179 protein-coding genes, 4 tRNA genes, 1 pseudogene and 1 riboswitch (2 of these 185 cut by a window edge) are annotated in these 230,686 nt (G+C 45.1%); of the genes and pseudogenes, 90 read left to right on the top strand and 94 right to left on the bottom strand.

The annotated features are described in order from the left end of the window. From K1X61_00350 to K1X61_00360, 3 genes are all read left to right on the top strand, one after another. Nucleotides 1–533, top strand: partial view of a hypothetical protein gene (locus K1X61_00350; protein MBX7107074.1) — the 3' portion only. It extends 58 nt beyond the left edge of the window; only the last 533 of its 591 coding nucleotides appear in the window; the start codon falls outside the window, past its left edge; the stop codon is at nt 531–533. A gap of 194 nt (nt 534–727) precedes the next feature. Then, nucleotides 728–1,018: a DUF721 domain-containing protein gene (locus tag K1X61_00355; GenBank protein MBX7107075.1), complete on the top strand. Its 291-nt coding sequence runs from the start codon at nt 728–730 to the stop codon at nt 1,016–1,018. Nucleotides 1,019–1,173: 155 nt separating this feature from the next. Continuing rightward, entirely contained in the window at nt 1,174–1,485 is a 312-nt protein-coding gene (locus K1X61_00360) for a ribonuclease E inhibitor RraB (protein MBX7107076.1), read from the top strand. On the opposite strand, the gene K1X61_00365 is transcribed toward K1X61_00360, so the two are convergent. The 4 genes from K1X61_00365 to K1X61_00380 all read right to left on the bottom strand — a co-directional run bounded on the left by K1X61_00365 (nt 1,486) and on the right by K1X61_00380 (nt 8,470). Further along, a complete protein-coding gene (locus K1X61_00365) occupies nt 1,486–3,192 on the bottom strand; it encodes a sodium:solute symporter (protein MBX7107077.1) in 1,707 nt (568 codons plus the stop codon). 212 nt (nt 3,193–3,404) lie between these two features. Continuing rightward, the gene (locus K1X61_00370; protein ID MBX7107078.1) at nt 3,405–5,843 is read right to left on the bottom strand and encodes a PIG-L family deacetylase; all 2,439 of its coding nucleotides are present in this window, start codon (nt 5,841–5,843) and stop codon (nt 3,405–3,407) included. A 434-nt stretch (nt 5,844–6,277) separates the two neighbouring features. After that, nucleotides 6,278–7,453: a T9SS type A sorting domain-containing protein gene (locus tag K1X61_00375; protein MBX7107079.1), complete on the bottom strand. Its 1,176-nt coding sequence runs from the start codon at nt 7,451–7,453 to the stop codon at nt 6,278–6,280. A 120-nt stretch (nt 7,454–7,573) separates the two neighbouring features. Then, nucleotides 7,574–8,470 carry a T9SS type A sorting domain-containing protein gene (locus K1X61_00380; GenBank protein ID MBX7107080.1) on the bottom strand — a complete coding sequence of 299 codons (897 nt, stop codon included), beginning with the start codon at nt 8,468–8,470 and terminating at the stop codon, nt 7,574–7,576. Nucleotides 8,471–8,859: 389 nt separating this feature from the next. Between K1X61_00380 and K1X61_00385 the strand changes: the two genes are divergently transcribed. After that, nucleotides 8,860–9,648: a class I SAM-dependent methyltransferase gene (locus K1X61_00385; GenBank protein ID MBX7107081.1), complete on the top strand. Its 789-nt coding sequence runs from the start codon at nt 8,860–8,862 to the stop codon at nt 9,646–9,648. An 82-nt stretch (nt 9,649–9,730) separates the two neighbouring features. Here the strand turns inward: K1X61_00385 and K1X61_00390 are convergent, their stop codons facing one another. The 5 genes from K1X61_00390 to K1X61_00410 all read right to left on the bottom strand — a co-directional run bounded on the left by K1X61_00390 (nt 9,731) and on the right by K1X61_00410 (nt 13,728). Next, nucleotides 9,731–10,249, bottom strand: a complete 519-nt coding sequence (locus tag K1X61_00390) for an acyl-CoA thioesterase (protein MBX7107082.1) — start codon at nt 10,247–10,249, stop codon at nt 9,731–9,733. 128 nt (nt 10,250–10,377) lie between these two features. Beyond that, entirely contained in the window at nt 10,378–11,262 is an 885-nt protein-coding gene (gene fabD, locus K1X61_00395) for an ACP S-malonyltransferase (GenBank protein ID MBX7107083.1), read from the bottom strand. A 67-nt stretch (nt 11,263–11,329) separates the two neighbouring features. Further along, nucleotides 11,330–12,205, bottom strand: coding sequence for an ACP S-malonyltransferase (gene fabD / locus K1X61_00400; protein MBX7107084.1), 876 nt, complete (start codon nt 12,203–12,205; stop codon nt 11,330–11,332). 399 nt (nt 12,206–12,604) lie between these two features. Beyond that, nucleotides 12,605–13,258, bottom strand: coding sequence for a GTP cyclohydrolase I FolE (folE, locus tag K1X61_00405; GenBank protein ID MBX7107085.1), 654 nt, complete (start codon nt 13,256–13,258; stop codon nt 12,605–12,607). A gap of 62 nt (nt 13,259–13,320) precedes the next feature. Next, complete coding sequence (locus K1X61_00410) at nt 13,321–13,728, bottom strand: 6-carboxytetrahydropterin synthase (protein ID MBX7107086.1); 408 nt, start codon at nt 13,726–13,728, stop codon at nt 13,321–13,323. 151 nt (nt 13,729–13,879) lie between these two features. Between K1X61_00410 and mqnB the strand changes: the two genes are divergently transcribed. Further along, nucleotides 13,880–14,560 (top strand): futalosine hydrolase, encoded by a 681-nt coding sequence (gene mqnB, locus K1X61_00415; GenBank protein MBX7107087.1) that lies wholly within the window; start codon nt 13,880–13,882, stop codon nt 14,558–14,560. An 11-nt stretch (nt 14,561–14,571) separates the two neighbouring features. Here mqnB and K1X61_00420 read toward each other — a convergent pair whose 3' ends face one another. From K1X61_00420 to K1X61_00450, 7 genes are all read right to left on the bottom strand, one after another. Next, the gene (locus K1X61_00420; protein MBX7107088.1) at nt 14,572–15,519 is read right to left on the bottom strand and encodes a geranylgeranylglycerol-phosphate geranylgeranyltransferase; all 948 of its coding nucleotides are present in this window, start codon (nt 15,517–15,519) and stop codon (nt 14,572–14,574) included. A 126-nt stretch (nt 15,520–15,645) separates the two neighbouring features. After that, complete coding sequence (locus K1X61_00425) at nt 15,646–16,164, bottom strand: HAD hydrolase family protein (protein MBX7107089.1); 519 nt, start codon at nt 16,162–16,164, stop codon at nt 15,646–15,648. Nucleotides 16,165–16,255: 91 nt separating this feature from the next. Next, nucleotides 16,256–16,489 carry a Fe-S cluster assembly protein IscX gene (iscX, locus tag K1X61_00430; protein MBX7107090.1) on the bottom strand — a complete coding sequence of 78 codons (234 nt, stop codon included), beginning with the start codon at nt 16,487–16,489 and terminating at the stop codon, nt 16,256–16,258. A gap of 117 nt (nt 16,490–16,606) precedes the next feature. Beyond that, nucleotides 16,607–16,984 carry a (2Fe-2S)-binding protein gene (locus K1X61_00435; GenBank protein MBX7107091.1) on the bottom strand — a complete coding sequence of 126 codons (378 nt, stop codon included), beginning with the start codon at nt 16,982–16,984 and terminating at the stop codon, nt 16,607–16,609. A gap of 143 nt (nt 16,985–17,127) precedes the next feature. Further along, on the bottom strand, nt 17,128–17,925 hold the full coding sequence (locus tag K1X61_00440) for a DUF2520 domain-containing protein (protein ID MBX7107092.1): 798 nt from the start codon (nt 17,923–17,925) through the stop codon (nt 17,128–17,130). 172 nt (nt 17,926–18,097) lie between these two features. Next, nucleotides 18,098–20,536 (bottom strand): cytochrome c biogenesis protein CcsA, encoded by a 2,439-nt coding sequence (ccsA, locus tag K1X61_00445; protein ID MBX7107093.1) that lies wholly within the window; start codon nt 20,534–20,536, stop codon nt 18,098–18,100. Next, on the bottom strand, nt 20,536–20,940 hold the full coding sequence (locus tag K1X61_00450) for a cytochrome c maturation protein CcmE (GenBank protein ID MBX7107094.1): 405 nt from the start codon (nt 20,938–20,940) through the stop codon (nt 20,536–20,538). Before K1X61_00450 ends, ccsA begins: the two co-directional genes overlap by 1 nt. Before the next feature lie 258 nt (nt 20,941–21,198). On the opposite strand from K1X61_00450, the gene K1X61_00455 reads away from it, so the two are divergent. After that, nucleotides 21,199–22,353, top strand: a complete 1,155-nt coding sequence (locus tag K1X61_00455; protein ID MBX7107095.1) for an agmatinase family protein — start codon at nt 21,199–21,201, stop codon at nt 22,351–22,353. A gap of 198 nt (nt 22,354–22,551) precedes the next feature. Then, nucleotides 22,552–23,853, top strand: a complete 1,302-nt coding sequence (locus K1X61_00460; protein ID MBX7107096.1) for a radical SAM protein — start codon at nt 22,552–22,554, stop codon at nt 23,851–23,853. Nucleotides 23,854–23,949: 96 nt separating this feature from the next. Here the strand turns inward: K1X61_00460 and K1X61_00465 are convergent, their stop codons facing one another. Next, nucleotides 23,950–26,097, bottom strand: a complete 2,148-nt coding sequence (locus K1X61_00465; GenBank protein MBX7107097.1) for a thioredoxin domain-containing protein — start codon at nt 26,095–26,097, stop codon at nt 23,950–23,952. A 79-nt stretch (nt 26,098–26,176) separates the two neighbouring features. Beyond that, nucleotides 26,177–27,073, bottom strand: coding sequence for a YitT family protein (locus K1X61_00470; protein ID MBX7107098.1), 897 nt, complete (start codon nt 27,071–27,073; stop codon nt 26,177–26,179). 100 nt (nt 27,074–27,173) lie between these two features. On the opposite strand from K1X61_00470, the gene K1X61_00475 reads away from it, so the two are divergent. Further along, nucleotides 27,174–27,245: transfer RNA gene (locus K1X61_00475), tRNA-Arg, on the top strand. Between the two features lie 179 nt (nt 27,246–27,424). Continuing rightward, a complete protein-coding gene (locus tag K1X61_00480; GenBank protein MBX7107099.1) occupies nt 27,425–28,048 on the top strand; it encodes a class I SAM-dependent methyltransferase in 624 nt (207 codons plus the stop codon). A gap of 111 nt (nt 28,049–28,159) precedes the next feature. Here the strand turns inward: K1X61_00480 and K1X61_00485 are convergent, their stop codons facing one another. From K1X61_00485 to K1X61_00510, 6 genes are all read right to left on the bottom strand, one after another. Next, nucleotides 28,160–28,561, bottom strand: coding sequence for a cupin domain-containing protein (locus K1X61_00485; GenBank protein ID MBX7107100.1), 402 nt, complete (start codon nt 28,559–28,561; stop codon nt 28,160–28,162). An 89-nt stretch (nt 28,562–28,650) separates the two neighbouring features. Beyond that, a complete protein-coding gene (clpX, locus tag K1X61_00490; GenBank protein MBX7107101.1) occupies nt 28,651–29,883 on the bottom strand; it encodes an ATP-dependent Clp protease ATP-binding subunit ClpX in 1,233 nt (410 codons plus the stop codon). Between the two features lie 89 nt (nt 29,884–29,972). Then, complete coding sequence (gene clpP / locus K1X61_00495) at nt 29,973–30,662, bottom strand: ATP-dependent Clp endopeptidase proteolytic subunit ClpP (protein MBX7107102.1); 690 nt, start codon at nt 30,660–30,662, stop codon at nt 29,973–29,975. An 18-nt stretch (nt 30,663–30,680) separates the two neighbouring features. After that, nucleotides 30,681–32,027, bottom strand: a complete 1,347-nt coding sequence (gene tig, locus K1X61_00500) for a trigger factor (protein ID MBX7107103.1) — start codon at nt 32,025–32,027, stop codon at nt 30,681–30,683. Nucleotides 32,028–32,247: 220 nt separating this feature from the next. Beyond that, nucleotides 32,248–32,329: transfer RNA gene (locus K1X61_00505), tRNA-Leu, on the bottom strand. Nucleotides 32,330–32,720: 391 nt separating this feature from the next. Beyond that, nucleotides 32,721–33,383 (bottom strand): response regulator transcription factor, encoded by a 663-nt coding sequence (locus K1X61_00510; GenBank protein ID MBX7107104.1) that lies wholly within the window; start codon nt 33,381–33,383, stop codon nt 32,721–32,723. Nucleotides 33,384–33,608: 225 nt separating this feature from the next. Here K1X61_00510 and K1X61_00515 point away from each other — a divergent pair, with 225 nt between their 5' ends. The 6 genes from K1X61_00515 (at nt 33,609) to K1X61_00540 (ending at nt 40,261) form a co-directional block, all read left to right on the top strand. After that, entirely contained in the window at nt 33,609–35,846 is a 2,238-nt protein-coding gene (locus tag K1X61_00515) for a RelA/SpoT family protein (GenBank protein MBX7107105.1), read from the top strand. Nucleotides 35,847–35,950: 104 nt separating this feature from the next. Next, a complete protein-coding gene (locus K1X61_00520; GenBank protein ID MBX7107106.1) occupies nt 35,951–36,484 on the top strand; it encodes a transcriptional repressor in 534 nt (177 codons plus the stop codon). Continuing rightward, the gene (locus K1X61_00525; protein ID MBX7107107.1) at nt 36,485–36,838 is read left to right on the top strand and encodes an STAS domain-containing protein; all 354 of its coding nucleotides are present in this window, start codon (nt 36,485–36,487) and stop codon (nt 36,836–36,838) included. It begins immediately after the preceding gene. 57 nt (nt 36,839–36,895) lie between these two features. Next, entirely contained in the window at nt 36,896–38,158 is a 1,263-nt protein-coding gene (locus K1X61_00530; GenBank protein MBX7107108.1) for an adenylosuccinate synthase, read from the top strand. A gap of 342 nt (nt 38,159–38,500) precedes the next feature. Beyond that, nucleotides 38,501–38,878 carry a hypothetical protein gene (locus K1X61_00535; protein MBX7107109.1) on the top strand — a complete coding sequence of 126 codons (378 nt, stop codon included), beginning with the start codon at nt 38,501–38,503 and terminating at the stop codon, nt 38,876–38,878. 102 nt (nt 38,879–38,980) lie between these two features. Beyond that, nucleotides 38,981–40,261 (top strand): anthranilate synthase component I family protein, encoded by a 1,281-nt coding sequence (locus K1X61_00540; GenBank protein MBX7107110.1) that lies wholly within the window; start codon nt 38,981–38,983, stop codon nt 40,259–40,261. A gap of 38 nt (nt 40,262–40,299) precedes the next feature. Here K1X61_00540 and dprA read toward each other — a convergent pair whose 3' ends face one another. The 4 genes from dprA to K1X61_00560 all read right to left on the bottom strand — a co-directional run bounded on the left by dprA (nt 40,300) and on the right by K1X61_00560 (nt 43,996). Continuing rightward, entirely contained in the window at nt 40,300–41,400 is a 1,101-nt protein-coding gene (gene dprA / locus K1X61_00545) for a DNA-processing protein DprA (GenBank protein ID MBX7107111.1), read from the bottom strand. Nucleotides 41,401–41,651: 251 nt separating this feature from the next. Further along, nucleotides 41,652–42,278 (bottom strand): 16S rRNA (guanine(527)-N(7))-methyltransferase RsmG, encoded by a 627-nt coding sequence (rsmG, locus tag K1X61_00550; GenBank protein ID MBX7107112.1) that lies wholly within the window; start codon nt 42,276–42,278, stop codon nt 41,652–41,654. Nucleotides 42,279–42,299: 21 nt separating this feature from the next. Beyond that, nucleotides 42,300–42,905, bottom strand: coding sequence for a sigma-70 family RNA polymerase sigma factor (locus K1X61_00555; protein MBX7107113.1), 606 nt, complete (start codon nt 42,903–42,905; stop codon nt 42,300–42,302). Further along, a complete protein-coding gene (locus tag K1X61_00560; protein ID MBX7107114.1) occupies nt 42,896–43,996 on the bottom strand; it encodes a glycosyltransferase in 1,101 nt (366 codons plus the stop codon). The genes K1X61_00555 and K1X61_00560 overlap by 10 nt, the downstream gene beginning before the upstream one ends. A gap of 63 nt (nt 43,997–44,059) precedes the next feature. On the opposite strand from K1X61_00560, the gene tgt reads away from it, so the two are divergent. Both tgt and K1X61_00570 read left to right on the top strand, forming a co-directional pair. Beyond that, complete coding sequence (tgt, locus tag K1X61_00565; protein ID MBX7107115.1) at nt 44,060–45,187, top strand: tRNA guanosine(34) transglycosylase Tgt; 1,128 nt, start codon at nt 44,060–44,062, stop codon at nt 45,185–45,187. An 83-nt stretch (nt 45,188–45,270) separates the two neighbouring features. After that, complete coding sequence (locus K1X61_00570; protein MBX7107116.1) at nt 45,271–46,356, top strand: LptF/LptG family permease; 1,086 nt, start codon at nt 45,271–45,273, stop codon at nt 46,354–46,356. A gap of 251 nt (nt 46,357–46,607) precedes the next feature. On the opposite strand, the gene dnaB is transcribed toward K1X61_00570, so the two are convergent. Both dnaB and K1X61_00580 read right to left on the bottom strand, forming a co-directional pair. Beyond that, the gene (dnaB, locus tag K1X61_00575; GenBank protein MBX7107117.1) at nt 46,608–48,140 is read right to left on the bottom strand and encodes a replicative DNA helicase; all 1,533 of its coding nucleotides are present in this window, start codon (nt 48,138–48,140) and stop codon (nt 46,608–46,610) included. Nucleotides 48,141–48,532: 392 nt separating this feature from the next. Next, nucleotides 48,533–49,795: an ABC transporter permease gene (locus K1X61_00580; GenBank protein MBX7107118.1), complete on the bottom strand. Its 1,263-nt coding sequence runs from the start codon at nt 49,793–49,795 to the stop codon at nt 48,533–48,535. 179 nt (nt 49,796–49,974) lie between these two features. Here K1X61_00580 and queA point away from each other — a divergent pair, with 179 nt between their 5' ends. The 3 genes from queA (at nt 49,975) to K1X61_00595 (ending at nt 52,885) form a co-directional block, all read left to right on the top strand. Beyond that, nucleotides 49,975–51,024 carry a tRNA preQ1(34) S-adenosylmethionine ribosyltransferase-isomerase QueA gene (gene queA, locus K1X61_00585; GenBank protein ID MBX7107119.1) on the top strand — a complete coding sequence of 350 codons (1,050 nt, stop codon included), beginning with the start codon at nt 49,975–49,977 and terminating at the stop codon, nt 51,022–51,024. Between the two features lie 186 nt (nt 51,025–51,210). Next, complete coding sequence (locus K1X61_00590; GenBank protein ID MBX7107120.1) at nt 51,211–51,885, top strand: 2-C-methyl-D-erythritol 4-phosphate cytidylyltransferase; 675 nt, start codon at nt 51,211–51,213, stop codon at nt 51,883–51,885. Nucleotides 51,886–51,979: 94 nt separating this feature from the next. Further along, the gene (locus tag K1X61_00595; protein ID MBX7107121.1) at nt 51,980–52,885 is read left to right on the top strand and encodes a glycosyltransferase family 2 protein; all 906 of its coding nucleotides are present in this window, start codon (nt 51,980–51,982) and stop codon (nt 52,883–52,885) included. 61 nt (nt 52,886–52,946) lie between these two features. Here the strand turns inward: K1X61_00595 and K1X61_00600 are convergent, their stop codons facing one another. Both K1X61_00600 and K1X61_00605 read right to left on the bottom strand, forming a co-directional pair. Continuing rightward, nucleotides 52,947–53,168: a DUF2795 domain-containing protein gene (locus tag K1X61_00600; protein ID MBX7107122.1), complete on the bottom strand. Its 222-nt coding sequence runs from the start codon at nt 53,166–53,168 to the stop codon at nt 52,947–52,949. Nucleotides 53,169–53,274: 106 nt separating this feature from the next. Continuing rightward, nucleotides 53,275–53,823: a cob(I)yrinic acid a,c-diamide adenosyltransferase gene (locus tag K1X61_00605; protein MBX7107123.1), complete on the bottom strand. Its 549-nt coding sequence runs from the start codon at nt 53,821–53,823 to the stop codon at nt 53,275–53,277. Between the two features lie 258 nt (nt 53,824–54,081). Here K1X61_00605 and K1X61_00610 point away from each other — a divergent pair, with 258 nt between their 5' ends. Further along, nucleotides 54,082–54,456 (top strand): DUF423 domain-containing protein, encoded by a 375-nt coding sequence (locus K1X61_00610; protein MBX7107124.1) that lies wholly within the window; start codon nt 54,082–54,084, stop codon nt 54,454–54,456. A gap of 213 nt (nt 54,457–54,669) precedes the next feature. Here K1X61_00610 and K1X61_00615 read toward each other — a convergent pair whose 3' ends face one another. The 6 genes from K1X61_00615 to K1X61_00640 all read right to left on the bottom strand — a co-directional run bounded on the left by K1X61_00615 (nt 54,670) and on the right by K1X61_00640 (nt 65,903). Continuing rightward, on the bottom strand, nt 54,670–56,760 hold the full coding sequence (locus K1X61_00615) for an OmpA family protein (protein ID MBX7107125.1): 2,091 nt from the start codon (nt 56,758–56,760) through the stop codon (nt 54,670–54,672). Between the two features lie 115 nt (nt 56,761–56,875). Continuing rightward, nucleotides 56,876–57,880, bottom strand: coding sequence for a PorP/SprF family type IX secretion system membrane protein (locus K1X61_00620; GenBank protein MBX7107126.1), 1,005 nt, complete (start codon nt 57,878–57,880; stop codon nt 56,876–56,878). A gap of 189 nt (nt 57,881–58,069) precedes the next feature. After that, nucleotides 58,070–60,448 (bottom strand): choice-of-anchor L domain-containing protein, encoded by a 2,379-nt coding sequence (locus K1X61_00625; protein ID MBX7107127.1) that lies wholly within the window; start codon nt 60,446–60,448, stop codon nt 58,070–58,072. Nucleotides 60,449–60,694: 246 nt separating this feature from the next. Beyond that, nucleotides 60,695–62,899, bottom strand: a complete 2,205-nt coding sequence (locus tag K1X61_00630; protein MBX7107128.1) for a gliding motility-associated C-terminal domain-containing protein — start codon at nt 62,897–62,899, stop codon at nt 60,695–60,697. A gap of 133 nt (nt 62,900–63,032) precedes the next feature. Then, the gene (locus K1X61_00635) at nt 63,033–64,511 is read right to left on the bottom strand and encodes an oligosaccharide flippase family protein (GenBank protein MBX7107129.1); all 1,479 of its coding nucleotides are present in this window, start codon (nt 64,509–64,511) and stop codon (nt 63,033–63,035) included. 126 nt (nt 64,512–64,637) lie between these two features. Continuing rightward, the gene (locus K1X61_00640) at nt 64,638–65,903 is read right to left on the bottom strand and encodes a replication-associated recombination protein A (protein ID MBX7107130.1); all 1,266 of its coding nucleotides are present in this window, start codon (nt 65,901–65,903) and stop codon (nt 64,638–64,640) included. A 112-nt stretch (nt 65,904–66,015) separates the two neighbouring features. On the opposite strand from K1X61_00640, the gene K1X61_00645 reads away from it, so the two are divergent. Next, a complete protein-coding gene (locus K1X61_00645; GenBank protein ID MBX7107131.1) occupies nt 66,016–67,065 on the top strand; it encodes a quinone-dependent dihydroorotate dehydrogenase in 1,050 nt (349 codons plus the stop codon). A 207-nt stretch (nt 67,066–67,272) separates the two neighbouring features. On the opposite strand, the gene K1X61_00650 is transcribed toward K1X61_00645, so the two are convergent. The 3 genes from K1X61_00650 to pckA all read right to left on the bottom strand — a co-directional run bounded on the left by K1X61_00650 (nt 67,273) and on the right by pckA (nt 70,416). Then, nucleotides 67,273–67,962 carry a DUF4159 domain-containing protein gene (locus K1X61_00650; protein MBX7107132.1) on the bottom strand — a complete coding sequence of 230 codons (690 nt, stop codon included), beginning with the start codon at nt 67,960–67,962 and terminating at the stop codon, nt 67,273–67,275. 51 nt (nt 67,963–68,013) lie between these two features. After that, nucleotides 68,014–68,736, bottom strand: a complete 723-nt coding sequence (locus tag K1X61_00655) for a 16S rRNA (uracil(1498)-N(3))-methyltransferase (protein MBX7107133.1) — start codon at nt 68,734–68,736, stop codon at nt 68,014–68,016. A gap of 66 nt (nt 68,737–68,802) precedes the next feature. Next, nucleotides 68,803–70,416: a phosphoenolpyruvate carboxykinase (ATP) gene (pckA, locus tag K1X61_00660; protein MBX7107134.1), complete on the bottom strand. Its 1,614-nt coding sequence runs from the start codon at nt 70,414–70,416 to the stop codon at nt 68,803–68,805. Nucleotides 70,417–70,688: 272 nt separating this feature from the next. Here pckA and rplS point away from each other — a divergent pair, with 272 nt between their 5' ends. After that, a complete protein-coding gene (rplS, locus tag K1X61_00665) occupies nt 70,689–71,069 on the top strand; it encodes a 50S ribosomal protein L19 (GenBank protein MBX7107135.1) in 381 nt (126 codons plus the stop codon). Nucleotides 71,070–71,228: 159 nt separating this feature from the next. Here the strand turns inward: rplS and K1X61_00670 are convergent, their stop codons facing one another. After that, entirely contained in the window at nt 71,229–71,945 is a 717-nt protein-coding gene (locus tag K1X61_00670; GenBank protein ID MBX7107136.1) for a pyridoxine 5'-phosphate synthase, read from the bottom strand. An 87-nt stretch (nt 71,946–72,032) separates the two neighbouring features. After that, the gene (ahcY, locus tag K1X61_00675; GenBank protein ID MBX7107137.1) at nt 72,033–73,352 is read right to left on the bottom strand and encodes an adenosylhomocysteinase; all 1,320 of its coding nucleotides are present in this window, start codon (nt 73,350–73,352) and stop codon (nt 72,033–72,035) included. A gap of 226 nt (nt 73,353–73,578) precedes the next feature. On the opposite strand from ahcY, the gene K1X61_00680 reads away from it, so the two are divergent. From K1X61_00680 to K1X61_00695, 4 genes and pseudogenes are all read left to right on the top strand, one after another. Then, the gene (locus K1X61_00680; protein MBX7107138.1) at nt 73,579–73,992 is read left to right on the top strand and encodes a BrxA/BrxB family bacilliredoxin; all 414 of its coding nucleotides are present in this window, start codon (nt 73,579–73,581) and stop codon (nt 73,990–73,992) included. A gap of 141 nt (nt 73,993–74,133) precedes the next feature. Continuing rightward, entirely contained in the window at nt 74,134–74,376 is a 243-nt protein-coding gene (locus K1X61_00685) for an acylglycerol kinase family protein (protein MBX7107139.1), read from the top strand. A 3-nt stretch (nt 74,377–74,379) separates the two neighbouring features. Next, nucleotides 74,380–74,526, top strand: a pseudogene (locus K1X61_00690) (hypothetical protein). Between the two features lie 45 nt (nt 74,527–74,571). After that, nucleotides 74,572–75,054 carry a hypothetical protein gene (locus K1X61_00695; protein MBX7107140.1) on the top strand — a complete coding sequence of 161 codons (483 nt, stop codon included), beginning with the start codon at nt 74,572–74,574 and terminating at the stop codon, nt 75,052–75,054. A 202-nt stretch (nt 75,055–75,256) separates the two neighbouring features. Here the strand turns inward: K1X61_00695 and K1X61_00700 are convergent, their stop codons facing one another. The 5 genes from K1X61_00700 to panB form a co-directional block, all read right to left on the bottom strand. Continuing rightward, complete coding sequence (locus K1X61_00700; GenBank protein MBX7107141.1) at nt 75,257–77,470, bottom strand: T9SS type A sorting domain-containing protein; 2,214 nt, start codon at nt 77,468–77,470, stop codon at nt 75,257–75,259. A 95-nt stretch (nt 77,471–77,565) separates the two neighbouring features. Then, a tRNA-Gly gene (locus tag K1X61_00705) sits at nt 77,566–77,638 on the bottom strand. Between the two features lie 69 nt (nt 77,639–77,707). Continuing rightward, nucleotides 77,708–78,598, bottom strand: a complete 891-nt coding sequence (locus tag K1X61_00710) for a 3-hydroxybutyryl-CoA dehydrogenase (protein MBX7107142.1) — start codon at nt 78,596–78,598, stop codon at nt 77,708–77,710. A 15-nt stretch (nt 78,599–78,613) separates the two neighbouring features. After that, on the bottom strand, nt 78,614–81,124 hold the full coding sequence (locus tag K1X61_00715) for a T9SS type A sorting domain-containing protein (protein ID MBX7107143.1): 2,511 nt from the start codon (nt 81,122–81,124) through the stop codon (nt 78,614–78,616). Nucleotides 81,125–81,173: 49 nt separating this feature from the next. Further along, nucleotides 81,174–81,989: a 3-methyl-2-oxobutanoate hydroxymethyltransferase gene (gene panB, locus K1X61_00720; GenBank protein MBX7107144.1), complete on the bottom strand. Its 816-nt coding sequence runs from the start codon at nt 81,987–81,989 to the stop codon at nt 81,174–81,176. A 234-nt stretch (nt 81,990–82,223) separates the two neighbouring features. Here panB and K1X61_00725 point away from each other — a divergent pair, with 234 nt between their 5' ends. The 4 genes from K1X61_00725 to K1X61_00740 all read left to right on the top strand — a co-directional run bounded on the left by K1X61_00725 (nt 82,224) and on the right by K1X61_00740 (nt 86,471). Then, nucleotides 82,224–82,754, top strand: a complete 531-nt coding sequence (locus K1X61_00725) for a sigma-70 family RNA polymerase sigma factor (GenBank protein MBX7107145.1) — start codon at nt 82,224–82,226, stop codon at nt 82,752–82,754. A gap of 3 nt (nt 82,755–82,757) precedes the next feature. After that, nucleotides 82,758–83,612: an anti-sigma factor gene (locus tag K1X61_00730; GenBank protein MBX7107146.1), complete on the top strand. Its 855-nt coding sequence runs from the start codon at nt 82,758–82,760 to the stop codon at nt 83,610–83,612. Nucleotides 83,613–83,688: 76 nt separating this feature from the next. After that, the gene (ligA, locus tag K1X61_00735; GenBank protein MBX7107147.1) at nt 83,689–85,803 is read left to right on the top strand and encodes an NAD-dependent DNA ligase LigA; all 2,115 of its coding nucleotides are present in this window, start codon (nt 83,689–83,691) and stop codon (nt 85,801–85,803) included. A 185-nt stretch (nt 85,804–85,988) separates the two neighbouring features. Then, the gene (locus tag K1X61_00740; protein MBX7107148.1) at nt 85,989–86,471 is read left to right on the top strand and encodes a nuclear transport factor 2 family protein; all 483 of its coding nucleotides are present in this window, start codon (nt 85,989–85,991) and stop codon (nt 86,469–86,471) included. A gap of 40 nt (nt 86,472–86,511) precedes the next feature. Here K1X61_00740 and K1X61_00745 read toward each other — a convergent pair whose 3' ends face one another. Both K1X61_00745 and K1X61_00750 read right to left on the bottom strand, forming a co-directional pair. Continuing rightward, on the bottom strand, nt 86,512–87,816 hold the full coding sequence (locus tag K1X61_00745) for a hypothetical protein (protein MBX7107149.1): 1,305 nt from the start codon (nt 87,814–87,816) through the stop codon (nt 86,512–86,514). A 460-nt stretch (nt 87,817–88,276) separates the two neighbouring features. After that, nucleotides 88,277–90,376 carry a T9SS type A sorting domain-containing protein gene (locus K1X61_00750; GenBank protein MBX7107150.1) on the bottom strand — a complete coding sequence of 700 codons (2,100 nt, stop codon included), beginning with the start codon at nt 90,374–90,376 and terminating at the stop codon, nt 88,277–88,279. Between the two features lie 386 nt (nt 90,377–90,762). Between K1X61_00750 and K1X61_00755 the strand changes: the two genes are divergently transcribed. The 8 genes from K1X61_00755 to K1X61_00790 all read left to right on the top strand — a co-directional run bounded on the left by K1X61_00755 (nt 90,763) and on the right by K1X61_00790 (nt 99,749). After that, nucleotides 90,763–91,395 carry a 3'-5' exonuclease gene (locus tag K1X61_00755; protein ID MBX7107151.1) on the top strand — a complete coding sequence of 211 codons (633 nt, stop codon included), beginning with the start codon at nt 90,763–90,765 and terminating at the stop codon, nt 91,393–91,395. 137 nt (nt 91,396–91,532) lie between these two features. Beyond that, nucleotides 91,533–92,585: a tRNA 2-selenouridine(34) synthase MnmH gene (gene mnmH / locus K1X61_00760; GenBank protein ID MBX7107152.1), complete on the top strand. Its 1,053-nt coding sequence runs from the start codon at nt 91,533–91,535 to the stop codon at nt 92,583–92,585. A gap of 315 nt (nt 92,586–92,900) precedes the next feature. Then, nucleotides 92,901–93,947 carry a selenide, water dikinase SelD gene (gene selD / locus K1X61_00765; GenBank protein MBX7107153.1) on the top strand — a complete coding sequence of 349 codons (1,047 nt, stop codon included), beginning with the start codon at nt 92,901–92,903 and terminating at the stop codon, nt 93,945–93,947. A 240-nt stretch (nt 93,948–94,187) separates the two neighbouring features. Continuing rightward, entirely contained in the window at nt 94,188–95,093 is a 906-nt protein-coding gene (gene gldA / locus K1X61_00770) for a gliding motility-associated ABC transporter ATP-binding subunit GldA (GenBank protein ID MBX7107154.1), read from the top strand. Between the two features lie 51 nt (nt 95,094–95,144). Continuing rightward, complete coding sequence (gldF, locus tag K1X61_00775; GenBank protein MBX7107155.1) at nt 95,145–95,873, top strand: gliding motility-associated ABC transporter permease subunit GldF; 729 nt, start codon at nt 95,145–95,147, stop codon at nt 95,871–95,873. Between the two features lie 39 nt (nt 95,874–95,912). After that, nucleotides 95,913–97,652, top strand: a complete 1,740-nt coding sequence (gene gldG, locus K1X61_00780) for a gliding motility-associated ABC transporter substrate-binding protein GldG (protein MBX7107156.1) — start codon at nt 95,913–95,915, stop codon at nt 97,650–97,652. 97 nt (nt 97,653–97,749) lie between these two features. Continuing rightward, the gene (locus tag K1X61_00785; protein MBX7107157.1) at nt 97,750–98,778 is read left to right on the top strand and encodes a DUF4340 domain-containing protein; all 1,029 of its coding nucleotides are present in this window, start codon (nt 97,750–97,752) and stop codon (nt 98,776–98,778) included. Next, the gene (locus tag K1X61_00790) at nt 98,775–99,749 is read left to right on the top strand and encodes a TerC/Alx family metal homeostasis membrane protein (GenBank protein MBX7107158.1); all 975 of its coding nucleotides are present in this window, start codon (nt 98,775–98,777) and stop codon (nt 99,747–99,749) included. The genes K1X61_00785 and K1X61_00790 overlap by 4 nt, the downstream gene beginning before the upstream one ends. Before the next feature lie 173 nt (nt 99,750–99,922). On the opposite strand, the gene K1X61_00795 is transcribed toward K1X61_00790, so the two are convergent. The 3 genes from K1X61_00795 to K1X61_00805 form a co-directional block, all read right to left on the bottom strand. Further along, nucleotides 99,923–100,759, bottom strand: a complete 837-nt coding sequence (locus K1X61_00795; GenBank protein MBX7107159.1) for an MBL fold metallo-hydrolase — start codon at nt 100,757–100,759, stop codon at nt 99,923–99,925. 127 nt (nt 100,760–100,886) lie between these two features. Next, nucleotides 100,887–101,381: a 6,7-dimethyl-8-ribityllumazine synthase gene (gene ribH / locus K1X61_00800; GenBank protein MBX7107160.1), complete on the bottom strand. Its 495-nt coding sequence runs from the start codon at nt 101,379–101,381 to the stop codon at nt 100,887–100,889. A 126-nt stretch (nt 101,382–101,507) separates the two neighbouring features. Further along, on the bottom strand, nt 101,508–102,161 hold the full coding sequence (locus K1X61_00805) for an NAD(P)-binding domain-containing protein (GenBank protein ID MBX7107161.1): 654 nt from the start codon (nt 102,159–102,161) through the stop codon (nt 101,508–101,510). Nucleotides 102,162–102,713: 552 nt separating this feature from the next. Between K1X61_00805 and K1X61_00810 the strand changes: the two genes are divergently transcribed. Continuing rightward, the gene (locus K1X61_00810; protein ID MBX7107162.1) at nt 102,714–105,848 is read left to right on the top strand and encodes a T9SS type A sorting domain-containing protein; all 3,135 of its coding nucleotides are present in this window, start codon (nt 102,714–102,716) and stop codon (nt 105,846–105,848) included. 108 nt (nt 105,849–105,956) lie between these two features. Here K1X61_00810 and K1X61_00815 read toward each other — a convergent pair whose 3' ends face one another. Next, nucleotides 105,957–106,874, bottom strand: coding sequence for a hypothetical protein (locus K1X61_00815; GenBank protein ID MBX7107163.1), 918 nt, complete (start codon nt 106,872–106,874; stop codon nt 105,957–105,959). A 176-nt stretch (nt 106,875–107,050) separates the two neighbouring features. Here K1X61_00815 and acs point away from each other — a divergent pair, with 176 nt between their 5' ends. The 5 genes from acs to K1X61_00840 all read left to right on the top strand — a co-directional run bounded on the left by acs (nt 107,051) and on the right by K1X61_00840 (nt 113,466). Then, the gene (acs, locus tag K1X61_00820) at nt 107,051–108,958 is read left to right on the top strand and encodes an acetate--CoA ligase (protein ID MBX7107164.1); all 1,908 of its coding nucleotides are present in this window, start codon (nt 107,051–107,053) and stop codon (nt 108,956–108,958) included. A gap of 169 nt (nt 108,959–109,127) precedes the next feature. Further along, the gene (locus tag K1X61_00825; protein ID MBX7107165.1) at nt 109,128–110,069 is read left to right on the top strand and encodes an Omp28-related outer membrane protein; all 942 of its coding nucleotides are present in this window, start codon (nt 109,128–109,130) and stop codon (nt 110,067–110,069) included. 150 nt (nt 110,070–110,219) lie between these two features. Beyond that, nucleotides 110,220–110,663: a hypothetical protein gene (locus K1X61_00830; protein ID MBX7107166.1), complete on the top strand. Its 444-nt coding sequence runs from the start codon at nt 110,220–110,222 to the stop codon at nt 110,661–110,663. A gap of 241 nt (nt 110,664–110,904) precedes the next feature. After that, the gene (gene eno, locus K1X61_00835) at nt 110,905–112,191 is read left to right on the top strand and encodes a phosphopyruvate hydratase (protein MBX7107167.1); all 1,287 of its coding nucleotides are present in this window, start codon (nt 110,905–110,907) and stop codon (nt 112,189–112,191) included. A 105-nt stretch (nt 112,192–112,296) separates the two neighbouring features. Further along, a complete protein-coding gene (locus K1X61_00840; protein MBX7107168.1) occupies nt 112,297–113,466 on the top strand; it encodes a phosphoribosylformylglycinamidine cyclo-ligase in 1,170 nt (389 codons plus the stop codon). 43 nt (nt 113,467–113,509) lie between these two features. Here K1X61_00840 and K1X61_00845 read toward each other — a convergent pair whose 3' ends face one another. Beyond that, nucleotides 113,510–114,661 (bottom strand): redoxin family protein, encoded by a 1,152-nt coding sequence (locus K1X61_00845; protein ID MBX7107169.1) that lies wholly within the window; start codon nt 114,659–114,661, stop codon nt 113,510–113,512. Nucleotides 114,662–115,061: 400 nt separating this feature from the next. Then, entirely contained in the window at nt 115,062–116,456 is a 1,395-nt protein-coding gene (locus K1X61_00850) for a hypothetical protein (GenBank protein ID MBX7107170.1), read from the bottom strand. A gap of 333 nt (nt 116,457–116,789) precedes the next feature. Here K1X61_00850 and K1X61_00855 point away from each other — a divergent pair, with 333 nt between their 5' ends. Then, nucleotides 116,790–117,266 (top strand): hypothetical protein, encoded by a 477-nt coding sequence (locus K1X61_00855; protein ID MBX7107171.1) that lies wholly within the window; start codon nt 116,790–116,792, stop codon nt 117,264–117,266. 34 nt (nt 117,267–117,300) lie between these two features. Here the strand turns inward: K1X61_00855 and alaS are convergent, their stop codons facing one another. Continuing rightward, nucleotides 117,301–119,931, bottom strand: coding sequence for an alanine--tRNA ligase (gene alaS / locus K1X61_00860; GenBank protein MBX7107172.1), 2,631 nt, complete (start codon nt 119,929–119,931; stop codon nt 117,301–117,303). A 210-nt stretch (nt 119,932–120,141) separates the two neighbouring features. Between alaS and K1X61_00865 the strand changes: the two genes are divergently transcribed. After that, nucleotides 120,142–121,113: a M23 family metallopeptidase gene (locus tag K1X61_00865; protein ID MBX7107173.1), complete on the top strand. Its 972-nt coding sequence runs from the start codon at nt 120,142–120,144 to the stop codon at nt 121,111–121,113. Between the two features lie 1,411 nt (nt 121,114–122,524). Here the strand turns inward: K1X61_00865 and K1X61_00870 are convergent. The 5 genes from K1X61_00870 to K1X61_00890 all read right to left on the bottom strand — a co-directional run bounded on the left by K1X61_00870 (nt 122,525) and on the right by K1X61_00890 (nt 126,494). Beyond that, on the bottom strand, nt 122,525–122,977 hold the full coding sequence (locus K1X61_00870; GenBank protein MBX7107174.1) for a hypothetical protein: 453 nt from the start codon (nt 122,975–122,977) through the stop codon (nt 122,525–122,527). A 29-nt stretch (nt 122,978–123,006) separates the two neighbouring features. After that, complete coding sequence (gene hppD / locus K1X61_00875; GenBank protein MBX7107175.1) at nt 123,007–124,134, bottom strand: 4-hydroxyphenylpyruvate dioxygenase; 1,128 nt, start codon at nt 124,132–124,134, stop codon at nt 123,007–123,009. A 345-nt stretch (nt 124,135–124,479) separates the two neighbouring features. Further along, nucleotides 124,480–125,136 (bottom strand): 3-oxoacid CoA-transferase subunit B, encoded by a 657-nt coding sequence (locus K1X61_00880; protein MBX7107176.1) that lies wholly within the window; start codon nt 125,134–125,136, stop codon nt 124,480–124,482. Nucleotides 125,137–125,249: 113 nt separating this feature from the next. After that, nucleotides 125,250–125,954 (bottom strand): CoA transferase subunit A, encoded by a 705-nt coding sequence (locus tag K1X61_00885; protein ID MBX7107177.1) that lies wholly within the window; start codon nt 125,952–125,954, stop codon nt 125,250–125,252. 129 nt (nt 125,955–126,083) lie between these two features. After that, complete coding sequence (locus K1X61_00890) at nt 126,084–126,494, bottom strand: DUF4296 domain-containing protein (GenBank protein ID MBX7107178.1); 411 nt, start codon at nt 126,492–126,494, stop codon at nt 126,084–126,086. Nucleotides 126,495–126,555: 61 nt separating this feature from the next. Between K1X61_00890 and K1X61_00895 the strand changes: the two genes are divergently transcribed. Continuing rightward, the gene (locus tag K1X61_00895; protein MBX7107179.1) at nt 126,556–127,212 is read left to right on the top strand and encodes a YggS family pyridoxal phosphate-dependent enzyme; all 657 of its coding nucleotides are present in this window, start codon (nt 126,556–126,558) and stop codon (nt 127,210–127,212) included. A gap of 97 nt (nt 127,213–127,309) precedes the next feature. Here K1X61_00895 and K1X61_00900 read toward each other — a convergent pair whose 3' ends face one another. After that, nucleotides 127,310–128,173: a hydroxymethylglutaryl-CoA lyase gene (locus K1X61_00900; GenBank protein MBX7107180.1), complete on the bottom strand. Its 864-nt coding sequence runs from the start codon at nt 128,171–128,173 to the stop codon at nt 127,310–127,312. Between the two features lie 168 nt (nt 128,174–128,341). Between K1X61_00900 and K1X61_00905 the strand changes: the two genes are divergently transcribed. Then, a complete protein-coding gene (locus K1X61_00905; GenBank protein MBX7107181.1) occupies nt 128,342–128,860 on the top strand; it encodes a GNAT family N-acetyltransferase in 519 nt (172 codons plus the stop codon). 55 nt (nt 128,861–128,915) lie between these two features. Here K1X61_00905 and K1X61_00910 read toward each other — a convergent pair whose 3' ends face one another. Next, the gene (locus tag K1X61_00910) at nt 128,916–131,870 is read right to left on the bottom strand and encodes a leucine--tRNA ligase (GenBank protein MBX7107182.1); all 2,955 of its coding nucleotides are present in this window, start codon (nt 131,868–131,870) and stop codon (nt 128,916–128,918) included. 206 nt (nt 131,871–132,076) lie between these two features. Between K1X61_00910 and K1X61_00915 the strand changes: the two genes are divergently transcribed. Further along, complete coding sequence (locus tag K1X61_00915; protein ID MBX7107183.1) at nt 132,077–132,949, top strand: permease-like cell division protein FtsX; 873 nt, start codon at nt 132,077–132,079, stop codon at nt 132,947–132,949. A 125-nt stretch (nt 132,950–133,074) separates the two neighbouring features. Then, nucleotides 133,075–133,365 carry a DUF3098 domain-containing protein gene (locus K1X61_00920; GenBank protein MBX7107184.1) on the top strand — a complete coding sequence of 97 codons (291 nt, stop codon included), beginning with the start codon at nt 133,075–133,077 and terminating at the stop codon, nt 133,363–133,365. Nucleotides 133,366–133,425: 60 nt separating this feature from the next. Here the strand turns inward: K1X61_00920 and K1X61_00925 are convergent, their stop codons facing one another. Beyond that, entirely contained in the window at nt 133,426–137,208 is a 3,783-nt protein-coding gene (locus tag K1X61_00925) for a T9SS type A sorting domain-containing protein (GenBank protein ID MBX7107185.1), read from the bottom strand. A gap of 42 nt (nt 137,209–137,250) precedes the next feature. Next, nucleotides 137,251–137,625 carry a hypothetical protein gene (locus tag K1X61_00930; GenBank protein ID MBX7107186.1) on the bottom strand — a complete coding sequence of 125 codons (375 nt, stop codon included), beginning with the start codon at nt 137,623–137,625 and terminating at the stop codon, nt 137,251–137,253. Nucleotides 137,626–138,116: 491 nt separating this feature from the next. On the opposite strand from K1X61_00930, the gene K1X61_00935 reads away from it, so the two are divergent. From K1X61_00935 to K1X61_00980, 10 genes are all read left to right on the top strand, one after another. Continuing rightward, nucleotides 138,117–139,508, top strand: coding sequence for an undecaprenyl-phosphate glucose phosphotransferase (locus K1X61_00935; protein MBX7107187.1), 1,392 nt, complete (start codon nt 138,117–138,119; stop codon nt 139,506–139,508). Between the two features lie 65 nt (nt 139,509–139,573). Then, nucleotides 139,574–140,602 carry a Gfo/Idh/MocA family oxidoreductase gene (locus tag K1X61_00940; GenBank protein MBX7107188.1) on the top strand — a complete coding sequence of 343 codons (1,029 nt, stop codon included), beginning with the start codon at nt 139,574–139,576 and terminating at the stop codon, nt 140,600–140,602. 317 nt (nt 140,603–140,919) lie between these two features. Further along, nucleotides 140,920–142,197 carry an oligosaccharide flippase family protein gene (locus K1X61_00945; protein ID MBX7107189.1) on the top strand — a complete coding sequence of 426 codons (1,278 nt, stop codon included), beginning with the start codon at nt 140,920–140,922 and terminating at the stop codon, nt 142,195–142,197. 340 nt (nt 142,198–142,537) lie between these two features. Beyond that, nucleotides 142,538–143,599, top strand: coding sequence for a glycosyltransferase family 4 protein (locus tag K1X61_00950; protein MBX7107190.1), 1,062 nt, complete (start codon nt 142,538–142,540; stop codon nt 143,597–143,599). Beyond that, on the top strand, nt 143,596–144,699 hold the full coding sequence (locus tag K1X61_00955; protein MBX7107191.1) for a glycosyltransferase family 4 protein: 1,104 nt from the start codon (nt 143,596–143,598) through the stop codon (nt 144,697–144,699). Before K1X61_00950 ends, K1X61_00955 begins: the two co-directional genes overlap by 4 nt. Nucleotides 144,700–144,891: 192 nt before the next feature. Continuing rightward, nucleotides 144,892–145,890, top strand: coding sequence for a glycosyltransferase family 2 protein (locus tag K1X61_00960; protein MBX7107192.1), 999 nt, complete (start codon nt 144,892–144,894; stop codon nt 145,888–145,890). Nucleotides 145,891–146,022: 132 nt separating this feature from the next. Beyond that, nucleotides 146,023–147,243, top strand: coding sequence for a DegT/DnrJ/EryC1/StrS aminotransferase family protein (locus K1X61_00965; protein MBX7107193.1), 1,221 nt, complete (start codon nt 146,023–146,025; stop codon nt 147,241–147,243). A 20-nt stretch (nt 147,244–147,263) separates the two neighbouring features. After that, a complete protein-coding gene (locus tag K1X61_00970) occupies nt 147,264–147,896 on the top strand; it encodes a sugar transferase (GenBank protein MBX7107194.1) in 633 nt (210 codons plus the stop codon). Nucleotides 147,897–148,132: 236 nt separating this feature from the next. Continuing rightward, nucleotides 148,133–148,567: a hypothetical protein gene (locus K1X61_00975; GenBank protein ID MBX7107195.1), complete on the top strand. Its 435-nt coding sequence runs from the start codon at nt 148,133–148,135 to the stop codon at nt 148,565–148,567. A gap of 167 nt (nt 148,568–148,734) precedes the next feature. Beyond that, the gene (locus tag K1X61_00980; protein MBX7107196.1) at nt 148,735–149,325 is read left to right on the top strand and encodes a DUF2807 domain-containing protein; all 591 of its coding nucleotides are present in this window, start codon (nt 148,735–148,737) and stop codon (nt 149,323–149,325) included. Nucleotides 149,326–149,405: 80 nt separating this feature from the next. Here K1X61_00980 and K1X61_00985 read toward each other — a convergent pair whose 3' ends face one another. After that, nucleotides 149,406–150,143: a response regulator transcription factor gene (locus K1X61_00985; GenBank protein MBX7107197.1), complete on the bottom strand. Its 738-nt coding sequence runs from the start codon at nt 150,141–150,143 to the stop codon at nt 149,406–149,408. 9 nt (nt 150,144–150,152) lie between these two features. Further along, entirely contained in the window at nt 150,153–151,418 is a 1,266-nt protein-coding gene (locus tag K1X61_00990; protein MBX7107198.1) for a HAMP domain-containing histidine kinase, read from the bottom strand. A 327-nt stretch (nt 151,419–151,745) separates the two neighbouring features. Here K1X61_00990 and K1X61_00995 point away from each other — a divergent pair, with 327 nt between their 5' ends. Continuing rightward, entirely contained in the window at nt 151,746–152,159 is a 414-nt protein-coding gene (locus tag K1X61_00995) for a DUF1573 domain-containing protein (GenBank protein ID MBX7107199.1), read from the top strand. A 203-nt stretch (nt 152,160–152,362) separates the two neighbouring features. Here the strand turns inward: K1X61_00995 and K1X61_01000 are convergent, their stop codons facing one another. After that, nucleotides 152,363–157,669, bottom strand: coding sequence for a T9SS type A sorting domain-containing protein (locus tag K1X61_01000; protein MBX7107200.1), 5,307 nt, complete (start codon nt 157,667–157,669; stop codon nt 152,363–152,365). Between the two features lie 424 nt (nt 157,670–158,093). Here K1X61_01000 and K1X61_01005 point away from each other — a divergent pair, with 424 nt between their 5' ends. Together K1X61_01005 and K1X61_01010 are read left to right on the top strand one after the other, a co-directional pair. Further along, on the top strand, nt 158,094–158,858 hold the full coding sequence (locus K1X61_01005) for a T9SS type A sorting domain-containing protein (protein MBX7107201.1): 765 nt from the start codon (nt 158,094–158,096) through the stop codon (nt 158,856–158,858). 196 nt (nt 158,859–159,054) lie between these two features. Continuing rightward, nucleotides 159,055–161,919, top strand: coding sequence for a T9SS type A sorting domain-containing protein (locus tag K1X61_01010; GenBank protein MBX7107202.1), 2,865 nt, complete (start codon nt 159,055–159,057; stop codon nt 161,917–161,919). Nucleotides 161,920–162,230: 311 nt separating this feature from the next. Here the strand turns inward: K1X61_01010 and K1X61_01015 are convergent, their stop codons facing one another. Both K1X61_01015 and K1X61_01020 read right to left on the bottom strand, forming a co-directional pair. Further along, nucleotides 162,231–164,933, bottom strand: a complete 2,703-nt coding sequence (locus tag K1X61_01015) for a T9SS type A sorting domain-containing protein (protein MBX7107203.1) — start codon at nt 164,931–164,933, stop codon at nt 162,231–162,233. Nucleotides 164,934–165,205: 272 nt separating this feature from the next. Continuing rightward, on the bottom strand, nt 165,206–167,632 hold the full coding sequence (locus K1X61_01020; GenBank protein ID MBX7107204.1) for a glycoside hydrolase family 31 protein: 2,427 nt from the start codon (nt 167,630–167,632) through the stop codon (nt 165,206–165,208). A gap of 384 nt (nt 167,633–168,016) precedes the next feature. On the opposite strand from K1X61_01020, the gene K1X61_01025 reads away from it, so the two are divergent. From K1X61_01025 to K1X61_01040, 4 genes are all read left to right on the top strand, one after another. Then, nucleotides 168,017–171,034, top strand: a complete 3,018-nt coding sequence (locus K1X61_01025; protein MBX7107205.1) for a SusC/RagA family TonB-linked outer membrane protein — start codon at nt 168,017–168,019, stop codon at nt 171,032–171,034. An 11-nt stretch (nt 171,035–171,045) separates the two neighbouring features. Next, entirely contained in the window at nt 171,046–172,644 is a 1,599-nt protein-coding gene (locus tag K1X61_01030) for a RagB/SusD family nutrient uptake outer membrane protein (protein MBX7107206.1), read from the top strand. Between the two features lie 264 nt (nt 172,645–172,908). After that, a complete protein-coding gene (locus K1X61_01035; protein MBX7107207.1) occupies nt 172,909–173,928 on the top strand; it encodes an arabinogalactan endo-1,4-beta-galactosidase in 1,020 nt (339 codons plus the stop codon). Nucleotides 173,929–173,979: 51 nt separating this feature from the next. Continuing rightward, entirely contained in the window at nt 173,980–176,439 is a 2,460-nt protein-coding gene (locus tag K1X61_01040; GenBank protein MBX7107208.1) for a DUF4982 domain-containing protein, read from the top strand. Nucleotides 176,440–176,457: 18 nt separating this feature from the next. Here K1X61_01040 and K1X61_01045 read toward each other — a convergent pair whose 3' ends face one another. Together K1X61_01045 and K1X61_01050 are read right to left on the bottom strand one after the other, a co-directional pair. Continuing rightward, nucleotides 176,458–177,507 carry a galactose mutarotase gene (locus tag K1X61_01045; protein ID MBX7107209.1) on the bottom strand — a complete coding sequence of 350 codons (1,050 nt, stop codon included), beginning with the start codon at nt 177,505–177,507 and terminating at the stop codon, nt 176,458–176,460. A 26-nt stretch (nt 177,508–177,533) separates the two neighbouring features. Continuing rightward, nucleotides 177,534–179,087, bottom strand: coding sequence for an arabinogalactan endo-1,4-beta-galactosidase (locus K1X61_01050; protein ID MBX7107210.1), 1,554 nt, complete (start codon nt 179,085–179,087; stop codon nt 177,534–177,536). 231 nt (nt 179,088–179,318) lie between these two features. Between K1X61_01050 and galK the strand changes: the two genes are divergently transcribed. From galK to K1X61_01075, 5 genes are all read left to right on the top strand, one after another. Then, nucleotides 179,319–180,473 (top strand): galactokinase, encoded by a 1,155-nt coding sequence (gene galK, locus K1X61_01055; protein MBX7107211.1) that lies wholly within the window; start codon nt 179,319–179,321, stop codon nt 180,471–180,473. Between the two features lie 16 nt (nt 180,474–180,489). Then, nucleotides 180,490–181,560 carry a UDP-glucose--hexose-1-phosphate uridylyltransferase gene (locus K1X61_01060; protein ID MBX7107212.1) on the top strand — a complete coding sequence of 357 codons (1,071 nt, stop codon included), beginning with the start codon at nt 180,490–180,492 and terminating at the stop codon, nt 181,558–181,560. Between the two features lie 115 nt (nt 181,561–181,675). Then, complete coding sequence (locus K1X61_01065; GenBank protein ID MBX7107213.1) at nt 181,676–183,328, top strand: sodium/sugar symporter; 1,653 nt, start codon at nt 181,676–181,678, stop codon at nt 183,326–183,328. Between the two features lie 123 nt (nt 183,329–183,451). Beyond that, complete coding sequence (locus K1X61_01070; GenBank protein MBX7107214.1) at nt 183,452–185,017, top strand: hypothetical protein; 1,566 nt, start codon at nt 183,452–183,454, stop codon at nt 185,015–185,017. Between the two features lie 29 nt (nt 185,018–185,046). Then, nucleotides 185,047–185,121 (top strand) — tRNA-Arg (locus K1X61_01075). A gap of 144 nt (nt 185,122–185,265) precedes the next feature. Here K1X61_01075 and K1X61_01080 read toward each other — a convergent pair. Next, nucleotides 185,266–186,093: an MBL fold metallo-hydrolase gene (locus tag K1X61_01080; GenBank protein ID MBX7107215.1), complete on the bottom strand. Its 828-nt coding sequence runs from the start codon at nt 186,091–186,093 to the stop codon at nt 185,266–185,268. A gap of 342 nt (nt 186,094–186,435) precedes the next feature. On the opposite strand from K1X61_01080, the gene K1X61_01085 reads away from it, so the two are divergent. Continuing rightward, nucleotides 186,436–187,158 carry a peptidase E gene (locus tag K1X61_01085; protein ID MBX7107216.1) on the top strand — a complete coding sequence of 241 codons (723 nt, stop codon included), beginning with the start codon at nt 186,436–186,438 and terminating at the stop codon, nt 187,156–187,158. Nucleotides 187,159–187,236: 78 nt separating this feature from the next. Here the strand turns inward: K1X61_01085 and K1X61_01090 are convergent, their stop codons facing one another. Beyond that, nucleotides 187,237–187,863, bottom strand: coding sequence for a DUF4468 domain-containing protein (locus K1X61_01090; protein ID MBX7107217.1), 627 nt, complete (start codon nt 187,861–187,863; stop codon nt 187,237–187,239). Between the two features lie 230 nt (nt 187,864–188,093). Here K1X61_01090 and gyrB point away from each other — a divergent pair, with 230 nt between their 5' ends. Both gyrB and K1X61_01100 read left to right on the top strand, forming a co-directional pair. Then, on the top strand, nt 188,094–190,067 hold the full coding sequence (gene gyrB, locus K1X61_01095; GenBank protein ID MBX7107218.1) for a DNA topoisomerase (ATP-hydrolyzing) subunit B: 1,974 nt from the start codon (nt 188,094–188,096) through the stop codon (nt 190,065–190,067). A 91-nt stretch (nt 190,068–190,158) separates the two neighbouring features. Next, complete coding sequence (locus tag K1X61_01100) at nt 190,159–190,605, top strand: PepSY-like domain-containing protein (protein MBX7107219.1); 447 nt, start codon at nt 190,159–190,161, stop codon at nt 190,603–190,605. A gap of 57 nt (nt 190,606–190,662) precedes the next feature. Here the strand turns inward: K1X61_01100 and K1X61_01105 are convergent, their stop codons facing one another. The 3 genes from K1X61_01105 to K1X61_01115 all read right to left on the bottom strand — a co-directional run bounded on the left by K1X61_01105 (nt 190,663) and on the right by K1X61_01115 (nt 194,042). After that, nucleotides 190,663–192,084 (bottom strand): sugar transferase, encoded by a 1,422-nt coding sequence (locus tag K1X61_01105; GenBank protein ID MBX7107220.1) that lies wholly within the window; start codon nt 192,082–192,084, stop codon nt 190,663–190,665. Nucleotides 192,085–192,090: 6 nt separating this feature from the next. Next, entirely contained in the window at nt 192,091–192,948 is an 858-nt protein-coding gene (locus K1X61_01110; protein ID MBX7107221.1) for a hypothetical protein, read from the bottom strand. Nucleotides 192,949–193,067: 119 nt separating this feature from the next. Beyond that, nucleotides 193,068–194,042, bottom strand: a complete 975-nt coding sequence (locus K1X61_01115; protein MBX7107222.1) for a Gfo/Idh/MocA family oxidoreductase — start codon at nt 194,040–194,042, stop codon at nt 193,068–193,070. A 194-nt stretch (nt 194,043–194,236) separates the two neighbouring features. On the opposite strand from K1X61_01115, the gene K1X61_01120 reads away from it, so the two are divergent. From K1X61_01120 to K1X61_01135, 4 genes are all read left to right on the top strand, one after another. Then, nucleotides 194,237–194,689 (top strand): hypothetical protein, encoded by a 453-nt coding sequence (locus K1X61_01120; protein MBX7107223.1) that lies wholly within the window; start codon nt 194,237–194,239, stop codon nt 194,687–194,689. Between the two features lie 118 nt (nt 194,690–194,807). Continuing rightward, nucleotides 194,808–196,172 carry a tRNA (N(6)-L-threonylcarbamoyladenosine(37)-C(2))-methylthiotransferase MtaB gene (mtaB, locus tag K1X61_01125; GenBank protein ID MBX7107224.1) on the top strand — a complete coding sequence of 455 codons (1,365 nt, stop codon included), beginning with the start codon at nt 194,808–194,810 and terminating at the stop codon, nt 196,170–196,172. Nucleotides 196,173–196,582: 410 nt separating this feature from the next. Next, on the top strand, nt 196,583–197,761 hold the full coding sequence (locus K1X61_01130; protein ID MBX7107225.1) for a prolipoprotein diacylglyceryl transferase: 1,179 nt from the start codon (nt 196,583–196,585) through the stop codon (nt 197,759–197,761). A 40-nt stretch (nt 197,762–197,801) separates the two neighbouring features. Next, nucleotides 197,802–198,842, top strand: coding sequence for a DUF3089 domain-containing protein (locus K1X61_01135; protein ID MBX7107226.1), 1,041 nt, complete (start codon nt 197,802–197,804; stop codon nt 198,840–198,842). Here the strand turns inward: K1X61_01135 and K1X61_01140 are convergent. From K1X61_01140 to K1X61_01180, 9 genes are all read right to left on the bottom strand, one after another. After that, entirely contained in the window at nt 198,834–199,136 is a 303-nt protein-coding gene (locus tag K1X61_01140; protein MBX7107227.1) for a rhodanese-like domain-containing protein, read from the bottom strand. The two genes, K1X61_01135 and K1X61_01140, sit on opposite strands and share 9 nt — an antisense overlap. Before the next feature lie 100 nt (nt 199,137–199,236). Next, nucleotides 199,237–200,367 carry a 2-iminoacetate synthase ThiH gene (gene thiH, locus K1X61_01145; GenBank protein ID MBX7107228.1) on the bottom strand — a complete coding sequence of 377 codons (1,131 nt, stop codon included), beginning with the start codon at nt 200,365–200,367 and terminating at the stop codon, nt 199,237–199,239. Between the two features lie 144 nt (nt 200,368–200,511). Further along, a complete protein-coding gene (locus K1X61_01150) occupies nt 200,512–201,282 on the bottom strand; it encodes a thiazole synthase (protein MBX7107229.1) in 771 nt (256 codons plus the stop codon). After that, a complete protein-coding gene (gene thiE, locus K1X61_01155; GenBank protein ID MBX7107230.1) occupies nt 201,279–201,944 on the bottom strand; it encodes a thiamine phosphate synthase in 666 nt (221 codons plus the stop codon). The genes K1X61_01150 and thiE overlap by 4 nt, the downstream gene beginning before the upstream one ends. After that, nucleotides 201,937–202,713 carry a hydroxymethylpyrimidine/phosphomethylpyrimidine kinase gene (locus K1X61_01160; protein ID MBX7107231.1) on the bottom strand — a complete coding sequence of 259 codons (777 nt, stop codon included), beginning with the start codon at nt 202,711–202,713 and terminating at the stop codon, nt 201,937–201,939. The genes thiE and K1X61_01160 overlap by 8 nt, the downstream gene beginning before the upstream one ends. Continuing rightward, complete coding sequence (locus tag K1X61_01165) at nt 202,689–203,318, bottom strand: thiamine phosphate synthase (GenBank protein ID MBX7107232.1); 630 nt, start codon at nt 203,316–203,318, stop codon at nt 202,689–202,691. Before K1X61_01165 ends, K1X61_01160 begins: the two co-directional genes overlap by 25 nt. Nucleotides 203,319–203,387: 69 nt before the next feature. Further along, nucleotides 203,388–205,271, bottom strand: a complete 1,884-nt coding sequence (gene thiC / locus K1X61_01170) for a phosphomethylpyrimidine synthase ThiC (protein MBX7107233.1) — start codon at nt 205,269–205,271, stop codon at nt 203,388–203,390. Nucleotides 205,272–205,337: 66 nt separating this feature from the next. Further along, nucleotides 205,338–205,541, bottom strand: a complete 204-nt coding sequence (gene thiS / locus K1X61_01175) for a sulfur carrier protein ThiS (protein MBX7107234.1) — start codon at nt 205,539–205,541, stop codon at nt 205,338–205,340. 106 nt (nt 205,542–205,647) lie between these two features. Next, nucleotides 205,648–205,745, bottom strand: a riboswitch (TPP riboswitch). 78 nt (nt 205,746–205,823) lie between these two features. Continuing rightward, nucleotides 205,824–208,796, bottom strand: coding sequence for a PAS domain S-box protein (locus K1X61_01180; protein MBX7107235.1), 2,973 nt, complete (start codon nt 208,794–208,796; stop codon nt 205,824–205,826). 347 nt (nt 208,797–209,143) lie between these two features. Here K1X61_01180 and K1X61_01185 point away from each other — a divergent pair, with 347 nt between their 5' ends. Then, nucleotides 209,144–211,276 carry an elongation factor G gene (locus K1X61_01185; protein MBX7107236.1) on the top strand — a complete coding sequence of 711 codons (2,133 nt, stop codon included), beginning with the start codon at nt 209,144–209,146 and terminating at the stop codon, nt 211,274–211,276. A gap of 20 nt (nt 211,277–211,296) precedes the next feature. Then, complete coding sequence (locus tag K1X61_01190; GenBank protein ID MBX7107237.1) at nt 211,297–211,866, top strand: hypothetical protein; 570 nt, start codon at nt 211,297–211,299, stop codon at nt 211,864–211,866. 277 nt (nt 211,867–212,143) lie between these two features. On the opposite strand, the gene K1X61_01195 is transcribed toward K1X61_01190, so the two are convergent. Beyond that, a complete protein-coding gene (locus tag K1X61_01195) occupies nt 212,144–213,472 on the bottom strand; it encodes a PhoH family protein (protein ID MBX7107238.1) in 1,329 nt (442 codons plus the stop codon). A gap of 430 nt (nt 213,473–213,902) precedes the next feature. Here K1X61_01195 and K1X61_01200 point away from each other — a divergent pair, with 430 nt between their 5' ends. Continuing rightward, nucleotides 213,903–215,453, top strand: a complete 1,551-nt coding sequence (locus K1X61_01200; protein MBX7107239.1) for a SulP family inorganic anion transporter — start codon at nt 213,903–213,905, stop codon at nt 215,451–215,453. 296 nt (nt 215,454–215,749) lie between these two features. Here K1X61_01200 and K1X61_01205 read toward each other — a convergent pair whose 3' ends face one another. After that, nucleotides 215,750–217,306: a PglZ domain-containing protein gene (locus K1X61_01205; protein MBX7107240.1), complete on the bottom strand. Its 1,557-nt coding sequence runs from the start codon at nt 217,304–217,306 to the stop codon at nt 215,750–215,752. A gap of 186 nt (nt 217,307–217,492) precedes the next feature. On the opposite strand from K1X61_01205, the gene K1X61_01210 reads away from it, so the two are divergent. After that, nucleotides 217,493–218,728: an HD domain-containing protein gene (locus tag K1X61_01210; GenBank protein ID MBX7107241.1), complete on the top strand. Its 1,236-nt coding sequence runs from the start codon at nt 217,493–217,495 to the stop codon at nt 218,726–218,728. Nucleotides 218,729–218,986: 258 nt separating this feature from the next. Then, nucleotides 218,987–219,157, top strand: coding sequence for a hypothetical protein (locus K1X61_01215; GenBank protein ID MBX7107242.1), 171 nt, complete (start codon nt 218,987–218,989; stop codon nt 219,155–219,157). A gap of 39 nt (nt 219,158–219,196) precedes the next feature. On the opposite strand, the gene K1X61_01220 is transcribed toward K1X61_01215, so the two are convergent. Next, the gene (locus K1X61_01220) at nt 219,197–220,345 is read right to left on the bottom strand and encodes a formimidoylglutamase (GenBank protein ID MBX7107243.1); all 1,149 of its coding nucleotides are present in this window, start codon (nt 220,343–220,345) and stop codon (nt 219,197–219,199) included. Nucleotides 220,346–220,521: 176 nt separating this feature from the next. On the opposite strand from K1X61_01220, the gene K1X61_01225 reads away from it, so the two are divergent. Beyond that, nucleotides 220,522–221,643: a mechanosensitive ion channel family protein gene (locus K1X61_01225; protein ID MBX7107244.1), complete on the top strand. Its 1,122-nt coding sequence runs from the start codon at nt 220,522–220,524 to the stop codon at nt 221,641–221,643. A gap of 243 nt (nt 221,644–221,886) precedes the next feature. Here the strand turns inward: K1X61_01225 and K1X61_01230 are convergent, their stop codons facing one another. The 4 genes from K1X61_01230 to K1X61_01245 all read right to left on the bottom strand — a co-directional run bounded on the left by K1X61_01230 (nt 221,887) and on the right by K1X61_01245 (nt 227,135). Further along, a complete protein-coding gene (locus tag K1X61_01230; protein MBX7107245.1) occupies nt 221,887–224,301 on the bottom strand; it encodes a GAF domain-containing protein in 2,415 nt (804 codons plus the stop codon). A gap of 347 nt (nt 224,302–224,648) precedes the next feature. After that, on the bottom strand, nt 224,649–225,359 hold the full coding sequence (locus tag K1X61_01235) for a DUF2071 domain-containing protein (protein MBX7107246.1): 711 nt from the start codon (nt 225,357–225,359) through the stop codon (nt 224,649–224,651). 110 nt (nt 225,360–225,469) lie between these two features. Then, nucleotides 225,470–226,453, bottom strand: coding sequence for an inorganic phosphate transporter (locus K1X61_01240; protein MBX7107247.1), 984 nt, complete (start codon nt 226,451–226,453; stop codon nt 225,470–225,472). Nucleotides 226,454–226,487: 34 nt separating this feature from the next. Beyond that, a complete protein-coding gene (locus K1X61_01245) occupies nt 226,488–227,135 on the bottom strand; it encodes a DUF47 family protein (GenBank protein ID MBX7107248.1) in 648 nt (215 codons plus the stop codon). 329 nt (nt 227,136–227,464) lie between these two features. Between K1X61_01245 and K1X61_01250 the strand changes: the two genes are divergently transcribed. The 4 genes in view from K1X61_01250 to pstB are tightly spaced (at most 23 nt apart) and all read left to right on the top strand, a layout consistent with a single transcriptional unit that may run on beyond the window. Further along, a complete protein-coding gene (locus tag K1X61_01250; protein MBX7107249.1) occupies nt 227,465–228,496 on the top strand; it encodes a PstS family phosphate ABC transporter substrate-binding protein in 1,032 nt (343 codons plus the stop codon). Between the two features lie 23 nt (nt 228,497–228,519). Then, a complete protein-coding gene (gene pstC, locus K1X61_01255; protein ID MBX7107250.1) occupies nt 228,520–229,479 on the top strand; it encodes a phosphate ABC transporter permease subunit PstC in 960 nt (319 codons plus the stop codon). Nucleotides 229,480–229,496: 17 nt separating this feature from the next. Then, nucleotides 229,497–230,354: a phosphate ABC transporter permease PstA gene (gene pstA, locus K1X61_01260; protein ID MBX7107251.1), complete on the top strand. Its 858-nt coding sequence runs from the start codon at nt 229,497–229,499 to the stop codon at nt 230,352–230,354. A 3-nt stretch (nt 230,355–230,357) separates the two neighbouring features. Then, nucleotides 230,358–230,686, top strand: partial view of a phosphate ABC transporter ATP-binding protein PstB gene (gene pstB, locus K1X61_01265; GenBank protein MBX7107252.1) — the start only. The gene runs 424 nt beyond the window's last position; only the first 329 of its 753 coding nucleotides appear in the window; the start codon lies at nt 230,358–230,360; the stop codon falls past the right edge of the window.

Raw genomic sequence — 230,686 nt, forward strand, 5'->3', positions numbered from 1 at the left:
TTTTCGCTCAAGATGAAAAGAAAAGTGAATTCTCTTTACAGGGAGGATTAAACTGGAACAATCCTATTGTGAAGGAAGATGAGTTCATCACCGACAGCAAGACCGGCTACCAGTTTGGCATCTCTTACATGAGAGGCAAGCATTTTTGGTGGCAGACAGGCTTGCACTATTATCATTTGGCTTCCTCTTTTGTTCCCGTCAGCGGATCAGTCATCGGAGATATTTCGTACTCAGAAATCAAGATTCCGCTATTGGCGGGACTCAGCCTGCTTCCCACCACCAACAATGTTTTCAACATCCGTGCATTTGCTGGTGCGTTACCGGGTTTTGTGGTTGGAAAAAAAGTGGATGAGAAACTCGGTATTGCGGAAGACGAACTATCCGGATTTCATGTTGACCCAACCATAGGATTGGATGTTGATGTGTTGATTGTAAGCGCCAGGCTCGGTTATGCCTATGGCATCAGCAGCATATTGAAGGATTATAAATCAAACCCGTCCTATGTTTACCTCTACCTGGGAATCGGGTTCTGATGATGCGGAAAGAGTAACTGCATTTTCATTTATATAAAATACATTCGCGAATCTTCTGCGCATGCCGCAGAAGTCCTTATCATAAACAGTATGATATGAATGGATCACTGCAATAATAAATGCAGGATCATCCAGTGGTGTTCAGCTATCTCCGTCATGGCTGGTATTTATGATTCTTTGTTTAATTTCACTTGATGAAGCGCCAGAATGACCAGCCGATAAAAGAAGTGATTGCGGAATTGTTGCAGACTTATCATCTCAAAGAAAAAATGAATGAGGTAAAGCTGCTGCAGCACTGGGAATCGCTGTTTGGCAAAACCATTTCGAAATACACTGAGAAAATGTTTGTCAGTAATAAAAAACTGTATCTCACCATCAATTCCGCACCGCTGCGCCAGGAACTGATGTACAACCGCCAGGTGATGATGGAACGAATCAATGAAGCCATTGAAAAGGATTTTATTCGGGAAGTGGTGTTGAGATAAAACAATAACCAATATTGACCGGCATGCTGTCGCCAGCAAATTATACAAAGATCCTTCCTGCTTTAATGCTGCTGCTTGTGTGCGCATGCAATCAACGGCCAGAACGATTTATAACGGCACCGGCACTTGACACACTGAGCAGCCGACATACAATAATGAATGAAAAAAAGCTGCAACAACTCACGCAGTTCGGCGTCGATCAAAAAAGCGGCATCAGCCTCGACTTTTTCTTCACCACCAATGATTCAGCAAAAGCACAAAGTCTGTCGGATGAACTTTCAGCATTGCAGTATCACATGAATACCGTACATGCTTCTTCCGGCAACGTGCATTTATTTGTGGCATCAGGCAGCAGCTCGCGCATGGTGATGAACCTGCAGTCGGTTAATGCATGGACAGATTCAATGTGCCATGCAGGCTACAGGCATGATTGCAGCTTCAGCGGATGGAATCCGGTTACCGAATAACTACCGTGAAGCACTTGTGCTTCCCCGGAAGTAACCTGATTGCTGCAACAGCCACGATAATAGCATGACTGCCACGCAGCCAATCATATTAAGCCATAGAAAAGCTACCAGGTCGGCTGCATACATGCCGATTACCAATATTTCAGTAATAATCGCTGCAATGAAAACCGCAGAACCGGTGACCTTTTTCAGAAAGAAAGCAATCAGGAATATGCCCAGAATATTTCCATAAAAAAGCGAACCCAGCACATTCACTGCTTCAATCAAACTGCCGAGCTGATTAGCCAGCTGCGCCACACCAATCGCAAAAATTCCCCATCCCAGCGTGGCCCACATTGAAACCCTGACATAATGCAGTTGTGAAGCTTTGTTGTTGATGTTTCTCCGGTAGATATCGATCACCGTGGTAGTAGCCAGTGAATTCAGTTCCGCTGCAGTAGAGTTCCAGGAAGCACAAAACACTACAGCAATCAGGAGACCAACCAGGCCCTTTGGCAGATAGGTAAGCACAAAGGTTAAAAAGATGTAGTTGGTATCATTGGTATCGGCTGCAGGATCCGCTTGCTTGATCAAGGCAACGGCTTCACTTCGAATCGCCTTGCCTTCCTTATCCAGTGCTTGCAGGCTTTCCTGAACCGCGGCAGTCTGTGCATCATTATCCTCCTTTAAACCATCTAACAGTTGAAAAGCATATTGCTGTTTCAATAAACTAATGGAATCATATTGATGATTAACCATGCGAAATGAATCGGCCATTTCAGAGTTCATCACTTTCGTTACCTGCCTGGTATTGAAAAAAACAGGAGCTGGCTGAAACTGGTAGAAAGCAAACACAAGAGCGCCAATAAGCAGAATAAGGAACTGCATGGGTATTTTCAGCAAACCGTTCATCAGCAATCCCAGCCGGCTTTCACCGATGGATTTGCCAGCCAGGTAGCGGCCTACCTGCGACTGATCGGTGCCAAAGTAGGCGAGAGCAAGAAAAAATCCACCAATCAGCCCGCTCCAGATGTTATACCGGTCGTTCCAGCTGAATTGCGTGGTTATTACGTTGGCCTTGCCCATCTTACCGGCAACCTGCAAGGCATCTGTAATACCCACGCCATCAGGCAACAATCTTACCACCATCACTGCGGCCAAAAACATACCGGCAAAAATCACCATCAGCTGCTGCACCTGCGTAACGGAGACAGCCCTCGTGCCGCCAAGCATGGTGTAGGTGATTACCAATCCCCCCATAAAAATGTTAGTCCAGTAGATGTTCCAGCCCAACAGTGAAGAAAGCACGATGGAAGGTGCGTATATGGTGAGCCCGGCGGCAAGTCCCCGTTGTGTGAGAAACAGCGAGGCGGTGAGGGTGCGTGTCTTCAGATCAAACCGTTGCTCGAGGAATTCATAAGCGGTAAAGATTTTCAACCGGTGATAGATGGGAAGAAAGAATACGCAGAGGAATATCATTGCCAATGGAAGGCCAAAATAAAACTCCACGAAACGCATTCCATCGGTGTAAGCTTGTCCCGGCGCCGACAAAAAAGTAATCGCACTTGCCTGCGTTGCCATCACCGAGAAACCAACCTGGTACCACTTCAGGGAACGGTTTCCGAGGAGATAGCTGTGCAGGTTTTCATGCCGCCTGCTCCGGTAGATGCCATAGAGCAGAATCAACGATAACGTGCCACACAAAACAATCCAGTCGGGTGTGCTCATGAGAAGTACACGGTGAATAAATAAAAAGCAATGATGAGCAGCAGCAGCCATCCTGCCACGAAAGCATAGAATTGCTTCCAGTTACGGAAAAATGGCGGTAACCTGTTTCCTTTTCCCGACATGTTGATTGATGTTTGAAAGTTCAATATCCCGCTGTGACAGGCATTTCACGGGTGCTTTTCGACAACCAGCTGCGATGTACAGACAAACACTCATTTCGAAATCAAATTCACAAAAAGGCGGTACGCCCCGGGCACTCCGGCCGGTAATTCACGAAAAAACGAAAGACTGGTATAAACGAACCTTCCTTTCCCGTAGTTGCAGGCAACTAATGCGCCATCCAAAGGCGCTTCTCCTTTATCGTTCATGGAAAGAATTTTCCGGTAGCTGCTGTCCACGTCAGAAAGAAAATAAAGCCCGCGTTCCTGTATCCATCCTTCAAAATCTTTACTGGTGATTTTATTCGGCACATTAAGCAGTTCATCATCAGCATGCAGAAAATGAACCGATGCGGTTTCATCAGTAACGCGGTCGCGTGAAATTTTAAATGGATAAGGCCCGATACTATTTATCACCAGGTCGCTGCCGCTTGTGTTGTATTGAACCAGCAACACACCGCCGTTTTTAACATAGGCCAGCAATTTTTCATTCAAAAATTTCAGGCGTTCATTGGTATTATAAGCCCTCACACCGGTGATGACAGCATCATAAATGGCGAGATTGCCATTGGCTATGGCATCATCACTCAACATGGTAACATTGTATCCAACCTGTCGTAGTATTTCCGGAATGACATCACCCGCGCCCTGAACATAACCTATATTTTTTCCTTTTGTAATCAACGGCACACTCACCAGTTTTGATTGTGCCGGAGGGAAAAGCTGCATGGCCGGAATATGGTCATAGCTGATGGTTCGCAGTCCACGGTCATATTTTTTTCCACGCATCTCCACCATGGCTTTCAATGTATCCACGCTTGCTGAAATCGCATGGGTGGATGGACTCACTGAAAAAACCATCGAAGTTTCATCCCCTTTTGCCGGCAAATTAAAGGCGCTGCCGGAAGGCGTTACCACCCAACCCTGCGGCACTTTTAAAGAAACGGTACCAGCGGCGTTATCTACATTGGTTTTCAGGTTCACCTTCACTTGCCGGGCCTGTTCACTTTTGAAAAGATAGACCGGTTCATCCAGTGTAACCGTGATGGCGGGAGCAATGGCAGGCGGCTGATAGACTTCACCTCTTACAGGATCCACGTATTTGTAATAAAGCGGGCGTTTGAAACTAAAGGCCTTTCCATCAATGTCGAAACTGAAGGTGGCAATAAGGGGTGGTTCGTTTTCCGGGCTGCCTGTCAAACGCTGATCGCCAAAAACAAACATGCCCTGCCCGTGCGGCTGCTGCAACCAATATGGTTGGGTGACTGCTGTTGCTGAATCGAGCAACTGCTTTCTTTGCAGTGTAACCAGTGTATTTTCAGGTAAAGATTTATTCAGCAGCGTATCGAAGTGTTGTATGCTAACCGATTTTAACGCTACCGGAATCACACCTCTGTTAACCACCTGCACTTTCCATTCAAAGGTGTTGCCATTTGCTAACGTTGGCTGCATGGTATAGGCTTCAAACCATAACCCGGAACACAGGCAAATCAGCTGTTCTGTTTCCTTCAGCTTTTGTGCTTTCCAGTAACCATCCGGCAATTGCTGCAAAGCTTCGCTGATTGCCAAAAGAGCTTCCACTGAAGCGGCTGGCTTTGATGGATTATAATTACCAATCACCCTATCAATCAGTTGTTGCAACTGTTCACTTCCGGCAACACGACTCCAACCGGTGATTATATCATCGAATAAATCTTTGGATGGTATTGCACCAAGTATGGGCTTAAAATATTCGAGTTGTGTTCCCCTGTTTTTACCCGCGCCAAAGCCCTGGCTCTTATGCATGGAACGGCTTTCAGCAGCAATTTCTGAATAACCTTTACCGAGCAATGGGTTAAACACACCGATATCCACTTTCAGCTGATCATCAGCAGTGGTATTGTTACCACCGAAGTTGAAACTATTCCACAGCAACCGTTTTGACTGCCACACTGCCACCTTATTCAGTTGTTCAGGAAAGCGCTTAGGATCGGCTGCAGCTTTAAAGGCTTCTTCGGCCAGCATAGCGGAAGCCGTGTGCTGACCGTGCCCGCCTTCGCCCGTTGCAGGAAAGCGGCAAATAATCACATCCGGCTGAAAAGACCGGATCACAAAAACGACGTCTGCTAAAATGGAATCCTTATTCCAAAAGGTAAATGTCTCTTCCGGGTTTTTAGTGTACCCGAAATCATTGGCCCGTGTAAAAAATTGCTCGCCACCATCAATTCTTCTTGCGGCCAGCAACTCCTGGGTCCTGATGAGGCCAAGCAAGTCGCCCAGTTCATTACCAATCAGGTTCTGGCCGCCATCGCCGCGCGTGAGTGAAAGATATCCTGTACGGTACAACTTTTCTTTCGCCAGGTAAGAAATCAGGCGAGTATTTTCATCATCGGGATGAGCGGCGAGATATAAGACACTGCCTAAAACATTCAGCTTATTGAGCTGAAGTTGTATCTCCGCGGCATTGGCAGCAGGTGCTGTCTGCGCCATACTATCTGCAGTGGCAGAGATCATCAAAAGGATACAGCAGGCAAGCTGTATTAAACGATGGTTCATGGGAAATTGATTCGAAGCATCAAAAATACAGTTATTGTACACAGCATGAATCAACTCATTGCATTTCAAAATTACATGGGTATAAACACATCATCACACATCAAGAAGATTGTACAGTATCTATCCTTCACAGCCATTTTAAACAACCGCTATGTTCATACAAGTTTTATCTGAACCGGATTTTAATTTCTGAACTTAATCTGAATACCTGCACAAAGGCAGTTTGGCAATTATGAACAGACTAATGCTCACATTCAATAAAGCAGGTCTGAAAAAAATCTGCAGTGGCAACCTGACCATATTGTCTAACGGAATCAGGACGGATGGCCATAAAAAAAGGCTGTCTCAAACACAGAGTTTAAGACAGCCTCAAAAGAAGGTAATCAGGAAAATTATTTGCTTACGATCAGCTTGGAAACAACAGGTGATCCGCTGCCAGCCCTCAACGAAACGAGGTATGCACCGGAGGCAACATCACTCAAATCAACATTGCGGATGTATGATCCTTCACCGTCATTGCCGGAATACAGCGTCTTGATGTATTTGCCACTCAGATCAATAAGATCAATCCTTACGTCAGCGGCATGATGCAAACCATAAAAAATCTGAGAATTATCCACCGCAGGATTCGGGTAGATCTTGGTCAGATCGAGGTTATCAAAATTGTCAGCAATACCCACTACGGTGTTAATGCTTACTTTAAAGAAGAATGCCCAGTTCTGGAAAGCAAATGCGCCTAACACATTTCCGCTTCCATCCACATAAACAATCTGTGCATTCTTGGTAACGGAAGGAATATTCGGCGGAAGACGCATGTACGATGTTTCAAAAGTGCTTGGAGCATCAGCAATACCATCCTGATCGCTGTCTACGCAACCAGCGAGTAAGCCGGCAGTATCCAATTCATTTTTATTATAATAATTCAGGACGAAGGCTGATTTCTGCCCCGGATCTAAAGTATATTCCATAGGATAACCGAGGATAACAGCAGCACCATCCTGCCATGTGCCACCGGGTTCAACGGAAAGACCAAAGTCAACCGAATCACGAACTGATTTTAAGATACTCGATGAACTCTGTGAAGGTGCGCCATTCCCCAGGGTTTTAACAAGGTTCATGGTCAATGTATCCAGTCCGCCGGAATTATTGGAGTGAATGAAAATATAGTAAGCCGTATCAATGGTTACCACCACATCATTGGGAAATGAATCCGACAAACCCAAAATAGTCCAGTCAGTATAGGTGTTGATCGGATCGTTGTAATCAGTTTCACCAACAAGGTTATTGATTACGACAGCCGCATAATTCAGCGCTTCATCGTTTGCATCATACTTGGTATTAAATGTATATCCATAGTAAAGCGCATCGTCAAAATTCGCGGCGCTGTAATCCACGTACATTTCATAAACATCCCGTGTGTTGCTTTGTAAAGCAGGGCAACGGGCTGCTTTCATCTGCCTGATCTGTTCGCCGGTATAGGCATTTTCGGTAAGATTTTTATAGGGCGCCTGCGCAAAAGCACCAACACCTATAAACAATATCAGTACGGCTAAGTAGTAGTTTTTCATTTTTAAGTTGTTTTAGGATTGCAATTTATGTTTTTTGAATTAAGAAAAAAAATCCGGTGGCTGCTGCATCAGCGATAAGGATTAAAGCTATTAACAAATCTAAATATGCGTTCGACAGTTTTACTGGATCACCAATGGTAATATCCGGCGCTGATTACCACAAGTAAGCACCAGGTAGTAGCAGCCGTCCGGCAGGTCAATTAAATCAACAGGTATCGAATATGCACTCGGCGACAGCAAACCCTTATCAATATACCGCACCCGGCTACCCAGTTCATTCAGCACCGTTATTGAAACGTTTCCGCTTTGCGGCAGCGTGATGCTGCATTGCGTTTGCCCGCTGGCAGGATTAGGCGAAAGTATTGCGTTTATCCTGTCGGCCGGTTCACCCTGCACGCCCACATTAAATGGCAGATCTACCACCGGAAATATAGCAAGATCCATATCCAGTAGCCATGAATTTACGATGGTATGCCAGCTGCCATTAGACCATTGCTCCCACGACCATGCGGTGAATGACCTGCAGTTGTTAATGGAAGAAAGCACTGCGAGCGAATCTCCGGTTTCAGTGGGTAAAACAACACTTACAAAAAAGGAATCCCCCACCAGGAAGGGTGCGATAAAATGAAAATTATTTCCGGCACCTGATACATCTATCGAATTCACCGGCACGGCCGTGGAAACAGCGGCTAATTCGCCCGGCCAAAATCCGGCTGTATCAACCGCATAAACTTTAATAAATACAACACTGGTACCTGATAAGGTTACCTTTTTACCGAAGCGCACCTGTACATCCTGCACATAACCGGGCGCCGTATAGCCCATCTGATGCAAGCTGAAAAACTGTGCCTTTTGCAGATCGCCGTAGCTGTTGTTGCCTGACACATAACCCGTATCAGCCGGATAAATTCCTGTTGCGCATCCCAGTCCGCCTTCACTTTGAGGAATGAAACTGCCGGCCATGAGTGTATCAAAGTAATCACGGGTGCCGGTGACAGCGTATTCTGGGAAAGTCAATGACGCAAATGCACCTGCAGGTCGTTGAGCAAATGAATAGGGTTGCCACAGGAGCAGCAATAAAGTTATCAGGACGGTGCAGCGCATTATAAAATTTTGTGCAAATGTAAATGAATTCAGAAATGTGGTCAATGCGCATGATTCCACATGAAGGTCGAGTTGAAATTTGCCTTCAAACATCCCGTTTCACAAGTAACAGGTTCCGGCTGATTCCGGATCGCTTTTGCTGTATCGCACATTGTGCCTGCAACCAACCTGTTGTTGTAATAAGCTATTAATGATTGCTCACTTTTTTATGCAGTTATAATGAGCATAAAAATTTCCTGCTGACCACTTTTCCCAGGATAAAAAATACTGACCTTTAGCGGCTTGTCCTTTTTTCCAAATACATGAAGCATCTGTTTTTCCGGCTTAAGGCATACCTGCAATACCTGCTGAGGGCGAAAGGTGTCGGCAATATGCACTCGCCCTTCGTTTATGATTTCATGGTGAATGTGTTACATGACCGGCGGCATTTTTATGCATACGATGAAATCGAATCTTTGCGCAGCCGCCTGCTATCTTCCGATGAAATAATTTCTGTGATTGATTATGGTGCAGGAGCCGATGCGCCAATTCCTGAAAAGCGACGGGTACGTGACGTGCTGAAAAAATCGGCCAAACCTGCCCGGCAGGCCCAATTGCTTTTCAGGATAGTCGTTTACAATAAGTGCATGCAGTTGCTTGAATTAGGAACATCGCTGGGTATTTCTGCCATGTATCTTGCAAAGGCAAGTATCAAGGCGAAGGTCATATCGCTGGAGGGCTCACCGGCACTGGCGGCAAAAGCACGCAGCAATTTTATTTCCGCAGGCATCAATAATATCGAAGTTATCGAAGGGCCTTTTGCTACCACGTTGATGAAGGCACTGGAGAAATCCGGAAAGCCTGACCTGGTATTCTTTGATGGCAATCATCGCCTGGAACCTACCCTTCAATATTTCAGTCAGGCATTAGCATTCGCAGATGAACAGTCGATCTTTGTATTCGACGACATTCACTGGTCACCGGAAATGAATGCAGCCTGGAAAATCATTAAGGGGAATGCAAGGGTAACCCTTACTATCGACCTGTTCCATTTTGGCATTGTCTTTTTCAGGAAACAACTGTCGAAGCAGGATTTTATACTCAGAACGTAGACCTGCCCAAACTATTTATTCATAAAGATTATCTTCCGTTTATCCGTCAGGAGTCAGCAAAACAGCAAAGTCAGTATATCGATCAGTCCTTCATAAATAACTTACGCAACTCAGCGGCATCTTCGACTTTCATCTTGCCGCCAAGAATCAGCCTTACCTGCCTGCGGCGTATAGCACCTTCGTACAATCGTATCTCTTCATCCGATTCAGGATGAATTTCATTGACAGGAATAGGTTCACCTGATTCACTCAACGCCACAAAAGTGTAATAGGCCTCATTACATTTAATCTTGGTGTTTTTCGGGATATTTTCCGACCATACTTCAATAAACACTTCCATGGAAGTACGAAACGTGCGCGTTACCCTGGCAATAATTGTTACAAAACTGCCGAGTTCAATCGGATTTTTGAAAGAAACTCCATCCACAGAAACAGTCACCACAATGGCCCTGCTGTGTTTGGTAGCACTGATGGCTGAACACTCATCCATCCAGTACATAAGCTTTCCGCCATGCAGGTTACCTAATGGGTTGGTATCATTCGGCTGTACCACCTGTGTCATGATGGTTTCTGTATGAATGGGCCGTTGCAGGTTGCTCATAGGAATCAGAATTGTTTAAATATTTCATACCGATCAGTTGCCTTCAGCAAACAGGCAACAGATAAACCGGAAAATTTCAATGCATCTTGGCGGAAAAACAACTTTCCCTCAGGTTGACAAAGCTTCAGCTATAATACAGCGCTGTTTATGGACACTTCTTTGCTGATACGCCGCACCATTCCGCTGATAACGTGTGGCGGACCGCAATCCACAAATTCAGTTGCGCCGTCAAGCATCATGTTTTGAATGGTGGTTGTCCATCTCAGCGATTTTATCTGCTGCAGTGTAAGGTATTCTCTGATTTCATCCGTATTAATGGTTGCGATACCGGTAACATTCGGATAGATCGGGCAACGGGGCTCATTGAATTTGATGGTAGTCAGTTTTCTTTTCAGATAATCCACTACCGGCTGCATCAGGGGAGAATGCACTGCCCCGCCAACCTGCAGCGGCACAAAACGTCTGGCACCTTCTTTTGTGAGCGCCCTGCAGGCTTCCTGCACTCCTTCCCGTGTACCGGCAATCACCAATTGCCCGGGGCAGTTATAATTTGCCGGCACCACGATGTCGTCAATGATGTCGCATACCTTCTCCACAATGGCATCTTCCAGCCCAAGCACGGCCACCATTGCAGCAGGCACTTTATTAAATGCATTTTCCATTTCCACGGCACGTTCATTCATCAGCATCAGTCCATCTTCAAACGATAAGCAGCCATTCGCCACCAGCGCTGTTGTTTCTCCGAGGCTATGGCCCGCCACCATAGACGGCCTGAAATTCTTTCCTTCCTTTAAAGCACTGATGAGTGAAACGAGGAAAATGGCATTTTGCACGATCTGTGTTTCAAACAATTTTTCCTCTGGACCGTGAAACATAAAATCCGTAATACGATATCCCAGCATTTCATTCGCCGCTTCAAAATAATCCCGTGCCAGCGGTGAACTCTCATACACCGATTTCCCCATGCCCACGTACTGAAATCCCTGACCGGGGAACAAATATGCTCTGTTCATTTCTTTCGTTTACCTTTTTCCTGTATTTTTCGATTACTGCTTTTATCTGACCGGCTGCAACCATCGTTCAGAGTGCAGCCGTAACGGCTTCCCGGTGAATCTTCTTCACCAGTCCCTGCAATACATTGCCCGGGCCGCATTCGATAAATGAAGTTGCACCATCTGCGATCATTGCTTTTACCGATTGCGACCACCGCACCGGCGCCGTTAACTGGGCAATCAGGTTTTTCCTGATGACATCCGGATCAAAAGCTGCTTCCGCATTCACATTCTGATAGACAGGACAAATCGGGTTTGCAAATGGTGTTTGCAGCAAGGCGGTTTCCAGTTCCTGGCGTGCAGGTTCCATGAGCGGCGAATGAAATGCGCCTCCCACCGGCAGCACCAGTGCCCGCTTGGCTCCGGCCGATTTCAATTGTTCACAGGCTGCATTCACACCCTCTATTGATCCGCTGATTACCAACTGCCCCGGGCAATTATAATTTGCCGGCACCACTACTGAATCAATGGAAGCGCAGATCTCTTCCACTACCTGATCGTCGAGTCCCAATATGGCTGCCATGGTGGACGGCTGCATCTCACATGCTTTCTGCATTGCCTGCGCCCGTTTATAGACCAACTGTAGTCCGTCTTCAAATGACAGCGCTTTATTAGCCACCAGTGCAGAAAACTCACCCAGCGAATGACCGGCAACCATATCAGGCAAAAAATCTTCTCCCGCCACCTTTGATTTTACCACGGAATGAATAAAGATGGCAGGCTGTGTCACTTTTGTTTGTTTCAATGCTTCGTCGGTGCCGTTAAACATGATAGCGGTAATGCGGAATCCGAGAATTTCATTGGCCTTTTCAAAATACTCCCTTGCCACCTGATTTGATTCGTACAGATCCTTTCCCATACCCGGAAACTGTGAGCCCTGCCCTGGAAAAATGTAAGCTTTCATTGCGTAAATTTTATTGCTGACTGCTAAATCGCGCAAATATATAAAGAAAAGGGCGAGGCTTACCGGATGAGTAATCGCAAAAACAAGCTGCTCTTCAACACTAACCTCCCTGCTAATCAGTGTTTCAATAAACAATAAAAAGCCCTCTCCGCCGCTGCATGCTCCAATGATAACACAGGTTGCCAGGGAAGGCGGAAAGGGAAATGATGACCTGATTAAGTCATAAGAAATTACCTGATAAGAGGCAGTGAATATCTGTTGATATACAGATGAATTAAAACGAATCCGGCAGTGGAGTTTTGCCTTTACCTATGGTAAGGGATAGTGAGTATCGGGTAAAAAATTATTGATGGCTCAGCCGGAAAACTGCCATAACAATTACTGAAGGGATGTAATCTGTTAACGCATCAGATCGGCTGAGATAAGCCTGATAAACTCTGAACGCGTTTTCTCATGTGCAAATTCACCCGTGAAGGCTGAGGTGGTAGCCACGGAATTCTGTTTCTGAACACCACGCATCATCATACAAAGATGTTTGGCTTCGATCACTACGGCAACACCTAAAGGATTGAGTGTGCTCTGAATGCAATTAAGAATCTCATGTGTGAGGCGTTCCTGCACCTGAAAACGCCTCGAAAATGCATCAACGATGCGGCCAAGCTTGCTGAGGCCTACAATATATCCGTTGGGTATATAAGCGATGTGTGCCCTGCCAAAGAAGGGAAGCAGGTGATGTTCGCACATGGAATACATCTCGATGTCTTTCACAATCACCATTTCGCTGTATTGTTCCCTGAACATGGCTGATTTTAAGATCGCTTCAGGATCCATCTGATTGCCATGTGTCAGAAACTGCATGGCCTTAGAAGCACGCATGGGCGTCTTTTCAAGTCCTTCCCTGGCGGCATCATCTCCCAGTATCCGGATGATCTCACGGTAGTGCCCGGCTAAATCATGCAATGTGTCTTCCTTGTAGATTTCCACCTTAGTGTACCTCTTTTGCGTATCAGTATTTCCTTTCTTCCTGGGGTTTGACTTAACAAGCTGCGTCATAATTTTTATCCGGTTGAATTAATTACATGAATGCTGTAGTAACCGGATTCAATGACAAAAGTTCATTCCCCGTAATATTCGGCAAAAATATTTTCTGTTTCAAGCAACTTTACACAATGCAGCCTGCAACCCGTGATCTCCTGCTCCAACTCCTGCCAGATCGCTCTTGCGAGGTTTTCCGTACTGGGGATAATGCCTTTGAGAAAGGCGATCTCCAGGTTCAGGTTTTTATGATCGAGTTTATCAACCACTGTACGCCTGATGATGGCACTGAGCTCCTTAGCATTGACAATTAATCCTGTGTCGGCAGCAGGTTCACCTTTGACCGTAACAAAAAGATCGTAATTGTGACCGTGATAGTACTTATTGGAACACTTACCGAACACCTCCTCATTTTTTTCTTCAGACCAGGCCGGATTGAACAGCCGGTGAGCCGCGTTAAAATGTTCTTTCCTGGTTAGGTACAACATGCTGCTAATTTATTTTCTGCAAAGATAGTCGTGACGGCTGTGTTTTTCATCAATAGCTGCATGTTCAGGCCAGCAGAACAAAACGGTGGAACAACTGACGGTACATATAAAAAAGCAAACCATCAAAACTGTTTAATCCTACATTTAAGCCATGAAACTGCTGATCGTTGCTGCCACGAGGATGGAAATTATGCCACTCGAAGATTACCTGTTTCAGCTGGATCAACAGCCGCTGTTGCAGCATCATGCTGTTGAATTGCTGATTACCGGTGCCGGCATGGTGCCCACTGCTTTCCGGCTGGGAAAAATTTTACAGATGGATAACTGGGACCTGGCCGTTAACCTTGGTATCTGTGGCAGCTTCATCAGAGATTTACCACCGGGCACTACGGTGCATGTGGCAGCTGATACTTTTGGTGACTTTGGTGCAGATGACGGTGATGACTTCCTGGATGCTTTTGAAACAGGCCTTGCTGACAAAAACGGTTATCCGTTTGTTGATGGATGGATCAATAGTCCTGCTGCTGCAGCAAATAAAGTGGTACGTTCACTTCCGGCCGTTAAAGGTGTTACGATGAATACGGTGTCAGGCAATGAAATCAGTATCCGTAAGCGCATGGAGAAATTTGCAGCCGATATTGAAAGTATGGAAGGTGCAGCTTTTATGTATTGCTGCATGAAAGAAAGTATCCCGTGCGTACAGATAAGAGCAGTATCTAATTTTATTGAACGGCGCAACAAAAGCCATTGGAACATACCGCTTGCCATTCATAACCTCAATGAAACTGCCATCCGCCTGATTCAACATGTATGCTCGGCGACTGAACCATAAAGAAGGCCACTTCAATGACCCATCAGATAATAAAAATAAACCATCATCAGGATGCCCATGAGCATGATTATTTTTATCACGGAGCTTACCAGAGAAAATTGTTTTTGCGCATCTGCTTTATATAAAAGATACATGGCCAGGCACAGCGGCAGTTCAAGCATGGTGAAGACATTCAGCACAGAAATGAAATCACCTCCCTGCGCCTGCCGTAACTGCAGGTAAACCAGAAAGGCAGTCATCAGTACCGCAATAGCAAATACGAGCCACTTCGATCTGTTGATACCGATCACTACCGGAAGAGTTTTGCAGCCATAGCGCCGGTCACCTTCCACATCTTCCATATCCTTTACAATTTCCCGCATCATTGAAATGAGGAATGCAAACAAAAAATAAAAGAAAACAATGATAAAGATGGAATATGCAGCGGCATTAACCGCCGCATTCTCGGGTTTAAACAGGTGTTGTTCATACAATGCCACGATCAGGATCACGAGCGCTGTGAGGAGCGAGATAATAACATTACCGATCAGCAACTGACGCTTGTAACCGGTTGAATAAAACCAAAGTAATGCGGCTACAATAGGATGAATAAAACCAAGCCTCACATTACCCGCTTTCCAGGCAACATAAAATCCAAGCATAATGCCGGCGCCGCTTAAAAACTGGTGCAGCAACATCGCCGAACGCCTTTTTATGGTGCGATCGATGAAAATGCGCCGTGGTTTATTAACAGCATCAATCTTAACATCAAAGTAGTCGTTGATCACATATCCTCCGGCCGCAATCAGTACGGTGGATAGCATCAGCAGCGAGAAATGCAAAACATCCAGCGTCGTTTCGACGCCTGCCTGCGCAAGAATGGGACGGATAATAGTGTACTGCACCAGCCATTGCGTAAGGGCAATATACAGCAGGTTCACAACCCGGATAAGCCTGAGGAAAGAGATAATGCCCTTCATGAAATGTTCAGCGTTGGCAAATGTACAGAGAAAAGGAAACGGTCACGAAGCAGGACTGGCTGCCGCGGTTACCATCAGGCCTACATGATATTGAATAATTTATGGGTCATAATATCGGCCATAATTTTACCACCGCCCTTGTAATTTCAGCACCTTTTCAATCACATCTCTCACGCATCCCCTGCCGCCGGCAACCGGTGAAATATATTTTGATATGGCTTGTATTTCAGGCGCCGCGTCATTGGGACAACAGGGAATACCACATTGTTGCATCACTTCCAGGTCCGGTATATCATCACCGATATAAATGGCAGTCGACAGATCCATCTTGATAGCCGCTGCCAGTTGCGTCAATCCCTTTGGCTTATCATCCACACCAGACAGTACATACAATACGCCCAACCTGTTCAGCCGGCGCAGCACACCTTCCGATTTGCCGCCGGTAATGACTGCTACCGTAAGGCCTTTCTTCACTGCTAACTGCATTGCATAACCATCGCGGATATTCATGGTGCGGAGCTCATCTCCGCCATTGGTGATCAGCAATGATCCATCGGTTAATACACCATCCACATCCAGTATGATGGCGTTGGCTGATTTAAACAATTCAAAATAATGCGGTACGGCTTCCTTTTTTTTAGTCATGCCAGACATTTTCTATGGTAAAATTTAATAACGTGCACATTCCTAATTGCCCGCACAATCCTGCGGCAGGCAGCGAGGAAACCACGCTTCATCAGGGCTGGTTATCGCGCCACTCATAAACCCATGCAGACTGAATCATCTCCAGGTGGCTTTCATTGCTTTCTTCGCGCGTGCCGGCAAAGCCGGGTATACTGAGTACCCATTCAATCAATTCCGTAAACCGGATCCGGTAAATCTTTGATTCATTAAAATCATCACCAAATTTCTCATACAGCTTCTGTGCTATATCTTCATGATCACTCCAGTGAATGGGTGGTTCGTGCATATCTCCCCTTTTTTATTGTTTGAACTTTTACTTGGTTTTTGAATTTACCGATTGCTGCTATTTATGTAATCAGCTGTAAGTAGTATTACAATTGAACAGCAACACGATTTCCGCATGTTATTCGCCCAGTATTCCCGACTGGTCCGGCACCACAACACGTAACACACCATCACCCTCATTGAGAAAACACTGGCAGGAAAGCCTGGATGTAAGCTTTGGATTGCGGGCGCGGTCAATAAAATCCTCTTCCTTTTCTGACATCTCATCCACAAACGCAGACCCTTCTTCCAGGTAAATCTGGCAGGTACTGCAGGCGCAAACACCACCGCAATTATGATGAAGGTGAATGTCGTTTTTCAGCGCCACCTCCAGCAGGGTGTCACCATCCGGTGATGTAACCGTTACCGGCGCAATATCTTTCTCTTCGAATGTAAAATGAATCGTGTACATTTTTTCTAATGATGCTGCTGATGATGAAAAATTTGCACTGCACATTTAGCAGCCTCGATGCAAGCTGTCTGTGCTGTTTGCAGGGTTACGGGCCGCCATCATCCTGTATGAAGCAAAATCCTGCTTTAACAAATTATTGTTTATGCAGGTAAACCGTATTAACAAGCAGGAGACTAAAGTATTCTGAATCATGAATTGCCCGTATCTGACCTAACCGGTTCCCATCGCTGAATATCTTCCGTCAGTATCTTATAAATTTCTGCGAATCGGCCGTCCTTCCTGAGAAACTCCATATGCCTTTCAATCGTCAGCTCATCATGCCTGATGGCAGGACCGGTTTGCACATTCGGCGGATCATGATTCTGAATCTTCCGGACTGTTTCATTGATCAACGGCTTAAAAATTTCAAACGACAACCCGCTTTGCTCGAGAATAACCTGTGAAATGGAAAACAGATGATTGGTGAAATTATTGGCAAACACGGCAGCCACATGAATGGCAAAACGCTGCTCATCATTCACTTCAATGATTTTGCTGGAAAGCGTGCCCGCCAGGTCACGCAACACTTGCAGCGTCTTTTTATTAGCTGCATCCACACAAATCGGGATCACGGAAAAATCTACAGACACATTCCTCGACATGGTTTGCAGCGGATAAAATATCCCGTAGTTCTCACTCGATCCCTGCAGCACATTACCCGGCACACTGCCCGACGTGTGAGCAATCACCTGGCCGTTCAGTTTAAGTTGTTCCGCCACCTCCCTGATCGCATCATCTTTCACCGTCACAAGGTAGATATCGGCATCCTGCGAGATATCATCGTAAGTATCAGTGCAGGGAATATCCATCAGGTTGCCAATCCATTTGGCGGAAGGCAAATGCCGGCTGAAAACCTGGATAATCTTATGGCCGCTGTTGTGCAGGTGCCATGCCATCTGATAGCCTACATTACCCGATCCAATGATGACAATTTTATATTCCTTCATTGCATTGCAATTTTTAAGGGTGCTAAATTATTAATAATACGCGCTGCAAATACTATAAACCACCTAAAGATTCATGTTGGCTGCAGATTAATCTTTCTGATCCGGTGATCGCATTGTGGTTCGAAGTTTCACTGCCAATCTTGCTTTAGCTGCAAAGCATACGAGTCACTTCTTATGCTGCATCTATGGTTTTTCCTGACAGATATTTCTTTTGCCAGATGCGAAACAGGCTGATGAGAAAACCCAGGATGGTAATGATAACACCGAGCCATAATAAATTGATATAGGGAAAAATGATGGCTGTCATAACAATAAAGTCAGGCTGTACGGCTTCTTCAGCCACCTGCAGATCCACCTTGTTTTCTTCAGGAATAATCTTGTTCAACCGGAAAGTCAGTCCCAATTCAGGCAACTCATCATCAATCAAAGTCGCCCTGTCATTATGAATATAGAAAATAGGTTTTGCCGTATACTGCTGCCCGTTCAGCTGTTTCACCAGCAGTGTGGCGGAAACGGCCAGGTCACCCTCCGCAATCTCCACTTTCTTTGATTCAGTCACGCGTTCAATGGATTCAAGCACTATGAAGCTGTTACTGGTGAAAATAGTATCACCTCTGGTCATTAAATTAGACTTGAATTTTTTATCCGTCCTGACAGGCTCTTTCGATTTATCAGGAACGGAAGTGACATGTGTATACAGATCACGGCTGATGTAATGCCGTGTATCCGGGTTGGCAATGAGTCCCATCTTTGGGTTAATCTGCGCATTAGGATACAAGGTAAAATGTTCCTTTAATGCACCGGTTGCTTCGTCGAACACTTCATAGTTCACCTTATAGTAATAGTTGGGCTGTGCAACAGAATCACCAACATACGTAACCATGTATTGCTGCATTTTCACAGGCACATTCTTGTAGAGGAGCATGTTAGATCGCTGGGCTGCAGCATTCATTTCCTTGCCAAAATCAACGCCGGCCGTATTGCTGGAGATGACTTCTTTATTGGCAGACGAGAAAAGAATTCCTGCCAGGGTAAGTGCAAAACCCAGATGTGCCACAGCAGCACCTGACAGCTTCCATTTTCCTGATAAGACAATTATGAAATAATAAAGGTTGGCCACAATACCAAAGATGGCAGCAAACAACAGGACGATATGGGAAAAGACATGGAGCCCTGCAACGTAGGCAATCACGGCAGTAAGCGGCAAGGCAATCAGCAACAGTATAAGGAGGCGTAAGGAGAACTGCCTGAACTCGGTCTGCTTGAATTTCAGATACAGTGAGGTTGCCGAAAGTAAGGCAATAAGAACGGCAGCCCAGATCTGCACCTTATTATAAAATGCAACAGCATCAGAAGGTATCGCCAGGTTGGTGCCGAATAACTTATTCCACACCGGTAATGATGTATTAAAGGCAATGTGGAGGGATGAAAGCAGGAAGACCAATGACCCGATGAAGATGAAAAATTCGCGTGACCAAAGGTTCTCGTCCTTCTTAACAGAAGGAATCCTGTTCCAGAAAACAGCCAGCAAAATGATGGCAGGAATCGAAAGTCCGGCCATATACAGGATCAGCTGACCACTCATTCCCAGGTCGGTAAAGGCATGTACTGAAGTATCGCCGAGAATACCGCTGCGTGTAAGGAAGGTAGAATACAGAACAAGGATGAAGGTCAGCAGAAAGAAAATGTAAGTGGTTCGGAGTGAACGGCCGGTTTTATTGTACACCAGTGCCGTATGCACGCCTGCTATGAGCGTGAGCCACGGAACCAGGGAAGCATTTTCCACCGGATCCCAGGCCCAGTAACCGCCAAAGGTGAGTGACTCATAAGCCCATGCACCTCCCATCATTATACCGGTTCCTAAAACAGCGGCAGAGAACAATGCCCAGGGCAGCACCGGTTTGGTCCAGGCAGAGAATTCACGGTTCATAAGGCCCGACATAGCAAAGGAAAACGGAATAAGTGTGGTCGCAAATCCCAAAAACAATATGGGCGGATGAATCACCATCCAGTAGTTCTGCAGCAATGGATTCAAACCATTACCGTCTTGTATAAAACTGAGGTAGTCGGCACGCTGAAAAATAGGCGCATTAACCATCTCATTGCGCAAAAGGGTGAAAGGTGTAGAACCGATTTTATAGCCAAACACATAAACGCCCAACAACATAGAACCCAGAAATCCCTGCACCACTGCAAATACACTCAGCACGCGGCTTTCAGATTCCTTAAGTGTAAAAATCAGCAGGATGCCCAGGAAAGCATTCCAGAACATCCAAAGCAGAAAACTGCCTTCCTGACCTTCCCAAAAACAAGACAATAGGTAATTAATCGGCAATGCTTTGCTGGAATGTGACCATGCATAATAGTATTCGAAGAAATGATTCTTAATGATGTAATAGAGGCTTGCAATAATAACCAGCACGCCAATACAATGAATAATAAAAGCTGTTCTCGCTGTCTGCTTCCACGCAAGCCGCTGATCTTCTCTTTTCGAATAAGCTGCAATAAAAAATGCTATGGCTGCAATCAGTGCGAATATAAAAGCCGTATAAACAGCAAGCTGGCCAACCTGGCCGGGAAATAAATGCTCTCCCTCAAACTGAATCTCCATCAGGTGTTTGATTTATACTCCGTTACTTCCAGTTCATCCACCTTATATTTTGAAGGGCATTTCATCAGTATGTGTGAGGCGTGAAATTCAGATCCTTCCATTTTTCCCGTGAGCACTATCTGTTCCGACCGGTCAAAATCCTGCGGCTTGGTGCCTTTGAATACAACCTTGCACTGATCACCATTTTTGTCTTGCAGGTAGAAGCTAAAATAATTCGGGTCCTTCACCGGATCATAGAACTGCGCCTGATCCTTCACCAGGGTGCCAACTATATGAAAATCCTTCTTCGTTTCTCCTTTGGCGGATGAAAAGGTCTCGTACTGACTGTAATCGCTGGCCATCGTCACAATAAACCCGATGGCAACAGCAATGAGCACCAGGCCAGCAATGTGCATCTTTTTCATGGGCGTTAATTTCGGCTGTCAAAACTACAACATTCCAAAGGAATCACTCCCCTGCATTAGGGCCCAACGGTTAGAAAAACTGCCTGGAAAGGATTATCCATACAGTGGCCACGCTATCTTCCATGACTCTCCTTCTGCATCGTTCTCCGTCCTTTCAGAAAATTTTCACGGCCATGACCAATCGATTTGAACCGGTATCCTGAGCTTTCATCCATGTAGTTATGCTATCTTTGAGCATTCTATCATACTTTTTTTACCATGAATAAGGAAGAAAAAATTGCGGCGTTCGACCCAAGCAGCCTTGCGGAAGGCAATCAATTGTTCGGTTTACCCTTTACGGAAGAGGAATCTGATATTGTAATATTACCTGTGCCATGGGAAGTGACTGTTTCTTACAATGCCGGAACAGCCAAGGCCCCTGCCGCAATACTCGCGGCATCACGACAGGTTGATTTATATGATGTAGATGTCCATGGCGCATGGAAACATGGCATCTATCTGAAAAAGGTGAATAAACAAATTGCCAGGTGGAGCAAGGAATTGCGCACCAAGGCAGAAAACTATCTGTCCTTGCTGGAAGATGGTGTGGATCCTGCATCTGATAAATCACTTAAAAAAATGCAGGAGCAGATTAACCTGGGAGGAACGGGTTTAAAAGACTGGGTGCAGGAGGAAATCCGTGCAATACTGCACAAAGGCAAATTGCCCGGATTGCTCGGCGGTGATCACAGCACACCCCTGGGATTTTTGCTGGCGTTGGAAGAAGTTTATCCTTCCTTCGGCATACTGCAGATTGATGCACATTGTGACCTGAGAAAAGCTTATGAAGGATTCACCTATTCTCATGCATCCATCATGTACAATGCTTTACAGGTTCGTGCAGTAGATAAACTGGTGCAGGTTGGCATTCGCGATTATTGCCAGGAAGAACTGGATGTGATACATGCTGCAGACGGCCGCGTAAAAACTTTTTTTGATGCCGATCTGAAAAGGGCATTGTATGAAGGTGATACCTGGAAAAATTGCTGTGACAGGATTATCAGCCAGCTTCCGGCGCTGGTATATGTGAGTTTTGATATTGACGGCCTTGATCCTAAACTCTGCCCGAATACCGGAACACCTGTTGCCGGCGGACTTGAATTTGAGCAAGCCGTATATCTCCTGCTGAAATTAGTTCGTTCCGGAAGGCGGATCATTGGATTTGATTTAAACGAGGTTGTTCCAGGTGAAACAGAATGGGATGCCAACGTAGGCGCCCGTATGCTGTACAAACTCTGCAACCTGATGGGATTAAGTCAGCGCATGTTTGATGATAATGTACAACAGGCCGATTCGCAGTCAGTGAATGAGGCAGTTCTGAGACGACCATCCTTGAATGAGATCGCGGAAGGACAAGAAGGCATCGTTGATTAATTTTTTTAAGCACGGGAGCATCGTTTCTCCTGATTACTTCCGGTTAATAATGAATGCTTGTACAGTTGTAAAATAAGAAATATTATTACCATAATACCACTGTTTGGCCTGAAAAACTTATACATCACCCGGTGTGTTGCCTCAAAACAAACTTCGGTTTGCATGTATAGAACATGAACCTTCAACACCTGAACTTCCATGTCAAAACCAAAACGCATCCCTAACCTCGTTTATTCGGATGGCAACGGACAGATCAGCGATGATCCGGCGTTGCTGATGTCGGGCCGTTCCGGTTTTGATGCCGTTGCATTAACAGTTGATGATTTTATTGAATTGCCCGAAGGCAGTGATCTTTTTGAATTACCTGGCCGTGTACCGATTGGGTTTAACAAAAAAACAGGCGCACTTACCTTTTGCGATAAAGGTGTTGCTGTGGCGGCACAAATGGCTCCGGCGCATACACAGCTTTACCTCTCGAGTTATGTGAAAGAAAACAACGATGCACCAACGCTTCCGCTATTTGCTTATACCGCTGTCGGCTGGCTCGATGGCAAATACTATGTTCCGGCTGTACGGATTGACGCTGATATCCGGCAGGAACCAAAAGGATTTAATCACTTGCTGGTGGAAGAAGGCGTTAAGCAGCTGACTGCGAAATTTCCCGGTAACAGGCTGTTGCGGCACATAGGAAACAATTGTGCGCTGACTTATTTCTGCCCTGCAGCGCGGAATTTCTTCCTCAACAGGTTTGAAGCACCTGTTCCTACCTCACCTGCCTGCAATGCCAACTGCATTGGCTGTATTTCCTTTCAACCTGAAGAAGAGAGCATTCAGAGCACACAGGAACGTTTAACATTTAAGCCGACAGCAAAGGAAATTTCCGAGTACACAATAGATCATCTCGAAAATGCTCCACGCCCCATCATTAGTTTTGGACAGGGTTGTGAAGGCGAACCATTGCTGATGTGGGAAACCATCCGCGATTCCATCCGCGCGATCCGGAAAAAAACACAAAAAGGCAGCATCAACATCAACACGAATGGCAGCATGCCGGACGCTGTTGAGCAACTTTGCAAAGCAGGACTGAACAGCATTCGCGTAAGCACCAACAGCGTCAGGAAGCATATCTATGAAGCATATTACCTTCCGAACAATTATTCATTTGAAGCCCTTGCAGAGTCGATTAAAGTGGTGCGCAGGTACAATGGCTGGGCTTCAGTCAACTATTTTGTTTTTCCGGGCATGACAGACAGCCGAGAAGAATATGAATCGCTCCGTCAATTTATCCGCGACACGGATCTGAATATGATTCAATGGCGGAATTTCAATATTGATCCCGACTGGTACCTTGAACGAATTGGCATCAGCGATACCGGAGAAGTTTTGGGTGTAAAAAAGGTAATGGATCTGATCAAGGAAGAATTTCCTCACATAACCTACGGTTACTTTAATCCTCCTATGGAAGTAATGAAAGAACACCAGAAAGCACTTACTGTTTAAGGCCTGAATAATTCTATGTGCAAAGTAATGCGGTGAAGTGTTTGCTCACTTTATCATAAGCCGGTTCAGTACTTCTTCAAACCGGCTTCAACTGCTTTAATTTTTCTTTATCTGCTTAACGGCATCTTCCACGTTTTTGACCGGTAAACGGCATGACTTGTTCACGCACACATAAATCAAGGTTTCATCCTTTACATATTTATGCTCCAGCAATGGCAAGGTGCTTTCTCCCAAACTGCCAGATAACATAATATCAGGCAGATAATATTTACCAAATTCAATCCTTCTGTTTACCGCATCTTTCCCTATCACAGCAACTTCGTAGAAAGGAGCAGCATAGTTCATCAGCAGCATACACCAATTAGCGTAACTGCTTCCCCATTTCACCACGCTTCCCTGCATAGTGTGCATCATTTGGGCAGCAATGCCCAGGTATTGCTGGCTATCAAAGTAATTGCCCAGCAGGAAAAGATTATGCGCCATTACTGAATTGGAGGAAGGAATCACATTATCCTGCAACTCCATCTTTCGCGCAATCAGGGCGGCATCAACATCAGAGGTAAACCAGAACATGCCGGTACCCTCTTTCGCATCATAAAAATGAATGACCGCATAATCCGTTAGCTGCCGTGCCTTTTCCAGCCATTGCAGATCAAAAGTTGCTTCGTATAGAGCTATGCATGCATCGATTACAAATGCATAGTCTTCCAAAAAACCGTTGATGGAAGAAGTTCCGTTTTTATAACTGTGCTGCAAGCCGCCATCAGGCCGTAACTGCCTGCTAAAAATGAACTGCGCATTGCGAACCGCTGCTGCCAGAAATCGTGGCTCATCAAAAGTTGTATAAGCATCCACATATCCGCGCACCATCATAGCATTCCAGGAAGTTAGCGTTTTATCATCCAGCCCGGGATGAATGCGTTGTTCGCGCACTGCCAGCAATCTTTGTTTCATCACCTGCAGCTTATTGTTCAATGCTTCTTCACGCATACCAAAGGTTGCCGCCACATGCTGATCAGATTCTTTCCGCAGCAGAATATAATGATCATCCTCCCATAGTCCGTTTTCATTCACGTTGTAATATGCCGCGAATATTGGAAAGTCATTTTGCAGTATGCTTTGCAATTCTTCTTTCGTCCATATATAATATTTGCCTTCCTTCCCTTCAGCATCGGCATCAAGCGCCGAATAAAATGCACCTTCATCCGTAGTCATTTCACGGTTGATCCACTCCAGCGTCTCGTAAACAACTGACTTGTATAGCGGATCAGCATTTTCACGGTACGCATTACAATAAAGCGAAATTAACTGTGCATTATCGTACAGCATCTTTTCAAAGTGTGGTACTTTCCATAATGAATCAACCGAATAGCGTGAAAAACCACCGCCCAGGTGATCATAGATGCCGCCAAATGCCATCTTCTTTAAGGTTAGATCAACCTGCTTTTTTACGGAAACATCAACGTTTGCCACAGCGTACCGGAGCAGGAACTGATAGTTGTTGGGCAGCGGGAACTTGGGTGCATGCGATGGCCCGCCATCCACTTCATCAAAATATGGCCGCCATCGCTCGACGGTTTCATCAATTGTTTTGTAACTGAATTCAACCGGCTCTGCATTTAATTTGATCAGATCACTTTGCTGAATTCCGGCTGTTAGTTTCTCTGCATAATCATCAGCCTTATGAGGGTCATTCTTGTAAAGATCGGCAAGATTCAGGAGTACATTCTGCCACTGCTTGCGTGGAAAATAAGTGCCGCCGTAAATAGGCCGTCCATCAGGCAATGCAATACAGTTGAGCGGCCAGCCTCCACTGCCTGTCATCAGCTGAACAGCATTCATATACACCTGGTCAATATCCGGGCGCTCTTCACGATCCACTTTTATACAGACAAAATTTTCATTCATTATTTTCGCCGTTCCAGTATCTTCAAAAGACTCATGCTCCATCACGTGGCACCAGTGACAGGCGGAATAGCCGATGCTGATGATCAATAACTTATTTTCGGATTTGGCCTTATCCAATGCTGCTTCACCCCAGGGATACCAGTTTACCGGATTGTGTGCATGCTGCAACAGATACGGACTGCTTTCATGGATGAGTTGGTTGGTGTAGGCATTTTTAATCTCCTGATTTGACTCCATCTTATCTGATTTGCTTGAAGGAATGTTATTGCCTGACTGTCGCAGACAGGAGGTTACCACCAACCCTGCACACAGCAGCCATGTATAGTTGAATTTCATTTATCTTATCATTAGCCAACTACCCGGCAATGGCGCGTGAAACACATCCATCATTTTGCCTGGAGCAGTTTGCGGGCTGCTAATGCAGCGGCCGTTTTTTAACCATACCACCTCTCGTATCACTGATTGCCTGTTGAATAATAAATGCATGCCGGTCCACCTTCTCCACCTCATTTTTCAGCTTCTGCACCTCCAGCCGCGTAATGACGGTAAAAATAATATCCAGGTGAAGGTCATGATGATGATGACTGCCAAAACCCCTTTTTCCATTATAGATCGTTACGCCACGGCCGAGCTTTTGAATTACTACCTTACGGATGGCTTCACTGTGCTCAGATATAATGGTTACACCGGTATATTCTTCAATACCGGTAATAATAAAATCCACCGTCTTACCTGCTGCCAGGTAGGTGAGCATGGCATACATGGCTGTTTCAATATCGATCAGCAATGCTGAGGTACTGAAGAGCAATAAATTGAAAATCATGATCACATCACCGACAGACAACGTTGATTTTTTACTGATATAAATGGCAAGTACTTCAGTGCCGTCAATCACCGCACCACCACGAATGCAAAGGCCAATACCGGCCCCCAGGAAAAAACCACCGAAAACAGAGACCAGCAATGGATCAAAAGTTACTTCAGGAAAAGGAACTAAAGCAAGCACGATAGCAAGCCCGGCAATGGCAGCCATTGTTTTAAATGCGAATAAGACCGACACCTGCTGATAGCCCAACAGGATGAAGGGTATATTGATGGTAAGAATCAATATCGGGAGCTGGATACCAAACATACGATTCAACAGCAATGAGATTCCCGTTACGCCGCCATCGAGGAATCCGGAAGGCAGCAAAAATCCTTTAAGCCCCAATGCTGCGGAAAAAACTCCCAGCACGATGATGGTAGTCTGTCCAATATATTTCCACAAGAAAATTCTGTTGAGCAGGAGATTGCGGGTTTGGGATTTATTCATGACCGTCAGATTTTATCGGAAGTTATCCGGCAAGAATATGCATTACATGACAAATCATGGAATAAAATTATTTTTGCAGCCGGTTTCAATACGATTCTCCGGCCCCGTAGTTCAATGGATAGAACGGAAGTTTCCTAAACTTTAAATGCAGGTTCGATTCCTGCCGGGGCTACAGGTTTCGTTCATGGCAGGCATCAGGTATCAATGCGCAAAAACGCAGCAATGCAGTGCTGCAGCAAGCATATGCTTCCCGGCAGGCTTGTTCTTCAAATATTGGTGCGGCTTATATAAATGGCCATTCCGCAGATTCAGTGGTTGCCATATGCTTAACTTCGCGCGATAGCCCTTCACTTGCCAGCCAATTTCAATCATATTGCGCCTTATTATGATGGACTCGCTAAAATTATATTTGGCAATAAATTACAGGCGGCGAAAAAAGTATTCCTGCATAAGATACCTGCCGGCGGATCAGTTTTATTAATGGGCGAAGGAACGGGAACCTTGTTGACGCACCTGTTGCGTATAGATCCGGCGCTCAACATGGACTACATTGATCCCTCCATTAAAATGCTGGAGCTTGCCAGAAAAAAAATACGGGCTGAATATGTTGATCAGGTTCAATTTATAGCCGGAACGCACCAAAGCATTCCACCTCAAAAAAAATATGATGCCGTATTGGCTTTCTTTGTGATCGACTGCATGCAGCAACAGGAGGCCATGGAATTCGTGCATTCGCTGACTGTTGTATTAAAACAAGATGGCTGTTTGCTTATGGCTGATTTCTTCCTTCCGCGAAATCTTTATCAACAGCTGCTTTTATGGCTGATGTACAGGTTTTTCAGTGTAGTTGCAGCAATTAATACGACAAGTTTGCCGGAGTATGATAGTTTATTCAATTCAATAGTATTGGCAGAAGAAGGAAGGCATAATTTCATGAAAGGATTCATACAATCACGGTACTATCGAAAAAGATAAAAGTGGTCAATTTGTTTTTCGCACATATCGCGCTGTTTACCACAACTGTCCTTGCCATTAGCGGAATAGGAAACATTGAATATGGTCTAAACAGCTGTGATGATGGCCAGGTTACCAGGCAAGGTCAACAAACAAGCGGTCCTTACCATCAAATTCAGGCGCCTGTATTGAAAGCACTTTCATGGGTGTTGCAGAAGTAACTCTCAACGCATGCACAGTTTGGGGAGGTATGTAAATTAAATCCCCCGCTTTAACTTCGATGGTCTTACCGCCAAGAAGCATTTTACCCGCACCTTCTAAAATAAATACATTTTCAGAATGCGTTGCATGCAGATGCGGTTTCACTTCCTGCTTAATCCAGATTACAAAACCGGAAACATTTGAATCAGATTGCAGTGGTTGCAGATAGATATTGTCATATGCACCACCGGGTAACAATGCGCCGGTTTCAGTATGTGTTTGTGCAGCTGCTCTGAAATTCATCAGCACCAAAACCGCAACCAGTAGCTTCATATTTGCTCGTCGTTTATGGAAGATAAAACGTAATGACCACCCGAATCCCAACGACTGAACTTTAGAAAATAATCTAACTGCTCATGCGCTCAGGCAACCTTCAGGTGGCGCAATTTAGATTTATCAATCTTTTCTTGTGCCAGCTCAAGCGTAACAGTAAACTGCTTAATGTCCTTTTTAGAGGGAATGGTGAACATAATATCCGTCATGATGGCTTCGCATATCGACCGCAATCCGCGTGCACCAAGCTTGTATTCAATAGCCTTCTCTACGATAAATTCCAATGCGGCATTTTCAAAGGTGAGTTGAACGCCTTCCAGTTCAAACAGTTTCTTATACTGCTTCACAAGGGCATTCTTCGGTTCGGTGAGGATACGCAACAGTGCATCTTTATCCAACGGCTCGAGATAGGTAACGATGGGAACGCGGCCAACCAGTTCAGGAATCAATCCGAATCCTTTTATGTCCTGTGGTGTAACGTATTGAATAAGGTTGCCGCGATCAACTTTATCACGTTCTTTATCCAGCTTATAACCGATGACGTGCGTTTTGTTGCGTTTGGCAATGATCTTATCAATGCCTTCAAAAGCGCCGCCACAGATAAACAGGATGTGTGTTGTATTCATCTTCACCATCTTCTGTTCAGGATGCTTTCTGCCACCCTGCGGAGGAACCAGCACATCAGTACCCTCCAGCAATTTCAGCAATCCCTGCTGCACGCCTTCGCCCGATACATCGCGCGTGATGGAAGGGTTATCATTCTTCCTGGCAATCTTATCAATCTCATCAATATAAATGATTCCTTTTTCAGCCGCCTGAATATTGTAATCGCAAACCTGCAGCAGGCGGGTCAGTATGCTTTCCACGTCTTCCCCAACATACCCCGCTTCCGTAAATACCGTTGCGTCTACAATGGCGAATGGCACATTGAGAAACCGCGCGATGGTTCGGGCCAGCAATGTTTTGCCCGTTCCCGTATCGCCCACCATCATGATGTTTGACTTCTCAATTTCCACATCATCCTTGCCAATCTGATCAAGCCGCTTATAATGGTTATACACAGCAACAGCCAACACTTTTTTCGCGTCTTCCTGTCCAATGATGTATTGGTCGAGAAATGTCTTAATCTCTTCCGGCGTCTTGTATTCCGGCGCTGTGGTCATTGTTGCACCATGCTTGCGCTCACCCAGTTCCTCTTCAATGATAGTGAGTGCCTGCTCCACACAGCTTTCACAGATGTACGCATCTTGTCCGGATATAAGGATAAGCGTATCTTCTTTGCGCTTTCCGCAAAACGAACATTTTTCAGCTGTCTTTTTCATATTGTTATCTTTCAATGGCTCCTGTTTAACAGAGAATAAAATCCATCATTCCGTTGCATCTGAATGGAGGGGAATGGCGGTACCTCCTTTTACTTTTTATCTTTTTTGTCTTTTGTTCTGATCAGCACTTCATCAATCATACCATAGTCTTTGGCTTCTTCCGATTTCATCCAGTAGTCACGGTCTGAATCCTTTTCCACCCTTTCAATCGGCTGGCCTGTATGCAGGGCGATGATTTCATACAGTTCACGCTTCGTTTTCATTATTTCCTTGGCCATTATTTCGATATCACTGGCCTGGCCTTCCGCCCCGCCCATTGGCTGATGAATCATTACACGGCAATGTTTTAATCCGGTGCGGCTTCCTTTGCCGCCAGCACACAACAATACGGCCGCCATGGATGCAGCCATACCCGTACAAATGGTGGCCACATTCGGGTTGATATATTGCATGGTATCATAAATACCAAGTCCTGCATAAACAGATCCGCCAGGGCTGTTGATATATATCTGGATATCGCGCTTTGAGTCTACGGAATCAAGGAATAACAGCTGAGCCTGAATCACGTTCGCCACGTAATCATTAATGGCTTCTCCCATAAAAATAATCCGGTCCATCATAAGGCGTGAGAAAACATCCATGGATGCCACATTCATCGGACGCTCTTCGATAATGTAAGGAGTCAGCCCGGTAACAGATTTACGCATATAATTTTCAAGATGCATCGTGTCCATGCCTTTGTGGCCCACTGCATACTTCATGAATTCATTTTGATACATATCGTTAGGTTTTAGATTTTAATGGTGAAAAAATTCGTGTTCACTAACGGGCTTTTCAACCGCTGTAATTTTGCTCTTCAACACTTCAAAGATTTTATCGTTCATTACCTGGTCTTGGATTCTTGCCAGATATTTTTCATCATTCAGGAGCGAATTGGCAAGCCTGTCCAGCGCTCCGGGATCATTCTCGAAAGCTGATGCGCCTCCGTAATAATTGGTAATATCCAATTTAACCCTGGCACTTATTTCATCAGGAGTGATACTTATGTTGTTATCGCGTAAAAGCTTGTCGTGAATCAGGTCCCACTTAACCTGCTGCATGGCCTGCGCGATTTGCGCATCATTCAGTTCTTCTGTATCCGACTGCCGGTTGGAATTGATCAGCTTTCGGAGGAAATCAACCGGCAGGTTCATACTTGTTTCCGCCAGCAGGTAATCCTGTATCTGTCTTTCAAACCGCGTATTGGCAAACTTATCATACTCTTGTTTAAGATCGGAATGGACACGGGCCTTCCATTCTTCTTCTGAATGAACTACCGCTTCACCATACACCTTATTGAAAAAATCCTGGTCAGCAGCAGCTTTCTCAACATGACTGATATTGATCAGTGAAAAACGGAAGCGGTCATGCATGTGTTCGGCTGTATGATGATCCGTTTTCAGAATATTATGAATGATCAACTCCATATTATTATCAAATGCCGTCTTAACAGACAGATCGGTACTCTCTTTCTTTTTCAGGTTTGTAAGCAATTGCCTGGATACCTCATCTTTTACCAACTTGATATTAAAAGAGGAGGTTGCATTTATTCCCCCATCCTTTATTTCACCATTTTCATCCAGTTCTTTCCATTCTCCGTATAGAATGTCATCTAGCCCAACTGTTTCCGGGTAACTCCGCTCACCGTGAATTGACCTGAGTCGTTCCATCTCTTCAGTAATCATTTCGTCGCTGATCTCAAGCACATGCCTGTCCATCGTCTTGCCATCGATCAACGGCAACTCAAATGGCGGAATCAGTCCCAGTTCAAATCCAAAATCATACGCCTGCAGCCGGTTCACATCAAATTGTTGCTGCCTGACTTCATAAGGAATCGGTTGACCCAGCACTTTCAGATCATGTTCCCTGATATACGCCAGCACTGAATCATTCAGCAACTTATCAAGTTGTTCGGCCAAAACTGAATTGCCATACATCTTCTTTGCTATGCCAACCGGCACCTTGCCGGGTCTGAAGCCGTTCACATTCATTTTTTTACTCAGCGACTTGATTTCTCCTTCCAGCTTCGTTGCATAATCTTCCGGAATAACATTTACCACCAGCTTCAGGTGGTTATCATTCATTTGTTCTTGTGTGATGTTCACTTTTCTGGTTCTTGGTTTTAAGTATGAAATATTCACAGAAACCAGCTGATTTTAACCCCAGACGTTTCTGTGAAAAAATAATTTTAAGTCTTAAAGACACGGGACTCAACCCCCCACGCCCTGCTCCATCCCGACTCGGCCGGGATGCGTCTGCCCATAATACGGCACTGCTCGTTCCCATTTCGCTACATGCTGCCACAGCGTGCACCTCTCTTACTTGTGCGGATAAAGGGACTCGAACCCCCACGCCTTTCGGCACCAGATCCTAAGTCTGGCGCGGCTACCAATTACGCCATATCCGCAAGTCACACCCATCTCATATCAAAGTTGTCACGGAAAGCCGCAAAGGTAATGATTTGTGGCTTGAATACGCGGTAAGGACGGAAGATGATGCCACCGGTTACAGTGCTGTAATTAGCGGGGAGATATAGATAAGAATAAAAAAGCCGCTCAAGCGCTCCGGGGGGGGGGATTGTATCAGGACAAAACCGGAAAGTAAAACACCAAAAACTATCCGGAAGAGGGAGTGTGCTTGAGCGGCAATTCTTTAAATGAACTAAATGATTACCCAAAAGTAGGTAACTTTTTTACTAAACCAAATTTTTGATAATTTTTTTTCAAAGAAAGTTCAGGGCACAAAAAACCCCGCCGGAAGCGGGGTAAATCTGGAGGAATATACAACGTATGGAAATGCTAATTTTCCAGCAGGCCATTCATCACCGCATATTTCACCAAACCTGCTGTATTCTTCACACCAAGTTTGCGCAGCAGGTTTTTACGATGGGTAATGATAGTCATTGGACTGTTGTTCAGTTTTTTTGCTATCTCCACATTGGTCAGTTCCTGTGCAATCAACCGCACAATATCCAGTTCACGTTTGGTTATCTCTGCCTTGCGCGGAAGATTGGCTACCGGCTCCTTCTCATTTTCATCAAACATTTTTTCAATCAGTTTCATCGACATTTCGGCACTCAGATATTTCTCACCCTTGTAAACATGAGCAATTGCATTGATCAATTCCGCTTTCCCGGTTGTTTTAAGCAGGTAGCCCAATGCGCCGGCACGCATCATTTCGGATACAGAATCCGCATCATCTGACATGGTGAGCCCGAGAATTTTCATGTCGGGAAATTGCGCCCTGATCTTGCGCGTGGCTTCAATTCCATTCATATTAGGCATACCTACATCCATCAGCACCACGTCCGGAACCTTAAGCTTTAAGACCTGCATCAGGGACGTTCCATCACGGGCTTCACCAACCAATGCAACTTTTTCAGAATCCCTGATCAGTGACTTGATCCCTTCAATGAATATCTGATGGTCATCTGCTATTACTACTTTGATCTTAGATTTCATAAACTGCAAAATAAAGAAGAGTTTCGAAACAGCGATGATTTTTAATTAACATTTTAGACTTGATCTCCAGCGTGTAATAGTTCAGGCACGGCAACTCCTTCAATGCCGCGTGAAAGAAAATGGCAATTGAATATCTTTAACCGTTTGTTAAATTTACTCAAGTAAATAAAAACTAGTCCCGGCAGGAGGGCATACGCCATGCAAACTGAAAAGGCAAAAATTACCATGCCGAAGTCACCGGTCACACCTGCCATCTCCATCCAGGAGCATGAAAAGAAGGAGATTCTCCATCAATACCGCAGACTATTGCAGGCGCTGAAACCGCAATTACAGAAAGGTGACCGGAAAATGATCCGCCTTGCTTTTGAGATAGCCTATGATGCGCACAAGGACATCCGTAGAAAATCAGGTGAGCCATACATCCTCCATCCGCTGGCCGTGGCACAGATTGTTGCCAATGAGATCGGGCTGGGAGCCACGGGTGTGATCTGCGCCTTGCTCCATGATACAGTGGAGGATACAGAAGTAACACTGGAAGATATTGAAAGGGAATTCGGGAAAGCCATAGCGGAGATTATTGAAGGCCTCACCAAGATTTCTGTGATTTTCGATGTGCACGGATACATTCAGGCAGAGAATATCCGCAAGATCATGGTTACACTCTCAAAAGACGTGAGGGTGATCCTGATCAAACTGGCGGACCGGTTGCATAATATGCGCACCATGGAATCCATGCCGCGCAACAAACAGATTAAAATTGCATCTGAAACTATCTACCTGTATGTGCCACTGGCACACCGGCTTGGTTTATTCGAGATAAAATCTGAGTTGGAAGATCTGGCAATGAAATATAGCGAACCAAAGATCTACAGCCAGATTTCTGATAAAATTATTGAGTCGAAAAAAGAACGAAACAGACTCATTGCTGAATTCATCAAACCGATTAAAGATGAGATGACCAGCCAGCATATCAACTTCAGAATTTTTGGAAGGCTTAAAACGGTGTACTCTATCTGGCGAAAGATGCGCGAACAAGGCGTTCCGTTTGAAGAGGTGTATGACAAATTCGCGATCCGTATCATCATACAAACGGAACACGAAAATGAAAAATCAGATTGCTGGCGTGTCTATTCTATCGTATCAGATATTTACCGGCCTAATCCTGACCGGCTGCGCGACTGGATCTCCAACCCTAAAGCAAATGGCTATGAAGCACTGCATACTACTGTGATGGGGCCAGAAGGAAACTGGGTGGAAGTGCAGATACGCACCGAGCGCATGAATGAAATTGCAGAGAAAGGATATGCGGCACATTACAAATACAAGGAGAAACAAAGCTCCGACACATCTATTGATGAATGGCTGAAAAAGATCCGCGAATTGCTGGAAAACCCGGACACCAACACACTTGATTTTATTGATGATTTTAAACTGAGCCTGTTTGCGGAGGAAATTTATGTTTTCACGCCAAAAGGAGAACTGAAAATCTTACCCGCCAAATCTACGGTGCTCGATTTTGCTTTTGAGATTCATTCCGATATCGGGCAGCGTTGCATTGGCGCAAAAGTGAATCATAAAATAGTACCGATCAGTTATCAGTTGTCCAATGGCGATCAGGTTGAGATACTCAGCTCAAAAAAACAGAAACCGGCTGAAGATTGGCTTCAATATGTAGTTACAGCCAAAGCTAAATCAGGCATCAAGAATGTATTGAAGGCGGAAAGAAAACGTATTGTGGAAATAGGGAAAAAAGCGCTGGAAAATATCTTCCGGGAAAAAAAGGTTGCCTTCAATTCCCATAACCTCCATAAGGTGCTCGACTTTTTTAAGATACCCGCTGTCAACGACCTGTTTTACAGCATCAGCGTCGGTAATTTCAAAATCAGCGATATGGATAACTTCATCCGGGTAGGTGATAATATTGAATTGAAAGATCAGTCTAAAACAACGGATGAAAATGTGGAACTCGCCATTAAAAACAAACTGGTCAGCAATTCCAGCCTGTTTGTATTTGGTGATGGCGCAGAAACGGTGGATTACAACCTGGCCGGCTGTTGCAAACCTATTCCCGGTGATGATGTGTTCGGATTTGTAAACAAGAATAAGGATATCGAAATCCACAGAACCAATTGCCCGCGGGCTATAAATGCCATTTCAAAATATGGTTATGACATTGTGCGCACGAAGTGGACCAAGCAGCATCAGATAGCCTTCCTCACCGGACTCAAGTTGACAGGCATTGATGATGTTGGTGTTATGCAGAAAATTACCAATGTGATTTCCGGCGACCTTAAAGTAAATATGCAGTCAATAACCATTGATACCAAGGATGGCATCTTTGAAGGTATCATTAAAGTCTTTGTAAAGGACACCTTCCACCTTACTGAACTGATGGATAAGTTGCGCCAGCTCGACGGCATCTTAAGCGTCGCCCGGTTTGAAGAACAACCTTCCATGAATTAACAGCATACGGATAAGCCTGATATCCCTGATCACTCCATAATGGTGGAAAAATGCCATTTGATGATTGCATGGTTTTAACTTACGTTTGTCCTTTCAAGGAAATAATGAAACAGGAAAATCTACTACCGCAGGTCCAACAGCTCTTTGCTGAATACCTCGAATTAAATCATCAGCGGAAAACCACGGAGCGGTTTGCGATCCTGACAGAGATTTATTCGCGCAATGATCATTTTGATGCGGAATCCCTTTTCCTTGAAATGAAGAAGAAGCATTACAATGTAAGCCGCGCTACAGTGTATAATACGCTCGACTTGTTGCAGGAATGTGCATTAATTACCAGGCATCAGTTCGGGAATAACCAGGCACGATTTGAAAAGTCATACGGTTTCCGCCAGCACGATCACCTGATCTGCCTTGATTGCCATAAGGTGCTGGAATTCTGTGACCCGAGGATTCACCAGATCACGACGCGCATGGGCGATTTGCTGAATTTTGAAATTGATCACCATTCCCTGATTTTGTACGGTCATTGCCGTGGATGTGATGCCAAAGACAACCTTCAGCACACCAAACAAAAAAAGGATGCTGCTGCCAGACAGGGAAAGCGAAAGCCGTTTGTTAAAAATCAACTTGCATAGATGGATTATGTAGTTCAGAAAGTGGAGCAAACAGTAATCATGATGCTGCAGGGCAAGTTGATGCATGAGCAGCAGACCGCGCAAATCCGCAACAGGATTGCAGAAGGGCTTTCCGGAAATGAAAGAAAATTCATTTTTGATTTGAAAAGCCTTGAATTTGTTAACAGCACCTGTCTCAATTTCCTCGTTGCTTCCCGCAATAAAATTGTGGAGCAGGGCGGAGAACTTGTGCTGTGTAATGTTTCCGATCAACTCAAAAAACTACTGGTTATGACGCGGCTCGAAAGTTATTTTAAGATTGCCGGCCGTACTGCGGATGCCATGCTCCTGCTAAACGATGCTTACAAAAGCTGATTATACTGGCCACTAAAATGAATCATTAACTGATTTCAAAAATTCAATAAACATACTATGGCTGTTGATGTGTTGCTGGGTTTGCAATGGGGTGATGAAGGCAAAGGCAAAATTGTTGATTTCCTTGCCCCTGACTATGATGTTGTTGCCCGGTTCCAGGGTGGCCCCAATGCAGGGCATACCCTCAATATTGAAGGAAGGCGAATTGTATTACGTACCATTCCGTCTGGCGTATTTTGTGAAAGGCCCTGTAACCTGATCGGCAATGGCGTCGTAATAGACCCGATTGAATTTCTCAAAGAAGCCAAAGAACTGGAAGCTATTGGCATCGACCTGAAAAAAAAACTGAAGCTATCGCGAAAAGCACATCTCATTATTCCCACCCATCGCCTGCTTGATGCTGCTTCCGAAGCAGCCAAGGGGGAAGAAAAAATCGGTTCAACACTAAAGGGAATCGGACCGGCTTATATGGATAAGACGGGCCGCAATGGTTTGCGTGTTGGCGACCTTGCTTCGCCGGAACTCCCTGCTTTATATGCAAATCTTAAAAAGAAACATCTCGATCTGCTGACACTTTATAACTATGCTGCTGATTTTAATCAGCTGGAACAGCAATGGTTTGAAGGCGTGGAATACCTGCGTTCTCTTGATATGGTGTCTGGTGAGTATTTCATCAATGAAAAGCTGAAAGAAGGTAAACACGTGCTGGCTGAAGGAGCACAGGGCTCAATGTTGGATATTGATTTTGGAACCTACCCGTTTGTCACTTCATCTAATACAATTTCAGCCGCTGCCTGTACCGGCCTCGGTATTCCGCCAACTGCCATCCGGGATGTGATGGGTATCATCAAAGCTTACTGCACAAGGGTTGGCGGCGGACCGTTTCCGACTGAGTTGTCCGATGAAACCGGCGAAGCACTGCGAAAAGCAGGGCATGAATTCGGCGCTGTCACAGGCAGGCCGCGCCGTTGCGGATGGCTCGATCTTGTGGCAGTTAATTACACTTGTATGCTCAATGGCGTCACCAAACTTATTATTACAAAAGCTGACGTGTTGAATATTTTTGACGAGATAAAGGTGTGTAATGCATATGCTATTAACGGAACAGTAACCAGTGCCGTGCCATTCGATATTACTTCCGCTCCTATTGATCCCGTGTATGAATCGTTGCCGGGCTGGAAAACAAATCACGGTATGAAGAAAGCAGCTGATTTGCCGGAATCATTACATGCATTTATGGAGTATGTGAAGCAAAAGACAGGCGTGCCGGTTTCCATTATTTCCATTGGGGCAGGCAGAGATGAGCTGGTTGCATTCTGACAATTGAGAAATAGTCATGCCGCAAGGTTTTCGTGAATACATTATAAAATATATTCCTGTAATGCTGAGTGCACCATCCGGATTTGACTGCGAAAGCAGACTGGTGCCGGACCAAGAACTGCTTCGGACAAGGTGATGTATTTTATTTTTTCATCTCCTGATTACCATACTGTAACATAACTATTTTGCAGCATTGCGGATCTTTCGCGAGATTGCTCTGGGCGGCAATTGCCGGCATGCGGCAATGATGAATTGATGAAGGAAATGGCCGCATTTTTTTCGTTGGAAAAAATTTGAAAATCTCAAAACTTAGTTCAAAATTTACGATCTAAATTTTTCTGCATGAAAATCTCCAAAGGAAAAGCCCCTGCTAAGAAAGTTGCAAAGAAATCTGCACCGGCTAAAGCTGCAAAAGCAAATACGAAAAAGGCAACTCCTAAAGCGGCTTCTCCTTCAAAAGCAACAAAGAAGACGGTTCCTGCCGTAAAAAAACTCCCGGCAAAAAGTATTGGACCGGCTACCGTTAGCCGCAAGAAACCAAAGGATGACCTGGATGATGATCTGAAGGAGTTTATGCATGATGAAGACGATATTCAGCCCATCAAGAAATCACGTAAAGACGATTTGGGAGATGATGATGATTTTAAAATGGAAGATGATTTTAAAATGGAAGATGATTTGTCAGAAACCTTTTCTGACGACGACGATGATGATTACTGATGCTTCATGTTACGACGTCAACCCTTTTCAGTTGGCTGATGTTTGTTAATCTTCTGATTTCCTCTTGCTGCCCTCTGTTTTGATCATGCAAATTTGACTTTCATGCGGAATTCTGCAGCATTTCCAGCAGGAGATATCAAGCTCCTCAAAAAAAAACTGTTGCACTGGGCCGCAGATATTTCTCCCGCAGTTTTTATTGATCATAATGCTTATACTCATTTTCATCCTGAAATTGACTGCCTGGTAGCAACCGGTGCTATCCATTCCTTTGCACCTGAAGGCGGAAATGTATTTACTTCCCTGAAAGCATTTGTTGATCAGCAGCACGACTGGTTATTTGGATATCTTTCCTATGATCTTAAAAATGAAATAACGCCGCAACCGTTGCCGGCCAACCCGCTGATTGCTGACTATACCGGCTTTCCGCAAGCATATTTTTTCAGACCCCGGCACGTGCTGCAAATCATTGGTGAAAAACTTATCATAGCATCAACCGATGATCCATCAACGTTGTTTGCCTGCATAAATAGTACAACAATTCATGAAACAACTCCTTCCGGTGGTACGGTTGCGAACCGGGTAAACAGGCAAAGCTATATGGCTGATGTGCTGAAGCTTCAGCAACATATCCTGAATGGCGACTTGTATGAAGTTAATTTGTGCCAGGAATTTTACATTGAAAATTATATTGCTCATCCCGCTGCATTATTTGAACGGCTCAATGATATAAACCCTGCTCCATTTGCAACTTTCTTCCGGCTAAGTGATCATTACCTGCTGTCGGCGAGCCCGGAGAGGTTCCTGAAAAAAACAGGCCATACCATCACCTCACAACCTATGAAAGGTACACGGCAGCGCCATGCTTTGGTAAGCGATGAGGTTCAGCGTGAGCAATTGCGCAACGATCCAAAGGAAAGAGCGGAGAACGTGATGATCGTTGACCTCGTGCGCAATGATCTTGCAAAAAGCGCTGTACCGGGTTCGGTAAAAGTGCAGGATCTTTTCGGCGTCTTCACGTTCCCTACAGTTCATCAGATGGTTTCAACAGTTACCGCTGAGCTTCGCCCGGAGGTGCATCCTGTAACAGCCATAAAAAATGCTTTCCCGATGGGGTCAATGACCGGAGCGCCAAAGATAAAAGCGATGGAATTGATTGAACAATATGAAAAATCGAAACGCGGCCTGTTTTCCGGAACAATCGGTTATATCACACCGGCCGGCGATTTTGATTTCAGCGTGGTGATCAGGAGTATCCTGTATAATGCCACGTCAAAATATCTTTCATTCCAGGCAGGCAGTGCCATCACCTATGATTCCGTGGCTGAAAAAGAATATGAGGAATGCCTGCTGAAAGCGAAAGCATTAATTGCAGCGCTCCAATAAAATGGCCTTGATCCCGCATCTGTATACTCTTTAAAGCATCAGCCTGGCCGGTACATCTTACCGGGCAGGGCTATCACCACTCCCTGGAATTCAAGTGCCAGCAGTGCGGCAGCAAGCTGACTGCCTGAAAGACGCATTCTCCGCGCAATTTCATCTACATGAACCGGTGGTTTTTCCCCAATCAATGTCGCAATCGCTTGTTCCGTCTCATTCAGCTCAACAAATAATTGCTTTTGCTTTGCAGTTACTGATTTTTTATCAATCCATCCGGACAGATAGGCAATATCGTTCGCACACTCGACGAGGTTTGCTTTGTTGCTTTTAATAAAATGGTTGCATCCTTCCGCATACTTGTCACCCACTCTTCCGGGTACGGCATATACATCACGGTTATAGGAATTGGCTATTTCAGCAGTGATGAGTGCGCCGCCTTTCACCGCAGATTCAATCACCACGGTCGCGTCCGCAATGCCTGCAACAATCCTGTTGCGCCTGGGGAAATTCTCCCGGTCAAATGCATCTGAACTCTTGAACTCGGTGATAAGCCCTCCGCACTCAAGCATTCTGACAGCGGTGGCACGGTGTTGCGCAGGATACAACCGGTTTAATCCGTGAGCCAGTACACCGATAGTAGGCATATTGTGAATAACAGCTGCACGGTGTGCGCAGATGTCAATCCCATAAGCAAGGCCACTCACTATTGTTACCCCAAAAGGCTTCAGGTCCTCCACCAGTGTTTCCGTGAATGCTTTACCATAGTCTGACGCATGCCTTGTACCAACTATTGACAGCATTCTGCCCGCATTCAGTTGAATATTTCCTTTGACATACAGTATAACAGGACAGTCCAGAACAGTTTTCAGCCTTTGGGGATAATCATCATCCAAATAAAATAGCATCCTGATCTTATTCTTTTCAATGAATGCCAATTCCCTTTCTGCTGCAGCAAACTCACGAAAAGACAGTATTGATCTGGCACGAACCTCATCAATTCCGGGTACTCTGAGCAAGTCATGCTTCTTTGACTTAAATATTTTTTCCACGCTGCCGCAATAACTTACCAGGTTTTTTGCCAACACATCACCAATATTCGGGATTAGCGTCAGCGCTAACCGGTAGAGTTGTTCATTTGATTGCATGATAACCAGGTTGAAAAATATAATGATACAATGTTTATACTTTCGGCGGTTGCCTTCACTGTAAATTATTCATTCGATATTGCCAAAGACAGGTTCCTGCCGATGTGTTGCTGCAGCAAAATAATTTTTGAATATAAACGTATCGCTGCTGTTCTAAAACAATTCGCCCTGATCATTGCTTCATATAAAAATAATACACACTTCAGATGGGTACGGTTTCTGCCCCACCACATGGCATTCCTCATAAGGTGCTAACCTGCCTGTCCGAAACTCACTATGAATTTACCTATAAAATAATCTTCCTCAAAAAAATCACTTACAGCAGTCAGCTTAACTTTCTTCTTCAGTTGATGCAATTCCTCATCAAGATCTCCGCCTTTCAGCAACAACCATCCGTTTGGCAATTCATTTTTACTTTCTACGGAAACAAGATGTCTTGTCCATCCATAGAGCGTATTCAGGGGCGCTACAGCCCTGCTTACCACAAAATCGAAACGGCCTTGCACATCTTCCACCCTTGCATGGAGTGCTTTCACGTTCTTCAACATGATAGCTTCTGCGACAGCTTGAACTACTTTTATTTTTTTCCCGGTAGCATCGATCAGCAAAAATTGCACTTCGGGAAACAAGATGGCGAGTGGTATGCCAGGGAAACCTCCACCCGTCCCGACATCAATAATGCGGGTTCCCGGCTTAAATGAAATCATTCTCGATATAGCCAGTGAATGCAAGACGTGGCGCTCATATAATTGGTCAATATCTTTCCGAGATATCACGTTGATCTTTGTGTTCCAGTTGCGATAAAGATTATCCAGTTGCTTAAATTGTTCCAGCATGCCATCTGCCATTTGCGGGAAATATTTCAACAGATGGTTCATGGTACAGGCAATATGGATAGTTTACATGTGTTCTTTGCTGCCATCCAGTATCTGGAACAGTAAGCCCTTGGCACGAAACAGTTGTGCCTTTACCGTGCCCAGCGGCAAACCGGTCTCCTCCGCTATTTCCTCATATGACAATTCATCATAATATCGAAGTTCAATGAGCACCCTGTATTTCGGATTTATTTTTTCGATTACCTCCCGAAGCAGTTTGTTCCGCTGCTTTTTAATATAACTTTCTTCCGGATCAGGTGCAGAGCTTTGCACATCAATCCTGAAAGTCTCTCCCTGATCATTTTCATTTACCTCAAACAGCGATAATGTTTCCACCTTTTTTTTCCTGATAAAATCAATGCTGTTATTCAATGCGATTTTATATAACCAGGTACTGAAAGCAAATTCAGGAGTGTACTTCGAAAGGTTGCTGAATGCCTTACCAAAGGCCTCAATCGTAAGATCATTTGCATCATCCTCGTTGTGCACCATTTTCAGTAAAAGGAAATAGATGGAATCCTTATATCGCGACATTAATACGGCGTATGCCCGCTGATCGCCGGTAAGCGCCATTCGCACCAGCTCTATATCCTCTTTGGCACGCGGTGAAAAATCAGGATTTACTTCCATGCTGCCTGCTTGGTTTGAAAGACATCCGGGAACAACTTAAGGTAGTAAATCAAAAAAAAGATATCCAGTACCGGAAAATACCAGAACAGATCGTCTTCTCCCATTCTCTTCATCGAAGGGCTGAAAACAAAACCCTGCACAACCATGCGCAACGCAAATAAAACAAGTGCTTCAGCCTGGTAAGCGGAATACATCATCACCAATAAAAATAAGCAATAAAACAACAGGTGTGTCAGAGAGAAAAGTCCCAACAGCATCATGTGTCCGAATTTATAATATTTGCCGGTACTCACATGCCTTCGCTTCTGTTCCCAGTATTCATCCCATGATTTTTTAGGTTCGGAATAGACGAGGGCATCCTTACTTAACTGAACCCGCGTATTGTTTGATTTTGCTGCTTTGTTAATCAGCAAATCATCATCACCGGAAACGAGGTGCGGGTGCTTGGGGAAAACATTATTGGCAAAAAAAATCTTTTTGCGATACGCCAGGTTCCGCCCAACGCCCATATAAGGTATGCCTGATAATGCGAAAGAAAGGTAGCAAAGCCCGTTTATAAAAGTCTCATATCGGATAAACTTATTGATGAACGTGCCGTATTTCCTGTATGGCGCGTATCCTAACACAATTTCCGTTTCCCCGGTAAAAACAGCGGTCATGCTGCTGATCCACCGACTGCCTGACGGAGTACAGTCAGCATCAGTCAGTAATACCAACTCATGTTTTGCGGCCCTTATACCAACCGTTAACGGATACTTCTTGCCCTGCATGATGTTTGAATCCTGCTTTATCGTACGCACCACGAGTTGCGGATACCTGGCTGACAGGCGCATCAGCAAAAGCTCGGTGTCATCAGCTGAATTATCATTTACGACTACCACTTCAAAGTCCGGATAATCCTGTTCCAGTATCATCGGAAGATTCTTATCAAGCCGTGCAGCTTCATTCCTGGCACAGATAATCACTGAAACCGGCTGTGCATGCTCCACATGCTTCGGCTGCCTGTAAGCAGCAAGAGAACGGAACACTATCAACAGGTATAAAAGCTGAATTATCGCTGTTACAACGAATAGAATAAAGAGTACTTCCAATTTGCCTTATTTTGAGCCGCCAAAAGTAAATAAATCAGTGTTCTTTTTCCGTGAACCAACTACATGCAATTTGATATAGATGCCATAGATCCGAAGTCGTCGGCGCGCGCAGGAACCATTACCACCGGTAACGGGAAAATAACAACGCCCATCTTCATGCCCATCGGCACCACCGGTGGGGTGAAAGCCGTTCACTTTCGTGAACTGGAACAAACGATCGGTGCACAGATTATACTGGGTAACACGTATCATCTTTATCTCCGTCCCGGACTTGAAGTTTTGCAGGAGGCCGGCGGTCTGCATGGCTTCAACGGATGGAAGAAACCGATCCTCACTGATAGTGGCGGCTACCAGGTCTTTTCACTGGCTGACCGCCGAAAAATAACGGAAGAAGGTGCAAAATTTCATTCGCACATAGACGGTTCAAAACACCTGTTCTCACCCGAGAAAGTGATGGATATCCAGCGGGTGATCGGCGGTGATATCGTGATGGCATTTGATGAATGCCTTGCCTGGCCCAGTGAATACAAGGCTGCAAAAAAATCAATGGAGCTGACTCACCGTTGGCTTGAAAGATGTAGCATCCGGTTTACGGAAACACAACCCCTTTATGGTTATCATCAGTCGTTGTTTCCCATTGTTCAGGGAAGCACTTTCACCGACCTGAGAAAACAATCAGCGGAAATTGTCGCATCAAAAAATGCCGATGGCAATGCCATTGGAGGACTGTCTGTTGGCGAACCTGCTGCGGAAATGTATGAAATGACCGACGCCGTCTGCCGGATTCTTCCGCATGATAAACCGCGTTACCTCATGGGCGTGGGCATGCCTGACAATATCCTGGAATGCATTGCTTTGGGGATTGACATGTTTGATTGTGTAATCCCGACACGCAATGGAAGAAACGGTATGCTGTTTACCACGCAAGGTATAATCAACATCAAAAATAAAAGGTGGGAAAAAGATTTTTCCGCGCTGGATGACCTCGATAATTTTGTCAGCCGCGGGCATTCAAAAGCCTTTCTCCGCCATTTACTGATACAGCAAGAAATCCTGGGATGCCAGGTCGCCAGCGTGCATAATCTCTGTTTTTACGTGTGGCTGGTGAAGGAAGCAAGGGAGCATATTATTGCAGGAGATTTTGCAACATGGAAAGTAAAAATGGTAAAGCAGCTGATGACGCGACTGTAGCGATTGCGGCCGAGCAAAAATAAAATGAATGCTGATGAGTTATTATTCACAATGCCGCTTTTACCGTAACCTTGCCTGAGCGGATGATGCATATCAAAATTCTCGATCGTTATATCATCAGGAAGTTCCTCGGCACTTTCTTTCTGACCCTGGCACTGTTTATCCTGATTGCCATTGTTTTTGACGTAACCGAAAAACTGGAAGATTTCCTGGATGGTGATGTGCCATTATCAGAAATTATTTTTGATTACTACTTCAATTTCATTCCATATTTCGCCGTCTTGTTTACGCCGCTTTTCTTGTTTGTGGCGGTAATATTTTTCACATCAAGAATGGCTTACCGCTCGGAAATCATTGCCATCCTGAATTCCGGCATCACATTCAACAGGATGCTGTTACCTTATATGATTGCTGCCGGCATCGTGGCAGCACTAAACATATATGCCAATCACTGGCTGATTCCCAATGCAAACAAGACACGCATCGCATTTGAAGATGAGTACATCGGTTACAGGCCCCGGAATACCGGCCGCGATATTCATATGCAGATTGCCAAAGATCAGTTTATCTACCTGGAAAGTTTCAACTTCGATGACAGTACCGGCTACAAATTTTCTTATGAGATTTTCAACAATGGCAGCCTCGTTTATAAAATCCGCAGCGAAAAGATTAAATGGGATCATAGCAAACAACAGTGGCTGCTGAAGAACTTTATGGTGCGAACAAACAATGATATGCAGGAGACATTAAAAACAGGAAGAGACACCCTGATTTCATATGGGTTCCAGGTAAAGGATTTCGAAAAAAAGCTGAATGAAGTATTTACGATGAATGCCCGTGAACTGAATGAAGTAATCAACGAACTTACCCTGCGTGGTGCCGATAATATTGCCTTTTATGAAGTTGAAAAATACAAACGTACGGCCTTCCCCTTTGCCATTTTTATTTTAACCCTTATCGGCGTTTCGCTTGCTTCCCGAAAAGTGAGAGGTGGTATCGGCCTGCATATCGGTATCGGCATTACCATCAGCTTTGCTTACATTCTGTTTCAGCAGTTTTCACAAACATTTTCTACCAACGGCGACTTGCCAGCTGTCGTCGGCGTCTGGATTCCCAATATCATTTTTGGCGTCGTAGCTGTCGTGCTATACAGAGGAGCGCCCAAATAGAAAATGAAACTGGTGGCAACGTTAACAGCCGTTGAACGAAAAATCTAATCACTGCAAAACTTGCAGTACAGCCTGTAGTTCCTGTCCTGCGAAAAAGATTTTTCGGATATACTTATCTAACTATATGGATAACCGCAACGGTGGCTTACAAAACAGTTGCCGGACCACAAGAAAACGGCACACTATGCAGATTCTTTAATAAATCAGGGAGATTACTCGGGGTTCCGGTATTCCGCATTACCGGCACTGCTTTACCAGGGCAAGGGTTCTTCTGTTGGCTTTGATTCATCTTCATCTTCCATATCATCCATCCGCGATTTCAATATACGCACATTGCTTTCAGTGTTTGGCTTCTCAAAAGAATCCATTTCTGCAAACTTTGCGAAGCGGTCGATAAACTTCACGGGTACATTCGCCAATGCTCCATTACGGTGCTTGGCCACCATAATTTCGGCCAGGCCGACAGTGCTGTTACCATCTGCATCTTCAGTCAGTTTATAGTATTCCGGACGGTAGATGAAAATCACCATGTCTGCATCCTGCTCAATAGCACCGGATTCGCGCAAATCCGAAAGCTGCGGGCGTTTATCACCTCCCCTCGTTTCAACCGACCTGTTTAGCTGCGACAATGCAATCACCGGAATATCCAGCTCTTTCGCGATGCTTTTAAGAGCTCTTGAGATGTTACTGATTTCCTGCTCGCGGTTGCCCTGTTTGGAATCCACCGTGCCACTCATCAATTGCAGGTAATCGATGATGATCATCTGTATGTCATGTTGCATCTTTAAGCGGCGGGCCTTGGCACGCAATTCAAAAATATTGATGGCAGGCGTATCATCGATAAAAAGTGCACATTCCGACAGCTCATCCACTTTTCTCACCAATTGTTCCCATTCATAGCTCTCCAGGTTGGCACGCCGGATCTTCTCAGCCGGAATTTCTGTTTCGGCGGAAATAAGCCTGTTGGTAAGCTGAATGGAAGACATTTCCAGTGAAAAGAATGCCACGGGCTTTTTAAAATCAATCGCGGCATTACGCGCCAATGACAGCACGAATGCCGTTTTACCCATACCGGGCCGTGCGGCGACAATGATCAGGTCAGATCGTTGCCAGCCACTCGTTATGCGATCGAGTAACACAAAACCTGAAGGAACACCCGTGACGGTGTCTTTGTGATCCTTAATGGCCTGCAGCTGATTGAGCGCTTTTGTTACCAAAGCACTGATAGGATTATAATTACGGCGCAGATTCTGATCAGTAATTTCATAAATACCTTTCTCGGCAAAATCAAGCAACTCAAAAACATCCGTGGTATCTTCAAATGCATCACGCACTATTTCAGATGATATACGGATCAGTTCACGTTGTATATATTTTTGTGAAACTATCCTTGCATGATACTCCACGTTGGCCGCAGATGCTACGCGATTGGTGAGTTCCGTTACATAATATGCGCCACCGGCGCTTTCGAGCTCACCGCTTTTACGAAGTTCATCGGTGACGGTAAGAATATCGACCGGCTGTGAACGAAGAAAAAGCCGTTGTATCGCTGCAAAAATTTTGTTGTGCGCTTCCACATAAAATGCCTCAGGCTTGAGGATGTCAATCACCAATGATAAGGCATCCTTTTCCAGCATCAAAGCACCCAACACTGCCTCTTCCAGATCGCGTGCCTGCGGAGGAATACGCCCATATACAAAACTGCTCAGGTCGGCAGCAGGTTTCCTGCGAAGCGACCTCGCTTTGCTTACTACCTTATTGATATCTTCGAATGAATCTGCCATTTTTGAAGAAAGGGAGACAAAGAAAATTAATTAGAAAACACCTGACATGAAAATCAAAATATAAAGTTGTGCACACTTTACGCATCGTCTATTATCAACAGTTTATCAACTTTACACTTGTCGATCAGACAGCTCAACCGGTTGCTTGATAATTAAATGCCAGCAATAAAAAAGCATCAGATCAGAGCTTGATAAAATTTACCAAAGCGTATTGTTATCTCTGCGCAATTCAGCGCAAAACAAGAGCAGGCGATCTGTAAAAACATCATTTGTCTGAAACAACCCAACAGCGGTTACAGTTACTGTATTTGATATAGGTCATACCTGAACGTGGAGGCATATCATTACCCTGAACAACCGTCAGTTTACGCTTAAACGATTACAAGAAAGGATCACTTAAACCGGATTGCATCAACAGGACGCATCCTGGCAGCAACTATAGCCGGGATAATTCCCGCAATAAAACCAATAATGGCAGAAGTGGAGATACCCCAGATGATATTCTTAAGATCGAGCACTAACTTGAAGTTAATAGCTGCGGATAACCCCTGCACTGTAAAAAACACCAGTATCAATCCGAAAATACCACCGATAACGGAAAGAATGATTGCTTCAATCAGGAATTCCAGCAGAATAAAATAATTCTTGGCGCCAAGCGCTTTTTTGATACCAATCAGGTTGGTTCTTTCCCTGACCGACACAAACATGATATTGGCTATACCGAAACCACCTACGAGGATGGCAAAACCTCCAATGATCAGTGCTACCACATCAAGCACACCAAATAATTGCGACAACTGATTAGAGATGATGCTGATTTGATTCAGTGCAAAATTATCTTCCTGGCTGGGTCTTACCCTGCGTTCAGCCCGCATCAGGCCCCTGATTTCATCTTTGAGTTCATCAAGCGGCACTCCATCTTTGGCTTTCACCAGTATAGCCGGCTCTACCTGGAAACCGTCTACCTTCACCTTCGATACCAGGAACTGGTACGGCACCATTACAAGATTATCATTACTGTTTTGTATCAGTGTTTTACCCTCTTTGGCAAAAACGCCGATCACCATTACTTTTTGTCCGTAAACATCAATCTCCCTCCCCAGCGGATCTACATTACCCGGAAACAACTGTGTGGCAACCTCATACCCTATAAGTGCTTTGGGCTGGCCGGCATTGGATTCAGCGGCGGTGAAATACCTTCCTGACTGAAGATCGAGATTCATGATACGGTTATAATCCTGGGTTACGCCGTTAATCGTGGCATTCGTAACATTTCGGTCGCCATATTTAATCACCGGAGCGCCGATCCAGATGGACGTGGCCACGGCATCCGATCCGGTCAGTTTCTCCTGCAGGCCGCGCATCTCATCAAACTTTGCATAGGGCCTGTTCCAGTATTTCCACCATGGATATTCCGTCTCGCCCTCTTCCGGTGCCCATGGAAATTTGGTGATATAGATGACGTTACTGCCAAATTTATTAATACTGGTGCGCAGGTTATTCTCCAGCGAATCGACTGAAGAAAAGATAGAAATAACGCAAAAGATGCCAATTGAAATGCCCAGTAGTGTTAGTATCGTCCGCAATTTATTCACCCGTAATTCACGGATGGCGATGGATACAGATTCGTTGAAAATACGGATGAGAATTCGCATGGAACTGCAAACCTACTTTAAATTAAGAAAACAGCGCCTCAAAATAAATTAGCGGCAGAAGCGAAAAATTCTATCTTTGCAATCCGTTTTTCAAAAATCCGCATGTATCACACCCATAGCCGGTGTTGATTTATTGGGCTTTGATCAACTTTTAATAAACCGTAATTTATTGAAAGTACATGAAACTATCTCAATTCCGATTTGACCTACCACAGTCACTAATAGCACAAACACCTTCGAAGAACCGCGACGAATCGCGCCTGATGATTGTTGAACGCAAGACAGGGAAAATAAAGCACAAGTCCTTTAAAGAAATCCTCACCATCTTCGGGGAAAAGGATTGCCTAGTATTAAACAACACAAAGGTTTTTCCGGCCCGTCTGTATGGACGAAAAGAAAAGACCGGCGCCAAGATTGAAGTCTTCCTGCTCAGGGAACTGAATCATCAGATGCGCTTATGGGATGTTTTGGTGGATCCTGCCCGTAAGATCCGGGTGGGCAACAAACTGTATTTCGGAACAGATGGAATGCTGGTAGCCGAAGTGGTGGACAATACCACATCGCGCGGCCGAACCATCCGTTTCCTCTTTGACGGTACAGATGATGAGCTGAAGGAGACCTTGTACTCACTGGGCGAAACGCCAATTCCAAAGTATATTAAGCGTAAACCTGATGCTTTGGACAAGGAACGCTATCAAACCGTTTTTGCCAAACATGAAGGCGCCGTGGCTGCACCAACTGCAGGTCTTCATTTCAGCCGCGAACTGTTGAAGCGGCTTGAAATCAAAGGTGTTGATATAGCTGAAGTAACATTACATACCGGACTGGGTACTTTCCGACAGATAGAAGTAGAGGACCTCAGCAAACACAAGATGGATGCTGAATATTTCAAGATTGATGACAACACGTGTAAAATTGTGAATCGTGCCATCGACAACCGGGCAAAAGTATGCTCCATTGGTACAACTACAATGCGCGCCATCGAATCTGCAGTTTCAGCACATAAGTATATTAAACCGGTGGAAGGATGGACCAACCTTTTTATTCATCCCCCCTACGAATTCAGTATCGCCAACTGCATGATTTCCAACTTTCATATGCCCAAGACAAGCCTGCTGATCATGGTTTGCGCTTTTGGCGGATATGATCTCATTATGGAAGCATACAAAGTTGCCCTGAAAGAAAAGTACCGCTTTTCAACCTATGGCGATGCGATGCTGATCATCTGACAGACTGCCCATTTGCGTCTGCAGCATTTGGCTTGCACTTCCCTTTCCTGATAGGTTATGCTATCGACCTGTTTTTACTTATCAGTTATATTACCATCGTAATTTTTTTAATGAATTAATGGTCACTTAACTTTTTTTTGCGACCTTTAATTGAATCCTCCAGATGCATCTTAAATTCAGCAATACTTGCGTAAGAAGTATGTAATCATCGCAGCGGCCGGCTACGGATCGCGTATGCAATCAGCCATTCCAAAGCAGTTTCTGATACTGGCAGGCAAGCCTGTTATTGTACATACCATTCTTACCATAGCAGGTATCTGGACTGATGCTGAATTCATTGTTGTGCTGCCTGATGATGAACTGGATCGTTGGGAAAAAATCAGAAAGAAGTTTCTTAAAAAAATAACGATTCATGCTGTTTCCGGAGGCGCAACCAGGTTTCATTCTGTTAAGAACGGACTGAAACAGGTAAAAGCTGACAGTATAATTGCAGTGCATGATGCCTGCCGGCCATTTATCAATGAAGGATTATTGCGGCGGTGCCTTGAAACTGCTTTGGAAAAAGGCAATGCCATTCCTGTTGTTGAAATCAGGGATTCCATACGTGAAGTTATTAAGGATGGTTCTCGGCACAGGAACAGGGCACGTTTCAGAGCAGTGCAAACGCCACAGTGTTTTGATTCGCAGCTGCTGAAGCATGCCTACCGGCAGACCTTCTCCGAAACTTTTACTGACGATGCTTCAGTAGTGGAAAACGGCGGTGTAAAAATAAACCTGGTAGAAGGCGATCCCGGAAATTTCAAAATTACCACGCCTTGCGACCTGGCATTAGCCACTTATTTGCTCAGGCAATCAGAGTAATTGCCACTTCCGAAGACGAATTCGGATGACCATACGGAATTATTTTTTTGTGGCTATGGATGCCGCATTTACTTTAATACAACACTCTCCCTGAATGAAAATCAGCGGCTTCACCTTTATCAGGAACGGTATCAAACTTCGTTACCCTTTCCTGGAATCCATTCAGTCAGTGTTGCCTGTTTGTGATGAATTCATCGTTGCAGTCGGCAACAGTGAAGATGCAACCAGGGTTGCCATCCAGAATCTGAATAATCCGAAGATCAGGATCATTGATACTATCTGGGATGATCAATTACGCACTGGCGGTAAAATACTGGCACAGCAGACCGATACGGCACTTGCTGCCATCACCGGCGACTGGGGCTTCTACCTGCAGGGTGATGAAGTGGTGCATGAAAATGATTTGCCGCTGATTGTTGCCGCCGCTGAAAAATATTTGCATGATACCACTACTGATGGTTTTTTATTCCCTTACTACCATTTCTATGCCAATTATCATTATATATCCAAACCTAAAACAAGAGGCACCTATCCTTACGAAGTGAGGCTGATCAGGAACAACCCAATGATCAGGTCATTCCGCGATGCGCAGGGATTCAGGAAAATTCCGATCGATTCCAATTCCCGGCAACAGGTAACGCCACAAAAATTAAACGTACGGAAAATTGATGCGCACATCTACCATTATGGAAAGGTGCGCGGGCCAAAAGAAGAACTGGAGCGATCGAAAGATTTTCACAGGCTCTGGCATGATGATGCATGGATTAGTGCCTATGCAGCGAACCTGGAATCCTTCCAGTATTATCCTGATTATCCTTTAATCAGATTTACGGGAGAGCATCCGGCAGTGATGAAAAAAAGGATACAGCAAACAGATTGGGATTACCGCTATGATCCTGCTGCTGTGCGTATTCCATTGCGTCACCGGGTCATGAATCTGATTGAAACGGTGACCGGACTTCGTCCGTTTGATTTCAGAAATTATAAACTGATAAAATAATGCAACGTGGTGATGATAACTGCAAGGATGACAGATTAGATGGCAGCCGGGCAATCGTGCTTTAATATTCATCTTCATTAAAGAAGAAATCATCGTGCGTAGGATAATCTGGCCAGATATCGTCAATACCTTCAAAGAGTTCACCTTCATCCTCCAGCTCCTGCAGGTTTTCGATTACTTCAATCGGAGCGCCCGAACGAATCGCGTAATCAATCAACTCATCTTTTGCTGCGGGCCACGGCGCGTCTTCCAGGTATGATGCCAATTCAAGCGTCCAGTACATAAACGGATAGGGGTGTCAAATTTCCCGCAAAAATAGTCGAATAATCAAGAAAGCAAAATTTTTTAGCCTTGCGAAGGACGTTCATTTTGCAATAGCACGAAACACTTTACAGGCGTGGCTTCCAGGGCACTTCTTCAACGTGCTCCATCATAGAAATTTTTCGCGCGAGCACAAACAGGTAGTCAGATAACCTGTTAAGGTACTTAATTATGAGTGGTTCAACCACACTCGATTCATCGAGGTGTGTAACCAGCCGCTCTGTCCGGCGGCAAACTGATCGGGCAACATGACAGGTTGAGTTCGCAATATGTCCTCCGGGCAGCACAAATGATTTCATCTCAGGAAGAGATTCATTCATCTTATCCATTTCCTTCTCCAATAGCTCCACATCACTATCGAGTAAGCCGGGCAACTGCATTCGCGATGTTGCAGGGTCAGTGGCCAGCTGCGATCCTATGGTGAATAACCGGTCCTGGATTTCTTTCAGCACATCCCTGCTGCTCACATCCTGCAACTGATCGCGCACACATCCAATCCATGAGTTCAGCTCATCCACGGTTCCGTAAGCTTCTATGCGAATATGATGTTTGGGTACCCTTGTGCCACCGATTAATTGTGTGGTACCGGTGTCACCTTTCTTAGTATATATTTTCATTTTTGAAGTGTATGTGTCTTGAAGCTATGCTTTGCTGTGTATGCAAAAATAGAGATAGATGGTATCATTTCATGTTGAATCTTTTAAGCAGACATGCACAGTAAATTGCCGGCATTTACATTACAAAATCTATCGTACCGGATGAACGTCGACAATGCAGCAACTAAAATTGATAGCTGAATCCGGAAAATACGCCGCATTTTTACAGCAGTATTTGATTATTACAGTACGCACTTTCATTAAAGAAAACATTACCTTATGTATAAACGATTTACCGCAGCCGGTGCTTTATCAGGAGCCATAGCAGTAGCACTTGGCGCATTTGCCGCCCATGGATTGAAAGATGTGCTGAGTGAAAATGCGCTGCGCATATTTCATACCGGAGTTGAATACCAGTTTTATCATTCACTGGCCTTGCTTGTTACAGGCCTGATCTGTTCAAAAAATCCGTCAGCGCCGGCCAGGGCTGCCGGCAACTTGTTCTTATTGGGCATCGTGCTATTCTCCGGTTCGCTCTATTGTCTTTCAATGACGTCCTCACTGCAGTTTATCGGATTTGTTACTCCGCTTGGAGGATTGTGCTTTATTGCAGGCTGGCTGATGCTCGGTTATGCCACATGGAGAACTAAATAATTAAAGGTATATCATTTATGCTTTGACACATCCGTTAGCAGCCAATCATGCTACATCCAATATTAGATATGAAGAGACCCTGGAAGCAGCAATTTGTTTAGCATCACATCCAAATCATCTGTGAAGGAGAGAAACGCAGGTATGTGATGACACAAAAAAAACTTCCCGCAGGACATACGGGAAGTTTGACTCATTCATATTTTTGATCCGAACTTATTTCTGTTCTTCGGATTCCTCCGGTTGGTTATCCTCTTCTTTAATGGCATCTGGGTCAAAACCCGGATCACCCTGCTCATAAATTAATTCCTTACCGGGAATAGTGCCTATAATCTTAAACTCAGTACGCCGGTTTAACTGGCGGCCATCAGGATTATCTTTACCATTGGGCAGCGTATTGGGCGCAATCTGGTTTGTTTCACCATATCCTTTAGCCTGCAAGCGTTCTACCGGAATACCTTTCTGCACCAGGTAATCCACTACAGATTGTGCGCGTGCCTGTGATAATCGCAGGTTATATGCATCATCACCTTTGCTGTCGGTGTTGGCACCAATTTCCACTATTATAGCAGGGTTCTGATTGAGCAGGTTGGCAATTGTATCCAGCGGCGGGAAAGACTCCGGTCGCAAGGTAGCTTTATCGAAATCATAAAATATATTCTTCACACGGATCGGCTCATTCGGAATCTTCTTCATATACACATCCACCCTTGCAGTATCATTCTCATTTTTCGTGGTCACTGAAAAACTCGCTGATCCGGTAAAATAACCATCCTTGCTGGCCTTCAGTGAATAGACATTCTGTGGCTTGGTATTCCAGAAATACAACGTATCCTTTTTAGAAATGGCCTCGCCAATCTGCTTATCTGATTTGTCAAGGAAGTAAACTTTGGCACCCGGTATCAGCTGCCTTGTATCCTGGTCATAAACATTACCGCGCACAGCATAAAAAACTTTCTTCGGATATTCCACTCTCCAGATATCATCGCAACAGGTTTCACTTTTAACTGACATGGTACCGGGACGGTTGGAAACTATATATCCGGTGTAACCATTATCATCCATTACAAAATACATATCATCAACACTGGAATTAACCGGGTAACCTATGTTTACTGCGGTTTCCCATTTCTTCTGATTGCCGCGTGATTTGAAGATATCATAACCACCCATGCCAACCTGCCCTTCTGAACTGAAATACAAGGTGCCGGTTTTTGAATCATAAAATGGAGTGGCTTCATTCTGTGCAGTGTTCACCTTGCGGCCTACGCTCTGCGGGTTACTGTATTTTCCGTTTTTATCAATCGTTGAAAACCAGATGTCCTGTCCGCCTTCACCGTTTGGCCGGTCGGAAACCCAATACAGCACATCGCCGAGTTTTGAGGTTCCCATGTTAGGCTGTGTATTGGTTGAACCCGGAAAATTGATCTTATCATCCATCTTTTGCGGATCCGTCCATTTACCATTTTTTAATTCACTCAGGTAAATCGCGCAAATCATTTTCATGGAATCAGCAAGCATATCACAACGCGTGAAATAGAATCGTTTACGGTCGGGTGAGAAACAACCGTTACCGGTATGTGCATTATCTGAGTTGAAAGGTGCGGCTGTATAGATGGCGGACTTCTGAAAATTTTCACCGGTTTTTTTTGCTTCATAAAAAGCTGCATATGCATTGTTCTTTTTAATCTCATCCACTAAAATAATGGTGTCAGACTTCAGCGAAGCAAACAATAACGCTGTATCGCCCAGCGGAATAGGTCCGAATTCGGTATAGTTTGCATTTACATTTGCACCGATGTGCGTGATCTTCACGGTGTCGGGTGTTTGCATTTTCTGCATGGCAAGGTCGCAGCCTTTAGCCTGGTTCTTCGCGAATTTTTTATAATTCTGCGAATTCACTCCTTTATATGATTTCTCAAAAGTGTTAAACACTGTTTTTGCTTCTGCATATTTTCCATTGGCTTTTAAAGAAAGTCCGTAATAGTATGGCGCCAGCGGATATAACGGATCATTGGCATCTACCAATTCCTTATACCACTTTTCCGCTTCTTTAAAGTCACGTAACTTATATTCACAATCTGCAATCTGCGACAGCACATAGGCATTACCGGCCTGCTTCTCATTCACTGCCTGATAATATTGTGCTGCATTGAAAAAACTTCCAATACTGTACAGGTAATCTCCCATCTTCAGGCTCTTCTTAAAACTCAGCTTCTGAATGGGTATTTCCTGCGAATCCTGCGACAAAGCGACTCCCGTATTGAGCAGAAAAGCAAGTAACAGGGTGATTCTAAAATATTTCATCTTCATGGTTTTTTAAGATCTGTTTGAGCCGGCTACTGAACGCTTTTGGTGATTTGAGTTCTTCCTGCTCTTATTATTTCAGACTGTTTAAACAATTTATACAATTCAGCAATGACTAATACCTCGGGCAGAACATGATTGGTTTATCCAGCACAAATCCTCCGAGACATCCGGTATAACTCAAGGAGAGTTCAAATCCGCCGTTGTTGTTACTTACGGCGTTTAGTGATGAAGTGTTCACATCGTAGCTGAACCCAAAACGCACGCGTTTGTATTCCAGCCCTGCTACCGCGATGACTGCATCCCCTAACCTGTCATAACCACCAATAAAAAATGCAACATCAGGATTGATATTGTATTCCAGTGAAAGACCAAGATTTATTTCCTGCGCTTTAGACTGCGACATGTACAAAACCTGTGGAATGATATCAAACTTATCTGTTACCCCGATGCGCACACCGCCATGCCCCACGAGCCGCATTCCCAGTTTGTTATCTGAATTGAGAAAGGTTTCCTTGGGAGGAACGAGGTGAAAAAATGAACCACCCAGAAAAAGGGATGATTTTCCACTGAATTCGTATGTAACATACAACCCCGCATTCAGGTCAAAATAACCCATCTTATTATCAAAATTTTCACCGCTCGACAACGTCGGATCAAATTGCTGGCCATCAAACTGATTTTCAAAAGTAAGCTGGCTGGAATTGATTTTCTTCTGAACATAGCCAGGTTGTACACCGATTGACAGGTTGAGTTTCCTGCTGGCATTTAAGGGACGTTGATAGGCCACAGAACCGGCAATAGTCATGTTTGACAAATCACCCGCACCTGCTTTATCATTTAAAACAAGTGCACCCAGTGATAGTGTCCCTGTCTTCACGATACGTTGCAGCACGTTGTTGATATCAAACGAAATCGATGGAGTGGTATACGGATCAGCACTTACACTGCTCCACTGATTCCGGTACATGATTCCAACCCTGTAGTTACAGGAATTCACCCCAGTGAGGGCAGGATTCAGTGTTAACGGAGAAGCATAGAATTGCGAGTAGTGAATATCCTGCGCCATAGAAATCATCACAGGAAGCAGCAGTGACAGCAGTAGTGTAATTTTTTTCATCAGGTTATTTTATTTGTTCGGCAATAAAACGAAGGTGCAAAGAAACCTACATGATTACAAATTATTTGCGGATTCCATCCTAATTAATCTTTGTAACCATTACTGCAGGTGTAATTAAAAATTACTATTTAAAGTTTAAAAAAATCAATTCTGTTATTGAATCATGCAGGAAGCAACTCAATCGCTTTATTAGCGCAGCAACAGGATGTTGCCATGCTTCTCAAATGCTTGACCATTGCTATCCTTACCCTCTATCACATAAATGTATGCCCCTACCTCCGCATCATTGCCGCCTTTGCTGTTGCCCAGCCAGCCTTCATTGATGTCTGAAGTGGTAAAAACAACTTTTCCCCATCTGTCCACAATCTTATAGCTGGTGAGTGTAACAGGGCCCCGCCAGATTATCTTCAGTTCATCATTTATTCCATCTCCATTAGGAGTGAATGCGTTAGGCATTTCCACCAGTGTTTCATTGGTCACATTCACCCGTGTAATGCCGGTAAAGAGGCATCCGTCTGCGCTGGTAATTACAACGTAGTATGTTGTAGAGGTATCCGGCGAAACCAAAGGATTGTAAATGGTGCCATCAGAAATTTTAATCTGCGGTTGCCAGGAATAGGAAGCGTCGGCACCGGCATGTGCAAAGAGCTGTGCGCTTTCACCGGCAAAAATGGTTACCGGTTCACTCACAATTACCTGTGGGTCCGGATACACTTTCACTGTTACATTTACAGTATCCTTACATTGATAAACATTACTTACCACAACGGTGTAGGTAGTTGTAACCATCGGACTGCACAGCGGGCTTGCCGTTTCATCAAAGTCAAGATAGGTCGCCGGGCTCCAATTATAAAAATCACCTCCTTCGGCCCATAATTGAATAGGTTTTCCCGGGCATACGGAAGTATCAACGCCAGCTGATGCCACAAGATTAGGAACCACATTAATGAGTACCGTATCATTATCATGGCATAACGGATTGGTGCCGATAGCCGTAACAATATAATTCGTTGTTACATCGGGAAAAGCATCAGGGTTAGCCACATTAGGGTCGCTCAGGCCGGTTGCAGGGCTCCATGAATAAGCAGTGCCGCCGCTTGCCAGCAATGAAGTAGTATCGCCGAAGCACAGATTCTGGTCTGTTCCGGCATATGGATCGACCTGTGTTACCTGTACTGAAACCGTATCGTAGTTGGTGCAATTACCAAGCGTAACCGCAACCACATAAGCTGTGGAGAAATCGGGGAAGCCAACCGTATTGTAACAGGTGGGACAACTCACCATACCCGCAGGTTGCCATTCATAGGAATAAAACGAACTGTAAGTGACATTCAGCTGTAATGAATCATGTTCACAGATAGTGGTATCATTGGAAACGATAAATGGAAAATCGTCAATTATACTAACAATAAAGCTATCTGTGATAAGTCCGCTGCAGGGTTCAATAGTATAGATGATGATGGTTTCCGTTCCTTCCGTCAGTCCATCTACATTGGCACCAATAAAAATAGACTGTGAAGTGTCGCCCGGATAAAATGCAATGGTATCGGCAATGGTTGTGTAGTCAGTGCCATTGGTAGCCGTGCCGCCTATCACCAAAGGGAAATAGATGGTGTCATTCGTAAAATTATCCAGGTTAATGTTAACAACACCGGGTTGACATCCTTCTACCAGTGTCAGTGCAGAATCGAACGGATTGACGAAATTATTGACACTGTCGGAAACAAAATTCACGTCGTATGGTTGGAGAAAATTGGCCTGAATAAAAACGCCGGAATCATAAATCGGATCACCTGCATCAGCAATTGCAAGCGTAAGGTGATACGTCGCACCGGGAATTACAGGGCTCTTTGCTTCCAGCGGAGTTGTGAAACCGTCATACTGAATAGTAGTGGAAGCGGCATTCGTCGGGCAACCATAGCTGGCATTACAGATAAAATTTGCAGGGTCGTTACATACATAATAAGGCGAGTTTCCCTGGCAATTCACATTGCTGATAGTAACAGGAAAATTAGTGCCGGGCACTTTCGCCATATTCACCATGCCCGTTATGCCGGGCCCGCTGATCCATAATGCAAAAACATCGTTGAAAATCGTACCCACCCATTCTGCATACTCTTCAGAAGCAAAAACATATTTAAAGCGGAGGGTGTCGGTGTTCACCGTTACATCAAAATCCAGCACCGCTGCATTATAGGTAGCCTGACCTGACAGCGTTGTAAGCGGAGGATAGCCCGGGCAACCATTATCCGATGTCTGTGATCCCGTGTTATTGGGTCCAACGGCCAGATTTGCATTGCCGGAAGTTATCAGGATGCCGCTGTCGATTCCAAGATTGGTATTGACTGCGTTAAAAAAACCCGCTGAAGTGCCACAACTGGTGAAAACAATATTGGACGCTGCGCTGCTGCAACCAAGCATGTTATCTACAATCTGCTGTGCAGTTACCGGTGTGGTGATTACCAGTTGAGCCCTTGAAAGTTCAGGAGTAACAGCTAAAAGAAAAAGAATTAACGTAAAAGACAACTGTATACAATGCCTGCCGCGGAGCAAATTTCTTAAACGCATGTAAAGTTGTTTCATGATTTTTAATGGTTATCGCAATATTAAAAAATGGTATCGCAAAACGCTGTGTCTGAATGGCTCAAGTTACGATTTTTAGTCAGAAAGTAAAATTTCCGGCTGACAGGGAATGCTTCATCGTAACAGTGTTACACTGCCATGCTTCTGAATTGTTAATCCTTTAATGTCCGTTCCGTCCACAGCGTAAACATAGACCCCGACCTCCTGCGGTTCATTTTGATAAGTCCCGTCCTATCCCTTCGCAAGATCAGTTGTTTCAAATACCAGTTCACCCCAACGGTTGTAGACATAAAAATGCTTCAGGTTGAAAACACCCCTGACCAGTACATGCAGCACATCATTCTTCCCATCGCTGTTCGGCGAAAAACCGGAAGCAACCTCAACCAATGCATCATACTTAACCTTTACAGTGACTGAATCAATGATAATACAGCCATCTGCCGTAGTAATCGTAACCGTATAAGTAGTAGTTTCTGTTGGCGTCGCAATAGGGTCTGCCGTATTGGTTGAACTTAAGCCAGTAGCTGGCGACCACTGATAACCTGCACCACCGGTGACGATAATGGGATAGCTGTTTCCAAGGTAAATTGTTGTATCCGGGCTTATGGTAATATCCGGTATATCATAAGCCGTATAGGTGACCTTACCAGTATCAACACAGCCGAAGCCATCGGTCACGAGTACAAAATATTCTGTGGTAAAATCCACCACTGCCGTTGTTGCAGCACTGTTTGGGTCGGTAACACCACCGGCAGGAAACCAGGCATAACTTACTCCACCGGAGGCAAAAAGATCAACCACTGTTCCTGGGCAAACCGTGAATCCCGGAGAAACTGTTACATCGGGTAACGGATGTACGATTACCACTACAGTATCAGTGGTGGTGAAACAGCCATTCACCCCTGTCACATAATAAGTGGTAGTGACGGTAGGTGTGGCAGTTGGATTTGGAACGGTCGTGCTGCTAAGACCAGCAGACGGCGTCCAGGTATATGAGGTAGCATTCGTTGCATTAAGCTGTACTGATTGACCCAGGCACAATTCCTGATCAACACCGGCATACACGGGCGTAGGATTATCAACATGAATAGTAACCGTATCGGAGGCGATGCATGTTCCTATGGTAATAAAAATGATATAAGTAGTTGTAACGGGCGGCGTGGCAACAGGATGCTGACAGTTGGTACAGGACAGGCCAATGGCTGGTCCCCAATTATAGGTATCGGCATCATTCACAGACAAAGTAACGCTCTGACCGGCACAAATCGTAGTGTCATTGCTGGCAACAGCGTTGATATTATCCACGATATAAACGGTAGCTGAATCATAAGGTATGGGCGAACAACTCAGGTAAAGATAGATCGTAACGGATTCAGCACCTTCGGCAATGGCATCTGTTAACGGATGAACTTCCATTGATAAGTTCGTGGCGCCTGGTAAAACCAATAAACTGTCAGCTAAAGGAGAATAGTCAGTGGCTTCCGTTGCCGTACCCCCTATTGCAAAATAAATATAAGAAGTATCTGGAAGCGGGTTCGAGAGCGTAAAGTCAAAAGAACCGTCGAGACAACCTTCTACCACAGCAGGCAGATTCGTTACCGGATCAATATAAGCCGATTGGGGTTCCACCGAAATTCCTGCTGCAACAAGACTACCGGCTTCAATAAATACACCTGAATCAAGTATGCCATCGGATGCATCGGCGATGGCAAGTTTCAGGTGATATGTTTCACAGGGTTGCACCACAGCAATAGCAGTCAGAATCACAGTTAGTCCGTCATACTCAATGGTTGTCTCGCTGGCAAGCTCAGGGCAATTGTAGGAAGTAGGACATTGAAAATTATCAGGGTCATTACAGATGTAGTAAGGAGATCCGTTGAGGCAGTTGACTGTTGAGATCGAAACCGGATTTGAAGTACCCGGAAGCAAGGCAATGTTCTGCGTGCCGGAAATACCGGGACCACTTATGAAAAATGCAAAAATATCATTGATCGATCCAACATATTCTGTGTATTCATCGGATGCGAATACATATTTAAACCTTAAGGTGTCACCCGTGGCTTTCACATCAAATTCCAGGATACAGGCATCATGCGTTGACTGACCGGCAAGTGCTTCCAGATCAGCATCACCGGGATCCTGGAAATCGGTAGTGATGCCGGATGAGACATTCGGACCAACGGCATTGGTAATTTCGCCGCAGGCAAGTATAATTCCGGCATCCATGCCAAGGTTAGAATTGGTACCATCAAAAGAACCCCAGGCACCGTCAGGACAGCTGAGCGTTACATTACTGATTGAAACGCCACTTCCAACAAGGCTTGCTGCCAATTCTTCAGGAGTGGATACCGTTCCAACAATCAACTGTGCATTAGCATTTGAGTGCAAGAAAAATGCAACAGTTATGGTAAGAAATAGTCGGGTAAGAATTTTCATTTTTTCAGTATAATGATCAATGGATTCCCGAAGGTATAGGTTACCCTTTATATTAACAAACATGGCTTCACCGTAATTAACAATTTACGAGGATAATGACCACACATAGTTTATAATATATTAATATCTGATATTACAGATGCAGCTTTTCAAGCGCCCATTTATAGGAGACTGCGATTTCAGGGGAAATCCGGAATACAATTACAGCAACGCACAGAACAATCGTAAGGCAGGCAGTCTGGTAAAAACTGTTAAACCAGATATTGGCAGTTTCGGGCAACAGGTAAAATAATCCGAATCCTGCTATCAGCAAAAGGCAGGCCTTCAAAGTATTCAGGTTAAAAGGTTGCAGCCGGTATTGATAAAAAAGAAAGGCCATTCTGATGGTATTATACAATACCAGCGAAAGTGCCGTTGCTGCAGCAGAACCGGCAATACCCCAAATGGGAATCAGGAATAGATTAGCAAGGGTTGAGACGACAATCAGGATCAGAAATGTGGCTGTTGTCACCTTGGAATGTTTCGACAATACAAGTATTTCGCCGTTCACGCCTGTGGCAAGGTCAAAGAGTTTTCCTAATCCTACTATGGCAATTACGAATTTAGCTTCATGGTATGCGGGCGGTAGAAAATTGAGCAATAAATCAATATTGATCCACACAACCAGGAAGATGAATCCGCCGATGATGAGCTGATTGAGTGAAGTCTGTGTATATAACTCCTGCAATTTATGAAGGTCTTTTCGTTTCCAGCCATCGGTGATGATTGGAATGGAAACCTGGTTCATCGCCCTTCCGGGAATCTGAATCATCGTGCCGATAAAAAATGCAATGGAATAAACAGCATTACTGTCCAAACCTACCATGGAAGCCAGCATGATCTGATCGATGTTGGCTGTGTAATAAGATGAAATTGCCGCCACAAACATGAACATTGAGTAGCGGATTAATTCATTTTTAGAAACGAGTCCTTTAAAGTCAATCCTGGAAAAAATAAAGAGTTGCCGGAGATAAGCTGCATATACAAGAATGGCGATCAGATGGATGAAGTAGCTTCCGATAAATAGCAGAAAGAACCCGTCAAAATCCACCAGCCTGTAAATCAGCAACGTTAATGCAGCGGTCTGCAGCAATCGCAGCACTACTTCCTTTATCAGGATCGCCACCACATTTTTGTAGAGTGACCGCATATACATAAAAAACAACTCATACACCATCAGGAAAAAAGAGAGCGGAAAGACATAGAAATAATATTCAACAAAGAGCGCAGACTTACTGATGAAATATCCGGCTACGGTGTTTTTGAAGAGGATCAGCAACACGGTGAAAATGGTAAATCCTGTCATGGAAATGAGCAGAAGGAAACTCAGGAAACCATGATGTTTTGATTTTTTATCCTGCAGGTAAGGAAAAAAGCGAAGGATTGTGACGGAAGAACCAAGCAAAGCGAACTGCGAAAAAATGACACCTACTGCAATCATCAACCTGGTCAATCCAAACTGTTCCGGGGAGAGAAATTTGGGAAACAGCAGTATGAGGTTCACATAACCGATCAAAACTCCGGCATAAGAAATTACCGAAGCCTGTACACTTTGACGTTTTACAATACCCATTAAATCATTGAATGGCTAAAGATACGCGCTTAACGTAATTATTGACACCGTAGTACGGATCAGGATGCTAGGCTGTCACTCGCGATGAGTGCAGGCTTCAAAAACTAACACACTGATAGTTGCGTGTCAATATTCATATTTCTCTTTCCAGCGTTGCTTCAGAAATTCACGCATTTCCAGCTCCCTTGCATTTTTTCCGGGTTCATATACTCTGGATCCGCTGATCTTTTCCGGCAGAAACTCCAGCAGAACAAAATTATTCTCAAATGAATGAGCGTATTGATAGTCCTTCCCATAATTTAATTCCTTCATCAGTCTGGTAGGGGCATTGCGCAGATGTAAAGGAACCGGCAGATCGCCATGCTCTTTTACCAGGCGCAGAGCATCTTCGATAGCCACGTAAGCGGCATTGCTTTTTGGCGAGGTGGCGAGGTAAATAACTGTTTGAGACAGCAGGATACGGCACTCTGGATATCCAATAACATCAACTGCCTGGAAACAATTATTCGCCATCACAAAAGCGGTCGGATTGGCATTCCCGATATCTTCTGATGCCAGTATCAGCATTCTCCTGGCAATAAACCTGGGATCTTCCCCTCCTGCTATCATCCGGGCTAACCAGTACAGTGCTGCATTGGGATCGCTGCCGCGAATAGATTTAATGAAGGCAGAAATGATGTCGTAATGCTGCTCGCCCGATTTATCATACAATGCAATTTTTTGCTGTGCTATGGAAGTAACCAGTGAATTGGTGATGATGATCTCCTCTTCTCCTATGGCATCTATCACCAGTTCAAAAAGATTCAGCAGTTTCCGTGCATCACCGCCGCTCAACAGCAGTAATGCTTCCTGCTCACGGATCGTGATTTTTTTACTTTGCAAAACGCTGTCATGCAACATTGCATTATGCAGCAATTGCAGCAGGTGCGTTTTGTTAAGTTCCTGTAAAACATAAACCTGGCAACGTGACAGCAATGGAGCAATCACTTCAAAAGAAGGATTTTCCGTTGTTGCGCCGATCAGCGTGATGATTCCTTTTTCAACGGCTCCCAATAACGAATCCTGCTGCGATTTATTAAACCGGTGAATTTCATCAATAAACAGAATGGCCTTACCGGATTTCCTGGCTGTATCAATCACCTCCCGTACCTCTTTTACTCCTGAACTGATTGCACTCAGCGTAAAAAATGGCAAGCCGGAACGGACAGCAATAATGTTTGCCAGCGTAGTTTTACCTACACCGGGCGGACCCCAGAAAATCATGGACGGAAGCTGGCCGCCATAAAGTATTTTTTTCAACACGCCGTTATCGCCCGTTAAGTGCTCCTGGCCTATGAACTCCTCCATGGACTGAGGCCTCATGCGTTCCGCTAATGGTATTTTATGTTTCATAGGTCAAATGAATTTATAACCGGAAGAAAATAATACCCGCCATTTCACTGCTTTCAATTTTGGCCGGTGCATTCAAAAAGTGAATTCTATTTTTGCCGCGAAGTTAAGCCGCGTGTACAAACAAATTCTTAAACCGATTTTATTTCTCCTGCCGCCGGAAAAAGCACACCATTTTGTTATATGGTGGCTGGAGTTCCTGCTTAAAATTCCGGGGAGCGAATGGCTGATGCGAACAATATGGCATACGAAACATCCAAGCCTTGAAAAAAATGTTTCCGGCATGCATTTCCCGAATCCTGTTGGCCTGGCGGCCGGCTTTGATAAAGACGCCAAACATATCCGTGCCATGCGCGCCCTTGGATTTGGTTCCATAGAGGTGGGAACAGTTACACCACTGCCGCAGCCAGGCAACGAACGGCCGAGATCATTCCGACTGCCGGCAGATAAAGCGCTGGTGAACAGGATGGGATTTAACAATGAGGGTGTTGATGTGATGGCAGCACGGCTAAAAGTGATTGACAGGAAGCATATCATTATTGGTGGTAACATCGGAAAAAACAAATCCACTCCAAACGAAAAAGCGATACAGGACTACGCTACCTGTTTCGAAAAGCTGTTTGACTATGTTGATTACTTCGTAATTAATGTAAGTTCTCCCAATACACCCGGGCTACGGTCGCTGCAGGAAAAAGAGCCGTTACTCGCATTGCTGACTCATCTGCAATCTTTGAATCACCAACATGAAAAACCAAAGCCGGTATTCCTGAAAATCGCACCTGACCTTTCCAATACGCAACTGGATGAGATTGTAGAAATTGTTACAAAGACTCAGCTGGCCGGCATAGTGGCAACCAACACGACTACTTCACGGGAAAGGTTAAAGAGTTCGCCCGCCATTGTTGAAAAATGCGGCAGTGGCGGATTAAGCGGCCGGCCACTTGCCAGCCGATCAACGGAAGTAATTCGTTACCTCAAGGCAAAATCGCAGCAGCAGTTTTGTATCATAGGTGTTGGTGGTATTGATTCAGCTGAGGAGGCAATAGCCAAACTTGATGCGGGCGCAGATATCATTCAAATCTATACAGGTCTTATTTATGAAGGTCCATCACTGATCAGGCAGATCAACCGGCAACTGATTAAGAATTTTAGTAGTAAAGTTTAACCCTTCTCCTTTTAACTGATTATTCCTTGTGGCAGCGACTCAGTAACGCTGAAATACCGCTCATCCTTATGGAAAAGAAAACGCATCCCAAAGTTCAGGGAATTGATATGAAATAATTAAGCGATTGTTGTGTACTTATAAAAGACCCGTTTATACTAAGTCGGTACAGCATAAACATGTATCATAACCAGATACTACTTTACGCATTCACAATCTCTTTTCACTTTTAAGGGAAAAGACATACTGTATGATATTAGCGCCCATTTGTAAAGCTTTCTCTCTCACAGGCTGCGGATCATTATGTACATCATCCCAGCCATCGCCCAGGTCACATTCAAAATCATAAAAGCAAACCAGCCTGCCGTCGAAGATCAACCCATATCCGCGTGGGACTTTATTATCATGCTCATGAATTTTTGGCAAGCCATTCGGAAAATCAAATTTCTGGTGATAAATAGGGTGCGAAAAAGGCAATTCGACAAATTCGAGTTCAGGGAATACTTTTTTCATGGCTAATCTGACATAAGGATCAATTCCATAGTCATCATTTATTAAAAGAAACCCTCCGCCGGCCAGGTAGGATCTTAAATTGCCTGCTTCTTCATTATCCAGTGTAAAGTTCCCGTGTCCGGTCATGTAGACAAATGGATAGTTGAAAATATCAGGGCTGCCCGGTTCTACGATTGCATGTTCAAGGTCGAAATTAGTTGCCAGGTTATCATTACAGAATTTAGCCAGGTTCTTCAGCGAGTTCACATCATTGTACCAATCACCACCGCCTTTATACTTCATCAGTGCCAGCTTAAGCGTTGGTGCAGAACTGAAACCGGTTAACCACAGTGTAACAGTCAGCAGCGCGACCAAAACATTTGCAGTGGAAACTTTCGGAAAATTCATCAGCAGTTATTAATAGTTCTGAAAGTGATCATTCGTAAAACAAAAAGCAAGCTAATCATTTAACAGGTGAACGGTGTGCAAAGCAATGAGCCCTGCCGTTTCAGTCCTGAGCCTTGCCTCGCCGAGGCTCGATGCAATGCAGCCGTTGCTTTCAGCCAGGGCAATCTCCTCCATTGTAAAATCACCTTCCGGCCCAACAAGGATTAATACTTCTTGCTTATGCATACAAATCTGTTTGAGGAGAGGCAAATCATGCCGCTGACAATGACAGATAGTTTTCAGTGCCGCGGCGTTTTGTGTTGCATCCTTGCCTTCCATATTAATAAAATGGTCAAAGAGAACAGGTTCATGCAACTGCGGAAGCCAGCACCGCAGCGACTGTTTCATCGCGGAAATCAACAACTTCTGAAGACGTTCCATCTTGATGTGGGTGCGTTCAGCGCGATGTGTGATGATTGGTGTTATTTCATCTATCCCGATCTCGGTTGCCTTTTCCAGCAACCATTCAAAACGGTCAATGTTCTTGGTTGGTGCTATGGCAAGATGAAGTCCTACATTTCCCTTCGTCACATTTTGCAGGATCTGAACCTTCTGTAACACGCAGGCCTGCCTGTCATCATTGAGAATTGTTGCGGAAAATTTGCTGCCTCTTCCATCTGTAACCGTCAGCAAATCGCCGATGCGATGCCTCATAACTTTTATACAATGATGGGACTCTTCATTGTCAAGATGAACCAGGTTATTTTCTGTCGCAGCAGCATAGTATAATTCCATACCAGAACAGTTATTGCATTAAAAAGGGGCTTTCGCCCCTGTGATCAATAAGTTATATTAGTGTTTTCAAGCGCTGACTGAAGCCTTTGGAGCCGCAGCGAGTGTTTCAGGATGGGCTGTGGCAGCGAACTTTTCAAAGTTTTTCAGGAACTGTACAGCCAGGGCATTGGCCTGATCGTCATAAGCCTGTTTGTCATCCCACGTATTTCTCGGGTTAAGAATCTCATCGGGAACCTGATCACAACTGAGCGGATAAGCGACACCAAAAACAGGATGAACATCAAACTTAGCTTTCTCGAGGTTTCCTTTCAAAGCCTCTGTAATCATAGCCCTGGTATAAGAGAGCTTCATTCGTTTTCCAATACCATAGGCGCCACCGGTCCAGCCGGTATTAACGAGCCATACATTCGCACCATACTTCTTCATCTTATCAGCCAGCATACCAGCATAAGTATTTGGGTTTAATGGAAGGAAAGGCGCTCCGAAACACGTAGAAAAAGCAATCTTGGGTTCTGTAATTCCTGCTTCGGTTCCGGCTACCTTGGCCGTATAACCCGACAAGAACCAATACATGGCTTGTCCCGGGCTCAATTTTGAAATAGGTGGAAGAATTCCGTATGCATCGCACGTCAGGAAAAAAATGTTCTTAGGGATACCACCAATAGATGGTTTAACGGCATTACTGATGAAGTCGATCGGGTATGAAACGCGGGTATTTTCAGTGACGGATATGTCGTCATAATTGACTGTATTAGTCCCGGGAAAGAAACGGACATTCTCCAGTAAAGCGCCACGTTTAATTGCTTTAAATATTTCCGGCTCTTTCTCTTCTGTGAGATTTACACATTTAGCGTAGCAGCCACCTTCGAAATTAAAGATCCCTTCATCACTCCAGCCATGCTCATCATCACCAATCAGTCCCCTGTTGGGATCGGCGCTTAAAGTCGTTTTGCCGGTGCCTGACAAGCCAAAGAACACTGCAGTATCCCCTTTCTCACCAATATTGGCAGAACAATGCATAGCCAGTACGCCACGTTCCTGCGGCAGTACATAATTCAGAACCGTAAAAATGCCCTTCTTAATTTCACCCGTATAGGCAGTTCCCCCGATGATAATCATCTTCTTCGCAAAATTCAGAATGGCAAAATTCTCCTGCCGGGTACCATCTGTAGCCGGATCTGCCTTGAAGGAAGGTGCGTGAATAATCACCCAGTCGGGTACTATGGATTTGATTTCCTCTTGTGTTGGTCGCAGAAACATGTTCCCGGCAAACAGGGCAGCCCAGGGCAATTCGGTAATCAGCCTCACATTCAAACGGTATTTGGGATCTGCGCAGGCACCGGCATCTTTAATATATACGTTCTTACCCGCCAAATATGCGGTCATCTTTTTATATAGCGCATCAAATTTAGCTTCATCAATCGGGATGTTTACATCGCCCCAATAAATAGTATCCCTGGTTATTGCATCCTTCACAAAAAATTTATCCTTTGGCGCCCTTCCGGTAAAAAGACCGGTATCCACAGTTAGTGCCCCGGAATCTGTTATGACACCTAATCCGAGTGATACAGTCTGATCAATCAACTCATCCTGTGTCAGGTTCCAATGTGCTTCAGCAACATCCTTTAACCCGTAAAGCGATAAATCGGCCGATGGATTCTTCATTCCTTTTTCAATCATGAGCTTGTTTTTTGGTGAAAAGCGAAGGGCGGCAAATATAGTATTTTTTGTCTGCCCAATGAATGCTTCCACCCATGAGAAAAGCAAATCATACAACCATTTGCTTCCTGTAATAAACCGCCAGGGAAATGAAATGCGTGAGCAGTCATCGCCGAAGGACGCAGCTTGGCAGCTCTTGCTGATTTTTAATGCAGGGGCAAAGAATATTTCATCCTGTCATCCATAATTCCGTAAAAAACATATCTTTGCCCTCTCTTAAAAATGACCAGTTCATGGACGCGATCAAATTTTTTCACCAGGAGGTGACGCAAAAGAAAGAATATCCCGATTTTAAAGCCGGCGATAATGTGACGGTAAACTATAAAATTATTGAAGGAAGCAAGGAACGGATCCAGGCTTATCGCGGAGAAGTGATTCAACGTAAAGGAAATGGTGCTACCCAAACCTTTACCGTACGCAAAATATCCAATGGTATAGGTGTTGAACGCGTATTCCCATTGTTTTCGCCGAGTATCGAGAGCATAGAAGTGAATAAACATGGAAAAGTAAGAAGGGCCCGTATCTATTACATCCGGGATCTGAAAGGCAAAAAAGCCCGCATCAGGGAAAAAAGGATGCCGACTGCGACAACTGCCGTTACAGAAAACGCCTGATAACATAATTGTTCCAAAAGCCCGTTGTGTTACCACAACGGGCTTTTTCATTGGCACCTATCCTGTTATGGAAAGCATTCGGAGTAGAACATTATAATCATTTGACACCCCGCATCACAACCGCTGACGATACAAAAGTGCAGCGAGCCATGCAGGCTATTAACCTTTCAGCTCGCGTAAATACATCTGAATAGTGTTCTCCAGCCCGAAGTATAAGGCATCACATATCAAAGCATGGCCTATAGAAACTTCCTTTAACCAGGGAATTTGTTGTTTGAAGTAACGCAGATTTTTCAAATTCAGGTCGTGGCCTGCATTCAATTCCAACCCGATTTCGGCAGCATACTTTGCCGCATGCACATAGCTCTCTATCGCTGATTGTTTATGCTCAGCAAACAGGGCAGCATAAGGGCCGGTATATAATTCAACTCTCTCTGCACCAATTGTTTTAGCCATCTCAATAAACTGCTCAATCGGATCAATAAAGAGAGATACCCGGATACCCGCAGCATGTAAATCGGCAATCCGTTCCTGCAGGAAGGACTGGTGCCTGATGGTATCCCATCCCTGGTTACTCGTAATCACATTGGGTGCGTCGGGCACAAGAGTAGCCTGTGCCGGCCTGACACGCGACACCAGTTCCATAAACCTGCTATCTGGGAAGCCCTCGATGTTCAGCTCTGTTGTCACCACCTCCTTCAACTGCACTACATCATTGTAGCGGATATGCCGCTCATCGGGCCTTGGATGTACGGTTATTCCTTCAGCGCCAAAACGCTCACAGTCAGCAGCAACTTTGATTACATCCGGCAAATTGTGTCCTCGGGCATTTCGAAGGGTAGCAATTTTGTTAATGTTGACACTTAACCTAGTCATGATTATCTGATTCAGGTTCAGAAAAGAAAAGAGGAGTTTCACAACAGAAACTCCTCCCGGATCATTTAGCAGCTGATGAACAAAATATTAGTAGCGGTAATATTCCGGTTTGAACGGACCTTCTTTGGGAATGCCAAGATAGATGGCCTGTTCTTCAGTCAGTTCATCAATTTCAACACCGATTTTAGCAAGATGCAGGCGGGCCACTTTTTCATCCAGATGTTTCGGCAGCGTGTAAACTTTATGTTCATATTGATCGCTCCGCAGCCAGAGTTCCAGTTGCGCCAATACCTGATTAGTAAACGATGTTGACATTACAAAAGACGGGTGACCCATAGCCACGCCAAGGTTCACCAGGCGGCCTTCAGCCAGTATGATAATGTCCTTTCCGTCAATCGTGTATTTATCAACCTGCGGTTTGATAACCACCTTGGTGTGACCGTAATTTTCATTCAGCCATGCCATGTCAAGCTCCACATCAAAATGCCCGATATTGCAAACAACTGTTTTGTCTTTCATCAGCCTGAAATGTTCTTCCCTTATCACTCCATGACAACCTGATGCGGTAACAACAATGTCTGCTTCCCTGATGGCATCCATCATCTTCTTCACTTCATACCCTTCCATCGCTGCCTGCAGGGCACAAATCGGGTCAATCTCTGTTACAATAACCCGGGCATTAGCGCCACTCAGTGACTCTGCCGATCCTTTACCTACATCGCCGAAGCCTGCAACGACGGCCACTTTACCAGCCAGCATCAGGTCCGTTCCTCTCCTGATGGCATCGACGAGCGATTCGCGGCAGCCATACTTATTATCGAACTTGGATTTGGTTACAGAATCATTGACATTAATAGCAGGCATCGGCAATGTGCCTTTGGCCATTCTTTCATATAAACGATGAACGCCGGTAGTAGTCTCCTCAGACAGGCCGCGAATGTGCGCAATCAGTTCCGGATAAACATCAAAAACCATGTTGGTGAGGTCACCGCCATCGTCAAGAATCATGTTCAACGGACGATCCGTGTTACCAAAAAAGAGTGTCTGTTCAATGCACCAGTTGAAATCAGCCTCATTCATTCCCTTCCAGGCAAATACCGGAATGCCTGCGGCGGCAATGGCAGCGGCGGCATGATCCTGTGTTGAAAAGATGTTGCAGGACGACCACCGTACTTCAGCGCCCAGTGCAGTCAGTGTTTCAATCAAGACGGCTGTTTGTATGGTCATGTGCAGGCAACCTGCTATTCTTGCACCTTTCAGTGGTTTTTGCGCTCCATATTCTTCACGGATTGCCATAAGGCCCGGCATTTCCGCCTCGGCAAGTGCTATTTCTTTTCTACCCCATTCAGCTAATGTGATGTCCTTAACTTTATAAGGAAGTGTTAATTCTAAAGTGCTTTTAGTCATTGGCGGATTAATTTTTTTAGTAGTAAGGCTGGCAAAATTACAAAAGAGCGCTGTAAATGTTCATCTGTAATGAAAAGTAATACGGCCATCAATGCCAGCAGGCCTTTCCAAACCAGGCTTCTGACAACTGCATGACGGAGAAAAATGTGGCTGATACGAACTTTTTTCCTTCTTCAGACCTTTTCAACGCGATTCGATTTATTTTTGCACCAAAATCCACAACCATATGTATCCAGCAGAAATGGTAATTCCCATGGCAAGAGAACTGACCAATGAAGGCTTTAAGGAATTAAAGACGGCCGAGGAAACGGCCGAAGCGATAAAAAATAACGCAGGCACCATGTTATTGGTGGTTAATTCGGTTTGCGGCTGCGCAGCCGGCAGTGCCCGGCCGGGAATTATTGAATCGTTGCAGGGAGAGAAGAAACCCAACCATCTCTACACCGTTTTCGCAGGGGTCGATCAGGAAGCGACAAAAACGGCCCGCGAATTTTTGTTGCCCTACCCTCCTTCATCGCCGGCGATTGCTTTATTTAAAGACAATCAGCTTGTTCATATGGTAGAACGGCATCAGATTGAAGGACGGCCTGCATCCATCATTGCGAAACACCTCGAGCAGGTGTACGATCATTTTTGCTGATTCACCTGCCATAACTTCTCCGGCATAAGGTTCTGATTTACTTTCCGGTAGCCTGTTGTATACAGAGCCGGTTGCATTACCGGCTCTTGTACGTATCCTGTGACGGTAAGTAAAGTAGCTGTCTTTTATGCATCTTTGAAGGTGACTGAAAAGTGGTTCGTACTGATAAACCCTGCCGCTGCCGGCCATAAAGCCGGAAAGCACTGGCCGGTTATTGCTGAGCTTTTACATGAAGCCGGCATCAATTTCGAGCACCAGTTTTCAACCAGCGCAGCAGATGCCGTACAACAGGTAACAACAGCCATTGATCAGGGATACAGGAAACTGATAGCTGTTGGTGGGGATGGCACGCTTAACCTGGCAGTGAACGGAATCCTGCAATAAAGTATTACGGATTCACGAAATATTACTTTAGGGCTTATCCCGATAGGCACCGGCAACGACTGGATTCGAACTCATAAAATTCCTGGATCAGCCAGACAAGCCGTTGCACTGATAGCATCCGGCAAAAACGCATTGCATGATGCAGGCAAAATCAGTTTCATCAGCCGTGCTGTAGCCCCAAAATATTTTATTAACATGGCGGGCTTTGGCTTTCAGGGATTGGTGGCAGAGCGCATTGAAGGCGTTTCTTCCGGTATCAAAAAAGGAATTTTTGCATTTGTGCTGGGCATTTTTGATGCACTTTTCAGGTACCGCATTACAGATGTTTCTGTTGAGCTGGAAGACGGTGAAGTGAAGGGAATGATTTACAATATGAATGCCGGTATCGGCAAATATTGCGGCGGCGGCATGAAGATGGCGCCAGATGCCATCGATGATGATGGCCTGTTTGATATTACGATTGTGAGGGAGATCAGTAAAGCAGAAGTGATCATCAATATTCCCGGACTTTTCAGCGGAAATTTTTTGAAGCATAAGAAAGTAAGCAGGCACAGAAAGAAAAGCATGACCATCAAATCCACTCCATATCTTCCGGTTGAATGCGATGGTGAGGTGCTTGGATACGGCGATGTACACCTGCAAATAATTGAAAAATGCATCAGGGTAGTGGTTCCCTGACGCCGGCACTTTTAAAACAACTACTCTAAACACTGCTGTTGGTAACGGCCTGCATGAGAAATGCAGAATGATCAATATGCGTTTACAACCGGCTGCGCCAATCTATATACCTCTGTCAGCAGCTAACTTCTTCACAAACATGTTTGACATAAAAAAAAGTCCGGCTGCGGGCCGGACTCAATTCTCAATAAAAAAATGAAGTTTACTCTTTAATTACTTTGTAAGAATTGATCTGCTTTCCAGTTTTTGCCGTCACGATATAAATGCCGGCGGGATAGGATGACAGATCGAGTGCAATGTTATGGTCGCCTTCCTGCATCAGGCCATGGTTCACTTCGGTTAACCGTTCTCCCAGCAAATTGGTAATACTGATTTGTACTTCCGCAGTTTCAAGTAACGTGAGCTCCAATGTAGTGATGCCGTCGGTTGGATTGGGATAGACATTATCTGCGGTAGCGGTATGCTGAAATACCTGTGCACTGGTTGATTTTTCCTGGCCGCATTTGAATATTTTAATAAGGCTTCCGCCAGCTGCCTGCTGTGCGATCTTCACCTTCTTAAAAGTGATCAGACCATTACCGTTATTACTGGGGTGGTAGGTAAATGATTTAGATTGAATCAGGTTATTGCCCTGCCAGTTTTCCATGCAGATGATGGCACCATCACTGATATTTACGAATTGCTGCAGCCGCCTGGGCGTAATGTCTGTTTTAACATACTTAGGCAACCCATCAAACGGGTACCAGCTGCTGTCGGTGAGCATAAACTGCGTAGAATAAACCAACGCCTGCCAGCTGTCAGTTGTTTCAGCAATAGTACTATCCACCCAGTTCAGTACACCATTTACCGAACCAATGGTGTCACCACTATAATACGGCGGTATAGGATTCACCTCACCTCCCGGATCATCATTCAGGCTGCAATTGGAAAATGCGGGATAAGAAAGCTTGGTGCTGTAACGCAGCAACTCATCGAGCGGCACATCCCTGATAGCATGATTGCCGCCTTTGTGTGCGCGCAAATCCCAGAAATACCATCCGCCCGCTTTGAATTGATTCACCGATTTATAAAAAGGTATTTTTTCTTCCCAGCATGTTACGTTGTCTTCTTTTCCTGAGGTAAGGAACATCACAGGAAGCGAGTTATACTTGTTATCCTTAAGGAGCGTATTGTAATTGGCAAAGTCCCATATTTTGTAATTACCTGTTCCATTTATCTTAGGGAAGTCCGTTTCCAGGTTGGTCGCCAGCTTACCTAAAAATATTTCAGCACGATGCCTGGTTGATCCGTCAATATTCCATTTACACGTTGGATTATCATCGTTCAGGTATTCCGCATTCAGTTTTGCATTTACCACATCACATGCGGCAATACGGTCAGGATATAAGTAGGCCATCTCCAGGGCACCAGTACATCCGCTGGAAGACCCATGCACAGAAATCCTGGCCGGATCAATTACATCCTTGTATTCTTCCAGGAACCAATCAAGCGTCCAGACAACGCGGGCAATGGTATAGGTTTTATCAATGCCGGTGGTAGGCGGCGGTGTATTTTCATTGGCATTATAAACATCGAAGTTTTCATTGTAGCCAATCCATTTTGTATTCTCACCGGAAACAGGATCCCAGCTGAAATTCGGGATTACATCCTCCAGTGAAACCTTATACATTCCGTCAATTGCTTTATTGTTACTATTCTCATAAGCATTACCGCCACCGCCAAAGAAAAAGAAAGTGGCTGCCTTTTTTTCCGTGGTAACATAATCATCGGGAATGACACCAAAATTATAGACCAGGCATCCTTCGTTTCCGGTAGCCGGCGTAAACTGTGTTTTCACATTACTGCCAAAGAAGGCAAAGGCATCATATAACATATCAGGCTTATCAGGCAACGGTATGTCATTAATCTGCAGAATGGGCTTCACCACCTCCACCTTTTCTGCAATGCCTGTAACAAGGGCATTGGCTCCCGGTACGATCTTCATATTTTCCACCTTAACTCCGCCGGCACCTGTGGAATCCGATGTAACTGCGTAGTAAACCGTTTTTTGCTTGTTACAGGTGGCTACAAACAAACCTTTCGTTTCATCCAGAGAGTCTAATGGATTTCGATTGATGACCAGGTAACGGTGCGGATGAGCGGCATCAGTGCCGCCTTTCGTGCCGATATCGAGAAAATAATTCAGCGAAAAGTTATAAGGCACCTTGCCTGCATAATAGCAGCTGTCAATATTACTATTCGTGATCGGATGGTCAAAGCGGTAGATGTAATAGAAACCGGTGTAATTGGGAATCACATTCCAGACAATAAAAGTCTGCCCGTTTCTATAGCTCGCAGAAATGTTGGTGATAGTGGCTGCCTGGTTGATTTTTACCAGCAGGTTCAGCATTAAAAAGATCAGTAAAATCCTTCTCATCGGTGTTGGAAATTTTGGCTAATGTATAAAGAAAGCAGGAAAAATAAATACAGGGCCAGCCATCCAATTGTCACAGTAATTAACATCCGTTTATGAGCGGGAAACGGGACTCGAACCCGCGACCCTTAGCTTGGGAAGCTAATGCTCTACCAACTGAGCTACTCCCGCTTCTGAAGTTATCTGATGAAGCAAAAATACCGGCAATTCATCGGCAATCCATCTTGGTTGTTCTTAGTGCTATCTCCTGAAATTGTCAGCCACCGAAATATCCTTGCTGCCCTTTGTGTACATATAGAAGCCACGACCGCTTTTCATGCCGAGGTTACCGGCGGCAACCATATTGACAAGCAAAGGACAAGGGGCGTATTTCGCGTTACCGAATCCGTCATGCAGCACCCGCAAAATAGATAGACAGACATCGAGGCCGATGAAGTCAGCCAATTGAAGAGGGCCCATCGGATGAGCCATTCCAAGTTTCATAACAGTGTCAATTTCCTGCACACCTGCCACACCTTCAAAAAGTGAATAAATTGCTTCATTAATCATCGGCATCAGAATTCTGTTTGCCACAAAACCGGGATAGTCATTCACCTCCACCGGTACTTTTCCCAGAGTTGACGACAGTTGCATGATAACATTCGTTGTTTCATCAGAAGTGGAGTAGCCCCTGATTACTTCCACAAGTTTCATGACCGGAACCGGGTTCATAAAGTGCATGCCTATCACTTTATCAGGCCGGCCGGTGGCAGCAGCAATTTTTGTTATAGAAATAGAAGATGTGTTGGAAGCCAGAATAGCGGCAGGTTTTGCATGCTTATCCAGTTCACCGAAAATCCTCAGCTTCAGTTCCATACTTTCTGTGGCAGCTTCCACAACCAGATCGGCATCTGCAATGCCGCTGACAATAGCAGTATCCGTTGTGATATTAGCGAGTGTATTGTCTTTAACCTGCAAATCAATCGTCTGTTTCGCTACCATCCTGTCGAGGTTCTTTGCAATGGTATCCATCGCCTTATCCAGTGCCGGTTGAGAAATATCAACGATGCATACCCGGAATCCTTTCATGGCAAACACATGGCAAATGCCATTGCCCATAGTGCCTGCTCCGATGACTGCAATCTTATTCATTCGTTTTCCTCCATTTTAATTTATAATAATTTTTACCGTTGCGAGCCGGTGTTGTTTTGTGTCTGTCCGGCAAACAATATAGGGCCCGGCTGGCCATCCGCTCACATCTATCACACGACTGATTTTATTTGATAATAGCTGTTCACGATAAACAGTATGCCCGTAAAGATTATAAATTTCAAGAAAATCGTTTGCATCTGCTGACTGTGTGGAGATAGTAAGTTTGCCCGTTGTCGGAACCGGGTAAACCAGTAGTTGTTCATTATTAATAAGCGACAAGGTATCAGGCGCCGATATTATCAAACAGGGTTCTGGCGTTGACGCAACTGCAGTATCCAGCTTATCATAATCAAAAATACCCCATGCATATTCACCTTTTTCGATATGATTCAGGGTGAAGAATCCGCGTTTATCGGAATGAGAACCAGAAAAATTCTGTACAACATCTGTCAGTATTTCCCAATCATACCGAGCCGAAGGTCTGAAAAGCATGACCAGGCTGTCTTCGCTGTTTGTAATCAGTGAATTGTCGAGAAAGCCGCCGGTAGTGGAGGTACCATTGTATTGCAATATCGCACTTGCATCAAATCCTGCTGGCAGGATACCATCGATCTTCCAGTAATGGTAGTGTGATATATGCAGTCCTTCCACCGGCACTTTAAAAGGATCGGGCGGCACATAATTATGCTCCACTCTGATGAAAGCAGAATCCTGCAAGTCGGATACATTGAGTGTGACACCAGCATTAGTGAAAGTATACGTTCCGGTTTGTTTAATGGTATTCATTCCGGCAGTAATGGCATCAGAAATTTTTTCCGACAGATCGAGTCCTGCATATTCCGGATAAAAGGGCAAGACGACAGAAAAGATACCACACTGACCATTCATCAGCATGTCTTCCACCTGCATATTCCAATATTTATCTTTGAAAGTTACCTTGAGCGGAACATTTTTATAATAGTGTGGCGCATGATCCAGTCGCTGCTTGATAAAAACATTCACTGCATACTGATTCTGCAGCGGTGAAACCTGCAGAGAATCTATTGAAAACTGCGGAAACCCCGGATTGAAAATCCAGTCATCAAAAAAGTCAGTGAGATCGATTCCCGAACAACTTGAAAGAAAATCACGAAGATCTTCACTCGCCGCATCGCGAAAGGCAAATTCAGTAAGGTAATTGGTGATGCAATCAAAGAAAACTGAATCTCCGAGATATCCGCGAAGTGTATGCACCATGTCCGCGCCTTTATCATATACTGTTGTACTATATGTAAAATCGTGTTGAACACCGGAGACAGGCAGGTATTGACCATCACCAAGCGGTGTATGTGCATAATGAACAACCTTTGCATGGTTATCAGCGATGGAGAGGTCATACGCCGGCCGGCCATATACTTCTTCAAGAAACAACCTTTCACAGTATACAGCCCATCCTTCATTGAGCCACATGTCTTCCTGTGTCCGGCAGGTTACCAGGTCGCCGAACCAATGATGTGACAATTCATGCACGTAAAAACTCTCCCAGTCCAAAGTACCATTGGCCATAAAAATGGGGTATGCGATATTTGTTGCATGCTCCATTGCACCATTGGAAAAAGGCACGAGTGAATACCCGACCTTATTCCACCGGTAAGGTCCGAATGCATTTTCAAATACCGATAATGCATCCTTGATATGCACAAATGAATTTTTCATTTTGGTAGTATCGGTGGCAATGGCACCGAACATAACCGGAATTGTATCCGCAAGACCGTAATAAGAATCATAAGCAGGTGCATAGTTTCCTACCGCTACACAGGCAAGGTAGCTTGGAATGGTTTGCATCATCTCCCAGTTCCATGTTGTTGTGCCGTTGCCGTTTTGTATTGATGAAGAAAGTGCGCCGTTACATAAGGCCATCTTTGTATCGGCTGTAGTTATCGAAAAGTGAAAGGTGCTGCGCTCAACGAAATTATCGAAACAGGGAAACCAGGCCCGCCCAAATGGATGCGGATCAGCATCAAATCCCACTCCCAGGTTGTACGCGTAGTCTTGTGTGAAATAAAACCCTCCCCAGCCGGAAACATCGGCAGTGGGAACACCATGGTAATAGACTACTACCACAGCGGAATCGCCGGCATCCAGGGTACTGAGCAGATACACGCGCAGTAAAAGGTTATTACTGTATGTGAAGATGATCTGCTGATTGTTTTGTGTGACTGAATCGACAGAAAAGCCAAGCAGGTCGAGGTCGATATAGGAACAATCCGATATTTTCGAACGGAAAGTAACTGCGCAGTTTCCGGCAATAACCTTGGTAGTAAAATCAACGATTGCAAGATCTATATGATAGTCGAGTATATCAATTGAATCGCTGCGCGTATTCTCAGCTAGTATGCCTTCCGTTTTAGGTGATACCCCATTTTCAAATAAAGACATCAGTGACCGTTTGCTTCCAAACGGAGCTGCTTCCTGGGCAATATTTTCTTTAGAAACCAGGAGGAAACACATTAAAGCTATCCAGTTAAAAAAACGTATTCCTTTCATACCGTTAAATGCAATGGCAGGTGCAGTGCGAAATCCGTTCCTTCACCTATTAATACTGTTCATTTTCATTGGGGAAATCCTCCAGCTTCACATCATCAATGTATCTGGACACCGCCCCTTTTACTTCGTCATACAGATTAAGGTACCTCCGTAAGAAGCGAGGTTTGAATTCTTTATTGATACCTAACATGTCATGAATGACCAGCACCTGCCCGTCCACTTTACTTCCGGCACCGATACCAATGATCGGAATTTTAACGGCCGCGGCAACATCAGCAGCCAATGCCGCTGGTATCTTCTCCAGCACAATGGAAAAGCAACCCACCTGCTCGAGCAACATGGCATCTTCCCGTAAACGCTGTGCTTCAGCTTCTTCCTGAGCGCGTACCACATAAGTACCAAATTTGTAAATAGACTGCGGCGTGAGGCCTAAATGCCCCATAACAGGTACACCTGCAGAAACAATGCGTTCTACGGAATCTCTCACTTCTCGCCCTCCTTCCAGTTTTACAGCATGAGCACCTGATTCCTTCATGATGCGGATAGCTGAATTAAGCGCCTCTTTCGAGTTTCCCTGGTAAGAACCAAATGGCAGGTCAACCACTACCAGTGCACGGCTGATGCCACGCACAACAGAAGAGGCATGATAAATCATCTGATCCAGTGTGATGGGCAGCGTGGTTTCATGACCGGCCATCACGTTAGAAGCAGAGTCGCCTACCAATATCACATCAATGCCCGCAGCATCCACAATTTTGGCAATAGAATAATCATATGCGGTGAGCATTGAAATTTTGACACCTTCTTCCTTCATCTCACGCAAAGTATGCGTGGTAATTTTTTTTGCACTCCTGAAGTCCGTCATGTTTTATGGGCTGGTATATGATGCAATAACGGATGCAAGGTAGGAATTGCATAGTTCTTTTGCGTTATCGCTCCTCATCCGCTTTCGCTGTGGTAAAGGATAGGCCTGATCAACTCTATTTTTTGCAGGAATTCAAAAAATAGCAGGTGTAATTACGTCACCGTTGTTGCAATACAGCCAAATAAAATCCATATTTGCCTGCAGCCGCAGTATCATTTGGAAGCTACCAATCCCATATCAATTACGGAAGATGTGCTGGTCTCCCGCCTTTTCAAAAAGGACCAACTCGCCTTTTCCTATCTCTATGATAATTATGCACCGGCATTGAATGGTGTCATCTATCGTATCGTTCAGGATGAGGCATCCGCTGAAGATGTCTTACAGGAAACTTTTCTGAAAATCTGGAATAACTTCTCACAATATGATAAGACGAAAGGAAAGCTGTTTACCTGGATTGTAAACATAGCCCGCAATCTTGCCATTGATCATACTCGTTCCAAGAGCTTCAGGAATCAGCAAAAAAACCTTGAAGTTGATAAAATCGTAGGTTTTATCGACACCAATAAAAGCACGTTGTTTAATCCGGACCAGATTGGATTAAAGAGTATGCTTGACAAACTCAAGCCGGAACAACGGGAGATTCTTGACCTCGTGTATTTTAATGGTTATACACAGGCAGAGGTTGCAAATCAATTAGGCATCCCGTTAGGGACTGTCAAGACCAAGATCAGAATGGCACTAATTCAACTGAGGTCCATTGTTTAAAAAGTGAATACGCAAGATTACATATCATCCGGAGTGCTTGACTTGTATGTGACAGGGCTTTTATCAGTGGAAGAGATGAGAGATGTGGAGATGAAAGCCTGCCAGCATGTGGAAGTGAAAAAGGAATTGCTTTCATTGCAGACGGCACTTGAACATTTTGCCTTCCGGTATGCTATAAGCCCAAGGCCAGAAGCCAAGGAGAGAATCATGCAGGCCATCCTCAAAAAAAGTGAAACGGCCCATGAAGCTTCCGCTACTACGTCACCCGCTGATCAACAGACACCTGTTCCGGAAACAATCGTCAGGAAGATCAGTCCATCGTTGCCGGTTACAGCAAAATTGCTGATGGCAGCCTGCCTCGCGCTGCTGGCAGTTATGAGCGGTACTACCTATTACTTCTACCATCAGTTCAGCCATGCCAGTGAGCAAGTGGCACTACTTGAAGTGCAGCAGGCCGGTATATTGAAACAGGTTGATGCACTGCAGCATATTGCAGATAAAACCGCTGAAAATGTACAGATGCTCACCGATGTGAACACGGTGCGGGTTACCATGAAGGGAACAGAAAAATCACCCGCAAGCATGGCTTTTGTTTATTGGAACACGGCATCGAAAGCGGTATATCTGGATATTAAAACCTTGCCGCCAGCTGCAGCGAACCGGCAGTATCAGTTGTGGTTTATTGACCCACAGACCGGCCCGGTGAGCGCCGGTGTGTTTGATGTGAAGACCGGTGAAATCATACAAATGATTAATGCCAATACAGCCGCTGCCTTTGCGGTTACACTTGAACCGCTTGGCGGAAGCATCAACCCGACATTGGATCAACTGTACATTATTGGCAATGTTGAGTCCTGAATACAAGGTTAATACAAGTACCTGCTGCCTGCTCTTTTAAAATCAACCACTATTCATTCACATTAGAAACCACGGGATGTATTCCGCTGAAGAACAAAAAAAACTGATTGCACGCACTACCCAATTGCTGAAAGCGACAACTGGTAATGAGTTGCCGGCACAGCCTGATCACATACTGATCAATGACCTTCGGGAAGTGATTCGTTATCATGAATGGCGTTATTATGTTTTATCAGAGCCTGTGATCGCCGACGCTGAATATGATCAGCTTTACACCTCCTTAAAAAAACTGGAAGAAAAATTTCCTGCCATAATCACGCATGATTCACCTACGCAACGGGTGTCCTACGATCTCACCAAAGAATTTCCGGAAGTGCAGCATCTTGTTCCGATGCTGTCACTGGATAACTCCTATGATGCGGAAGATCTGCGCGACTGGGACAAAAGAGTGCGCGACCTGACCGCTGAAAAGGAGATCACCTATTGCATCGAACCAAAATTCGATGGTGCCGGGATCTCGATTGTGTATGAAAACGACCGTTTACAGCGCGGCGCTACAAGGGGCGATGGATCCGTTGGCGAAGAGATCACGAACAACATAAAGACATTGCGTTCTATCCCGCTTTCAGCGGCATTTTCAACATATGGCATTCATAAAATTGAAATCAGGGGAGAAGCACTGATCAACAAAGAATCCTTCAAACAGCTGAACAGTAAACGGCTGGAAGAAAACATACCTCCGCTGGCAAATGCCCGTAATGCCGCCTCCGGTGGTTTACGACAACAGGATCCGAAAGATGTGGCCGAAAGGAAACTGGAAGCTTTTTTATACCACATCAGCTTCGCAGAAGATGCAACTGAAAAAAATTTACTGGGGACAACACTTTCCAATCATGCCGGAAATATTGAGATGTTATATGCACTGGGCTTCAAGACTCCGCAAAGTGAACTGAAAAAAGTCAGCGGCATTGACGCTGTGATTGAAACCTGCATATCCTTTGAAAAGAAAAGAGAATCACTTGCCTATGAAATTGACGGCCTGGTAATTAAAGTGAATGAGCTCATTCTTCAGCAAAAATGTGGTTACACTGCTCATCATCCCCGTTGGGCTATTGCTTATAAGTTTGCTGCAAAGCAGGCGACAACAGTGCTGAAAAAGGTAGAATTTCAGGTTGGACGCACGGGTGCGGTTACGCCAGTGGCTAAACTCGAGCCTGTTGAACTGGCAGGCGTAACCATTTCCAGCATTTCCATGTTCAATGAAGATTTTATTAATGAAAAAGATATCCGCTTAGGTGACCGCGTGCTGATCGAGCGTGCCGGTGAAGTGATTCCTTATATCGTGATGGCGGTTAAAGAAGGCAGAACCGGTGATGAAGAGAAAATCATTTTTCCTGCTCATTGCCCTTCCTGTAATGAATTACTTTTTAAGCCGGAAGACGAAGTGAACTGGCGGTGTATCAATATCAATTGTCCTGCGCAGGTAGCAGAACGGCTCATCCATTTTGTCTCAAAAGATGCAATGGATATTAAAGGATTAGGAGCAGCCACCATTCAGGATTTTGTGGACAGAGGTCTGCTGAAAACAATACCTGATATCTATCATCTCGACTATGAAAGCATCCGGGCTTTGGAAGGATGGAAAGATAAATCCGTCAACAATCTCAAAACCGGTATTGAGGCCTCAAAGAAACAACCATTGCACAGGATTATTTTCGGTATCGGCATTCGTTTCATTGGTGAAACCACGGCAAAAAAGCTGGCGGAACAGATACATGACATTACCGATCTCAAAGACTGGACCGTTGAGCAACTGATGAGTATCGAAGACATCGGGCCCAAAGTGGCCAGCAGCCTTTATGATTTTTTCCATACGGAGATGAATCTTCGGATGATTGAATCATTGCGCAGCGCCGGTGTCAACCTGGTACATGAGAAAAGAAAGCAAAGTACGAAGGGCGCACTGGCGGGAAAAACATTCCTTTTTACAGGCACCTTAAAAATGAAACGTGCAGATGCAGAAAAAATGGTGGAAGAAAAAAGCGGCACCATCCTCGGGTCAGTAAGTGCGAAATTAAATTATCTGGTTGTTGGTGATGATGCCGGATCGAAACTGGAGAAGGCTAAAAAACTGGGGACCGTTTCCATTCTCGGAGAAGATGAATTTATGGCCATGATCAGTGCCATTTGATCTGAGGCTTATATGAAAATTTATTTTCTTCAGACATGCATCCGTAGCATGTTAACCTGCGCATCATTATTTTATACGGTGCATCGTGATGCAACAGCCGAAAATATCTGCTAATTTGCACCGGAAAGGCCGGTAAAAACCCGACCGATAAAACGCTTTCATCGCCATTCCTGAAACCGACTTTTATGAGAAATCTGAATGTAGCCACTGGATTTTTTGCCATCATGATGGTATCATTTTTTGCATGCAATCAACCTAAACCTGTGCCGGTAGCAGACAAGGAACAGATTAAAAAAGAGATCCAGGATAAGGAGAATGAATTTGCCGCAACCTACAATGCCGGAATACTGAAAAACATAGGATACTACGCGGATGATGCCATCTCGTTTTCACAAAATAAGCCGCCACTCGTAGGTAAAGCAGCAATCATTGAATATTTAAAAGCCGGTATGGATTCATCATCCAGCGGCAATGAAATTTCATTTATTACCAACGAGGTTTTTCCATCCAGCGACGGAAACATGGTTGTTGAAATCGGATATTATAAATTGGTGGATTCCGCCAAGGTGACGATCAATACGGGCAACTACATGGTGCTCTTTGAAAAAAGAGATGGCAAATATGTAACTGTAAGAGATATGAGTGCATCCGATATGCCCATTGAATAAACGCCGTCTGCCCATTTGTGGTTGGCCGGTAGAATAAGATCTATCTTCTTCCTCCGCCAGCTCCTCTGCCGCCGCCGCCCATGGAGCGACCTCCACCCATGGAACCGCCGCCTGATGGCCGTGCTCCTCCCATGGAAGCACCACCACCGGATGGCCGGCTTCCCCCCGTATTAAATCGTGAAGCTCCGTTTGAACTTGGCCTTGTGTTAGCGGAATAATTGCCCGCGGGGCGATTGCCTGAAGTTGAGCCTTTTGACAAGCTGCTGCCGGCGGAAGTTCCCGGACGAGTACCCGTTGACGAACTGCCGGCTTTTGCAGCACCGGCGGATGATGCCGGCCGATTGCCTGATGATGATCCTTTTGTTGCGGCAGAGCCGGAAGATGTTCCGGGACGGCTGCTTACGGATGATCCGCCACCGGTGGATGTTCCCGGACGGTTATTCACCGATGCTCCGCTGCCGGTGGAAGTACCCGGCCGGTTACTGACCGAGGATCCATTCGACGGGCGCGTGCCGGGTGATGCATTATTCCTGTTATAACTGCCATTCGCCTTATTATGGTTTACCGTGTTGGAAGTGTTCCTGGAGCCATTATAATTGTTAAAATTATTGGTATTGTGAATCACCGTGGTATTACCATGATAGCCGTACCCGCCGTAGCCATGGTAGTAATAGTGATTATGAGCGTAAATGCTAAATGCCATTACGGAGAATGCAGCAAAATAGGGTGGATAATATCCATAGTAATAAGGTGGAGCATACGGCACATATGCAGGTGAATAAACATACTGTACTATAGGTGCCTGCTCTACTATAACGGTGGTACTGGAAGCCGGGGCACTCACCACAACCGTATCATTGCCAGTATAACCGGGATTCGCCGTAACCGAAGCTTTTTTTGATTCCGTGAGTTCAACAATGTAATCTTCGCCATACAGATCCTTATCCCCTACAATCTGCATCGTCACTTTCTTATTCTTATCCTTCGATACGAGTATAACGGCCACATCTTGTTTTTCGGTTTTTGATACATCTACCTGGAGAATAAAAGTGAAATCGTCGCCTTCATTCTTTGTCAGCACTTTTATGAAATCGACTTTACCATCAAGGTTTAAATCCAGGTTATTCACTCCGGTTGATTCAAGATTGAGTGATTTCTCAAATTCTTCAATGGTCTTTGATTTTTGAAAAAGATCCAGCACGGCATACAAATCCAGGTTGTCGCCGGGCAGGCCCAAATAAGCTGAATCAGGTATTTCCTGATTTTCCTTCTGGCAAAATGCCGTACTGGTATTCAGGTTGATAACCAACACTACGACAAAACCGAATAATAAGCGGTGTTTCATGTTTACTTAATTTGTGATTGTAAAAGTACTTATTTTATCATCTCTGCCAGGTACCAAGGAGTTGCTAAAATAATATGGCGGCCTCATGCAGCCTGCCGGTTCGACTGCACTTTTCAATAGCACTAAATTGATTCAAATCATTACGTGCTGACTGAACAACCGCCGGTAGAGCAGCTATGACCAGCAATGTTATTACGGCCATTACCGGATTTACACAATCATTGAGAAAGAAAGAAAGAAAGTAATCAGTATTGCATGAAATGGTGTCCCACGGCTATTATTGCAGCCTATAAAAACACCGATTCTTTGATTTTCTGTATCGTTATTTTCGCTGCTACACGATATCTATTTACCTGGATCTTTTCGAATGGTTGCCATCAACATAAACGAATAGGCACCTAAAAAAGAGAAACGCCCCGTAAACCTTCCGGAGCGTTTCATTAAAACCCGTTAATCAGTATTATTCAATCACCAGTTTCTTCACACTTGTTTCGCCGTTCACTCCCAGCTTCACAAAGTAAATGCCTTTTGAAAGCGCTTGAGCGGTTTCAGCCTGTACCGATTGCTGATGACTTCCGGCAGATTGTTTTTCATTCGAAACCTGCATGATCTCCCTTCCGGTTACATCTATGACGGAAACACGTACATCAGAGGCTTCAGTAAGGCTATACGCTAGCGTAAAAGCGCCATTGTTAGGATTCGGGAAAATGGCAAGCGATGCGCTGCTGCTGCCGGCAGGTGATTGGATACCTACACCATATTCCGATACCATAATGTCGTCTATATAAAAATTGTTACCATAGCTTCCACCCGTAAACTCAAATTTGAAACGGATATTGGGTTGTGCTACAATAGTAGGCAAAGCAACCGTTGCAGTTCCCCAGGTAGCCGAGGTTGCAGAAGGCGTAAAGTAAGTGCCCCATGCACCATTATTAACCAGGTCAAGCCCATCCCGTATGCTTCTCAGCATCCATGTCTCCCCGCAATTGGAAGAAGTGTAAATTTTCAGCACATCATTAATGTTGTTGACATTAGCGCTTTTTGAAGCGCCGGCATACCGGAACGAAAGGATAATCTCACCCATTCCGGAAAGATCCATGGAAGGACTGATGATGTAATCCACATCGCCCTGATCCCCATTGAAATTATCAACGCGGATACTGTTCGAACCGTCATAAGCCGCATTTGTTGCAAGCGCCCACTCTGATCCGTTATTGTCCACATTTCTGAATATCCAGTCGTTATTAACTTTATCAATATTTTCAAAATCCTCATAATAGTAGTGTCCGTAAGTGGCAGCCGGCGCACTTACATAAATGTCTTTAGAGATGCTGCTGGAACCGGCATCATTGGCTGCGGTAAGGGTGATCGTGTGTTTTCCCGGTTCATTAAATACCACCACCGGATTTTCTTCCGTAGAGGATGAAGGTGTGCCGCCGGGAAATTCCCACGACCATGATGTAGCTGTTCCACTCCATGAAAAATTTTTAAATGTAATATCCGCACCCTGGCAGATATTATAAAAATTGGGATTGAAGTCAGCCCGAGGAGCACATTCCGCAACATAACCATCATTGGTGCCGGTAGCAATGAGGTTACTCTCTGTCCAGAGGTTATTACGGCCGGAAACAGGATTGTTTAGTACGCCTCTCATAATGGCAATCTGCCCTTCTGTAAACATCTTTGAGCAATAGGAATACTCCATGTAATTCTGTATATTTTCAATCACACCGGCATTGCATACTGCCCCATTCAGGTTACAACTGGTCCATCCTTTTGTTTCAGGCGTATCCTGCACGCCGTCATCACCGCATTCAACGCCGGGCGAGTTAGTACTGCCCCAGGTATGCGGAAGGTTCAGGTAATGTCCGATCTCATGTGTCAGCGCCCGTGAGGTGAGGACACTGCTCGTACCTATGGATCCGATGTAATCGCTCAGTATCATGATGCCATCGTAAGGTGCCAGGAATCCGGCAACCGATGAAGGATAATACGCATAACCTGCCACGCCGTTCTGCATCTTGTTCACCGTCCACACATTCAAATACATATTTCTCGGCCACTGTGAAAGTTTAGATCCATCGTTGCCCTGGTAGGTTTCATGTGATTGAATACGGTCAATGCCGGTAGTACAACCGCCGCCCGGTGTCTTCTTTGCCAGCCTGAACTCGATATGCGCATCACCGGCAATACCTAAAAATGCATTTACTATAGCAGCCGTATCTGCATTTAGTTTGCGGTAATCTTCATTCAACACCCGTACTTGGTCTTCAACCTGTTCATCGGAAATAAATTCACTGCCATAGTTGTGCACCACATGGAAAACAACCGGGATGATATAAATTTCATTTTCATCTCTGGTGTTGCCTGATGCTGCCACCTGGTCATGGATTTTTTGATTGTATTCCTGTTGTTGCTGCCACAACTCCGGGTATTGTTGCCAGAGGAACTGTTGCATTTCTGTGGCACCGCAGTGATTAAAATCCTGCGAAAATGCTGCCTCGTGGAAAAGGGTTATGACGGTGAAGATGGCAAGTAATGCTGCTACATTTTTTTTCATTCAGATGGGTTTAAGGTTTAATCATTAATGTGGGATGAAACATTGGAAAGCATCTGCCGCTTAAGCTGTTTGATGAAAGATGCAAGATGCATGAGTTATTAAATCAAGCGCATGACCTTTAACACTGATTTCCACACTGCGAAAAACAAGGCAGTACCCCATATAGTTACACAAAATAATAAAAAGCAAGATGGCGGGTACCCGTTTTTTCAACGCTTAAATTTTCGACAAATGTATTGAAAAAGACCGGTGTTTCATCCGGCGATTTCTATTGCCGCAAATTCTGACAATTAAGTTACAAACACCTGAAAGTCAATAGCGGGTCCGGCAATTTTTTCAAATCGAACTTCAATTAATTACTTTGCACAACGCTTATAGCCGACCTTATGGATTTTGTTGCGATTGATTTTGAAACCGCTAATGAACTTTCCACCAGCGCCTGTGAATTGGGCATTGCCGTGGTGCGCAATTACAAGGTGACTGATACGGCCTCTTTCCTCATCCGGCCACCTGATCTTCGCTTTAATCCGTTTAATACCATGCTGCATGGCATTGGGGCCGAACAGGTAACCGATCAGCCTGATTTCAAGGAGCTATGGCCACGATTGCTGCCCTATTTCACCAACCAGTTATTGATTGCCCATAATGCAGGTTTTGATATGCATGTGCTGCGAAGCCTGCTGATGCATTATGAAATTTCTTTCAGCGAAATGCCCTTTACCTGCAGCATTAAGGTAGCGAAAAAAGTGTGGAAAGAACATCAACGATACGGTTTGAAATCTCTCACCAAGATTCTGGGCATTGAGTTAGATCACCATCATGCCGAATCAGATGCCAGGGCCTGCGCCCTGATTGCCAGCATGGCATTTCGTGAAAACCAAGTCAGCATCATGGAAGAGATTACCACCAAACTGCATATATATTTAGGAGGCATCACTCCGGAAAAGCTGATCTCTACACGCAACAAGCCGGAGCTGGTCAGGAAAGGCAAACGTTACTACTATCGTGAGATGGAATGATGATCAGCTTGCTTAGCTTGTTACAATCCTGTATGGACTGCATGAGTTTTAATGACCTGCGTTTTACCTGAAAAAGCTTTCGGATCAATCTTAGGTTCCTGCCAAAGCCGTATTCTTCCTATTTTCGTTCTTCTTCCGTGATTCAAAAACTCAATATTGAAGATTTTTTGCAGCAGTCGGCAGGCCATCCGGTCATTGATGTACGGTCGCCTGCTGAGTTTCTGCATGCTCATATTCCAGGCGCCATCAGTCTTCCTTTGTTTTCTGATGATGAACGTGCCATAGTTGGTACTCTCTACAAGCAGCAAGGCCGTGAAGCAGCGATGATGAAAGCGCTTGAATGGTATGGCATAAACATGCAGCGTATCATCAGCGATCTTGCAAAAATCACAAACGATAAACAGCTGTTTGTGCATTGCTGGCGTGGTGGCATGCGCAGTGGTGTGGTAGCCTGGATGCTTGACCTTTTCGGATATAAGGTAAGTACCCTCAACAAAGGCTATAAAGCATACCGGTCGAAGGTGCTGGAGTCATTCAGCGAATCAAGAAAGCTGGTGATTCTGGGAGGTAAAACCGGCTCTGCAAAAACTGCCATCATTCAGGAACTGATCAGAGATTCATCGCAGGTGATTGACCTTGAGCAACTGGCCTGTCATAAAGGTTCTGCTTTTGGCGCTTTGGGTGAACCGCCTCCCCCATCACAGGAACAGTTTGAAAATGACCTGTTCATGAAATTCCGGCAGACGAATGCAGCGCTTCCACTGCTGCTGGAAGATGAAAGCCAGCGTATCGGACCGGTGAACATTCCCAACGCTTTATGGGCACAGATGAGAAATGCACCGGTATTATACCTTGAAATTCCATTTGAGGAAAGACTGCAACACCTGCTAAAAACTTATGGCAGCTACAACGCAGGTGATTTGGCGGCTTCCACCTTGCGCATACGTAAACGGTTGGGTGGACTGCAAACCACGAATACCATTGAGCTGCTTGAAAACGGAGATTACAACAGCGCTTTTTCCATCCTGTTGCATTATTACGACAAAACCTATGCACGTGCTACGGAACAGCGAAATGCCGACTTGATTTACCGTATTGAATCCACAACAACAGATCCGGAGATCAATGCGTCACTGGTTCTGAAGGCAATGAATAACATTTTCTCCACAGCACAGAACACACACAACTGACAATAAGATGCTGCAACAGGGTTATCATCCTGCGCTCATCATAAATTAAAATATAGCCACGGGAAAGGCTGCCTGAATTGTATAATGAGCAAATCAGAAAATCTATATGGTAGCCTTGCGGTTCTCTCCCATTCATTTCAAAAAATCTGCTAAGCATACCGCGTGAACACTACTTTTGCCTTAAATATCCGTCAGCCTGTTCAAACCACCGGACTTTTGTGTTTTCATTAATAATGATAATTCATCTATAGCCTGGTTTACAATTCGCAACGAAAACGATTGAAACCTTTGCAAAAAGAAACAGACAACTAAATTATGCCAGCAGATAAAATAAAGCTCACCCAATTCAGTCATGGCGCAGGATGCGGTTGCAAGATCGCCCCACTGGTGCTCGAGGAAATACTAAAAGGTTCAAGATCTGATCTGCTATTTCCGGGTTTGCTGGTTGGCAATGAATCAGGTGACGATGCAGCGGTGTATGCACTCTCCAACGGTGATTGCCTGATCAGCACAGCCGATTTTTTTATGCCGATTGTGGATGATGCTTTCGATTATGGAAGAATCGCTGCCACCAATGCCATCAGCGACATCTATGCGATGGGCGGCAGGCCGTTAATGGCTATCGCTTTGCTGGGCTGGCCGGTGGAAAAGTTGCCGGTTGCACTGGCTCAGCAAGTGCTACAAGGTGGCAAATCGATATGTACGCTTGCCGGTATTCCGTTAGCAGGCGGACATACCATTGACAGCCCGGAGCCAATCTTCGGATTAAGTGTGAGTGGATTGATTGAAAAAGAACATATCAAGCGAAACAATACGGCTAAGGCCGGCGATCTCCTGTTTCTTACCAAACCTATCGGTACCGGCATCCTTTCCACCGCCTTAAAAAGAAAGCTGATTGCAGCAGAAGCATTATCTCCTGCCATTGAGCTGATGTGTACACTCAACGATGCAGGCAGCCGCTTCGGCACGCTTGGATATGTGCATGCCATGACTGATGTAACCGGATTTGGTTTGCTTGGCCACTTGCTGGAGATGTGTGAAGGAAGCAGTCTGTCAGCCACCATTCGTTATGCTGACATTCAATTGATAGAAGGTGTGGAAGCACTGGCAAAGCAATTTGTAGCGCCTGACAATACTTTCAGAAACTGGAAAAGCTATGAACCGAAAGTGGAAGGCGTAACAGGCGAACGGCTGGTAACACTTTGCGATCCGCAGACCAGTGGCGGGCTGCTGATTGCCGTTGATGCAGCATCGGCTGTTGATTTTACAAAGCTGCTGCATGAATTGAAGATGGAAAAACACATGGAAGCCATTGGAATGTTGCATGAAAAAAAAGATGGCAAATGGGTGACGGTAGTTTGATCGGCAGCATTTATCAAATGAACAGCAACAACGGAATGATCCGTTCGCTTGTCCTGATTAATCATGCACCGCTATTCCTATGCTCTTCAGGGCCTGGATTTCGATCAGCAATTTGCTCACTTCAAAAGTGAATCTTCAGCTCTTCAGCACCATACAAGCTGCATATTTGAAATCCACACAATGCAATTTTATATTTTCGCATCGCGTTAGCCATTCTTCAATCAAAATTCCATTGCAGTTTTGTCAATAGTTGTTTCAGGACTTACAAAAATTTATGGCGGGCAACGTGCTGTTGATGGAATTTCCTTTGAAGTGAAGCCGGGGGAAGTGCTCGGGTTTCTGGGTCCAAACGGCGCCGGAAAATCCACCACCATGAAAATTCTAACCGGCTATATTCCGCAAAATGAAGGTCAGGCCGCAGTCTGCGGATTTGATATCGGGCAACAATCACTGGAAGCTCGAAAGCATATCGGATACCTTGCCGAAAACAACCCGCTTTATACCGATCTGTACGTGAAAGAATTTCTCCACTTTGTGGCGCGGCTGAACAGTGTAAAAAACAAATCAGCAAGGGTGCGTGAAATGGTTGGCATAACAGGTCTCGAAAAAGAACAGCATAAGAAAATCGGATCGCTTTCCAAAGGTTACCGGCAGCGTGTAGGTATTGCACAGGCATTGTTGCACGATCCCAAGGTGCTGATAATGGATGAACCTACTTCAGGTCTTGACCCTAATCAACTGGCGGAGGTTCGACAGCTTATCCAAGAGCTGGGTAAGGAAAAAACAGTGATTCTTTCCACCCATATCATGCAGGAAGTGCAGGCCATCTGCAACAGGGTCATCATCATCAATAAAGGAAAGATTGTGGCCGATGATACCATTGCAAGGCTGCAGCAGGCAACCGATGGAGGAAGCGCAATCCTCGTGTCTTTCAAACAGAGCGTAGATAAGAAGAGTTTATCGCAGATGAACGGCGTAAGTCATGTGGAAGCAACGGGCGTAAACAAGTGGAGAATTTATGGACAGCAGGGATTGCAGGAAGCGATATTCAAATATGCCGTCAGCAATCAGCTCACCATCACGGAACTGACGGCTGAGCAACAATCGCTGGAGGAAGTATTCAAGGAACTGACACGGGTTAACTGAAACACAAAGAATGAAAATCCTGTTTCGCGGCAGCGATAACAGGTGATTGACATGATAGCCATTTTCCGAAAAGAACTCACGGCATTTTTTTCATCCCTCACCGGCTATATCGCCATTGCGGTATTCCTGGTTTTGATGTCGCTCATCATGTGGGTGTTTCCCAACAATGCACTGGATAATGGTTATGCCACGCTGGATATATTATTCAGCAATGCTCCGCTGGTTTTCATGCTATTGATTCCCGCCATCACCATGCGCATGTTTTCAGAAGAAAAACGGGCAGGCACCATTGAGCTGCTGATTACCAGGCCGGTGACCGCCTTACAGATTGTACTGGGTAAATTTTTCGCAGCCTGGTTCCTCGTAGTTTTTGCCCTGCTGCCTACACTGCTCTATTATTACACCATCCGGGTTTTGGGATCACCGCCGGGCAACATTGACTCGGGTGCAAGCTGGGGCTCTTATATTGGCCTGGTATTGATCAGTGCTTCATTTGTTTCCATAGGGCTTTTTGCATCCGCGCTGACCGAAAATCAAATCGTCGCATTTGTTTTGTCAGCCTTCCTGAGCTTCATGGCCCTGCTCTCCTTTGATGCATTAAGCGGACTGGGGCTGTTCGGCGGCAAGGCAGATACCATCATACAGTCCATCGGCATGCAATATCATTACGATTCCATCAGCCGTGGGGTAGTTGATTCAAGTGACGTGGTTTACTTTTTGTCATTGGTGGTGATCTTTATTTTATGTACGAAAACAACATTGGACAGCCGTAAGTGGTAATACAGATTAAGCCCGCTGTTGCTTAATAATTAAAGCGGAATGAAGAAATGCCGGCTTGCCGGTTACTGCAGACTCATGACAAGAAGAAGAACATATAAACGGGATGCCTTGTTGCAGCTTTCGATCGTGATCGGTATCATCATCGCATTGAATGTATTGTCATCCGTTTTTTTTACACGCACGGATCTCACCTCAGACCGGCGCTACACGCTTACCGATTCAACGCGGCAGTTATTACGCAGGCTGGATGACGTTGTCTTTGTGAAAATCTATCTTGAAGGTGATTTTCCCGCAGGATTTAAACGTCTCGCAACAAGCACGAAAGAACTGCTGAATGAATTTAAAGTATATGGCGGCGACAGGATCCAATATGAGTTCGAAGATCCTACGAAAGGCAAAAGTGAAAAGGAGCTCAATGAAATATTGAAAGAATTTGCCCTGAAAGGACTGGAGCCTACCAATGTCAGGAACAATGCAGGAGATGAATACTCGGAGAAAATCATTGTTCCCGGCGCCCTCGTGAATTATAAAGGGCGGCAGGTAGCAGTCAATCTGCTGGAAAATACACCGGGCACGGCTGCACAGGAAGCACTGAATAACTCCGTTGCACACCTGGAAGATAAATTTGCGCAAGCTATTGAATCCATGTCGATGATTCGCAAACCCAGGATAGGAATCATCAGGGGACAAGGTGAGCTCGGCAATCTGGCAATGGCCGACTATGCCAAAAGCCTGTCGGCATTTTACGATCTGCAGGTCATTTATCCGGACAGCGTAACAGAAATAAAAAAAGATTTCAAAGCGATCATTATCGCAAAACCCACGCAATCATTCAGCGAGCAAAACAAATTCAAGATTGATCAATACCTGATGAATGGCGGAAAAATCCTGTGGCTGGTGGAAGCTTTGAATGCGGAACTTGACACGGTGGTAAAGCGGCGGTCGTTTATGACAACCGATTATCCGCTCAATCTCGAAGATCAGTTGTTCAGGTATGGCATACGTATTAATCCCGGCCTGCTGCTTGATCTGCAATGCAATCCCGTTCCCCTGCTCGTAAGCTATGAAGGAACCCAACCAAAATTCAACCTCTTTCCCTGCTATTACTTTCCGGTTTTCACACCTGAAGGAAATCATCCCATCAACAAGGGCATCAACGCCGTATCTTCTATGTTTACCGCATCGATAGACACGCTTGCGCTCAAAGAGGTCAGCAAAACGGTCCTGCTCACTTCAGGTGATCACAGCCGTTTCGTGTTTACACCCTGGCTGGTGGATTTCAAAGAGCTGAAGGCAAGGCCGGATGGTCAGCTTTACAACAAGAAAAAAGTAATGACGGCCGTATTACTCGAAGGCAGCTTTCCATCGATATTCGCCAACCGCATAGCGCCTGAAATGCTGCAGACACTGAGCGACTCATTGAAGATGCCTTTCAGGGAAAAGAGCGCCGAAACGAAAATGATTGTGATAGCAGATGGTGATATTGCCAGGAATGAAGTGAATGCGCAGGGTCAGCCGTTGCCGCTCGGATTCTATCGTTTCACCGGTGAATATTTCGGCAATCGTGACTTCCTCTTGAATTGCATGGACTATCTTACGGGCTATACGCAACACCTGGATACCCGTTCAAAAAAAGTGCAACTCAGGCTGCTCAATGCTGAGAAGGTGAAGGCAGAAAAAACGCGCTGGCAGTTAATCAATACATTGTTGCCGATTGGCCTGCTCCTCGCTTTTGCATTGCTCTTCAATCTCATCCGCCATCGCCAATACGCACACTAAGTGGAATAGAAGAACCATGCACGCAAAGTGCAGCCAGAACATATTACACCAATATTGGAACTTAAATGAATGATAAACTAACAGACGCATTACTACAATGAACAAAACATTAATTTATTTTTTACTCCTGCTGATGCTGTCTGCCGCCGTTTATTTTCTGGTTATCAGGAAAAGTTCGTCCACGCTGAATGAGAAAGAAAAGTCATTCGCGGTGGAGGATACTGCTGCCATTTACAAAATATTCATCGCCGACATGACAGGCAAGAAAGTGGTACTCCTGCGCACCGGCAATGGCTGGACGGTGAATGACCGTTTTGAAGTGAGAGCTGATTACATGAAATCATTATTGGCGACCATAAAAAAACTGAATGTAAGTTATCCTGTGCCGGAAGCCGCGGAAAAAACCGTGATTACCGCCCTTGCCAGCAGTAACAAGAAGGTAGAAATTTATGACAGGGAAGGCACGATGATAAAGTCCTATTTCGTTGGCGGAGGAACGCTGGATTCTGAAGGCACTTACTTCTTAATGAACGGATCACAAAATCCTTATGTAGTGTCTGTACCTGCCTTTGAAGGTGTACTGGACACCCGTTATGTTACCGATGAACAGGTGATCCGCAGCACAGCATTGTTTCGTCTCAGCAGCAATGAGATCAACATGATTACTGTAGACTACGCCGGTCAGCCCGACAGTTCGTTTACCATTAAAGTACTTGGCGCCGACTCGTTCGAAATCAGCAATAACAACAAGGGCACACTCACCACCGGCAATTTTAATAAGGAGAAAGTCCATAACTATTTAGCATTGTATGCTTCCGTCTATTGCGAGAGTTACGTGAATGATCTCCCGAAAAAGGATTCCATCCTGCAAACACCTTCTTTCTGTTCGATCGCTGTTACCGACAGGCGCCGGCAAACACAAACCGTTACGTGTTACCACATGCCACGCAATTCAACAAGCGAACAATTTGATGCGAAAGGCAATGAACTCCTCTACGATGCAGATCGCTTCTTTGCAACCGTTCACAACGACAAAGATTTTGTGATACTTCAACGTTTTCATTTCGGCAGGTTGTTAAAAAGTTTTGCATATTTCAGTTCCAAATCTTCGAGCACCCAAAGATGAATGCACTGATTGATCAGTTTGGCGACACCGATGTTTTATATGTACTGTTTGGCATTATAGTCCTCCTTTTTCTATTGCTTGACATCGGTCTGTTACAGCGTTCCGATAAGCCGATGACCGTCAGAAGTGCCTTGCTGCAGACAGGAGGATGGGTAAGCACCGCCCTGGCCTATGGTTACCTGGTGTATTATTATCATGGCACAGAGAAAGGCTTACAATATATCTCCGCTTATCTCATGGAATATTCGCTGTCGGCCGACAATCTCTTTGTTTTCATTCTTATACTTTCTTATTTCAGGATCTCAGAAAAGTATTATCACAAGGTGTTGTTTTATGGAATTATCGGCGCCGTGATTTTCCGTGTTATTTTTATTTTTCTCGGCATCCTGATCGTGGAACAATTTCACTGGGTGCTGTACTTCTTTGGCGCCATACTCGTTTACACTGGTGCGCACATGCTTTTGTCCGGTGGCGAGAATGAGTTTAACCCTGAAAAAAACATTGTGTATAAGCTGATGCGACGTTACTTCCGCTTGATTGATACAGAAGGCGACGGACATTTCAGGGTACAGAAAAACGGCAAGACTTATTATACCATGCTTTTCCTGGTGATCATGATCATTGCTTCCACCGACCTCGTATTTGCACTGGATTCTATTCCCGCCGTCTTCGCCATCTCGCAAGACAGGCTCGTTATCATCACTTCCAATATTTTCGCTGTCATGGGTCTTCGTGCCATGTTTTTCCTGCTAAAAAATATGGCAGATAAGTTTGATTACCTGCAGGAAGGCATTTCGTTGGTACTGATATTCATCGGTTTGAAAATGCTGCTCGAAATATTTCATATCACTGTGCCTACACACTGGTCGCTGGCAGTTATCGGCACCATCCTGGGCATAGCGGTGATGGTTTCCATATTCGTGGATAAGCCGGTGCGCACTGTTAAAGAAGAAAAAAATGATGGCGGATGATTTGGCTGCCAGCCCTGACGGATAATCCACTTCAGCACTTTCACCGGTAAAGATTCATAAGAGTTCATCTCAATTATCAGTTCTCAATACTGGAAAGTGTTGGCAGGTATTCCGGACAAACATTGCTCATTGGCGTCTTATTGCTTCCGTAAGAAGTTTCAGTTGCATGGCTGTTATAACCTGCTTACTTCTATCGCCGCCTCCATCCTGATGCCCCGTTCGGTCTTCACCAGGGTGCAGGCTTCAATAGAAGGATCATGCTCAAAAAAAAGCACATAATTATTTTCCACTGCTGTATTCAGCAACGACTCCTTCTCCTGCAATGAAATAAGCGGCCGTATATCATATGCCATAACATAGGCAACCGGAATATGTCCTGCAGAGGGAATCAGGTCAGCCATATAAGCAATAGTCTTGCTTCTGTATTGAATGAGCGGAAGCATCATCGCTTCCGTATGGCCGTACACAAATTTTGTTTTGAACCCCGGAAATAATTCCTCTCCATCCGCCAGCATCTTCAGTTGCCCGCTTTCCTTTATTGGCAGGATATTTTCCTTGAGGAAAGAAGCCTTCTCCCGCTGATTAGGCATGGTGGCAGCCTGCCAGTGCTGCTCGCAGGAATAATAGGTTGCATTCCTGAAGGCAGGCACTGCCCTCATCTCTGAATCATAGTTGATTGCGCCGCCACAATGATCAAAGTGCAGATGTGTAAGAAAGACATCCGTAATATCATCCGGTAAAAATCCGTGGCTGTGAAGTGATGACAACAGGTTTTTATCACCATGCGGCTGATAATGAGAGAAGAATTTTTCGCTTTGCTTGTTGCCAAGGCCGCAATCTATCAGCACCAGCCTGTTTCCTTCTTCTGCCAGCAGGCAGCGCATGGCCCAGGTACAGAGATTCTGATCGTCGGCAGGATTGATGCGATTCCAGATTGATTTGGGTACCACGCCAAACATGGCACCGCCATCAAGCTTAAAATAACCGGTATCAATAGAGTATAATTGCATGGCAACTGAAGGTTGATTGCTGATGTAACATTGAGTGCGTCAGCAATTAAGAAATGAGGAAATTCATCATGAAACACAAAGGGCTATGTATGCTACCATAACGGCCATTAGCCTGCAACAAGAAGCTTCATTTCAAAAGTTTCCTTTTCAATAATATCATCTGAACGGCAGTAACGGCTGCTTCCGTTCCTTTATTACCATGCCTGCCACCGGCACGATCGAGTGCCTGCTGAAGGTCGTTGGTGGTGAGTACTCCGAAGATTACCGGCGTGGAATAACGAATGTTCAGCTCCATTATTCCGTTCGCCACTGCATCACAGATAAATTCAAAATGCCGGGTTTCCCCTTGTATCACGCAACCGAGGCAGATAATTGCTTCCATTCTTTTGGATTCAATCAGCCACTTTGCGGCAGCCGCTAATTCAAAACTTCCTGGCACATCCAGCCGTAACAGGTTCTTTTTTTTTACCGATAAATCCACAAGTGTCTTCCTGCATTCCCGGTACAAGGCCTCTGTAATCTCTGTGTTCCACGATGAAACGATCACACCGATTTTTGCCGTGGATAATTCCGGTTTTTCGGTGAGGCGATAATCAGAAAGGTTTTTTATGACAGATGACATATACTGAAACAGGTATGAATAAAAAGTTTAGCAGTCTTGATTTCTTCTCCGAGCCATGAAAAGGAATTTCAATACCGGAAGCGTGACAAAGGTACAGATGAAATCCGTCTTTCAGGATCAATGGCGCTACCCTTGCTTCCGTACAAACCTGATCCCAAAATACGGATCACCAAATTTTTGCCACAGGTTTACCCACAGTAATACAAAAGATTCCATGTACCGTGACGATTGAATTCCGCCGAGATCAATCACGTGCTGCCAGCCAAAATCTTTCAGCAGCTGCAAAACTTTTGCCTTTGCGCCTTCATCATTGCCGCAAAGCAACATGTCAATATCACCATGCACAAGGCCCGGATTCACCATCACTTCGGCAGTGACAATATTGAGTGTTTTAACTACGTTCGCTTCCGGCACAGTGCGTTGCACCAGTTCGCCCAGTGAATCCGTATTGCCAATAAACAGGCTCGGTGGCATGCCCGCGGAAAAATCCAATGGGTTGGTAATATCAATCACGGTCTTACCGGTGAAGTTACTGATGCCGGCCATCTTAATAGCCTCCACGGTGGCTGCACCATTCAGGCACAGCACGAGCAGGTCGCCAAAGCGTGCCGATTCCTCAAATGTACCTGTCGAAGCATTTGATCCATTATTGTTTGCCCATACAACGGCTTTTTCATGTGCTGCATTGCGGGATCCCATTTTTACGGTATGCCCCAGTTGAATGAGTTTGGTGCCTATGGCATTTCCCACTGAACCGGTACCGAGTATTCCAATATTCATAGTATGGTAAGTTTAAGAGTTACGGAAAAAATTGATTGAGGAGTTTTGATTGATTCATCATTTCATCAAAAATACATGGAAAAGGATGTAAAAAAAATCAGCCGGTGTATAAACATCAGCTAGAATGTTTCATCATGACTGAGCCTGTCAATTTGTATTTACACGAACCAACAACACCGAATCATCTTTTCCTTTATCTTTAGCTTCGTCAAATAGAAATGCCTTGGTTAAATGAAGGGAAAAGGAAAGTGTTGCTGAAAGGTCAGCTCAGCAATTTACATTCAGATGCACATCCTGTTCAAACCATAAATTTTTTTAATACACTGACCTGCGCTTCACAAACAACCGTGAAATTAATCTTTGAAGCATCAACATGACAATGCTCATATTTTTAGTCAACCCAATCAAATAGTTTTGGTGATCCTGTGTAACTGATTTGCACGGCACTCTTTTCTCAACCAATAACAAACCCCCCAGTCAATGAAAACGAATTTTATGTCTGCTGCACAGCTTGCAAAGTGTGTAAGTCCATCAAAAAATTTGCGTTTTTACATGGCAACACTCATCTTGTTGATTACCGGATCAATTTCCATGGCGCAGCAACAGGCCAATAACAACCTCCAGCCAAAGTCGCTTGCTCCCGACAATTTTTATTCGATACAGGAAAATTTTTACAGTCAATTCGGAAAACCTGACCCTGCACAATTACAATCTGAAAATGAGGCCGAAGACAGCCAGGACAAAAGCTTCTACAACCAGTTTAAACGCTGGGAATACCTGATGGAAGCGAGGACCTTCCCGAGTGGAAATCTTCCTGACCCTTCCATTGCAATGAAAGAGTATGACAGTTACAAAGCCGCACATCCTGAATCATTCGGTACACGGTCGGCCAACTGGACACCAGTCGGTGCTGCCGTAGTTCCCGGAAATGGCGGCGGTGTGGGTAGGATCAATGTTATAAGGTTTGATCCAAACAATTCAAACACCATGTACATCGGTGCTGCAGGCGGCGGTGTCTGGAAATCAGTTGACGGTGGCGCCAGTTGGAGTGATATTACTTCTTCCATTCCCGTAACCAGTATTGCCGACATTGCCGTAGACCCGGGCAATTCAAATATTATATACATTGCAACAGGTGATGGGTATGGCTATGAAGCAACCTGGCAATCAGACAACGATTTCTGGGGCGGTGTGTATTCTTCAGGTGTGCTGAAATCCACTGATGGTGGACAGACCTGGTCAACTACCGGATTATCCTATACACAAAATATTAAAGAGATAGTGCAGCGGCTGGTGATCAGCCCTTCCAATTCTTCGCTGTTGCTGGCAGCTACCAGATCAGGTATCTATCGTACCAGCGATGCCGGTGTGAGCTGGACATTGGTAAATGCGAACCATTGCTACGACATTGAATTTAATACGGCTGACCCGAATACAATTTATGCAGGCGGCAACCAGGATCTGCTGAAATCAGTCAATGGCGGACAAACCTGGACCGTGATGAAAGATAATTTATGCGGAACAGGCAGAATTTCCATCGAAACAAGTGCTGCCAATTCACAGGTGATCTATGCGCTGTGTGAATCAGGCACACTTTCTAAAAGTACAGATGGCGGTGCAACATGGACTACAAAAGCTTCTCCAAGCGGAGCTGCGAGCTTCTATGGATACTATGATCTGATCCTGGAGTGTTCAGATGCTAATGCTGATGTCTTGCTGGCAGGTGGTTTATATGTTGCGAAGTCAACTAATGGCGGCACGTCCTGGCAAACCATTTCATCATGGTCACCTTATACTGCATCCAACTATGTGCATGCAGACAACCATGAGCTTGAATTTCTTCCCGGCAGCACACAAACCATTTTTTCGGGCAATGATGGCGGCATATTCAAATCCACTAACCAGGGCACTTCCTGGACTGATCTGAGTGCCGGTCTGCGCATAGCGCAGATCTACCGCCTTTCCACTTCGGCCACTGATCCATCGATCGTGTATTCAGGATGGCAGGATAACGGAAGCAACCGCTGGAACGGTACCAGTTATACGCAGGTGTATGGTGCAGATGGAATGGAAGCTTTGGTAGATTACACCAATGCAAACATTGTTTTTATTGAAACACAATATGGCAGCATTTATAAATCCACCAATGGCGGCGCTTCATTCTCCTATGTAGCGCCCAGCTCAGGTGCCTGGCTGACACAATACATCATGGATCCTGTAGATCATAATAAAATGTATGCCGGCTATTCATCATTATACAGATCAACCAACAATGGCAGCAGCTGGTCGGTTTTTGGAAGCAACATCTATGGCGGAAACACCTGCACAGCAATCGCCGTTGCGCCTTCCAACACCAATTACATTTATACCAGTTCGCTTGGCCTGATGAAGAAAACAACGAATGGTGCATCCCCGTTTTCCGATATCACCGCCGGTCTGCCTGTAGCCTCTGCAGGCATCAACTACATCGCCGTCAGTAATACGGATCCAAATAATCTGTGGGTGGTATTCAGCGGTTATTCTGCAGGCAACAAAGTATTTCATTCTGCCAACGGCGGAAGCACATGGAGCAATGTTTCCGGCACTTTGCCGAACATTCCCGTCAATACTATCGTGTATGAAAACGGAAGTCCCAACCGCGTTTACATCGGCACGGATATAGGTGTTTACTACCGTGATGATAATACATCCGACTGGGTATTTTACAATGACGGGCTTCCCAATGTGATGGTGCATGAACTGGAAATCAATTATACATCTGATAAACTGGTAGCAGCTACTTACGGAAGAGGAATTTATGAAGCAGATCTTGCAGGCAGCTCGCCCACACTAACCATTGCCACCACACCTTTTACATCATCTTCGTTTTGTCCGGGTCAAAACATCAGTGTTGCTTATACCACCAGCGGCGCTTTTACATCCGGCAATGTGTTTACGGCGCAGCTTTCTGATGCCAATGGCATTTTCAATGCACCCACCAATATCGGATCATTAAATGCAACAACGTCAGGTAACATCAGTGCGGTAATTCCTGCCACTGCAACGGGTTCCGCTTACAGAATAAGGGTGGTGGGGTCAAACCCTGCCACAACAGGTACTGATAACGGATCAGATCTGGCGATCACGTGTCCCGCGCCTACCAGCCTCTCGGCGAGCAACATCACCTCCAGCAGCGCTTCATTGAACTGGTTGCCTCCCTCCTGTGCTTCCAAATTTCAGCTGCTGTATAAGGTGAGCACTGCATCTGCCTGGACTAAAGTGCTGGTAACAGGCTCAACTTATCCGTTAAGCGGATTAAGTGCGAGTACAAAATACAAGTGGAAAATAAGGACACAGTGTGTAGCGACAGCTCCGAAGGTATTTTCATCTTATTCGCCGGTTGCAACATTCACAACGGCGGCGCTAAAATCAGGTGGCGATGCCATAACAGCTGCAGACGGGCTGGAAGTATTTCCTAATCCGCTGAACCACTCCGCTACGATTCAACTGCAATTAGAACAATCTTCCCGCATAGAGCTTAACCTGCTCGATGTACATGGAAAAGTGGTAAGGAAGTTATACGAGGGAATGGCAGATGCCGGCACGCTGCAGATCGATTTGCAGCGTGATCAGCTCGCGTCCGGAATTTACCTGTTGCAGCTGATGTCGGATGAAGGTATCGTGACCAGGAAACTAGTAATAGAATAAACAGCTTGTATCAGGAAAGAGGCTGTCTCAAAACTAAGATTTGAGGCAGCCTCTTTTTTTATTTTCTGGCGAGAAAGATCAGGTGGAATATTAATTGAAGGCTGATTGCTACGGCCGCTCATCCGGATAAGTCACCAATGCTATTTTATCTCCTGTCGGATTTACGACGATGCGATAAAATTTTTCCACTGCTGTACCTTCCAACTCAGCAATGGATAACCAATCCTTATCGGTGCCCGGCAGATATTTATACAACACGCCCTCCGAGCCCATCAAAAAAGTACCATCAGGCATTAATCCAAAATCTTCTGCACCCGGCAAAGCGGCCACAATCTCTGATGACTTGCCGGTTTTCAGATCATAAAAATTAATGGTGGTGGAAGTGGAATCTTCATCAAACTGCACATAATAAAATCCGGTAGAAGTTTTTCCCGGCATACGCACCAGGCAACGGCCTATTCTTTCTCCTACTTTTTTTATCACACCTGTTTTATAATAACCCAATTGCAATGTCTGCGGCTCACCCAGCACAAACATGGCCACCACGTCGCTATTTGCCCAGCAATAGTATCCCACCGGATTCAGCCCAGCAAAAATGGGAACATACTCATCATGCGCCATTGCTTTGGTAAATAACTGCGTGCTGTCGTCTTCCAGCACACGTACGCAGGATATTCCGCTCTTATCCGGCATCAGCATGGGTGAATATTCCGCTGTATTAGGTGTATGCGTTATCTGCGATGTCTTGGCGAACTGATAAGTGTATTTATAGATATCGGCTTTCGTGCTGTCGCGGATAGAAGTATAAAGCAACCCTGTGCCATCCGGGAGAAAGTAAGGTTGATTGTCATAACCCTTCCAGGGCGTTATTTTCTCAGGTTCACCAACAAGGTATTTTCCTTTTTCATTTTTGGAAATACTGAGTAAATAAATATCTGTAGCCGGCAAATTACCCTGGGCAATGGCAGTCGCTGCACTTGAAACACACCATATAAAAGCAAAAAAAAACGGAAGGACCCTGTTCATACGCTGTTGAGTTTGTTGATCAGACTTATTCAGGGCTCTAAATTAAGAAGGGAATTGGTATTTTGCGTTAACGCACCGTTTGTGACCGGTGCAAGTGAACAACACATTCCATCATGCATTTTTTTGTTTTGCTTCCGACAGATATTTTTTCACAACAATTGCATCCTCACTAGTCCATGCTTCCCCGTATCACCTCTTATCACGAATACAAAAATGCTTACGACCAAAGCCTGAGCGACCCGGATGGTTTCTGGACTTCAGTGGCTGAATGTTTTCACTGGAAAGAAAAATGGAACAAAGTTCACTCGGGCGGATTTGAAAACGTGGATTACAAATGGTTTGAAGGAGGCAGACTGAACCTGTCTGAAAACTGTTTGGATGTGCACCTTGCATCTGATGGTGATAAAGTCGCTATACTTTGGGAACCCAATCATCCCGATGCGAAGGCAAGGGCTATCACCTATCGTGAACTCCATGCATCGGTTTGCCGGTTTGCCAACGTGCTGCGGCAACTGGGTATTGAGAAAGGCGATGTGGTATGCCTCTATCTTCCCATGATTCCTGAATTAACTATTGCCATGCTTGCCTGTGCAAGAGTTGGGGCTGTTCATTCCATCGTTTTTGGTGGTTTTTCGTCTGCATCATTGTCAGGAAGAATACTGGATGCTGCCTGCAAATTGCTGGTCACGGCAGATGGCTTTTACCGTGGAGATAAACCGGTTTACCTGAAACAAATGGCTGACGATGCATTAAAGGATACACCATCTGTCAAAAATGTAATCGTCTGTAAGCATGCTGATTTTGACATAACCGTGATCAATGGCCGTGATCTGTTTTGGGATCAGCTTATGCAGCAGGCAAGTGGTCATCACACTGCAGAAGTGATGGAAGCGGAAGATCCGTTATTCATATTATATACATCCGGCTCCACCGGTAAACCCAAAGGAGTTGTGCATACCACTGCAGGCTACATGGTATACGTCGGCTTCACATTTCTCAATATTTTTCAATACGAAAACAATGACGTCTTCTGGTGTACAGCCGACATCGGCTGGATTACGGGACACAGTTACGTTGTTTATGGTCCTTTGCTGAATGGCGCCACCACGGTTATGTATGAAGGCATTCCCGCTTTTCCTGATTGGAGCAGGTGGTGGCAGATCATTGACAAGTATGGCGTGAATATATTTTATACAGCTCCCACAGCCATCCGGTCATTTGAAGCACAGGGCACTGATCATCTCCGTGCAGCAAACCTCAGCTCATTAAGAATATTAGGCTCCGTTGGCGAACCCATCAATGAAGAAGCATGGGAATGGTATCATAAAAATATAGGTCGCGAACGGTGCCCTATAGTAGATACATGGTGGCAGACGGAAACCGGCGGGATCCTGATTTCTCCGATTGCCGGCATCACGCCATCCAAACCATCCTTTGCAACGTTGCCGTTCCCCGGTATAGAACCTGTAATTGTTGATGCCAATGGCAGCCTGCTGCATGATGCGGTTGCAGAAGGTAATCTATGCATCCGCCGCTCATGGCCTGCTCAGGCACGCACTGTTTACAAAGATCATGAACGGTTCAGGCAAACTTATTTTACCGCGTATCCCGGAATGTATTTTACCGGTGATGGCTGCCGCAGAGATGCCAACGGCCTATACCGTATCACCGGCCGTGTGGATGATGTGATCAAAGTCAGCGGGCATCGTATTGGCACGGCCGAAGTGGAGAATGCCATCAATGAGCATCCGGAAGTAGTAGAGAGCGCAGTCGTACCTGTTCCGCATGACATAAAAGGTGAAGCAATTGTTGCCTTCGTTATCTGCCGTAAAATGCAGACTGGAGAGCAAAGCCTGATGAAAGAGATCGTGCAGACTGTCTCCAATATCGTCGGGCCGATTGCCAAACCGGAGAAGGTCTATATAGTATCCGGCCTGCCTAAAACCCGCAGTGGAAAAATAATGCGGCGCATACTCCGGAAAATCGCGGAAGGATTTCCGGAACAGGCGGGTGATATTTCCACCCTGCTGAACCCGGAAGTGGTGGAGGAGATAAAGTATAAAGTAAGGCAGGTTAGTCCATAATTGGCTGAGTATAGCACCAGGTCTTTCATTAATAATAAAAGTTACATCATACAGATTCCCGCCTATATTCAATATGTAGCTTGTTAACTGATTTTCATAAATTTATCTGCAATTTCAAAAGTTTTAATAAATTTGATTTCCCAAACAATTCATCTCTAACCTGTTTCTCATGAAAAATTTCTTCGCAATTGTTGTTGCCATTGCTTTCACTGCAGTTTCCTGCACGAAAGAATATACGAATCCAACGCCTGTTGTTGTTGATAATACCAATAATAACACCGGTGGTACGGGTGGAACAGGCGGTACGGGCGGTACCGGCGGTGGTACGGGTGGAGGCACAGGCATCTCTGCTGTTCCTTCTACCTTTTCACAAAAAGCTTTGGTGGAAGAATTCACCGGCACGTGGTGCGGCTATTGCCCTGATGGTGCTTTAATTCTCGATGACCTGATTCTTCACAATCCAGGTAAAGTCATCGGAGCTTCTGTTCACGAAGGTGATCCGATGGAAAATACTGTATTCGCAACGCTTGATGGTAACTTAGGAGGGGTAACCGGTTTCCCCAGCGGCCTGGTGAATCGTCAGCCTTTTAGCGGACAACTGATGATGGACCGAAATTATTGGGAAGGTGCAGCCAATATGATTCTTACTGGTGCTCCGGCCTGCGGGTTGGCCATCACTTCCTTTGTACAGTCGGGCAATCTTAATGTAACAGTTCATTGTGGTTTTAATACAACCTTATCCGGTGACTATCGCGTTACCATCTACCTCACAGAAAGTGCCGTGACAGGATATCCGCAGGCTAATTATTATGATGATGGTTCCTTAGATCCAAATTCACCACTGGTAGGACAAGGTGATCCGATTATTGGGTGGGAACATAACAATGTGGTTCGTACAGCTTTAACAGACAACCTCGGTGATGTTATTCCAGCAGCCAAAATGGTTCCAGCCGGAGAATATGTTATAACTAAAAGTGCAAGCATTACAGGATATAATGTAAACAACCTGAAAATTGTGGCATTCATTAACCTCGTTGGTACAGATCCTATGTCGCACAAAATCCTGAATGTACAGGAAGCAAAACCATTCCAGGTTAAGAACTGGGATTAAGACATACCTTGATTTTTTTAAAAAGGAAGCCGGTGCTTCCTTTTTTTATGCGCCTGCCCGTAAATCCTCCTGTCACGTTTTAAATTAAAGGCTATCTTTACACGCGCAAAGTTTAATATTCACCTGATGGTTTCCGATAAATACCGCGTTATGAATGGATCTTCACTTCCGGCAAAAATCATTCTTTTCGGCCTTTTGCTTTTCTCTTTCAGCAGTTGTTTTCAGTATCCTGAAGGTCCTTTTTTTACCCTGATGACGAAGGATGAACGGCTTGCCGGTAACTGGGATATCGATCAGGTGATAGATCCAAATGGCAACGATGTTACTGCTGAATACGCCGGACAGACCTTATATGTACAGGTGAACAGGGATTCAAAAAGTCTCAGTTATTTCAAAGATAATACCCTGTATTCCTTCGGCACCTATGCATTTGCCGACCATAGCGACGATTTTATTGTAATCTACACACTGTATAAAGGAACGGATCAGTCCAAAGAAATCAAGCAGATTTTCTTTACCATCCGCAAACTCAGTGATAAGTGGTTTACCTATATTGACAATGAAAATTATGAGTTTCACTGGAAGAAGAACTGAACATTTTATTTCTCCGTACCACTTATTTAATTCCTCTTGTTTCAACGATGCAGAACAGGAGACCCTCATGAACTGCGGAACTTGCTGATAGCACTGCAGACTTGCTGCCATTCCACCGAATGGCATGATGGTTTTATCTTGAAAAAAATAATAGTTCCATCATTCAACTCTTTCCTCTTTGAGGGTTAATTTTGACCCATAGCTCATTATTTTCATTCTTCATCTTAAAATATTCAATTACATGTCAGTCATCATTCAGATCAATGCCAGGCAAATCCTTGATTCAAGGGGCAACCCCACCGTAGAAGCAGAAGTAGTGACCGAAAGCGGTATCATGGGAAGAGCAGCCGTTCCATCAGGTGCTTCTACCGGAAAACATGAGGCTGTGGAATTACGCGACGGCGACAAGAAAGTTTATGGTGGCAAGGGTGTTTTCCAGGCAGTGAAAAATATCAATAAGATAATTGCGAAAGAGCTGATGGGTGTGAGTGTTTTTGAGCAGCAGATGATTGACAGGATCATGCTGGGTGCAGATGGCACTGATAACAAATCCAACCTCGGAGCTAACGCCATGCTCGCTGTTTCACTGGCTGCTGCCAACGCGGCTGCCAATGAATTAGGCATGCCGCTTTACAGATATGTAGGCGGCGTTAATGCCCGCACGCTTCCTGTTCCCATGATGAACATTCTGAATGGCGGTGCTCATGCAGATAATAAAATTGATTTCCAGGAATTCATGATCATGCCTTTCGGCGGGAGCAGCTTCAGCGAAGCATTGCGTATGGGTGTGGAAGTATTTCACCAGTTGAAGAGTGTTTTGAAGAAGAAAGGATATTCCACCAATGTTGGTGATGAAGGCGGCTTTGCTCCCAATATTCAATCGAATGAAGAAGCCATTGAAACCGTCCTGAAAGCCATTGAAGAAGCAGGTTACAGCCCGGGGAAAGATATCTGGATTGCCATGGATGCTGCCGTATCAGAGCTCTGGGATGCAAAAAAGAAAAAGTATGTGTTTCATAAATCCGATGGCAAAGCATTCAGCTCTGATGAGATGGTTGACTATTGGAAAAAATGGATTAAAAAATATCCTATCGCTTCACTTGAAGACGGATTGGCGGAAGATGACTGGGCAGGCTGGAAAAACCTGACGATGGCTGTTGGTGACAAAGTTCAGCTCGTAGGTGATGACCTGTTCGTAACCAATGTAAAACGGCTTCAGCAGGGAATTGATGAGAAAATAGCCAATTCCATTTTGGTTAAAGTAAATCAGATCGGAACACTTTCAGAAACCATCAATGCGGTAGACCTCGCGCACCGTAATGCCTATACCACTGTGATGAGTCACCGCTCCGGCGAAACAGAAGATACTACCATTGCAGACCTTGCCGTTGCATTGAATTGCGGTCAGATAAAAACCGGCTCTGCGTCCCGTTCAGACCGTATTGCCAAATACAATCAGTTGTTGCGCATTGAAGAACAATTGGGAGATGACGCTTACTTCCCGGGAAAAGATTTTAAATTCATATAACGGAGATCAGGCTGGTATTCACTGCCGTTGCAGTTTCACCAGGTTTGTTTTGAGTGACTGAAGGATAGCTTACGAGTTTATCCCGGTTACCCTTCAAAAAATCGCATGAGTTCCAAAGAATTAAAATACAATGCACGCGGTGTATCGGCTTCCAAGGAAGACGTATATGCTGCCATCTCCGGACTCGACAAAGGACTTTTCCCCAATGCTTTCTGTAAGATATTCCCGGATCATTTTTCCAACGATCCGCACTGGTGCAGCATTGTGCATGCAGATGGCGCCGGTACCAAATCATCGCTGGCCTACATCTACTGGAAGGAAACCGGTGATGCCTCCGTCTGGAGAGATATAGCGCAGGATTCCATCGTGATGAATACCGATGACCTGATTTGTGCAGGTGCTACCGGACCCTTTCTTTTTTCTTCCATTATCAACAGGAACAAACACCTGATACCGGCTGAAGTGCTCACCGAAATTATCGCGGGCACAGCGGCTTTCATGCAGCTCATGCAATCACATGGCATTGACATTCATTACATGGGCGGCGAAACCGCAGATCTGGGTGATATTGTCAAAACCGTCACGGTTGATTCAACCATCAGTTGCAGGATGCCGCGCGAAAAGGTGATTAAGAATGAAATTCCGGCCGGTGATGTCATCATCGGTCTTGCTTCATCAGGCAAAGCAACTTATGAATCCGTTTATAACAGCGGCATCGGCAGCAACGGGCTTACCGCTGCCCGTCATGATGTACTCAATCACGGTTATTATGCCAGGTATCCGGAAACCTATGACCATAACACGAAGGCAGATCTGATTTATTCAGGATCGAAAATGGTTACGGACCGATATGAAGAGGCACCATTGGATGTGGGGAAACTATTGCTCTCACCCACAAGAACCTATTTGCCGGTAGTGCATAAGATGCTGCAGAAATTTTCCGGTGAGATGCATGGAATTATTCATTGCAGTGGCGGCGGACAGCATAAGATAATGCACTACATTGACAAGTTGCATATCTTCAAAGACAACCTGTTTCCATTACCGCCTGTTTTTAGACTTATTCAACAGGAATCCGGCACACCCTGGCAGGACATGTACCGGGTATTTAATATGGGACACCGGCTGGAAATTTACACGGAAGAAAAAAATTCTGCTGCATTGATGGATATCGCCGCATCCTTTGATATTGAAGCGCGCATCATCGGATATTGTGAAGCCGCTGATGCAAAAAAGCTGACGATACAAACCGACTTCGGGCAATTTGAATATTGATTCCCGTCAGTGATTTCCGGAATGCATAGTTATCACCGGTGTTTTACTGGAAAACCGTTTGCAGTGTATTCATTAAACTTTCACCACGCAGGTTGGTGGCAATAACCTTTCCATCTTTATCCAGTAAGAAGCTTTGTGGAATTGAACGAACGCCATAAGATTCGCAAACAGCCGATTGCCATCCTTTCAGGTCACTAACGTGATAAGGCCACATGAGCTGATCCTTCTTTATGCCGGCAATCCATTTGTCTTTATCAGTATCCAATGAAACGCTGTATACCGTAAAACCCTTGCTCTTATAGGTTTCATATGCTTTCACCACGTTAGGGTTTTCTTTTCTGCAAGGCCCGCACCAGGAAGCCCAGAAGTCAAGCAATACAACCTTACCTCTCAGGGAAGAAAGTTTGATTATCTGGCCATTGAAATCCTGCAAAGCGATATCAGGCACTTCGCTGCCCTGCTGAAACACCGGGCCACTGCTTTGTTGCTTCAGCTGATTTTTTTGGTCATTCACCACCTTCATGTAGTCCTGAACGAATGGCAACTGTCCATTCTCAATGGTAAGCCGGTCAGCCAGTTTATCAATTGCTGCAGCATCACTATCATAATTAAGATTGCTTGCCGCGAATACACCAATAATCGGGTTCTTGACGGTATCAATGTAGGCTACAGCATATGTACGGAAATTACTGTCCGCCTTCATCACCTGAGCTTCATAAACCTTGCGGATTGAATCAGGCGTTTCGCTGTTGACGTGCTGATTGTAGTTATTCATGGCCGTGCCGAATGCTTCACCAAAAACCTTGGTATTCCTGATAAAGTCGCGCAACTGATCAGATGCAGGCGAACCCTTCACCTTATACGTGAAATTACTGATGTCTGCAGTGTCCGCGTTCACATCAACCGTTCCCGTTTTTTCATCGAGCACCAGGAAGATAGCACGTTGCTCACCGATGCGCAACTGATACAGGCCTGCATTCTTTACACTGGCCGTTAATGAGAACTTACCTTTCGCATCCACATTGGATGTATCAACTGCGTTTCTTGAGGAATAGGTCAGTTCTTCCAGGAATACTTTGGCATCTGCGGGCAGATTTTTTAATTCACCCTTCACGGTCATGCCTCCTTTTGACGTGGACTGGCAAGACAAGAATGAACCTGTAATCACCAGCAGTATCAATAATTGCTTTTTCATTTCCTTTGCTTTTATTTTAATTCAGTTTCCAGTATTAACAAATGCCTGACTATTTATGGCAGTCAATAAGTTTAAATTATATGAACAGCTCCTTTGATTCAACCCAAACAGGTTAATTGCTACAGCAGTATTCCTTCATCCATAAAACGCCACAGCAACATTTGATCACACGTCCGACAATGGGGCAACCGCAACGTTTATTTCAGCAGCCTTTTTAAAAACAAGCGCCAAAGATACAAAACGGAATAAAAGCACCGGCATCAGCTGCTAATCCTATTCCTTGAGCCATTACCGGATTTACAGATCCAATATTACCTCAGGGATACCTTTCTGATTTTGTCAGGTAGTAAATCCATTTGTCAACTGCCGGCAAAACAAAATCAATAGATACATTGACCTGCTACATACTAAACCTGAGCAGCGAAACACTCAGTGAAAGCGTCGGCGTATTTTGTTTAAAGATGGAAATGATATCCCTCGTTCCCAGGCTGATTTGCCATGCCTGCTCCGGTGTAAAACTGAATGAAATGCCTAAAGGAATATCGAAGTTTGCAATACCACCACCCATAAAACCGGTAGTGAGTTTCACTGCTTTCACAGGGTTAAAACTAACGAGTGCGGCAAGCTCTGTGTTTTGAATGCTGCCCGGGCTCTTATTGAGCGGCTGAATCAGATCAACGCCGATTTCCAGTTGCGACAGCGGCCTTAAAGCTCCACCGATACGCAACAGCGCAGGCAACGATTGGGTGATTTCAGATTCAGGTGTCCAGCTGAACAAGCCACCTGCATTCAACAGGTCGGCAATATCAGAGTAGATATCGGCCGAATTCACGCCTGCAAAATTGACAACACTGTCGAGGATACCGTCGTTGAGCGAAACCAGGTTTCCCTTCCATTTCATCGAACCCATATTGGTAACAGAGATACCGGCAAAAATTTTATCCTTGATGGAAACTGTTCCGCCAAAATCTACGGCATATCCTCTTCCAACAGGGTACAGGTTACCTTTGAGATCGATTTGCGGATTGGTGATGTTTGCAAAATCAATGTCAAAAACCGAAGAATATGCCGCAAACCCTTCCGCCACATTTTCACCGTAACTGATATCGGTGATCGCATTGCCCAGCAGGAAGTTGATACCGGCACCACCATATATTTTAATGCCTTCAAGTTCAAAAAGCATTCTCCCGTAACTGATATTAAAATTGCGCGTCCAGCTGAATTGCATGGAAGAGCCATCGAAATATTTTGAATAAGGCAGCAGCGTATCAGTAATGCCAATGAGGTACCCGCTTGCGTCATAGATGATGCTGTCGATATAGGAAGAATGAATACCATTGAAAACAAGATCAGCAAAGGCAGTATTCAGTACAGCATCACCCGACAGTTTTTCCTTCCATGTAAATGAAAAACCCCCGACCTTCGGTATCTGTATAGCAAATCCAACGGGCATCATTTCACTCTTGAATGAAAGACCGTCTTCGGCGAATGACTGTGCAATCGATTTTTTTTCCTCATCAGTAAGTTTCTTTCCTTCAATAATCGACTGAACAAGATCTGTTTTGGTTAAAGCCTCGGAAAAGACGACACCGGTGGCATCAAAGAATGCAAATGTCATTCGAGTCTCATCGCCGAAAATACCAAGGTTGGCGGGGTTAATGCCTGCTGCCTGGTAGTCGCGGAATAAAGTGGTGCCTGCACCAAACGTTCCGCCACCATAGCTGAGTAAATCCTGGCCGTAAGCAAACTGAAATGCTGTCAGGAATGAAAAGATCATTGTCAATTGCCTGGTCATGAGCGCTTGTAATTATATTGAGATGAAGTTAAGTTACCTCACTCAGATCCGGGAAATCTGTTTTCCACACATCTGCGGCCAAAATCCTGCATTCTTACTATTATACATATCAACCATTCAAAATTTATAACCGCTTCCACCGTCAGGGCACTATATTTCCCATTTCATTTACCGGTGTTTTATCTCGTATTCTTAATGAGAAAACAGGAATAGGATGAGACTTGCAAGGAAGTTGATTTCGATTCTTTCAGTACAAATAATAAGCATATACAAGCCATCAACACTACTCAGATGAGGCGTTCAGCAATGTTAAATGGAAATGTAAATTGCGGGTTGAAACAGAATTTATCCTATTTTTGCCCCGCTGTGAAAAACATCTGTTTAGCCATCCTCTTTGTTGGTTTTTTATCTATGCTGGCAGCGTGTGAGAAAAACACACCACCAGTAATTGTGCCGCCCCCGGTTCCGGAAGATACCGTTACATACGCTGGCACTTATGATGGATGGGTCAATAAGCACAGTGCAGGTGTGAACGCAATAGGAGTTTATAAAATTGATACCGCTTATGCCTACTCCGTTACCATATCAGATGAAGGAATCGGACTGATCAGCATTCATGGCAGTGATGCACCTTCGATCGCAGTGGATTCAAACGGCTACTTCAAGTTCAATGAATTTAACCATAATATTGAAGGCAACTTTATTCACGACAGTTTATACCTCTTCACAGAAGCCATCAGCGGTTCATATGATCCTCCGCAGTTTTATGACAATACACAAATGAACTTTGCAGGAAAGAAAGTGCAATGATCATTTATTAAAAGCGGTCTGATGCGTGGTTGATTTATCCTGTGGAAGATTGCAGTAACTCCCTTGAAATTTCTATTGCTTTATTAATTCCGGAAGGATTGGTGCCACCGGCAGTGGCAAAAAATTTCTGGCCGCCGCCGCCGCCATCGATCTCCTTACTTACAGCCCTGATCATTTTGCCGGCATCAAGTGATTTGCCGGTTACAAGATTATCAGCAATAATAATAACCAGGTGCGCCTTGCCTCCTGTTTCAGCAGCCAGCACCGCTACAAGATTTTCTATTTCATTGCGCAGATCATAAGCCAGTTTTTTCAATGCGTCGGCAGTGTTCAAGGTGGTTACGGCACCAATGAATTGAATATCTCCGATGTTTTCGACCTTAGATTTTAAGAACTCCTTGGCTTCCTGTACCTGCAGGGCTGTAAAGGCCTCCACTTGTTTTTTCAACTGCGCCTGTTCATCCAGCAGTTGTTGTATACCTTTCTCCACATCCTTCGCATTCCCCAACATCGAACTTATTGTTTCCAGGCGGCTGAACGCATGACGAATCATTTCTTCAGCCACTGCTCCGGTTACTGCTTCAATACGCCTGACCCCGGCGGCAACAGCTCCTTCCGCCACAATCCTGAAGTAACCAAGCACACCGGTTGATGGAACATGCGTGCCGCCACATAACTCACGGGAAAAGTGACTGTCAAATGTTACAACGCGCACAAACTCTCCATACTTCTCGCCAAAAAGCGCCATGGCACCCGTCTTCATCGCCTCTTCCACAGGCATCACTTCCACCTCTCGCTGAATATTTTCCCTGATCTTTTCATTAACCAGTTTTTCTATGGCCTCCAGCTCTTCTTTCGACACCCTGGTAAAATGAGAAAAATCAAAACGCAGGTGGTCAGGCGCCACGAGTGATCCCTTTTGCTGAACATGACTGCCAAGTATTTTCCTCAGGGCGGCATGCAACAAGTGAGTTGCGGTATGATTATTCATTGTGTTGCCTCTTGCAACACGCTCCACTTTCGCCATTACAGGTCCTTCAAATGATGCAGGAAACCGGTTGACAAAATGAATGATCAATTCATTCTCCTTCCGGGTATCCAGCACTTCCAGCACTTCTTCGCCAAAGGTCAGTTGTCCTTTATCGCCAACCTGACCGCCACTCTCAGCATAGAAAGGTGTTCTGTCCAGCACCAGCTGAAAGACTTCTTTCTCTTTCACTTTTTGCTTCCTGTATTTGGTAACAGCAGCCGTTGCTTCCATTGTTTCATATCCAAGGAATTCAATCTTCTCCGACTTCTTTACCTCCACCCAATCGCCTGTTACCACTTCGGCCGCTTTACGTGACCGCTTTCGTTGTTCATCGAGACTTTTGTTGAAACCCATCAGATCAACACTGATACCTTTTTCGGCGGCCAATAACTGTGTGAGGTCAATAGGAAAACCAAATGTGTCGTATAACTCGAAAGCAAATTTACCTTCCACCGCAGCGGATTCCTTCGGCAAAGCGGCCGCATACTGATCAAACCGACGGATGCCGTCTGACAATGTTTTCAGAAAGGAGGTTTCTTCTTCTTCTATCACCCTTGCCACGAATGCCTGCTGACTGATGATCTCCGGGAAAACATCACCGAATTCCGAAGCGAGTATTTTCACCAATTCAAACAACACAGGTTCATGGATATGAAGAAAACTATAAGAATAGCGTACCGCCCTGCGTAAAATTCTGCGGATGACATAACCGGCACCAGTATTAGAAGGTAACTGTCCATCGGCAATAGCAAAACAGATGGCACGGACATGGTCACTCATCACGCGCATCGCTATATCCGTTTTTTCATCCGCGCCATATTTAACTGACGATTTTTGCTCGATGAAGCGGATAAGCGGCTGAAAGATATCCGTATCGTAGTTGGATTTTTTTTGTTGAATGACACGGGTTAATCTTTCAAAACCCATTCCGGTGTCGACATGCCTGGCAGGCAATGGTTGCAATGATCCGTTAGATAAACGGTTAAACTGAATGAATACAAGGTTCCATATTTCAATCACCTGCGGGTCGCCGGCATTAACGAGTTCCTTACCATCCTTTTTTTTCCGCTCTGCATCATCACGGTTATCGAAATGAATTTCCGAGCAAGGTCCGCACGGACCACTGTCACCCATCTCCCAAAAATTATCTTTCTTATTCCCCTGAATGATCCTGTCGGCGGCAATCCACTTTTTCCAGAACCCTGCAGCTTCCTCGTCTCTTGGCAGATTTTCTGTCGCATCACCTTCAAAGATGGTGACATACAATCTGTCTTCCGGAAGTTGATACTCCCTGGTCAGGAGTTCCCATGCCCACGCTATCGCTTCTTCCTTAAAATAGTTCCCGAAGGACCAGTTGCCCAGCATCTCGAACATGGTATGATGATAGGTATCGATACCTACTTCCTCGAGGTCATTGTGCTTACCCGAAACACGTAAACACTTCTGTGTATCTGCAACACGTTTGGCAACTGCCGCCTTATCACCTAAAAAAATATCCTTGAACTGATTCATCCCTGCATTGGTAAACATCAGGGTTGGATCATTCTTTATTACAATAGGCGCAGAGGGCACTATATCATGACCCCTCGCTGCAAAAAAATCAAGAAAAACGGAACGTATCTCTTTAGCGTTCATCATACGATTTGTACCGGCCATACGTTGTTTGCGGAAATTTTATTGGTTAATTTTGTTCAGCGCTTGGTCGCTGTGAGCGCGTAAAATTAGCTAATAATACCTCTTCCTGCATGGCACACAACTGTGCGCCTGCCAAATTCAAGGTAGTTCATTGCAGTAAAACGGAATGGCGTGAACACGATAAGTTAAGCGGGAAAAAAGGGCAGACAGATGAAAAAGGTAAAATACTATTATAATACCCAGGCACTGCGATACGAAAAGTTTGAAGAAGCTTTGCGTACAAGAATACTTCGTATTGCCGGGTTCATTTCCGCTGCGCTGGTTTTTGCCTTTATCATTGTTTACCTCGCCTATACTTACCTTGATTCTCCCAAAGAAAAGACCCTGCGCCGTGAGTTGAGCCAGATGCAGCTTGAATACGATGTGCTGAATAAAAAACTCGATCAGATGGCGGCGGTAGTCGCTGATCTCGAAGAACGTGATGATAATATATACCGTGTAATATTTGAAGCCGAACCGATTCCTTCAAGTGTACGCCAGGCCGGGTCCGGCGGAATAAACAAATACAGGGAACTGATGAATTATGATAATGGTCAGCTGATGGCTTCAGCAGCTGAGAAACTCGATCAGATACGGCGGCAACTTTACATTCAGTCGAAATCATATGATGAGATCTCGTTGCTGATTAAAAAGAAAGAAGAAGTACTGTCTTCCATACCTGCCATACAACCCATTTCCAACAAGGAGTTATCGCATATTGCATCGGGTTTTGGCATGCGTATAGATCCGATCTATAAAATTCCGAAGATGCATGAGGGGCTTGACTTCGCTGCACCAACCGGAACACCGATTCATGCAACCGGCAACGGCACCGTAAGTTCCGTGGAATATGGTGACCGCGGCTATGGCAATCATGTAACCATTAACCACATGGTTGGTTATCAAACGCACTTTGCCCATATGAGCCGTATTATTGTACGCGAAGGGCAAGCGGTGAAACGCGGCGATGTGATTGGATATGTGGGCAGCACCGGAAAGTCCACTGCTCCCCATTGCCATTATGAGGTAATCAAGAATGGCGTTCCTATTGATCCGGTGAATTTCTTCTTTAACGATCTTACGCCTGCCGAATATGAAGAGATGCTCAAGCAGGCAGATCTGTCGAACCAGTCCTTCGATTAGAAGCTAACCCTTAACAGGCAATCAATGCGGTCATGCCGAAATTATTCCGGCATATGCAAATGAATTGAAGATTTCCTGATCCCGATCAATCGGTACAGGATGACTCCGGATATTTTGAGAGAGTTCCTGAATATTCTTTTATTTAACCAGGAATGCCATACAGACTGCGCACGGATAGCTGAAATGTGCAGCCCTTCACTTTATTTATTGCGGTGAGTATTTTCTATGGCTGTTCCTTGCACAAGCCAACAGTGTATTTTCATACAGACAATACACGTAATCAAAGTCTGATTTACAGCAGTTAAATTGTTTGTGAGCCGAACAGCAACAGCATCCTTATTGTATTGTTCGCTGCAGATATTGCAGCTGACACCAGATATCTCGGATATATTTTTTGAGGTGACTGCAAAAATAAGGGGCACCGATTTTCGATGCCCCGTTATTCAAAAAAGCTTTGCTAAATTATTTTTTCTTAGCAGCTTTTTTAGCTCCTTTTTTCGGAGCTGCTTTCTTTGCAGCCTTTTTTGCTGCTTTCTTTTTTGTAGCCATAGTTTAAAATTTTCATCAAAATAAGAATGAATCGTTTCATAACAAAAATATTTTTGAACATTTTTATTCACACAACAATGTGAATAATGCAATCAGCATCTTCATTTGCGTAATACTGTTTCGCAGAAAAAAATTTACTGATCACAAGTTCACAAAAATTATTTTTCATTTTTTCATAAGCTTCATCAAGGCATGCAGCTGAAACATGCACAGTGTAAGGGTTTCAGCAAATCATAAAAAAAATATCATGCGCCTGATTTATTGTCCGATGAAAGTCAACAGAAAAATCTGCCGAACACAAATCGCAGAAATCAATCCTGCAATCATGCATCAGCGCATCAAAAAAAAATGAAAATATTTTTTTTCCGGAGAACACAATTATGGTCTTCAACCATCAATCAACGACCTGTATGCGCGATTCATACGATAAAATATTTTCGCCGCAAATTGATTTTGCAGAGAGAAATCCGGCGCACGCATAATAATCCCAGGATTGAATCAAGACCATGTTGTAACCGGCAATCATACAATCGATCATTCAATTCATGCAATACTGCATACTCATCCAATCATCTGCATGATTTGATTTTGCGGACATGCACTCTGTTCAACAGCCGCTTTGACACCATCCAGCTGAACAATCACACGCTTATTGTCAAAACAATTATGCATGGGTATCATACATCTGTCCGCAGCATTGACGCCGCACTTGATTCTCAAAATCATGCTGCAAAGCAATGACTGCACCGGCTGCTTCTTTCTTCAGATCACAATAAACACGGAACGCTTGTACTGCTGCGGCAGGAAACTATTTATGGGGAAATATTTTACCGGGAACCGGCGTCGGGCAGCAATGCATGCATTACTTCGTGCTATAATAAATCGTGAGCCCTGATGCAGCAGACTGATCCTGCAAAACCAGTTCGGCAGCGGTAAGCTTTATAATTTTCATTTGATAAACAAGGCCGGTCTGCTTGTCTTTGATTGACAGCATCCGCTGCTGTTCATCAATTTCCCAGGTGGAAGGAATGAGACCATCAGGATACATGCCCTGCACCATGGTATGATCCGGATGCAACACCATCACAAATTCTCCGGCAGCCTGATCCGTTGCGAGTGATTTTTTCACTTCTTCCAACCGGATCATTTTCCAGTTTTTGCAAATGCGATCAGACAAAACGGAGGCTGTTGATTGTGCGAAGTCAGTAGATGGTAACAGCAGAAAAAAACAAATAATCCAGTGAATCTGCCGCATCTTATTAACGGGGAAGAACAGCCATCCGGCATTCGGCAGATGGAGAGATGTAATTTTCACAGGTGAGTAACTGCTGCGCCGCCGGCTCATTATAATGTGCCCCGCAGTTCCTGTTCACGTTCAATGGCCTCAAACAAAGCTTTGAAATTTCCCTTGCCAAAAGAATGAGCTCCCTTGCGCTGAATGATTTCATAAAACAATGTCGGCCGGTCTTCTACCGGTTTTGAAAATATCTGCAGCAGGTATCCTTCATCATCACGATCTACGAGGATGCCCAATTCCCTTAACGGGGCGAGATCCTCATCAATATGACCAACGCGATCGAGCACAGAATCATAATAGGATGCCGGTACCTTCAGAAACTCAACACCTCGCAATTGCAGGTTGGTAACTGTTTCAATAATGTTATCGGTGGCAACGGCAATATGCTGAACACCCTGGCTGTGATAAAAGTCGAGGTACTCTTCCACCTGCGATTTCTTTTTGCCTTCTGCCGGCTCATTGATCGGAAATTTTATACGGCCATCACCACTGCTCATCACTTTACTCATCAGCGCCGAATATTCCGTGCTGATATCTTTATCGTCAAACGACAAAATGTTTTTGAATCCCATCACATCTTCATAAAACTTCACCCAGGTATTCATCTCATTCCATCCGACATTTCCAACCATATGATCCACATACTTCAGTCCCACCGGTTCCGTCTTTCGCAGGGATTTATAAGGCTTGTAACCCGGCAGAAAAATTCCATTGTAATCCTTCCGCTCCACAAAAATGTGAACGGTCTCTCCATACGTGTGGATGCCTGACCTGATCACCTTGCCATGTTCATCCTTCTCTTCCGCAGGTTGCATGTATGGTTTCGCACCGCGTTTCACCGTTTCTTCAAATGATTTTACGGCATCATCAACCCAAAGTGCAATAACCTTAACGCCATCCCCGTGTTTTTTCACATGTTCTGCAATGGGTGAATCCGGCATAAGCGAAGTGGTGAGAACGAGCCTGATTTTTCCCTGTTGCATGACATAGGATGCACTGTCCTTTATGCCTGTTTCCAGTCCGCAATACGCAACAGGTTCATACCCGAATGCACTTTGATAATAATGCGCGGACTGTTTTGCATTGCCTACATAAAATTCAACATAGTCGGTTCCTTTGATGGGCAGGAAATCAGCCGTTTTTTTGGCGGGAGCGTCTTTTGCAAGTGTTTCCATAGTCTAAGCGTCGTTTGGCAAGTTATGAAGTCAGTGCCACTTTTTTTGCGGCGTGCAGTTATTTAGCGGTGATGATCGGTGCATTGTAACAAGTCTGCCATCCGGGTGGATAACAGGCAACGAAAAATACAAAGAAGTTTATTTTCAAGCAATGACTTGACTACGCCGTTGCACTTTTTACGCGGGAAGCAGGCATATCCTTCAACCGGTACTGAATAGCTAATCGGAGAAAAGCAGCATTGTGCCGGTTGGAAAGTCAAGTATTTCATTGAAAGGCATTTGAAGAGAACACATCAATCTTCGCAAGCGCTGCACGGCATGCAAGCCACATTATGATGCTGATCATCAGAGTTTCATTTCAGGAATATCACCGTCTACAATCAGTTTGCCTGCTGTTTTTGCGACAATCTCCTCCACACTGACACCGGGCGCACGTTCAATCAACTTAAACCCAGCGGGAGTGATATCAAGCACAGCAAGGTCGCTGACGATTCGCTTGACACACTTCACACCGGTCAACGGAAGTGTGCATTGGGGAAGCAGTTTTGATTCTCCTTTAGGATTTGTATGCATCATGGCCACAATAATATTTTTAGCCGCTGCCACAAGATCCATCGCACCACCCATGCCTTTCACCATTTTACCCGGAATTTTCCAGTTGGCAATATCACCTTCTTCAGAAACTTCCATAGCGCCCAGAACAGTAAGATCCACTTTTCCGGCACGGATCATTCCAAAACTCTCGGCCGAATCAAAGAAGCTCGCGCCGGGAATAACCGTTACGGTTTCTTTGCCTGCATTAATGAGATCGGGATCAATCGCTTCTTCTGTCGGATAAGGACCCATACCAAGAATCCCGTTTTCCGATTGCAAGACGATGCTGATATCAGCGGGTACAAAGTTAGATACGAGTGTTGGAATGCCGATTCCGAGGTTCACGTAGTAGCCGTCTTTCAATTCACCTGCAATGCGTTTTGCAATTCCGTATTTATCTAAAGCCATGATCTGATTTTTAAAACCCGTAAGCTGTTGCTGTAATTTGCTCTTTATTCATGAACCACTTATTATTCTTGTTCAATGCAAGGTCGCTGATCAATATTTTTAACGCTGCTGCCCTATGAACCGTGCTGTATGGCCACCGTTCTCTTTTCTATTTTCCTCATATAATTTTTACCCTGAAAAATCCGGTGCACATAAATGCCCGGAACATGAACGTGATCCGGATCTATCGCTCCGGGTTCAACCAGTTGTTCCACTTCCACAATCGCAATATCACCTGCTTTCGCCATGGAGGTAGAAAAGTTACGGGTAGTTTTTCTGAACACGAGGTTACCCATGTAATCGCCTTTCCAGGCTTTTACGATTGCGAAGGAAGCGTGTAACGCATGTTCCATCAGGTACATCTTTCCATTGAATTCGCGCAATTCCTTTCCTTGCGCTATCTCAGTGCCAACGCCGGCAGCAGTGAAATAAGCTGGTATACCCATGCCTGCCATCTGTATGCTTGTTGCTAAAGTTCCCTGCGGCAGTAAGTCAACTTCCAGTTCACCTGCCAGCAATTGCCTTTCAAACTCAGCATTCTCTCCCACATACGAGGAAATCATTTTTTTTATCTGCCGTGTTTTCAGCAACATGCCCAGGCCAAACTGGTCGACGCCTGCATTATTTGAGATACAGGTGAGGTCTTTACACCCTTTCCGTGCCAATGCTTCGATACAGTTTTCAGGAATGCCACACAACCCGAATCCTCCTATCATTAATGTAGCACCATCCGGAATATCATGAATAGCTTCATCAGCGCCGGATACTCTTTTATCAATCATTTTTCCGTGAGTTTTGAGTGGACAAAAATAGGCATTAGGTGGTGATAAACGATGTGCAGCCGCTTATCGGCTGAATCAATGATCTGTTCATTACTGAATCAGTTTCCGTCAGTTCGATGAAGCGCTTCATCTTGCATGCGTACCAAGTGAATCTATACCCTCCTTTCTCATTGGCGCCTGCTTTGCCTTTGACTTTCCTTCCAGTGCAGTCAGCTGATTCACGATCTCCTGGTAAATCATTTCAAATTGTTCGGGGTGCCGGAGATAGTAATTAAAAGACTCCTCAAAGATCCTGAAGGTGGTTCCGTTTTTTTTCATCACTGTATCATACTTTGCCGCTACCAATTGATTAAGCTGCTGATTGGTCATGCCACGGCTGTTCACTGATGATTCCGCAATGTGCACATCCAACAATATGTGAATCATTTTATCTTCGGGCAAAATTCCGGAAGGAACTTTTTCAGGATGCGCAACACAGGCACTAAAGAAACATACGAGCAGTGCAGCAATAAACAGATGCCAGTTGGAATTACGCAATATGAATGTCCTGTTTTAAGTCACGCAAAAGTATTTCTTTTTGGATACAGAACAGTGCATCATGGCTGAAACCTTAGCATCCATCAGGAACTACCTCCAGGCACATGATGTCACATTAGTGGCCATCAGTAAAACAAAACCCTCCACGGAGATTCTCAAAATCTACGACGCAGGATTGCGGATTTTCGGAGAAAACAAAGTGCAGGAGTTAGTTGATAAATATGGTGCGCTGCCGAAAGATATTCAATGGCATCTGGTGGGCCATTTGCAAACCAACAAGGTTAAATACATAGCACCTTTTGTTTCACTCATCCATTCCATTGACAGCCTGAAACTGCTGGAAGAGGTTAACAGGCAGGCAGCGAAAAACAAACGGTTGATTCCGGTGTTGCTGCAGATTTATATTGCAAAGGAAGCAACCAAGTTTGGATTAAGCTTCGGAGAGGCAAGGGAATTGCTGGCAGATAAAAGACTTGCATCGCTGGAAAATATCCGTATCAGCGGTATGATGGGCATGGCAACATTTACGGATGATTTACAGCAGGTACGCGATGAATTCAGGTCGCTGAAAACATTCTTTGATGCGATGAAGCTGAATCGATCCGGCATTTTTCAGCCGGAAATTCTTTCTATGGGAATGAGTGGCGACTATAAGATTGCCGTTGAAGAAGGCTGTAACATGGTGAGGATAGGCAGCGCCATTTTTGGCGAACGGTAATTGATTTCATTGATTTACCAGTGCAAACTGCCGCTATTCTTTTACATGCACACTGATCCGTTTGAATGAATATGCATAAGCTGTTGAAGGCAGGTGCTTAATGTGCAGTGTCAAAAACCTGACCCGATGCAAGCATGGCTTTTTCAAATGCTGTTTTGTCAATACCCGTTTCCACATTCAATGCATCAAAATACTGCAGCAGCTTTTCTGTCGGCATGTTACCGGTTAATTCATCGGCAGCCATGGGGCAGCCGCCATATCCCCTGATCGCACCATCGAAACGGCGGCAGCCATTACTATAAGCGGCAGCCACCTTTTCCTGCCAGCTATCCGGCGTTGTATGAAAATGTGCTCCGAATTCTATACCCGGAAAAGCCGGTACCAGTTGTTGAAACAAATAGCTGATTGATTCCGCCTTTGCCACACCAATCGTATCGGCCAGCGAGATAATCCTGATGCCCATCGTCATCAATTTTTCTGACCATTGCATCACGATCTCGGGATGCCACTTATCGCCGTATGGATTTCCAAAACCCATGGAGATATAAATAACAAGCTGTTTGTTTTGCTTAATGCAGATATTCTGAATCTCATCTATACGTTTAAGCGCCTCGTCCATGGAGGCATTGGTATTTCGCTGCTGAAAGGTTTCTGAAACAGAGAAGGGAAATCCAAGCAAGCTGACCTGATCAAACATAGCCGCTTCGAGGGCGCCCCTGGTATTGGCAATGATAGCGAGCAGCTTTGACCGTTCCGGCGACCAGTTGAGTTGCGAAAGCACCAGCGCCGTATCTGCCAGTTGCGGGATGGCCCTGGCAGAAACAAAGCTGCCGAAATCAATCGTGTCGAAGCCGGCCTCCAGCAATGAATTGATGTACTGTATCTTTTTTTCAGTCGGGATGAATCCTTTGATGCCCTGCATCGCATCACGCGGACATTCAATTATCTTTACCTTCTCCATCCTGCTAACATCCTGTTGTACCTGCATGCTTATCACTTTACTATTTTTTTGCAACGACGGCAAATTTCAGCAATTTCATGATAGGAATTCCGTGTACCTGAATAAATCAGGCAGAGAACCTATCTTACGCATAACTGAAAATTCATTCCTCCCGGCTATAACAGGTTTATGCAAGTCACACTAAGGCAGGCAACAGTTGATGATACCGCTTTACTGACGGAACTCGGTATCACTACCTTCACTGAAAAATGGAAGGACAATTATGATGAGCAAACGCTGAAGGCTTATCTTTCCAAAGCATATGATATTGGCACGATCCGCCAGGAATTACAGGACAGCACCTTCACCTATCTCCTGGCTGCAATACCGGAACAGGTGATAGGCTTTACAAAACTCAGCAGGCAACAGCAGCTTGCTGACTGGATCCATGAACCGTGTCTTGAAGTTTGCCGTATCTACGTGCTGCAACAGTTCCAGGGATTTAAGGCTGGAGCCATCATGATGGATGCCGCTATTGCAATCGCCCGGCAGGAAAAAATGGAATCGGTGGTGCTCGGTGTCTGGGAGAATAATCACCGTGCTATTGCCTTCTACAAAAAACTGGGATTTGAAAAAATCGGCACACACCCTTTTTATACCGGTGACGTGGTAGAGACAGATTGGGTGATGCGGAAAGGGCTGACATGAACCTTTAACGTAAAGATCATTATTACGGTGAAGGTTTCGTGGAGATTAAAAACAATCAAACCACCACATTAATCATCCTGCCCTTTACTACAATTACTTTCTTCGGCGTTTTCCCTTCAAAATATTTTTGAATAGCCGGGTTCTTCCTCACTTCCTGCTCCATTTCTTCCGTTGAAACATCGAGTGAGAAGCTCATCTTTGCACGGGTTTTACCATTGATAGCCACAGGATATTCGAACGTGTTTTCTACCAGCAGTGATGCATCAAGAGCAGGGAAAGCTGCCTTTACAATACTTGCTTCATGTCCGAGTTTTTCCCACAGAAATTCAGTGACGAAGGGTGCATATGGACTGAGAATGATCAACAAGGGTTCCAGTATTTCCCTCTTATGACAATCGAGTTGTACGAATTCATTCACACAGATCATGTAAGCACTCACTGTCGTATTGAATGACAGGCGTTCCATATCATCAGCCACTTTTTTAATCGTACGGTGCAATACTTTTAATTCCGTTGTTACAGGTGCGTCTGCAGTAACCAGCCACCTTCCGTCCTCATCATAAAACAGCTTCCACATTTTTTTGAGGAAGCGGTATACGCCGTCAATGCCTTTTGTATCCCAGGGTTTGCTTTGTTCTATCGGGCCTAGAAACATTTCATATAAGCGAAAAGCATCGGCTCCGTATTCTGCTACTACATGATCAGGGTTGATGACATTATATTTGGACTTAGAGATTTTTTCAATTCCAATATATTTCGCCAAGAATGGCTTTTTGCCTTCATCGTTGAATGGATAATAATCCTTATTGTAATAAAAACCATATTGAGTAACGTAAACCGCATTTTCAAAACCAGCTATCTGCGATAAGCGCTCAAGATTTACTATGGAAATATTTTTCCCATCAACTTGTTGCACCTCAATTGCCTCTAGTGGAAGATAAGCGGTGTGCATTGGTTGTAATAAATTAATACCCAGACTACCAGGGTTAGCATCCTGACTAAAGAAAATATTTTTTACTGGTTGGAATAATTTCAACGATTTCCCGGTGCCATAGTGTATGATCGATACAGGATCTCTTTGCACTTCAGCAGCAACTAAGATCTCATGTGTAGCCGCCTGCAATTTCCCCTGATTCAACAGCTTCTTCGCCGGTTCATCGAATGGTATCCATCCGCGATCGAATAAAAACTTTGTCCAGAAACGGAAATAAAGCAAATGACCGGTGGCATGTTCATCACCGCCTAAATAGAAATCAATATTCTGCCAGTATTCAATGGCTTCTTTGGATGCAAAAGCATTTTCATTATGCGGATCTTGATAACGAAGATAGTACCAGCAGCTTCCCGCCCAGCCCGGCATGGTAGTAAGTTCATACTGGTATTTTCCTTTGTATTTCCAGTTGTCTGCCGCTCTTGCCAGCGGAGGTTCACCATCTTCGGTAGGCAGATACTTGTCAACTTCCGGTAAGATCAGCGGCAGGTCCTTTTCTTCGATGGTGGCCGGTATGCCCTGTTCATCATAATATACAGGAATGGGTTCGCCCCAATAGCGTTGCCGGCCAAAAATAGCATCACGCAAACGGAAATTAATTTTCCCTTTGCCTACTTTTTCAGCTTCGATTTGCCGGATGGCAAACGGTATGGCATCCTCCACCGGTAATCCGTTGAGGAAACCGGAATTCATACAGATGCCTTCTTTAGCCGTATACGCTTCTTTTGAAAGATCACCGCCGCTGATTACCTCCACCACCGGATGATGGCCAAGCTGCGCTGTCAATTCCGCTGCAAAGAAGTTTGCAAATGCAAAATCACGCGTATCATGGCCGGGAACTGCCATCACCGCGCCGGTACCATAGGTTGCCAGCACATAGTCTCCGATCCAAACGGGAATTTTCTTTTTACTGAACGGGTGAATCACATATGCGCCGGTAAATTGTCCGCTAATCCTTTTTACTTCCGACATACGGTCGCGCTCGCTTCTGTTGGTGGCAGCGGCGACATATGCGTTTACCACATCACGACAGGCATCAGTGGTTATCTGCTGCACCAACTCATGTTCGGGTGCCAGCGTAATAAAGGAAACGCCAAAAATGGTATCAGGACGCGTCGTAAAAACTTCGATGGACGCCGACATACCATCCAGCATAAACCGTACACTGGCTCCTTCACTTTTCCCAATCCAGTTGCGTTGCGCATCCTTAATCGAATCGCTCCAGTCAATATCATCAAGCCCTTTCAGTAAGCGATCTGCATAAGCCGTAATGCGCATACTCCACTGCTTCATCAGTTTTCTTTCTACCGGGTAACCGCCTCGTTCACTCACGCCATCCTTCACCTCATCATTGGCCAATACCGTTCCCAGCGCAGGACACCAGTTCACCCAGGCATCAGCGATGTAGGCAAGACGGTGTTGCAGCAGAATATCCGATTGCCGTTTCACGGAAAAAGTCTTCCACTCATCAGCCGTAAAAGATTCCTGTTCGCTGCCAAGCACTAAATGAGTGGTTCCATGCTTTTCAAATTCACCAACTAATCTGTCAATAGCTTCCGCCCGGCCGGCTTTTTCATTGTACCAGGAATGGAAAAGCTGAATAAATATCCATTGTGTCCATTTATAAAACTTCGGGTCGCTCGTACGCACCTCACGGCTCCAGTCAAATGAAAAGCCCAGCTTATCCATTTGTTCCCGGAAGGTTTTGATGTTTTGTTCAGTGGTAATGGCGGGATGCTGACCGGTTTGAATGGCATATTGCTCGGCAGGCAATCCGAAGGAATCATAACCCATCGGATGCAGTACATTGAATCCCTTCAGTCTTTTATAACGCGCGATGATATCGGAACCGATGTAACCCAAAGGATGACCCACATGTAAACCGGCGCCGGAAGGATACGGGAACATATCAAGCACATAATACTTTGGCCTGGCATGATCAGCTTCCGTCCTGAAAACCTGCCGGCTGCTCCAGATCTCTTTAGCCCTTTCTTCTATTTTGCTGAATTGATAATCCATTGCTGTTTGATAAATCAGGCGCAAAACTAATGAGTTTAACGTACTGTGAACCATGAAGAGATTCAAAGCACCGCACAAATTCCTGCGCGGCACCACAGCAAGCGTTCAGGCAGAGCAGTTAAGTGTCCGGCATTGTTGATAATACACCAGGAGGCAATGCCAGCGTCAATATTCCGTTCATTAATTTTGCGGCATAAATAACACCGATGTCAGAAAGCAGGAAGAAGATGGCAAGACGATTCAGACCTAACTATGTTTACAGCATTGTCAGCACTGCCCTCGTGCTGTTTATGATTGGATTACTTGCTTTGTTATTCATTCATGGTAACAAACTGGCCAACCAGTTTAAAGAGAATATTGAGTTTACGGTCATCATTAAAGATAACGTCTCCGAAAAATCCATCCTTGCACTTCAGCAGCAATTCACAACTGAGCCCTGGGTGAAAAGCGCGAAGTATGTTTCCAAGGAAGATGCCGCAAAAATTTTCACGCGTGAAAACCAGGAAGATTTCAAGGATCTGCTGGATTATAACCCGCTCTTTGCTTCCGTAAACCTGAAACTGAATGCCGGCTATACCAGCAAAGACAGTATTGACGCCATTGAAAAGCGTGTCATGAAGCATAATGAAGTGGGCGAATTTTACTATGAACGGCAATTGGTGGAGATGCTGAATGATAACCTCCGTAAAATCAGTTGGGTTATTATGGCCATCAGTGTGTTGTTGTTGTTACTGGCAATCGGTCTTATCGACAGCACCATAAGGCTTTCCATGTATTCGAGCCGCTTCCTTATCAGGAGCATGCAACTGGTAGGCGCAACACGTAACTTTGTGATCTGGCCGTTCACGAAACGAAGCCTGCAAAACGGCCTGATCGCCAGTATCATCGCCATCGTGGCATTGATGACACTGCTAAATTTCGCGATCAGCCAGGTACCAGAACTCCTGGCATTACAGGATGCCACCATGCTGTTGCTTGTGTTCTCCGGTATCCTTCTGCTGGGATTATTGTTTTCTTACCTGAGTACACACCTGGCCGTCAACAAATACTTAAGGATGAAGCTGGATGAATTGTATTGATCCCGGATAAAAAAAAGCTGTTAACTTCGCCGCAGGATGTAACGTTTTTATTTTTCAGGTTACATAAGCAACAGGAAGTACACGATTCATCTTAACAGCAAGTCAATTAATAACAGCAGTAAAACATGGCAAAGCAAAAATCAGGTATCACTGAAAAACAGGTTGCACAAAAACCGATGCCCGTCAGCCAGGCGGCTCCCTTTGTTTTTACCCGTCAGAATTTTATTGTTTTGTTTGCCGGTTTGATGTTGCTGGCTTTTGGCTTCATCCTGATGAGGGGAGGAAGTCAGCCTCCGACAGAATGGGACACGAATGTTGTTTATGGTTTTACCAGGATCACCCTGTCCACCACCTTCGTGCTGATCGGATTTGCAGTCATTACTGTTTCTATCTTCTGGAAATCAAAAAAAAGCTGATACTGACCTGAGGCTTTTACAAAACTGCAGCATTCGCCGCAGGCATTTCCAAACAATATATTATTGGATGATCACCTTTTCCATTTTCACAAATCCGTATTGTGAAAGTGTGCATTCAATAAAGTAAATGCCTTTATTCAATTCACTCAGGTCCAGGTCAACAGTATTGACTCCGCTTTTCAGCGGCTCATCTATACTATATACCAGTTTGCCAAAGAGGTCCATCACATGCAGCGCAGAGATGCCACCATCGAGCGTACTGATTTCGAAAGCAATTGTGCCGGTAGTCGGATTGGGATGCGCTGGCGACATTTCCGGCGAGGGGAAATTGTTTTCCAGCGATACGATTTTGGAGTAACTAAATGAGCCATCAAGGTTCACCTGCCGCAGCCGATAGTAATTAATGCCTGAAAAAGGACTCGCATCTGTATATTGATAATGATGCTCTTCCGATGAGTTGAGTGCGCCTTTCTGATTGCTAATTTCACCAAACTCTTTCGCATCTGCCGACTTTTCCAAGGAGAAATAGTCATTATTAAATTCCGCTGCCGTAATCCATTCAACCTGGTTACCGTGATCGGTTGCATGTGCCGTGAAGGAGATCAGCTCAACCGGCAGTATCTCCGTTGACTGGGCGGTTCCGAAATCTGAAAATCCACTCATGCCAACTCGGGAAACCTGGCTGAGGGTGGATGTGCTGCAGGTACCATCTAAGTACCAGGATCCGGAAGAAGGTTTTTTCATCACCGTCCAGCTCGATGCTCCGCCACTGTTGGTATATGTGCCGGCTGTATTGTATAAAGTTGCCGTGTAGGTTCCTGCGCTTGACGCTGGGGTTGATGAGATAGTCCAGTAACCGTTATCCAGAGCCTGCAGGTTATAGTTAATTCCGCAATCCAAGACGCCGAGTGCTGAAGGCACTGAACTATAGGTTGAAAAACGCGCGACTAAACTTGTAGCTGTATTGGCCGCCGTGAAATTAATATTCGCAAGCTGATACCCTTTTCCTGACAGGTAGTTACCTACCGGGAAATCGTAAGAGCCGGTAGTGGTTGTAGCCCGTCGCAGATCACCATCAACATAGCTGTCAATGTTACCTGCATTCACTGCCGCGGCAGAGGAATTGGTAACACTCACTTCATTCAGCAGTGTCTGAATACGGCCGCTGGTAAGAGTGAGTGTATTGGAGATGGTCATCGGATTTCCTGATAAGGTAACGGCGGCAGGCACGCCCTGGTTGACCACTACATTATACAACGTGAGTGAACTGCCGGGCGTATAAACCTGGTCTGCGATACCATTAAATTCCAGCGTGGACAGTGCTGTTCCGGTGAAGGTAGCTCCACCGCCTGCATTGGAAAAATTTCCTGCAAGCTTCATATACTGACCGTTCACATTAAAGATGCTGGTGCTGTTCTGCGTGGTAAAATTTCCTGCCAGTTCAATACCTGCATTCAGTATCACACTGCCTGATGTTTTATTAATCAACAGGTTGCCCAGCTTATCAACGCCTACAAGCGATCCGTAGATATTTTGTGTGCCTGTTCCCACGAATGCAATGGTTGAAGTCTTGTCTGCAACGATACTTCCATAATTGTAAAAGTTACCGCAAACATTCAGCGTGCATCCCGCATTTAGTGTGAGCGTTGCCCCCGGGTTAATCGTGATATCCCTTGTATTGTAGGTAATGCCTGATAACAATTGTGGTTGATTGCTGGCTGAGGGTGAAACAACTGCATCAATGGAACAGGTTGGTGAAACACAGCCACCCCAGTTTGCGGTAGTCGTCCAAACGGTATTTGTGCCGCCCGACCAGATAACTTGCGTGGGTGTTGTATAATTGACCGGTGAAGACCCATCAATAGTCAATGTAAACCCGGAAGTACTGTTGGAATAGTTACTCACTACCAGCTGGTATTTATCACCACTGGCTACGGTAATTTTCTTTTCATAGGCGCTGCCGAAACCAGGATATGAAGGAGGAGCCGTGCCACCGGTCGAGCCATAGCAGCCGGTTACGCCAAGACCGCTGTAGTTGCATCGCAGCGGATTAACGGAGCCGGCTGCAATCGCGGCACAGGTTGTTGAACCGGTGCCGGCAGTTTTCCAGATGGCAAAATCATAGTCTGTGCTGGAAGTGCCAGTCCCGGGCCAGTCATTCGGAACAATATCAAACTGTAATGAACCGGCGGCACTGATAATTATTTCATACCACGCCGAACCACGCTCTCCTGAAGCAAGACAGTTGCCTCCCGTAACATCAAAATCACAGGTGTTACCGTACGCTGCATAGCCAGGATTACCAACTGAGATGGATTGGTTACAAACCGGATTCACAGAACTGCATTCCTGACCGGCTGCCGGCACAACAGGAAGCGATCCATCGGTAACCTGTATATCAAATGAGCCTGTATTGCTGCCTGCTCCATCTACTACAATATAATAGGTGGTGCCAGGCACCAGGCCTGTCGTTACAATTAATTCAGAATTTGAATACGATGATGATCCGCACGCAGGCGCATTATCATTGCACCATGCGGCATCAGTAGACAATGAAGAACAGCTGCCGGAATACAAACCTATTTGCGTATCCGTTAAGGTGCCGGAAATCGTCCTTATTCTCAGCTGGCCTGAAGCAGGACAAACTACAGTATACCAGACGGTGTTTGATGTTGTGCCTGACCAGCATGTTGGCATTGTAGGCTCACCGGTTCCACTGGCGCAGGAATTGTCGCCGGCCAGGTTGACGCCTAATGTGAGTGATGTAGCATTGCAGGGCAGGTCATTGGAACTTCCGGTGGGAACGGGAGCACTGATAAATAAATTAGAATAGGCATTGTATGACGGAGAAGCATATGAATCGAGCAAAAGATAGTAGGTATCGCCGGCGGTTACTGAAACGCACATAGATTTATTGCCCGTTGAACTCTGTGAGTAGGCAACACAGGTGCCGGCCACACCACTGCAAATATTAGCAATCGGACATCCGTCATACAACATAAGCCCGGTATAAGAACCGGAACTTGTAAGGATAATGTTGATTTGTCCTGATGCAGTTGGGGTGAATGACCATACCTGGTCCTCGCCGGTCAGGTATAAGGTGCTGCCGCAGGTGATCGCATTTGCTGCTGTAATATCATTTACGGCTGACTGCGTGGTGCCGGCACCTGAATTATAAGGCAGTGAAGAAATGGCGGTAACACCTGTTCCAAGCACAGCGGCGCACGAAGCACCTACCACACTGCTTTTCAAAGAAATATTATCGATCTCTGCCGGCGGTTGCGTGCCGAGTGTTGCATCATTTGTCCACGAGAATACGAGTCTTTGTGTTGTACCGGCCACGCCACATACTGTAATAGTAGCAGTAGCCCAGGTGGAAGAAAGATTATAAGTACTGCCAATCTGCCCGGTTAACAGTTGTACACCGGCTGCAGGAGTGGTGGTTGTAGGCACGAGGTAAACCATCATATAATCGAGGTTTGATTCCCCGTAACATTTCCAGCTGAAAGTGAGTGTGGCTAAATCCTGTCCTGCAGGAAAAGTAACATCTCTGTAAAAATGAACCGTTGCAGCCTGGTTAAGACTGTAAGCAGTGCCTGCACCGCCGGATGCTTTGGTTACATAGGCGCACCTGGCACCGGAATATCCGGCAGGAGAATTTCCTACATACCATTTATTGAGTGGTGTGCCATTTACTTCCGTCCAGCCATTCGCGGCGAAGGTGGTTCCTGTCTCAAACCCTCCGTCACCCGTTGAACTGATCAGCGTGGTTGTTTGTGCATATAGCGAGCCGCTGCCAAACCAACAGAGTATAAAAACTGCAGCGGTGTAAAAAAATTTCATCTCAAAGTGTTTGAATCCCTTTTACTGAAAATCAATCTGCCATTATTCATGATGAAGCAATTGCGTTGTTGCATCAGTGCATTCCCCTGTGATCAGTTTAAATGTAGTATTCGCTTTGGGATAGATTTTTATTTTTTTATCAACAAAGACATTGACCAACATCTGCTCGCTGTTATATACAGACGGATCAAAAAGAAACATCACGCATTTATGCAGCTCGCAGTAACCCACATAACTGATTCCCGGTATGGCAGAGATGCGGGGAACAAGATATTCAATGGCTGTATTGTCAGCTTGAGCAAGCCCCGCCACCATTTCCTTCCATCCCTGCGTTGACTGCGCCTGTGAACTGCGGCAGTACAACACACTCAGCAGTAATACACTGCAGGAGAAACTTCGTATTAATTTATTTTTCATTCTTATTCCCCCAATGATGCTCGCAAAGTAAAAAATAGTTTAGCAATGAACAACTGTATTATCCACAAAAACGCCCATCTAAAAATATTATGAATTTATAATATGCGGCAGTATTTCAAATTTGCAGTCTCCATCAGATCGCCGCGTTACTCGCAGGCTGCTATCTCCTCAACGCATAGCATGCTTGTCTGCCGCGTTATCCCGGGTATACAAAATGTATCATCGAACGGATAGCCATGCTGCTTGATTAATCGCGCAATGCCGCCGGATTCCTTCCCTTCAAAATAATGTTACGTACAGATAATAATGATGCAGAAACGGCCACTGCATGTTTATGCATTACACTGATGAAATCAAAAATCAGTCCGAGGCATACAACTGACAATGGGATACCAATGGCCGGTTCTCAATAGCAATAATCAGACACATCCCTACTTTTGTTTAGCCTTTTAATTAACTACATTTGCGCGCAATAAACTGCCTTTCAGTAGATGCTTCGCGAAAAATTCAGGTTGTATTCCGCCATTAACCTGCTTGGGGACCTGGTGCTGCTCCTGTTTTCTTTTCTGCTCGGCTACCTGATCATTTGGGGAGGTATCAAACCCAACTTCCGGAATTTCTTTATCCAGGCTTCCTTTGCCATGGCTGTCAGCTGGATCGTGGTGGCTTATTTTCTGGAGCTTTATACACCCAAGCGGTTCGAGCAATTTGAAAAATCCTTTTCCAAACATTTCCAGGCCATTGTTTTTCATGCAATGTTGCTGTCAACCGTTATCCTGATTTTTACAAGTTACAGCTGGCCCGGCATCCTGTTTTTATATGGATACTTTTTCTTTACCATATTTGATACCCTGCTCCGCATTGGCCTCATGTTCCGGTTGCGGAATGAACGGCAATCGGGGAAGAATACATTCCGTGTGATTGTAATCGGTGGTGACGGCATGGGACAACGGATGTTTGACACGCTGAACAATTATACCGGCTACGGTTTCAAACCGCTTGGCATCTTCGATGATAAAATTTACAGTGGTAATGGATTAAAACTGGATGGCACGATTGAGGATGCGAAGAAATTTGCAGTGGAACAGAAAATTGATGAGATATTCTGCGCACTGCCATTGCGCGAAACAGAAAAAATCAACCAGCTGCTGCGTTTCGCGGAAGACCATCTTATCCGTTTTAAGGTTGTACCTGACTTCAGCGCCTTTCATAACAGGAATATCACCGTTGATTTTTATGGATTTTATCCGGTTATTTCATTACAGCCCGAGCCGCTGGCTAATGTTTTCAATCAGATGATCAAAAGAAGTTTTGATATTATATTCTCGTCTTTCGTCATCATCTTCATTTTGAGCTGGCTGATTCCGCTGGTGGCACTGCTGATAAAGCTTGATTCGAAAGGGCCGGTATTTTATTTTCAAAACCGGTCAGGCAAAAACTATGAGATTTTCAAGATTTTTAAATTCCGGACAATGACGGTAACGGAAGGTGATACTGAATATGTGCAGGCACAAAAAAATGATTCCAGGATCACCAGGGTTGGCAAGTATCTCCGTAAGCTGAACATTGATGAACTGCCTCAATTTCTGAATGTCTGGCTGGGTGATATGAGTGTTGTTGGGCCAAGGCCTCATCCCATTAAACTAAATGACATTTACCGGCCCATCGTTGAAAAATATATGACGCGTCACCTGGCAAAACCCGGCCTGACCGGACTCGCGCAGGTGCGTGGATTCCGCGGCGAAACTGCTGATCCCAAACTCATGCACGGACGGGTAGTAGCCGATGTTTTTTATATTGAAAACTGGAGTTTCCTGCTCGACATTAAGATCATTCTGCTGACCATCTGGAATATGGTAAAAGGTGAGAAGAATGCCTATTGAAAATCATTTATGCAACACTGCCTGCAAAGCCTGATTGCTCCTTTTAAACACCTTCCTTCCATTACATGAAAAAAATAAATTTTGCAATTGTTGGCTTCGGCCATATCGGGCAACGGCATGCCCAAATGATCAGCGATCATCCGGAAGCAGTGCTTGCAGCGGTTGCAGATATTGACAACCGAAAACAGGCTGATACAGAAAAGTTCAATTGTCCCTTCTTTCCTTCCCTAGAACAACTGCTTAAAGCCGGTATCCCCATAGATGTAGTTTGCATCTGCACGCCGAACGGCTTGCATGCACCTATGTCGAATATGGCATTGGAAAGTGGATGTCATGTGGTGGTGGAAAAACCCATGGGACTCACAAAAGCTTCCTGTGAAGAAGTGATCTTCACCTCTTTAAAAAAATCAAAACAAGTGTTCTGTGTCATGCAGAACCGCTACAGTCCTCCTGCGAAATGGCTGCGGCAGGTGATGGATGAAAACAGGCTGGGAAAAATATTCAGTGTACAGGTGAACTGCTACTGGAACCGCGATGACCGTTATTATCACCCTGAAGAAAAGGGTAATCCTGCAGCATGGAAAGGTACCGCCGCACTGGATGGAGGCCCGTTGTTTACACAGTTCAGCCATTTTATTGATATCATGTATTGGTTGTTTGGAGATATCAGCCATATCCATGCGCAATTTCAAAACTATAACCATCGTCACTCCACCGACTTCAGTGATGACAGTGGCATCGTTAATTTTACTTTTCTCCATGGTGGCATGGGTTGTTTTAATTATTCCACGGCCGTTTGGGATAAGAACCTGGAAAGCAGCATTACCATCATCGGTGAAAACGGCAGCATCAAAGTCGGCGGACAGTATATGGAAAATGTGGAATACTGTCATATCAGGGATTATGTTATGCCTGTAATCGAGCCATCCAATCCACCCAATGACTATGGAACATATAAAGGCAGCGCCGCCAATCACCACTTTGTGATCGCGAATGTGGTGGATACTTTACTTGGCAGATCATCGATCACCACCAATGCACTGGAAGGCATGAAGGTGGTGGAGATCATCGAAAGGATTTATGCCTTGCGTTAAACGAAATAATTTATTGATTGCCGGATAATTGTTGCCGGATGAATCAATTTGCCGGGAACTAATGACCGTGCATTAAAGCACCATCATACCCGATACTATGCGTATGACTGGCCATTATTACCGATGCATAAGCCTGTAAGTAATATTAATCCTGACAGAAGATCACGATCCTTATTATTACTGCTGCACTTGTAATGAGAACAAGGCCTTTCCGATCAGCAATAAAAAAGTACGGCAATCAGTAAGCGGGATCTGTTAAACCTTTCATTAAGCTATAAGATCACTCCACCAACCGTTCGTTATCTTCGAAGCCGCATATGCTGCGCTTGCTCCGGCCTAAATCAGATTTTTACCGCCATGTGCTTACGCTCATGAGCGGCACTGTGCTGGCACAGGCCATACCCATCCTGTTGTCGCCCGTTCTCTCACGACTCTACTCACCCGCAGAATTTGGTGTGTTCGCTATGTTCACTGCCATTGGTGCTGCGGTGGCTGTGGCTGCTACACTGCGATTTGAACTGGCCATCATGCTGCCTGAAACAGAAACAGCTGCCATCAACCTGCTGCGGCTCTCATTCACTATTACCATCTTATTGAGTTTGCTGCTGCTTGGCTTCATCCTGCTGTTTCATCAGCAGCTTCCCCTCTGGCTGTCAACGCCTGAACTTGGCAGTTTTCAGTTTTATTTACCATTGCTGCTGTTATGCGCCGGTGGCTCACAGGCATTGAATTATTGGATATCGCGCCAAAAAAAATTCCGCCTGCTTGCCGCAGGAAAAGTTGGTCAGACCGGAACAGCCGGTGTGCTAAGCCTGTTGCTGGGCTACTGTCATTTTTCGTCTGCAGGGTTAATCATCAGTGCCGTAGCAGGACAGGGTGCCGCGTTAACGATATACATGGCAGGCTCGCTGAAAAAAATATTGCGCCTTGAATCATGGATCAGCCGCGAAAAGATAATTGAAAACTTACGCACCTATAAATCATTCGCTTTAGTGAATACGCCGCATGCCTTGCTGGGTGTTCTGCAAGACATATTGGTGATCTTCCTCCTGAATCATTTTTTTTCAAAGACTATCGTTGGTTCCTACGCTTTCGGGTTCAGGATATTGAAAGTGCCGGCAGCATTTATCGGAGCAGCCATGTTCCAGGTTTATTTTCAAAAAGCAAGTACGCTGAAGCATGAAACCGAAAAACTGAAAACGCTCACGAGGAATGTATACCTGCAAATGAGTGTCGTGGGTATTCCCCTGTTTGGATTGCTGCTGTTGTTTGCGCCCTCACTCTTTGCGCTGGTATTTGGCAATGAATGGCGGCATGCCGGCGAGATTGCCCGTGTGCTAAGCCCGTGGCTATTGTTAAATTTTATATGCAGCCCCGTTGCTGCCATTGCCGTTGTGCTCAACAGGCAACAATCAGCTATCTGGTTTGCCGTCGCAGACACATTGCTCCGGTTTGCCGCCATCACCATTGGCGGCTGGGCCGGTAATGAACAGCTTTCATTCCTGCTCTTAAGTGCCGGAAGCGGAAGCCTGTTGCTATATTCACTTTATTGGTTTTATCATTTACCCGGAAAATCCTTATCGAAAGGGTACTGAGCAAAAATCCACTTGCGCTGTTGCATGAATTGCTCAGGGTTAAAAGAATGTCCGTAACCCTTCCTTTTAAAAAAAAGAATGACACCAACTCCCGGATTCCTTTCAGTCAACACATCAAAAAAAGTAATGCGAAACAGGTTCATTCCACTCAGGAAATTAACCTCAGGATAAAGTACATTCGCCCTGCCGATGTAAACGGAAGGGATGCATGCGAATGATGGTATTAAAAAATGACACATCATTTTTAAGAAACGTATTTACATCCTAGTAAAATGTCACTGCGCTGAGTTGCCTGATCATGCATCAATTGAACGGCGGCGCAATGCAAAATTTTCAGACCATGAAGAAACTTTTGCTTGTAGGGATGAATTCAGTACATACCTACAATTTTATTAAAATGACTGAGGGATATTTTGATGAGATCCTGCTTATCACCGATATCATCAATCCTGCCTACCGGGGAAAGTCAGTGGCCATCAACTTCTCTATCGGCAATGCATTACATTACTTTTCTGTGCTTTCACTTATCAGGAAAAGGGCAATCGAATTTCAACCCACCATCATTCACATCCACCAGGCCAATACTGCTGCATGGATGGTGCTGAAGGCAATAAAAAAAATGAACCGGCCCGCTATCGTAACAGCCTGGGGAAGCGATGTGCTCCTCCATCCAAGGCAGGGCTTCTTTTACCGGTTAATGACACGGCAGATACTGCAGTCAGCAAATTATCTGACTGCCGTAGCACCATTCATGGCTACTACCATGCAGCAACTTGCTGGCAGTGACCGCCCTGTTGAAATCATCAATCTGGGTATTGAGCCCGTTTTCCCTGACAGCAAAGCGTTGCAGGCATTCCTGCCAATGAAGGAGAATATCATTTTCTCCAACCGGCTGCATAAAAAACTTTACCGTACAGATCAGATCATTGAAGCCTTCGCAGCTTTTACCTGCCGGAATAAAAGTGATTGGCAACTGGTGATAGCTGGCAGTGGACCCGAAACAGGAAATCTCCGCCGGCTTGTGGCTCAGTCCGGCATCACAGATAAAGTGCATTTTGTCGGATGGATCTCCGCTGAAACAAATGCCTATTGGTATCGCAAAGCGAAAATTTATGCCAGCTATCCGGTAAGTGATGGTGCACCGGCAAGTCTGTTTGAAGCTATGAGCGCCGGTTGTATCCCGGTTTTATCAGACCTGCCAGCCAATAAAGAATGGGTGACCGATAAGCGAAATGGCATCATAACCGGACAAATCAATGCAGTTGATTTCGAGTCTGCAATGCAGCTTTCCGACAGCAGCATGCTCCTCGGTAATTATGAGCTGATCGTTCAGCATGCATCAAGGACGAGAAGCAGAAAATTATTTTTTGATCTTTATGACCGTGTCATCGCTGATTCATGAAAGTCTGTCATCTCACATCGGTTCACCCTCCCTTTGATACCCGAATATTTGTTAAAGAATGTTCATCGCTGGCAGCAGCAGGATTTAATGTCACATTAGTCGCACCTGCATTGAAGGATGAGATGAAGAATGGCGTGCAAGTCATTGCGGTGAATAAAAAATCAGCACGCCTGCAGCGTATGATTAGCACAGTGAACGCAGTGGTAAAGAAAGCCTTGGAAGTGAATGCAGACATCTATCATATTCATGACCCGGAACTGCTGCGAGCCGGTTTAAAGCTGAGGAAGAAGCATTATAAAGTGATTTATGATGCGCATGAAGATGTGCCGCGGCAACTGCTTGCCAAACATTACCTCCCTTCATTTTCAAGAAAGATACTTTCCGCCAGCTTTGAAAAATATGAAAACCATGCTGCGGCACGTTTCAACGGTGTCATAACGGTTACACCTTTGCTTGAGCAGCGTTTCAGTGAAGTTAACTCGAATACTGCGCAGGTTTGCAACTTTCCATCCTTACAGGAATTTCCTGATGCTGCGGCAGACTGGAAAGAACGGAAAAATGAAATCTGTTATATCGGCAACATCACTGCCATCCGCGGCATCCGCGAAATGATAAAATCACTGGAGTATTGTGACACAAGACTTCATCTCGGTGGTTCGTTTTCCCCGGCTCAGCTGCGTGAAGAAATTACCAATTATCCGGCCTGGTCAAAAGTGACAGAGCATGGTTTTATGAGCCGCCTGCAGGTTAAACAAACTTTGTCTGCCTGCAAAGCAGGGTTAGTATTGCTGCATCCTGCAGAAAACTATATAGAGGCCTACCCGGTGAAGATGTTTGAGTACATGGCTGCCGGCATTCCGGTGGTAGCTTCTGATTTTCCATCCTGGAAGGAAATTGTTAACCGGCATCAGTGCGGCATCTGTGTTGATCCGCTGAACATTCATGCAATTGCCGACGCAATCAACTATCTCAAAAACAATGATGCGATCGCTCAACAGATGGGCAGGAATGGCAGGAAAGCCATAGAATCAACTTATAACTGGGAACAGGAAGAAAGAAAGCTGATCAGCTTCTATCATCAGCTGATGAATCAATCATGAACCCGGTTACCGGCATATGATATCATGTGTCTATTAAAGTTGTCAGGTATAATGCCGGAAGGGCAATGAATATGCTTTCAACAAACACATTCTAAACCGGAAAGCATAAGACGCAGTCAATTAAAAAAGCGGCAGTATGTTTATAGCTAAATTGATCTCCCCGGAAGAAGCGGACATAACCCTAAGGCAATCATGGCCACTGCGACGAAAAAAGTGAGTGTAGTAGTACCCTGCCGCAATGAAAAAGACTTCATCGCTTCCTGTATTCATTCGATCATAAATGGATCGTATTCACAGGAACTACTGCAGATCATCGTATGTGACGGATTAAGCGATGATGGCACCATGAGCATACTGGAAGACCTGCAGGCAAAAATTCCGGTGCTTGAAATTGTGGTGAATGAAAAAAAAATTACACCGGTGGCTCGTAACATCGGCATTCAGCAGGCCATAGGAGAATACATCGTCATCTTCGATGCGCATGCTGAGATGGCGCCCGACTATATTATTAAAAATGCAGCCATTCTCGATCAGCGGCCGGAGGTGTGGTGCAGTGGCGGTATCTGGAAGAACTGTTACACCAATGAGCTTTCCAAAAATATTGCGAGAGCCATGTCATCACCGTTTGGTGTGGGCAACGCCGGATTCAGAACCGGCCAGCAAAGCGGATACACTGATACCGTGGGAATGCCTATGTACCGAAGTTCCACTTTTCAGGCTATTGGGCTTTTCGATGAAGCTCTCATCAGAAACCAGGATGATGAATTCAATTACCGCGTGGCAAAAGCAGGTGGCCGAATCTGGCTGACCACGGATACCTGGACAAATTACTATGTGCGGCCAAGCTGGAAAAGGCTTTTCAGCCAGTATTTTCAATACGGTTACTGGAAAGTGTATGTAAACAAGAAACACCGCACGGTAACTACTACCCGTCAACTGATCCCGGTTTTTTTCACCTTCTTCCTCGCTGCGGGTGTATTAATCTCGCTCATTCAACTTAAGCTGCAAGCGCTTTTTGCGTTTGTATTGCTGGCATATACTTTTATTGGATTAGCTGCGGCAATGCGGTTCAGCAAAATACCCAAAGACGTGATTCAGATCTTCATCTCCTTTTTCATCCTGCATTTTTCATATGGTACAGGATATGCCAAAGGCTTACTTGATTTTTTGATCCGACGCAAGCAACCGTAACGCCTGTTGAGGGTTGCTGAGTTAATGTTAATTTTGTCTCCGCCATAACCGGCTATTCAACTGCTGAATATTTCGGTTGTTAGAAGCATACCACTATTTCCACCGCTTAACGATTCACTCAAAAAAATCAGCGTGATCCCTTTCTCACCACCATATATCAGCGATGACATCATCCGTGAAGTGGTGGATGCCCTGAAATCAGGATGGATCACAACAGGCCCAAGGACTAAACAACTGGAAAAAGAATTGGCTGGTTATGTAAATGCGGAACAGGTGCTGTGTGTCAATTCGGCAACGGCCGGACTTGAACTGATGCTGCGTTGGTTTGGGGTAAAGGAAGGTGATGAAGTGATCGTACCCGCTTACACCTATTCAGCCACCGCCAATGTAGTGATACACTGCGGTGCCAGGCCGGTGCTGGCAGATGTTAATGCTGATGATTTCAATATTTCAGTGGATAAAATACGCGCTGCAATCAGCCCGCGCACCAAGGTCATCATGCCGGTTGATATCGGCGGTTTTCCCTGCGACTACGATGCTGTCAACAGATTAGTGCGCGAGGAATGGGCGATCCGGCTTTTCACTCCGCGAGGTGCATCACAAGAGGCATTGGGCCGGATCCTGGTTTTGTCTGATGCAGCTCATTCGATAGGAGCCTCTGCACACGGAAAAAAAACCGGTTCACTTACAGATGCCACCGTATTTTCATTTCATGCGGTAAAAAATCTTACAACAGCAGAAGGCGGCGCTGTCTGCCTGAATCTTCCTGCACCATTCAATAATAACGCCGTATATCGTCAGCTCAATACCAAATCACTGCACGGGCAGAATAAGGATGCACTGGCTAAAATGCAAAAGGGAAGCTGGGAGTACGATATCGTTGAAGCCGGTATGAAGTGCAACATGCCTGATGTACTCGCCGCAATCGGCCTGGCTTCACTGCGTGACTATGAATCAGTTCAGCTGCTAAAAAGGAAACAGGTGATTGAGCAGTATCATGCTGCCTTCAAAGAAATGTCATGGGCACAATTGCCGGTGACGCATACCGGCGACCGTGCATCTTCCTGCCACCTATATATGCTAAGGATCCATGATATTGATGAACAGCAACGGAATGCTGTTATCCAAAAGATTTTTGATCAGGATGTCGCTGTCAATGTTCACTTTAAACCGCTGCCTATGCTCACCTATTATAAGGAACTCGGCTACGATATCCACGATTATCCTGTCGCCTACGACAATTACGCCCGTGAGATTTCGCTACCGGTATATGTTGATCTTACGAAGGAACAGATAAGCATGGTGGTGACTGCTGTTGCGAAGGCCGTTAAAGAAGTGCTGCAGGCCGGATAATCAGCTACCTGCTATGCAATATGATCAAGACCATGGATAAAGAGGGAACAATTATGTACCTGATCACTAAAAGAATCATTGATGTTTTGGTGGCCGGCATCTCCCTTATGCTGCTATCCCCTGTTTTCCTGCTTATCGCCATTGCCGTGAAAGCAGATTCGCGCGGCCCCGTTTTCTACCTGCAAAAGCGAGTCGGATTAAACAGGCGTATCTTCAGCATCATAAAATTCAGAACCATGCATACTGGCGCCGACCGGCGTGGCTTGCTTACCGTAGGTTATCATGATAACCGCATTACACGCACCGGGAAGTTCCTCCGCCGGTTTAAGCTGGATGAGTTACCGCAGCTGATAAATGTTTTAACCGGCGATATGAGCCTTGTAGGGCCAAGGCCTGAAGTGGAAAAGTATGTTAACCTGTATAATGCGGAACAGCTGAAGGTACTGGAGGCGAAGCCCGGCATTACAGACCCTGTTTCCATTTCTTTTTTTGATGAAAATGACCTGCTGGCCGGCTATGACAATCCGGAAGAAGGATATATCAATGAGGTTATGCCGGAAAAACTTCGGCTAAACCTTGCCTATATCAATCAGCGCAACATCAGCTCCGACCTCATGATTCTTTTTAAGACAATCGTGCGTATATTTTCCTGATTGCCTGCCGGCTTTTGAAGAGCATGCAACAACGTATAATGACATTAATGCTGTACGACTTTGTTATTTGGCAGATACAACGATGCCGGGCAAAATCGGGGCACGGTCAAAGTTCTGCCACAATTAAGTACCCCGAAAGCGATTATATAATTAACTTCGTGCATTGAAAGTGGGGACAGACGTGTGCTTTCTTAACGGCCGGCCCGGCTTTTCTAACCAGAATCCGATTACGGTATATGAACAAAGAACAGTTACTAAAGAAGTTACGGCTTGAAGGAGATCAGGCTGTATTAATTGTAAATGCACCAAAGGAGTATCTCACCATGCTTGGCGCAAAAAAATACAGTACCAAACCTTTAAAATCAGAAGAAGGAAAATATGATTTTGTGCAGCTCTTCTCTTCTTCCCAGTCTCAGCTGGAAAAACTGGTTTTGCAATGTTCAAAAGCAGGCAAATACAATTGCATCTTCTGGGCCTGTTATCCCAAGGGAGGAGGTATGATTAAGACCGATATTCGCAGCGACTCTGTCTGGACAGCGCTGGAAAAAGCAGGCCTGCACCCCGTTTCACAGGTAGCCATTGATGAAACCTGGAGTGCCTTACGGGGCAGGCCAACCGCAATGGTTGGAAAAAGTGAAGAAGCCGGCGCCGAGGCAGATACCGGTGCATAAGCGCTGATAACTGATCCATAGCTGTTTGACGGCCGGCTCCTGTATGATGACTGTTAAACCGGTTGCCTTAGCCGGAATGATGAATTAAGAATTTATCTGCGTCTACTGATTTTTTGCTTCATCAACCCTCACAGCAACTGCCGGCATAATTCCTAAAACATAACTGTATGTTACACCGCAAATTCATTCTGCTCCTGTCGCTGTTAATCCTGGTAAGCTTCTCCTGCAAGCAGCATGTAACCGGTAATGGCAAAATAATCAGCGATGAGCGCACTGTTGATGCATTTACCGTGGTGGATTTACTTGGAGCAGCCGAAGTTGAAATCATTCATGGTAATACATACAGTGTTATGGTAAAAGGATATGACAATATTGTTCCATTGGTGAAAACGAAAGTAACCGGTGAAACGCTGACTGTTTCTACCATCAAAGACATTAACCTCAGCAACTCCGACCTTACAATAGAGATCACCTGTCCTGCACTGCGGGAAGTGACCTTATCAGGTGCCGGCAACCTGGTCATCAATTCCTTTCATCAGTCAAGTATGAAAGTGAGCCTGAACGGGGCCGGCAATGCGAAATTCTCCGAAAGCGAATGTGATAGCGTATTCGCCACCTTATCCGGTGCGGGAAATATGCACGTGAATGCAAATGACTACCTTGAAGCAACGCTCAATGGAGTGGGTAATATTGAATATGCCGGCAACCCGATTGTTCAGTCCAGGATTAATGGCGTGGGCAATGTGAGCAAGAAGTAGTTATCACCTGGAATGGCAGCGATTAGAAGTGTTTATATGAATGAGAAAATATTCGCCGCAAAGCGACTTCAGAGACATAATTATGTTTTCACTGTAAGCTTGAATCCCACTCCATGATGATTTTCAATTTCCACGGACTTATCTGATGAGAGGTACTTTCGCAGTTTTGACAGGAACACATCAAGCGAGCGCCCGAGAAAATAATCATCACTTCCCCAGACCTTCATCAGCAACTCATCACGCCGTATTACATTGTTCATATTGCAACACAAAACATATAAGACCTCCGCTTCCTTTTCCGTAAGTTTTCTCTTTTCAATGTTGACCTCCGCTTCCTTCCTTCGCTGTGCCTGCAACGGCTGAACGGGAATGCTGAGTTCATAGTTGGAATAATCAAAGAGGATGGAACCGAGCTGAAAAGTCTTCTGCTTTGTATGATTGGCCCTGCTTCTTTTCAGGAATACCTCCATGCGCAGCACGAGCTCTTCAATGTTAAACGGTTTCGTGATAAAATCATCTCCGCCGGATTTAAATCCTTTAATACGGTCTTCTTTGGCCGACTTGGAGGTGAGAAACAAAATAGGCAGGCTGTCTTCCGTCTTCCTGATTTCTTCCGCCACGGCGTAACCGTCTTTCTTCGGCATCATCACATCGAGGATGCACAGATCGAATTTACTTTTTCTGAATGTATTAATAGCGGCCTGGCCATCGTCGCAAAGCGTGACCTGATAGCCGGATATAGACAGGTAATCACGAATGACGGATGCGAGGCTCCTGTCATCTTCCACTAACAATATCCTGGCTTTTTCTGCCTGCATATCTGCAATTTATTTTTGCGGAAAAATAATCGAAATAGTAGTGCCGCTGCCGGGTGTGCTGTGAATGCTCATTTTTCCATGATGATCCTTCACCACATGCTTTACGTAATACAGTCCGAGCCCAAATCCTTTCACATCATGCACATCACCGGTGGAAACGCGGAAGAACCGGTCAAAGATGCGACTCACATGCTTCTCCTGAATGCCGATGCCGTTATCGGCCACGCTCACTACGAGGCCATCACCTGTATTTTTTGTGCTTAATTCAATTACCGGAGCCTGGGTGCAATACTTCACCGCATTGTCGAGCAGGTTAAAGAAAGTATTGGTAAGGTGCATCCTGTCGCCCTGCAAAACAGATTTTTCAGCATTAAAATTCTTAATGAGTCTTCCTCCCCTGTCGGCGATAATCTGCTCCACGCTGATTGCGGCTTCCCGCAGGCATTCATGGATATCAACCGCTTCCATTTTATATTTCATTTTCTTCTGATCCCAGACTGCCACCTGTAACACGCGCTCCACCTGGCTTTTCAGCCGCAAGGCCTCCTGCTGAATGAGGTTTGAATACCGTTCGATGGCATCCGGTTGCTGATGAATCTCCGGCCTGTTCAGCAGCCTGCTGGTGACAAGGATGGTGGATACAGGCGTCTTGAATTCATGTGTCATATTGTTCACAAAATCCTTCTGCACTTCCGACAATTGCTTTTGCCGGAAAATGGCAATGAGCGCAAAAGCAAAAAAGAACACCACCACCAGCAATACCAGCGATGAAAACAACCAGATATTCATCGAATCAATCAGGTGGTTAGACTTATCGGGGAAATTGACGGAAAAATAGTACAGATCGTTTTTCCACTGGGGTAACTCACGCGGCGCACGATGCTTCTCATCTTCACTGAAGGATACATAATTACCATACACCAGTTTCTGGTGGTTGCAGTCGTAGACACCGTATTCAAAGTCGCTGTTTAATCCGCGAGACTTGAATTCGGCTTTCAGCAGCGACTCCAGCACTTTTGTATCGATCTCCCCGTTTACGCTTACCACAAAATAATTGCCTGAGAGCTGATCCACCAGCCTGGCATTGGGGATCTGCTGATTGTTCATCTGCAGCAACTGTTCGGCTACGCGTTGCAGGGAGGTAAAAACATTCTGATCAAATTCCTTTTCATGCACATCAAATGCTTTCCTGAACCAGAAGATCTGCAGCACCACAATACCTGCCATTGAAATAACAGCTAACAGCGTGATAATTTGAATAGTCCTGTTCTTCATGGTTGCTCTATGGTTGTCAACGCGCCTAAGCTGACTGCATTAATTTATTGTCTGTGAAATTACGGAAGATGTTCCGATTGAATCATCCTGCAATAAGGCGTGTCGAGGCTATCTGCGAATCGTATGCTAACCAGCCATGCATCAGTCAATGATGCGAGCTGTTCTTTCCTGTAAAGATGCATGCACCTGTATAAACCTGAAAAATGAATTAACAAAATTTTAAGAATTCTTATAGAGTGCTTAACAGCATAGTACCGGAGCCCACACTATTTTTGAAATCATGACTCCCTGATTTAAATGATCAACAAGAATTTAACCACTGTGAATATGAAAAGTCTTGTCACCGTTTTGATGATATGTTGCACTGTTAATTTTTTGCAGGCGCAATCTGCAAAAGCAACAGCATCGCCTGTTTCGTGGTTGAGCGGTACTTCGCATGATTTTGGCAGGATTCTTCAAAACACGCCGGCTTCGTACATATTCGAATTTTCCAATACCGGAAAAGATCCGGTTACCATAACCAGGGTACAACCATCCTGCAGTTGCACGGCGCTCGATTATACCAGAGAGGAAATACTGCCCGGGAAAAAAGGACTTATCAAAATTTCGTACAATGCGCACACAGCCGGCATGTTTAATAAGACAATTACGGTAACAACGGATCCCGGCAGCGATAACACCATACTTACCATTACCGGTGAAGTGGTACAGAAAGCAGAACAAGTCAGAAAGCCACAGTAACAGATGAAAGAATAGTTTATTTGTTTATTTGGTTGAGAGGGTCAATTCGCATGAATTGATTCATCATTACTCCGCCGGCTGGTTACCGGCGGAGATTTTTTTGTACCACTGCGCTCCGTCTCAATACAGCATTGTCTCCCAACAATGATTTAATTGAATTTTGCTGGTAACCGGGGAAAAAGAAAAGATCCGGAACGGAGTTGTTAATTCTTTATCATTTTGGCAGAGAAATAATTTCTGCCCGAAGCAATACGCACAAGATATAATCCCGGAACTAATGTGTGCAGATCACCTACTTCAATAAAGTTTAATCCGCCGGTAAGGGCATAAGGCATTTCAAGAATCACTTTTCCTGATACATCTATCACCTGCAACAAGGCCGCCTGATTTTCAGGAACCTCAACCGAGATGGTGATATGATCAACAACAGGATTTGGAAAAACGGTCATCACGCTCTCCGAAGCGGCATCCTGCAGTTCAATCCATCTCACCGATGAATAAGAGAAAGATGCATCCAGGTCAACCATCCTGAGGCGGTAATAGATTTTATGCACGCCTAATTCCTGAACCTTGTAATCAGTAGTCAGATAATTCAGTGGCACGACGGATACGCCGGCAGCATCCTTGCGTGCGATCTCTTCAAAATGAACTCCATCGAGGCTTCGTTCAATTGCGAAATAACTGGTATTAAATTCTGCCTGTGTATGCCACTCAAGGAGGCTGTTACCTTCTTCCAGGGAAACGGTAAACTGTGTCAGTTCCAGCGGCAATATAAACTCACCCACACCGATGGCAAAGTCGGAGAAAGTGTTGCAGCCATAATCTGTACGTTCCGCATGCGCTGTGCCACCTGATTCTGTCTGCGTGCTGTTATCATGTGTGCCGCATTGCTGATTCCACACTGCAGCAGAAGGATCAGCGGAATCAACGCGCTTGATCACCGCATAGTAATAAGGTGAGGCTGCGGAGTTGGAATGTCCCCGTTCATTCAGTGCCACATTATAATCGCAGGCTGGTGAAGCAACAGGAGCAAATGCCGCATCATACGGTTTGAAGTTCCAGTAGCCGGCATTCAGCCTGTCGAGGATGAGCGTGCCATTCACTACAAGAGAATAGCTTTCATTGCCGGCAGTAGAAATGTCGGAAGTAAACTTGCCGACTATATTATCGATGTTGGAATTGGTTTTCATATCCAGGAAGGCCAATTCATATCCCGATCCACCCGCAAGGTTTGAACCACCTACCGGGAAAGCATAGTTGCCGGTTGTAATGGCTCTTCTTAATGGACCGTTCACCCAGGAATCAGCCGCATTGTCGGAGGCATCATAGATGATGGCGCCTTCTGAAGCATTAGACACATACACTTCACCCGTACCACAGGCAACGATTCCGGCATACAACCTGAACGATTCAATAATTTGAATGGAAGTAGCACTGACCAATGATACCTGCGGAGTTGCATCTGTATTATTTATGGTCAGACCGTAAAAGGTCTCTTTATTTCCATTGGCGGTGCAGGAAATAGACTGATCGGCATTGCCGCCAAATTCCACATAATTATTGTTGTCGGTAAATGAACTGTTGACGCCACTTCTCGACCAGTTTCCGCCTACATAAAAATCACCGGTACCTGCAGCAAGGAGCAAACCACCATCAGTGATAGTGATATTGTTGCGCACGCCACGGGTATCATTAATGGTAAGCAATGTTCCGATGCCATTGATCTCTACATTATATGGAATGCCCGGCAATCCGGAGAAGATGGAACCGGCAGCCCATGTAAGGTCAGTGGTATAAACCTGGTAATCGATGTTGTTCGCAAAGCGTAAAGTGGAGGCCGGCGAAGCGGAATAGTAACAGGAATTATAAACCACGCTGCCACCGAGGTTAATTTGCAACACGCCTTGTATGGTGGTCAGATTGATGCCGCTGCTTATTCCAAAATCCATTTGCCCATCAGCAATGGTAACCAATACATGCTGGTCAAATGTCAGCGACCCAACGCCTCCATTATTAGCAACCGATTTAGTAAACCAGCTGATCATGTTGGGATTGGCGGTAGACCTGATTTCGAACTTACCGGTATTTACTCCCTGTGAATTGGTAATGACACGGTTTCCATTAACATAAATAAAACCGGTAGCTCCGATGGCGCTGTTACCGTCCAGCGAAACGGTTCGGCCATTCAGGTCAAGCGACCCGTTATTGATCAGTTGTAATACGTTGCCGGAGGTTCCGGTTATTTTTATATCGGTTGCATTGGCAACGGTTTTATCAGGTTGTACATAAGTGCCGGCTGTGGATTTATCAATTGCCACATAGGCAAAACTTTCCGTTCCCCCGCCTGTAACCGTTACCGTCTGATTGGCAGACCCGTTAAACTTAACCATTCTTCCTGCCGGAATAAAAACACCAGTTGCTGCCCGTGTCCAGTTTCCTTTAATATACAAGTCGCCGCCGGAAATTGCGGAGAGGGACAAAGTGTCGCCGCTGCCGATGGTGAGATTGCCGCGCAGCTCTCTCGGGTAACCGGTACCAAAAACAAGTTTTGTTCCCGTGCCGGCAATATCAACATGCTGCGGCCAGCCCGCACCGCTGAAAGTATTATCATACCATTCCGCATTGGCCGTATAGGAACCATTCGTATTATATTGCAGTGTGGAGTTTATTGAATAGGTTGGCGCAGAACTGCTGATAACATACCCGCCTGATTTTATTTGCAAGATTCCATTCACGGTAGTGGATGAACCACCCATTCCTACACCAATGTTCAACGTTACATTTTCAAATTGCGTTGCCGCTGTCGGCACTATGCTGGCAGTGTAGCTGTTGAGTGTCTTTGTAAAAATGACTTCAGTATTGGCATTAGCCGTAAAGGTGCCGGCATTGGTGAAGGTGGCATTTGAACAGGTGGCATCAAGCGTGAGTTTGCCTCCACTATTCATGGTAAGAGAAGCCGTAGCGCTGATGGTTAAAGAATGACAGGTAGCAGTGGTGCCTGAGATTATCGGATAATTTGTGGTAACCACCGGAATTGTAACATCATAATAGATAGTCGGTACATTCTGCGGATTCCAGTTGGTGGCAACATTCCAGTCAGTGCTGGTAGCGCCGGTCCAGGTGAGGAGATTACTTACTTCATCGGCACCAATATCCGGTGTTGAGCCACTCCTGGAAGTGGCATCATAATCGGTTGTATATCCCACAATGGGCGTGCCTGCGTTATTGATCGTGGCAAGGTCGCAGGCGGTAGCAGCAATATGCAGGTCAATGGTGGATGCGAAGGTAAAGTTGGTGGAAATGGAGGGCGGCGTTCCGGAAGGATTATCCTGATTCACCGGAGTAGTGGCGGCCGACCACAGTGCAAGTGTTGCCTTATTGGCAGCTCCTACATAGCCGAGCATAGACCCTGTTCCGGTGGCATATAAATCATTGGCTACTCCGGTGTAGGAAAATGGTGTACTGTTAAACCTGATGGCATAATGCGTACCGGTTGAAGTTCCTGTATTGCTGCGTTCATTGATGAAAATATTGTTCTTTAAAATCAGTGCATTAGTGGTAGCGCAATAAAATGCATGCGTGTTGCCTGAGCCGGAAGCGGGGCTGCCCTGAATTCTTACGGTATTAAAATAACCGGTAACCGTGCTGGAAGAATAATTAATCCCATAGATCACGTTGCCATTGCTCATACCACTGCCCAGAGAAATCATATTATTACTCAGAATGGCAGAGTTGCCGCCTGTATAAATGGTAATGCCGCTTACCTGCGCCGTAGAACTGGTTGAACTGACTGACAATGAATGAATCCAGTTTTGGGCAACGGCGAGTGAAGGGGCAAGACCTCCAGAACCACCGGTAACATAAAGGCCTCTGACATCTGTATTACCGGATGATGATGTATTGGTAAGATAGCTGATAATATTGCCACTGATAATATCACTTACACTGCTGCAACTGGTATTCACGATACCAATCACGGAAGCATTTGAGGTTGTCCCGGCATTGGCACCGCTGCAATTCAGGTTTTGAATAGTATTGGTAGAAACGGTATTGGTGAGTGCTGCATTGCTGGCGAGTTTGATGCCGATAACATTAGCGCCCGACGCAGTGTTTCCACTGGTAATGTTGTATGCCGTAGCATTTCCAATAATGTTGCTGCTGATGGTGGATGCACCGGTATTATTGCTGTAAATGCCAATCAATGGATTTCCTCCGTACGTACCGATGGCTCCGCTTCCTGTATAACTCATGCTGATTCCGCCAATGGTATTCCCGGAAATAGTATTGCTGGAGGAACCGCTCATTAATATGCCTGCCACCGGCAGGTAAGGTAATGAAGGACTTGCTGTCTCAATATTTTGCTTGAACAAAATACTGCCGGTTCCGGAAGCAGTACCAATAGTGTTGTTAGTAATGTTTGCTTTGCCTGATTTCAGCCAGATGCCGATAAATGGATATGTTGTGCCGGAATTGGTACTGCGTGCAGTAGTGAAATCAATATTCGTGATGGTATTGCCACTGATGGTGGACAAGGTAGTATTCAGCGACAAACAAAAAGGATACAAGTCGATAGAAGTATGTGAGCCGGCTGCCAAATCGGTGAAAGTCATATAGCCGGTGCCTGCTGCACTGCTGTATCCGAAGATATTGTTGGAGATGGTATAACCGCCGCCGCCATCAATCTTAACGCCATAGAAGTCATTGGCACTACCTGCAGAGATATTCCTGGTGGCAGACTGGTAAAACCGGTTACCGGAAATGGTCCATGTTGAAATAAAAGTTGCTGCAAGGTAAATGGCACAGGTATTATTGCCCGCCGTAAAATCAAGCCAGTCGTGAAAGGTGCAATTGGTAACCTGGCAGAGGTCATTGGCATTTCCCGAACCATAACCTTTGATGAGGATATATGGCAGCGTTGACGCATCCGGGCCGAAGTCGCAGTTCTGTATATAGTTATTGTCATTCCCTGTAGAACCTGCAGTTCCTGCTATCGTAACAATTCCACCATCACTCGCTGTCTGTGCTGCTGAATTCCTGCCTTGCAGGTTGCAATATTTAATCACATTATTGGTGGCATCATTCTTTAGCACAATGGCCATGGCAGTGGAAGAAGCGCTGGTATTTGCAATTGTCAGTGAAACCGTCCCGCTGATAGAGCCGTCAATAGTCACTTTATCTGCGCCATCAAGAATAATCATTCCATTGGCGGCCGGCGCACCGGAGATCGTCCACGAACCGCCGGATGGTTTGATAGTAAGCGTATTCCATGAGCCGGCTGTCAACTGAACATTTGCGGAATTAGGTTCCGTCACATTCCCGGTAATGGTGATAACAACATCATATGTTGATTGTGAATAGCTGTTGATGTAAAAGAATGCACCACCGGCACCGGAGAGGTTGGTATAACTGCCATTACTCAAGGGATTCGCTCCAGTAACCGTTACCTGTGCCGAAAGCGTTTCAGCAAAGGCACATAGCAGTACAAGGAAAGTGAGTCGCAGTAAATTCAAGGCAGGGTAATTTATTCAATTCAAGGCCTCAAAAATAAAGTAAATTATTGCCACAAATGCCATATTAACTTAAAAATAACCCAACATGGAAATGTGAACTCCTTCCAGACAATATCTGCTGATTTTTTTACGGATCATGCAGCGAATCTGTTCGCTTGCAGCTCTGTAACATTAGTGGAAAGGGAGGGTAATTTAGAATCTGAGCAAGGCAACATCTGTACACGGGGTATGCAAAGGTTCAGAGACTGGCAGGTCATACGTAAGTGAACAGGTAATGAATGTCGTGAAGCACTTTCGCATGAAAAAGGACACTTACCTTTTATAATGTGAAAAAATATGTTTAGTCATTGCGAAGGGTGTTTAAAAAAATAGCTACTTTTGGAACAATCATTTATCTATTCATTCACAATAAAACCCAATTGACATGAAAAAAAATCTTTACACGCTTTTCCTTGCCCTAGCAGTTGTAGCGTTTGTTTCAAACGTGCACGCTCAGGTTACGGTTACTTACCAGGTTGACATGACCGGTGCACAGTTAGGTGCAGCAGGTGGCACCTGTGCCGTTGTTCCTTTTGACCCTTCCACAGATGTGGTACAGGCTATGGGAGCTGAATACAACGGATGGAGTGAAGCTGAAAATGTTGCCTGCGGACTTCCTTATACCGCCGATGCAACGATTGACTTCGCACCGATTTCCGCAGGATCAATGATTTACACCCGCACCAAAGAAGTAACACCGGATGCATTGGGTAAACTGACCTGGAAATACCGCATCAATCACAGCTGGGACAATGATGAACTGAGAGGTGTTGGAGATGGTAACCGTCACGCTGCTGTTCCGACAGGCGCTGCTGCAATCACCATCGCCTCAATCTTTAATGATACCACCAATACGGTGACTATCAATTCAGGTATCCACAATCCTAAGCTGGCAGAAGTTCGCCAGGTGTATCCTAACCCGGCCAGCGGCAGCACTGTAGTTTCTTACTACACGCTCAGCAATGACAATGTTACCGTTTACCTCTCCAACATTCTTGGGCAGTCGGTTAAAACCTACTTCAGTGGCAACCAGTATGTTGGTCTGCACAACCTGACCATGGATCTTACCGGTCTTACAGAAGGATTCTACTTTGTAAATGTTAAAGTAGGAAACTCCATTTCTTCGCAAAAGATTACGGTGCTTCAATAAACCGTACTGATCTTTTATAAAAAAACCCACAGCATTGTGGGTTTTTTTTTTCGCTGCGCTGTGCTGAAAAACCTGTCTGATTCAACAGCACACTGATCTTTCGCCTGCACTGCTCGAATTTAATTTCAGTAACTCCCTGCATAGCATTATCTTTAATCATTCGATACAAGTAACCTCACCTGACAAAACACTGCGCATGAAAAAAATTATTACCGGACTGCTCTTTGTCTATCTCTGCTTTATTGCTGTAAATTCTTTTGCACAGGTTATTGTCGCCAATCCGCTCTTTCCTGCCGACAATGCCACCGTCACCCTTACCTACGATGCTGCGCAGGGAAACCAGGCACTGAAAGATTTTAACGGTGATATTTATATCCATACCGGCGTTATTACCAATTACAGCACTTCACCCAGCGACTGGAAGCATGTTGTTACCACCTGGGGAAGCACGAACCCGTTGCATAAGCTTACCTCACTCGGCAACAACCTTTATACTTTTACCATCACGAATATCCGGGCGTATTATAATGTACCGGTCGGAGAAACCATTCTGAAGCTTGCCATGGTTTTCCGTAATGCCGATGGCAGCATCGTAGGCCGTAATGCCGATGGCAGCGATATCTTTTATGATGTATGGGATGGTGTTTCGTTACAGACGGCCTTCCTGGAGCCGGATAACAATCCGGTTTTCCTGAACCTGAATGAGACAGTGCAGACTACGTTTATTGTCTCAAAGCCTGTCACCATTACTTTATTTCAGAACAATAATCTCATAGCTCAGGTTAATAATACCGATTCCATCACGCAAACCATTACTGCTTCCGAAAATGGAAAGACATGGATAAAGGCGATTGCTGATGATGGCATCACGCAGGTGGCCGACTCATTTTATTTTATGGTGAATACACCCGTTACTGTCGCAGATTTGCCTTCAGGCGCACAGGTTGGCATTAACTATCTGAACGACAGCAGCCTGACACTTGTACTCACGGCACCTGACAAATCTTTTGTGTATGCTATCGGAGATTTCAGTAACTGGGAAGCAGATCCAGCCTACTTTATGAATAAAACCACTGACGGCAAATACTGGTGGTTAACAGTTAACAACCTTGTGCCGCAACAGGAATACCTCTACCAGTATCTGGTCGACGGCAATCTTCGTATTGCTGATCCTTATTGTGATAAAATTCTGGACGCGGGGAATGATCCCTATATCAGCGATGCGACCTACCCGGGACTGATTGATTACCCTACCGGGAAGACCAGTGGAATTGTTTCCGTTTTTCAAACAGCGCAAACGCCCTTCAACTGGCAGGTGACCAGTTTCACCAAACCTGACCCTGATAACATGGTGGTATATGAATTACTGGTGCGGGATTTTGTTTCAGCACGCAACTTTGCCGTGCTGAAGGATACCTTAAACTACCTGAAGACATTAGGTGTGAATGTAATTGAACTCATGCCTTTCAGCGAGTTTGAAGGGAATGAAAGCTGGGGATACAATCCTGATTTTTATTTCGCCCCTGATAAATATTATGGCACGAAGAACATGCTGAAAGAATTCATTGATGCGTGTCATCAGCAGGGCATTGCAGTGGTGCAGGATATGGTGCTCAATCACTCTTTCGGGCAATCGCCTATGGTTCAGCTTTACTGGGATGCCGCTTCCAACGGGCCTTCGGCATCCAGCCCATGGTTTAATCCCGATCAGGATTTAACCACAGCAGGTTATCAGGGCAAGCATCCGTTCGGAGTAGGGTTCGATATCAACCATGAAAGTGTTTACACACAGAAATTTGTGGATGATGTATTGGCTTATTGGGTAACGCAGTATAAGATTGACGGCTTCCGTTTTGATTTGTCGAAAGGATTCACCCAAAAATATTCGGGCAACGATGTAGGATTATGGGGGCAATATGATCAGTCGCGTATCAATAACCTGAAAAGAATGATGGATGCCATTAAACTGGTTGATCCGACGGTATTACTCATACTCGAGCACTTTGCTGATCAGAGTGAGGAACAGGTGCTTTCCAATGATGGATTTTACCTATGGTCAAATTCGAACTATGCCTATGCACAATCCGCCATGGGTTATGCAAGCAGCTCCGATGTTTCATGGGTGTCTTACAAGTCACATGGGTTTAGCCTGCCCCATGCAGTAGGCTATATGGAGAGCCATGATGAAGAAAGAATCACTTATAAAACGATTACCTACGGCGCACACACTGCAAGCTATGATGTAAGGCCGCTTGATGAATCACTTAACCGGATGAAAATGGCTGCCTGCTTTTTCTTTACGATTCCCGGACCAAAAATGATCTGGCAATTCGGCGAGTTAGGCTATGACTATTCAATCAACTATTGCCAGAACGGAACCATTAGCTCTGCCTGCCGTGTAGATGCCAAGCCGGTTAAATGGAACTACCTCGATTATAATCCGCGTGTCTGGGTATATAACTTTTACAAGGCGCTGATTGATCTGAAGATGAACTATTCCGTTTTTCAGACAACAGATTTTGTGATGGCTGTTGGTAACCTCAAAAAAAATATTCGCCTGAACAGTCCAACCATGAATGTTTGTGTTGTCGGCAATTTTGATATCAGCGCCGGCAATCAACCACCTAATTTTCAGCATACCGGCTGGTGGTATGAATATTTTACCGGCGACAGTATCAACGTAACCGATTTATCCGCCACACTCTACCTGAACACAGGTGAATACCGGCTCTACACCGACAGCAAACTGGCAGTGCCCGATCTGGGAAATGTGGGTATTGACGGGCTACCGGAGTTACGGTCATTGCAACTTTTTCAAAACACACCCAACCCCTTTGATCAAAACACAGCCATTGAATTTTATGTGCCCAAAGCCGGTAAAACAGTGCTGGAAATTTATGACCTCTATGGTCGCCTGGTAAAAACTGTAGCTGACAAATCGCTGGCAGCCGGCTACTATACGGTTAACATCCCGGGCCCCGATTTTTCCAATGGGATTTACCTCTGCAAACTGACTCAAAATGGCATGACAAAAACCATAAAAATGCAGGTTGCGAAATAGCTGTAGTACCGTAATGTTCGGATGATGTGTATTGCATCTTCTGCTGTTGAATTGATCAGGTTTTTTAAATCACCGTTATGCTTTACGTAACGGGCATTTAATTCATATTGTAATCAATTCCAACGGAAATGATTTGCGGCTATTTCACTAATGCATACATCAACGGATGCACTTCAGTTGCATTCAGCCGATACTCTTGCTCTTGCTATTGCTAACAGCAACGGAACAGGGATCAGAGCAGCACATCAGATCATGAGCACTGTTAAAGCTGAATGCCATTCAGGTATAACAGCTATAAATTTCCATTGGACTTATTGCTTCACAAATTTCCCGGTCATAACTGTATCATCAAACTGAAACTTCAGATAGTATATTCCTGGCGATAATTTACTGATGTCAATAACTCCCGGCAGTTCAGGTGAATAGAGGTTGGGTACGTAAGCATACATGGTTTTGCCTGCCACATCATAAATTACGATTTGGCGGCAGCCTGGCAGCGGCAACCGGTAATTTAAAAGGTCATGCGCCGGACTCGGGTAAACGTCAAGCGCTGGCAGCGTCGTCACCTCGTTTATTCCTGTCATCCAAAAAGAAAAAATGCCCGCCGTGTCCTTGCAATTGTTGTTATCAGTAACCACCACTGTATAAATTCCGCTTGCTACCGGTGTATAGGATTGCGAATCAGCACCGGCTAAAGGTGTAAGCATACCGGGAGAAGTTCCAAACAACCACTGGTAAGAAACATTGTCAACATTGCAGTACAGTGAAACGCCATCGGAAGAGATAGCAGGATGTTCCGGATTGACTGTTACGGTAATGCTGTTGGATACATGCGACATGGCTCCGTTGTAGCTTTCTGTCAGTTGATAGGTGCCGGAGGTTGTCACGGTCAGTGAAGTAGAGGTTGCACCTTCAATCACTGCATTATCCCGTTTCCACTGATAGGAATGACAGGGATAGTTTGTATTTCCTGATAAGGTAACCTGGCCGCCGTTGCAAAAAACAAGGTCACCGGATGCACTTACCACGGGTGACTGTGTGATGGTGCTTACCCGTGCCCAAACCGAATAACTCCTGGCAGGCAAATCAATATACATTTGGTTGCTGCCGCTGACAATGGCAAAAGGATATGATGATCGGCCCAAAATATCTGTCAATGTATCACCGGCCTGCAGGTGATATGGACTGCCGGTATGTAATCCAACATCCGCCTTTAAGGACGACCCTGAAAAATTTATTGCCACCACTACATCTCTGTCAGGCAGGCAGGTATTGCTCATCTCTGTCAACTGGTAAACCAACGTAGTGGATGCACCGCCGCTGATATAATTGACAGCATAGGGTGTATTGAAACGTGTTAGATAGTCAACATCCTGGGCACCCTGAATAAATTTGAGGTTGGTGCTGATCAGTTTGTTGATGTCGCTCGTGTAGGTCGGATGATCCGCGTCGTAATAATCTGCCCAATAAACACAGGGAATGCCTACTGCAGGATTGGTGAGTATATAGGCGTAAGCGAGCAAAGGATCTGTATCCGTTGATTGCGGCTCTTCCCTGAAATCGTGATTGTTTACAAACGTGACAATATTTTTTCGGTAGATCTGCTGACTGTTGTGCATGCCACTTCCGAATACATTTCTCACATCGTATCCAAATGCATCACATGCATCGCGCAGGCTTGACTGCAGGTTAAAATCAAACAGGCTGTAATACATCGCATCCTTGGTATCCTGATCCATATAACTGTAAACGGCATCGAGTCTTGATTTTAACGTTGCTGCATCATAGTCATAGCTCTCGCCGACAATAATGGCAGGATCATCGCTATTGTCGTGCAGGTAATCGAGCAGGTTACCGGTGAATTCCGGAGTAAAATTTTTAACGGCATCAATACGCAATCCCTTCACACCAACATCTTCCATCATCCATTTTGTCCATACCTGCAGCGTGTCAATTGTTGCAGGATAATACTGATCAAGGTCATTGTAAAACAACATGGCATCCCAATCGCCGCAAAGGCAGGTGGCGGCGCCATTGGGTTTAAAATTGAGGTAGTTCATGTCGCCACGCTGACTGGGTGTAGCCGTAAAATTGGTATAGGTCTGATACCTGACCTTGCTTTGCACATCGGAGCCAATGCCGGTTGCAGCAGGAACATACCAGATACCATAAACAAACTGATCGGCATAGTTACCGTCATCATTGGTGACAGAGATATACAGCGTATCACCAGTATGAAAATAATCACTGCCGCCAAGTGTCAGTTCAAATTCATCAGTACCACAGCCGCCCGGATCAACCGTTGCTTTCATATTTCTTCCCAAGGTGATATTGTCATTCTGCTGCCCGCAGTCACCGCCGCCATTGTTCGATGTTTCGGCTAAATCAGGCATATTGGCCCAGCCTTTCTTTTTAGTGTAGAGATAAAACGTATAGGGCTTTCCATAATAATCAGCGCTGCCTGATGCAGAATGAACCTTCAGGTAATAGATGCCCGAATCAAGTCCTGTCGTGCCACCAACAGGCAGAATGCATTTGAATCTGTCGGAAGGATAACAATTGTCGCCGTTGTTGTGCTTGGTGAGATTATAATTTTCAATCCAGCCTTCCACTGCATCATTGTTTTGCAGTTTACCGTTGGCCCTGTGATTATACACCATATCGGCAATTGGTGTAATTCCATACAGGTTCAGTGAATCCATCATCTTGTCTACCCTGATGCGATTTCCGAATGCCGTATTGGCACCATAGGTGCCGCCAAGATTGAAATAGTCATAAATATCATATCCATTGCTATAGGCGCTGTTGCCGGCAAGGCTCATGGGAGGCAGCCAGATGGAGTTATATCCTGTTGCCGAAAGTTGATGAGCCCGCTGCGCAATTGTATCCACCCACCATTTGCCCTGTCCCGTTTTCGGATAATCCCAATACCAGCCTTGCAGCATGATGTCTTGCGCGGATAGCTGTGCCACACAAAAGATACAAATGAATACCGTGAGAACTTTTTTACACATGAGTTGAAACAGGGAATTTATTGGTTTGAAATCTTCCGGTTGTGTTGGTTGAACTCAATGGTAAGCAATCGCTGTTTTCCTGTTACCGGTTCAGGTTATTGAACACATGGCACTTTCTACTGCTGCACCTTGCAAAACTTTTCCTGTAGCAATTGTTACAATCATTCGTCTCAATGCATCATGAAGCTCGGTAATTTTCAGTATTAAATTTTGCAGTGTGATAAACGCTACAGTGTGCATTTATTGAATGCCATTCAGAAAAACCAATCTGATTACCACGACACAGTCAGACGCTCGTTCGTATTGTTCAGCAATACCGTTGGCAACTGTTTTTCAGACTGATTGAACTCAGCTGCAAGCGATGCATTAAGCCTGCTGACTGCAACACGTTTTCCATTTAGCTGCACTTCCTCTTTTATTGCTTCAAATCCATGTAAAACCAGTAACACACTTTTAAAATGTGAACCATAATTTCCTTCGGGAATGCCGAGAACAATCTGCCTTGTAACGGGATCAATTGAAAATGTACGCTTATAGTATCCGCCAGACTCATTAGCATATCCATCACCGGCATCTTCATAGTAATTGAAATGACCGGCAACCGTGCTTTGATAAACATGCAATACCAGCGTATCAGTTGGTTGCCGCGCGGCGGACTGAACAAGCGACTGCGCAGGAATGAAACTTCCCTCTTTCACAAATACAGGTAGCTTGTCAAGTGGCGCATTGCTGAAGAACTCAACCGGACCCGCATATTTTTCACCCGTGTAGAAATCATACCAGTTACCCTTCGGGAGATAAACATTCACAGCACGGGCAGTGCTCTTACAGGGCACAACAAGTACTGCGGGGCCGCACTGAAATTCATTCTCAAATTCATTGTAATAAATTTTTTCATCAAGCGGATAATCGATTGCCAGCGTGCGCTGAACAGGCATGCCGCTGACAGATGCATCATAGAAAGCGCTATAGAGGTAAGGCATCAGCCGGTATCGCAGATCAACATATTTCCTCACGGTTGATTCAATATCCTCACCATAGCTCCAGGGTTCTGAGTCCCGTAATCCAAACATTTTATGACTACGGTAAAACGGGCTGAAAGCAGCCACAGACATCCATCGCGCAAATAATTCAGGTGTTGCTTCCGAAGTAAATCCGCTAACGTCAGCGCCGGCGAAGGCAATGCCGCTTACGCCCAGCGAGCTAACCATGCGTACCGCCAGCAGCATGTGATCGTCGCTGCCCACATTGTCGCCGGTCCAGATTGCTGAATAACGTTGCAGGCCTGCAAAGCCGGCACGGGTAAGTACAAAAGGACGTCTGCCATTCAACAGGCTTTTGGTTCCTTCAAAAGTGGCGCGCGTCATTTCCAATGCATAAATATTGTGCGCCATCTTATGTGTGATCGGTTGACCATCGCCTTCGAACTGAATATTGTCGGGTACTTTCTGGCCCCAGGTGGCAAATTCATTCATATCGCACCAGAAGCCATCAATACCCTGCTCTATATTTTGCTGAAATAATTTTCCCCACCAGATCCGCGCGGCAGGGCTGGTATAATCGGTAAAGGCACACCATCCCGGCCAAACCTGCCCGTGGTAAACCGTGCCGTCCGGATACTTCACAAAATGATTATTCTTTAAACCGTCTTCATACGCAGCATATCCGTCTTCCACTTTGATACCCGGATCAATGATCACCACGTTCTTGAAACCAAGCTGATCCATGCGGGAGAGCATGCCCTTCGGGTCGGGAAAACGGTTAGCGTCCCAGGTAAAAACTTTGTACTGATCCATGTAATGAATATCAAACCATATTACATCACACGGTATCTGTTTGTCACGAAATGTCTGCGCCAGTGTCAGCACTTCACTCTGCGGGTAATAGCTCCAGCGGCATTGCTGAAAGCCCAGCGACCATTTCGGCGGCAATGGCATTCTGCCGGTAAGCCATGTATAGGATTCAATTATTTTGGGAACACTATTGTGATAGATGAGGAAGTAATTCAGATCGCCTGCTTCACAGGTAAAATAAGCATTGCGCTCCTGAGATGCGCCAAAATTGAAATGTGTCTTTGATGAGTTATCGAGAAAAATGCCATAGAATAAAGAGTCATGCATGCCTATATAAAAGGGGATCGTGGAGTATAATGGATCAGCCGAAAGAATGTAACCCGGCACATCAGCATTCCAATGCACATAACCGCTCCCGCGCCGGTTGAGTCCGCCGGTTTTCTCTCCCAGACCAATGAATTTTTCGCCCGGAAACAACTTTTTATAGGCAGTGATCTCATCTCCGATCCACGATGTGCCGAATGCTTCATCATCACCATTCACCAGTTTTCCGCTCTTATTGTAGAGTGCAATGCGAACCGGATTTTTGGTGATGGTTAAGATCATTGAATCTGTGATCACCTTTATCTGCGATTTTTCATCACTCAATGAAAATTTCACGGCGGCATCCGGCACAGCGGTGACCGCATAGGAGAAATCATTAAAGGCCGCATTCTTCGTCACGTCAATTTTCATGATGCTGGCTGTATAAACGGTCACTTTCAGGTTACCGTAATCTGTTTGCAGGGAGATGCCGTTGCTCGTCCGCTTCATCGATTTCATATTGCCCATGCTACGGCTCAGCGACTGAGCCTGCAGTTGAAGAATTAAAGCAATGAGCAGAAAAGACAACATGATTTTTTTCATAACGCAGCGAGGTGATGAGTTTTGCAAGTGTAATCTGACAAACCTACCTAATTGCAGATTATTTATCAAACCCTGCTGACTTACCGTTTATATGGTCGCATACAGCCTTTATGTTATATAAACCCCGGTATGGCAGTAGTACTTCATCAATATGCAGGAATCAGTCAACCGCATGGTAAAAAATATGACACAACTCATATTTCCAGACAGTATCACCCATGCAAAAAACCTCCTTCAGTCATTGGAATTAACAGCTGTAAAATGCGTCCTGCATACTGCTGTGCCAGCCTGTGATTTTTGGAATATTTTGCAATGAATGGTAAACATCCGTTTCATTAAATCCTTATTATTGTACCGTCTAAAAAAAATAAATCCAACCTGCTCATGAAAAAATTATTTACAAGCATTCCTTTACTGATTGCCTTTTTTGTAAGCCTCTGCCCGCTTGGCGTGCTTGCACAAAATGGCTCTGTTAAGGGAAAGGTGATTGATGAAAAATCCGAGCCTGTTTCTTATGCCACTGTACAACTAAAAGGTACTGCTTATGGCGCCAATACGGATGATGACGGAATGTATGAGATCAGTAACGTACCGATTGGTTCTTACACGCTCGAGATCAGCTATGTCGGATATTCCACCTTCGACCAGGCTGTTCAGGTTACTGCCGGCAGCACGGTGCTGAACATTCAGCTAAAAACGGATTACCTCTCGCTCAATGAGGTAGTGGTGGTAGGTTACGGTACCAAACAGGTGAAAGACCTGACAGGCTCCGTTACTTCTGTTTCAGCCAAAGATTTTGATAAAGGTGCTGTTGCTTCACCGGAACAACTCATCACCGGAAAAGTGGCAGGCATCCAGATCACCTCCAGCGGTGGTGCACCGGGCGCCAGCAGCACTATCAAGGTAAGGGGCGGGTCTTCTTTGAATGCCAGCAACGATCCGCTGATTGTGATTGATGGTGTACCTGTTGACAACAATGGCGTTTCGGGTTCGGCCAATGCACTGAATCTTATTAATCCCAACGATATTGAAAATATCACGGTGCTGAAAGATGCTTCGGCTGCTGCCATCTATGGATCCAGAGCTGCCAATGGTGTAATTATCATCACCACCAAAAAAGGCTCAGGTAATGCTAAGCTCGGTGTGGAGTATAATTCTACCACTTCTTTGTCGGCCATCTCTGAATACGTAAATTCCGAAACTGCTGATGGCTTACGTGCACTCATTGACTCTGCCGGAAACTCCAAGCAAAAAGCACTGGTAGGAACGAGCACTACCGATTGGCAGAAAGAGATCTATCGCGCTCCGGTTAGCATGGATAATAATCTGTCATTTTATGGCGGAATCAAAAACCTCCCCTACCGCTTTACTATTGGCTATCTGAACAGCCAGGGTATTTTAAAACGTTCGGAGTTGGAAAGAACCAGTTTGGGACTTAACATGTCACCCTCTTTCCTCGACGACTACCTGAAGGTGGAGCTTAACGCCAAATTTGCATACACCTATAATTTCTTTGCTAACCAGAATGCCATCGGTTCAGCAGTGCAGTTCGATCCTACTCAAAGCATCTATTCCGGCAATGATACCTATGGTGGCTATTTTGAATGGCTTGATGCAGCAGGTAAACCAAATACCTTAGCCCCGAAAAATCCCTTAGGGCTGATTTATCAGAAAGATGACAAGAGTAATGTTTACCGTTTCCTCGGTAATGCAAGATTTGAATATAAGATGCATTTCCTTCCCGAGTTGAAGGCTAGCCTCAACCTCGGTACCGATATTTCGCGCAGCAACGGAACAGTGTATGTTCCATATGAGGCAGCTTCCGATTTCACCCGTAAAGGTGTCAACACCCAATACGATCAGAAGAAAGACAATAAGTTGCTTGAATTCTATCTTAACTACAATAAAGATCTTGATGGCATACACAGCAAGATTGATGTAACAGGTGGTTATTCCTACCAGGATTGGCTTCGTGCAAGTCCTATCACACCCTTTGTTGATTCAGCCGGTGTTGAACACGGCTACCCGGATGTGAATGCTTTGGGTGATACCATAGCGGTGGGTGGTGTTCCTTTCAAAACACAAAACACGCTTATTTCCTTCTATGGAAGGTTAAATTACACTTTCATGGATCGTTACCTGCTTACTGCAACCTTGCGCGATGATGGTTCTTCCCGTTTCGGCCCTGATAACCGATGGGGTTTGTTTCCATCTGTAGCACTCGCCTGGCGCATCAGTGATGAATCATTCCTGAAAAACGTAGAAGCCATCTCGAACCTTAAGATAAGACTCGGATACGGTGTAACCGGACAGCAGGATCTGCCGCCAACGCTTTCTGACTACCCATATATTGCCAACTATCAGCCCGGTGAAAGCACCGCACAGTATCAGTTTGGAAATGAATTTTATCCGGTGCTGCGGCCTGACGGGTATGATGCCAATATCAAATGGGAGGAAACAGCCACGTACAACGTTGGCCTCGACTTCGGCTTCGCAAACGGAAGAATCAGCGGTACACTTGATTTCTATAAGAAACTCACCACAGATCTGCTGGCCGTTATTCCGGTAGCAGCCGGTACCAACTTCACCAATAATATTCTCACGAATGTGGGCAGCCTGGAAAATCAGGGCGTAGAAGTTACACTCGACCTGGTACTTGTTGACAATACCAATTTTACCTGGGAACTCGGAGGCAACGTAACGTATAATCACAATGAGATTACCAAACTCACCAAGGTGCAGGATCCCGATGACGTTGGAATTCTTGTTGGCAATATCTCCGGCGGTGTAGGCAATACCATTCAGGTACATACGGTGGGCTACCCGACCAATTCATTTTATGTTTACCAGCAAATCTATGATTCCGTGGAAACCGACAAACCACTGGAAGGGCAGTATGCGGATCTGAATGGCGACGGCAAGATCACCCCGGATGACCGTTATCGTTATGAGAAGCCGGCACCGGATGTATTTGCAGGATTGTATTCGAATTTCACTTACAAAAACTGGTTCGCCGGGTTCGCCATGCGGGGCAGCTTTGGCAACTTCATGTATAATAACGTGAGTTCACAATATGCCAACTTCCAGAATATTGATGGTTCAAAAAATTACCTGAGCAATCTAACTACGGATTACTACAGCACAGAGTTTGTTAAGCCGCAGTACCTGTCAGACTATTATGTAACAGATGCATCATTTATCCGCATGGATAACATCAATATAGGTTACAATTTCAGGGATATCATGAACGGCAAGACATCCCTGAAGGTCTCCGCCATTGTTCAGAATGTTTTTGTAATTTCGGATTATACGGGGCTTGATCCTGAAATTTCGGGAGGAATAGATAACAACATTTACCCGCGCCCCAGGATTTTCTCCATTAACTTAAGCCTTAACCTTTAAAACCTGAAGTGATGAAAACTACATTAGCTAAATTATCCATCTTTGTTTCCATAATTGTGCTTTCACTTACTTCATGTCTGAAAGACCTTGATCGCACACCTTTTTACGGATTAAACACCGAGTCGGTGTATGCTGATCCGGATAACTATATCGAAGTGCTGGCCAAGCTGTACGCAGGTTTCAGCACTACCGGTAATAAAGGACCCGACGGAAAACCTGACATCAGCGGTATAGATGAAGGATTTTCTAACTACGTTCGTGTATACTGGAACCTGCAGGAGCTGCCAACTGATGAAGCGGTTTGCGGATGGAGCGATCCGGGCATACCTGAGTTGCATGAGATGTCATGGTCTTCCGATAATGCATGGGTAAAAGGCATGTATTACCGTTTCTATTTCCAGATTCCGCTGTGTAATGAGTTTATCCGCGAATCGTCGGATGAAAAATTAAACGATCGTGGTTTTTCTGCTGATGATATCAATAAAATCAAAGGCTACCGGTATGAAGCACGTTTTCTTCGGGCACTTACCTATTATCATGCAATGGATATGTTCGGCAATGTTCCCTTTGTAACGGAAGATGATGCAACAGGTTCCTTTTTCCCTGAGCAGATCTCCCGGGCCGACCTGTTTCAATATATTGAAAAGGAATTGAAGGATATCGAAGGCCTTTTACCCAATCCTGATCAGGCTGAGTATGCGAGGGTGAATAATGCTGTTGCCTGGACCTTGCTGGCCAAGATGTACCTTAATGCTGAAGTATATACCGGCACACCAAGGTATAATGACTGCATCACCTACTGCGATAAAGTATTGAATGCCGGCTATACGCTTCAGCCGAAATACACGGATCTTTTCCTGGCCGACAACAACCTCTCCAGTGAAATTATTTTCCCGATCACCAGTGATGGTAACTTCACAAAATCATGGGGTGCAACAACCTTCCTGGTACATGCACCTGTAGGTGGCAAAATGAAACCCCTTGAATTTGGTATTTCCGGCGGATGGGGCGGTTATCGTGCCACTTCCGCATTTGTGAATCAGTTTCCCGATACACTTGACGGCCGCTACCTGTTCTTTACTGACGGACAGAATCTGAGTGTGAATGATACGGTGAACGGAGTGATAAAACTATCAACCACCTTTACAGATGGTTATGCCATTGCCAAATGGAGGAATGTAACTTCCGCCGGGGTGATCGGTTCTGATCCGAATGGTACGTTTGTGGATACTGATTTTCCCATGTTCCGCCTGGCTGACGTTTACCTGATGTATGCCGAAGCAGTGGCCCGTGGCGGTTCCGGCGATCAGGCTAAAGCAGTTAACCTGATCAATGATCTGCGTGTGAGAGCCTACGGCAACAGTGAACACAATGTGTCATCCATTGACCTTGATCTTATTTTTACTGAGCGTTCAAGAGAATTATATTGGGAAGGAACACGCCGTACTGACCTCATCCGCTTCAAGAAATTCAGTGGTGGCGACTACCTGTGGCCATGGAAAGGAAATGTTGAAAACGGAACATCCGTACCGGCTTACCTCGATCTGTACCCGATTCCTGCTTCCGATATCATCGCCAATACGAATCTTAAGCAGAATGAAGGATATTAATTCATAACAGCGTTACTGAAAGAGCCGGCATGAACAGCCGGCTCTTTTTTTTGCCTGCATCACTCCATCGTCTTCCGCTTTAGTACCGATGATGCCTGATGGGCGGCACATTCATCAGCAGTCAAGTGTAACACTTCGAATGGGTTTGCTCACAGATGAAAAGCTTCACCTGTTGTTTACAGAATTTGATTACCATCCGTATTAATTATATTAACTCCGTTTCACTTGAGTCGGTAACTTTACTTTCTATTAACGAAATAACTTATGAACCCTCTTCTGCAGTTACTTCTTCCCGTTGGCTTAATTGTTTCATTGCTGATGCCGGTCGCGACACATCAACCAACACCGCCTGCAACTAACAAAAGCAAAACCGATATGATACTCGGTGCTGACATTTCCTTTCTGCCGGAGTTAGAAGCAAAGGGCATAAAGTTTACCGTAGATGGGAAGCAGGATGACGCCATCATGATATTAAAGAAATATGGTTTTAACTACATCAGGTTACGGCTCTTTGCAGACCCGCAAGCCGACAGTGGTTATTCAAAGGAAGGATATTGCGGATTGCCGCAAACCATCGTTATGGCAAAAAGAATCAAACAGGCAGGGATGAAATGGCTGCTTGATTTTCACTACAGCGATAACTGGGCTGATCCGCAAAAGCAGTTCAAACCTGATGCATGGAAGCACCTACCCTTCCCCCAACTAACACAAACTGTGCATGATTATACATTCAATGTGATGACTGTACTGTCCGAAGAAGGGGTTTTGCCGGATATGGTGCAAATAGGAAATGAAATCAATCATGGTATGCTGTGGCCCGAAGGCAGTTTTGAACATCCCGACAGTCTTGCACTTTTAATTAAGGCTGGAATCGCAGGCGTGAAGGAAGTGGCTCCATCCGTCAAAATTATGCTGCACATTGCGCTGGGTGGACAAAATAAGGAATCGATCCAATGGCTGGATGCCATGACGGAGAGAGGTATTCAGTTTGACATAATCGGGGAATCTTACTATCCGCAATGGCATGGCACCATAGCGGAATTGCAGCAAAACCTGAACGATCTTTCCAGCCGTTATAAACAGGATGTATTAGTGGCGGAATACACACAGCACAAAACAGAAGTGAATGATATTGCATTTAATCTGCCGGATGGAGAGATGAAGGGCACCTTTATCTGGGAACCCTTAAATACCTGGGAATTTATTTTTGATAAACAGGGCAATGCGATTGATTCATTGTTAAACCTTTACCCTGTAATCGCAAAAAAATACAAAGTGCGGTAAACAGATCGCACGATTTAACTTCCTTCACACTCCTTCATCTGATACAAAATGATGATCAAAAAATGCTGCTTCATCCTGTTGTTCACGCTCTGCATCCTGCATACGAATGCACAGCAACAAAGCCGGTCGGTGAAAAATTTTGGCGACGACTGGCGATTTTTTTTAGGCGACGAAACCACAGCATGGCATTTGAATTACGCTGATGCTTCCTGGCGACTGTTAAACCTGCCACATGACTGGAGCATTGAAGCATCCTTCTCCGCCAGCCATCCTGCCGGTATTGGTGGCGGAGCGCTTCCCGGAGGTGTTGGATGGTACAGGAAATCATTCCTGGTAAGCAGTGATCTGAAAAGCAAAAATGTACAGATTGATTTTGACGGTGTGTACCGTTTAAGTGAAGTGTGGATCAATGGCCACCTGCTTGGCAAAAGGCCCAATGGCTATATCTCTTTCCGTTATGATCTTACACCATACCTCCACTACGGTGAACAGAAGAATGTGATTGCCGTAAGAGTGGAAAACGGACAACAACCCAATTCGCGATGGTATTCAGGATCCGGCATCTACCGTAATGTATGGCTGATCACCACCAATGATCTTTTCGTAGATCAATGGGGAACGTATATCACCACGCCTGAAATAACTGCATCAGCTGCCAAAATAACGATCAACATCACGGTGAAGAATGCCGGGAAAAAGAAAGCTGCTACGATCGTAAAAACTTCTTTGTATGATCCGCAGTCGGTATTGGCAGCCACCATTGCTTCACCGTTATCCGTTAATCCCGGAGTTAACAAGATCGTTGTTCAGTCATTGCAGGTAAACAATCCATTATTATGGTCTGTCAGTCATCCACAATTGTATAAAGCAGTCACCCAAATTATCGTCAATGATATTATAACGGATGAATATGTCACACCATTCGGTATCCGGTATTTTAACTTCGATGCAGGCAAAGGATTTTTTCTGAATGGCGAACACCTGAAGATCAATGGAGTCTGCCAGCATCACGACCTTGGTGCACTTGGCGCAGCCGTCAATACAAGGGCCATTGAACGGCAGCTCATCATATTAAAAACCATGGGCTGCAATGCAATTCGTACCGCTCATAATCCGCCTGCACCTGAATTACTGGACCTCTGCGATCAAATGGGTTTCCTGGTTATGGATGAGGCATTCGATATGTGGAAACGACCCAAAACGACATTCGACTATCACCTGTTCTGGGATGAATGGCATGAAAAAGATTTGAAAGACCAGTTATTGCGCGACCGGAATCACCCGTCGATAATCGCATGGAGCGTGGGTAATGAAATTCCTGAGCAATCTGCCTATGACTGGAAACCCGGAGTACCCAAAGAACAGTTGAAGAAAGACAGCACAGGCATAACCATTTCGAGGGAACTTACCGCCATTGTTAAATCGCTTGATCCAACACGCCCTGTCACTTCCGCAAATGATCACACAGATACTTCCAACCTGCTATTGCAATCCGGTGCTTATGACCTGATCTGCTATAACTACCGTCATGCACAATGGGCCGGTGCACAGGATCGCTGGGGAATGAAATCATTTCTCGCAACCGAGTCAGCATCTGCATTTGAATCGCGTGGCTATTATGAAATGCCCTCCGACAGTATCCGCCGGTGGCCCGAAGACTGGAACAAACCATTCACCGGAGGAAACCCTGAACACCGTTGTTCTTCCTACGACAATTGCTGCGCCTCCTGGGGTTCTACACATGAAGAATCACTGAAAGAATATCTGAAATATGATTTCATCGCCGGCATTTTCATCTGGACAGGCTTCGACTATTTGGGTGAACCGACACCATACGGTTGGCCTTCACGCAGTTCATATTTTGGAGTGATTGATCTGGCAGGATTTCCAAAAGATGCCTTTTATCTCTATCAGAGCCTATGGACTGACCAACCGGTATTACACCTGTTGCCGCACTGGAACTGGAAGGCAGGCGAGGTGATTGATGTATGGGCTTATTACAGCAAGGCTGACGAAGTGGAACTGTACCTGAATGGTAAATCACTGGGAAAGAAAAGCAGGAACGGTGACACACTCCATGTACAATGGCGCGTGCCGTTTGAAGCAGGCACCTTAAAAGCCGTGTCAAGGAAGAATGGTGCGATCGTATTAAGTGAAGAAGTGAAAACTGCCGGCATAGCGGCAAAAATTACATTGACGGCTGACAGAAACAGGATTACTGCTGACGGCCAGGATCTTTCATTCGTAACCGCTGAGATCACGGATATGAATGGCAACAGGGTTCCCCTTGCCAGTAATGAAGTGTCTTTCCGTATCAGTGGTGAAGGATTTGTTGCAGGCGTTGACAATGGCAGCGAAACAAGTATGGAACCATTCAAAGCGGAGAAACGGAAAGCGTATGATGCAAAATGCCTGGCCATCATTCAGGCAACTAAGAATGCCGGCAGCATTCAACTCACAGCCTCTTCACCGGGCCTTGAAAGCGCTTCACTGATGCTTGAATCGCGGTGATGTTTACAAGGGTATTGTTCAATCCTCTGCATTAAGAAACTTAAAAACAGTAGTTGACCGGTAGACTTCTCCGGGCTTTAATATAGTGCCCGCAAAATTCGGATGATTGGGTGCATCGGGAAAGAAACCGGTTTCCAGCGCAATGGCACCATGCTTTTCAAATGGTATCTCATCATCATTGCGCAGTTGACCATTCCAGAAATTCGCCGTGTAGATATGTATGCCGGGCTGATCTGTCAACACCTTCATTTTTCTTCCCGAAATATTTTCAGTTAATTCAGCTGCCGGTATCAAGCTTCCATTGTAGTTACGGATTACAAATGTATGATCAATGCCATTTTCATCACGCAATAAACGCAGGCCTTCGCCAATTTCCTTCGCTGTGCCAAAATCCAGTGCTCCATCCTGTAATGCCTGCAATACTCCTGTTGGAACCTGATGCTTGTCGCGCTGTAAACAAAATGCTGCATTGAGCTTCAGCAGGTGACGGTGTATAGTAAGCGATTGAAATGCCGACAGGTTGAAATAGGCATGATTGGTCAGATTTACAATCGTAGCCTTATCAGTAGTGGCCGTGTATTGCAGGTGCAGTTCATTCGCAGTGGTTAGCGTAAAGGCGGCTGTTACCTGCAATGTACCGGGATAGCCTTCTTCACCATTTTTGGAAACATATCCAAAACGCACACCTATCCTGTCTTCTTCTTCAATAGTGTTGATCACGTGCCAGGCCTTTTTATCAAAGCCGTAATGACCACCATGCAGATGATTGGGCGGTTCATTTACAGAAAGCTGATACGTTCTCCCGTCAATAGCAAACTTTCCGCCTGCAATCCTGTTGGCAAACCGGCCGATTGTGCAACCGAGGTATGGATGAGGTTGCATATATTTTTCAGTGGAGTGAAAACCCGCCACCACATTTTGCCGGACTCCCAAACGGTCAGGCACCTCAACAGACATGATGGTGGCGCCGTAGCTCAGTATATCAACTTTCATCCAGCCATTACTCAGCTGAAACTGAAAAATTTTTTCATCATGAAAATTGCCTGCCGATATTTTGGAGAGTTGCAATGACGATTTAAGGATATGAGATGGAGTTAATTATTGTACCTGAAAGCATCTAATGAAATAAGTGCATTACCGCTGAAATCAAAAAGTGTTGTGTTGGCTACTACGTTTGGTGCTCCCAGTTGCCATCCTACACCCGGCACCGCAATCATCACCGGATCCCAGTACAGCACACCAATCACTTTTCCGTTGTCGGCGCTTTTAATTCCATTGAACAATTCGAGCAGAAAATTTTTTTGGCCCAGCGGGGAAGACGGATAGATGTTCTGATATGGCCCGTTATTTCCCAATTGCCCGCCGGAGCCATTCGGCAAAGTCGGGTTCCAGTTATATCCCGTTTCCATAATCAGTATCTCCTTGCCAAGTTTGGCACTTTCATAGTTAGCCCAGTTGCGCATTTGCGTTACTGTTCTTTGCGACCAGAAAGGATAATAAGAAGCGCCCACGATATCATACTTTCCGCTTGCAGCAGTAAGCGATCCGAAAAACCAGTCGTAGAGTGAGGTATTGCCCGCATCATCGAGGTGAATAATTACTTTCGAATCAGGTGATACAGCCTTCACTGCATCATATCCCTGGTTAAACAATGCAGCCATCTGTCCGAAATGATTGTAGTCACCATCGGGAAATAGAAAACCACCCGGCGTTTCATTACCCAGCGAAACGTATTCCGGTATGGTGCCCTGATCTTTCATCTGATTCATGAAGCCGAAGGTGAAATTGTACACCGCTGCTTTCAAGTCTTCAAAACTCAGGTTTACCCAATCATGAGGTTTATATTGTGTAGTGCCATTACTCCAGTAATCACTGTAATGAAACGTCAGCTCAATCTGCATCCCTGCAGCCTTTGCGCGTTGTGCGAGCTGCAGGATGTCGGCAGGGTTTTGAAATCCGGCAGGCAGAAGATTGGATGGCGCATATCCCGGGTTCCCCGGATCATTGTAAAGCCTTAGCCGCACAATATTAAAACCGTGGCTTTTCAGTATTTCAAAACAGTCTTGCTCTACACCGTTATCGTAAAACTTTCCGCCTTTCGATTCCAGGTAACTCAGTTCTGAAACATCACCGCCTTTCAAAAAAGTATAGGGTAAATCATCCTGGATTAGGCTAACAGCATCAACCTTACACCAGTTACCTGCATTGGCATCAGAATAAATGCTGATGGTGCATTTTCCATCCGTAACCTGTATGCCACGGACTATCACCATCGTCCATACCGGGGAAACAGGAAGTGATGTGAGGCGTTCATTGCCGGTGGTTTTACCACTGAGATAACAGGCATTTTGTCCACCGCTATTTTGTATGAATGCCGTTAGCTGATAGTAACCGTTCTTCAGCCCATTCAGATCCTGGTATGTAACCACCTTATAGGCTGCAGCCATCTGATGACTCAGTGCATAATTGCCTTCGTAGCCGCCACCGATAACCTGATCTGCACCGGAATCAGCGCCTGCAGTCATCCAACCTGCGGCCGAAGCTGTTTCCATCTGATCAGCTTCAAAGCCACCGTTGACTACAGTATCCTTTACAACAGGAGGTGTTTCAATAATTTCTTCCGGCTTTTTGCACGAAACAATTATCAAACATAGGCAGCATGTATAAAAAAATGATCTCATCATGGTAAAAGTAAATTTACGATTTCTATGATCATTGCCGCATGTTTGAAGTGCCCGGAAGTGTTACGCTTAATACCGGCATCACAAACCAACAAATCAGGTTTTCGATTATCTTGAAGGCCCAATAAAGAAAGCTGCCCGCTAAAATAGCTGAGCTGTAAACGCTACTACTGAACTTATTGATTCAATCCTTATCCTATGACGGCACCACCTGATGCAATAAGAAACCTTGTACAGGACAACTCACTGTTTGTTTTTTCTCCCGGAAGAATCAACCTGATTGGTGAATTCACCGATTACAACATGGGCTTTGTGCTGCCCGCTGCCATTGACAAGGGAATCTATTTCGTCTTGACTCCCCGAACGGATAACCTTGTTCAACTATACTCTGTTGATTTTAATGCGACCTATGAAACAACGATTGATGACCTTATTCCTTCTGACACATCTTCGTGGCCAAATTATATTCTTGGTGTGGTGGAACAATTTAAGCTTGCCGGCATAGATGTGAATGGTTTTAACGCTGCCGTTGCCGGCAATATTCCGGTCGGGGCCGGACTCTCATCATCTGCTGCAGTGGAATGTGCCGTGGCCATGTCGCTGAATGAAATGACACATGCAAGTCTGCAAAAGCTGAAGCTGGTTCAAATGGCACAACGGGCTGAGAATGATTTCGTAGGTGTCCGTTGCGGCATCATGGATCAGTTTGCCAGCATGTTCGGCAAGCCGGGCCAGGCAATAAAAATTGATTGCCGTTCGCTTGAACATGAATATGTTCCGATCAGCATGGACGGCCTCCGCATACTCTTACTGGATTCGAATGTGAAACATTCACATGGAACATCGGAATACAATGTCAGAAGAAATCAGTGTGAAGAAGGCGTTGCGATGATCCGGCAACATGAGCAGGAAGTATACTACCTCCGCGATGCCAGTATCGCAATGCTTGATGCATACATCGCACCGTTTGACAACACGCTTTACAGGCGCTGTAAATTTATAGTGGAAGAAAATGAAAGAGTGGTGCAGGCTGCTGAGCAATTAAAAAAAGGAGATGTTCGCGCATTTGGGAAATTAATGTTCGCTTCCCATGCCGGTCTGCAGCATGATTATGAAGCAAGTTGCCCGGAAATTGATTTCCTGGTAAGCAGTGTAAAGCATAATGATGCCGTGAAGGGCGCAAGGATGATGGGTGGAGGATTTGGCGGATGCAGCATCAACCTGGTGCAGGAAGAATCAGTGGCATCCATTATTGAAAATACCGCTGTCGCCTATGAGGAAGCATTCGGCAAAACACTGACCCCTTATGTGGCAAAGGTGGAAGCAGGCACAACGATACTGAAAGGATACTAAACCTTATACTTCCGTTATGAGTGAACCTACGATTGATTTCACAAAGTACCCGCACCGCCGTAAAAACATTCTCACCGGAGAATGGCTGCTTGTTTCACCGCAACGGACCAACCGTCCCTGGCAGGGCAAGGTGGAAACCGCAGCAACCGACAACCGGCCGGCATATGATCCACATTGCTATTTATGTCCGGGCAATAAGAGAGCCGGAGACAACATCAATCCGGCTTATACTTCCTGTTTCGCTTTTACGAATGACTATTCATCCATGCAGGAAGATACACCGGAAGCAAGTATGAACACAGACGACCTGCTGATTGCAAAAAGCCAGAGTGGTATCTGCCGGGTCATTTGCTTTTCACCGCGTCACGATTTCACACTGCCACATCTGTCCGTCGAAAATATTTCAGCCTTAATTGGCTTATGGTGCGATGAGTTCACGACGCTTGCTCAAAATCCCAAACTGAAGTACATCCTCATTTTCGAAAATAAAGGCGAAATCATGGGGTGCAGCAATCCGCATCCACACGGGCAGATCTGGGGCTCGAGTGATGTGCCGGTTGAGCCACAAAAAGAAACTGTTCAGCAGTTAAACTATTTTAATGCCAAAGGAAAAAGCCTGTTGGCAGATTACCTGGCCCTTGAGCTGAAAAAGGAAGAGCGCATCGTTTGCAGCAATGATCATTTTGTGGCACTCGTACCCTTTTGGGCGGTCTGGCCATTTGAAACCATGATCATCGCAAAAAGACAGGTACAGGCTATAACACAGTTTACCATGGAAGAGAAAAAATCACTCGCGGGATTGCTGAAGAATCTTACGATACGTTATGACAATATTTTTCAAACATCTTTTCCTTATTCCGCCGGCATGCACCAGGCACCTGTAAATGACGGCGACCATCCTGAATGGCACTGGCATATGCATTTTCTGCCGCCACTGTTACGGTCGGCTACCGTAAAAAAATTTATGGTGGGATATGAGATGCTTGGCAACCCGCAACGGGATGTGACGGCGGAATGGGCGGCCGATGTATTGAGAAAACAACAGGAAGTTCATTACTCCAATTCATCATCCGGCATACAGCCATAATCAAAGGATAAGCGGATTACAGGAGAAGTTAAAAAAAGGAGTTAACAGATCAGACAAACTATTACATTTAGCAGTTGAAGAGCAGTAATGCTGAACTAAAACCAAATAGCAAACCATGACGCACACTATGCAACCCATTGACTATGCAGTGTTCTTTACTTATTTCGCTATCGTTTCACTCTATGGTTATTGGGTCTATCAAAAAAAGAAAAACACACACAACGACTCCAAAGATTTTTTTCTTGCCGAAGGATCACTCACCTGGTGGGCCATTGGCGCTTCATTGATTGCATCCAATATTTCAGCCGAACAATTCATCGGCATGGGCGGATCAGGCTTCGCACTTGGATTGGGCATCGCTTCCTATGAATGGATGGCCGCCATTACGCTCCTTATCGTGGCAGTCTTTTTTATGCCGCTGTACCTAAAAAATAAAATCTATACCATGCCGCAATTTCTCCGGCAACGGTATGATGAACGCGTCGCCACCATAATGGCTGTATTCTGGCTGATGATCTATGTATTTGTAAACCTGACATCCATCATTTACCTGGGAGCATTAACGATTCAGCACATGCTGGATCTTCCATTCCTGGCGTGTGCCGCCGGCCTTTCGCTGTTTGCAATCATCATCACGTTAGGCGGCATGCGGGTTATCGGTTATACAGATGTGATACAGGTATTCTTCCTGATCCTCGGAGGCCTCATCACAACCTATCTGGCATTAGACCTGGTGTCTTCTACATTAGGTACAGGCGGTGGTGCACTGGAAGGATTGAACCTGCTGCGGCAGAAAGCCCCTGATCATTTTCACATGATATTTCCGAAAGGCAAATACCAGGTGATTAACGGACAGGGCGGCATGCAGGATCCATGGGAACAACTGCCGGGATTGTCGGTACTCATCGGCGGAATGTGGATTGCCAACCTCAGCTACTGGGGCTGCAATCAATACATCACGCAACGTGCCTTGGGTGCCAGCCTGCCAACAGCCCGCGCAGGTTTGTTATTTGCCGCTTTTCTGAAATTACTGATGCCTCTGATTGTAGTGGTTCCCGGTATCGCATGCTATGTGTTGTTTATAAATAATGCAGATCAGCATATCATTGCCGGCATGACAGAGAATGGTATCGTGAAACCTGACAACTCCTATTCTACATTACTTGAGTTACTGCCAAACGGATTGAGAGGTGTTTCATTGGCTGCACTCACTGCGGCTATCGTTGCTTCACTGGCAGGAAAAGCGAATAGCATTTCCACCATTTTTTCACTCGACATCTATAAGCGTTTCATCAACAAAGATGCGGAAGACAAAAAAGTTGTTTCCACAGGCCGCTGGGCGATCTTTATTGCTTTTGCCATCGCATTACTTATCTCTCCGGCACTGAAGAGTCTCGGCCAGGGCTTCACCTATATCCAGGAATTCACCGGATTCATTTCGCCCGGCATCCTGGCCATGTTCCTGATGGGATTTTTCTGGAAACGATCCAATTCCTCGGGCGCGCTGGCAGCCACGTTATGTAGCATTCCATTTTCCGCAATTCTGAAATACGCGATGCCGGCTATTCCGTTCATGAACCGTATGTCGATCGTTTTTCTGAGCTGTGTGGCGCTGATTGTAATTTTTGGATTAATGGATCCTGCTTCTAAAAACAATCCGAAGGCACTTGTAATCGACAAATCAACTTTCAAGGTCAGCACTCCGTTTCTTATCGGGTTGCTGATTGTGATGGGCACCACTGCTGCGCTGTACATTGTGTTCTGGTAATGTGCGTCGTCCGAATGATTGCCCGGGTGAAGGGCTCACTGTGTATTCACAGCAGGAAGATATCACTTGTGGTATGGTGCATGCACCCAAGTTCTACCAGATGATTATCCAATACCGCTGAAAATGCATAAAATCAATTGCCGCATACATTTGTTGTTTACGCTCCTGTTTTTGCCCGTCATGGTACACGCACAACTTGATCGCCCGGGTGCAACGATGATCACCATAGAAGAAAAAGTGCAACGTGACCTGAATCACCGTGTCTTTTATGAAATTTTCATCCGTTCATTCTGCGATTCAGACAATGATGGTATCGGTGACCTCAATGGTATCACTTCCAGGCTGGATTACCTGGCGCAGCTCGGCATAACAGGATTGTGGCTTACACCTTTTCACCCTTCACCTTCCTACCATAAATATGATGTGTTGGATTACCGTGCCGTTGATTCCGTTTATGGAACGCTGGATGACTTCAGGAACCTTGTTACAGAAGCACATAAAAGAAACATATTGGTGCTGATGGATCTTGTGGCCAATCACACCGCTTATGATCATCCCTGGTTTCAGGCAGCCTTGAAAAATGATCCGGTGTATAAGTCCTATTATGTCTGGAAGTCAAATGATGACGAAGACGATCATAACTGGCATCATCCGCGAAATGGCAATGGAAACAATAATGCTGAACGGTACTATGGATTTTTTTCCAGTGTGATGCCCGACCTCAATTATGATAATCCGGCTGTCCGCCAAGCAATGATTGATATCGGGAAATGGTGGTTGAAAGAAACAGCGGTCGATGGCTTCAGGCTGGACGCCGCACAGTTTATCTATGAAGCAGCCGATACGGCTGCCAACAACAGCTGGTGGAAGGAGTTCACTGATGCATTGAAAACAGAAAAGCCGGATGTAATCACGATCGGCGAAGTATGGAACAAGAAGGAAATCGTTGCCACCTATATGCAGTCACTCACCGGCGCATTCAACTTCGAACTTTCCTGGGACCTTTTAAAAATGCTGCAGCAAGAAAAAAACGATCAACTCATAGAAAAACTTTTAGTCACCAAGTCACTTTACGATGACTTCAGTACATCATATGCTGATCCTGTCTTTCTCAGTAACCATGATGTCAACAGGATCATGTCTGATTTGAATAACAATACGGAGAAAGCAAAGCTCGCTGCTGCCATTTACCTTACGTTGCCCGGAACACCCTTCATCTATTACGGCGAAGAACTGGGCATGCGCGGCAAAAAGCCCGATGAGTGGATCCGCGAACCGTTTCTTTGGGATAAAAGGCATAAAGACAAAGGCCAGACAACCTGGGAAAAACCAAAGTACAGTACCGCGAAAAATGTGGAGCCACTGACTCTTCAGCAAGGTAAAGACGGCAGCCTGTACAAGACCTATGCGAAGCTTATCGCTGTGCGCAATACTTATCATGCGCTCGCTTCGCAAGAGATGAACGCGGTAACCGGCGCGCCGGAACCGATGCTTTTGTATGAAAGAGGCACAGGTGAAAACAAGATCCTGGTATTGCATAACCTATCCGCTGACGTTGTACAGTATAACATGCCGGAACAATATGCGGCACTGCATAATGTGGTGTATCAGTCGTCCGGCAAAATCACTGTTTTGGAAACGGGTGTTTCACTGCCACCCTACGCTACCTTGCTGCTCAGCGTAAAATAAATTGCGCTAACTTCGCGCTCATCAAAAATGGCTCTTTAGTTCAACGGATAGAATGTGAGTTTCCGAAACTCAAGATACAGGTTCGATTCCTGTAGGAGCTACCACGTTTGCCGATTGCCGATGTGCGCCAATATTGTTAGCCACTATGTCAAGTCTTAGTAATTGCTATTTGAAGACGGCGTACTTATACGCTGTTGTCTGCGGGAGATGTTTTCAAAAAATAAATACAGCTGCACGATAATGCATGATCAGTTCCGCAAGGTTGCATTGCTGCGGATGAAATTAATCGTCTGATCAAATCCCGCTTTGTTGATGGGTGCTCCCCTGTAATGCTTATATTTTTGTCGCATTTTCTCCGCAAGATCTACATCTTCAGAGGCTGATTTCATGTCTTCAAAGTATTGCTGAAAGCCGGCTATCAATTCAGCGCCGCCGATGGCCCCATGACCGGGCACCACTGTTTTTACATCGTATTCATTCAGCAAGTGCTGCATCGCAGTCTGGTAATCATCTACATTGGCACCAACACTTTCTTCCAGGTAAGGGTGATAGCCATTGAGCACCACGTCGCCGGTAAAGAGTGTCTTACGGTCTCTCAGGTAAACCACCACATCATCAAATGTATGCGCCTGCCCGATATTTTCAATGGTCACAATTTCACCACCTACATCCAGGTGCATGGTGTCTACCAGCCAGCGGTTGGGCATGTCTTCCCTCGCATTATTTTGCAGCCAAAACTGATTGCCATAATCACCGGCCACTATTTCGGCATCTTCATAATAATGATTGCCGCCGGTATGATCCTTATGAATATGCGTATTGACCACCACGATCCGTTTTCCCTTAGCGCGATCCATTACCCAACGGCTAAACCGCTCAGCTCCCTGTTTCATTTTTGTGTCAATCACCAGGATCACAGAATCACCGATAAGCACACCACTGTTGCCGCCTTCACCGGGTAGAATGTAAAAATCAGGATCCACTTTTTCTACCTCCAGTCCGTAGTTGGAACATCCGGGCAGGTAAATCAAAGCTAAGATGGCATTGAAAATGAGTAACAGATGCAGCCGCCGCATAACAGAATTAATTTCCGGCAAAGGTATCCAAAGGTGATCAAATCTGCGAAAGTGCTGCACAAAAGACCGGGAGAAGCATTCGGGCAATGCGTCTCACAGATGCAACCCTACTGCTATCCGCCGGGCTTGCTGTTCCTATTTCCGATTCTCATTTTCGTCGTTATCTTTGCCCATCTGAAAAATTCTCTCCATGAAAAAACTCTGGTTCGCAGTCGGTTGCATCCTTCTTTTTATTGTGGCCATGACGGTTGCATTCTGCTATCTCAATTACAATCACAGCTAAGCATAATTTACCGGCCAACTTATTGCCGGACTTATCCTGAACAGTGTTAAGCAGATTTCATGACACCTACTATTGTTGCCATTGGTGGAGGAAGCATGGCGGAAGGTGTCAACCTGTCTATCTACCATGAAATTGTCCGGCTATCCGGAAAGAAAAAACCTTCAGCACTATTTATCCCTACCGCTTCCGGTGATGATCTCAGTTATGTTGCAAACTTCCGGGATGTTTTCGGAAAGCAACTTGGCTGTCATACGGAATCCCTGCTGTTATTAAAAAACGCGCCTGCTCCAGCTGACATTAAAAAGCTTATCCGGCAGGCTGACATCATCTACGTTGGCGGTGGCAACACTTTGATGATGATGCGGCGCTGGAGATTCCTAAGCGTTGACAAACTGCTGCTAAAGGCTGCGCAGGAAGGAAAAGTTCTGGCCGGAACAAGTGCCGGCGCTATCTGCTGGTTTCAATATGGCCATAGTGATTCTGAATTTTATTACCATCCTGAAGACTGGCAATGGATACGGGTAAAATGCCTTGGCATCATTCCATTTACCGCTTGCCCGCATTGCCTGAAAGAAGGAAGGCTTGCGCATTTTGTACAGATGATAAAAAATCACGGTGGCACCGGCATTGCGCTCGACGACTGCACTGCTTTTGAATTCGTAGATGGCCGGTTCCGCATTCTTCGTTCCAATGATGCAGCACAGGCATTCAGAATAGAGAAGATAAACGGGCAGGTGATCACGACATCTTTTGAAGTCTCAGACAGATTTCAGGATTTATAATATCCCGTGAGAAATCTATTGAAATTGCTGTTTCACCAATTTGAAACAGGTCACCCATAGCAAATGCTATATCACGGTTTACCATTCATCTTTCTTCACTTTCACACTGGGTTCTTTCATCGACTCCTTCAGATTGTTGATCAGCTCTCTGAAATTCTTATCAGCTTCCTGCAACGTATTGTAGTTGTCTGCGATATTCGGATCATTTTCATTGAACAACTTTTCAATCGGTTCATAACTGGCAGCCTTCAGGTTAACATCCTTAATCTCATACCTGTATTTGCCGTCTTTAAACCCCAGCACTAATGTGTACCGGATGATGGCAGCCTGGGCTTTAACTCCGTTTTTCAAGATACGGTACACCGGAAATTGCGGCTTCATGGTCAATAAACCGCTTACGGAATCTGAAGATTCGAGAAAGCCTGCCGGATTTTTGAAGTACGATTTCATCCATTGCTGCGAACGCCGGTACAACTCCAGCTTTTCTACCCCATCCATGGGAACCACTTCCATATAATACACCTGCTCGTTTTCATCATTCAGGGGAAGGTCAGGCTTCACCGGCCTGTCCTTTTGCGCATTTGCCGTCAAGCCCGTCCATAACAGGCAACAAAACCAGAAAAATCCCTTTAAAGGAACTGCGAATAATTTCCGTATGGAAAAATCCAATGATACATCAGGGGTAAAAGTTTGATCATTCATCATCATCTGACAAGTTAAAATGCTGTTAAAAATGAAAGGCGAAAAATACTTAAAAATGATGCCACGTTATGCATGCTAAAACACCTTGTCCTCTGCTGAAAATACAGGAGGATTTTAAACAAATTCCTGTTCATAAAATGTTCCGGAAATCATTGGATTGCATGCGTTTTCATCATATTAAAACAGTACCTTCGCGAAGTTATTTTTTCATAGTAATAATCCCCTGAAAAGTGATCACAGAAGACGTAAAAGACGAGGTAAAATCCAGCCGGAAAAAGAGCGATTATACGGCTGAAAATATACAGGTGCTGGAAGGACTGGAAGCCGTACGCAAGCGGCCTGCCATGTATATTGGCGATATCGGTACCCGCGGACTCCACCACCTGGTGTATGAAGTGGTGGATAATTCGATTGACGAAGCATTAGCCGGCTATTGCAAAAACATTGATGTCTTCATCAACGAAGACAACTCCATCACCGTATCTGACGATGGTCGCGGTATTCCAACAGAAATCATGAAAAAGGAAGGCCGTTCGGCGCTTGAGGTTGTTATGACCGTGCTGCATGCCGGCGGTAAATTCAATAAAGACACTTATAAGGTTTCCGGCGGCTTACACGGCGTGGGTGTTTCCTGCGTAAATGCCTTATCTACACACCTGAAGGTGGTGGTGAACTATAATGGAAAGTCATTCGTACAGGAATATAACTGCGGTAAGCCTTTATATCCTGTAAAACAAACCGGCAGCAGCAATATTACCGGCACTTCCGTTACGTTTCTTCCCGATCCCACGATTTTCAAAACCACCGAGTTTAAGTATGATACAATAGAGGCCAGGTTGAAAGAGCTCAGTTTCCTGAATAAAGGCATCAGGCTCTCCCTCACCGACCGGCGGGAGAAGGATGAAAACGGTAATCATCCAACGGATGTATTTCTGTCAAAAGGCGGATTGCAGGAGTTTGTGCAATACCTCGATGCCACCAGGGTTCCGTTGATACCGGACCCTATTGTGGTGGAAGGTGCCCGCGACCAGGTAATGGTGGAAATCGCCATGCAGTACAATACGGCATACAATGAAAATGTTCATTCTTACGTAAATAACATTAACACGCTGGAAGGTGGCACCCATGTCTCAGGTTTCAGAAGGGCAATTACCCGCGTTTTTAAAGCTTATGCCGAAAAAAACAACCTCTTCAGCAAAATCGACTTTGAGATCACTGGTGATGACTTCAGAGAAGGACTGACCGCTGTTATCTCCGTTAAAGTACCGGAACCACAGTTCGAAGGCCAAACCAAAACCAAACTCGGCAACTCGGAAGTATTAGGTGTGGTGGATACGAGCGTGGGCGAGATGCTGACCAATTACCTCGAGGAACATCCGCGTGAAGCAAAGGTCATTATCAGCAAAGTAGTGCTCACCGCCACGGCGCGCAATGCTGCCCGTAAGGCGAGGGAACTGGTGCAACGGAAAAATGGCTTAACAGGATCAGGTTTGCCGGGTAAGCTGGCTGACTGCTCCGATAATGATCCGGAAGCATGTGAACTCTACCTCGTGGAAGGTGATTCTGCCGGCGGAACAGCCAAGCAGGGACGCAACAGGCGCTTCCAGGCCATCCTTCCTTTGAGGGGAAAGATCCTGAATGTTGAAAAGGCCATGGAGCATAAGATTTATGATAACGAGGAAATCAAGAATATGTTTACCGCCATGGGCGTAAGCATCGGGACCGTCGGCGATGATAAAGCACTTAACCTGGAGAAACTCCGCTATCATAAGATCATCATCATGACAGATGCTGATGTGGATGGCAGCCACATTACAACCCTTATTCTCACCTTCTTTTTCAGGTATATGAAGGCGCTGATTGAAACGGGCAAAATATACATTGCGGCACCACCGCTTTACCTGGTAAAAAAAGGCAAAGAGCAGCAATATTGCTGGGATGATGAAGACCGCAAAGCGGCAGTAACCAGAATTGGCGGTGGAAAGGATGATTCAGTGACGATACAACGGTACAAAGGTCTTGGTGAAATGAATGCGGAACAGTTATGGGAAACCACCATGAATCCCGATACACGCACACTCTGGCAGGTGACTATTGAAAGTGCAGCAGAAGCAGATCACATCTTTTCGATGCTGATGGGTGATGATGTGCCGCCACGTCGTGATTTTATTGAGAAACATGCAAAATACGCAAGGCTGGATATTTAAGAAAGCCTCATATACCGGAGCCTGAAGCACTCACGTTAACTATCCTGTTTTCTTCAGGCTTCTTTTATTCTTCCAACTTCAACGTAATACCATGAAAAAGATAATCGCAATAGTAGCATTGGTTGTATTGACAAATTATGTGTCAGCGCAAACCATCAACGCCAGCCTTGTTCCACAGGTGGTGAAAAACAAAATGCAGGAAAAGTATCCTGCTGCCAAGGGCGTTTACTGGAAGCAGTCGGATGCCGGATTTATCGAAGCGAACTTCAGCGATAATGGCAAAAAGTGTAATGCCATTTTTCTTACTACCGGAGGATGGGTTAGCACCGATTGTGAAATTACGGCTGAAGAATTTCCGGCAGCGGCAAGCTCCTACCTCTCTAATCCTGCCAATGCTGATAAGGTGACAAAATACTATGCTTCAGATACCAAAGCCAAAGGCAGGCAATATTCTGCTGATGTTAAAAAAGACGGGAAAGCAATGCAGTTTATTTTCGACGGAGAAGGTAACCTGATCATGAAAGGGCCGAAGAATTAATTTCGAGGTAGGCGCACATGAGGCGGATCACTGACAGTGAACTGCATCATAGTTGTCTTACTTTCCTCTTCCCTGTAAAATTGTTCTGAAGGTATAAAGCAATACCCTGAAGTCAAGCATCAGTGACATATTCTCAATATATAAAAGGTCATATTTCATCCTGGATATCATCTGATTCAGATTTTCTGCATATCCGAATTTCACCATACCGAGCGAGGTGATGCCGGGTTTTACACGAAGCAGGTGTTTGTAATCACTTGTCTGCATCAGAATCTGGTCGATATAATACCTCCGTTCAGGCCGCGGGCCTACAATGCTCATTTCGCCTTTCAGTACATTATAAAACTGCGGCAGTTCGTCGAGCCTCCATTTGCGCATAATACGTCCCCAGGAAGTGATGCGCGGATCTTCATGCGATGACAATAATGGACCGTTGGTCTCCGCATTCGTAAACATGCTTCTGAACTTGTAAATTTTAAAAGGCTTATTGTAAATGCCGATCCTTTCCTGCGAATATATGATGCTGCCCGGCGACGAGAGCTTTACCTTGATGGCAACAAAAATATACAGTGGCAGCAGCATGATGAGGAGTGTACCCGATATGGTGATATCGAGCATGCGCTTCATGATGCACTGCCATTCAGGCATCAGCTGCGGGTAAATTTCAATAAAAGACGCTCCCAACAAGTGATTCATTCTGACTGAGCCTGTGAGAATATCAAACATGTCGGGCACAATCTTGATAATTACATTTTTATCAGCCAGTTGATTCAGGATTTCCTTAAGCTGATGATGTTCAGAAGATTCAATCGCCACGACGACCTGCTTTATGGAATGCGACATGATAATTTCTTCAAGACTGGTGAGTGCGCCCAGCTTGGGCAGGTAGGTGCTCAATCCATTGCCATTGCCGTTGGTATCAACGAAACCAATGAAGCGGTAGCCCTGTGATTTTGATTTCCCGTTGATCTCCTGGTATATTTCAATCGCACGTTTGTTGCCGCCTATAAACAATGTGGGAAAATAAACCTGCCCATTGATCATCTGCCGCTTTCCCGCATTCAGCACAATAAGTCTGCCGATAATGGTGAGCACAACATGGATCACAAAAAGAATAAATACAGAACTGTAATAATCACGATAGCCCTGTACCTGATCGTCAATTAACACGCTGAAAAAAAGCAGGATAACGCCTGCCATAGTCACAAAAAGCGTCCTCGTCATTTCACCAACACGACTCTTGAGATAGATGCTTGTATAGGTTCCTGTTACAAAATACAAAAGCAGCCAGCCGAAAGGAATGATGACAATGCCCTGGATAAACCTTGGATCATTTAAGAATTGCGGGAACTGTTCAATGGGATAGTTATCAATGCAAAGCTTCCGTACGATAAAAAAAAGAGCCCACGACAGCAATGCCATCAGATAGTCCGTTATAGCATAGGGCACAATACCTTTTTGTTGAATCGTTTCTTTCATGCTGCCCTAATTGCTCACCAGTTTAATGTTGTCAAGATAGATATGACCGCTATCCTGTGTATTATCAAATACTGCCCTGATCTGAATCTGAATCGACGTGGCATCCATCGACAAGACATCCTGTCCCATATTGAGGTAAATCTTGTTCCAGGTATCTTTTGGATTGATATTCCACTTGTACAATGAGGTATGACCAACATCGGTAGTGCCGTATATTCCGACTTCAAAAGGCTGGTCGCATTTATAATTCAGCTCAACATAAACCGGGCTTCCCCTCGAAATGGTAAATGAAGTAGTTGTTCTCCCTTCATAAAGATTGTGGCTACTGTCCAGATAAATATAACCGGAGAAATTACCTTCAAATACATTGGCAGTGGCACTGGTACGAATGAGGCCCGTATCTCCTGCAATAAGACTGAAAAGGTTGCCCGCTTCAAAGTCTTCGATGAAGGAAAATTTGGCATTTGTACGGTAGGAAAAATGCGGAGTGAGCTTATATACTTTGGTGGCTTCCAGATCCAATGTCAGCGTATCAGGATAATAAAAGGGGTAAATAGCCCTGGTGGATGAAATACCATTGTCAAGAATACCCGCGCTGATGATCAGGTAAGTTGCACCATTATTCAGCAGCGGAAAGACCTTGGGTATTTCATAAACGCCCTGGGCTGCATTATCCGCATCAATCCAAACGTCGGTAATCTTATGGGATGCCGAACCCTGCCCCGAATTGGTCGAAAGCGTGACATTATCTACCTGGAGATAGGCCGGTATCTGTTCTGCCGGATTGATTAGTTCACACGAAGGCGTTATGGCTGCGATAAGCCCAATGGATAGAATATACTGGGTGAGGGTAGAAATTCTCAAATCAAATAGGTTAATGAATTGTAAAGGGACAACGATGCCGGGCATATGTTATTATCAATAACCCAAAAAATATTTATCACCAAAAAAAGGTTGCAGGGAGACCGGCATCAACAGACAGATCAGGAATTGGTACGCTCAATTTTTTCAATAATCTGATAGGCAATATTCATGGCATTGTAGCCATCAAGCAGGGTAACAGGCGGCTCTTTATCGGCAGCTATTGCTTCATTAAATAACTCAAGCTCCATTTTAATAGCGTTAATGGGTTTTACTTCAGGTCGTTCAAAATTTATCACCTTGGTTTCGGTATCACCCGTACTTAACTCAATGGCAAAGGGATTATCGCTGTCGCGCTTATCGGAAAGCCGGATGATCTCCGCCTTCTTGTCGAGAAAATCAACGCTTATGTAACCATCTCTCTGAAACATGCGCATCTTCCTCATTTGTTTTAAAGAGATGCGGCTGGCGGTAATATTTGCGACGCAGCCATTATCAAACTCAATTCTTGCATTTGCAATATCGGGTGAATGAGAAATCACTGCCACGCCGCTGGCGCTGATACGTTTCACGGTAGACTTCACCATGCTCAGGATAATATCAATATCATGAATCATCAGGTCAAGCACAACGGGTACATCCGTTCCCCTGGGATTAAACTGTGCAAGACGGTGTGTCTCAATGAACATCGGGTTCAGGGAATGCGATTTGATCGCCAGGAAAGCCGGATTGAACCGCTCCACATGGCCAACCTGCGCCTTTATCCTGGCCTCCTCGGCAAGCTTAATGAGGTCATGTGCCTCCTGCAGCGTATTCGTTAAAGGCTTTTCAACAAATATGTGCTTTGATCTTTTAATGGCCTTTACCGCACATTCATAATGCGACAAGGTATTGGTAACAATATCCACCGCATCTACCTGCCCGATCAGTTCATCCAAGTTATCAAAGCGCGTGGCACCAAATTCCCGGGCAGCCTGAACCGCATTCTCATCATTCGGATCAAAAAAACCTACCAGTTCAAATTCAGGTATTTCCCGAATGAGCTTAAGATGGATTTTTCCCAAATGTCCGGTACCCAGCACTCCTATCTTTATCATACTCAACAGAGGATTCTTAAAATCGGCGCAAAAATAAGTAAATGAAATGACGGATGAATACAAGAAGTGTGGCGGGACACACCTGCCGGTTAAAAGCTGATGTGAATGCAAAGGAATTAGTTTACCCAATGCAGTCAGCACCCGGTTTCCATTCACACACAATGATTACCTTTATCCACCTAAAAAAAGAACTTATGATAAAAGAACTCATCAATCAGCATTCAGGCGACATCGCCGGTATGTTAGGAACCAAATACGGCCTCGACAGTAAACAAGCCACCAGCGCAGCTTCATCCATAACGGATGCAGTGGGTGGATTTTTTACGGATCAACTTTCATCAGGCAAACTGGATCTCAGCCAGGTAACCGACCTCTTCAATAAGAACACACCGAATGAAAGCAATGCATTGTTTTCTCAGTTAAGCAGCATGGTGTCCGGCGCTCTCAGTTCAAATCCCAACTTGACCAAAGACCTTGTCTCAAAGATTTCCTCAGGCGGATTGAATGATATCATCGGGTTGCTGCAGGGAGGCAAACTGGGCAACATCGATATGGGCACGATCACGAAAATTGCAGGTTCGCTTACCGGCAAAGGTGGTATCGGCGATATGCTTGGCGGGTTGAGCGGTCTTTTTGGAAAAAAATAAAGCTTGTCCTGTTTGATATTACAGCACTCCGGATCTACTACCATTTGCAGCAAACTTTTTTTGCATGCTGCCTGATTCGGTTGATGAACAGGACCGTTTTAATTCTAATGTATAGTGCATGCTTACAACAAAAACAATCGCCTTTCATACGCTCGGATGTAAGCTGAATTTTTCAGAAACATCATCTATCTCCAGGCAGCTGGAAGCAGATGGATTCATGAAAGTGAGTTTGCATGAAACACCGGATGTGGTGGTTATCAATACCTGTTCCGTAACGGAAAATGCAGATAAAGAATGCCGGCAGATCGTGCGTAAAGCCCTCCGGTATAACCCGGCCGCGCAAATAGTTATCATCGGTTGCTATGCACAATTGAAACCAGATGAGATAGCCTCCATTGAAGGAGTTGATCTCGTGCTCGGCGCAAAAGAAAAATTCAGGTTGGCCGATTACCTCAAAACGCTGCCTGAAAAAAAGATGCCGGCAGAAAAGGGCGCCATTCATTCCTGTGATGTAGCAGACGTCCGGCTTTTTGAGAGCAGCTATTCTACAGGAGAAAGAACGCGGGCTTTTCTGAAAGTACAGGACGGCTGTGACTACAGTTGCACCTTCTGCACGATCCCATTGGCACGCGGTAAAAGCCGCAGCGATACCATCCGTCATGTGATAGCACAGTCAGATCTGCTTGCTGAACTGGGCATCAGGGAAGTGGTGCTGACAGGCGTGAATATTGGTGATTTCGGAATTCATGATCCCTTATCAGGAAAAAGGCCTGAAACATTTTTCGGGCTTATTAAGTCACTTGACAGGGAAAGCAGTATCGAACGGTTTCGTATTTCATCCTTAGAACCCAATCTGCTGAAAGATGAAATAATTGAATTTGTGGCGCAATCAAGGCGCTTCATGCCGCACTTTCATCTTCCATTGCAATCAGGTTCCGATAATATTCTGAAGAGGATGCAGCGCCGTTATCTTTCCGCTTTGTATGCCGGTCGGGTTGCCAGGATAAAATCTCTCATTCCCCACTGTTGTATCGGCGTGGATGTTATCACGGGATTTCCCGGCGAGACAGACGAAGAATTCCTGCAATCATATAATTTCATTAACGCACTTGATGTCAGCTATCTGCACGTATTTACCTATTCTGAACGCGAAAATACCGTGGCTTCTGCACTGGATGGCAAGGTACCACTGCAGGTAAGGCAGGATAGAACCAGGATGCTGCGCATACTCTCCGAAAAAAAACGGCAGGAATTTTACCGGCAACAACTGGGAACAAAAAGAGATGTATTGTTTGAGCAGCCTTCAACACCATCTATGCAGGAAGGATTTACAGATAACTATGTTAAAGTGAAAGTAAACCAGTCTGCATTGTTAAGCGGAAAAATGGCTACTGTATGTTTAAAAGCAAATATGGAAGACTGGGTTCATGGAGAAATCGTATCTGAGAAAATGACGGCACCGGCACAAATGGTACCTGGATAAATTACCGTTGGAGATTCACAGTACAACTCGTATTCCTGTTTATCCATTTTTTCTTTTGCATGAATAAAAATTCCCGGCCAAGCTGTATACGAAAAAAAATAGCTCCAGCCGAAACGATAAACCTGCATTGTGCACGTTACGTCAACATTGAAAGATCACGGCGCTGAATTGTTCCGTGTATTGAATCCTGTTCCTTTTCATCTGCAATCGCAACCCCTCAATTGTTTTTAATGATATCAGTATCGCAATTAGTATTAAGGGCTCCGCAGTCAAAGAACACCCAACACGGCCATCTTCACGCCGTGCAGTACAGCGGTTTCTTGAAGTTTAGCATCTTTGTAAAAAATAGCGGGCAATAAATTACCGTTAATGCTGCCTGTTACATTATTCCATCCATACACCGACCGTTCATGTACCCCAACTTAGGATATTTATTGGAAGACCTTTTTAATACAAAACTCAGCGGCGTTTTCACCCTGTTCTATGCATTGCAAAGTTTTGGATTTATGATGGCAATGGCATTTTTGGCAGCTGCATGGACATTGTATCTTGAAGTAAAGAGAAAAGAAAATGAAAAGTTGTTGTTGCCTTTGCCCCGCAAAGTCAAAATCGGTGAGCCTGCCAGTGTAACGGACCTGGTGACCAATGGTATCACCGGTTTTATTATCGGTTTCAAGCTTATCGCCATCGTGCTTGACCTGAAAGATTTTACCGATAATCCGCAGGCATTCATTCTTTCCACACGCGGCAACCTGTTGGGCGGTATCGCCATGGGTGCGCTGCTGCTTTACCTGAAATACCGCGAAAAGGAAAAAGAACGCTTGCCGGAACCCGAAGAAAAAATCATCCAGGTCTGGCCACGGCAGATGATTGGTGATATTACTATCGTAGCTGCCATCAGTGGGCTGCTGGGTGCAAAGATTCTTGATAACCTTGAACATCTCGACGCTTTCCTCCATGATCCCATTGGCTCGATGCTTTCTTTCAGCGGTCTTGCCTTTTATGGCGGCTTGATTTTCGGTGCTGCCGGTTGCCTGTATTTTTGTTACCGCAATAAGTTACCCATGTTACACATGCTTGATGCTGCAGCACCGGGCCTCATGCTTGCATATGGTATTGGCCGTATCGGTTGCCAGGTGGCCGGCGACGGTGACTGGGGCATTGATAACCTTAGTCCAAAGCCAGGCTGGTTTATTTTTCCCGACTGGGCATGGTCCTACAATTACCCGCATAATGTTAACCAGGACGGTATACCAATTCCGGGTTGTGAAGGCAAGTATTGTTATATGCTGGCCAATCCTGTGTTCCCAACACCACTCTATGAAATTACTGCCGCACTGCTCATCTTTATTTTGCTGTGGATAGTTCGAAAAAAAATTTCCGTACCGGGAATATTATTCTCCATCTACCTGGTACTGGGCGGCATCGAGCGGTTTTTTATAGAAAAAATCCGGGTTGACATCAAATATCATTATGCCGGTTTCACCGCTACACAGGCACAACTCATTGCTATCGGAATGATTGTTTTAGGCCTTGCAGGCATTATTTTTTTACGAAGAAAATATACCACATCTCATAAGGATACATAAAAGGGAAACCTTAAAAATTTATTCATCTTAAAGTTGTTTCGTGAATACTCAGCTTATATGGATGCTGCTACTGCTGTCATGCTGCTCCTGCAGTGCTGACCGATATATCCTGGAGACCCGCTTCAGCGACTGCCCTGTTCCGCCTCCGCCTGATTACGGAACAGCTGATGCATGGGCTTCGCTTCCATTCAAAAAAGATCCGGCAGACAGTGTTGCCGGAAAAAACAACAACAATGGAGAAGCGTTGTCCATCGCCGATGTTTTTTTTATTCATCCCACCATATTCACCTACAAACCAACATCTGCATACCAATGGAATGGCGATGTGAATGATCCGGTGCTCAATAAAGAAGCAGATGAGAGTACCATTCTTTACCAGGCCAGTGTTTTTAATGGTTCCTGCCGGGTATTTGCGCCGCGTTACCGGCAGGCTCATATCTCCGCATTTTACAAGGATGATGCAACGGATGGAAAAAAAGCGCTTGATATTGCATATGCTGATGTGAGCACAGCCTTTGCCTATTACCTTGCTCACTACAATAACGGAAGGCCGGTCATCATTGCCGCACACAGTCAGGGCACCTTACATGCTTTGCATCTGTTGCAGGATTATTTTACAGATGATTCGTTAAAGAAACGGCTGGTGGTTGCTTACCTCGTCGGAATGCCGATTAACCCGGATTCACTCCCTTTTCTTCAACCTTGCCAAACGCCTGATCAAACCGGATGCTATTGCACCTGGAGTACCTACGCCAGGAACTATTATCCGCCATATTACAATAATGGATTATCGCATGCCATCTGTACCAATCCGCTGTCATGGAAGACTGATTCAGCCTTTTGTGGTGCGAACCTGAATGAAGGCGGCATTCTGAGAAACTTTGAAAAAGTGTACCCACAACTCTGCAATGCACAGGTTCATGATGGCATGTTATGGATTGACAAACCCGACTTCCGGGGCAGCAGGCTGCTGAACATTAAAAATTACCATGTTGCAGATTATAATCTTTTCTATTTCAATATCCGGAGAAACGTAAAACAGCGGATTGAATCATTCCGGAGCGCGTCCTCCTCACATTGATAGATAAGCGGTGATTCCGCCTTTTAAATTGTAAAGGTTATTATAATCCTGCTTCTCCTGCAACCGCTGAATGGCGATATGACTGCGCAGGCCCACTTTACAACAGATGATTACAGGCCGGTCTGTGGCGATTCTTTGCCTGTTCGACATCAGCTCATCTAATGGAATAAATTCACCTCCGATGTTTGCGGCTTCTCTTTCAGCAGGCTCTCTCACATCAATCAATTGAAACCGGACACCTGACTGCATCATCCGCTTCAGTTCCTCAGGCAGCATTTCTTTTACTGTTTGCATTTTTGACCAATTCAATAAATTGTAAATGTTGTAAGGTGTCTGCCCGTGAAAAAAAATATTTGCGCAGCGGTTGATGTTCCGACAACAAATCAATGTTTCGCTATACAGCAAATACCCTGTCCCAGTCTTTCCATACCGGCTCATAACCATTGGAGATCAACATCTCCGCCACTGCGGCCGGCGAACGGTTATCCGCAATTTCAAACTGTTCGAGTGCCTGTAACTTTGCAGCATATCCTCCGGGATCAGTTCTCGATCCGGCGCTGATGGAAGTGATGCCCAATTTAACAGCATGATTGCGGAATACAGGTGACTCACGCGTTGACAACGACAACTCCGCATTTTCATTGAATATGCGATAAGCACAAATCAGTTGTACCAGTTGCCTGTCGGTGATCGGATGGTTGGGTTCCTGGCATCCGAGCGCCGGACGTAACCTCGGAAATGAAATGGAATACTTCGTCTTCCAATAGTGCTTTTCAAGGTAGTGAAGATGTAAAGCTGTGTAGAAAGAATCCACTCTCCAGTCTTCAAGGCCAAGCAATACCCCAAGTCCCATGCGATGTACGCCTGCCATTCCCAGTCGGTCAGGAGTTTGTAAACGGTAATTGAAATTGCTCTTTTTGCCTTTCGGGTGATATTGCCTGTAGTTTTCTTCCCGGTAAGTTTCCTGGTACACGAGCACTGTATTTACTCCTGCATTAATCAGTCTTTCATATTCAAACTGTTCCAGCGGCTGCACTTCCAGCATTATATTAGAAAAATAGGGGCGGATCAATGCAATCATCTTCTCAAAATAATCTGTGCCAACAGATTGGTTTGCTTCACCGCTTACCAGCAATACATGATCGTAACCATATCGCTTGATCACTTCAACCTCTTTCAATAGCTGCTCTTCATTTAAAGTGATGCGGGCGATTTTATTATCGAGACTGAATCCACAGTAGGTGCAGATATTCTGGCATTCATTGGATAGGTAGAGCGGAATATACATCTGCATTACATGACCAAACCGGTGTAAGGTCAGCTGATGACTCAATTGCGCCATAGGCTCGAGCATGCGTTCTGCTGCAGGAGAAATAAGTGCCATAAAATCTTCAGGCGTGCCATTCCCTGCCTTTTGCATGGCTCTTTCCACATCGCTTGTGGTCGACGCATAGATACGTGCAGCGACATCGTCCCAGGAATACTGGTCGAATACATGGCGGAACAGATTTGTTGTTGCTGTCATAGCTGCTTGCTTATTCTTAATTGGCTGGCCAGGAAAAAATACCGGCCGCCTGCTGCAAAAAAATCAAACCTTCCGGCGACGTCACTGAAAAAACAATGCAGTGCTCCGGTATCTTTTGCCATACACATTGGTTTTTGCATCATGTTATTCCTCCAGAAATGCTGTAAGCGGACTGCTGGCCGTTGCGAATGAAGAAGTGGTTCCGAGTCTTGACTCATATGCAAGCCTGCCAGCTTCCACTGCCCATTTAAAAGCCATTGACATGTTTGCAGGATCTTCCGCCACGGCAATAGCCGTATTTACCAACACGGCATCGGCACCCATCTCCAATGCTGCTGCAGCATGTGAAGGTGCACCGATACCTGCATCAATAATAACCGGCACATTACTTTCGCGGATAATGATTTCCAGCATATCTCTTGTCTGCAATCCTTTGTTGGAACCAATAGGTGCGCCAAGTGGCATCACCGCCGCTGTACCCACTTCTTCCAGCCGCTTACACAAAACGGCATCGGCATTAACATATGGCAATACGATGAATCCCGATTTCACCAATGCTTCTGCAGCGAGGAAGGTCTCCACCGGATCCGGCAAAAGATATCTTGGGTCAGGATGTATCTCCAGCTTCAGCCAGTTTGTTTCGAGTGCTTCCCTGCCCAGTTCTGCAGCAAGGATGGCTTCCCTTGCATTTCTTGCGCCGCTGGTATTGGGCAACAGCTGAATGGGCAGCGACTTCAGGAACTTGCCCATGTCTTCATCATTCTTTGAAACATCCACCCGCTTAAGTGCCACGGTTACCATTTGTGTGCCCGATGCTGCTATGGCTTGTTTCATCAATTGCATGGAACTGAACTTTCCGCTGCCCAGTAAGAGGCGTGACTGAAACCGCTGACCGGCAATGATGAGGTCTTTCATATATTTCTCATTTCGTTTTCTGAAAACGTATTTATCAATTCAGCAAGGAACTGCCGCGCAGCTTCCTGCGGATGCACCGATTTATTGATGGCACCAGATACGGCAATGCCGGCAATACCGGTTTCCATCAGTGGCTTCACATCCGCCTGCTCAATGCCTCCTATTGCAATCACCGGCAGAAAAAATGCATGTTGCTGCATCATACGCATGATGTCCCGTATTCCTGCCAGTCCTAACACAGCATCCAGTTTATCCTTTGTGCTGGTGAAACGGAAGGGGCCCAATCCGGCATAGTGCACTTTAGCATCCTTAAGTTTCCACAATTCATCCCATGAATGCGCTGATACGCCAATGATGGCCTTTTCTCCCAGCATCTTAACAGCATCCGACCAGTGCATATCAGTTTGCCCCAGGTGAACACCATCTGCGCCTGCTTCCTTTGCTATCGCAGCATCATCGTTGATGATCAGCGTGGCGCCATAAGCACGGGTGATGGCGCGTACCTCCCTGGCAACCTGCAGCCATTCATCCCTTTCCGTATTTTTCATACGAAGCTGCACCCAGGAAACGCCTGCTTCGCAAGCCATTCTGACCTGCACGGTATGCGTAAAACCTGGCAGGTCTTGTGTGAGATAGTGCAGGGATGCAATCTGTCTACGCATACGCCGAAAGCAGTTTGATCAAACGATGCTCTCCCAACAAATCAATTGTACTCATTAAAAATTCAAATGTGTAAGCCTTTGCCTGCCCGCAACTGTTTTTTAGATCATGACCCTGCGCAAGTAATGCGGTGATGGCACTCGACAAAACACAACCTGAACCATGCTTTCTAAAGCCATTCAATTCCGGTGAAATAAAATTCCACCGCTGATTGCCGTGCAGCAGTACATCCGTTATTTTTCCATCCTCAGACGGATAACTTTTCAGGTAGACATTCGTGAATTGCTGCAAACTGGTTGTTGCGGCTAATGCATCTTCATTTTTCAACCATGCTTTCGCCTCCTCTGCATTCGGGGTGACGAGATAAACTTTCTTACAACAGTTTATAAACTCCTCCGTTTTGTAGTTATGATGAAATTCGAATCCGGCAGATGCATTGATTATTGGATCCCAGATTATTTTCACGTGAGGAAAGTGCGAATGGAGATAGTGCAGGATGGTATTCAGTTCATCAAGACTTTCCACTATGCCAATTTTCATAAATTCAACAGGGTACTTTTCCAGCAGCAATTGCAGCTGTGCAATAATTTCTTCCGTCTCAATCCATCGCACCTTGTAAAACCGGTCTTCTGTCTGCATGGTAAGTGCGGTGCAAACACCCAATCCATACACGCCCAGTTGTTCAGCTGTTTTAATGTCGGCCAGTATACCGGCACCGGCAGAAGGATCGAACCCAGCAAGGCTGATTATGTAGCGACGTTGCTTTTGCATAGATGCTGTACCCGTTTGAATTTTTCTACCGGCTCATCCGATTTCCAAATGCTGCCCAGCAAAGCCACTCCATAAAATCCAAGCCCGGCCGCCTTTTCAATTTTATCTTCATCCACACCGCCCAATGCAAATACCTTGTAATCTGACTTACTGATGACCTTCTGCAGAGAGTCTTCATGAAACGTGCTGCGATAACCAATCTTGGAGATACTGTCGAAAACCGGACTCAGAAAAACATATGCATAATCAAAGCGCTCTGTTCTTAAGGAACCGATTGTATGAAAGCCGGCCGTGATTTCCAACTGTGGCCGCCTCAACTTCAGGTATTTCATCAGCAGCCATGTTTGCCAGTAATGCCGCTTACGGTGATGCTCAGTGATATGAATGCCGGCGAGTTTATATGGTACACATAACTCATGATGCGAATGAATGACGATACGGTCACGATATTCCACCGGAACCCTGTTCAGTAATCTCCGCAGTTTGTTAGTGCTGAACCTGGGCTTGCGTAAGTGGTATCTTTCAAGGCCGGCTTTAAAAAGCGCGGTCATGATTTTCACTTCATCAGCTACCTCTTCAGGACTGGATATCACCACTACTTTCATTTATCCAAAATATTATTTGCCGTAGCTGCCGCGGATCATCACTTCAAGCTGCAGGCACAGCGTCAACGATTATGATTGCTTCACATATATTTCACCGCCGGCTTCCGCGAATTCACGGGCCTTTTCTTCAAGCCCCTTTTCGACTAACACTGTTTCATTGATTTTTAACTGCGCCGCATAATCGCGCACCTCCTGTGTAATCTTCATCGAACAGAATTTAGGGCCGCACATCGAACAGAAATGCGCCACCTTGGCATTATCCGCAGGTAACGTTTCATCATGAAACTCACGCGCCGTGTCGGGATCAAGTGAAAGGTTGAACTGATCCTGCCAGCGAAAATCGAAACGTGCTTTACTCAATGCATTATCGCGCAGCTGTGCTCCCGGATGTCCCTTTGCAAGATCGGCGGCATGTGCCGCAATCTTGTAGGCGATCACTCCATCCTTCACATCCTTCTTATTCGGTAAGCCAAGGTGCTCCTTGGGCGTCACATAACATAGCATCGAACAACCGAACCATCCAATCATTGCCGCGCCGATGGCTGAGGTAATGTGATCATAACCGGGAGCAATATCGGTGGTAAGCGGTCCAAGGGTGTAAAAAGGTGCTTCATGGCATATATCAAGCTCCTTCTCCATGTTCACCTTGATCAACTGCATGGGAATATGTCCGGGCCCTTCTATCATGGTCTGAATGTCGTGCTTCCACGCCACTTTTGTCAATTCTCCCAAGGTCTCCAGTTCCGCAAACTGCGCATTGTCATTTGCATCGGCTATGCTGCCAGGACGCAGTCCGTCGCCTAGTGAAAATGAAACATCATAGGCCTTCATGATCTCACAGATGTCTTCAAAATGGGTGTATAGAAAACTCTCCTTATGATGTGAAAGGCACCATTTTGCCATGATGCTTCCTCCGCGGGAAACGATTCCTGTTACACGACCGGCGGTGAGCGGAATATATCTCAACAATACGCCGGCATGCACTGTAAAATAGTCAACACCCTGCTCCGCCTGTTCGATGAGTGTATCACGATAAATTTCCCAGGTGAGGTCTTCGGCCACACCGCCAACTTTTTCCAGTGCCTGGTAAATGGGCACAGTACCAATAGGCACCGGTGAATTGCGGATGATCCATTCGCGGGTCTCATGAATATTTTTTCCTGTGGAAAGATCCATGATGGTATCGGCGCCCCAACGGCAGGCCCACACTGCTTTTTCCACTTCTTCTTCAATGGAAGAACTGACGGCTGAATTGCCAATGTTGGCATTGATCTTTACCAGGAAATTACGGCCAATTATCATTGGCTCGCTTTCCGGATGGTTGATATTGGCAGGAATGATGGCGCGGCCTCGTGCCACTTCATCGCGTACGAATTCCGGTGTTATCAATTTTACAGGAAGGCTTGCACCAAAGTTTTCACCGGCATGCTGCTTTTTCAGGTCAGCATATTGCTCACTCCATTCATGTGTGCGCTGATTTTCGCGAATGGCGATATACTCCATCTCAGGTGTAATGATGCCTTTCTTCGCATATGCCATCTGCGAAACATTGTGTCCCTGCTTTGCCCGTAAAGGCATGGGTATATTTTTAAAATGGATTTCATGGAGCGCCCGGTCATTCATCCTTTCATTTGCATAAGCCGAAGAGAAAGACTTCAGCGCCTCCACATCTCCTCTTTTTAAAATCCATTCACGCCGCAACGGATGCAGCCCTTTATGCACATCCACTGCTGCAGCCGGATCAGTATACGGCCCGCTTGAATCATACACCGTAACACTGACATGCTGCTTTTTCACTGTTCCGTTCTTCAGCTCCATTTCATCTGAAGTTGAAATTTCCCGCATGGCCACTTCAATATTGTGCAGCGGTCCTTTCACATAGACTTTCTTTGAAGCCGGAAATGGTGTGCGGGTAATGGTACCGGCATCCGGTAGCTTACGATGATCTTTCATCTTTTCTTTCTTTATGGATTGCAATTATTGCTTACTGCGATTAATGTATTGATACGTGTTATCTATTCATCCACCTTGCGCCGCTTCAATAATGATTATTTCATCATTTTCACGCAATTCGAATTGCTGCCAGTCTTTCTTCGGTATCACTGTCGCGTTCACAGCAACGGCCATTCCGCTTTTCTGATGCAGTAAAAGACTTTCCAGCAAAGCATGCAGGTGATTTCCCTGTTCAACTTCGAGCCAGTTACTGTTGACTTTAATTTTCATAATAACTCATTTTGTCCATGCTGACCGTTCTGCCGGTATTACAAGCAGCAGCCTGATAAACAAAGTGTATTTCATTAAAATGATAAAAGCAAGAAAACTGAAGGGCGGGATCCATTTAACTTTTCCCTTCGCAGGAATTACCCTGATCAGGTGTTAAGGGTTTCGTCTCAGCCCCAGGTAAAAGGGACACCCCTAAAGTTTTCTTGAAACGAAATTATGAAATTAAACGGTACAATACGCTTAAATAACTAATGGATAGTAACCACATGCAAATGAAGCTGGTTAACCTGAAACCTTTGGGAGGGTAACATCAATGGTAAAATAGAACCGGCTTCCTTTTCCCGGTTCACTTTCAACCTGAATTTCACCGCCCATCATGTTTACCAGCTTGCGTGCAATAGACAAGCCCAGGCCGGTGCCGCCAAATTTGCGCGTGCGCATTGTATCAATCTGGTGAAATGGCTCGAAGATAATTTCCTGCATTGCTGCTTCAATGCCAATTCCATTATCAATCACTTCCGTGAGTATGGTAATCCTGTCATCATCACGTTTTAAAAGTTTACTACTCACGGTAACAAGTCCGTCGTTGGAGAATTTAACCGCATTGCCGATAAGGTTTACCAGTATCTGCCGGAACCTCATCTCATCACCAAACACCAGCACCGGTATTTCACGGCCGACCTTCAGTTCAATCTTTATGCGTTGCTCCTTTGCCTTTAGTTTGAAGGAGCGGACAACATCTTTCATTAAGCCACGGAAGTCATAGGTATTATTGATCAGTTCCAGTTTGCCTGATTCAATCTTTGATATATCCAGCAGGTCGTTGATCAGCAGCAGTAAGGAGTCAGCTGAATACTTTACAATTTCAACATATTCCTGCTGTTGTGATGTAAGCTTCGATTGCAGCAACAGGTCGGTAAAGCCCATGATTCCATTCATCGGCGTCCTTATTTCATGGCTCATATTTGCCAGGAACTGGCTCTTGGTGCGGTTCGCCGCTTCTGCCGCCTCTTTGGCTTCCTGCAGCGATTTCTCAAAAATCTTTTGCTGCGTAATATTTCTGCCAAGCACAGAAACGCCAATAATACTTCCGTCATCCACCCTGATCGGACTCAGCGAGTATTCGATAAAATTATCTGTTCCGTCAACATCATAATGATCCACCTTGCTGAATGAATCACCTGTTAAACACCTGTCGTAGCGCGCTGACCACGTGGCGGCCACGTCAGCAGGTAAACCATCCGTAATCAGCGCGCCTTGCTTCATGTTAATGCCGTAGTAGTTTTTAAATGCATCGGCAATGGGCTTGTTAAAGTTGAGCATTCGTTTATGCTCATCCACCGACCAGATAGCCTCTTCACGGTTTTCGATGAGTGCGAGCAGCTGTGCCTGGCTCTTTCTTACCGCATCCTCCATTGCCTGCCGCTCAGTGATATCCACTGCAGTGCCGACTATACTTACCGGCATATTGTATTCATCGCGCACCAGCTTTCCTTTGGATTCTATAACAATGTACTTTTCATCGGCCTGCTTTGCCCGGTAAATATGCTGGAACATGGCTGTTTCGCCGTACAGGTGCCGGCGTAACTTTAACAATAATCCCGGCAGGTCTGCAGGGTGAATGGTCTGTTGCCATTCATCAAAATACTGCGGAACAGTATCCGGCTTGCTGCCAAACAATTTTCGCCACGATTCATTAAAAGTAACCTTGTTGGTAATCAGGTTCCAGTCCCATATGCCAACCTGTGTTCCGGCAATAGCCGCATTCAGCCTTACCTCACTGCTGCGCAAGGCGCGCTCCGCTGATTTTCTTGCAGAAATATCTATGATGCCCACCACCAGCACATTCCTGCCCTGGTAAATGTGCGACCTCGAAAAAACTTCAATGTCAATTTTCTTACCATCCTTTTTAACACCGACGAGTTCTTCCAGAAAATTTTCACCCATCATGATCCTGCGCTTCATTTCTTTTCGGAAAGAAGTATCGTACAACTTCAGTATTTCTTTGCCTTTCAGTTCGTCGCCTTCATAACCGAACATTTTCTGAGCAGAGTTATTAAAATCTATCACCATTCCATTTTCATGAATGATAATAGCTTCACGCCCTTCCTCCATGAAATACTTCAGCCGCTCACGGCTCAGCACCAGTAACCGTTCTGCACGCTCTTGCTCCGATATATCCTCCGCTATTGTTGAATAAAAATCAACTTCATTGTTTTCATCCACATGCACCAGGATGGTCTGTGCCACCGGAATTTCACGGCCATCCCTTGCCTTAAACATTGTTTGTCCTTTCCACGATCCATCCTTTATCGCTGCAGGCAATCCAACTTTAAAAATCATTTCCTCAGCAGACCTGGTCAGCAGGTTTTTCAAACCAAGGCGTGAAATATCCTCCTCCATGCCAAAACCCAGCAGCTGCCTGCCGGTGCGGTTCATATAGCGTAGCCCCTTACGGTCTATCATGGCAACAATAAACGGACTGGCTTCAATGATGGAAACAAGCCGTTCCTCTTCGATCTGCTTGCCGCGCATTTCGGTTACATCCTTCAATACAATCAGCCTTATCTCTTTACCCTGGTAATTGATTGTTTTGCCCGTCAGTTCAACATACTGAATCTGTCCTTTCTTGTTGTATATCTCACGTACCACCGGTGTTGGCAAATTTTTGCGGATGGTTTCAAGGATTTTAGCGTGTTCTCTCTGTGGCGTGAAGCTGAAGATTGATTTCCCGATCACTTCTTCGCGGCTGTAACCGAACATTCTTAATGTAGCATCATTCAGGTCGGTGATAATTCCTTTTTCATGAATAAGTATGCCTTCCGAGGAAGCCTCCAGCAGGAAACGCAGCCTGTCATCACTCCGCTTAATCTCCGCCAGCTGCTGCTTCTTCGCCGTCACATCGTGCATACTGATCAGCCGGCAGGTGGTGTGCCCCTGATCATCGTGCACAGGCACAGCCTGCACTTGTGCCCAGAAACCCTGTTCATTTTTCTTCTTGAGTAAAAACTCAGCTTCTGCCGTATCTTCTTTCAGGCATTTATCCCTGAAAAGCTGATAGTCATGCTGCCATTCACCGGATACGAGGAGCCCGATACCCTCCTGCTGCAACCATTCTTCCCTGCCATAGCCGGTCAGGTCACAGAAATTTTTATTGACCTGGATGATAAGCCCTGACTCATCTTCAATGGCCAGTGCCACCTCCAGGTTTTCAAAAATCCTGAAGTAACTGATGTCAGTAAGCAATGCATTCATAAACTGTGTCGTGCCACTTGATGTGAACCGCTGATTGTACTACGAATTTAGCAACATTTTCCGCCAAAAGGCCGCATACATTGATTAACCGCCTGGCAGATCAACAGGTAATAACAGGATGATTTGAATCGAAGCGATAACTTCGATGCATTCAGTCCAGCTGCTGACAGCAGCGCAACAATTACATCTGCTTAGTTCCTGCACCCTTTAGATTTGTTTCCTGAATTATTTGGAATCGCATGTTTCTTTTCTATTTTTACCCATACCTATTACTTTTATTCAATACACATAAGAAGTTACTGTCAACTTGAGTTAAAGGATCTTATCACTGAAAAAACACATCGTTCATGAAAGTTTACGACGACAAGCATATCAAGAACATTGTATTGCTGGGCGCTTCCAAATCAGGTAAAACAACACTGGCGGAAACCATGATGTTTGAAGCAGGTTTAATCAGCCGCAGGGGAACCGTGGAAGAAGGCACTACCGTTTCCGACTATCACGAAATAGAGCAACAGCGCGGCAATTCTGTATACATGACCTTCATGCATACGGAATGGAAGGATTATAAGATAAACATCATTGATACACCCGGGCTTGATGATTTTATTGGAGAAGTGATTGCTGCGCTTCGCGTTTCCGACACAGGCATTATGGTGTTGAATGCCCAATACGGTGTGGAAGTAGGAACGGAACTGATCTGGAATTATGTAAATCAGTTTAACAAACCGGTTATGTTTGCCGTTAATCAGCTCGACCATGAAAAATCAAACTTTGAAGAAACGATAGAACAGGGCAGGAAGCGATTCGGGAACGCATTCACGCTCATGCAATATCCGGTAAATGAAGGCTCAGGCTTTAATGCCATCATTGACCTGCTGAAGATGACCATGTATAAATTCGGCCCGAACGGGGGAAAACCGGAAAAATTACCAATACCGGATGCAGAAAAAGCGAAGGCTGAAGAGCTGCATAACAAACTGGTGGAAGTTGCAGCTGAGAATGATGAAAAACTGATGGAGCTGTATTTTGAAAAAGGATCCCTTGATGAAGATGAACTGCGGCAGGGTATTAAAGAAGGCATGATGAAACACCAGGTATTTCCTGTCTTTTGTTTGTCGGCTAAAATGGATATGGGATCAGGACGTATGATGGGCTTCATCGATAATGTTGCACCATCCGCCACAGAGATGCCGGCAGAAAAAAGTGCCGATGGCCATGATGTACCGTGCAATCCCGCCGGACAGCCTGTATTGTTTGTATATAAATCGCTGATTGAACCACACCTTGGCAACCTTTCCTTATTCAAAGTTATTTCCGGTGAGGTAACCGCCGGACTTGACGTCACGAATGCTGCCAATGGCAATGTGGAGCGGATCAATCAGTTATTTATACTGGACGGTAAAAACAGGAATCCTATCAATAAACTCACGGCGGGTGACCTCGGTGCTACACTGAAACTGAAGAATACGCAAACAAATCAGACGCTGCATGGCAAAGGCAATGCAATCACTATTAATCCGATTGAATTTCCGGAGCCGAGAATAAGTGTTGCCATCATTGCTAAAAATAAAAATGATGATGAGAAAATAGGAGCCGTGCTGGCCGATATCCACCGGGAAGATCCAACACTGAATATTGAATATTCGCGCGAGCTGAAGCAGGTAATTATGCATGGGCAGGGTGAGCTGCACCTGCAGGCCATTCGCTGGCGACTCGAGAACATCTATAAGATGCAGATTGATTTTGAAAAAACAAAAATACCCTACCGCGAAACCATCAGAAGAGAAGCACGCACAACCTACCGGCACAAAAAGCAATCAGGTGGAGCCGGCCAGTTTGCTGAAGTGGCCATGATGATTGAACCCTACCGGGAAGGCTATAAAATTCCGGTTGATTTTACATTGCGTGGTAAGGATGAGATTGAACTGGAATGGGGCGGAAAACTGATCTATCATAATTGCATTGTCGGCGGTGCAATTGATGCGCGATTCCTGCCTTCCATCCTGAAAGGTGTGATGGACAAGATGACGGAAGGGCCTACCACCGGATCGTATGTACGCGACATTAATGTTTATGTGTATGATGGAAAGATGCATGCCGTTGATTCAAATGATATGGCTTTTAAGCTCGCCGGCATGATGGCCTTTAAGGAATGCTTTCAGCAAGCTGACCCTAAACTGCTTGAACCGATATTTGACCTGGAGGTGCTGGTGCCGGAAGAACAAATGGGCGATGTGATGAGCGACCTGAATACACGCCGGGCCATCATTATGGGCATGGATGCACAAGGCATATACCAGGTAATCAAAGCACGGGTACCATTATCTGAACTCGATAAATATTCCAATACACTCCGTTCGCTTACGCAGGGAAAGGCCAGCTTCAAAATGCGGTTTGCGGCTTATGAACTGGTGCCGGGAGAAATACAAAAACGCCTCGCGGAAGAATACCAGAAACATGCGAAAGATGAACATTAAGCTGATTCCTCAATATCGTAATGATCTATAAATTGTTAAAGGTTGTTTTGGTGAGACCGTTTGCCTGCTTCCTCTGTTGTTTGGTGTTGATTACGGCTTGCCAGCCTAAAGCCGGTATCACCACCATTGACCATCCGATGAATGCAGTGAATACTGAATGGAATGACTCCTTACACGGCGCCGCCAACCTGCAGGACCTGGCCGGCTTTCTGTATTTATCGTTGAAAGATGAAATCACTCCGGAACAACTGTCTGTGATGTTTCCTGATTCAGGTGACGTGGCTCAGATTTATGACCTCACCGGCACCGCCAAACAAGAAGCCAACATGAAAGCTATTGCTGACAGCGCCCGCAGCATGTTATCCAAAGGCTGGAAAAAGACAAAGCATGAAGCCGTTGAACTGAAAGTAAACTGGACAGATGCTGAATTTGTTCAATTGATGATTCAGGATATAGAAAATCAAAAACTGCCAACAAAAAAAATAATGCTTGAATGCAAATCAGGCGCGCAGACATTAAGAGCAAGCGCCCGCTGCCTGCAAATCGGCGACCGTTGGTTTATAGGAGAGGATATTAAGTTTGGTGTTTAATCTTTAACGTATTATGCCGGTATGGATGCATCGTAGAAGCAATGCAGCTGATTATTGTGGCTTCATGTGCATCATTAAGTGACAATATTTATCCTTGCATAACAGATACTGCATCATCATACAATTAAAAACTGTCTCAAAACAGACTATCAATGCGGTCATGCCGAATTTATTCCGGCATCTGTAAATAAATAGAAGAGATCATGATCAAGATCGATCGGGACAGGATGACTCCAGCCATTTTGAGATAGTTTCTATAAACAAACTTTTGTTAAGCTTACAGCAGATCATTCGCCAGGTTGGCCAGTTCACTTCGCTCTCCCCGCTCCAGTGTAATATGCGCATAAATGCTGCTGCCCTTGATACGGTCAATCAGGTAACTCAGTCCGTTGCTTCGTGAATCCAGATATGGTGTGTCTATCTGGTAAATATCACCGGTGAAAATGATTTTTGTGTTTTCCCCGGCACGGGTGATGATCGTCTTCACTTCATGCGGTGTGAGGTTCTGCGCTTCGTCTACAATAAAAAACACATTGGAGAAACTTCTTCCGCGTATGTAAGCCAACGGGCAAACCATCAGTTTCTCATTTTCCACCATGTCGTTGATCTGCCGGTATTCTTTATCCTTTTCAGTGAAACAGTTTTTGATGTATTTCAGGTTGTCCCACAGTGGCTCCATATACGGGTTGAGCTTGCTCTTGATATCACCCGGCAAATAACCGATATCCTTATTGCTGAGCGGCACAATAGGCCGTGCAAGATAAATCTGGTGAAAATTGCGCCGCTGCTCCAGCGCGCCGGCCAGTGATAAAAGTGTTTTACCTGTTCCTGCCACTCCCTGCATCGTCACCAGGCTGATCGCCGGATTCAGTATCGCATCCAGTGCACAAATCTGCTCTACGTTACGCGGCTGAATCTTAAAGGCCGGTTTCTTCTTTACCAGCTCCAGCATGCCGGAAACCGGATTATAAACCGTGACCACCGATGTCTCATGATGGTTCAGCGTGTAATAATGATTGGCCACCGGCCTGACTTTCTTGAACAACAGTGCCGCTTTGCATTGCCCTTCCTGAAACAGTTGATTAAGTACCTGTATCGGAAATTTATCGAGCACCGTTCTTCCTGTGTACAGCTCATCTGCACTTTTAATCTTGCCCGTCTCATAATCTTCTGCAGGAAGGTTGAGCGACTTCGCCTTTATTCTCAGGTTGATATCCTTCGTTACCAGCACTACCTTCCTCCCCGGATTTTCTTTCTGCACACGCAGCGCCGCATTCAGAATCTTATGATCGGCCTTCACCTCTCCAAATACAGCATCGGCATCTATACCATTCGGATGGCCCATCGCAATTTTAAACATACCATGCGTTTTGCCATTGATGTTGACCCATTGCTGCAATGAATCATTGGTGCTTGCCTTGTCAATATATCTTATGAATTCGCGCGCAGCGAAATTCTTATCGTCATTTCCCTTTTTGAAATTATCAAGCTCTTCCAGTACCGTTATGGGAACCACTACATCATGCTCTTTAAAATTCCGGATAGCCGTATAGTCATATATGATCACAGATGTATCGAGCACGAAAATCTTTCTGTCCTGATCCATAGGCGGATAAAATTTTCATAAAGCTATTATAGCAAGTGTTACAATAAATATCCTTTCACTAAAGAAATAAACATACCGGTGTTAGCCGTCCTCAAAAACAGATTTAGATCACATTTTTCATTTATTGCTGGGCGTAATGTATTAGAAGCTATCTCAAAATACTTGTAGTCATCCTTTCCCGATTGATCTTGATCTTTTCCATTTATTGACAGATACCGGAATAAATACGGCATGACCGCATTGATTGCCTGTTTTGAGATAGCTTCTGTTATGACTAGCATGCCCTTTTTAGCAGGTAAACTACACGTGAGACGGAAAGTGCGTTCAGCAACAACAAATATTCACGCTGTTCTTCGGCAAGAAGCAATGAAGGCGGATATTGGCATTCACCGTTTTCATCTGCTATCTTTGCCGCATAGCATCAGCATACGTGAGACGGAGAATAAATTATTATCGCCTGATATGGTTAAGACATGACTTGCCCGCAGGCCTATCCGTTTTCCTGGTTGCACTGCCACTTTGCCTGGGCATAGCACTTGCATCCGGCGCACCACCTTATGCGGGATTGCTTTCCGGTATTATCGGCGGATTGCTGGTTTCGCTGATCAGCGGCTCACAACTTGGTGTATCGGGTCCTGCTGCCGGACTTTCCACGCTTGTTGCGGCTGCCATCGTTTCTTCCGGCGACTATCGTGTTTTCCTGCTATCCGTTATCATCGCGGGCTTCTTTCAACTGCTGCTGGCATTGCTGAAATCAGGCAGCATCGCGAATTACTTTCCTTCATCCGTCATTAAAGGCATGCTTGCTGCCATCGGCATCATCCTTATTTCCAAACAGATTCCGCTGGCTATGGGCTATGATCAGCCAGATTTCTGGAGCAGCGGCTTCCTTCGCCTGTTCTCAGCAGAAAATTTTCAGGGAAATATTACCACACTTAACAGGCATTTCACGCGAGGAGCTATTGTTATCTCTGTATTTTCCCTGCTGGCTATTATAGTACACCGGCACCTTTTTAAAGGCAGGCTGAAAGTTATTCCCGCTCCGCTATTAGTTGTGGTGCTTGGTATGATAATCAATGAGGTGTTAAATATTGCCGGCAGCAATTTTTCATTAAGGCAAACACAGCTCGTCAATATTCCATCCAATATTTTTGCAGGCATATCATTTCCTGATTTCTCCAAATTATTTAGCAGTGCTGCGATCTGGCAAGACGGGCTCATCATCGGCTTGCTTGCAACGCTTGAAACATTGCTATGCGTGGAAGCGGTAGACAAGCTCGACAAACACAACCGCATCACTCCTGTAAACCGTGAACTGCTGGCACAGGGCATCGGCAATATCACCTGTGGTTTACTCGGTGGAATTCCGGTTACAGCTGTGGTGGTGAGAGGTGCTGCCAATGCTGATGCCGGAGGAAGAACAAAGTTATCTGCCTTCACACATGGTGCATTCATACTGCTCTCCGTTGCACTTTTCCCGGCCTTGCTGAGCAGGATACCTTACGCTTCGCTTGCGGCCATTCTGATTGTAACCGGTTACAATCTCACCCAACCCAAACTCTACCGGAATATGTGGAGCCTTGGCAGGAAGCAGTTTATTCCGTTCGCACTCACCATTGTAGTCATACTTGCCACCGACCTGCTGATAGGAGTCAGTATCGGGTTGCTCATTTCCATCTATTTTATTGTGCTGAATAATTTTCGTGCTGAGTATAAAATCACCAAGACTATGCAGCATGAAACGGAAGTGCATTACATCAAACTCAACAGCAATGTCACCTTTCTGAATAAAGTTAACTTACGAAAAGCACTTGATCAGATACCTTTATACAGCGTGCTGACGATAGATGGCAGTGAATGCAATTTCATTGATTACGACATCCTGGAAATTATCAGTGAGTATGAAAACAAAGCGCACGACCGACATATTGAAGTGCATCTCAAGGGAATTGAAAGGGTAAGCATTTCAGCAGTACACTGATCCTAAACGAATGTTGCATGTGCTCATCTGTATACGTCGTGCATGAAAACAAGATTCCTGTACTCCATCCTTCCGTAATAGTTGCCTGCACTACGGCATTTTCATCCATTAACAGCTGCGTTATATTAGAGCATAACTCTCACTGACCATTTGAAGGTGACATTAACAATGCCTTCTCTGTTTATACAGTTAATTGCAGAAGTCTTATTCGGATAACGCAATGCTGCACGCAAATGATCCGGCATTACTTGCAGGTGCGTCATCGCCATTACAAGCAGGCCTATAGCTTAGGTTGCTCACTTATTGGTCATCCTGATCACTGGAATTATCATTTCTTCCAGTGAAATGCCGCCATGCTGAAACGTATTTCTGAAAAGATTAACATGGTAGTTGTAATTGTTGGGATATACAAAATACTTATCCTCCTTGGCAAAGATGTAGGAAGAGCTTACATGCGGCTTGGGCAGAAACAACTCATGCGGATTGCGTGTTTCCAGCACATCCTTCTGATTGTAATTCAGGTTCCGTCCATGTTTATACCGAAGGTTGGTGGTGGTATCACGGTCGCCTATCACTTTTGTTGGTTCCTTCACCCGGATCGTTCCATGATCGGTAGTGATCACCAGGTTCACCTTTTTTTCCGAAATGCGTAAAAGGGCGTCCAGCAATGGCGAGTGTTCAAACCAGGAATGCGTGATGGAGCGGTAAGCCGTTTCATCATTCGCCAGTTCCTTCAGTACATCCATCTCCGTTCTTGAATGGGATAAGAGATCCACGAAATTGTACACGATCACATTCAGATCGTTATGGAGCATGTTATAAATATTGTCAGACAGCATTTTGCCGTCATTGAAGTTTGTAATCTTTGTATAACTGAACTTCAGGTTCTTTTTTGTCCGGATGATCTGATCTTCCAGGAAATCTTTTTCGTGCATGTTCTTCCCGCCCTCTTCTTCATCATTCAGCCAGAAATCAGGAAACCGTTTTTCAATTTCCAGCGGCATCATGCCTGCAAACATGGCATTGCGGCTGTAATGCGTGGAAGTAGGCAGAATGCTGTAAAAAGTATCTTCATCCATAAGCCGGAATGATTCGGAGATCGTCGGCTGAATAACCTTCCACTGATCAAACCGAAGGTTGTCAATGAGAATCAAAAAAGTTGGTGTACCGGGTTCGATGAAAGGAAATATCTTTTGCTTGAATAAGTTATGCGACATCGTCGGCGCGTTCTCATCCGGCTTATTCAGCCAGTTCCTGTAATTTTTCACAATGAACTTGCAGAACTCTGTATTCGCTTCCGACTTCTGCATAGCCAGCACATCCCGCATGCCCGCCGTCTTGGATTTGTCAAGCTCCAGCTCCCAGTAAACCAGCTTCCGGTATATATCAGCCCACTCTTCATGATTTAATCCCATGCTGATGCGCGAAAATATCTGCTGGAACTCCTGCTGATAGCTGGAGGTTGTCTTTTCGCTGATGAGCCGCCTGTTATCCAACAGCTTCTTCAGCGTTAAGAGAATCTGTTGAGGCTTCACCGGTTTGATCAGGTAATCACTGATCTGCGAACCTATCGCATCCTCCATCAGGTTTTCCTCTTCGCTTTTGGTTATCATCACCACGGGAATGCTTGGCTGAATGGACTTAATGTCTGTCAGTGTTTCAAGGCCGCTCATGCCGGGCATCTGTTCATCGAGAAAGACAATGTCAAGCACTTCTTCACGGCACTTTTCAATGGCATCTACGCCATTGCTTGCCTCCAGAATGTTGTATCCCTTCTCTCTTAAAAAAAGAATCTGCGGTTTCAGTAATTCAATCTCGTCATCTACCCAAAGGATAGTAGGTTCATTTGCCATGTGATCACGGTTTTAATAAAGTGAGTAAAGAAGCGTAACAGTAGACGATAAGCGATAATCTCAATGGTTTAGCTGCGGGGTCATAAACAGTGATAGCAGCATGTTAAAGAAGTTTCCCCTTCAGTCTTTTAGGAAAACCTGCGGCTTGTGTTTAAATTCATGCCAAATTTCGTACAAAAAACCTGAATTAGTTTGAATAAAAGAAAAATCATAAACGATCCTGTCTACGGTTTTATTACCATTCCTTCAGAATTAATCTTTGACTTGATTGAGCATGCCTATATGCAGCGGTTAGGCCGCATCAAACAACTAGGGCTCACCTATCTTGTTTATCCCGGAGCACAGCATACGAGGCTGCAACATGCTTTGGGCGCCATGCACTTAATGGCGCAGGCGCTGGAAGTGCTTCGTTCAAAAGGCGCTGACATTTCCAATCAGGAAGCAGAGGCAGTTACGATTGCCATCTTGCTGCACGACATAGGGCATGGGCCGTTCTCGCATACTCTGGAGAAATTGCTTATCCGCGGAATCTCACACGAATCATTATCGATCCGAATGATGGAAAACCTGAATAAAGCATTCAATGGCAGCCTCACCCTAGCACTGCAGATATTCCAGGGAAAGTATCACAAACCGTTCCTGCATCAGCTGGTGTCAAGTCAGCTCGATATGGACAGGCTCGACTATCTGAACCGCGACAGCTTTTTCACAGGCGTTGCCGAAGGTGTAATCGGATATGACCGCATCATAAAAATGCTGACGGTGAAAAATAATGAGCTGCTCGTGGAATCGAAGGGCATGTATTCCATTGAAAAGTTTCTCATTTCCCGCAGGTTGATGTATTGGCAGGTCTATCTGCACAAGACAGTCCTCGCAGCCGAACAAATGCTGGTGAAAATTATCAGGCGTGCGCATCAAATTTCATCTTTAAGGAAACTGGAAGCAACGCCGGCTCTTTTATGGTTCCTGGAAAAAAATAGAGATGATTCTTCATGGACTGATCAGGATGAACTGATTGACCGTTTTGCGGAACTGGATGATACCGACATCATCAGCAGTATTAAAATGTGGAAAAATGAAAGTGACCCTGTATTGTCATGGCTTAGCCGGCACTTGCTGTTACGAAAATTATTTAAGATTGAACTGAGCACGAAGCCATTTGACGAAACGTTGATTGCCATGATTAAGGAAAAGGTACAGCAACATAGCAATATCGAAGTGCACGATATTCATTATTTCGTGTTTACCGAAACCACGAGCAATCATGCATATAGTCCGCGGTCAGGCCCTATCAATATTTTATACAAAGATGGCACTGTAAAAGATGTTGCAGACGCTTCTGATTTGCTGAATATTCATGTGCTGGAAGCTCCGGTAGTAAAGTACCTGTTATGTTATCCCAAAGAAATGGCTGAACGCTGATGCAACATCCGTTTCAACCGTTGCTGCAGCCAGCTTTATTTTTCTGACGATTATGTGACAGATCGCATCATTCAATGGATTTGTTAATTAAAAATATCCGTATGTGCTTCATAACACACAAGTTGTAATCATCCGGTTTCATCCGCCTATTGCGCCTGCTCAGCACTTTTCACCTTCAAAACACGCATCAGCCTGATTAATTTCAGGCATTGGAATTCTTTTTGATGACAGCCAGATAAATTCTAAACTTGAACCGTTATGCGCAGAGAAAATGACAGAACAATGGATGCTTTACCGGAAGCATCGGTCTTCCTGATTGCTTTAATATTAGACGGATTTTTTAAGGCTGAAGGTAACCAGGCGCCACCTGTTTATGAGGATCCTCATGTGGCACAGGTGCTGGGTTTTTCTGAAATCTGCTATAACTGACCAAGACTGCCGATGTGAGACAATTATAACTGGTATTGTTCAGGATAATTTCTGATATGCCCTGATCCATCTTTCCGGCAGTTCTTCCCTGCAAGCCATCTGGTAATCATTATAGGAACAGGGAAGCAAATGAAATTTTTTCTGGTTCCGCGGTTTGTTACCGGATGGAACTTCCATCCACCAACGGTCTGATTTTTTGCTTTTCCAGAAATTCATTTCATATTTATTCTCCTTAAAATGTATCGTATATTTTACATAGTCAGCATCCTCCTCTTTCGGGTAGTCTTCTTTACGATGGTAATACCCGTTCATAAAATACCAGATTATATCAGCCGCCAGCTGCACTGACTGCCCGCGCACATCAACCGTGGGATTACAGCCATAAATACCAAACGAATCAAGACGGTCACTCTGCCCGGCATAGCTGGCAAGCTGGCAAGCTTCCTCGGCAAACAGGCCGTTGGGTGAAGCAGTTCTGCTGCCCGGTGAATCGCTGAAACGTATAACTGACATATCGAAACTGAACAGATTGGTGCCGCGCAGTACAGGTTCCATCTCATCCACACCTGACCTTATCTTTCCCAGCCTATAACTGTCGAAATGCAGCTTATCGAGCAATTCAATTGCGGCAGGTGAAGTAAGATGCGTCTGGTAACCGATCTGGCTGAAATTAAAAATATAAGAAGGTTCATAGCTCAGTGTATTCAGCAGAAATCCTTCATCATCCATTTTCGGCTGTTCTTCTTTAAGATCAATTGTATTATCGGCTACGGTTATATTGATCATTTTACCGAGATCATGATAAGCACCAAACTGTCCGAAGGTGAGATCATGACTGCCGCCTATGATAACGGGCATGACCTTAAGATGAATCAGTTCATTAACAACTTTGCTTAAAGCTATGTAAGTGTCCCTGATGGTTTCACCCATTTCAATATTACCGAGGTCGATGATTTTTGCATCATGTGCCAGCTTAGCTCTTGAAAAGAGTTGTTTCCTTATCAGGTCAGGCGCCTCCGCACAACCGTTATTCCTGACAGAACCGCGGTCTTCTTTCACACCGATTAATGCCAGTTGCATTCCTTCAGGATTCAAATCACTGATTACACTTAAACCCAATTGGTTTGCCGCATAGTTTTCACCGGCCAGCAATTCAGCAGGCGCCTGTTGTAGAAACTCCTCAAACATGTGATGTATGTTAATCGCGGTAAAAATAGAAATCTAATACCAAAACAAGCGTGGCGCCGGCTTCTTTCAATTGTTGTGTTTATAAATATCCATGAACGCAGCCTGCAGTGTTACGTTACTTCATCCGGTCTGCCGTTAAATAGTGAAATGGCTATTTTTGACACAAATATCCGCGAATGTCAGCATTCTTTAACCTGGAGATTCTTAATAATTCCTATGAACGTATCGGATGGTTCCTCGTGATCATCCTGTTTGCATTTGTCTTTAGCAGGTACCTGTCAAAAATTTTAAATGATCTCATCTACCGGCTATTGAGCAGGTACACAAGAGAAAGTTATGGCAATCAGTTTCATAAACTGATGGCACAGCCGGTGCAATATCTCGTGCTGCTGCTTATCATCCGCGCTGCCATTGAAACGCTGACCTATCCGGAAAACTGGAAGATTTCTTTGTGGAACCATCCGCTGCAACTGTTGATTGATGAACTGCTCTGGACCATTATTCTGCTCAACTTCACCTGGCTATTCCTGCGTCTTACAGATTATATCGCTTTTATTTTGCGGGAACGTGCTGCACGCACTCTTACAAAATCGGATGATCAGCTTGTTCCTTTTGTGAAGGATGCATTAAAGATCTTTATTGTTGCCAATGCGCTGATTATTTTGCTGGGTGCCATATTTAATTTCGACCTCACTTCCCTGTTGGCAGGCCTTGGCATTGGCGGATTAGCCATTGCATTTGCCGCACAGGAAAGCATCAAGGATATTTTTGGTTCCATTACGGTATTTCTCGATAAACCATTTGTAGTGGGCGATGTCGTGAAAATCGGTGAGGTGGAAGGCAGCATTGAAAAAGTGGGTATCCGCAGCACACGCATCCGCACTGCCAGCCGTACCATTGTAACCGTTCCGAATAAAAAAATGCTGGATTCCAATGTTGACAATCTCACACAACGCGCTCACCGGAGAGTGCGGCAGGTGATTGGCCTGCCTTATGAAACCAGTGCGGAGCAACTGAAAAAAATAATCTTTGAATTAAGAGCGTATTTTAAAAACAGTGCTGACATGAAAGAAGATTATGTTGTCGCATTTGATGATTTTGGAGAAAGCTCCATTAACATAATCATCATCTATTACATTCCATTCACCACTTTTGAAGAACACATGCTTCATAAGGAAATGGTTAATTATGAAATACTGCAGACCGTGGAAAGAAATGGCAGCAGTTTCGCATTCCCGGTAAGGGAAGTAAGGATTGATCCTGACATCATCAGGAAATCTGCATTCAAAGCGGATTAGGCGAATGTACCGTAATCAGCCTGTTTCATTAATCACCTCTCTTAGCGCTTTAAGAATGATGCCACTGTTAAATTCACACCTTGCTGTATATCACTCCGCAGGAAGGCATGATTTACGCGTTGCAGTTTTAACTGCATACACTGCAGCAGGTAGTGGACAATTCAATACTAATCGTCTCTGCTGAATAGAATTAGCAGCTGACTCTTCGAAACTTCTCGCTGCGTCTCAGCATAACCGGATTATCTATGCTATTGCATCTTTAACCTCCCTGAATAATAATTCTTCCGCAAGATTCAGTTTAAGATCGGCCGCATCATACAACACTTCAACACGCAAAGCCTTCAATCCGTGCAAGCCCTGCAATGGCTCAACCTCCAGTCGCTCGATCATCCCGCTGATCCATCCTTTTTCCTGCAGGAATTCAAAGTAACGTTCATATTCTTTCGCTTCCCTTTCCTGCGTATAAATGATTGCGACCTTATGCGGTTGCGTCAGCCGTTCATTACTGCCTTTGATATAAGCTTTATCAATTCGCTTTTTTACAATCTCATAACGGATATTGTATGCCCCTGCAACATCAAATCGTTTTTCGTCCATGCGAAACACAATCGAAAACGGATTGCTGTAGCATAAAATAAGCTGCGTCGTTTCAAGCGGTATAGGAAGTTCAGGTATTAACCTGTGCGTCTCTCTTGCAATGCGCACCATGCTGATCAGCTGCCATAACCGGAAATTCCTGATGAACAACGGATCGAATGTTCCATCCTGCAGGATCGATTGTCCCAGGTAAATGTTGTACTCTACGCCATCAGTTTTATATTTTTCAAAATAATGCGGAAGCAGTTGTTGCGTGAGCGTTTCCTCTTCATCGAGCAAGCCGGCCACGAGGTCATTGATCATCGTCAGGCTCCGCTCAAAATCATGCCGCCTGAAATGATATGCTTCATGCTCAGGATCCACTGCTGTGAAATAATTTTCAACGGCTGTTTTTAAGGTGGTGTTACGCTGCATCATCAGCCGCAGCGTTGGTTCGACTTCCTGTTTCATAAACTCAAGAATGCCGGTTTCATCGCCGGAATCCATACCTGACTGGAGCCGGTCCATAAACTTTGTGGCGCGGAATATCATCTCTTCCAGGATACTGAGCGGAAACAATCTATACGCCTGTAGCATGATCTTATTGGCCGATGTTAAATAATCCATAAGGTCAAGGCGGATGGCTTCATTTCGCTGATCAGAAGAGCCGCGAATGTCAACCTGTCCGTAAATAGGCGTAACATCCTTTAACTCAATCGGAGGCAATTGCACTTCTTCTCCTGTCTTCCCAAGCGAAAACATCTTCAATGCTGCCTGCGCAAATTTCCATTCAACAGAAGGATGAATAGAAGTAAAATGTTTTTTGATGGTGGCCTGTACCTGTGTATCAAAATCCTTGGCTGACCGCTGGAAGACAACAGAAAGAAGCGGCAAAATTTCCTTCAGTTTTAACATCGTCATGAAATTCAGCTCACCTGCATTGGGTGAAGCAATCTCAATAGCACCGATCAGTTCCTCATCCTGGAAGACCGGTACAATGATGATGCTGGCGATGCCCTGTTCCATCAACTCCATTTCTACAGGAGAGATTTCAGGCAGGCTCCCGATATCTTCGACGAGGTATGCATTTTTTTGCTGAACGGCTTTATGGTAAACAGACTGCTCAAAGTGTTTAAATAGCATCCCTGACTTTTCTGCCGGAATCAGGCAATACCAGCTTTCCATGCTGCACATGGTATTTTGGCCGGCATAGCTGAGCATGGGAGCAATGCCAACCTTCAGCTCAGGCACCCTGAAATAACTGCGAAACTTATCCCGGATATCGTTGATGTTTGCAAGAGAGATAATGGCGCCCGTCTGCAGTAAGGAATATTCCAATTGCGAAACCATTTCCCGGTCGGTAATATCCATTACCTTGTACAGTATAAATCCGCTGAATGCAAAAGTATCGGGTGGGAAATTCTTTAACCAGAACTCAGTATCAAAAAAATTATCCTTTAGCGGGCTGAGATCAATTTCACTTAGCGGTTTGGGTTCTTTAAGCGTGGTTACTTTTGCAAACATGGCATTGATCTCCGGCTGATAGTAGCTGATCAACCCTGTAACAGCATCAGACTGCCTGCTCTTCATTACATCCGGCCGCCTGATAGGATAGTGATAATACATTTCAAGGATTGCTACTCCGCAAAAAGTTATCAGCTCCTTCATATCCTTGCTGAGATTCAGTTTCTGCATGTCCCAGACGCCGTTTGCAGATGCAGGAAACATTTTATTAAACTGCGGAGAGCCATACACGGTAACCGGCTGAAACGGAACAAGGATACCGGCGGTATAATTGTTCATGAGAGAAGTAGGCAGTACGGTGGAGAGTAATAAGTCTACTTCCTTTCTGTAACGGGAAACCACGTTCAAGTCTTCAATAGGCGAGGTTAAGGCAGGAATAGCCTTCACCGTTTTCAGAATCTGTTCAATGAAGGGAGCTTCAAGGTTGCCGGTATCTGCCGCCTGCTCTTCCAGCTTGCTGATGAGTGACTCAAAGCTGAGCGTCGACCGGTAGGGAAATCCCGAACGGCTGACATTTTCCGTAAATCCTGCTTTAACCGAAGCATCTTTACTTTTCATGGTATCGCATTAATTGAATAAAATTAAATAAAGATTTAATTCAAACCCACACCGGCCCGAACGGTGCCGCTCCACTGCCTCAACAATGACGATACTCACTTCTTAGTATTTTACAGGCAGGCGGGTTATTGTCGCTTTTTTAAGCATCGAGCAACATTTATTTGCCATCGCGTATAGCAGATGCAGCTATTAATAATATAAGTCACCTGGTCTTGTCGCTCCGTTGTATGGTTGGCTGATAGAAAGCATTTTCCGGTTTCACTGACCGTATTAATTCAACAGACTATATAGCGGAGTGCTGAACTTCATCGTCATAACAAATCAGTGGCAATGTGCTGATCAAAAAATTAAATTCTTGTCCCCTTCCCTACACTTATCGCCGAACCTTCCGCCATAAATACAGAAAGTGGTTTTGCGTTATTCAGAAAAGCAAAATCATTCCCATACAGCTCACTGAAGCGGCAGTCAACCGAATATTCATCAACAGGGAAATAATTCCATTTCGGATGCTCGACTTTGTATTCGGTAGTCCGGCTTGCACTCACCCTGTTGTAGCCCCAGTAATGTTCGGTTATGAATTCCTCCGAACTTCCGGCTTGCATGGCAACCGGCATCTTTGCGGTAGAAATGCCCATTTCATTCCATGCTCCTTTATGTTTCCAGCCGTATCGTACACTTAAAGTTGTTCCATTCTTAACCTCATGGCGCATGGGCATAACCGAATAACGCTCGCTGTATAAATTGTTGGCGACAAAGGCTATGGCATGTTTTGGAACGATCTCCCTGACGAATACTACTCCTCTCCGCCATTCACCATTCACTTTTCGCTTCACATAAAACCGGAGATTCACCTCTTCAAAATTTATATGAAAGGGAATCTTTACCCCTAATACTTTTGTATGCTGAAACATAAAGCCTACAAGACTTACATAGTGTGTATCCTTATACGTATCAGGGATAGTATGCGCCGGTAAATAAGGGAGCAAGACAGAAGGATCAGTTGCATAGTTGAACATAATGAGGTTTTTCCATTCGGCGGTGAGAAAAGGATTGATCATAATTCGAATGATTTACTCACTATGAAACAGCATGCTGTTCAGAATGTTTGCAGGATGCAGATTTGAAAACAGCACGATGTTCCGGTAAGTTAAATACGTAACCGAACCCATTATAACCATGCGGTCGCATAGTAGATAATTGCTGCTACCAGCATAGAGACAGGAATTGTAATAACCCAGGCCCACAATAATTTTCTTGTCACTCCCCAGCGTACTGCGGATACTCTTTTCCGTATGCCGGTGCCGATAATTGACCCCGTAATGGTGTGTGTGGTGCTCACCGGTATTCCCATTTGAGCAGTAGAAAACAAGGTGATGGCGCCTGCGGTTTCGGCTGCAAATCCCTCAAACGGAGTAAGATGGGTAATACGCTGGCCCATTGTTTTAACAATCCGCCAGCCACCCATCATCGTACCTATTGCCATTGCACTCTGGCAGGAAATAACCACCCAAAACGGAATTGCGTCATTAGATGTTAGATGCCCTGCGGCTATCAGGGCAGCAAAGATGATTCCCATCACTTTCTGTGCATCATTGGCGCCATGGCCTAAACTGTAGGCCGCCGCGGATACCAGTTGCAACCGTCTGAAAACGTTATCAACCTTATGCGGTACAAAGGAGCGGCAGAGATGTGAAAGCAGAACCGACAATACCAGTGACATGATCATGCCGATGACCGGCGCGAGGAAGATAAAACTGATGATACGAAACAATTCGCTGCTGAATATTGCAGTGAAGCCTGCCTTGGCAATGGCAGCGCCTGCAAATCCGCCTACCAGCGTGTGCGATGAGCTGGACGGAATCCCGTAATACCAGGTCAGCAGGTTCCAGGCGATGGCTGCTATCAGGCCACTCAGTATCACATGCAGTGTTACAACATCGGGATGAACTATTCCTTTTCCCACCGTGGTGGCAACATGCAGCCCAAAAACCAGGAATGCGATGAAATTGAAAAATGCTGCCCAGATAACAGCCAGGCCGGGTGTCAGTACCTTGGTGGAAACTATGGTAGCTATTGAATTGGCTGCATCGTGAAAACCATTGATGATATCAAAGACAAGCGCAAGGATAATCACCACAATAAGTAAAGTCATAAAAGGATGGAGCGTTGAACGGATGATATGGATTTCATGCAACCTTCACGATAATGGACTCGAGCACATTGGCAACATCTTCCGCCTTATCGGTGGCGGTTTCAAGCGCTGAAAGGATTTCTTTCATCTTAATGAGTTCTACGGCATTCTTTTCTTCTTCAAAGAGCCTGGCTACAGCATTGTCGAAAATGTTATCGGCGTGGTTTTCAATACTGTTGATACGGACGCATGCATCGGTAATCTTACGCAGGTTCTTCAGGTTCTTCAGTTCCATCACCGCAATATTTATTTCCTGCGCACTGGTCAGTATCAGTTCCGTTAACTTAATGATGTCGGGCGTGAATTGTGTAATCTTGTAAAGCTCCATCCGTTTCGATGCCCCATGCACATAATCCAGCACATCGTCGATACAACTGATGAGGCGGTGAATGTCTTCACGGTCAAATGGGGTTATAAAATTTTTTCCCAGCTCATTAAAAATCTCATGGGCTATTTCATCGCCGACATGTTCCAGTTTTTCAACCTGTCTCATATGCGTAATTCTGTCATCAGTTGAATTAGAGGTAACCGTCAGGTTGAGCTGTTCTGCGCAAAGTTTCAGGTTGGCTGCAGCCTTTTCAAACAATGGGTAAAAGCTTTTATCGCGTGGCACAAAAAAGCTGATGAAGTTATTGATGGTCATGAAAATCAGTTATGAATAATGGGAATTTAACAGCTCTTAATAACAGCGGTAAATATAGGAGAATGAATTAACAATAAGTTAATACCTGTATGACTGTTAACGCTTTTTGACTGATTATCAAAGCTATCAGTGCCCACTATTGCTTTATTCAGCAGCCGCCAGCGATTTGATATATTAAATTATAGTTACCAAATCATTAATGAAATAACGATTTCGTAACACCTCATTCTCAGGGTACCCGGTTGCCCTGTTTAGCTTTGCAGGGTCAAATACGGATCGATATTAATACGATTGATTTCACCACTTCACTATTAAAATCCTCATTCAACATGAAAAAATTTCTGTTGCCAGTTTCTTTAATTGCCCTCTTTGCTGCCTGCAATAATGCGGATAAACAAAGCGCTGATGAATCATCAGCCAAGCAGCAAACCATTGTAAAAGTAGATGGTTCAAGCACCGTTTACCCTATTACAGAAGCCGTAGCTGAAGACTATAAAGCCACGAATCCTGATCTGCAGATTACGATCGGCATTGCCGGCACCGGTGGTGGCATGAAAAAGTTCACCGCGGGCGAAATAGATATCTGCAATGCATCGCGGCCTATGAAAAAGGAAGAGATGGATATATGTGCATCGAAAAATATCAGGTTCGTGGAGTTGCCGATTGCCTATGACGGCCTGGCGGTGACCGTGAATCCGAAAAATACATGGGTAGATAAACTCACGGTAGCAGAACTGAAAGCGATCTGGGAATCTGCAGCACAGGGTAAAATCAATAACTGGAAACAGGTGAGAAAAGGATTTCCGGATAAGCCACTCAAGCTGTTCGGCCCGGGCACTGACAGCGGCACATTCGATTATTTTACCGAGGCAGTGATCGGTAAAAAGGGCGACAGCCGTGGTGATTATACGGCTTCTGAAGATGACAATGTGCTGGTGCAGGGAGTTTCTGCTGATGAAGGGGCACTCGGATATTTTGGTCTGGCTTATTATGAAGAGAATGCATCAAAGCTCAAACTCATTCCGATTGATGATGGTAATGAGAGTAATGGTGCCGGTGCCATATTACCGTCCATTGAAACCGTACAGAATGGCACCTACGCGCCGCTATCAAGAGTATTGCTCATCTACGCCAATACTGCTGCCGAAGGCAAAAAGGAAGTGAAAGACTTTCTGAATTTTTATATTCAGAATGCCGGTAAACTTTCGAAAGAAGTGGGCTATATTCCTCTCCAGGAAAATCTTTATTCCATGGTGTCCGATCGCCTGCAGCATGATGTTACGGGTTCCATTTATCCGGATGGCAAGGAAGTCGGCAGCAAACTGGAAGATTTGCTTAAAAGCGCCACCACAACGCACTGATACCTGGGATAAATGATTATAACATGCTTGAATCGATGACCATCGACAACACTGAAACGGGCACAGAGAAAAGTGCCCGTTTCGGATTTAACCGGCGCGACTATGTCTATCTTCGGGAGCGCATTATTCAGTTTATTCTCCTGCTGTGCGCTTTGGTTTCCATCTTTACTACCATCGGCATCATCCTGGTGCTTTTGCTGCAAACCCTCGATTTTTTCAGCGAGGTTTCATTATGGGATTTTTTAACAGACCCGCAATGGACACCGCTTTTTGCTGACCGTCACTTCGGAATTCTCCCGCTGCTCTCCGGCACCCTGCTCTCTTCTGCCATTGCTTTGTCGGTAAGTGTGCCGCTCGGTCTCATCATTGCCATTTACCTGAGCGAGTACGCAGCGGGCCCGGTCAGGAAAACCGTGAAACCCTTCCTGGAGATTCTCGCCGGCATACCAACCATCGTCTATGGTTATTTCGCGCTGATCACGGTTACTCCCATGCTGCAGAAAATATTTCCGACCATCGCCGGCTTCAACGCCTTATCGCCCGGTATTGTAATGGGCATCATGATTTTGCCGCTGGTAACTTCGCTGAGTGAAGATGCATTGCGCGCCGTGCCCAAAAGTCTCCGTGAAGGCGGCTATGCACTAGGCGCTTCCAAATTGCAGGTATCGCTGGCTATAGTTTTTCCTTCCGCTTTCTCCGGCATAATTGCTTCAGTGATCCTCGCTTTCTCCCGTGCAATCGGAGAAACAATGATTGTGGCCATAGCAGCCGGGCAATCCACGGTGCCGAATATTAATCCGCTGAATCCGGTATCCACCATGACGGCGTATATCGTGCAGGTAAGCCAGGGAGATACGCCGTACGGAACACTTGCTTACAATACCATTTTCGCAGTTGCAATTACCCTGTTCCTGTTCACATTCATGCTCAATATCATCAGCTTCAGAATCAGGAAAAGATTCCTCGCTGTTGGAGGAGACTAAGTTATGCATCACAATATATGACACCATTTGAACGACATGCGCTGATACAAAGAACCAAGAACGCCACGTTCCAGGTATTTGCCATTATCGGTTTGCTGCTTGCCGTAAGCGTCCTCTTTATGTTGCTTGCCAATGTGCTGAAGGACGGGTTATTCAGGTTAGACTGGTCATTCATCACGAGTTATCCATCCAGGCGTGCGGAAGCGGCAGGCATTATTCCCGGACTGGTGGGCACATTGCTGTTGGTGCTGCTCACCGCTCTCATTGCTATTCCCATCGGCATTGGCGCTGCCATTTATCTGGAAGAATATGGACGGAAGAACTGGCTCGGGCGACTCATTGAAATCAATATTGCCAATCTTGCCGGAGTACCTTCAATCGTTTACGGATTGCTTGGGCTTGGCTTGTTTGTGCGATGGATGCAACTTGACCGCAGCCTGCTTGCCGGTGCACTGACCATGGCATTATTGATTATGCCAGTAATTATTATCTCCACACGCGAAGCGATCAAAGCGGTGCCGGCGGGTGTACGTGAAGCATCCTGGGCCGTAGGTGCAACCCGCTGGCAAACCATCTGGCATCATTTATTGCCGATTTCCTTTCCATCGATACTTACCGGAATCATCCTTGCCGTTTCGCGTGCTATCGGCGAAACAGCGCCTATGATTACAATAGGCGCCTTAACCTATGTCACATTCCTGCCTTCTGACGTACATTCGCCGTTCACCGTATTGCCTATACAGATATTCAACTGGGTATCGCGTCCGCAACAGGCATTCCATGAAAATGCAGCGGCCGGCATCATTGTATTGCTGATTTTTACCTTGTTCCTGAATTCAATGGCCATTATCCTCAGAAACCGCTTCAGTAAATAACCGATGTATAAAGTAGAAACAAGGAACCTGAACCTTCATTATGGTGCAACCCATGCGCTGAAAAATGTGACCATGGGTATTGAGGAGAAGAAAGTGGTGGCGATGATTGGCCCTTCCGGTTGCGGCAAATCAACCTACCTGCGCCTCTTCAACAGGATGAATGACATGATCGACAATGTGAAGATTGATGGTGAAGTACTGTTCAATGGAAAAAATATTTATGACAGTGGCATAAGGGTGGAAGAAATACGGAAGAAAATCGGCATGGTATTTCAAAAACCCAATCCCTTCCCGAAATCAATTTTTGAAAATGTCGCTTATGGATTAAGGGT

Source organism: Chitinophagales bacterium, assembly GCA_019694975.1.
In the GTDB taxonomy this organism is placed as follows: Bacteria; Bacteroidota; Bacteroidia; order Chitinophagales; family UBA10324; genus JACCZZ01.

Bases quoted from the DNA above. Each gene is read 5' to 3' on its own strand.
- K1X61_00355 (MBX7107075.1), top strand. From the start codon at position 728: ATGAAGCGCCAGAATGACCAGCCGATAAAAGAAGTGATTGCGGAATTG.
- K1X61_00360 (MBX7107076.1), top strand. From the start codon at position 1,174: ATGAATGAAAAAAAGCTGCAACAACTCACGCAGTTCGGCGTCGATCAA.
- K1X61_00365 (MBX7107077.1), bottom strand. From the start codon at position 3,192: ATGAGCACACCCGACTGGATTGTTTTGTGTGGCACGTTATCGTTGATT.
- K1X61_00370 (MBX7107078.1), bottom strand. From the start codon at position 5,843: ATGATCTCTGCCACTGCAGATAGTATGGCGCAGACAGCACCTGCTGCC.
- K1X61_00375 (MBX7107079.1), bottom strand. From the start codon at position 7,453: ATGAAAAACTACTACTTAGCCGTACTGATATTGTTTATAGGTGTTGGT.
- K1X61_00385 (MBX7107081.1), top strand. From the start codon at position 8,860: ATGAAGCATCTGTTTTTCCGGCTTAAGGCATACCTGCAATACCTGCTG.
- K1X61_00390 (MBX7107082.1), bottom strand. From the start codon at position 10,249: ATGAGCAACCTGCAACGGCCCATTCATACAGAAACCATCATGACACAG.
- fabD (MBX7107083.1), bottom strand. From the start codon at position 11,262: ATGAACAGAGCATATTTGTTCCCCGGTCAGGGATTTCAGTACGTGGGC.
- fabD (MBX7107084.1), bottom strand. From the start codon at position 12,205: ATGAAAGCTTACATTTTTCCAGGGCAGGGCTCACAGTTTCCGGGTATG.
- folE (MBX7107085.1), bottom strand. From the start codon at position 13,258: ATGACGCAGCTTGTTAAGTCAAACCCCAGGAAGAAAGGAAATACTGAT.
- K1X61_00410 (MBX7107086.1), bottom strand. From the start codon at position 13,728: ATGTTGTACCTAACCAGGAAAGAACATTTTAACGCGGCTCACCGGCTG.
- mqnB (MBX7107087.1), top strand. From the start codon at position 13,880: ATGAAACTGCTGATCGTTGCTGCCACGAGGATGGAAATTATGCCACTC.
- K1X61_00420 (MBX7107088.1), bottom strand. From the start codon at position 15,519: ATGAAGGGCATTATCTCTTTCCTCAGGCTTATCCGGGTTGTGAACCTG.
- K1X61_00425 (MBX7107089.1), bottom strand. From the start codon at position 16,164: ATGACTAAAAAAAAGGAAGCCGTACCGCATTATTTTGAATTGTTTAAA.
- iscX (MBX7107090.1), bottom strand. From the start codon at position 16,489: ATGCACGAACCACCCATTCACTGGAGTGATCATGAAGATATAGCACAG.
- K1X61_00435 (MBX7107091.1), bottom strand. From the start codon at position 16,984: ATGTGCAGTGCAAATTTTTCATCATCAGCAGCATCATTAGAAAAAATG.
- K1X61_00440 (MBX7107092.1), bottom strand. From the start codon at position 17,925: ATGAAGGAATATAAAATTGTCATCATTGGATCGGGTAATGTAGGCTAT.
- ccsA (MBX7107093.1), bottom strand. From the start codon at position 20,536: ATGGAGATTCAGTTTGAGGGAGAGCATTTATTTCCCGGCCAGGTTGGC.
- K1X61_00450 (MBX7107094.1), bottom strand. From the start codon at position 20,940: ATGAAAAAGATGCACATTGCTGGCCTGGTGCTCATTGCTGTTGCCATC.
- K1X61_00455 (MBX7107095.1), top strand. From the start codon at position 21,199: ATGAATAAGGAAGAAAAAATTGCGGCGTTCGACCCAAGCAGCCTTGCG.
- K1X61_00460 (MBX7107096.1), top strand. From the start codon at position 22,552: ATGTCAAAACCAAAACGCATCCCTAACCTCGTTTATTCGGATGGCAAC.
- K1X61_00465 (MBX7107097.1), bottom strand. From the start codon at position 26,097: ATGAAATTCAACTATACATGGCTGCTGTGTGCAGGGTTGGTGGTAACC.
- K1X61_00470 (MBX7107098.1), bottom strand. From the start codon at position 27,073: ATGAATAAATCCCAAACCCGCAATCTCCTGCTCAACAGAATTTTCTTG.
- K1X61_00485 (MBX7107100.1), bottom strand. From the start codon at position 28,561: ATGAAGCTACTGGTTGCGGTTTTGGTGCTGATGAATTTCAGAGCAGCT.
- clpX (MBX7107101.1), bottom strand. From the start codon at position 29,883: ATGAAAAAGACAGCTGAAAAATGTTCGTTTTGCGGAAAGCGCAAAGAA.
- clpP (MBX7107102.1), bottom strand. From the start codon at position 30,662: ATGTATCAAAATGAATTCATGAAGTATGCAGTGGGCCACAAAGGCATG.
- K1X61_00510 (MBX7107104.1), bottom strand. From the start codon at position 33,383: ATGAAATCTAAGATCAAAGTAGTAATAGCAGATGACCATCAGATATTC.
- K1X61_00515 (MBX7107105.1), top strand. From the start codon at position 33,609: ATGCCGAAGTCACCGGTCACACCTGCCATCTCCATCCAGGAGCATGAA.
- K1X61_00520 (MBX7107106.1), top strand. From the start codon at position 35,951: ATGAAACAGGAAAATCTACTACCGCAGGTCCAACAGCTCTTTGCTGAA.
- K1X61_00525 (MBX7107107.1), top strand. From the start codon at position 36,485: ATGGATTATGTAGTTCAGAAAGTGGAGCAAACAGTAATCATGATGCTG.
- K1X61_00530 (MBX7107108.1), top strand. From the start codon at position 36,896: ATGGCTGTTGATGTGTTGCTGGGTTTGCAATGGGGTGATGAAGGCAAA.
- K1X61_00535 (MBX7107109.1), top strand. From the start codon at position 38,501: ATGAAAATCTCCAAAGGAAAAGCCCCTGCTAAGAAAGTTGCAAAGAAA.
- K1X61_00540 (MBX7107110.1), top strand. From the start codon at position 38,981: ATGCGGAATTCTGCAGCATTTCCAGCAGGAGATATCAAGCTCCTCAAA.
- dprA (MBX7107111.1), bottom strand. From the start codon at position 41,400: ATGCAATCAAATGAACAACTCTACCGGTTAGCGCTGACGCTAATCCCG.
- rsmG (MBX7107112.1), bottom strand. From the start codon at position 42,278: ATGAACCATCTGTTGAAATATTTCCCGCAAATGGCAGATGGCATGCTG.
- K1X61_00555 (MBX7107113.1), bottom strand. From the start codon at position 42,905: ATGGAAGTAAATCCTGATTTTTCACCGCGTGCCAAAGAGGATATAGAG.
- tgt (MBX7107115.1), top strand. From the start codon at position 44,060: ATGCAATTTGATATAGATGCCATAGATCCGAAGTCGTCGGCGCGCGCA.
- K1X61_00570 (MBX7107116.1), top strand. From the start codon at position 45,271: ATGATGCATATCAAAATTCTCGATCGTTATATCATCAGGAAGTTCCTC.
- dnaB (MBX7107117.1), bottom strand. From the start codon at position 48,140: ATGGCAGATTCATTCGAAGATATCAATAAGGTAGTAAGCAAAGCGAGG.
- K1X61_00580 (MBX7107118.1), bottom strand. From the start codon at position 49,795: ATGCGAATTCTCATCCGTATTTTCAACGAATCTGTATCCATCGCCATC.
- queA (MBX7107119.1), top strand. From the start codon at position 49,975: ATGAAACTATCTCAATTCCGATTTGACCTACCACAGTCACTAATAGCA.
- K1X61_00595 (MBX7107121.1), top strand. From the start codon at position 51,980: ATGAAAATCAGCGGCTTCACCTTTATCAGGAACGGTATCAAACTTCGT.
- K1X61_00600 (MBX7107122.1), bottom strand. From the start codon at position 53,168: ATGTACTGGACGCTTGAATTGGCATCATACCTGGAAGACGCGCCGTGG.
- K1X61_00605 (MBX7107123.1), bottom strand. From the start codon at position 53,823: ATGAAAATATATACTAAGAAAGGTGACACCGGTACCACACAATTAATC.
- K1X61_00610 (MBX7107124.1), top strand. From the start codon at position 54,082: ATGTATAAACGATTTACCGCAGCCGGTGCTTTATCAGGAGCCATAGCA.
- K1X61_00615 (MBX7107125.1), bottom strand. From the start codon at position 56,760: ATGAAATATTTTAGAATCACCCTGTTACTTGCTTTTCTGCTCAATACG.
- K1X61_00620 (MBX7107126.1), bottom strand. From the start codon at position 57,880: ATGAAAAAAATTACACTACTGCTGTCACTGCTGCTTCCTGTGATGATT.
- K1X61_00625 (MBX7107127.1), bottom strand. From the start codon at position 60,448: ATGCGTTTAAGAAATTTGCTCCGCGGCAGGCATTGTATACAGTTGTCT.
- K1X61_00630 (MBX7107128.1), bottom strand. From the start codon at position 62,899: ATGAAAATTCTTACCCGACTATTTCTTACCATAACTGTTGCATTTTTC.
- K1X61_00635 (MBX7107129.1), bottom strand. From the start codon at position 64,511: ATGGGTATTGTAAAACGTCAAAGTGTACAGGCTTCGGTAATTTCTTAT.
- K1X61_00640 (MBX7107130.1), bottom strand. From the start codon at position 65,903: ATGAAACATAAAATACCATTAGCGGAACGCATGAGGCCTCAGTCCATG.
- K1X61_00650 (MBX7107132.1), bottom strand. From the start codon at position 67,962: ATGAATTTTCCGAAAGTTTCCACTGCAAATGTTTTGGTCGCGCTGCTG.
- K1X61_00655 (MBX7107133.1), bottom strand. From the start codon at position 68,736: ATGGAATTATACTATGCTGCTGCGACAGAAAATAACCTGGTTCATCTT.
- pckA (MBX7107134.1), bottom strand. From the start codon at position 70,416: ATGATTGAAAAAGGAATGAAGAATCCATCGGCCGATTTATCGCTTTAC.
- rplS (MBX7107135.1), top strand. From the start codon at position 70,689: ATGGACGCGATCAAATTTTTTCACCAGGAGGTGACGCAAAAGAAAGAA.
- K1X61_00670 (MBX7107136.1), bottom strand. From the start codon at position 71,945: ATGACTAGGTTAAGTGTCAACATTAACAAAATTGCTACCCTTCGAAAT.
- ahcY (MBX7107137.1), bottom strand. From the start codon at position 73,352: ATGACTAAAAGCACTTTAGAATTAACACTTCCTTATAAAGTTAAGGAC.
- K1X61_00680 (MBX7107138.1), top strand. From the start codon at position 73,579: ATGTATCCAGCAGAAATGGTAATTCCCATGGCAAGAGAACTGACCAAT.
- K1X61_00695 (MBX7107140.1), top strand. From the start codon at position 74,572: ATGGCGGGCTTTGGCTTTCAGGGATTGGTGGCAGAGCGCATTGAAGGC.
- K1X61_00700 (MBX7107141.1), bottom strand. From the start codon at position 77,470: ATGAGAAGGATTTTACTGATCTTTTTAATGCTGAACCTGCTGGTAAAA.
- K1X61_00710 (MBX7107142.1), bottom strand. From the start codon at position 78,598: ATGAATAAGATTGCAGTCATCGGAGCAGGCACTATGGGCAATGGCATT.
- K1X61_00715 (MBX7107143.1), bottom strand. From the start codon at position 81,124: ATGAAAGGAATACGTTTTTTTAACTGGATAGCTTTAATGTGTTTCCTC.
- panB (MBX7107144.1), bottom strand. From the start codon at position 81,989: ATGACGGACTTCAGGAGTGCAAAAAAAATTACCACGCATACTTTGCGT.
- ligA (MBX7107147.1), top strand. From the start codon at position 83,689: ATGTATTCCGCTGAAGAACAAAAAAAACTGATTGCACGCACTACCCAA.
- K1X61_00740 (MBX7107148.1), top strand. From the start codon at position 85,989: ATGAGAAATCTGAATGTAGCCACTGGATTTTTTGCCATCATGATGGTA.
- K1X61_00745 (MBX7107149.1), bottom strand. From the start codon at position 87,816: ATGAAACACCGCTTATTATTCGGTTTTGTCGTAGTGTTGGTTATCAAC.
- K1X61_00750 (MBX7107150.1), bottom strand. From the start codon at position 90,376: ATGAAAAAAAATGTAGCAGCATTACTTGCCATCTTCACCGTCATAACC.
- K1X61_00755 (MBX7107151.1), top strand. From the start codon at position 90,763: ATGGATTTTGTTGCGATTGATTTTGAAACCGCTAATGAACTTTCCACC.
- selD (MBX7107153.1), top strand. From the start codon at position 92,901: ATGCCAGCAGATAAAATAAAGCTCACCCAATTCAGTCATGGCGCAGGA.
- gldF (MBX7107155.1), top strand. From the start codon at position 95,145: ATGATAGCCATTTTCCGAAAAGAACTCACGGCATTTTTTTCATCCCTC.
- gldG (MBX7107156.1), top strand. From the start codon at position 95,913: ATGAAGAAATGCCGGCTTGCCGGTTACTGCAGACTCATGACAAGAAGA.
- K1X61_00785 (MBX7107157.1), top strand. From the start codon at position 97,750: ATGAACAAAACATTAATTTATTTTTTACTCCTGCTGATGCTGTCTGCC.
- K1X61_00790 (MBX7107158.1), top strand. From the start codon at position 98,775: ATGAATGCACTGATTGATCAGTTTGGCGACACCGATGTTTTATATGTA.
- K1X61_00795 (MBX7107159.1), bottom strand. From the start codon at position 100,759: ATGCAATTATACTCTATTGATACCGGTTATTTTAAGCTTGATGGCGGT.
- ribH (MBX7107160.1), bottom strand. From the start codon at position 101,381: ATGTCATCTGTCATAAAAAACCTTTCTGATTATCGCCTCACCGAAAAA.
- K1X61_00805 (MBX7107161.1), bottom strand. From the start codon at position 102,161: ATGAATATTGGAATACTCGGTACCGGTTCAGTGGGAAATGCCATAGGC.
- K1X61_00810 (MBX7107162.1), top strand. From the start codon at position 102,714: ATGGCAACACTCATCTTGTTGATTACCGGATCAATTTCCATGGCGCAG.
- K1X61_00815 (MBX7107163.1), bottom strand. From the start codon at position 106,874: ATGAACAGGGTCCTTCCGTTTTTTTTTGCTTTTATATGGTGTGTTTCA.
- acs (MBX7107164.1), top strand. From the start codon at position 107,051: ATGCTTCCCCGTATCACCTCTTATCACGAATACAAAAATGCTTACGAC.
- K1X61_00825 (MBX7107165.1), top strand. From the start codon at position 109,128: ATGAAAAATTTCTTCGCAATTGTTGTTGCCATTGCTTTCACTGCAGTT.
- K1X61_00830 (MBX7107166.1), top strand. From the start codon at position 110,220: ATGAATGGATCTTCACTTCCGGCAAAAATCATTCTTTTCGGCCTTTTG.
- eno (MBX7107167.1), top strand. From the start codon at position 110,905: ATGTCAGTCATCATTCAGATCAATGCCAGGCAAATCCTTGATTCAAGG.
- K1X61_00840 (MBX7107168.1), top strand. From the start codon at position 112,297: ATGAGTTCCAAAGAATTAAAATACAATGCACGCGGTGTATCGGCTTCC.
- K1X61_00845 (MBX7107169.1), bottom strand. From the start codon at position 114,661: ATGAAAAAGCAATTATTGATACTGCTGGTGATTACAGGTTCATTCTTG.
- K1X61_00850 (MBX7107170.1), bottom strand. From the start codon at position 116,456: ATGACCAGGCAATTGACAATGATCTTTTCATTCCTGACAGCATTTCAG.
- alaS (MBX7107172.1), bottom strand. From the start codon at position 119,931: ATGAACGCTAAAGAGATACGTTCCGTTTTTCTTGATTTTTTTGCAGCG.
- K1X61_00865 (MBX7107173.1), top strand. From the start codon at position 120,142: ATGAAAAAGGTAAAATACTATTATAATACCCAGGCACTGCGATACGAA.
- hppD (MBX7107175.1), bottom strand. From the start codon at position 124,134: ATGGAAACACTTGCAAAAGACGCTCCCGCCAAAAAAACGGCTGATTTC.
- K1X61_00880 (MBX7107176.1), bottom strand. From the start codon at position 125,136: ATGGCTTTAGATAAATACGGAATTGCAAAACGCATTGCAGGTGAATTG.
- K1X61_00895 (MBX7107179.1), top strand. From the start codon at position 126,556: ATGGCTGAAACCTTAGCATCCATCAGGAACTACCTCCAGGCACATGAT.
- K1X61_00900 (MBX7107180.1), bottom strand. From the start codon at position 128,173: ATGGAGAAGGTAAAGATAATTGAATGTCCGCGTGATGCGATGCAGGGC.
- K1X61_00905 (MBX7107181.1), top strand. From the start codon at position 128,342: ATGCAAGTCACACTAAGGCAGGCAACAGTTGATGATACCGCTTTACTG.
- K1X61_00910 (MBX7107182.1), bottom strand. From the start codon at position 131,870: ATGGATTATCAATTCAGCAAAATAGAAGAAAGGGCTAAAGAGATCTGG.
- K1X61_00915 (MBX7107183.1), top strand. From the start codon at position 132,077: ATGTCAGAAAGCAGGAAGAAGATGGCAAGACGATTCAGACCTAACTAT.
- K1X61_00920 (MBX7107184.1), top strand. From the start codon at position 133,075: ATGGCAAAGCAAAAATCAGGTATCACTGAAAAACAGGTTGCACAAAAA.
- K1X61_00925 (MBX7107185.1), bottom strand. From the start codon at position 137,208: ATGAAATTTTTTTACACCGCTGCAGTTTTTATACTCTGTTGGTTTGGC.
- K1X61_00930 (MBX7107186.1), bottom strand. From the start codon at position 137,625: ATGAAAAATAAATTAATACGAAGTTTCTCCTGCAGTGTATTACTGCTG.
- K1X61_00935 (MBX7107187.1), top strand. From the start codon at position 138,117: ATGCTTCGCGAAAAATTCAGGTTGTATTCCGCCATTAACCTGCTTGGG.
- K1X61_00940 (MBX7107188.1), top strand. From the start codon at position 139,574: ATGAAAAAAATAAATTTTGCAATTGTTGGCTTCGGCCATATCGGGCAA.
- K1X61_00945 (MBX7107189.1), top strand. From the start codon at position 140,920: ATGCTGCGCTTGCTCCGGCCTAAATCAGATTTTTACCGCCATGTGCTT.
- K1X61_00950 (MBX7107190.1), top strand. From the start codon at position 142,538: ATGAAGAAACTTTTGCTTGTAGGGATGAATTCAGTACATACCTACAAT.
- K1X61_00955 (MBX7107191.1), top strand. From the start codon at position 143,596: ATGAAAGTCTGTCATCTCACATCGGTTCACCCTCCCTTTGATACCCGA.
- K1X61_00960 (MBX7107192.1), top strand. From the start codon at position 144,892: ATGGCCACTGCGACGAAAAAAGTGAGTGTAGTAGTACCCTGCCGCAAT.
- K1X61_00970 (MBX7107194.1), top strand. From the start codon at position 147,264: ATGATCAAGACCATGGATAAAGAGGGAACAATTATGTACCTGATCACT.
- K1X61_00975 (MBX7107195.1), top strand. From the start codon at position 148,133: ATGAACAAAGAACAGTTACTAAAGAAGTTACGGCTTGAAGGAGATCAG.
- K1X61_00980 (MBX7107196.1), top strand. From the start codon at position 148,735: ATGTTACACCGCAAATTCATTCTGCTCCTGTCGCTGTTAATCCTGGTA.
- K1X61_00985 (MBX7107197.1), bottom strand. From the start codon at position 150,143: ATGCAGGCAGAAAAAGCCAGGATATTGTTAGTGGAAGATGACAGGAGC.
- K1X61_00990 (MBX7107198.1), bottom strand. From the start codon at position 151,418: ATGAAGAACAGGACTATTCAAATTATCACGCTGTTAGCTGTTATTTCA.
- K1X61_00995 (MBX7107199.1), top strand. From the start codon at position 151,746: ATGAAAAGTCTTGTCACCGTTTTGATGATATGTTGCACTGTTAATTTT.
- K1X61_01005 (MBX7107201.1), top strand. From the start codon at position 158,094: ATGAAAAAAAATCTTTACACGCTTTTCCTTGCCCTAGCAGTTGTAGCG.
- K1X61_01010 (MBX7107202.1), top strand. From the start codon at position 159,055: ATGAAAAAAATTATTACCGGACTGCTCTTTGTCTATCTCTGCTTTATT.
- K1X61_01015 (MBX7107203.1), bottom strand. From the start codon at position 164,933: ATGTGTAAAAAAGTTCTCACGGTATTCATTTGTATCTTTTGTGTGGCA.
- K1X61_01020 (MBX7107204.1), bottom strand. From the start codon at position 167,632: ATGAAAAAAATCATGTTGTCTTTTCTGCTCATTGCTTTAATTCTTCAA.
- K1X61_01025 (MBX7107205.1), top strand. From the start codon at position 168,017: ATGAAAAAATTATTTACAAGCATTCCTTTACTGATTGCCTTTTTTGTA.
- K1X61_01030 (MBX7107206.1), top strand. From the start codon at position 171,046: ATGAAAACTACATTAGCTAAATTATCCATCTTTGTTTCCATAATTGTG.
- K1X61_01035 (MBX7107207.1), top strand. From the start codon at position 172,909: ATGAACCCTCTTCTGCAGTTACTTCTTCCCGTTGGCTTAATTGTTTCA.
- K1X61_01040 (MBX7107208.1), top strand. From the start codon at position 173,980: ATGATCAAAAAATGCTGCTTCATCCTGTTGTTCACGCTCTGCATCCTG.
- galK (MBX7107211.1), top strand. From the start codon at position 179,319: ATGACGGCACCACCTGATGCAATAAGAAACCTTGTACAGGACAACTCA.
- K1X61_01060 (MBX7107212.1), top strand. From the start codon at position 180,490: ATGAGTGAACCTACGATTGATTTCACAAAGTACCCGCACCGCCGTAAA.
- K1X61_01065 (MBX7107213.1), top strand. From the start codon at position 181,676: ATGACGCACACTATGCAACCCATTGACTATGCAGTGTTCTTTACTTAT.
- K1X61_01070 (MBX7107214.1), top strand. From the start codon at position 183,452: ATGCATAAAATCAATTGCCGCATACATTTGTTGTTTACGCTCCTGTTT.
- K1X61_01080 (MBX7107215.1), bottom strand. From the start codon at position 186,093: ATGCGGCGGCTGCATCTGTTACTCATTTTCAATGCCATCTTAGCTTTG.
- K1X61_01085 (MBX7107216.1), top strand. From the start codon at position 186,436: ATGACACCTACTATTGTTGCCATTGGTGGAGGAAGCATGGCGGAAGGT.
- K1X61_01090 (MBX7107217.1), bottom strand. From the start codon at position 187,863: ATGATGAATGATCAAACTTTTACCCCTGATGTATCATTGGATTTTTCC.
- K1X61_01100 (MBX7107219.1), top strand. From the start codon at position 190,159: ATGAAAAAGATAATCGCAATAGTAGCATTGGTTGTATTGACAAATTAT.
- K1X61_01105 (MBX7107220.1), bottom strand. From the start codon at position 192,084: ATGAAAGAAACGATTCAACAAAAAGGTATTGTGCCCTATGCTATAACG.
- K1X61_01115 (MBX7107222.1), bottom strand. From the start codon at position 194,042: ATGATAAAGATAGGAGTGCTGGGTACCGGACATTTGGGAAAAATCCAT.
- K1X61_01120 (MBX7107223.1), top strand. From the start codon at position 194,237: ATGATAAAAGAACTCATCAATCAGCATTCAGGCGACATCGCCGGTATG.
- mtaB (MBX7107224.1), top strand. From the start codon at position 194,808: ATGCTTACAACAAAAACAATCGCCTTTCATACGCTCGGATGTAAGCTG.
- K1X61_01130 (MBX7107225.1), top strand. From the start codon at position 196,583: ATGTACCCCAACTTAGGATATTTATTGGAAGACCTTTTTAATACAAAA.
- K1X61_01140 (MBX7107227.1), bottom strand. From the start codon at position 199,136: ATGCAAACAGTAAAAGAAATGCTGCCTGAGGAACTGAAGCGGATGATG.
- thiH (MBX7107228.1), bottom strand. From the start codon at position 200,367: ATGACAGCAACAACAAATCTGTTCCGCCATGTATTCGACCAGTATTCC.
- K1X61_01150 (MBX7107229.1), bottom strand. From the start codon at position 201,282: ATGAAAGACCTCATCATTGCCGGTCAGCGGTTTCAGTCACGCCTCTTA.
- thiE (MBX7107230.1), bottom strand. From the start codon at position 201,944: ATGCGTAGACAGATTGCATCCCTGCACTATCTCACACAAGACCTGCCA.
- K1X61_01160 (MBX7107231.1), bottom strand. From the start codon at position 202,713: ATGCAAAAGCAACGTCGCTACATAATCAGCCTTGCTGGGTTCGATCCT.
- K1X61_01165 (MBX7107232.1), bottom strand. From the start codon at position 203,318: ATGAAAGTAGTGGTGATATCCAGTCCTGAAGAGGTAGCTGATGAAGTG.
- thiC (MBX7107233.1), bottom strand. From the start codon at position 205,271: ATGAAAGATCATCGTAAGCTACCGGATGCCGGTACCATTACCCGCACA.
- thiS (MBX7107234.1), bottom strand. From the start codon at position 205,541: ATGAAAATTAAAGTCAACAGTAACTGGCTCGAAGTTGAACAGGGAAAT.
- K1X61_01180 (MBX7107235.1), bottom strand. From the start codon at position 208,796: ATGAATGCATTGCTTACTGACATCAGTTACTTCAGGATTTTTGAAAAC.
- K1X61_01185 (MBX7107236.1), top strand. From the start codon at position 209,144: ATGAAAGTTTACGACGACAAGCATATCAAGAACATTGTATTGCTGGGC.
- K1X61_01190 (MBX7107237.1), top strand. From the start codon at position 211,297: ATGATCTATAAATTGTTAAAGGTTGTTTTGGTGAGACCGTTTGCCTGC.
- K1X61_01195 (MBX7107238.1), bottom strand. From the start codon at position 213,472: ATGGATCAGGACAGAAAGATTTTCGTGCTCGATACATCTGTGATCATA.
- K1X61_01205 (MBX7107240.1), bottom strand. From the start codon at position 217,306: ATGGCAAATGAACCTACTATCCTTTGGGTAGATGACGAGATTGAATTA.
- K1X61_01215 (MBX7107242.1), top strand. From the start codon at position 218,987: ATGCGCAGAGAAAATGACAGAACAATGGATGCTTTACCGGAAGCATCG.
- K1X61_01220 (MBX7107243.1), bottom strand. From the start codon at position 220,345: ATGTTTGAGGAGTTTCTACAACAGGCGCCTGCTGAATTGCTGGCCGGT.
- K1X61_01225 (MBX7107244.1), top strand. From the start codon at position 220,522: ATGTCAGCATTCTTTAACCTGGAGATTCTTAATAATTCCTATGAACGT.
- K1X61_01230 (MBX7107245.1), bottom strand. From the start codon at position 224,301: ATGAAAAGTAAAGATGCTTCGGTTAAAGCAGGATTTACGGAAAATGTC.
- K1X61_01235 (MBX7107246.1), bottom strand. From the start codon at position 225,359: ATGATCAATCCTTTTCTCACCGCCGAATGGAAAAACCTCATTATGTTC.
- K1X61_01240 (MBX7107247.1), bottom strand. From the start codon at position 226,453: ATGACTTTACTTATTGTGGTGATTATCCTTGCGCTTGTCTTTGATATC.
- K1X61_01245 (MBX7107248.1), bottom strand. From the start codon at position 227,135: ATGACCATCAATAACTTCATCAGCTTTTTTGTGCCACGCGATAAAAGC.
- K1X61_01250 (MBX7107249.1), top strand. From the start codon at position 227,465: ATGAAAAAATTTCTGTTGCCAGTTTCTTTAATTGCCCTCTTTGCTGCC.
- pstC (MBX7107250.1), top strand. From the start codon at position 228,520: ATGCTTGAATCGATGACCATCGACAACACTGAAACGGGCACAGAGAAA.
- pstA (MBX7107251.1), top strand. From the start codon at position 229,497: ATGACACCATTTGAACGACATGCGCTGATACAAAGAACCAAGAACGCC.